223 protein-coding genes, 1 tRNA gene and 1 pseudogene (2 of these 225 only partly in view) are annotated in these 227,476 nt (G+C 70.5%); 98 read left to right on the top strand and 127 right to left on the bottom strand.

Annotated elements, in window-relative coordinates; translation table 11 throughout:
• Nucleotides 1-668, top strand: the 3' portion of a protein-coding gene (locus tag IPK24_15310; protein ID MBK8076896.1) for an MFS transporter. It extends 580 nt beyond the left edge of the window; only the last 668 of its 1,248 coding nucleotides appear in the window; its start codon lies off the left edge, out of view; the stop codon is at nt 666-668.
• A gap of 32 nt (nt 669-700) precedes the next feature.
• On the opposite strand, the gene IPK24_15305 is transcribed toward IPK24_15310, so the two are convergent.
• A complete protein-coding gene (locus IPK24_15305; GenBank protein MBK8076895.1) occupies nt 701-2,029 on the bottom strand; it encodes a GGDEF domain-containing protein in 1,329 nt (442 codons plus the stop codon).
• Nucleotides 2,030-2,370: 341 nt separating this feature from the next.
• Between IPK24_15305 and IPK24_15300 the strand changes: the two genes are divergently transcribed.
• Nucleotides 2,371-3,009 carry a hypothetical protein gene (locus IPK24_15300; GenBank protein MBK8076894.1) on the top strand — a complete coding sequence of 213 codons (639 nt, stop codon included), beginning with the start codon at nt 2,371-2,373 and terminating at the stop codon, nt 3,007-3,009.
• Between the two features lie 105 nt (nt 3,010-3,114).
• Here the strand turns inward: IPK24_15300 and IPK24_15295 are convergent, their stop codons facing one another.
• A complete protein-coding gene (locus IPK24_15295) occupies nt 3,115-3,429 on the bottom strand; it encodes a hypothetical protein (GenBank protein MBK8076893.1) in 315 nt (104 codons plus the stop codon).
• Between the two features lie 290 nt (nt 3,430-3,719).
• On the opposite strand from IPK24_15295, the gene IPK24_15290 reads away from it, so the two are divergent.
• The 3 genes from IPK24_15290 to IPK24_15280 all read left to right on the top strand — a co-directional run bounded on the left by IPK24_15290 (nt 3,720) and on the right by IPK24_15280 (nt 5,809).
• Complete coding sequence (locus tag IPK24_15290; GenBank protein ID MBK8076892.1) at nt 3,720-4,097, top strand: hypothetical protein; 378 nt, start codon at nt 3,720-3,722, stop codon at nt 4,095-4,097.
• A 641-nt stretch (nt 4,098-4,738) separates the two neighbouring features.
• Nucleotides 4,739-5,092 carry a hypothetical protein gene (locus tag IPK24_15285; protein MBK8076891.1) on the top strand — a complete coding sequence of 118 codons (354 nt, stop codon included), beginning with the start codon at nt 4,739-4,741 and terminating at the stop codon, nt 5,090-5,092.
• 255 nt (nt 5,093-5,347) lie between these two features.
• A complete protein-coding gene (locus IPK24_15280) occupies nt 5,348-5,809 on the top strand; it encodes a hypothetical protein (protein ID MBK8076890.1) in 462 nt (153 codons plus the stop codon).
• Nucleotides 5,810-6,813: 1,004 nt separating this feature from the next.
• Here IPK24_15280 and IPK24_15275 read toward each other — a convergent pair.
• From IPK24_15275 to IPK24_15260, 4 genes are read right to left on the bottom strand one after another with little or no spacing between them, the layout of a single operon-like run.
• Nucleotides 6,814-8,199, bottom strand: a complete 1,386-nt coding sequence (locus tag IPK24_15275; protein ID MBK8076889.1) for a DUF4071 domain-containing protein — start codon at nt 8,197-8,199, stop codon at nt 6,814-6,816.
• Nucleotides 8,199-9,311: a patatin-like phospholipase family protein gene (locus IPK24_15270; protein MBK8076888.1), complete on the bottom strand. Its 1,113-nt coding sequence runs from the start codon at nt 9,309-9,311 to the stop codon at nt 8,199-8,201. Before IPK24_15270 ends, IPK24_15275 begins: the two co-directional genes overlap by 1 nt.
• Before the next feature lie 30 nt (nt 9,312-9,341).
• Nucleotides 9,342-9,845: an SLATT domain-containing protein gene (locus IPK24_15265; GenBank protein ID MBK8076887.1), complete on the bottom strand. Its 504-nt coding sequence runs from the start codon at nt 9,843-9,845 to the stop codon at nt 9,342-9,344.
• On the bottom strand, nt 9,842-10,348 hold the full coding sequence (locus tag IPK24_15260; GenBank protein ID MBK8076886.1) for a DUF4231 domain-containing protein: 507 nt from the start codon (nt 10,346-10,348) through the stop codon (nt 9,842-9,844). The genes IPK24_15265 and IPK24_15260 overlap by 4 nt, the downstream gene beginning before the upstream one ends.
• A 102-nt stretch (nt 10,349-10,450) precedes the next feature.
• Here IPK24_15260 and IPK24_15255 point away from each other — a divergent pair, with 102 nt between their 5' ends.
• From IPK24_15255 to IPK24_15245, 3 genes are all read left to right on the top strand, one after another.
• Nucleotides 10,451-11,191, top strand: coding sequence for a hypothetical protein (locus IPK24_15255; GenBank protein ID MBK8076885.1), 741 nt, complete (start codon nt 10,451-10,453; stop codon nt 11,189-11,191).
• Between the two features lie 136 nt (nt 11,192-11,327).
• The gene (locus IPK24_15250; protein ID MBK8076884.1) at nt 11,328-13,709 is read left to right on the top strand and encodes an excinuclease ABC subunit UvrA; all 2,382 of its coding nucleotides are present in this window, start codon (nt 11,328-11,330) and stop codon (nt 13,707-13,709) included.
• Between the two features lies 1 nt (nt 13,710).
• Nucleotides 13,711-14,289, top strand: coding sequence for a dihydrofolate reductase family protein (locus IPK24_15245; GenBank protein MBK8076883.1), 579 nt, complete (start codon nt 13,711-13,713; stop codon nt 14,287-14,289).
• 45 nt (nt 14,290-14,334) lie between these two features.
• On the opposite strand, the gene IPK24_15240 is transcribed toward IPK24_15245, so the two are convergent.
• Together IPK24_15240 and IPK24_15235 are read right to left on the bottom strand one after the other, a co-directional pair.
• Complete coding sequence (locus IPK24_15240; GenBank protein MBK8076882.1) at nt 14,335-15,843, bottom strand: mannitol dehydrogenase family protein; 1,509 nt, start codon at nt 15,841-15,843, stop codon at nt 14,335-14,337.
• Nucleotides 15,844-15,912: 69 nt separating this feature from the next.
• Entirely contained in the window at nt 15,913-16,824 is a 912-nt protein-coding gene (locus IPK24_15235; GenBank protein ID MBK8076881.1) for a hypothetical protein, read from the bottom strand.
• Nucleotides 16,825-16,973: 149 nt separating this feature from the next.
• Here IPK24_15235 and IPK24_15230 point away from each other — a divergent pair, with 149 nt between their 5' ends.
• From IPK24_15230 to IPK24_15195, 8 genes are all read left to right on the top strand, one after another.
• Nucleotides 16,974-17,666, top strand: coding sequence for a Crp/Fnr family transcriptional regulator (locus IPK24_15230; protein MBK8076880.1), 693 nt, complete (start codon nt 16,974-16,976; stop codon nt 17,664-17,666).
• A gap of 356 nt (nt 17,667-18,022) precedes the next feature.
• Nucleotides 18,023-19,699 carry a hydroxylamine reductase gene (gene hcp / locus IPK24_15225; protein MBK8076879.1) on the top strand — a complete coding sequence of 559 codons (1,677 nt, stop codon included), beginning with the start codon at nt 18,023-18,025 and terminating at the stop codon, nt 19,697-19,699.
• A complete protein-coding gene (locus tag IPK24_15220; protein ID MBK8076878.1) occupies nt 19,696-20,751 on the top strand; it encodes a 2Fe-2S iron-sulfur cluster binding domain-containing protein in 1,056 nt (351 codons plus the stop codon). The genes hcp and IPK24_15220 overlap by 4 nt, the downstream gene beginning before the upstream one ends.
• A 108-nt stretch (nt 20,752-20,859) precedes the next feature.
• Entirely contained in the window at nt 20,860-21,129 is a 270-nt protein-coding gene (locus tag IPK24_15215) for a hypothetical protein (protein ID MBK8076877.1), read from the top strand.
• 79 nt (nt 21,130-21,208) lie between these two features.
• Nucleotides 21,209-22,546: a hypothetical protein gene (locus tag IPK24_15210; GenBank protein ID MBK8076876.1), complete on the top strand. Its 1,338-nt coding sequence runs from the start codon at nt 21,209-21,211 to the stop codon at nt 22,544-22,546.
• Nucleotides 22,547-22,611: 65 nt separating this feature from the next.
• Nucleotides 22,612-23,220, top strand: coding sequence for a class F sortase (locus IPK24_15205; protein ID MBK8076875.1), 609 nt, complete (start codon nt 22,612-22,614; stop codon nt 23,218-23,220).
• 23 nt (nt 23,221-23,243) lie between these two features.
• A complete protein-coding gene (locus IPK24_15200) occupies nt 23,244-24,785 on the top strand; it encodes a hypothetical protein (protein MBK8076874.1) in 1,542 nt (513 codons plus the stop codon).
• A gap of 204 nt (nt 24,786-24,989) precedes the next feature.
• On the top strand, nt 24,990-25,511 hold the full coding sequence (locus IPK24_15195) for a hypothetical protein (protein ID MBK8076873.1): 522 nt from the start codon (nt 24,990-24,992) through the stop codon (nt 25,509-25,511).
• A 2-nt stretch (nt 25,512-25,513) separates the two neighbouring features.
• Here IPK24_15195 and IPK24_15190 read toward each other — a convergent pair whose 3' ends face one another.
• The gene (locus IPK24_15190; GenBank protein MBK8076872.1) at nt 25,514-26,809 is read right to left on the bottom strand and encodes a DUF1501 domain-containing protein; all 1,296 of its coding nucleotides are present in this window, start codon (nt 26,807-26,809) and stop codon (nt 25,514-25,516) included.
• Nucleotides 26,810-26,846: 37 nt separating this feature from the next.
• Nucleotides 26,847-28,265: a DUF1800 domain-containing protein gene (locus tag IPK24_15185; GenBank protein MBK8076871.1), complete on the bottom strand. Its 1,419-nt coding sequence runs from the start codon at nt 28,263-28,265 to the stop codon at nt 26,847-26,849.
• Here IPK24_15185 and IPK24_15180 point away from each other — a divergent pair.
• The gene (locus IPK24_15180) at nt 28,255-28,731 is read left to right on the top strand and encodes a hypothetical protein (GenBank protein ID MBK8076870.1); all 477 of its coding nucleotides are present in this window, start codon (nt 28,255-28,257) and stop codon (nt 28,729-28,731) included. The two genes, IPK24_15185 and IPK24_15180, sit on opposite strands and share 11 nt — an antisense overlap.
• A 723-nt stretch (nt 28,732-29,454) precedes the next feature.
• Here the strand turns inward: IPK24_15180 and IPK24_15175 are convergent.
• The 5 genes from IPK24_15175 to IPK24_15155 all read right to left on the bottom strand — a co-directional run bounded on the left by IPK24_15175 (nt 29,455) and on the right by IPK24_15155 (nt 32,734).
• Nucleotides 29,455-30,228, bottom strand: coding sequence for an NAD-dependent protein deacylase (locus IPK24_15175; GenBank protein ID MBK8076869.1), 774 nt, complete (start codon nt 30,226-30,228; stop codon nt 29,455-29,457).
• Nucleotides 30,229-30,255: 27 nt separating this feature from the next.
• Nucleotides 30,256-30,468 carry a hypothetical protein gene (locus IPK24_15170; GenBank protein ID MBK8076868.1) on the bottom strand — a complete coding sequence of 71 codons (213 nt, stop codon included), beginning with the start codon at nt 30,466-30,468 and terminating at the stop codon, nt 30,256-30,258.
• 44 nt (nt 30,469-30,512) lie between these two features.
• Nucleotides 30,513-31,019 carry a pentapeptide repeat-containing protein gene (locus IPK24_15165; GenBank protein MBK8076867.1) on the bottom strand — a complete coding sequence of 169 codons (507 nt, stop codon included), beginning with the start codon at nt 31,017-31,019 and terminating at the stop codon, nt 30,513-30,515.
• A gap of 108 nt (nt 31,020-31,127) precedes the next feature.
• Nucleotides 31,128-31,466: a P-II family nitrogen regulator gene (locus tag IPK24_15160; GenBank protein ID MBK8076866.1), complete on the bottom strand. Its 339-nt coding sequence runs from the start codon at nt 31,464-31,466 to the stop codon at nt 31,128-31,130.
• Nucleotides 31,463-32,734 (bottom strand): ammonium transporter, encoded by a 1,272-nt coding sequence (locus IPK24_15155; GenBank protein MBK8076865.1) that lies wholly within the window; start codon nt 32,732-32,734, stop codon nt 31,463-31,465. The genes IPK24_15160 and IPK24_15155 overlap by 4 nt, the downstream gene beginning before the upstream one ends.
• A 582-nt stretch (nt 32,735-33,316) precedes the next feature.
• Here IPK24_15155 and IPK24_15150 point away from each other — a divergent pair.
• A complete protein-coding gene (locus IPK24_15150; GenBank protein ID MBK8076864.1) occupies nt 33,317-35,254 on the top strand; it encodes a transketolase in 1,938 nt (645 codons plus the stop codon).
• 17 nt (nt 35,255-35,271) lie between these two features.
• Here the strand turns inward: IPK24_15150 and IPK24_15145 are convergent, their stop codons facing one another.
• The 5 genes from IPK24_15145 to ctaD form a co-directional block, all read right to left on the bottom strand.
• On the bottom strand, nt 35,272-35,760 hold the full coding sequence (locus tag IPK24_15145; GenBank protein MBK8076863.1) for a hypothetical protein: 489 nt from the start codon (nt 35,758-35,760) through the stop codon (nt 35,272-35,274).
• The gene (locus IPK24_15140) at nt 35,757-37,097 is read right to left on the bottom strand and encodes an ANTAR domain-containing protein (GenBank protein ID MBK8076862.1); all 1,341 of its coding nucleotides are present in this window, start codon (nt 37,095-37,097) and stop codon (nt 35,757-35,759) included. Before IPK24_15140 ends, IPK24_15145 begins: the two co-directional genes overlap by 4 nt.
• 137 nt (nt 37,098-37,234) lie before the next feature.
• A complete protein-coding gene (locus IPK24_15135) occupies nt 37,235-37,510 on the bottom strand; it encodes a GlsB/YeaQ/YmgE family stress response membrane protein (protein ID MBK8076861.1) in 276 nt (91 codons plus the stop codon).
• 25 nt (nt 37,511-37,535) lie between these two features.
• Nucleotides 37,536-38,354 (bottom strand): SigB/SigF/SigG family RNA polymerase sigma factor, encoded by an 819-nt coding sequence (locus IPK24_15130; protein MBK8076860.1) that lies wholly within the window; start codon nt 38,352-38,354, stop codon nt 37,536-37,538.
• A 291-nt stretch (nt 38,355-38,645) separates the two neighbouring features.
• Nucleotides 38,646-40,457: a cytochrome c oxidase subunit I gene (gene ctaD / locus IPK24_15125; protein MBK8076859.1), complete on the bottom strand. Its 1,812-nt coding sequence runs from the start codon at nt 40,455-40,457 to the stop codon at nt 38,646-38,648.
• A 163-nt stretch (nt 40,458-40,620) separates the two neighbouring features.
• On the opposite strand from ctaD, the gene IPK24_15120 reads away from it, so the two are divergent.
• From IPK24_15120 to IPK24_15070, 11 genes are all read left to right on the top strand, one after another.
• The gene (locus IPK24_15120; protein ID MBK8076858.1) at nt 40,621-40,983 is read left to right on the top strand and encodes a PRC-barrel domain containing protein; all 363 of its coding nucleotides are present in this window, start codon (nt 40,621-40,623) and stop codon (nt 40,981-40,983) included.
• Between the two features lie 129 nt (nt 40,984-41,112).
• Nucleotides 41,113-41,613 carry a hemerythrin domain-containing protein gene (locus IPK24_15115; GenBank protein ID MBK8076857.1) on the top strand — a complete coding sequence of 167 codons (501 nt, stop codon included), beginning with the start codon at nt 41,113-41,115 and terminating at the stop codon, nt 41,611-41,613.
• 30 nt (nt 41,614-41,643) lie between these two features.
• Nucleotides 41,644-42,237, top strand: a complete 594-nt coding sequence (locus IPK24_15110; GenBank protein ID MBK8076856.1) for a CDP-alcohol phosphatidyltransferase family protein — start codon at nt 41,644-41,646, stop codon at nt 42,235-42,237.
• Nucleotides 42,234-43,106, top strand: a complete 873-nt coding sequence (locus IPK24_15105) for a DUF881 domain-containing protein (GenBank protein ID MBK8076855.1) — start codon at nt 42,234-42,236, stop codon at nt 43,104-43,106. Before IPK24_15110 ends, IPK24_15105 begins: the two co-directional genes overlap by 4 nt.
• Nucleotides 43,103-43,435 (top strand): small basic family protein, encoded by a 333-nt coding sequence (locus IPK24_15100; protein MBK8076854.1) that lies wholly within the window; start codon nt 43,103-43,105, stop codon nt 43,433-43,435. The genes IPK24_15105 and IPK24_15100 overlap by 4 nt, the downstream gene beginning before the upstream one ends.
• Before the next feature lie 2 nt (nt 43,436-43,437).
• The gene (locus IPK24_15095) at nt 43,438-44,244 is read left to right on the top strand and encodes a DUF881 domain-containing protein (GenBank protein ID MBK8076853.1); all 807 of its coding nucleotides are present in this window, start codon (nt 43,438-43,440) and stop codon (nt 44,242-44,244) included.
• 12 nt (nt 44,245-44,256) lie between these two features.
• Entirely contained in the window at nt 44,257-44,637 is a 381-nt protein-coding gene (gene gcvH, locus IPK24_15090; protein MBK8076852.1) for a glycine cleavage system protein GcvH, read from the top strand.
• A 105-nt stretch (nt 44,638-44,742) separates the two neighbouring features.
• Nucleotides 44,743-45,231: an FHA domain-containing protein gene (locus tag IPK24_15085; protein MBK8076851.1), complete on the top strand. Its 489-nt coding sequence runs from the start codon at nt 44,743-44,745 to the stop codon at nt 45,229-45,231.
• Nucleotides 45,232-45,283: 52 nt separating this feature from the next.
• Nucleotides 45,284-45,994 carry a MerR family transcriptional regulator gene (locus IPK24_15080; GenBank protein ID MBK8076850.1) on the top strand — a complete coding sequence of 237 codons (711 nt, stop codon included), beginning with the start codon at nt 45,284-45,286 and terminating at the stop codon, nt 45,992-45,994.
• Between the two features lie 56 nt (nt 45,995-46,050).
• On the top strand, nt 46,051-46,557 hold the full coding sequence (locus tag IPK24_15075; GenBank protein MBK8076849.1) for a bifunctional nuclease family protein: 507 nt from the start codon (nt 46,051-46,053) through the stop codon (nt 46,555-46,557).
• Between the two features lie 230 nt (nt 46,558-46,787).
• Entirely contained in the window at nt 46,788-47,357 is a 570-nt protein-coding gene (locus IPK24_15070) for a MerR family transcriptional regulator (protein ID MBK8076848.1), read from the top strand.
• Nucleotides 47,358-47,544: 187 nt separating this feature from the next.
• On the opposite strand, the gene IPK24_15065 is transcribed toward IPK24_15070, so the two are convergent.
• Together IPK24_15065 and IPK24_15060 are read right to left on the bottom strand one after the other, a co-directional pair.
• Nucleotides 47,545-48,471, bottom strand: coding sequence for a DUF559 domain-containing protein (locus tag IPK24_15065; protein ID MBK8076847.1), 927 nt, complete (start codon nt 48,469-48,471; stop codon nt 47,545-47,547).
• Nucleotides 48,472-48,811: 340 nt separating this feature from the next.
• Nucleotides 48,812-49,618 (bottom strand): ParA family protein, encoded by an 807-nt coding sequence (locus IPK24_15060; protein ID MBK8076846.1) that lies wholly within the window; start codon nt 49,616-49,618, stop codon nt 48,812-48,814.
• 219 nt (nt 49,619-49,837) lie between these two features.
• Between IPK24_15060 and gcvP the strand changes: the two genes are divergently transcribed.
• Nucleotides 49,838-52,765, top strand: a complete 2,928-nt coding sequence (gene gcvP / locus IPK24_15055) for an aminomethyl-transferring glycine dehydrogenase (protein MBK8076845.1) — start codon at nt 49,838-49,840, stop codon at nt 52,763-52,765.
• A gap of 22 nt (nt 52,766-52,787) precedes the next feature.
• On the opposite strand, the gene IPK24_15050 is transcribed toward gcvP, so the two are convergent.
• Together IPK24_15050 and IPK24_15045 are read right to left on the bottom strand one after the other, a co-directional pair.
• Entirely contained in the window at nt 52,788-55,886 is a 3,099-nt protein-coding gene (locus IPK24_15050) for an SMC family ATPase (GenBank protein MBK8076844.1), read from the bottom strand.
• The gene (locus IPK24_15045) at nt 55,883-57,136 is read right to left on the bottom strand and encodes an exonuclease SbcCD subunit D (protein MBK8076843.1); all 1,254 of its coding nucleotides are present in this window, start codon (nt 57,134-57,136) and stop codon (nt 55,883-55,885) included. The genes IPK24_15050 and IPK24_15045 overlap by 4 nt, the downstream gene beginning before the upstream one ends.
• 140 nt (nt 57,137-57,276) lie before the next feature.
• Between IPK24_15045 and IPK24_15040 the strand changes: the two genes are divergently transcribed.
• From IPK24_15040 to IPK24_15025, 4 genes are all read left to right on the top strand, one after another.
• On the top strand, nt 57,277-58,755 hold the full coding sequence (locus IPK24_15040) for a glutamate--cysteine ligase (protein MBK8076842.1): 1,479 nt from the start codon (nt 57,277-57,279) through the stop codon (nt 58,753-58,755).
• A gap of 75 nt (nt 58,756-58,830) precedes the next feature.
• Nucleotides 58,831-60,282 (top strand): TrpB-like pyridoxal phosphate-dependent enzyme, encoded by a 1,452-nt coding sequence (locus tag IPK24_15035; GenBank protein MBK8076841.1) that lies wholly within the window; start codon nt 58,831-58,833, stop codon nt 60,280-60,282.
• Nucleotides 60,283-60,370: 88 nt separating this feature from the next.
• Entirely contained in the window at nt 60,371-61,576 is a 1,206-nt protein-coding gene (locus tag IPK24_15030) for a cytochrome P450 (protein ID MBK8076840.1), read from the top strand.
• A gap of 30 nt (nt 61,577-61,606) precedes the next feature.
• Nucleotides 61,607-62,401 carry a DUF1206 domain-containing protein gene (locus IPK24_15025; GenBank protein MBK8076839.1) on the top strand — a complete coding sequence of 265 codons (795 nt, stop codon included), beginning with the start codon at nt 61,607-61,609 and terminating at the stop codon, nt 62,399-62,401.
• Between the two features lie 36 nt (nt 62,402-62,437).
• Here IPK24_15025 and IPK24_15020 read toward each other — a convergent pair whose 3' ends face one another.
• Nucleotides 62,438-63,682, bottom strand: coding sequence for a histidine kinase (locus tag IPK24_15020; GenBank protein MBK8076838.1), 1,245 nt, complete (start codon nt 63,680-63,682; stop codon nt 62,438-62,440).
• A gap of 260 nt (nt 63,683-63,942) precedes the next feature.
• Here IPK24_15020 and IPK24_15015 point away from each other — a divergent pair, with 260 nt between their 5' ends.
• The 6 genes from IPK24_15015 (at nt 63,943) to IPK24_14990 (ending at nt 67,461) form a co-directional block, all read left to right on the top strand.
• Nucleotides 63,943-64,575: a PilZ domain-containing protein gene (locus IPK24_15015; GenBank protein ID MBK8076837.1), complete on the top strand. Its 633-nt coding sequence runs from the start codon at nt 63,943-63,945 to the stop codon at nt 64,573-64,575.
• 114 nt (nt 64,576-64,689) lie between these two features.
• A complete protein-coding gene (locus IPK24_15010; GenBank protein ID MBK8076836.1) occupies nt 64,690-65,442 on the top strand; it encodes a N(G),N(G)-dimethylarginine dimethylaminohydrolase in 753 nt (250 codons plus the stop codon).
• A 71-nt stretch (nt 65,443-65,513) separates the two neighbouring features.
• Nucleotides 65,514-65,909 (top strand): nitroreductase family deazaflavin-dependent oxidoreductase, encoded by a 396-nt coding sequence (locus IPK24_15005; GenBank protein ID MBK8076835.1) that lies wholly within the window; start codon nt 65,514-65,516, stop codon nt 65,907-65,909.
• Nucleotides 65,906-66,460, top strand: coding sequence for a 2'-5' RNA ligase family protein (locus IPK24_15000; protein ID MBK8076834.1), 555 nt, complete (start codon nt 65,906-65,908; stop codon nt 66,458-66,460). Before IPK24_15005 ends, IPK24_15000 begins: the two co-directional genes overlap by 4 nt.
• A gap of 12 nt (nt 66,461-66,472) precedes the next feature.
• Nucleotides 66,473-67,264: a hypothetical protein gene (locus IPK24_14995; protein ID MBK8076833.1), complete on the top strand. Its 792-nt coding sequence runs from the start codon at nt 66,473-66,475 to the stop codon at nt 67,262-67,264.
• Nucleotides 67,261-67,461, top strand: coding sequence for a GrpB family protein (locus IPK24_14990; protein ID MBK8076832.1), 201 nt, complete (start codon nt 67,261-67,263; stop codon nt 67,459-67,461). The genes IPK24_14995 and IPK24_14990 overlap by 4 nt, the downstream gene beginning before the upstream one ends.
• A 23-nt stretch (nt 67,462-67,484) precedes the next feature.
• Here the strand turns inward: IPK24_14990 and IPK24_14985 are convergent, their stop codons facing one another.
• The 6 genes from IPK24_14985 to IPK24_14960 form a co-directional block, all read right to left on the bottom strand.
• Nucleotides 67,485-67,895, bottom strand: a complete 411-nt coding sequence (locus IPK24_14985) for a DUF3224 domain-containing protein (protein ID MBK8076831.1) — start codon at nt 67,893-67,895, stop codon at nt 67,485-67,487.
• A 20-nt stretch (nt 67,896-67,915) separates the two neighbouring features.
• Nucleotides 67,916-68,407 (bottom strand): GNAT family N-acetyltransferase, encoded by a 492-nt coding sequence (locus IPK24_14980; protein MBK8076830.1) that lies wholly within the window; start codon nt 68,405-68,407, stop codon nt 67,916-67,918.
• 297 nt (nt 68,408-68,704) lie between these two features.
• Nucleotides 68,705-69,097: a type II toxin-antitoxin system VapC family toxin gene (locus tag IPK24_14975; GenBank protein MBK8076829.1), complete on the bottom strand. Its 393-nt coding sequence runs from the start codon at nt 69,095-69,097 to the stop codon at nt 68,705-68,707.
• A complete protein-coding gene (locus tag IPK24_14970) occupies nt 69,094-69,336 on the bottom strand; it encodes a type II toxin-antitoxin system VapB family antitoxin (GenBank protein ID MBK8076828.1) in 243 nt (80 codons plus the stop codon). Before IPK24_14970 ends, IPK24_14975 begins: the two co-directional genes overlap by 4 nt.
• Before the next feature lie 55 nt (nt 69,337-69,391).
• Nucleotides 69,392-70,135 (bottom strand): glycerophosphodiester phosphodiesterase, encoded by a 744-nt coding sequence (locus IPK24_14965; protein MBK8076827.1) that lies wholly within the window; start codon nt 70,133-70,135, stop codon nt 69,392-69,394.
• Between the two features lie 55 nt (nt 70,136-70,190).
• Nucleotides 70,191-70,880, bottom strand: coding sequence for a hypothetical protein (locus tag IPK24_14960; GenBank protein MBK8076826.1), 690 nt, complete (start codon nt 70,878-70,880; stop codon nt 70,191-70,193).
• Nucleotides 70,881-71,009: 129 nt separating this feature from the next.
• Between IPK24_14960 and IPK24_14955 the strand changes: the two genes are divergently transcribed.
• The gene (locus tag IPK24_14955) at nt 71,010-72,164 is read left to right on the top strand and encodes a sensor histidine kinase (GenBank protein ID MBK8076825.1); all 1,155 of its coding nucleotides are present in this window, start codon (nt 71,010-71,012) and stop codon (nt 72,162-72,164) included.
• Nucleotides 72,152-72,847 (top strand): response regulator transcription factor, encoded by a 696-nt coding sequence (locus tag IPK24_14950; protein ID MBK8076824.1) that lies wholly within the window; start codon nt 72,152-72,154, stop codon nt 72,845-72,847. The genes IPK24_14955 and IPK24_14950 overlap by 13 nt, the downstream gene beginning before the upstream one ends.
• On the opposite strand, the gene IPK24_14945 is transcribed toward IPK24_14950, so the two are convergent.
• A complete protein-coding gene (locus tag IPK24_14945; GenBank protein MBK8076823.1) occupies nt 72,841-73,290 on the bottom strand; it encodes a GNAT family N-acetyltransferase in 450 nt (149 codons plus the stop codon). The genes IPK24_14950 and IPK24_14945 overlap by 7 nt on opposite strands.
• 86 nt (nt 73,291-73,376) lie before the next feature.
• On the opposite strand from IPK24_14945, the gene IPK24_14940 reads away from it, so the two are divergent.
• The 3 genes from IPK24_14940 (at nt 73,377) to IPK24_14930 (ending at nt 75,184) form a co-directional block, all read left to right on the top strand.
• Entirely contained in the window at nt 73,377-74,588 is a 1,212-nt protein-coding gene (locus IPK24_14940) for a lipase (GenBank protein MBK8076822.1), read from the top strand.
• Between the two features lie 258 nt (nt 74,589-74,846).
• Complete coding sequence (locus IPK24_14935) at nt 74,847-75,038, top strand: hypothetical protein (protein MBK8076821.1); 192 nt, start codon at nt 74,847-74,849, stop codon at nt 75,036-75,038.
• Nucleotides 75,035-75,184 carry a hypothetical protein gene (locus tag IPK24_14930; protein MBK8076820.1) on the top strand — a complete coding sequence of 50 codons (150 nt, stop codon included), beginning with the start codon at nt 75,035-75,037 and terminating at the stop codon, nt 75,182-75,184. Before IPK24_14935 ends, IPK24_14930 begins: the two co-directional genes overlap by 4 nt.
• A gap of 66 nt (nt 75,185-75,250) precedes the next feature.
• Here IPK24_14930 and IPK24_14925 read toward each other — a convergent pair whose 3' ends face one another.
• The 4 genes from IPK24_14925 to IPK24_14910 form a co-directional block, all read right to left on the bottom strand.
• Nucleotides 75,251-76,114, bottom strand: coding sequence for a GNAT family N-acetyltransferase (locus IPK24_14925; GenBank protein ID MBK8076819.1), 864 nt, complete (start codon nt 76,112-76,114; stop codon nt 75,251-75,253).
• A gap of 135 nt (nt 76,115-76,249) precedes the next feature.
• Nucleotides 76,250-76,849: a 3'-5' exoribonuclease gene (locus IPK24_14920; GenBank protein ID MBK8076818.1), complete on the bottom strand. Its 600-nt coding sequence runs from the start codon at nt 76,847-76,849 to the stop codon at nt 76,250-76,252.
• 18 nt (nt 76,850-76,867) lie between these two features.
• Nucleotides 76,868-77,476: a class I SAM-dependent methyltransferase gene (locus IPK24_14915; GenBank protein MBK8076817.1), complete on the bottom strand. Its 609-nt coding sequence runs from the start codon at nt 77,474-77,476 to the stop codon at nt 76,868-76,870.
• The gene (locus tag IPK24_14910) at nt 77,476-77,934 is read right to left on the bottom strand and encodes a GNAT family N-acetyltransferase (GenBank protein ID MBK8076816.1); all 459 of its coding nucleotides are present in this window, start codon (nt 77,932-77,934) and stop codon (nt 77,476-77,478) included. The genes IPK24_14915 and IPK24_14910 overlap by 1 nt, the downstream gene beginning before the upstream one ends.
• 73 nt (nt 77,935-78,007) lie before the next feature.
• Between IPK24_14910 and IPK24_14905 the strand changes: the two genes are divergently transcribed.
• Entirely contained in the window at nt 78,008-78,574 is a 567-nt protein-coding gene (locus tag IPK24_14905; GenBank protein ID MBK8076815.1) for a DUF664 domain-containing protein, read from the top strand.
• Nucleotides 78,575-78,661: 87 nt separating this feature from the next.
• Here IPK24_14905 and IPK24_14900 read toward each other — a convergent pair whose 3' ends face one another.
• A complete protein-coding gene (locus IPK24_14900) occupies nt 78,662-79,285 on the bottom strand; it encodes a TetR/AcrR family transcriptional regulator (GenBank protein MBK8076814.1) in 624 nt (207 codons plus the stop codon).
• Nucleotides 79,286-79,416: 131 nt separating this feature from the next.
• Between IPK24_14900 and IPK24_14895 the strand changes: the two genes are divergently transcribed.
• The 5 genes from IPK24_14895 to IPK24_14875 all read left to right on the top strand — a co-directional run bounded on the left by IPK24_14895 (nt 79,417) and on the right by IPK24_14875 (nt 84,337).
• The gene (locus tag IPK24_14895; protein MBK8076813.1) at nt 79,417-80,151 is read left to right on the top strand and encodes a DUF4386 domain-containing protein; all 735 of its coding nucleotides are present in this window, start codon (nt 79,417-79,419) and stop codon (nt 80,149-80,151) included.
• A gap of 165 nt (nt 80,152-80,316) precedes the next feature.
• Nucleotides 80,317-81,132, top strand: coding sequence for a carbonic anhydrase (locus IPK24_14890; protein MBK8076812.1), 816 nt, complete (start codon nt 80,317-80,319; stop codon nt 81,130-81,132).
• A gap of 271 nt (nt 81,133-81,403) precedes the next feature.
• The gene (locus IPK24_14885) at nt 81,404-82,420 is read left to right on the top strand and encodes a D-alanyl-D-alanine carboxypeptidase family protein (GenBank protein ID MBK8076811.1); all 1,017 of its coding nucleotides are present in this window, start codon (nt 81,404-81,406) and stop codon (nt 82,418-82,420) included.
• Nucleotides 82,421-82,482: 62 nt separating this feature from the next.
• Nucleotides 82,483-83,886: an MFS transporter gene (locus IPK24_14880; GenBank protein MBK8076810.1), complete on the top strand. Its 1,404-nt coding sequence runs from the start codon at nt 82,483-82,485 to the stop codon at nt 83,884-83,886.
• Between the two features lie 97 nt (nt 83,887-83,983).
• The gene (locus tag IPK24_14875; protein MBK8076809.1) at nt 83,984-84,337 is read left to right on the top strand and encodes an RNA polymerase-binding protein RbpA; all 354 of its coding nucleotides are present in this window, start codon (nt 83,984-83,986) and stop codon (nt 84,335-84,337) included.
• A gap of 9 nt (nt 84,338-84,346) precedes the next feature.
• Here IPK24_14875 and IPK24_14870 read toward each other — a convergent pair whose 3' ends face one another.
• From IPK24_14870 to IPK24_14845, 6 genes are all read right to left on the bottom strand, one after another.
• Nucleotides 84,347-84,871: an FxsA family protein gene (locus IPK24_14870; protein ID MBK8076808.1), complete on the bottom strand. Its 525-nt coding sequence runs from the start codon at nt 84,869-84,871 to the stop codon at nt 84,347-84,349.
• Complete coding sequence (locus IPK24_14865; protein MBK8076807.1) at nt 84,871-85,653, bottom strand: polyprenol monophosphomannose synthase; 783 nt, start codon at nt 85,651-85,653, stop codon at nt 84,871-84,873. Before IPK24_14865 ends, IPK24_14870 begins: the two co-directional genes overlap by 1 nt.
• A complete protein-coding gene (gene lnt, locus IPK24_14860) occupies nt 85,650-87,308 on the bottom strand; it encodes an apolipoprotein N-acyltransferase (GenBank protein MBK8076806.1) in 1,659 nt (552 codons plus the stop codon). Before lnt ends, IPK24_14865 begins: the two co-directional genes overlap by 4 nt.
• Before the next feature lie 574 nt (nt 87,309-87,882).
• Nucleotides 87,883-88,278, bottom strand: a complete 396-nt coding sequence (locus IPK24_14855; GenBank protein MBK8076805.1) for a 3-aminobutyryl-CoA ammonia-lyase — start codon at nt 88,276-88,278, stop codon at nt 87,883-87,885.
• Nucleotides 88,275-89,060, bottom strand: a complete 786-nt coding sequence (locus tag IPK24_14850) for a cobalamin-dependent protein (GenBank protein MBK8076804.1) — start codon at nt 89,058-89,060, stop codon at nt 88,275-88,277. The genes IPK24_14855 and IPK24_14850 overlap by 4 nt, the downstream gene beginning before the upstream one ends.
• Complete coding sequence (locus tag IPK24_14845) at nt 89,057-90,631, bottom strand: lysine 5,6-aminomutase subunit alpha (GenBank protein MBK8076803.1); 1,575 nt, start codon at nt 90,629-90,631, stop codon at nt 89,057-89,059. The genes IPK24_14850 and IPK24_14845 overlap by 4 nt, the downstream gene beginning before the upstream one ends.
• A 214-nt stretch (nt 90,632-90,845) precedes the next feature.
• On the opposite strand from IPK24_14845, the gene IPK24_14840 reads away from it, so the two are divergent.
• Entirely contained in the window at nt 90,846-91,547 is a 702-nt protein-coding gene (locus tag IPK24_14840) for a 1-acyl-sn-glycerol-3-phosphate acyltransferase (GenBank protein MBK8076802.1), read from the top strand.
• 124 nt (nt 91,548-91,671) lie between these two features.
• Here the strand turns inward: IPK24_14840 and IPK24_14835 are convergent, their stop codons facing one another.
• Nucleotides 91,672-92,754, bottom strand: coding sequence for a hypothetical protein (locus IPK24_14835; protein MBK8076801.1), 1,083 nt, complete (start codon nt 92,752-92,754; stop codon nt 91,672-91,674).
• Nucleotides 92,755-92,935: 181 nt separating this feature from the next.
• On the opposite strand from IPK24_14835, the gene IPK24_14830 reads away from it, so the two are divergent.
• A complete protein-coding gene (locus tag IPK24_14830; GenBank protein ID MBK8076800.1) occupies nt 92,936-94,411 on the top strand; it encodes a lysine 2,3-aminomutase in 1,476 nt (491 codons plus the stop codon).
• A 64-nt stretch (nt 94,412-94,475) separates the two neighbouring features.
• Nucleotides 94,476-96,626: an amylo-alpha-1,6-glucosidase gene (locus IPK24_14825; protein ID MBK8076799.1), complete on the top strand. Its 2,151-nt coding sequence runs from the start codon at nt 94,476-94,478 to the stop codon at nt 96,624-96,626.
• Here the strand turns inward: IPK24_14825 and IPK24_14820 are convergent.
• From IPK24_14820 to IPK24_14810, 3 genes are all read right to left on the bottom strand, one after another.
• Nucleotides 96,568-97,719 (bottom strand): glycosyltransferase family 4 protein, encoded by a 1,152-nt coding sequence (locus tag IPK24_14820; GenBank protein ID MBK8076798.1) that lies wholly within the window; start codon nt 97,717-97,719, stop codon nt 96,568-96,570. The genes IPK24_14825 and IPK24_14820 overlap by 59 nt on opposite strands.
• 135 nt (nt 97,720-97,854) lie before the next feature.
• Entirely contained in the window at nt 97,855-99,024 is a 1,170-nt protein-coding gene (locus IPK24_14815) for a hypothetical protein (protein ID MBK8076797.1), read from the bottom strand.
• 42 nt (nt 99,025-99,066) lie between these two features.
• Nucleotides 99,067-99,525, bottom strand: coding sequence for an Lrp/AsnC family transcriptional regulator (locus tag IPK24_14810; GenBank protein ID MBK8076796.1), 459 nt, complete (start codon nt 99,523-99,525; stop codon nt 99,067-99,069).
• A gap of 38 nt (nt 99,526-99,563) precedes the next feature.
• On the opposite strand from IPK24_14810, the gene IPK24_14805 reads away from it, so the two are divergent.
• Nucleotides 99,564-100,505, top strand: coding sequence for a 5'-3' exonuclease (locus IPK24_14805; protein ID MBK8076795.1), 942 nt, complete (start codon nt 99,564-99,566; stop codon nt 100,503-100,505).
• Between the two features lie 65 nt (nt 100,506-100,570).
• Here IPK24_14805 and IPK24_14800 read toward each other — a convergent pair whose 3' ends face one another.
• The 8 genes from IPK24_14800 to IPK24_14765 form a co-directional block, all read right to left on the bottom strand.
• The gene (locus tag IPK24_14800; protein MBK8076794.1) at nt 100,571-103,363 is read right to left on the bottom strand and encodes a DEAD/DEAH box helicase; all 2,793 of its coding nucleotides are present in this window, start codon (nt 103,361-103,363) and stop codon (nt 100,571-100,573) included.
• Nucleotides 103,360-104,292 carry a sphingosine kinase gene (locus IPK24_14795; protein ID MBK8076793.1) on the bottom strand — a complete coding sequence of 311 codons (933 nt, stop codon included), beginning with the start codon at nt 104,290-104,292 and terminating at the stop codon, nt 103,360-103,362. The genes IPK24_14800 and IPK24_14795 overlap by 4 nt, the downstream gene beginning before the upstream one ends.
• A 2-nt stretch (nt 104,293-104,294) precedes the next feature.
• Nucleotides 104,295-105,143, bottom strand: a complete 849-nt coding sequence (tatC, locus tag IPK24_14790; GenBank protein MBK8076792.1) for a twin-arginine translocase subunit TatC — start codon at nt 105,141-105,143, stop codon at nt 104,295-104,297.
• A gap of 57 nt (nt 105,144-105,200) precedes the next feature.
• A complete protein-coding gene (gene tatA / locus IPK24_14785; protein ID MBK8076791.1) occupies nt 105,201-105,449 on the bottom strand; it encodes a Sec-independent protein translocase subunit TatA in 249 nt (82 codons plus the stop codon).
• 52 nt (nt 105,450-105,501) lie between these two features.
• Nucleotides 105,502-105,777, bottom strand: a complete 276-nt coding sequence (locus IPK24_14780; protein ID MBK8076790.1) for a hypothetical protein — start codon at nt 105,775-105,777, stop codon at nt 105,502-105,504.
• A gap of 124 nt (nt 105,778-105,901) precedes the next feature.
• Nucleotides 105,902-106,270 (bottom strand): hypothetical protein, encoded by a 369-nt coding sequence (locus IPK24_14775; GenBank protein MBK8076789.1) that lies wholly within the window; start codon nt 106,268-106,270, stop codon nt 105,902-105,904.
• 235 nt (nt 106,271-106,505) lie between these two features.
• Nucleotides 106,506-107,459 carry a WYL domain-containing protein gene (locus IPK24_14770; protein ID MBK8076788.1) on the bottom strand — a complete coding sequence of 318 codons (954 nt, stop codon included), beginning with the start codon at nt 107,457-107,459 and terminating at the stop codon, nt 106,506-106,508.
• Nucleotides 107,456-108,526, bottom strand: coding sequence for a WYL domain-containing protein (locus IPK24_14765; GenBank protein ID MBK8076787.1), 1,071 nt, complete (start codon nt 108,524-108,526; stop codon nt 107,456-107,458). The genes IPK24_14770 and IPK24_14765 overlap by 4 nt, the downstream gene beginning before the upstream one ends.
• 60 nt (nt 108,527-108,586) lie before the next feature.
• On the opposite strand from IPK24_14765, the gene IPK24_14760 reads away from it, so the two are divergent.
• Complete coding sequence (locus IPK24_14760) at nt 108,587-109,726, top strand: DUF3866 family protein (protein MBK8076786.1); 1,140 nt, start codon at nt 108,587-108,589, stop codon at nt 109,724-109,726.
• A gap of 4 nt (nt 109,727-109,730) precedes the next feature.
• Here the strand turns inward: IPK24_14760 and IPK24_14755 are convergent, their stop codons facing one another.
• From IPK24_14755 to pafA, 3 genes are all read right to left on the bottom strand, one after another.
• Nucleotides 109,731-110,108: an FKBP-type peptidyl-prolyl cis-trans isomerase gene (locus IPK24_14755; protein MBK8076785.1), complete on the bottom strand. Its 378-nt coding sequence runs from the start codon at nt 110,106-110,108 to the stop codon at nt 109,731-109,733.
• Nucleotides 110,109-110,194: 86 nt separating this feature from the next.
• The gene (locus IPK24_14750) at nt 110,195-111,157 is read right to left on the bottom strand and encodes an FKBP-type peptidyl-prolyl cis-trans isomerase (GenBank protein ID MBK8076784.1); all 963 of its coding nucleotides are present in this window, start codon (nt 111,155-111,157) and stop codon (nt 110,195-110,197) included.
• Between the two features lie 31 nt (nt 111,158-111,188).
• Nucleotides 111,189-112,550, bottom strand: a complete 1,362-nt coding sequence (gene pafA / locus IPK24_14745) for a Pup--protein ligase (protein MBK8076783.1) — start codon at nt 112,548-112,550, stop codon at nt 111,189-111,191.
• A gap of 147 nt (nt 112,551-112,697) precedes the next feature.
• Between pafA and IPK24_14740 the strand changes: the two genes are divergently transcribed.
• The gene (locus IPK24_14740) at nt 112,698-113,450 is read left to right on the top strand and encodes an ABC transporter ATP-binding protein (protein ID MBK8076782.1); all 753 of its coding nucleotides are present in this window, start codon (nt 112,698-112,700) and stop codon (nt 113,448-113,450) included.
• A 15-nt stretch (nt 113,451-113,465) separates the two neighbouring features.
• Nucleotides 113,466-115,892 carry an ABC transporter permease gene (locus tag IPK24_14735; protein ID MBK8076781.1) on the top strand — a complete coding sequence of 809 codons (2,427 nt, stop codon included), beginning with the start codon at nt 113,466-113,468 and terminating at the stop codon, nt 115,890-115,892.
• Between the two features lie 11 nt (nt 115,893-115,903).
• Here the strand turns inward: IPK24_14735 and prcA are convergent, their stop codons facing one another.
• Genes prcA through IPK24_14715 form a run of 4 tightly spaced genes read right to left on the bottom strand, consistent with a single transcriptional unit; the run spans nt 115,904 to nt 119,309 of the window.
• Nucleotides 115,904-116,695 (bottom strand): proteasome subunit alpha, encoded by a 792-nt coding sequence (prcA, locus tag IPK24_14730; GenBank protein ID MBK8076780.1) that lies wholly within the window; start codon nt 116,693-116,695, stop codon nt 115,904-115,906.
• On the bottom strand, nt 116,692-117,495 hold the full coding sequence (gene prcB / locus IPK24_14725; protein MBK8076779.1) for a proteasome subunit beta: 804 nt from the start codon (nt 117,493-117,495) through the stop codon (nt 116,692-116,694). The genes prcA and prcB overlap by 4 nt, the downstream gene beginning before the upstream one ends.
• A 48-nt stretch (nt 117,496-117,543) precedes the next feature.
• The gene (locus IPK24_14720; GenBank protein ID MBK8076778.1) at nt 117,544-117,735 is read right to left on the bottom strand and encodes a ubiquitin-like protein Pup; all 192 of its coding nucleotides are present in this window, start codon (nt 117,733-117,735) and stop codon (nt 117,544-117,546) included.
• A gap of 56 nt (nt 117,736-117,791) precedes the next feature.
• Nucleotides 117,792-119,309 carry a proteasome accessory factor PafA2 gene (locus IPK24_14715; protein MBK8076777.1) on the bottom strand — a complete coding sequence of 506 codons (1,518 nt, stop codon included), beginning with the start codon at nt 119,307-119,309 and terminating at the stop codon, nt 117,792-117,794.
• 117 nt (nt 119,310-119,426) lie between these two features.
• On the opposite strand from IPK24_14715, the gene IPK24_14710 reads away from it, so the two are divergent.
• Genes IPK24_14710 through IPK24_14690 form a run of 5 tightly spaced genes read left to right on the top strand, consistent with a single transcriptional unit; the run spans nt 119,427 to nt 124,462 of the window.
• Complete coding sequence (locus IPK24_14710) at nt 119,427-119,822, top strand: DUF3054 domain-containing protein (GenBank protein MBK8076776.1); 396 nt, start codon at nt 119,427-119,429, stop codon at nt 119,820-119,822.
• Nucleotides 119,823-119,835: 13 nt separating this feature from the next.
• Nucleotides 119,836-121,047 carry an NUDIX domain-containing protein gene (locus tag IPK24_14705; GenBank protein ID MBK8076775.1) on the top strand — a complete coding sequence of 404 codons (1,212 nt, stop codon included), beginning with the start codon at nt 119,836-119,838 and terminating at the stop codon, nt 121,045-121,047.
• A gap of 51 nt (nt 121,048-121,098) precedes the next feature.
• Nucleotides 121,099-122,475: an efflux RND transporter periplasmic adaptor subunit gene (locus IPK24_14700; GenBank protein ID MBK8076774.1), complete on the top strand. Its 1,377-nt coding sequence runs from the start codon at nt 121,099-121,101 to the stop codon at nt 122,473-122,475.
• 41 nt (nt 122,476-122,516) lie between these two features.
• Complete coding sequence (locus IPK24_14695) at nt 122,517-123,281, top strand: ABC transporter ATP-binding protein (protein ID MBK8076773.1); 765 nt, start codon at nt 122,517-122,519, stop codon at nt 123,279-123,281.
• Nucleotides 123,278-124,462, top strand: a complete 1,185-nt coding sequence (locus IPK24_14690; GenBank protein ID MBK8076772.1) for an ABC transporter permease — start codon at nt 123,278-123,280, stop codon at nt 124,460-124,462. The genes IPK24_14695 and IPK24_14690 overlap by 4 nt, the downstream gene beginning before the upstream one ends.
• A 205-nt stretch (nt 124,463-124,667) precedes the next feature.
• Here IPK24_14690 and arc read toward each other — a convergent pair whose 3' ends face one another.
• From arc to IPK24_14675, 3 genes are all read right to left on the bottom strand, one after another.
• A complete protein-coding gene (gene arc, locus IPK24_14685; protein ID MBK8076771.1) occupies nt 124,668-126,347 on the bottom strand; it encodes a proteasome ATPase in 1,680 nt (559 codons plus the stop codon).
• Between the two features lie 240 nt (nt 126,348-126,587).
• Nucleotides 126,588-127,622 (bottom strand): tRNA (adenine-N1)-methyltransferase, encoded by a 1,035-nt coding sequence (locus tag IPK24_14680; protein ID MBK8076770.1) that lies wholly within the window; start codon nt 127,620-127,622, stop codon nt 126,588-126,590.
• 29 nt (nt 127,623-127,651) lie between these two features.
• Complete coding sequence (locus IPK24_14675) at nt 127,652-128,803, bottom strand: hypothetical protein (GenBank protein ID MBK8076769.1); 1,152 nt, start codon at nt 128,801-128,803, stop codon at nt 127,652-127,654.
• A gap of 108 nt (nt 128,804-128,911) precedes the next feature.
• Between IPK24_14675 and IPK24_14670 the strand changes: the two genes are divergently transcribed.
• The 3 genes from IPK24_14670 (at nt 128,912) to IPK24_14660 (ending at nt 133,286) form a co-directional block, all read left to right on the top strand.
• A complete protein-coding gene (locus IPK24_14670) occupies nt 128,912-129,832 on the top strand; it encodes a PD-(D/E)XK nuclease family protein (GenBank protein ID MBK8076768.1) in 921 nt (306 codons plus the stop codon).
• Between the two features lie 159 nt (nt 129,833-129,991).
• On the top strand, nt 129,992-130,753 hold the full coding sequence (locus IPK24_14665; GenBank protein MBK8076767.1) for an ABC transporter ATP-binding protein: 762 nt from the start codon (nt 129,992-129,994) through the stop codon (nt 130,751-130,753).
• 13 nt (nt 130,754-130,766) lie between these two features.
• The gene (locus IPK24_14660; protein ID MBK8076766.1) at nt 130,767-133,286 is read left to right on the top strand and encodes an FtsX-like permease family protein; all 2,520 of its coding nucleotides are present in this window, start codon (nt 130,767-130,769) and stop codon (nt 133,284-133,286) included.
• Between the two features lie 85 nt (nt 133,287-133,371).
• Here the strand turns inward: IPK24_14660 and IPK24_14655 are convergent, their stop codons facing one another.
• From IPK24_14655 to IPK24_14620, 8 genes are all read right to left on the bottom strand, one after another.
• On the bottom strand, nt 133,372-134,883 hold the full coding sequence (locus IPK24_14655; GenBank protein ID MBK8076765.1) for an NCS2 family permease: 1,512 nt from the start codon (nt 134,881-134,883) through the stop codon (nt 133,372-133,374).
• A 145-nt stretch (nt 134,884-135,028) separates the two neighbouring features.
• On the bottom strand, nt 135,029-135,691 hold the full coding sequence (locus tag IPK24_14650; GenBank protein ID MBK8076764.1) for an HAD family hydrolase: 663 nt from the start codon (nt 135,689-135,691) through the stop codon (nt 135,029-135,031).
• Nucleotides 135,692-135,733: 42 nt separating this feature from the next.
• Nucleotides 135,734-139,372, bottom strand: coding sequence for a methionine synthase (gene metH / locus IPK24_14645; protein ID MBK8076763.1), 3,639 nt, complete (start codon nt 139,370-139,372; stop codon nt 135,734-135,736).
• Between the two features lie 5 nt (nt 139,373-139,377).
• Complete coding sequence (locus IPK24_14640; protein ID MBK8076762.1) at nt 139,378-140,325, bottom strand: branched-chain amino acid ABC transporter permease; 948 nt, start codon at nt 140,323-140,325, stop codon at nt 139,378-139,380.
• Nucleotides 140,325-141,191 (bottom strand): branched-chain amino acid ABC transporter permease, encoded by an 867-nt coding sequence (locus tag IPK24_14635; GenBank protein MBK8076761.1) that lies wholly within the window; start codon nt 141,189-141,191, stop codon nt 140,325-140,327. The genes IPK24_14640 and IPK24_14635 overlap by 1 nt, the downstream gene beginning before the upstream one ends.
• A 14-nt stretch (nt 141,192-141,205) precedes the next feature.
• Nucleotides 141,206-142,468: an ABC transporter substrate-binding protein gene (locus tag IPK24_14630; protein MBK8076760.1), complete on the bottom strand. Its 1,263-nt coding sequence runs from the start codon at nt 142,466-142,468 to the stop codon at nt 141,206-141,208.
• A gap of 25 nt (nt 142,469-142,493) precedes the next feature.
• Nucleotides 142,494-143,210 (bottom strand): ABC transporter ATP-binding protein, encoded by a 717-nt coding sequence (locus IPK24_14625; protein ID MBK8076759.1) that lies wholly within the window; start codon nt 143,208-143,210, stop codon nt 142,494-142,496.
• Nucleotides 143,203-143,946, bottom strand: a complete 744-nt coding sequence (locus IPK24_14620) for an ABC transporter ATP-binding protein (GenBank protein MBK8076758.1) — start codon at nt 143,944-143,946, stop codon at nt 143,203-143,205. The genes IPK24_14625 and IPK24_14620 overlap by 8 nt, the downstream gene beginning before the upstream one ends.
• A gap of 282 nt (nt 143,947-144,228) precedes the next feature.
• On the opposite strand from IPK24_14620, the gene IPK24_14615 reads away from it, so the two are divergent.
• On the top strand, nt 144,229-145,806 hold the full coding sequence (locus IPK24_14615) for an acyl CoA:acetate/3-ketoacid CoA transferase (protein ID MBK8076757.1): 1,578 nt from the start codon (nt 144,229-144,231) through the stop codon (nt 145,804-145,806).
• Between the two features lie 110 nt (nt 145,807-145,916).
• Nucleotides 145,917-146,729, top strand: a complete 813-nt coding sequence (locus IPK24_14610; protein ID MBK8076756.1) for a PAC2 family protein — start codon at nt 145,917-145,919, stop codon at nt 146,727-146,729.
• 109 nt (nt 146,730-146,838) lie between these two features.
• Here the strand turns inward: IPK24_14610 and IPK24_14605 are convergent, their stop codons facing one another.
• Genes IPK24_14605 through IPK24_14580 form a run of 6 tightly spaced genes read right to left on the bottom strand, consistent with a single transcriptional unit; the run spans nt 146,839 to nt 152,259 of the window.
• Complete coding sequence (locus IPK24_14605; GenBank protein ID MBK8076755.1) at nt 146,839-148,089, bottom strand: cysteine--1-D-myo-inosityl 2-amino-2-deoxy-alpha-D-glucopyranoside ligase; 1,251 nt, start codon at nt 148,087-148,089, stop codon at nt 146,839-146,841.
• Between the two features lie 43 nt (nt 148,090-148,132).
• Nucleotides 148,133-148,927, bottom strand: coding sequence for an SCO1664 family protein (locus IPK24_14600; GenBank protein MBK8076754.1), 795 nt, complete (start codon nt 148,925-148,927; stop codon nt 148,133-148,135).
• Between the two features lie 40 nt (nt 148,928-148,967).
• On the bottom strand, nt 148,968-149,552 hold the full coding sequence (locus IPK24_14595) for a DUF3090 domain-containing protein (GenBank protein ID MBK8076753.1): 585 nt from the start codon (nt 149,550-149,552) through the stop codon (nt 148,968-148,970).
• A gap of 12 nt (nt 149,553-149,564) precedes the next feature.
• Nucleotides 149,565-150,314 (bottom strand): MSMEG_4193 family putative phosphomutase, encoded by a 750-nt coding sequence (locus IPK24_14590; GenBank protein MBK8076752.1) that lies wholly within the window; start codon nt 150,312-150,314, stop codon nt 149,565-149,567.
• 44 nt (nt 150,315-150,358) lie between these two features.
• The gene (locus IPK24_14585; protein ID MBK8076751.1) at nt 150,359-151,198 is read right to left on the bottom strand and encodes an undecaprenyl-diphosphate phosphatase; all 840 of its coding nucleotides are present in this window, start codon (nt 151,196-151,198) and stop codon (nt 150,359-150,361) included.
• Entirely contained in the window at nt 151,195-152,259 is a 1,065-nt protein-coding gene (locus IPK24_14580; GenBank protein ID MBK8076750.1) for an LLM class F420-dependent oxidoreductase, read from the bottom strand. Before IPK24_14580 ends, IPK24_14585 begins: the two co-directional genes overlap by 4 nt.
• Nucleotides 152,260-152,326: 67 nt before the next feature.
• On the opposite strand from IPK24_14580, the gene IPK24_14575 reads away from it, so the two are divergent.
• Entirely contained in the window at nt 152,327-153,277 is a 951-nt protein-coding gene (locus IPK24_14575) for an aldo/keto reductase (GenBank protein ID MBK8076749.1), read from the top strand.
• Between the two features lie 12 nt (nt 153,278-153,289).
• On the opposite strand, the gene IPK24_14570 is transcribed toward IPK24_14575, so the two are convergent.
• Nucleotides 153,290-153,631 carry a primosomal protein gene (locus tag IPK24_14570; GenBank protein ID MBK8076748.1) on the bottom strand — a complete coding sequence of 114 codons (342 nt, stop codon included), beginning with the start codon at nt 153,629-153,631 and terminating at the stop codon, nt 153,290-153,292.
• 81 nt (nt 153,632-153,712) lie between these two features.
• Here IPK24_14570 and IPK24_14565 point away from each other — a divergent pair, with 81 nt between their 5' ends.
• A complete protein-coding gene (locus IPK24_14565; protein ID MBK8076747.1) occupies nt 153,713-153,922 on the top strand; it encodes a hypothetical protein in 210 nt (69 codons plus the stop codon).
• A gap of 394 nt (nt 153,923-154,316) precedes the next feature.
• On the opposite strand, the gene IPK24_14560 is transcribed toward IPK24_14565, so the two are convergent.
• Nucleotides 154,317-155,636: a M20/M25/M40 family metallo-hydrolase gene (locus tag IPK24_14560; GenBank protein ID MBK8076746.1), complete on the bottom strand. Its 1,320-nt coding sequence runs from the start codon at nt 155,634-155,636 to the stop codon at nt 154,317-154,319.
• Between the two features lie 109 nt (nt 155,637-155,745).
• Here IPK24_14560 and IPK24_14555 point away from each other — a divergent pair.
• From IPK24_14555 to IPK24_14540, 4 genes are all read left to right on the top strand, one after another.
• Nucleotides 155,746-155,829 (top strand) — tRNA-Leu (locus tag IPK24_14555).
• 165 nt (nt 155,830-155,994) lie between these two features.
• The gene (locus IPK24_14550; GenBank protein ID MBK8076745.1) at nt 155,995-157,203 is read left to right on the top strand and encodes a Fic family protein; all 1,209 of its coding nucleotides are present in this window, start codon (nt 155,995-155,997) and stop codon (nt 157,201-157,203) included.
• 153 nt (nt 157,204-157,356) lie between these two features.
• Nucleotides 157,357-157,566: a type II toxin-antitoxin system VapB family antitoxin gene (locus tag IPK24_14545; protein MBK8076744.1), complete on the top strand. Its 210-nt coding sequence runs from the start codon at nt 157,357-157,359 to the stop codon at nt 157,564-157,566.
• Complete coding sequence (locus IPK24_14540) at nt 157,563-157,973, top strand: PIN domain nuclease (protein MBK8076743.1); 411 nt, start codon at nt 157,563-157,565, stop codon at nt 157,971-157,973. The genes IPK24_14545 and IPK24_14540 overlap by 4 nt, the downstream gene beginning before the upstream one ends.
• 98 nt (nt 157,974-158,071) lie before the next feature.
• Here IPK24_14540 and IPK24_14535 read toward each other — a convergent pair whose 3' ends face one another.
• A complete protein-coding gene (locus IPK24_14535) occupies nt 158,072-160,198 on the bottom strand; it encodes a DEAD/DEAH box helicase (protein ID MBK8076742.1) in 2,127 nt (708 codons plus the stop codon).
• Nucleotides 160,199-160,579: 381 nt separating this feature from the next.
• Here IPK24_14535 and IPK24_14530 point away from each other — a divergent pair, with 381 nt between their 5' ends.
• A complete protein-coding gene (locus IPK24_14530) occupies nt 160,580-161,878 on the top strand; it encodes a hypothetical protein (protein ID MBK8076741.1) in 1,299 nt (432 codons plus the stop codon).
• A gap of 7 nt (nt 161,879-161,885) precedes the next feature.
• Here IPK24_14530 and IPK24_14525 read toward each other — a convergent pair whose 3' ends face one another.
• The 7 genes from IPK24_14525 to IPK24_14495 form a co-directional block, all read right to left on the bottom strand.
• Nucleotides 161,886-162,329 carry a hypothetical protein gene (locus IPK24_14525; protein ID MBK8076740.1) on the bottom strand — a complete coding sequence of 148 codons (444 nt, stop codon included), beginning with the start codon at nt 162,327-162,329 and terminating at the stop codon, nt 161,886-161,888.
• Between the two features lie 109 nt (nt 162,330-162,438).
• The gene (locus IPK24_14520; GenBank protein MBK8076739.1) at nt 162,439-163,485 is read right to left on the bottom strand and encodes an ABC transporter substrate-binding protein; all 1,047 of its coding nucleotides are present in this window, start codon (nt 163,483-163,485) and stop codon (nt 162,439-162,441) included.
• A complete protein-coding gene (locus tag IPK24_14515; GenBank protein ID MBK8076738.1) occupies nt 163,482-164,276 on the bottom strand; it encodes an ABC transporter ATP-binding protein in 795 nt (264 codons plus the stop codon). Before IPK24_14515 ends, IPK24_14520 begins: the two co-directional genes overlap by 4 nt.
• The gene (locus IPK24_14510) at nt 164,276-165,397 is read right to left on the bottom strand and encodes an iron ABC transporter permease (protein MBK8076737.1); all 1,122 of its coding nucleotides are present in this window, start codon (nt 165,395-165,397) and stop codon (nt 164,276-164,278) included. The genes IPK24_14515 and IPK24_14510 overlap by 1 nt, the downstream gene beginning before the upstream one ends.
• Before the next feature lie 213 nt (nt 165,398-165,610).
• Nucleotides 165,611-166,186 carry a hypothetical protein gene (locus IPK24_14505; protein MBK8076736.1) on the bottom strand — a complete coding sequence of 192 codons (576 nt, stop codon included), beginning with the start codon at nt 166,184-166,186 and terminating at the stop codon, nt 165,611-165,613.
• 109 nt (nt 166,187-166,295) lie between these two features.
• The gene (locus IPK24_14500) at nt 166,296-167,327 is read right to left on the bottom strand and encodes an alcohol dehydrogenase catalytic domain-containing protein (protein ID MBK8076735.1); all 1,032 of its coding nucleotides are present in this window, start codon (nt 167,325-167,327) and stop codon (nt 166,296-166,298) included.
• A 9-nt stretch (nt 167,328-167,336) separates the two neighbouring features.
• Nucleotides 167,337-168,716, bottom strand: coding sequence for an NAD(P)/FAD-dependent oxidoreductase (locus tag IPK24_14495; GenBank protein MBK8076734.1), 1,380 nt, complete (start codon nt 168,714-168,716; stop codon nt 167,337-167,339).
• Between the two features lie 122 nt (nt 168,717-168,838).
• On the opposite strand from IPK24_14495, the gene IPK24_14490 reads away from it, so the two are divergent.
• Complete coding sequence (locus IPK24_14490; protein ID MBK8076733.1) at nt 168,839-169,150, top strand: chorismate mutase; 312 nt, start codon at nt 168,839-168,841, stop codon at nt 169,148-169,150.
• A 92-nt stretch (nt 169,151-169,242) separates the two neighbouring features.
• Here the strand turns inward: IPK24_14490 and IPK24_14485 are convergent, their stop codons facing one another.
• Nucleotides 169,243-169,446 (bottom strand): hypothetical protein, encoded by a 204-nt coding sequence (locus IPK24_14485; GenBank protein MBK8076732.1) that lies wholly within the window; start codon nt 169,444-169,446, stop codon nt 169,243-169,245.
• A 331-nt stretch (nt 169,447-169,777) separates the two neighbouring features.
• Here IPK24_14485 and IPK24_14480 point away from each other — a divergent pair, with 331 nt between their 5' ends.
• Nucleotides 169,778-172,879, top strand: coding sequence for a hypothetical protein (locus IPK24_14480; protein MBK8076731.1), 3,102 nt, complete (start codon nt 169,778-169,780; stop codon nt 172,877-172,879).
• A gap of 23 nt (nt 172,880-172,902) precedes the next feature.
• Here IPK24_14480 and IPK24_14475 read toward each other — a convergent pair whose 3' ends face one another.
• The 3 genes from IPK24_14475 to IPK24_14465 all read right to left on the bottom strand — a co-directional run bounded on the left by IPK24_14475 (nt 172,903) and on the right by IPK24_14465 (nt 175,869).
• The gene (locus IPK24_14475; GenBank protein ID MBK8076730.1) at nt 172,903-173,751 is read right to left on the bottom strand and encodes an ABC transporter permease subunit; all 849 of its coding nucleotides are present in this window, start codon (nt 173,749-173,751) and stop codon (nt 172,903-172,905) included.
• A complete protein-coding gene (locus tag IPK24_14470; protein ID MBK8076729.1) occupies nt 173,738-174,607 on the bottom strand; it encodes an ABC transporter ATP-binding protein in 870 nt (289 codons plus the stop codon). The genes IPK24_14475 and IPK24_14470 overlap by 14 nt, the downstream gene beginning before the upstream one ends.
• Nucleotides 174,608-174,711: 104 nt before the next feature.
• Nucleotides 174,712-175,869, bottom strand: coding sequence for a hypothetical protein (locus IPK24_14465; protein ID MBK8076728.1), 1,158 nt, complete (start codon nt 175,867-175,869; stop codon nt 174,712-174,714).
• 94 nt (nt 175,870-175,963) lie between these two features.
• Between IPK24_14465 and IPK24_14460 the strand changes: the two genes are divergently transcribed.
• Nucleotides 175,964-176,620 (top strand): response regulator transcription factor, encoded by a 657-nt coding sequence (locus IPK24_14460; GenBank protein MBK8076727.1) that lies wholly within the window; start codon nt 175,964-175,966, stop codon nt 176,618-176,620.
• A gap of 17 nt (nt 176,621-176,637) precedes the next feature.
• Nucleotides 176,638-178,002 carry a HAMP domain-containing histidine kinase gene (locus IPK24_14455; protein MBK8076726.1) on the top strand — a complete coding sequence of 455 codons (1,365 nt, stop codon included), beginning with the start codon at nt 176,638-176,640 and terminating at the stop codon, nt 178,000-178,002.
• On the opposite strand, the gene IPK24_14450 is transcribed toward IPK24_14455, so the two are convergent.
• A complete protein-coding gene (locus tag IPK24_14450) occupies nt 177,932-178,801 on the bottom strand; it encodes a VanW family protein (protein ID MBK8076725.1) in 870 nt (289 codons plus the stop codon). The genes IPK24_14455 and IPK24_14450 overlap by 71 nt on opposite strands.
• 71 nt (nt 178,802-178,872) lie before the next feature.
• On the opposite strand from IPK24_14450, the gene IPK24_14445 reads away from it, so the two are divergent.
• Entirely contained in the window at nt 178,873-179,232 is a 360-nt protein-coding gene (locus IPK24_14445; GenBank protein MBK8076724.1) for a hypothetical protein, read from the top strand.
• On the opposite strand, the gene IPK24_14440 is transcribed toward IPK24_14445, so the two are convergent.
• The 8 genes from IPK24_14440 to IPK24_14405 form a co-directional block, all read right to left on the bottom strand.
• Nucleotides 179,207-180,886, bottom strand: a complete 1,680-nt coding sequence (locus tag IPK24_14440) for an NAD-binding protein (protein MBK8076723.1) — start codon at nt 180,884-180,886, stop codon at nt 179,207-179,209. The genes IPK24_14445 and IPK24_14440 overlap by 26 nt on opposite strands.
• A 72-nt stretch (nt 180,887-180,958) precedes the next feature.
• The gene (locus IPK24_14435; protein MBK8076722.1) at nt 180,959-181,342 is read right to left on the bottom strand and encodes a hypothetical protein; all 384 of its coding nucleotides are present in this window, start codon (nt 181,340-181,342) and stop codon (nt 180,959-180,961) included.
• A gap of 11 nt (nt 181,343-181,353) precedes the next feature.
• On the bottom strand, nt 181,354-182,730 hold the full coding sequence (locus tag IPK24_14430; protein ID MBK8076721.1) for an FAD-dependent oxidoreductase: 1,377 nt from the start codon (nt 182,728-182,730) through the stop codon (nt 181,354-181,356).
• 116 nt (nt 182,731-182,846) lie between these two features.
• Nucleotides 182,847-183,590: a succinate dehydrogenase/fumarate reductase iron-sulfur subunit gene (locus IPK24_14425; GenBank protein MBK8076720.1), complete on the bottom strand. Its 744-nt coding sequence runs from the start codon at nt 183,588-183,590 to the stop codon at nt 182,847-182,849.
• Nucleotides 183,587-185,542: a fumarate reductase/succinate dehydrogenase flavoprotein subunit gene (locus IPK24_14420; protein MBK8076719.1), complete on the bottom strand. Its 1,956-nt coding sequence runs from the start codon at nt 185,540-185,542 to the stop codon at nt 183,587-183,589. Before IPK24_14420 ends, IPK24_14425 begins: the two co-directional genes overlap by 4 nt.
• 15 nt (nt 185,543-185,557) lie before the next feature.
• On the bottom strand, nt 185,558-186,322 hold the full coding sequence (locus IPK24_14415; GenBank protein ID MBK8076718.1) for a succinate dehydrogenase cytochrome b subunit: 765 nt from the start codon (nt 186,320-186,322) through the stop codon (nt 185,558-185,560).
• 53 nt (nt 186,323-186,375) lie between these two features.
• On the bottom strand, nt 186,376-187,164 hold the full coding sequence (locus IPK24_14410; protein ID MBK8076717.1) for a sigma-70 family RNA polymerase sigma factor: 789 nt from the start codon (nt 187,162-187,164) through the stop codon (nt 186,376-186,378).
• Between the two features lie 104 nt (nt 187,165-187,268).
• Nucleotides 187,269-187,481: a DUF2892 domain-containing protein gene (locus IPK24_14405; GenBank protein MBK8076716.1), complete on the bottom strand. Its 213-nt coding sequence runs from the start codon at nt 187,479-187,481 to the stop codon at nt 187,269-187,271.
• Nucleotides 187,482-187,705: 224 nt separating this feature from the next.
• On the opposite strand from IPK24_14405, the gene IPK24_14400 reads away from it, so the two are divergent.
• Nucleotides 187,706-189,178 carry a hypothetical protein gene (locus tag IPK24_14400; protein MBK8076715.1) on the top strand — a complete coding sequence of 491 codons (1,473 nt, stop codon included), beginning with the start codon at nt 187,706-187,708 and terminating at the stop codon, nt 189,176-189,178.
• Nucleotides 189,179-189,245: 67 nt separating this feature from the next.
• Here IPK24_14400 and IPK24_14395 read toward each other — a convergent pair whose 3' ends face one another.
• Complete coding sequence (locus tag IPK24_14395; protein ID MBK8076714.1) at nt 189,246-190,148, bottom strand: PAS domain S-box protein; 903 nt, start codon at nt 190,146-190,148, stop codon at nt 189,246-189,248.
• A gap of 349 nt (nt 190,149-190,497) precedes the next feature.
• Between IPK24_14395 and IPK24_14390 the strand changes: the two genes are divergently transcribed.
• On the top strand, nt 190,498-191,601 hold the full coding sequence (locus IPK24_14390) for an EAL domain-containing protein (protein MBK8076713.1): 1,104 nt from the start codon (nt 190,498-190,500) through the stop codon (nt 191,599-191,601).
• Between the two features lie 126 nt (nt 191,602-191,727).
• Nucleotides 191,728-192,762: a nitroreductase family protein gene (locus IPK24_14385; GenBank protein MBK8076712.1), complete on the top strand. Its 1,035-nt coding sequence runs from the start codon at nt 191,728-191,730 to the stop codon at nt 192,760-192,762.
• Between the two features lies 1 nt (nt 192,763).
• Here IPK24_14385 and IPK24_14380 read toward each other — a convergent pair whose 3' ends face one another.
• Complete coding sequence (locus IPK24_14380; GenBank protein ID MBK8076711.1) at nt 192,764-193,582, bottom strand: RNA methyltransferase; 819 nt, start codon at nt 193,580-193,582, stop codon at nt 192,764-192,766.
• Nucleotides 193,579-194,400 (bottom strand): sulfite exporter TauE/SafE family protein, encoded by an 822-nt coding sequence (locus IPK24_14375; GenBank protein MBK8076710.1) that lies wholly within the window; start codon nt 194,398-194,400, stop codon nt 193,579-193,581. The genes IPK24_14380 and IPK24_14375 overlap by 4 nt, the downstream gene beginning before the upstream one ends.
• A 614-nt stretch (nt 194,401-195,014) precedes the next feature.
• Here IPK24_14375 and IPK24_14370 point away from each other — a divergent pair.
• Nucleotides 195,015-195,596 (top strand): lytic transglycosylase domain-containing protein, encoded by a 582-nt coding sequence (locus tag IPK24_14370; protein MBK8076709.1) that lies wholly within the window; start codon nt 195,015-195,017, stop codon nt 195,594-195,596.
• Nucleotides 195,597-195,633: 37 nt separating this feature from the next.
• Here IPK24_14370 and IPK24_14365 read toward each other — a convergent pair whose 3' ends face one another.
• From IPK24_14365 to IPK24_14355, 3 genes are all read right to left on the bottom strand, one after another.
• Nucleotides 195,634-196,743 (bottom strand): SPFH/Band 7/PHB domain protein, encoded by a 1,110-nt coding sequence (locus tag IPK24_14365; GenBank protein MBK8076708.1) that lies wholly within the window; start codon nt 196,741-196,743, stop codon nt 195,634-195,636.
• Between the two features lie 59 nt (nt 196,744-196,802).
• Nucleotides 196,803-197,201, bottom strand: coding sequence for an NfeD family protein (locus IPK24_14360; protein MBK8076707.1), 399 nt, complete (start codon nt 197,199-197,201; stop codon nt 196,803-196,805).
• 148 nt (nt 197,202-197,349) lie between these two features.
• A complete protein-coding gene (locus IPK24_14355; GenBank protein ID MBK8076706.1) occupies nt 197,350-198,141 on the bottom strand; it encodes an ABC transporter ATP-binding protein in 792 nt (263 codons plus the stop codon).
• A gap of 53 nt (nt 198,142-198,194) precedes the next feature.
• Here IPK24_14355 and IPK24_14350 point away from each other — a divergent pair, with 53 nt between their 5' ends.
• Entirely contained in the window at nt 198,195-199,022 is an 828-nt protein-coding gene (locus IPK24_14350) for a hypothetical protein (GenBank protein ID MBK8076705.1), read from the top strand.
• Here the strand turns inward: IPK24_14350 and IPK24_14345 are convergent.
• The 3 genes and pseudogenes from IPK24_14345 to glgA all read right to left on the bottom strand — a co-directional run bounded on the left by IPK24_14345 (nt 198,979) and on the right by glgA (nt 200,992).
• Nucleotides 198,979-199,407 carry a PIN domain-containing protein gene (locus IPK24_14345; protein MBK8076704.1) on the bottom strand — a complete coding sequence of 143 codons (429 nt, stop codon included), beginning with the start codon at nt 199,405-199,407 and terminating at the stop codon, nt 198,979-198,981. The two genes, IPK24_14350 and IPK24_14345, sit on opposite strands and share 44 nt — an antisense overlap.
• A 154-nt stretch (nt 199,408-199,561) precedes the next feature.
• Nucleotides 199,562-199,672: pseudogene (locus IPK24_14340) on the bottom strand (antitoxin).
• Nucleotides 199,673-199,807: 135 nt separating this feature from the next.
• Nucleotides 199,808-200,992 carry a glycogen synthase gene (gene glgA / locus IPK24_14335; GenBank protein ID MBK8076703.1) on the bottom strand — a complete coding sequence of 395 codons (1,185 nt, stop codon included), beginning with the start codon at nt 200,990-200,992 and terminating at the stop codon, nt 199,808-199,810.
• 48 nt (nt 200,993-201,040) lie between these two features.
• Here glgA and glgC point away from each other — a divergent pair, with 48 nt between their 5' ends.
• Entirely contained in the window at nt 201,041-202,282 is a 1,242-nt protein-coding gene (gene glgC / locus IPK24_14330; protein ID MBK8076702.1) for a glucose-1-phosphate adenylyltransferase, read from the top strand.
• Entirely contained in the window at nt 202,279-203,064 is a 786-nt protein-coding gene (locus IPK24_14325; GenBank protein MBK8076701.1) for an LLM class F420-dependent oxidoreductase, read from the top strand. Before glgC ends, IPK24_14325 begins: the two co-directional genes overlap by 4 nt.
• A gap of 12 nt (nt 203,065-203,076) precedes the next feature.
• Here the strand turns inward: IPK24_14325 and IPK24_14320 are convergent, their stop codons facing one another.
• The 3 genes from IPK24_14320 to fabG form a co-directional block, all read right to left on the bottom strand.
• Nucleotides 203,077-203,610, bottom strand: coding sequence for a histidine phosphatase family protein (locus tag IPK24_14320; GenBank protein MBK8076700.1), 534 nt, complete (start codon nt 203,608-203,610; stop codon nt 203,077-203,079).
• Nucleotides 203,611-203,667: 57 nt separating this feature from the next.
• Entirely contained in the window at nt 203,668-204,432 is a 765-nt protein-coding gene (gene fabI, locus IPK24_14315; GenBank protein MBK8076699.1) for an enoyl-ACP reductase FabI, read from the bottom strand.
• Nucleotides 204,433-204,503: 71 nt separating this feature from the next.
• A complete protein-coding gene (gene fabG, locus IPK24_14310) occupies nt 204,504-205,208 on the bottom strand; it encodes a 3-oxoacyl-ACP reductase FabG (GenBank protein MBK8076698.1) in 705 nt (234 codons plus the stop codon).
• 59 nt (nt 205,209-205,267) lie between these two features.
• Here fabG and IPK24_14305 point away from each other — a divergent pair, with 59 nt between their 5' ends.
• From IPK24_14305 to IPK24_14290, 4 genes are all read left to right on the top strand, one after another.
• The gene (locus IPK24_14305; protein MBK8076697.1) at nt 205,268-206,251 is read left to right on the top strand and encodes an NADPH:quinone oxidoreductase family protein; all 984 of its coding nucleotides are present in this window, start codon (nt 205,268-205,270) and stop codon (nt 206,249-206,251) included.
• A gap of 17 nt (nt 206,252-206,268) precedes the next feature.
• Nucleotides 206,269-206,604 carry a DUF3099 domain-containing protein gene (locus tag IPK24_14300; GenBank protein ID MBK8076696.1) on the top strand — a complete coding sequence of 112 codons (336 nt, stop codon included), beginning with the start codon at nt 206,269-206,271 and terminating at the stop codon, nt 206,602-206,604.
• A gap of 171 nt (nt 206,605-206,775) precedes the next feature.
• Nucleotides 206,776-207,636: an SURF1 family protein gene (locus IPK24_14295; protein MBK8076695.1), complete on the top strand. Its 861-nt coding sequence runs from the start codon at nt 206,776-206,778 to the stop codon at nt 207,634-207,636.
• A 90-nt stretch (nt 207,637-207,726) separates the two neighbouring features.
• A complete protein-coding gene (locus IPK24_14290) occupies nt 207,727-208,530 on the top strand; it encodes an SDR family oxidoreductase (GenBank protein ID MBK8076694.1) in 804 nt (267 codons plus the stop codon).
• Here IPK24_14290 and IPK24_14285 read toward each other — a convergent pair.
• The 3 genes from IPK24_14285 to IPK24_14275 form a co-directional block, all read right to left on the bottom strand.
• Entirely contained in the window at nt 208,476-210,437 is a 1,962-nt protein-coding gene (locus tag IPK24_14285) for an ABC transporter ATP-binding protein (protein ID MBK8076693.1), read from the bottom strand. The genes IPK24_14290 and IPK24_14285 overlap by 55 nt on opposite strands.
• Nucleotides 210,438-210,544: 107 nt before the next feature.
• Entirely contained in the window at nt 210,545-210,760 is a 216-nt protein-coding gene (locus IPK24_14280) for a transcriptional regulator (protein ID MBK8076692.1), read from the bottom strand.
• A gap of 265 nt (nt 210,761-211,025) precedes the next feature.
• On the bottom strand, nt 211,026-212,624 hold the full coding sequence (locus IPK24_14275; GenBank protein MBK8076691.1) for an ABC-F family ATP-binding cassette domain-containing protein: 1,599 nt from the start codon (nt 212,622-212,624) through the stop codon (nt 211,026-211,028).
• A 114-nt stretch (nt 212,625-212,738) separates the two neighbouring features.
• Here IPK24_14275 and IPK24_14270 point away from each other — a divergent pair, with 114 nt between their 5' ends.
• The 7 genes from IPK24_14270 to IPK24_14240 all read left to right on the top strand — a co-directional run bounded on the left by IPK24_14270 (nt 212,739) and on the right by IPK24_14240 (nt 218,936).
• Nucleotides 212,739-213,635 carry a neutral zinc metallopeptidase gene (locus tag IPK24_14270; protein MBK8076690.1) on the top strand — a complete coding sequence of 299 codons (897 nt, stop codon included), beginning with the start codon at nt 212,739-212,741 and terminating at the stop codon, nt 213,633-213,635.
• Nucleotides 213,636-213,696: 61 nt separating this feature from the next.
• Nucleotides 213,697-214,284 (top strand): biotin transporter BioY, encoded by a 588-nt coding sequence (locus tag IPK24_14265; GenBank protein ID MBK8076689.1) that lies wholly within the window; start codon nt 213,697-213,699, stop codon nt 214,282-214,284.
• Nucleotides 214,281-215,540 carry an AMP-binding protein gene (locus IPK24_14260; protein ID MBK8076688.1) on the top strand — a complete coding sequence of 420 codons (1,260 nt, stop codon included), beginning with the start codon at nt 214,281-214,283 and terminating at the stop codon, nt 215,538-215,540. Before IPK24_14265 ends, IPK24_14260 begins: the two co-directional genes overlap by 4 nt.
• The gene (locus tag IPK24_14255) at nt 215,537-216,652 is read left to right on the top strand and encodes a thiolase family protein (protein MBK8076687.1); all 1,116 of its coding nucleotides are present in this window, start codon (nt 215,537-215,539) and stop codon (nt 216,650-216,652) included. Before IPK24_14260 ends, IPK24_14255 begins: the two co-directional genes overlap by 4 nt.
• Nucleotides 216,653-216,666: 14 nt before the next feature.
• Nucleotides 216,667-217,347, top strand: a complete 681-nt coding sequence (locus tag IPK24_14250) for an ABC transporter ATP-binding protein (GenBank protein MBK8076686.1) — start codon at nt 216,667-216,669, stop codon at nt 217,345-217,347.
• Complete coding sequence (locus tag IPK24_14245) at nt 217,344-217,946, top strand: energy-coupling factor transporter transmembrane protein EcfT (GenBank protein MBK8076685.1); 603 nt, start codon at nt 217,344-217,346, stop codon at nt 217,944-217,946. The genes IPK24_14250 and IPK24_14245 overlap by 4 nt, the downstream gene beginning before the upstream one ends.
• Nucleotides 217,947-217,973: 27 nt before the next feature.
• A complete protein-coding gene (locus tag IPK24_14240) occupies nt 217,974-218,936 on the top strand; it encodes an alpha/beta hydrolase (protein MBK8076684.1) in 963 nt (320 codons plus the stop codon).
• Nucleotides 218,937-218,939: 3 nt separating this feature from the next.
• Here the strand turns inward: IPK24_14240 and lysA are convergent, their stop codons facing one another.
• From lysA to sufB, 10 genes are all read right to left on the bottom strand, one after another.
• Nucleotides 218,940-220,361, bottom strand: a complete 1,422-nt coding sequence (gene lysA / locus IPK24_14235) for a diaminopimelate decarboxylase (protein ID MBK8076683.1) — start codon at nt 220,359-220,361, stop codon at nt 218,940-218,942.
• A gap of 46 nt (nt 220,362-220,407) precedes the next feature.
• Nucleotides 220,408-221,163: an SDR family oxidoreductase gene (locus IPK24_14230; GenBank protein ID MBK8076682.1), complete on the bottom strand. Its 756-nt coding sequence runs from the start codon at nt 221,161-221,163 to the stop codon at nt 220,408-220,410.
• 138 nt (nt 221,164-221,301) lie between these two features.
• Nucleotides 221,302-221,979 (bottom strand): hypothetical protein, encoded by a 678-nt coding sequence (locus IPK24_14225; protein MBK8076681.1) that lies wholly within the window; start codon nt 221,977-221,979, stop codon nt 221,302-221,304.
• 2 nt (nt 221,980-221,981) lie between these two features.
• Nucleotides 221,982-222,320: a metal-sulfur cluster assembly factor gene (locus IPK24_14220; protein MBK8076680.1), complete on the bottom strand. Its 339-nt coding sequence runs from the start codon at nt 222,318-222,320 to the stop codon at nt 221,982-221,984.
• A complete protein-coding gene (locus IPK24_14215; GenBank protein ID MBK8076679.1) occupies nt 222,317-222,829 on the bottom strand; it encodes an SUF system NifU family Fe-S cluster assembly protein in 513 nt (170 codons plus the stop codon). Before IPK24_14215 ends, IPK24_14220 begins: the two co-directional genes overlap by 4 nt.
• A complete protein-coding gene (gene sufS, locus IPK24_14210) occupies nt 222,829-224,124 on the bottom strand; it encodes a SufS family cysteine desulfurase (GenBank protein ID MBK8076678.1) in 1,296 nt (431 codons plus the stop codon). The genes IPK24_14215 and sufS overlap by 1 nt, the downstream gene beginning before the upstream one ends.
• A gap of 53 nt (nt 224,125-224,177) precedes the next feature.
• Nucleotides 224,178-224,945 (bottom strand): Fe-S cluster assembly ATPase SufC, encoded by a 768-nt coding sequence (gene sufC / locus IPK24_14205; GenBank protein MBK8076677.1) that lies wholly within the window; start codon nt 224,943-224,945, stop codon nt 224,178-224,180.
• The gene (locus tag IPK24_14200; GenBank protein ID MBK8076676.1) at nt 224,946-225,281 is read right to left on the bottom strand and encodes a non-heme iron oxygenase ferredoxin subunit; all 336 of its coding nucleotides are present in this window, start codon (nt 225,279-225,281) and stop codon (nt 224,946-224,948) included.
• Complete coding sequence (sufD, locus tag IPK24_14195) at nt 225,278-226,564, bottom strand: Fe-S cluster assembly protein SufD (protein ID MBK8076675.1); 1,287 nt, start codon at nt 226,562-226,564, stop codon at nt 225,278-225,280. The genes IPK24_14200 and sufD overlap by 4 nt, the downstream gene beginning before the upstream one ends.
• Nucleotides 226,564-227,476: the 3' portion of a Fe-S cluster assembly protein SufB gene (sufB, locus tag IPK24_14190; GenBank protein ID MBK8076674.1), read on the bottom strand. The gene runs 500 nt beyond the window's last position; 913 of the gene's 1,413 nt are visible here — the last part of the coding sequence; its start codon lies off the right edge, out of view — the gene reads right to left on this strand; it ends in the stop codon at nt 226,564-226,566. The genes sufD and sufB overlap by 1 nt, the downstream gene beginning before the upstream one ends.

Here is a 227,476-nt window from a genome sequence, read left to right as displayed (position 1 = left end):
TCGTGGCCCGGCTCGGCGACCGCCGTCTCGACCCCGCCGACCGGCCACCCTGGTCGCTGCGCGAGTTCGTCGGCTCGTTCTACGTCGACCCACGCACCCATCGAGATTTCGCCTGGGCGTTCGTCAGCCGGTTCATGCTCGTCACGGCCTACGCGTTCCTGGTCACCTACCAGGCCTACTACCTGCTCGATCAGATCGGCACCCGCGAGGACGACGTCGCGCACCAGATCTACCTCGGCACCCTCGCCCAGTCGGTCGCCCTCGTCGTGACCGCACCGCTGTCCGGCAAGCTGTCGGACCACATCGGACGGCGGAAGATCTTCGTCGCGGGCGCCGCCGCCATCTACGCGATCGCCCTGGTGCTGCTCGCGACCGCCGCCGGCGTAGGGGGCTATCTGGTCGGTATGGCCGTCGGCGGCCTGGGCTTCGGGATGTACATGGCGGTCGACCTCGCCCTGGTGGTCGACGTCTTGCCCGACAGTGGATCGTCGGCCAAGGATCTCGGCGTCCTGAACATCGCCGGCGCCCTGCCCTTCGCGATCGCACCCGCCGTGGCCCCGGCGGTCCTGGCAGCCGGACACGGCAGCTATGCCGTTCTGTACCTGGTCGCGGGCGGCTGCGCCCTCGCCGGCGCGGCGGCGATCGTCCCTGTCGAACAGGTGAGGTAGCCGCCAACCCTTGCGCCGGCGGATGGTGGGCACTACGGCTGGTGGTGGGGCTCCGCGGGCCGGGGGACGGGTAACTGGGGATGGAGTGGGGTCCCCGGTGGGACGCTGGCCCGTCGGCCGACCCGTCGTCGCTGCTTGTCCTGCCCGGCGGCCTCGTCGGCAGCCCGGGCGGCCTCGTCGATGGTTGCCCACGGGGGCGTGGCTGCCCAACCGAGCGAGGCCGCCAGCCGGACCTCACCGATCGGTTCATCGGCCCGCAGCAGCTCGCGGATTCGACCGATCACCTCGTCACCGTCGATCGGTGAGCCCGCCGTGATCAGCAGCGCGAACTCATCACCCCCGAGCCGCGCGGCGACCGCCCCGGGTGGGGCGATCTCTGCCATGACCTGAGCGAATCGGGTGATGAGCTGGTCGCCGACCGCGTGACCGAAGGTGTCGTTGGCGTGCTTCAGGCCGTCCAGATCGGCGGCGATGATGCAGACGTGGGTCTCGGGCTCGTCCGCCAACCTGGCCGACGCCCGAGCGAGGGCCGCTTCCCATCCCCGCCGGTTGGCCAGTGCCGTCATGGCGTCGTGGGTCGCCTCGGCGCTCGCGGACTCGAACGCTTCCCCCAGTGAGCGGGCCGTTCGCACCTGCTCGCTGCGGTCACGCCCCAGCATGCGCACCAGCAGGACGGGCACGGTCGCGACGGCGACGCGTGACCAGCCCGGCGGCGTCCCGGCGATCAGACCGAGCCCGATCACCGCCATGAGGGTGTCGACGCGGAAGGTCCAGCTCATCGGGTGCGCGAGCGTGCGGGCGCTCACGCCGACGCTCGTCATGCGGATCCCGGCCGTGACGGCGTCCAGGGTGAACTGCGCACCCAGCGCGAGAGTGAGAATCGGCCAATCGCTCCAGCCCGGCTCGCGGACACCGCCGACCAGCAGGACGGCGGTCGGCCCGAGACTGTGCCAGGCAGGCAGGATGCGCACGGACCGGCCGTACCACCCCTCGGACGGGGCACCGTCACCCAGCGCCCCGAGCAGAACTCCTGCGGTCACGGCCAGCGGCACCAGCTCGAGGGGACCGCTCACCAACATCACCATCAGGACGGGCTGGGTCGGCACCATGCTGCCCGCCGCCGCCTGAAACTCGATTCGGTACGCCACCGCGTAGACGCCGATCAGCGCCACGAGCAGCCAGAGCTGGTGCAGTGGCGGTGGCGATTCGGTGACGGCCAGGCCGGCCGCCGGGCCGAGGAAGGCGCCCGCGAGCAGATACGCCGTCACGACGGCTCGCCGTCCCGGACGGCTGAGGCTCTCCCGCACGGTGGTGTGGTCGCGCCACTGCTCGAGCGCCGTGGCCACGGCCTCGTCGGGCACTGGCGCGGCTGATGATCCGGAGCGCCGTCCCACGCGGGAATCTTCGTCAGCCAGATGCCCTGGCTTGAGTCCTCCATCACGCACGAACAGCTGTCCGGAACCCGAACGGAGGTGGGTGGGGGCCGACCAGGTGACGCCACTGCTCGGCCCGGGCGGCCACAGGGGGCCGTACACGGACACCGCTGACCACGAACGGGTGCGCTGGGCAGCCGGACGTGTGAAGTGCGTACTCAGGGATATCGAGCGATCACTCTGAGCGTTCATTCTGGGTATCGCAGGTCAGCCGGGCACCAGCCCTCATACCTGGACCACGAACAGCCTGCTCTCGCCTGGAGGTCTCCATGTCCCTGTCTCGTCGCTTCGGACGCCGCACCCACGGCCTTGTCGCAGCCACCCTCACCGCGTTGGTCGCTTCGGCAGGTGCCGTCGCCACCTCGGTTCCCGCCGAGGCCGCGACGTACTACAACGTCTGCGGCCAGCGGGTGACGAGCCAGGTGTTCAAGGCCTACGGCGACACCAACGAGTACTTCCTGCCCCAGGAGGGCGGGTTCGAGACCGCCAGGCTCAACGGGTGGGTCGCGTCGAACGCGGGGATCGTCTCGGGCAACAGCCCCTTCTATCTCACGGGCAACCGGTCCGACACCCGCTCCCTCAAGGTCAACGCCGGGGGCTCGGCGATCAGTGAGGTGATCTGCGTCGTCCCGGGTGAGGACTCGATCCGTTTCGCCTACCGCAGCCCGGGCGTCTCCGGCGCCACGCTGCGGGTCGACATCTCCGTGCTGAGCGCTCTCGGAACTGCCTACTCGTCCTACACCGTGGCCGACGCCGGGGCCGGCTGGAAGGTCTCACCCCGGATGGCCATCCCCAACAAGGTGGACTACACCGGCGGGCAGAGCCTCAAGATCAAGTTCACGGCCACCGGGACGTCGGCCGCGTGGCAGGTCGACGACGTCTTCGTCGACCCCTGGCGAACCCTCTGACACGGAAACCTCCGCAACCGGCCCCTGCACGGCGCTACGGTGGCGCCTCCGCGGTGCACAGGCCAGGAGGGCAAGCATGTCCATCCCCAGGGACGGGACGGCGGTTCATCGTTCCTCGGGTCGGTCGGCGGTCCGACCGGTGGGTGCCGTGCTCTCGAGTCTGCTGATGGGCTTGGCGATGGTCGGCTGTTCAGCGGATGCCACACCAACCGCGTCGGCCGGCCTCTCGACGGTCGCTCGCACGTCCGCGACGGGCGGCGTGGGGGGTGTGGTGACACCGTCGGCGTCGTCTGAACCGTCCGTGTCCGCCACGGCGTCGCCGTCCGCGTCGCCCGCGCGTCCGCAGCCGACGGCCTCCGCCGGGGCCACGCGCAGCACAGCGACGACGCCTCGGCCCACCGCCACTGCCACCACCACCATGTCGACCCTGGGCGCCCTGAACGCAGCGATGAATGCCGCCGTCCTCGCCCGAGGCAGCGTCGCTTTCGTCGAGCGAACCTCGGTCGGTGATCAGGTGAGCAACACCTATTCCGGAAAAGTCCTCTGGCGCAAGGGAGTCACGTCGTACGACGTGACCGGGACGGGTGATTACGTCACGCAGCGGATCATCGCGGTACCCGGCGCGCGCTACACGCACGACCTGCGCGCCGAGGATGACCCGACGCTGTGGATCGAGCTGCCCGAGGCCGACTCCGGCAGGGGGCAACCAGGTGGCAGCCCTGCAGTGGCTGGAACGGCAGATGACGCCGGGACGCCTGCACGCGAACCTGGCCCGGCTGACGGTCACGCGAGGGACGGCAACCACGGTCGACGGAGTGCCCTGCATCGCCCACACCGTCCGCATGACAACTGCGCAGTACTACTCGTCCCAACCGGCCACCCTGCGGCCTGCCGCCGACCAGATGAACGGCAAGACCGTGGTCACCTACTACCTCGACAAGAACCACCTCCCTCGCAAGGTGGTGGAGTTGGTGACCTGGACGGCGGCCGGCAAACGCCACAGCTACCGAGAGGTCAGTACGTTCACTCGGTGGGGTTCGCCGGTAACGATTGCCCTACCCTCCGGCGCGCACATCGTCCCCTTCTGAGAGCCGCCTACCGGCGGCGGCCTTGTCGCCGGCTAGGCCTCACTCTGCAACGGCCGCTTGAAGATCAACATGCTGGTCGGAAAGCGTGAGTACGAATCTCCCTGCTGAGGACTGGTACGAGTCACCAGGGCCACTTCGCCCGGAACGACAGTGACCAGCTCCTTCCGGGCAGTGGCCCTGGTCGTCGATTCCGTCCTGACTCGGGACAGGTGCTCCTTGGAGTGGCAGGCACGAGCGATCGACGAGGCCAGCTTCCCCGCGATCGTCACGTTCGTGATGAGGCTCTGCTCGAGTACCGCCCCAACGTTCTCGCCGGCCACCTGGCAGCGGGCCGGACACCTGGGGGCACAGCGATCGGTCGGCCGGGTGGCGTGGGACGCTCGATTGGCGCGGTGGCGGATGGGGTCTGATGGTGGTGGCTCGACTCGGACGAGTGAGAGGTGACCAGTCGTGACCGTGCCGACGCCACCCATGCCACCATCGCCACCCGTGGACCCGCCGGAGCCGGAGCGTCCCGGTCCTCCCGGTCCTGACCCCACACTGCCGCCCACGCCCGGGCCGGACATCCCGCCGCCGCCCGACCCGAATGCCCCGATCGACCAGGCGGTACCTCCAGCTGATGGAGACCCGACAACCCCGTGATGAGCACGGCGCTCGGGATGGGCGGTGTCGTCCGGGCATGGTGTTGCCCCAGCATGGTTGCCGATTCCCTATGCCTCGCCGCGGTTGCCCTGTTCGTTCTCACGGTGATCACCTGGCAACGCCGAGGGACGGTCGCCTCCACCGGGGCGCTGATCGCGCTCTTCGGGGGTCAGTGGTGGGCGCTGGTCGACACCTGGACCGCGATGATGGCGGCGGGCCTTGCGCGGCTCGACCTGTTCCCTGTGGCCAAGTCGGTGTCGGTCGCCGCGGTCACGCTGTGCACCCTCGGTCTGTGGATCTCGACCCGCAGCATGCTGCGTCCCGCTGGCGGCGCTGCTCCAGGCGGCCGATGAGGCGCTCTACGCCGCCAAGTCCGCCGGACGTGACCGCGTCGCACTGGGGCACCCGATCTGATCTCTCACCCGCCTCACCCGCCTCACCCGACTCCCGCGGCGGCCAGCACGCGGTGAAGACGTCGGGTCACCGTGATCATCGCGGGACACAAATGCGGAGTGTTGGGCAATAGCCGGTAGCTGCGCGAATCAGAGGGATAGTCTCTCGGCTGACCGCACGAAACAGGTTCATGCCGAAGTGGTCAGCGTGACGTGGTGCCTGGGGGCAAGATGACCGAGTCGATATCCATTCCCGTCGATGCAGAAAGCCCACGACCCGATCTGTCTTCTGTGATCGCCGCTGCAGATCCCGGGGTCAGGGCGCTCATACTCGGATCGTGTCGAGCGGCGCTGGACCTTGTCCACGCCTACCTGCCTGCCACTGAGACGGTCGAGGCCATGCTTCCCACCACGGCCAGCGTGACGGCGAAGCAGACACTGTGCCTGATGATCCTGACCGACCGTCGGTTGTTGTTCGTGGCACCAGCACCGCAGGTCGTCGCATGGCCCTTGGCCACGGTCGAGCACTTTCAGTTCGTTCCCAACAGCGCCGTCCACATCACGGCAAACGAGGGAAAGTTCATGATGGGAGCGGACAACACGACCACAACGGCGGGCAAGAACTTCGAGGCACTCGTCAAACACCGAGCAGCTGTCGCGGTGCTTCGAGGTGTGTGAACACCGGTCATGACGGATGCCTCCCGACGTGAGCCGCAGGGCGACGGCGCTGCCGCCGGCACACCGGCGACCACGCCCGAACCGCGGATCCTCCCGCCATCTCCCTATGCCGCTGAGACCGTGTCCCCGGCCGTCGCCTCGTTCACTGTCCCGCGTTCACCGTACGAGGATCCCGAGCCCCTCGCTCAACCAGAGGCGCCTCGTGCCCCAGCATGGATTGCTCACCATCCACCGGTAACGTCGCAGGTGCCGGACGCGACCCGGACGGGTCTTGCCAACACCCCCGAGCGGGGCTCACCCGAACCCCCGTCGCGCGTGAACGTGCCGGGGACGACGGTGGTCACTGCCAGCGGAGCGCGTCCGGCCCTGGGTCGCACCATGGCTGCTCTGTCGGTCGTCCTCGTCGTGGGCGTCGGGGCGGCCCTCCTGCACTCGAGCGGAGACTCAGCGCCGTTCAGCGGAGCATCCCCCTTCGCAGCCTTCGCAGGCTTCGCCGCCCTCGTCGGGTGCACCACCGAGTGCTCAGCCGCCAACGACCGTCCCAGGCCACGCGTCGGCCACGTCGGGTGCCTCACCAGCTGGCACCCTCCAGGCGCCGTCCGGCCTGATTCCCCTCGAGTTCCTGGGATGGTGGTCTGGGCAGATCAACCAGACGGGATCACGCCAGTCCCCGTATGACTTCACGGTGCGCATCCTGCAGGGCCGCCTCGGCGAGAGAGTGGCGACGGGGACCTATCCGAGTCTGGGATGCGTGGTGACGTGGAGCCTGACCGCGGCTGAGCCTCGGGAGATCATCGTGCAGGAGAGTGTCGACAGTGGTCCTTGCGGCCAGGTGGAGATCACTCTCACCAGGCAGTCCGATGGAAGGCTTCGCTACATCTTCCAGAAGGGCGTCGGAAACGGCTTCCTGCGGCACGGTGGATCGCCTCGGTAGGACGTCGCGCGGCCATTCCCGCACGTCGGCGATGCCGGCGTGATCGACGGCGAGCCCGCGGTAGCCGAACTCACCCCCTTCCCGCCGCGGACAACTGATCGACGATCGCTTCGAGCCAGGACATGTCGTCGCCCACCTGCCGTTTCGCGGCGAGCACGCGACGCAGGCTGGCGGTGGTCGAGGCGATCATCATCTGGTCGTGTGAGGCCGCCAGTGCCCTGCCCAGCCGGCGTTGGGCGTCGTCCACATCGTTGGCCAGGATGGCCAGTTCGAGCATGGTCGCTTGGCCCCAGTAGTCGGGTGAGGCCTCGACGGCACGCTCGGCGCTGTACCGGACGACGGGCAGCAGCGTGGCGATGCGCGGGTCGTCCGGGTCCCTCAGGGTCATGAGCTCGACGGCGTTGATGCCGGGGTAGTAGTCGCGCCAATCGACCTCGAAACCCTGAACATAGGTGTCGATGGCGCGCTCGAGATGTCCTTCCGCTGCAGCGGTCCGGCCCGCTGTCAGCTCAGCCTCCCAGCGGTCCTTGTGGACTCGGCCGAGGATCCCGCACGTCTCGCTGCTCGGACCGCGCTCGCGGATGAGCGTGCCGAGCACACGGATGGCCTTGCTCGGGTCGCCGGACCGGTTCAGCGCCAGGGCGTACTGCTCCCGGATCATCGGCAGTCGCGACATCTGCTCGGGTAGGCGCGCGACGAGGGCGATCATCTCCTCGTACGCCTCCACACCCCGGTAGGCGAGCAGCAGCTCGGCCGCCAGGCCGAGCGTGGTGGCCTCCAGCTTGCCGAGTCGGGACTCGAAGCTGATCAACTCCACCTTGGCGGCCTCGGTGCCCGCGTACTCGGCCGTGTCCGAGGCGGCGTGCAACTGCTGGCGCAACTCCTCGACCTGCGCCATCCGATCGTGAAAGGCGTCCACCTCGTCCGGATCGGGTGCCTGCCAGTCGCCCAGACCAGCGAGCAACTGGTAGACGGGGCTGTCGATCGACCGCTTGACGGACGACGACACCGCGCGTAGCTGCTCGGTGAGCGCCGCGACGTCGTTGTGGGTCATGGTCGGTGAGCCGGCGTCGTCCAGGTGATAGGCGTGGGCCCGGCGAACCGGCCCGAGATCGAAGGGCAACGGTGAACCCTGCGCCGAGATGAGCACCGTGGTGAACGGACGCAGGGCATGCCGGACCCCGAGCTCGTAGAACACGTTGGCGTTCGCGGTGGTCAGATCCGCCACGGCGAACTCACAGAACCACAGGCGTTCGAACATCGGCTTGTGAATGATGCCACCGACCGTCTCGGCGTCGGCCCGGATGCAGTCCATCCCGGCGGCCGTGACCGCCGGTTCGATGATCGCCGTGAACACCGTGTCGAAGTTGATCGTCCGGTGATTCTCGTCCTGCTTCGTGCCGAACGGCATCAGCACGAAACAGATCGGACGCAGCACGCTCGGCTCATCGGTCATCAGAACCCCTTGAAGTGCTCGTCCTTCAGGTACGTCCGGGCGGCGACGGTGCCGATGCGCCGCAGGTCGTCGATGTGGTCGACGCTGTCGAGACGCTGGACGTCCTCAGGTCGGATGTCGGACAGTCCGAGCGCCGCCAGCCCCCGAGCGGACAGGTCCGGGCAGTACCGCACGTACGTCATGAGCCTCGACTCGAGGATTCCGGGCGGCGCGATGAGGTCACCGATCTCGCGGTCGAGCACGGGTCCGAACCGGCACCGACCCAGCACCCGGCACAACGTGTCCTGTTGGTGCAGTGCGGCGGCCATGAGCGCCGCCGGCACCGAGCCGGCGTTGTAGAGCAGATTCATCTGGCGCGGCTGCAACCGGTCGTCCGCCTTGGCGGCCGTTCCCGTGCCGACCGAGACCAGCAGCAGCTGGTCCTCGCCGGTGGCCCAGCCGAGGCCGTACTCGGGCAGGGTGGCCATCAGGAACAGTTGAAACGCGGGGTTGTTGTACATCGTGACCCCGCCGTCCACGAACACGAACTGCTGCGTGCCGATGTCGATGGCCTCGGGCCGGAAGTAGGTCGGCGCCGCCGTGCTGGCCAAGACCAGCTGCCACAACGGGATTCGCAGATTGCAGTCGGGATGCTCGGGCTGGTTGTAGCGCGCACCGGGCGTATTGCTCAGCGGCCACGGGGAGTCGGTGGTGGCATTGCGCAGCACCATCATGAGCAGCGTGCGCAGTGCGGGGTCGCCCATCGTGGTGTCGGTGCCCAGTTTCAGCTGCAACATCTCTCGCAGCCGGTCGGAGTCGTAGCGGTGCGCGAACCGCTTCAGCAGAAACGACCGGTCGAACATCTCCCTGCCGTGCTCGGTGTACAGCAGGCCGATCTCGTGCATCGACATCCCCTTGGCGATGCAGGCCGCGATGATCGCGCCGGTACTGGTTCCCGCGACGTAGTCGAAGTAGTCGGCCAACACGAAGTCGGCCCCGGCCCCGGTGCGGCGACGCAGCAGTTCCTCGAGACCGGCGAGGAGCTCGACGGTGAGGGCTCCGCGCAGGCCGCCGCCGTCCAGGGCGAGCAGTTTCTTGGGACCCGGTGCGTGAACCCGATCCAGATACCCCATGTCGTTCCCCCTCGTGGTCGTCGGACGACGTCACGGCTCAGGCGAGCCGGTTCCCTCACGTTCTGTGGCGGCCGCGGCCGCGGCCGCGCTGGCCGTCGCCGAGGCGCGCAGGAGTTGCCCCCAGCGGCCGTTCTCGGTCTCCAGCACGTCCTCGACGCGATCGATGAGCTCGGGTAGGTCGGTCGAGCTCGCGCCGTCCCAGTCGATGTCGGCCTGGTCGAGATTCCCGGCGGCGTCGTCGTAGAGCTTGCGCACGGTGTCGAAGTCGATCAGCGTGTCGAAACCGGCGATGACCGTGGCCAGCGCCGCCAGCAGCGCCGCGGTCAGTCCCAACGCCGTGCGGGCCGCCGGTCCGACGGGAGCGGCCCCGAGCACCCCGCAGATGGCGGCCACCCACAGCAGCCCGTTGCGCAGCAGGATCGCCTGGTCGTGCGCCGTCCGATACTCGGTGCTGCGGGCGCGGTACCAGGCCAGCTGGTTGGCGATCCGCTCGGTGCGGTAGAGCTGCCGGAAGTCCTCGTCCCGAGTGCTCACGACGGTTCCCTCCCGTGGCGCACGGCGCTCACCGCTCGCCGCAGCGCCCGGATCCGCTCGGCGTCCGTGCCGTCGAACGGTTCCCGGGCCGACAGGTAGTGAAAGTGCAGGGCGCGCAACCGCTCGGCCTTCACTCGGGCGGTGAGGTAGTCCTCCTGAACGGTGCGCTCCTTGTCGATCCGGCTGCCGGTCACCACCGTGGCGCTGACCAGGCCCAGGACGACGCCGGGCCACCAGTGGTCCGAGAAGGCCGCTTCGAGTCCACCCAGTCCGGTGACCAGCGCTGCGCCGAGTGCCACCAACAGGCGCTGGCGCCGATACCTGTTCTGGTACTGCAGAGCCGTCGCGTCCAGTTCGGCGAAGGCGGGGGCCAGGTGCTCCTGCACCACCGCGATGTCCTGGGCGAGGGAGGGGTGCCGCTGGGCGGCGTCTCGGGGAAGGACGGGCGTGGAGTGCGCCGTCGTCCGCAACGACGGGACGCGACGCAGGAGTGCGGGTCTCACGAGCTGCTCCTCACTCTGCTGCCCATCGATAATGGTCATCTTGGCCGGTCGCGGGGTACCTCGTCACGTCTGTGGCGCCCGCAAAGTCCTACAGTCGATGGCATGAGCGGGCAGACCCACCCCGAAGTGCTCGACGTCGCGGACCGAGCGGGTCTGCCGGCTGCGCTGGGCAGGCTCGGGATCGCCGGTGAGCGGCCGGTGCTGGTGAGCGTCGGGGGAGCGGCGGGCATGGACGAGCACCACGTGCGTGCGCTGCACGACCTGCTGCGTGAGCACCTCGTGCCCGTGTTGTCGCGGCACGGCGTGCTGGTGGTCGACGGCGGCACCCACTCCGGGGTCATGAGGGTGATGGGCGAGGCCGTCGACGGCACGGACGTCGTCCTGCTCGGTGTCGCGGCAACGGGCACCGTCGTGGTGCCCGGCCGGAATCCGGCGAATCCGGACGCCGCACCGCTCGACCCGCACCATCGCGCGGTCCTGCTGGTGCCCGGCACCCACTGGGGCGATGAGTCGCCCTGGATCGCGGCCGTGTCGGACCGGGCAGCCGGCTCCTCGCCGAGCGCGACCTTGCTGGTCAACGGTGGCACCATCACCTTCGAGGACGCCCGGCACAGCGTCGAGGTGGGACGCCCGGTCATCGTGGTGGCCGGCACGGGCCGGGCCGCCGACGAGATCGTCGCTGCAACCCGTGGCACGAGCGCCGACGAGCGGGCCGTGGCCATCGTGGCGTCCGGCCTGGTGCACGTCGTGGACATCGAGTCGGGCGAGGCTGCGGCGGCGACCGTCGAAGCGCTGCTCACCCGGGGCACTGCTGACGCAGGGAGCGGACCAGCTGTGCGCTGAGCCCAGCGACACGTCCCCGGATCCAGCCGTAAAGATCACGTTCGAGCGCTTCCGGCATCGGCACGTCGACTTCCGATCCTCGGGTTCGTGCCTAGGCTCGACCGGACACCACACAACAGATGGAGACACCACGAGCATGGCCACGACGACTGATGCGTCCCGCGCGCAGCGCGCTGCCGACAGCCACGACCGGATCCGCGTGCACGGCGCGCGCGAGAACAACTTGCGCAACGTCGACGTCGAGATACCCAAGCGCCGGCTGACCGTGTTCACCGGGGTTTCCGGCTCGGGCAAGAGCTCGCTCGTGTTCGACACCATCGCCGCCGAATCGCAGCGGTTGATCAACGAGACGTACAGCGCCTTCGTCCAGGGGTTCATGCCCACGTTGGCACGTCCCGATGTAGACGTCCTGGACGGGTTGACGACCGCGATCATCGTCGATCAGCAGCGCATGGGCACCGATCCACGCTCGACGGTCGGCACCGCCACCGACGCCAACGCCATGTTGCGCATCCTGTTCAGCCGCCTCGGCACCCCGCACATCGGCTCGGCCAAGGCGTTCTCGTTCAACATCGCCTCGATCAGTGGTGCGGGGGCGGTCACCCTCGAACGCGGTGGGCAGAAGGTGAAGGAGCGGCGCAGCTTCAGCATCGTCGGCGGCATGTGCCCGCGCTGTGAGGGGCGCGGCTCGGTCACCGACTTCGACCTGTCCGCGCTGTACGACGACACCAAGTCGCTCAACGAGGGCGCGCTGACGATCCCCGGCTACACCATGGACGGGTGGTACGGCCGCATCTACCGCGGCAGCGGCTTCTTCGACCCGGACAAGCCGATCGCGAAGTTCACCAAGCGTGAACTGCAGGATCTGCTCCACAAGGAGCCGGTGAGGATCAAGGTCGACGGCATCAACCTGACCTACGAGGGGCTGATCCCCAAGATCCAGAAATCGATGCTGTCCAAGGACGTCGACGCGCTGCAGCCGCACATCCGCGCCTTCGTGGAGCGGGCCATCACCTTCACCATCTGTCCCGACTGCGACGGCACCCGGCTGAGTGAGCTGGCGCGTTCGTCCAAGATCAAGGGCGTCAACATCGCCGAGGTCTGCGCGATGCAGATCAGCGACCTCGCGGCGTGGGTGCGCGATCTGGACGACGCCTCGGTCGCGCCGCTGCTCGCCTCGTTGCGCGAGACCCTGGACTCCTTTGTCGAGATCGGGCTCGGATACCTCTCGCTGGAGCGTCCCGCGGGCACATTGTCAGGTGGTGAGGCGCAGCGCACCAAGATGATCCGTCAGCTCGGGTCCTCGCTCACCGATGTCACCTATGTCTTCGACGAGCCGACGGTCGGGCTGCACCCGCACGACATCCAGCGCATGAACGACCTGCTGCTTCGGCTGTGCGACAAGGGAAACACCGTACTCGTGGTCGAGCACAAGCCCGAGGTGATCGCGATCGCCGATCACGTCGTCGACCTCGGCCCGGGTGCCGGCACCGCCGGGGGCCGGGTGGTGTTCGAGGGCAGCGTCGAGGGGCTGCGTGCCAGCGGCACCCTGACCGGACGGCACCTGGACGATCGGGCGAAGCTGAAGGCGGCGGTGCGCACGTCGTCCGGGGCCTTCGAGGTGCGCGGCGCGAGCGAGAACAACCTGCAGAACGTGGACGTCGACCTCCCACTCGGCGTCCTGGTCGTGGTGACCGGTGTGGCCGGGTCGGGCAAGAGCTCACTGATCCGCGGTTCGGTGACAGGCCGGGACGGCGTGGTCTCGGTCGATCAGGCGCCGATCCGTGGCTCACGGCGCAGCAACCCGGCCACCTACACCGGTCTGCTGGAACCGATCCGCAAGGCGTTCGCCAAGGCCAACGGCGTGAAGCCGGCGCTGTTCAGCGCCAACTCCGAGGGCGCCTGCCCGACCTGCAACGGCGCCGGAGTGATCTATACCGACCTGGCGATGATGGCCGGTGTGGCCACCACCTGCGAGGACTGCGAGGGCAAGCGATTCGACGCGGCAGTGCTCGAGTACCGTTTCGGGGGCCGCGACATCAGCGAGGTGCTCGCCATGCCGGTGACCGAGGCCGCGGAGTTCTTCGGCGCCGGTGAGGCTCGGACGCCGGCCGCGCACGTCATCCTGAGCCGGCTCGCCGATGTCGGGCTCGGCTACCTGAGCCTCGGGCAGCCGCTGACGACCCTGTCCGGCGGGGAACGGCAGCGGCTCAAGCTGGCCACTCAGATGGCGGACAAGGGCAGCATCTACGTGCTCGACGAGCCCACCACGGGCCTGCACCTGGCCGACGTCGAGAACCTCCTCGGGTTGCTCGACCGGCTGGTCGACTCAGGCAAGTCGGTGATCGTCATCGAGCACCACCAGGCGGTGATGGCGCACGCCGACTGGATCATCGATCTCGGTCCGGGCGCCGGTCACGATGGTGGGCGGGTGGTGTTCGAGGGGACGCCGGCCGATTTGGTCACCGAGCGCGCGACGCTGACGGGGGAGCACCTCGCGGCCTACGTCGGCGGCTGAGATGGGCACTGTGGTGATGCATGCGGTGGTGTCGGTGGATGGGTACATCGCCGACTCCAACGATCAGGTGGGGCCGCTGTTCGAGTGGTATTTCAACGGTGATGTCGACATCGTCGATGCGGGCCCGTTCAAGGTCACGCCCGCCTCGGCGCCGTACGTGAGATCGATGTGGCAGGGCATCGGAGCGATGGTGATCGGGCGGCGGCTGTTCGACCTGACGAACGGCTGGGAGGGAAGGCCGCCGACCGGCGAGCACGTGGCGGTCGTCTCGCACCGTCCTCGCCCCGAGGGCTGGCACCCCGAGGCGTCGTACACGTTCCACGACAACGTGGCCGAGGCAATCGCGACGGCCCGAGAACTCGCCGGCGCTCGCACGGTCGCCGTGGCGGCCGGTGAGGTGGGCGGGCAGGCGCTGGCCCTGGGGTTGATCGACGAGGTGGCGATGGACGTCGTCCCGGTGGTCTTCGGCTCGGGTCGGCGCTTCTTCGGCCCGCTGGATCGTCAGCAGCTCCTGGAGGACTCGGAGGTGCTGATCCACGGTGACCGGGTGGTGCACCTGAGGTACAGAGTCCGTCGCTGACGGCCAGGCTCGGGGTCAGGTGGAATCGCCCGGTCAGCTGACGCCTCAGCCGCGAGGCTGGATCGCCGCCTCGATGGTGGTTGCCACGCCACGCTGGGTCATGACGCCGGCCAGCTCGTCGAAGCGCGCGATGAAGCCGGGATGGTCCTCGAGACGCAGCGGGCTGAACGGAGCCAGTCGCAACACGGCGCGGGGATCGTCCCCTGCGCAGGCGGCCCGATCGTCCGGTGACAGCAACGGCTCGTGGACGTCGAAGGCCACCCCGCGGTCGTCGACACCTGTCAGGTACCGCCGGAAGCACAACAGCAGCAACGCTTCTCGTGACGGATCGAGTCCCTGCTCGATCTGGGTACGCAACGTCACCGTGTGGAAGACCGGGATCTTCGCGGCGCCGTCCATCGCGATCCGCAGCAACTGGTCACGCACGGCGGGATTGGCGAAACGAGACAGGATCTGGTCGCGGTAGTCCGGCAACTGGACGCCGGCCGGGGGAGTGATCAGCGGGATCACGTCCTGATCGACGAAGGTGCGCAACATGCGGTACACCAACGGATCGGCCATCGCCTCGTGCACGAACCGGTGGCCGAGCAGCACCGCCGGGTAGGACATCAGCACGTGACAGGCGTTCAGCATGCGGCCCTTGACCGCCTCGTACTGGGCGACCTCGGCACTCATGGTGACGCCGACCTCCTCCCACCGCGGTCGGCCGCTGGGGAAGTCGTCCTCGATCACCCACTGCAGGTGGTCCTCGCCGATGGTGGCCGCCGCGTCGTCGATCCCGGCCAGGGCATTGAGCTCTGCCCGGCGCGCATCGTTCACCAGGGGGGCGATCCGGTCGACCATGCAGTTCGGGAAGCGCACCTGATCCTCGATCCACCGCGCCAGCGCCGGATCGACCGCAGCGGCGTACCCGAGCAGCGAGCGGCGGATGGTGTCACCGTTGCCGCGCAGGTTGTCGCACGACATCACCGTGAACGGCGCCGTCCCGTCCCGGCGCCGTCCGTCGAGCGCTTCGATGAGCAATCGAAACACCGTGCGTGGCGGGCGTTCCGGGTGCTGCAGGTCGCCCGCGACCGCAGGTGTCGACACGTCGAACTCCCCGGTGCCCTCGATCAGGTGGTAGCTGCTCTCACCGATGGTCATGGTGACGATGCGGATGCCCGGATCGAGCAGGCGCGCCTGTGCCGCAACGGGATCGGCGGGTACGGACTCGTAGCCGACCATCGACCCGATGACGCGGCTGGCGTGCGAGCCGTCGGGGGCGAACTCGGTGACGGTGTGCAAGTTGTCCTGCGCGGCGAAGGCGGCGGCCTTGGCGGCCGATGCCGGCGAATCCACCACACCCACGCCGACGATGCCCCAGTCCTGCTGGCCCGCCTGGTGCAGTACCCGGTCGAGATAGACCCCTTGGTGCACCCGATGGAAGTTGCCGACCCCGATGTGCGCCACGCCTGCGGTCACCGCCGAACGGTCGTAGCCCGGGACGGCGAGCCCCGCGGGCAACGCACCGGTTCCATCCAACAGGGCCTGCTCGAGGTGGGGGCGACCAGTCATGGCGCACAGGCTAGAGGGTGCCCCGGAGCCGCCACCAGGAGGAACGCGGTGCCCTGGTGTACCGCTGCCTCACATCGCGCGGCCGAGGTTCTGCTGCAGGAACTTCAGCGCCACCCAGCCGGCCTTCTCGTCCTCGTCGATGAACGCACCGAACTCGTGTTCGCGATCCTGGTAGACGTAGGGGATGTCGATGCCCTTGGCCTTCAGGGCGTCGATCAGAGCCTGCACCCGTGCCCCGTTGAGTTGGCCCCCGACGCTGATGATGTGGAAGTCCGCGCTGGTCTTGCCCTCGACGAACGGCAGGTAGTCGGCGGGGTCGGCCATCGCGCCGTCCACCGACCAGACGGCGGCGAACATCTCGGGGTATTTCAGCCCGAACCGCATCGCGCCATGCCCCCCCATCGAGAACCCGGCCAGCAGACGGTGCGAGGGGCCTGCCTCGACCCGGTAGTTCTGCTCGATGAAGGGGATCAGTCGCTTGACGAGGTTGTCCTCGGCGGGGCCGGTCTCGCGGTTCTCCCACCGGCCCGTCGAGAAGCTGTCCGGGGTGACGATGATCGCCTGATCGAGCACGCCGGCGGCCATGGCCTTGCGCAGAGGTGGGGTCTGGTCCATGAAGCCGATGTTGTTCTGCTCCTTACCGTGCAGCGCATACAGCACGGGGTACCGCTTGCAGGCGGTGAAGTAGTCGTCCGGCAGGCTGATGCTGTAGCGCACGACCTGGCCCGATCCGTCGGTCGCCGTGAACTGGGTGTCCAGCCGCAGCGGCCCGCTGCGCCCGGGCTCGCAGCTGGCCGAGGAACCGGGTGACTCCGCCGTGGGCACCTCACCCGTCCGTGACGCAGGCGTCGGCGTCGCCCCTGACCGTCCGCGGTCGCGCAGCAGATAGGCCACCAGAACGCCCGCTGCCAGGATGACCAGGGCGGACGCCAGGGCGACGGCGCGTCGATTGCTGGACCGTGGAGGATGGGGGAGAGTCACCTGCCCACCGTAACCACCGTGACCGGAGTCGGCTCTCGATGCCGCGGAAGTACCCCGGGACACATGTCAGGGTGGGCAGTGGGCCCGGCCAGGTGGAGCAGGGTCTCGCCTGGTGCGCTCGACATGCCGAAACTCGAGAGGGGTGAGCGATGGCCGGACGCCCCCGCGCCGCCGTCCGGCAGGTCCTGGGTTCGCTGCCGCTGTTCAGCCAGCTGGCACCCCAGGGGCTGGACGCCGTGGCGCGCGCCAGTCGCTGGCGACGCCTCGAGCGCGGCGAGGTGCTCTTCGTCGCCGGCCAGGCCTGCGATGCCTTCTTCTGTGTGGTCGGTGGCCAGGTGAAGCTCACCCTGTCCGGCGCGGACGGTGGCGAGAAGGTGCTCGAGATCATCTCGGGGGGCGAGACCTTCGGCGAGGCCGTGATGTTCGCCGGACGTCCCTACCCGGTGACCGCCACGGCGCTGCTGCCCAGCGAGCTGCTCGTCGTCCCTGCCGTGACCGTGCTCGAACTGGTGGGAGCCGACCCGCTGTTCGCACGGCAGATGCTCGCCGGCATGTCGATCCGGTTGCACACGATGATCAGCGACCTGGAGTCGATCTCGTTGCGCTCGGCGACCCAACGGGTGGCTGGTCTGCTGCTCGGGCTGCGGGCCGACGTCCATGCCGCTGACGGCACCTCGGTGATCGCGCTGCCCGCGGCCAAGGCGGTGCTCGCCTCGCGGTTGAACCTGACACCCGAGACCTTCTCCCGCACCCTGCGCGAGCTGTCTCGAACAGGGGTGATCAACGTCGCCGGGCGCAGGATCACCGTGCTGGACGCCGAGCGCCTCGCCTCCGCCTGCTGAGCCCAGCCAGGCCCAGCCAGGCCCAGCCAGGCCCCGCGGGCGCAGTGGGCGCAGCGGGCGCAGCGGGCACAGCGGGCACAGCCCCCCCGCGAGCCTGACTCATGATCACGTTGAAGATCACGTTGAAGGATTCCGTCACGTTCATGCGAGGGAACCGCTCAACGTGATCTTGAATTGGGTGCGAAGTCCTCACCGTGATCTTCAACGTGATCACTGGCGGAGGCAGGGTGTGGGGCACGACACAGCTCGGGGGAGGTGGCCCTGGTCAGGGCTTGACCTGGGTCAAGGCCCGGACGGATCCGGCTGCCTAGGTTCGAACGGTCGACCGTCCCTACTCCTGTCGGAGGACCCTCACCGTGTTCTGTTACCAGTGCGAGCAGACCGACCGTTCCGGCGCCGTCCCCGGCTGTTCGGTGCTGCGTGGCACCTGCGGCAAGGACGAGACCACCGCAGGCCTGCAGGACCTGCTCGTCCACGCGGTCAAGGGGATCGGCCAGTACGCCACCCGGGCGCGGGCGTTGGGGGCGCCGGACGACGCAGCCGCGGAGTTCGCCATGTTCGCGATGTTCACCACGCTCACCAACGTCAACTTCACCGCCACCCGGTTCGTGCAGCTGCTCGGGGAGGCCGCCGAGGTACGTGACCGGGTCAAGGCCGGCTACGAGGCCGCGTGTGCCGCGGCCGGGGTGCCGGTCGAGCAGCTGGGTGGAGCGGCGGCGTGGCAGCCCGCCGAGGGTACCGACGGGCTGCTCGCCCAGGCGGCCGAGGCCGGCATCACCCTGCACCTGTCGCTGGTGGGGGAGGACGTGATCGGTGCCCGCTCGCTCAACCTGTACGGCCTCAAGGGTGTCTGCGCCTACGCCCACCACGCCGCCGTCCTGGGTCACACCAGCCCCGAGATCCTGGCCGGCGTCGAGGCCTCGCTGGACTACCTGGCCACAGAGCCGACCGACCTGGACGGCCTGCTGGGCCACGCGCTCGACCTCGGCACGTTGAACCTGAAGGTCATGGAGCTGCTGGACGCCGCGAACACGGGTTCGTTCGGCACCCCGGCGCCCACCCCGGTGCGGGTGACGCCCCGGGCCGGTAAGGCGATCCTGGTCAGCGGTCACGACCTGCGCGACCTGCACGCGATCCTGGTGGCCACCGAGGGCACCGGCATCGACGTCTACACCCACGGTGAACTACTGCCCGCGCACTCCTACCCGCAGCTGAAGGCGTTCTCGCACCTGGCCGGTAACTTCGGCGGTGCCTGGCAGGATCAGCAGCAGGACTTCGCGACGTTCCCCGGCGCGATCATCATGACCAGCAACTGCATCATCGAGCCCCGGCCCACCTACCGGCAGCGCATCTTCACCACCGGCCCGGTGGGCTGGCCCGGCGTGCGTCACCTGGCCTCGCTCGAGGACGGCGGCATGGCGCCGGCGATCAAGGCCGCCCAGGCGCTGCCCGGGTTCGCCGAGGATGCCCCGGAGGAGACCATCACCATCGGCTTCGGTCACCACACCGTGCTCAGCGTCGCCGGGGACGTCGTCGGCGCCGTGAAGTCCGGTGCCATCAGTCACTTCTTCCTGATCGGTGGCTGCGACGGCGCGCTGCCGGGGCGCAACTACTACTCGAAGTTCGCCGAGGCCACTCCCGAGGACAGCGTCATCTTGACCCTGGGCTGTGCCAAGTACCGCTTCAACCGGCACGAGTTCGGCACCGTGGCCGGGTTGCCGCGGCTGCTCGACGTCGGCCAGTGCAACGACAGCTACTCGGCGATCCGCATCGCCTCGGCGCTGGCCGAGGCGTTCGAGTGTGGCGTCAACGACCTGCCGCTGACGCTGGTGGTGTCGTGGTTCGAGCAGAAGGCTGCCGCTGTGCTGCTGACGCTGCTGTCGTTGGGGATCAAGGGAATCAAGCTCGGCCCGACGCTGCCGGCGTTCCTGACCCCGACGCTGCTGAACGTGCTGGTCGAGAAGTTCGACATCGCCCCGATCGGTGACCCGCTGGCCGACCTCGAGGCAGCCATGGCCGGCGCCGCCTCATGAGTGGGGGCCGCCTCGCCGGAGGGGACGCCCGCTACCCCGTCGATCTGGTCACCTCGGACGGCGTGAGCCTGCGCATCGAGGTACCCGACGGGCAGCAGGTGATCGAGGCCGCTGCGGCGGCAGGATTCGTCCTGCCGTCGCAGTGCGGCCAGGGCACGTGCGGCACCTGTCACGGCACGGCTCGGGGGGCGTATCGACTGGGGGCGCACAGTCCCGCGGCGCTGCCCCCGGAGCAGGCCGAGGCCGGCGGGGTGCTGCTCTGTCGCACCTACCCGTTGGGGCCGGTGGGGGTGCAGGTCAGCTATCCGCGCTCCCGCATCATCGAGGGGGGTATCGCCCGCCGCGACGCCGAGATCCTCGAGCTGGCGCCGGTGGCCCGGGACGGCATGTGGTTGCGGCTGCAGCTCGGCCCGGACGAGTCCGGTGGTACCGGGGCCGAGTTCGACCCGGGTCAGTTCATGGAGTTGCAGGTGCCCGGGGACGAGCGCCGTCGTGCCTACTCGATCGCCAATACCGCGAACTGGGACGGCGCGCTGGAGTTCTTCATCCGGCTGCACCCCGGTGGGTACTTCTCGGAGTTCTTGAAGCGGGCAGCGCCGGGGGATCCACTGATCGCGCACGGTCCGCTGGGAGCATTCGGGCTGCGGGACAGCGGGTTACGCCCGAGGTGGTTCGTCGCCGGCGGCACTGGCCTGGCGCCGGTGTTGTCGATGTTGCGTCGTATGGCGGAGTGGGGCGAGCCGCAGCCGACACGACTGTTCCTCGGGATCAGTGAGGTCGCCGATCACCCCGACCTGCAGGCGTTGCGGGATCTGGAATCGGAGCTGCCGCAGTTCGAGCTGGTGGAGTGCGTCTGGCACCCCGACCCGGGGTGGACCGGCACGTCGGGCACCCCCGCGGATGCGGTCGCCAAGGCTCTGGCGGCCGGTGGACCGACGCCCGACCTCTACGTCTGCGGCCCGCCGGCGTTGGTGGACGCCGTCCAGCGTGCCGGACGGGCTGCGGGACTGCCGGCCGACCACGTGATGACCGAACGGCTTCTTCCGACCTGAGGGACAGGCCGTTTGGCCCCCGCTGCCGGTCCGGTTCCTGGCCAGGCTGGTCATGGTGACCGCGGGTGGGTCGGCCCTCGCGGGCGCCGCTCGAGCAAGGGGGAGATCATGTCCAACGGCATGACAGAGCGCGTGTTCCACGCCTCCAGCGAGGTCCCCGAACGGGGAGCCTGGGACCCTTGTGGACCGGGCCCCGGCCGCATCGGCCCTTGGGGCACGTTCACCCGGGTGTACGAGGTGCCGGGGATGATGGTCGGGGTCAGCGTACGAGCGCCGAGCGCCGCGGCGACGGTGGGCGTGTACGTCTGGGGACGTCGAGAGATCGGCGAAGGGCTGGTTCTCGACCCGGAGGCACGGGCCGTGCGCGACGCCGGGTGAGCTGTTGAGGTGACTACGCCGTTCGTGGGTGCTGTTGTCCTGTGTGCGCCGGTTAGGTCCTGACATGTCACCATGGCCCATGCGATCCGCCATCGCCACGCGCGTTCTCGGGGGTGTCGTCGTTCTGTGTGTCGTCGGGCTGACGGCCTGTTCGGATGGTGCCCCCTCGGCGCCGACCACCACGGCCTCGCCCACTCCCGCCGGTGCCTCGGCCCAGGGTGAGGCAGCGGGCGCCGAGCCGTCGTCCAGCAGCATCCCGCCGGCCGCCGTGCCGGAGGCACCGGCCACGCCGGCCGATCCCGCACTGCGGCTGGCGGCCTTGATGGGCCAGCACTCGGTGCTCGCCTCCGACATGATGCGCGCCCGAATCCGCGGAGACGCCGACCTGGCCCAGGCCGCCAATGCGGCACTGGGGCAGAACACGCACGACCTGGCCGAGGTGCTCGACCCCTTCGTCGATGCGGCAGCGAAGCAGGAGTTCGAGGAGATGTGGGCCGAACACATCCTGTCGCTGTTCGACTACGCCCGCGGGCACTCGATCCATGACGCAGCGGTGCGCGACCATGCCCGGGAGGAGTCGGTCGAATACGAGGGCGAACTGGCCGAGTACTTCGTGGCCCGATCGCAGGGCCGCCTGGACGCAGCGACGGTACGGGCAGCCATCCACGACCACGCTCAGCACCTGCTGCACGATGCCGACGCCTACGCCGCCGCCGAGTATGCCAACGCGGCGAGCGGCTATCGCGCGTCCTATTCGCACACCTACGCGTTCGGGGCGCAGTTGGCCCGCGCGCTGATGCCCGCCACGGTGACCGGCACCCTCGACACCCCCGCGGTGCGGCTGCGGTCGGAGCTGACCAGACTCCTCGGTGAACATGCCGCCCTGGTGATGGCGATGACGCGTTCGGCCGCCGGCGACCCGGTCGACTTCGCGGCCATGAGTGATGCGCTGAACGGCAACACCCTCGATCTCACCGCGGCGGTCGATGCCCTGTTCGGCGTGGAGCCGGCGCGCCGGTTCGAGAGCCTGTGGGCCGATCAGGTCGATCAACTGGCCGCCTACAACACGGCCGCGGTCCGGAAGGACACCGCAGGGCAGAACCAGGCGAGGGCTGCCCTCGAGTCGTTCCAGAGCGCTCTGGCCGGCTTCCTGGCGGGGGCCACGGCCGACCGGCTCACCGCGACGGCTCTGACGCAGGCCCTGGCCGGGCACGATGCCCGCTTGCTCGCCGAGATCGACGCCTACGCGTCCGGGAGCTTCGCGCCCGCCTACACCATCAGCCAGCAGATCCACGGCGCGACCTACGCGCTGGCAGGACAGTTGGCCCAGGGCATCGGTCCCGCCGTCGCGGCTCGGCTGCCACTCGGTGGATCACAGACCGGGGGCGGCGGCGCGAGAACTGCCGGGGCTCGGTGAGCGAGGCTCGTCGCCGGGCGAGCACACCCGTCACGGTCCGGGTGATCGCTCTGCTGTCCATCGGACTGGTCAGCGGCTGTGCCGTTCCGGGCACGTCGACCGCCGCCGGGGCGGGTGAGCCGGCGGTCGTGGCGTCGTCCGCCGCAGGGCCGGCCCGGCTCTCTTCCCCCTCGCCCAGCGGGTCCGTTCCGCCGACCGTCGGACAGTTCCGGTCGGTGCGCCGCTACGCCGGCGTCGCGCCCCCCGAGCGGCTGCGGATCCCCGAGGCCGGAGTGGACACCTCGCTGACCGAACTGGGCCTGACCCCCGAGGGATGGATCGAGGCCCCCACCGACTGGGACGTCGCCGGCTGGTACGCCGGCGGTCCGCGCCCGGGCCAGCAGGGGCCGGCCGTGATCGTCGGGCACATCGACTCGCGATCTGGTCCTGCGGTGTTCCACCGGCTGCCCGAGCTCCGGCGGGGCGCTGTGATCACCGTCGATCGGCAGGACGGGAGCAGCGTGGCGTTTCGCGTGGTGGGCCACCGGCAGCTGCCCAAGGAGCACTTCCCGGCAACGGAGGTGTACGCGCCCACGCTCGAGGCGTCCCTGGTCCTGATCACCTGTGGTGGTGTCTTCGATTCGGTGACCGGCCACTACCGCGACAACATCGTCGTCACGGCGGTACCGGCGTGAGGCTCACGGGGGATGGACCGCCGATGTCCGGCACTCCCGCGCCCGCGAGATCGAGGTGGCACGCCGGCGTGGCTGCGGTGTGCGCTCTCGTCCTGATCATCCTGCCGGCGCCGCTCGCTCTGGCCGCGACCGGCGCCACCGCCGTCGAAGTCCTCGCCACGCGCCTGGTCTCGGACCGCGAGGTCTCGGTGGTGCTGGCGCTGCCGTCGGTGGCCACGGCATCGCAGGCATCCGTCACCGTCACGGCCTCGACAACGGGCAGCCAGGTGGCCGCGCGGGCCGACCCGGTGGTCTCCGAACGCTCGGCGGTGGCGGTCGTGCTCGACGCCTCGTCGGCTGCCGTGCCCGCCCTGCGCGGCGGGGCGCTGTCCGGCGCGGCGAACTACCTGCTGCGGCTGCCCTCGGGAGCCACGACAACGGTCATCGCCGATCAACGCCCGCCCCGGGTCGTCACCGCACCCTCGAGCGGGGTGGCCGACGACCTCCGAGCGATCAGTGCGTGGACCGGCGAGGGTGAGCGCACGACGTCCACCGCGTTGACCCTGGCGGTGCGACAACTGCGGCAACTGCCTCGCGTGCCGGCTGACTCGGCCGTGATCGTGCTCTACACCTCCGGCACCCCGGCGGACGACGAGTCGGCCCCGGCGCTCGCCGAGCGGCTCTCGGCGGCAGGGGTGATCCTCGCGGTGGTGGACGCCAGCGGCGACCCGTCGTATTGGTCGACGGTGGCGAAACGGACGGGGGGAGTGTCCGTCTCGGCTGTTCGGCCCGGGGCGAGTGTCGAGGCGTTCGATGCCGTCGACGATGAGTTGCGGCGCCGTGTCGTGGTCACGTTCCCCCGTCCGGCCGCAGCCGCCCGGGTGCGTCTGCAGATCGTGGACGCCGGTCGCGCGGCCAGCGTGGACGTCGACCTGCCGCCCGAGGCCACGGGCAGCGATCCGGAGCCGGCCGCCGGCGGCTCCCGGGGCGAGTTCGGGCTCGGTCCCTGGCTCGTGGGCGGCCTGCTGGTGGTCGCGGGCGCCGCAGCGATCACCGTGATCGCGCGACGTCGTCGGCCGGCCCCGGCCCCCGAGCAGGGTTCGACGCCGGGAACGGCCACCACCGACCTGCTGCAGACCCCCCCGGCCCCTCCGGAGGACCTGTTCCGTGCCGCCGTCCCGGAGGCCGAGGTTCGGGAGCTCGAGGAGTTGGTGGCCCGCGAACCGGCCAACCCCCACCATCGCCGGAACCTGGCCGCGGGGTATGAGCGGCTGGCCGGCCGTGACCGCGCCGAGCGCCGCATGGCGTTGGCCGCGTCCGGGTATCGACAGGCGGTGGATGCGCTGGCTGCTCGGACGCGGCTGGAGCCCGACAACCCGCAGGCTCGGCTCGACCTGGCCTTGGCGCAGGTCCAGTTGGCCGATCTGGACGCCGAGCAGGGCTGGACCGGTCAGGCCCGGGCGGGGTATCTGCAGGCGATCGAGCTCTGTGAGGGATTGATCACCACTGATTCCGAGAGCGCCGACCCACACCGGCAGCTGCTCATGCGGCTGCAGGCACGCCTCGCCACGTTCGACGAGCCCTGAGTTCCCGGGCTTTCCCGATCAGGTTGCCTGCACGGCCTCCACGGCCGGCGGGGGTGACGCAGGCTCCTGGATGACCTGATTCGGCCTCACGCTGCGCCATCGGGGTGGCTTCGGCCGGCGAGGGTCACGGCCCGGGACGGGGATTCCGATCATGAACCAACCGGAACCCCCTGTGCCGGGCTCCTTGTCGAGAGGCCACGCGTCATGACGGACCAGTTCGTGCACCGGGATGGACACGCAGACGGGCACCCCACAGCGGACCCGGGCGCTGCGATCCCGTCGGCAGCCGAGCCCGAACACGTGGGCCGTGGCGTGCTCGCCGCACTCGGCGGCGTCGCCGCCGGAGTGGTCGTGACGGTGGTGCTGTGGCGCCTCGGGTATGTGGCTGCCATCTCGGGCGTCGTGCTGGCCTGGGCCTCGGTGCGTTTGTACACGGCGGTCGCCGGGACGGCTCCGCGTCGAGGGCTCGTGCCGCTGGTCCTGTTGATCGTGGTGGGCGCGCTGGTCTCGTTCCTCGCCGTCGTGGCGAGCGACGCACTGGACTTCTACGGCAGCGAGAGCCTCGAGCAGGAGGGAGTCTCGCGGCTGACCTTCCTAACGGACAACCTGACCGACCTCTCCATCCTGGGTGCCTACGGCCGCGACATGGCGATGTTCTTCGTGTTCGCGATCCTGGGCGCCGGGGGAACGATCTGGCAGGTCGTGAAGAAGGCTCGCGCCACCTGACGTCACACCGAACGCATGACCCCCACCGCGGCGGGCGTGAAGCCGGGGAAGACCGGCGTCGTCGAGGACACACCCATCCGAGTCGTCAGAACCTCACTGATGACCGAGCGGTAGTCGGTGGTCACGGCCAGGTCCTGCTTGTTGGACAGGTTCGCGGGGGCCAGTCCGGGCCAGGTGCCGTGAACCTTGCCACCGTTGACCCCGCCACCCAGCATCAGGCACACGTAGCCATGACCGTGGTCGAGACCACCGCTGCCGTTCTCCTTGAGAGGCCGGCCGAACTCGGTGAAGGTCATGGTCGTCACCCGGTCGAGGTCGGTGCCCAGGTCGGCCGCGAAGGCCGCCAGGCCCTGGGCGAGGCCGGACAGGCGCCCGGCGAACGTCGATCCGGTGTCGGTGGGACCCCCGAAGTTCTCGTGGTGGTCCCATCCGCCGTACGGCACGCTCGCGGTACGCAACCCGACATCGGCCTTGATCATCCGAGCGACGTCCTTCAGCGCCGTCCCCCAGGTGTTGTTGGGGTAGCCGGTCGCCGTCGAGGCCGGAACGGAGGCCACGGCGTTCACGGCGCCGAGCGCGTTGCGCATCGGAGCCGAGATCTCGGGTCGCTCGCCGACGTGCAACTGGGTGAATGCCTGCTGCCACAACGGGAGCGTGGTGACGTACTCGAGGGGCAGGGTGATGTCGGCCAAGCGGTAGGCCGACAAGGTGGGTTGGGCGCCCCGATAATGGCCCGGCAGGTTGGACCCACCGAGTGCGACGCCCTCGAGCGGCCCGTTCTCGGGCAGGAGCCCCATCATGCGGTTGACCCAGCCGTCGCGTGCGGCGGATCCGGTGGCGGCCTGCTCCATCTTCTCCATCGCCGAGAAGTGCGACTTGTCGGCGGCGAGCTGGCCGACAGCCTGGACGGCACCGAACTTGCCCGACTGCCAGAGCGGGTACAGCGGCGACAGGGCAGGGTGCAGGCCGAACATCGCGTCGGCGCGCAGGGTGGTCGACGGCGGGATGGCGATGTTGGGCCGGGCGGGGGCGAAGGCCGCATCGCCGTGCGGGACGACGGCGGACATGCCATCCATCCCCCCACCCAACACGATGGTCACGAGCACGTTGGGCTTGGTGCCCGCCGTGGCGCCGAAGGCGAGTTGAGCCTCGCCCAGGGTCGCGGTGACCAGCGCTGTCCCACCGAGCATCTTGAGGATCCCGCGGCGGGAGAGCTCCAGCCGGCGGCCCTCGTGACAGGCGCAGGGGTCGTTGTCGGTGGCACCGTGATTGCGGGCAGGTGCAACGGGCGTAGTCATGATGATGTCTCCGGTGGCGTCGGGAACGACGTGCGAGTCAGCGGGTCAGGAAGGCGGCGCTGTGCATGAGCAGCTGAGCCACGACGCTCACGGCCACGTTCTGGCCATCGCCGGGCTTGTACGGCTTCGTCGGCTGAGCGCCCGACAGCGCCGTGGCGATGGCCGTCGCCTCGTTGGCCGCCGGCGGGCGACCGAAGAAGCGGGCGCAGAGCTGTTCGCCGACGGCCGCGGGAGTGGTCGCTGTCGTCGGGTTCGACAGGAGAGCTGAGACCGGCTGGTAGGTGAAGCCTTTCGGGTACCAGCCGTGCAGCAGGTTCATCGCTGCGCCGTACTGACTCAGTGCCTGACCCGGCGACTGCCACTTGACTGCTTCGTCCGGATAGCCGTCCGGAGTCGGGTAGGCCATGGGCATGTGACCTGCCGCCGACAACTCGTAGTTCAGTTCGCGCAGCGCCTTCGGGTCGGAACCCCGCTGAAGTCCGAGGGCCCGGGCGGCGGCCACGAGGTGCTCCATCGGGCGTCGCTGCTTGCTGCGGGCACTGGCCGCGAACTCGGCCGACCCGAACAGTGCGCGCAGCACCGGCACGATCTCCGTGTCGTTGGCCAGGTAGACGCTGGCCAGATTGGCCACCAGCGCCGCCGGGGGGTTGTCGCCGACGAACCGTCGGGCCAGCTTGGTGGCCAGGTGTTTCGCCGTGCTGGGGTGGAATGCCAGGTACTCGTACAGCTCACGGGCGGCCGTCGGGCCCTGGGACGCCACGTTGTTGGGGTGGGTGAAGCCCACGACCTGAACGGCCCCGAGATAGTGCCGGTTGGGGTCGAAGGCCACGGCCTTGGTCTTGTAGTCCAGCCGCCACCCGGACAGCAGCTTGGCCGCCTGCTTGATGTCGGCCTCGGTGTAGCCGCCATTCACCCCGAGGGTGTGCAGCTCGAGCAACTCCCGGGCGTAGTTCTCGTTGGGGTTCGTGCCGGTCGAGTTGGCGAGGTCGAGGTACCCGAGCATCGCCGGGTGGTTGGCCGAGGCGACCAGCAGATCCTCGAATCGTCCGAGCGCGTGGGTTCGGACCACGATGCGGTCGTAGTCGGCTCGGGTGGCCCGGTCATCCACCTGGGCCGGGACGTTGAGGTGGTTGGACCAGAAGTCGACCATGACCTCGAACAGCTGGCGGCGACTCCAGATCGCCCGCCCGAGATGCGCGGCCTGCAGATCCAGCGACGGGTCGAGGCCACTCGAGTTGCCGGAGTCGAACTCGGCCTGCAACGAGGCCATCGACCGGCTCAGTGACGGGTACATCGCGAAGACCGCGTCGCCCTCGGGATCCGGGATCGACGCCGGCGCGAGCTGCTGTGCCAGCCAGCCGGGGATGCCCAGCTGCTGGATCTCTGCCCGCAGTTGCGGCGTCGCCCCGTAGGTGGCCCGGCTCAGCACCAGTTCGGCTGCGGCCGTGGTCGGCATCGGAACGGGCACGGTCGGCGAGGGGCTCCCCGTGGGAGTGGCGCTCGGCGTCGGGGACGGCGAGCCGGTGCTGCTCGGGCTGGTGGTCGGGCTCGGCGAGACAGTGGCGGTTGCCGTCACCGAGGCGCTCGGGGATGGACTGGGTGAACTGGGAGTCGTGCTGGGGCTCGGCGATGAGCTGCCCGTCGGGCTCGGCGTGGCCGAGCTGCTCGACGATGGAGTGGGCGACGCAGGGGTACTCGGCGAGGCCGGGGCACTGGGCGAGACCGGGGCGCTGGGCGAGACCGGGGCGCTGGGCGAAGCCGGGGCACTGGGCGAAGCCGGTTTGCTGGGAGTGACCGATGGTGCACTCGCGGTGGGTGACGGCACCGACGACGGTGGGCTGGGGGGCGTGGACGCCGACGGAGTGGGCGTCCCGGGGGTCGGCTTGGGCGGCGCCGTCGTCGGCTTCGGCGGGGTTCCGTGATCATGGTGCCTGCGGTGCCTACGGCGCTTACGGCGACTACCGTGGCGGAACCCCTTGCCGCGACGTAGACCCGATTCGAAGTGCGCCAGCGCGACGCCGTCGATCGGCATTCCGGTCTCTGGATCGAGCATGATCGAGCCACGAGGAATGGTGCCGACAATGCGCTCGTAGGTTCCGTCGGAGCCCCAGGCATCGTCCAGGTACCGGCTTCCGCCGGGCTTGCCCGCGGTTCCTCCCGAGGCACCCGGCAGCCCGTCCAACAGGCCGGTGCGCCAGCCGGCCAGCAGGCCCGCACCGCCCAGCAGCGCCGTACTCAGCGCGGCACCGGTCAGGGAGCGTCGGGAAGAGTCAGCCTCACGCGCGCTGCGTCGTCCCGCGGCGCGACCCTGCTCGTCGGCGACCCGCTGCCGGCGGGTGCCGACAGCGGCAGGAACCGGTTGCTGCGATGGCTCATCGGAACTCAGAAGTGCGTCGAAAGACCCTTCGGTAGAAGGGGTTTCGACGTCCGGGCGATCAGAGTCGCCAGGGAACGGTGAAAAGTCGGTCACGTGAGGCCCCCGAAGCCGTGTGCCGGATGTGTCCAGGTTCGGACCTTGTGGCAGTGAACGTAGGGGCATTGACGGCGGTCGCCAAGGGGGCTGCATCAGTGATGACATCGGCTTGAGAGAAGGTTGATCGAGCGGGCGTCAATTCTGCCGTGACCTGCGTTGGCCCGGTGCGAGGTCAGTCGGCGTCCAGGGCGGCGACCAGCAGCGGGAGCGCCTCGCCTGCGGTGGCATGCCAGGTGTGATCGGCGGCAGCGCCGAGGGCCGTGGCATGTGGGTCGATCTCGATCACCGGGATCCCGGCCGCGGTCGCCAGGTGCGGCAGGGAGGCTGCGGGGTGGACGAGTCCCGAGGTGCCGATGACCAGCACCAGATCCGTCGCTCGGCAGGCGGCCTGGGCCATCTGGAAAGCCTTCGACGGCAACGCCTCTCCGAACCACACCACCCCGGGACGGCGCCGTCCGGGGCAAAGGGGGCAACCGGTCGGCGCGACGTGATCGAGTGGCTCCCCGTCGCCGCTGAGCGGGGTGGACGGGATCTCGGCCGGCTCGCCGCAGCGGTCACACCGCCACGCGAAGAGGCTGCCGTGCAGATGCGCGAGCACCGGCGACCCCGCGCGCTCGTGCAGGTCGTCGACGTTCTGCGTGACGATGCGCAGCTCCACCTCGGCACGCCGCGCCCAGGCCGCGAGTGCCCGGTGACCGGCGTGTGGCTCGGCCCGACGGACCAACGCCACCCGCCACAGATACCAGGCGTTCACCAGCGCCGGATCGCGGTGCCAGGCCTGCGGGGTGGCCAACTCGGTGGGGTCGAACCGTGACCACAGCCCCTGCTGGGCATCGCGAAAGGTCGGCACCCCTGACTCCGCCGACATCCCGGCACCGGTCAGCACCGTCACCCGCCGAGCTCGTCGAGCCAGCGACAGAAGAGTCTCGGGCACAGAGAGCGTCATCCTGTGACCCTATGTGGATGGAGGGGATCAGCTGGAGAGTGGAAGTGCGCCGGCGGCGACGATGCCGAAGAAGGCGCCGACCAGCAGCATGACCATGGCCCCCCAGAACCACCCCTGCTGGCGCAACGTCGGCGCGCCCGATGGCTGCCTGTCCCGGGAGAACAGTGCCCCCCAGATCGAGGAGCCCATGGCGATCATGAGGGTGCTCGCCATGCCGACGAAGGCCCTGGTCCATTCCATGTCTGGCAGTTCGGCTGTTGGCCCTCGGTCATTGAGCCGACGGATCACGTGACGTGCTGCGTGACGCCAACCGGTGGCACGTCGGCTGCGGGGACGGCCGGAGCCGGGGACGGCGCATCGCTGATGCAGCGGGCGAAGGTGTGAGGGTCGTGGCGCACGTCCGTCAAGATCGCGGAAGTGATCACCGCATCAGCGAGATCCGCTCCGAGCAGGCAGGCGCCGGTCAGGTTCGCGCCGACGAGCACCGCCCCCCTGAGCCTCGCACCCCGTAGGTCGGCTCCACTGAGATCGGTGCCGGACAGCTCGGCGCCCGACAGATCCGCGCCGCGCAGCGACACGTCCGCCAGAGTCGCCCCGGCCAACCGGGCGTGGACCAGGGATGCCCGGTCGAGACACACCATCGTGGTCGGCGCGGGGGCGGCGACGCCGGGTGCTCCGCCTCTCCAGAACCGCCATCCGGCGATCAGCACCGAGATCAGGGTGATTGCCGCGGCGATCACCCAGAACCACGGCAGGGGGGTAGGCGCCGGCGCCTGGTCTGCCATCACCATCGACGCGGTCACCTACGCGATGCTGACAGGGACGACGATCGTGCGCGGCGATGGACGAGCGGATCAGCCGAACGTGGGAGCGGCAGGTGCGCAGTTCAGTCACCGAGCTCAGAGGGCGTCGTGCCCGTGTTCGCCGGTGCGCACCCGGATGATGTCCTCGACCGGTGTCACCCAGACCTTGCCGTCGCCGATCTGTCCGCTGCGCGCCGCGGCCACCAGCACCTCGAGGATGCGGGCGACGTCCTCGTTGTCGACGATGATCTCGAGCCGCACCTTGGGGACGAAGTCGATCTGATACTCGGCACCCCGATAGACCTCGGTGTGCCCCCGCTGACGTCCGTGTCCCTGAGCCTCGCTGACCGTCATGCCCTGCACGCCACATGCCTGGAGCGCGTCCTTGACATCGCCCAGTTTGTGGGGCTTGAGCACTGCCGTGATGAGCTTCATCGCCCGAACCTACCCGCTCCGCTGGTCGTCCCGAGTTCGTAGGCGGTCTCGGCATGTTGGCTGTAGTCCAGACCCTCGACCTCGTGCTCGGGCAGCACCCGAAGGCCCATCACGCGGTCGACCGCCTTCGCGATGAGGAAGGTCATCCCGAAGGCCCAGGCCGAGGCGACGACCACGCCGAGTGCCTGGAGCCCCAGCTGGGTGAGCCCGCCGCCGAGCAGCAGCCCCTTGTGAGTGATCGCCGCATTGACCACCGGGGCGGCGAACAGACCGACGAACAGGGTGCCGATCACCCCACCCACGTAGTGCACCGCGACGACGTCGAGCGAGTCGTCGTACCCGAAGCGGAACTTCAGCCGGATCGCCAGCAGGCAGACGGCCCCGGCGAGACCACCCAGCACCAGCGCGGGCACGGCGTCGACATACCCGGCCGCCGGGGTGATCGCCACCAACCCGGCCACGGCGCCGGACGCCGCACCCAGCGTGGTCGCGTGCCCCGACGTCCGCTTCTCGATGATCAGCCAACCGATCATGCCGCCGACCCCGGACAGGTGCGTGGCCACCGCCGCCCGCGCCGCCAGGTCACCGGCCGACAGAGCAGACCCGGCGTTGAAGCCGATCCACCCGAACCACAGCAGCCCGGCGCCGAGCAGCGTCAGGGTCAGGTTGTGCGGTGGCATCGCCTCACGCGGCCAGCCGTGGCGTCGTCCGATCACCAGCGCCAGGGCGAGGGATGACGCGCCGGAACAGATCTCGACCACGGTGCCGCCGGCGAAATCGAGCAACCCGAGCTGGTAGAGCCACCCCCCGGGGGAGAACGACCAGTGGGCCAGCGGGGCATAGACCAGCACCGACCACGTGGCCGAGACCGCCACGAACGCCCCGAAGCGCATCCGGTCGGCCACCGCGCCCGTCAGCAGCGCCGTGGTCACGATGGCGAACATCAACTGGAATGCCATGAAGGCGAAGGGCGGGATGGTCAGGTTGTCGAAGCCCGGCACGGACGTCGCGGCGTGGCGCAGGCCCACCATGTCCAGCGATCCCACCAGCCCGGCGCCGGCATCGCGGCCGAAGGCCAGGGAGTAGCCGACCAGCGTCCAGGTCACCGACACCACGGCGATGGCCACGAAGTTCTGCATCAGCATGCCGAGCACGTTCTTGGCCCGCACCATGCCGGCGTAGAAGAAGGCCAGGCCCGGGGTCATCAGCAGGACCAGAGCCGTACAGACCAACACCCAGGCGGTGTCCCCGCTGTCGATCGTGTTCATGACCCCTCCTCGCTGCCGGCTGTGCCGGCCCCTGGGTGAGGCTCGGTGCCCTCGGTTACGGCGCGATTCCGGGCATGTTGCGGCGATGTTTCGTCTTCCTGCACGGCCGTGTCCTTGTCCACAGCCGGAGGGGTTTGAGAAACGCCGCGGAGCGGTAACCCCGAAGACCATGTCGTCGCCGCCCCCCCCCCGGCCCGGGGGCCCCCCCCCCCCCCCCCCCCCCCCCCCCCCCCGGGGGGCCCCCCCCCCCCCCCGCGCGGCCCCCCCCGGGCGCCCGCGGGGCGGGGGGGGGCCGCCCCGCCCCCGGCGCCGGGGGCCGCGGCCCCCCCCCCCCCCGGGGCGGCCGGGCCGGCCCCCCCGCCCCCGGGCCGGGGCGGCGCCCGGCCCCCCCCCCCCCCCCCCCCCCGCCCCGCCCCGGGGGGGGTCCGGCCCCGGCGGTGCCGGGCCGGGGGGCGCCGCCCCCCGGTCTGGTCCTGGGCAGGTGGTCGATCGGCCTGGCGGTCGGCACCGGGCTCACGTTCTCAGTGCTGTGGTTCCTGCTGCCCATGCGTCACCGTCGTCGATCCTGAAGGAGCAGAACACATGACCGTCCTCGGCACCTCGTCGCGTACTCGGGCCCGCACCGACCTGGCCCGCCAACTCCGGGTGGACGCCGTGCGGTGCACGGCTGCCGCCGGTTCGGGTCACCCCACCTCGTCGATGTCGGCGGCCGACCTGATGGCCGTGCTGCTCGACGGCTACCTGACCATGGATCTGGACGCGCCCGGAGATCCCGGAAACGACCACCTGATCTTCTCCAAGGGGCACGCCTCGCCGCTCTACTACGCGATGCTCAAGGCCGCCGGCGTGATCAGTGACGCCGAGCTGCTCACCTACCGCCGCTTCGGCAGCCGTCTCGAGGGACATCCGACGCCCCGCCTGCCCCCGACCGAGGTGGCCACGGGGTCCTTGGGTCAGGGACTGCCGATCGGCGTGGGGATCGCTCTCGCCGGACGCGATCTCGATCGGATCCCGTACCGGACCTGGGTGTTGTGCGGTGACTCCGAACTCGCCGAGGGGTCGATGTGGGAGGCGTTCCAGTACGGCGGCTGGGCTCGGTTGTCCCGCCTCACCGCCATCGTCGACGTGAATCGCTGGGGGCAGACCCGCGAGACGATGCTCGGGTGGAACCTGGCGGCCTATGCGGCCCGGTTGACGGCCTTCGGCTGGGAGGCGATCTCGGTGGACGGCCACGATCTGGAGCAGATCGCCGCCGCTTTCGATGCCGTGATGCACAACGGCGACCGGCCGACGGCGATCCTGGCGCGCACGATCAAGGGCCGTGGCGTCGCGGACGTCGAGGATCGCCCTGGTCATCACGGCAAGCCGTTGACCGACCCCACGGCCGCCATCGCCGAGCTGGGTGGGCTGCAGTCGATTCAGGTGCGGCTCCCGGTGCGCCATCGTGACGAGGAGACGGCGGGGTCGTCGGAGCGGCCGGTGGCTCCGGAGCCGACTCGCGGTGGCCCGGACACTCCCGAGCGAACGGACGTGTCGGAAGCCGAACCGGCACACCGCCCGCAACGGCCGTCCTGGCTGCCGGGCGATCGTGTCGCCACACGACAGGCCTACGGCCGGGCGTTGGCCGCACTGGGCGATGAACGTCCCGATGTGGTCGTCCTGGACGCCGAGGTCTCGAACTCGACCTTCTCGCAGGCCTTCGCCCAGGCTCACCCGGGCCGCTACTTCGAGATGTTCATCGCCGAACAACAGATGGTGGCGGCAGCCGTGGGATTGCAGGTGCGCCATCGGCGGGTGTTCGCCTCGACGTTCGCGGCCTTCCTCAGCCGGGCGCACGATGTCATCCGCATGGCGGCGATCTCACGAGCCGACCTGTGCCTGGTGGGCTCACATGCCGGGGTGGCCATCGGCGAGGACGGGCCGTCCCAGATGGCGTTGGAGGACATCGCGATGATGCGGGCACTGCCCGGCAGCGTCGTCCTACACCCCTCGGATGCCAATCAGACTGCCCGCCTGGTCGAGGCGATGGCGGATCTTCCCGGGATCAGCTACCTGCGCACGTTACGCAGTCCCACCCTGGTCCGCACCGCTGCCAGCGAGGCCGTGACCGTCGGGGGCAGCCGTCTGGTCCGTGGTGGGACGACCGAAGACCAGGTCACGGTGATCGCCTGCGGCGTCACGGTGGACGAGGCCGAACGAGCGGCGCGTGAGCTGGCCGGCGCAGGCATCGCCGTCCGGGTGCTCGACTGTTACTCGATCAAACCCCTGGACGGCGCGGCGATCCGCCGAGCCGCCGACGAGACCCGGGCGCTGATCACCGTGGAGGACCACCGGCCCGAGGGCGGCCTCGGCGAGGCCGTGCTGTCGGAGTTGGCCGGGCATACCTCACGTCCGCCGGTGAGCGTGCTGGCGGTGCGTCAGGTGGCCACCTCGGGGACCGCCGAGCAGTTGCTGGGGGCGGCCGGCATCGATGCCGAGGCCATCGAACAGGCCGTGCGCGCGGCGATCGAGCCCGTCTAACCCCGTCTAACCCACGTCTAACCCTCGCCGGACCAACCGTCGCCCGAGCGGCCCTCGGTGATGTCGATCCGTGCCCACAGCCGGGCATGGCGCCCGGACTGGTCCAGGCCCCAGTCGTCGGCCAGGCGGTCGACCAGAAACAGCGCGGGGTGCCCCCACGGCGTGACAGCCTGTCGGCCCGGCTCGGTGGGGCCTCCGACCAGCACGATGCACAGGTCGTCCTGATCCATGGTGATCTGGAGTTCCAGCTCGCGAGTGGGCTGCATCCCGACGGCGAAGTTCACCAGCTCACTGGCGATCAACTCTGCCGGTTCCACCTGATCCGCGACATCCCAGGCGATCAGCAGGGTGGACACCAGTCGACGTGCCGCTCGAGGAGCGCCGGCATGACCGGGCAGGGTGATCGCGGCGTGCCAGGACGGGGGAGTCTCGTCCACGGCGGCGGCGGGGTCGTCTTCTGCACGAGGAGCGCTCTGGCCGGTCGGCCCGCGGTCACGCTCGTTCATGACGTGGCTCCTCCTGACGATTCGGGGGCCTCCCTGCCGGTCCAGGTGATCAGCACACCGTCGCGATATCGCGACACGCGTGCCTCCCCCCAGGGACCCGATGGCTCGCCCTGGCGACGTGGAAGACGGTGCAGCTCAGCCAGTTCCCCGGTCTCCCAGACGTGCAGGCACATGGCCAACAAGCCGTTCACCGCGGCGTCCGGAAAGAGCTCGAGCAGGTCACGCCCGACCAGGTCGGACAGCTGGCGACCGATCCGTCGCACGGCAGCCGGATTGGCGTGCCGGATGCGGAGATCGGTGACCGTCCTGTCGGAGGCGGTCACGGGGCCGCAGAGCAGGACCGCGTCGTAGAGGACGTCGAGCAGCGCGAACGCGGGGTCGGGTGCGTTCGGATCCGAAGCCTGCCGCGCAGCCGGTGTCGCAGAACGGTTTCCGCGGATGGGGAGCACGGGGGTGGCCAGGCGTTGCACCGCCTCGGCCACGTCGCCGAGCAGTCGGGTCAGGGCCGGGTCGCCGGGCAGGGGTCGTGGGCCGTCATGCGGCCAGGTGAGCGCCAGGACGCCGACCACCCGATCATGGCGCCGCAGGGCCAGGACCGTGGCGAGCGCCCACGCGTCGGGGATGCCGAAGCCGAGGCCCTCGGGTCGGTGAGGGGTGGAGCCGTCCCACCAGGCACCCTGCCCGGTCCGGGCCACCTCACACACCGGCAGCGGGAGATCGAGCGGTAGCCGGTGCCAGCGAACCGCCACCGCTGCCGGTACCCCGTGATGGCCCAGCAGCACGAGCGCCCCGCTCATGTCCACAGCAGCCAGGACGACGGTGCTCGGCGGCCAGATGTCGAGCGCGCCGCGCACGGCATCGACCACCTCGTGGCCCGTACCTGCCGACAGCAGCTCGGAACGCAACCGGACCCAGCGGCCGCGATCACGTACCCGGTCGGCCAGCTGTGGATCGCCGGTGGCTCGGTGCCCCAGCCGGTGGTCCTTGCGCCGCCGGGCCGCGGCGCGAACCTGCCTCGGCGAGGGCGCGGTGGCCTCCGAATCGGCGGGTTCGGGGTGTTCGGGTCCATCCGGGCGGCCGCTGGACACGAGCGCGAAGGCCACATCGGCCAGTTTGAGATTGGTTTGCTGCGAGAAGCGCGACAGCCGGGTGAAGGCCTCGTCGTCGGTACAGCCGTACCGCTCCATGAACATGCCCTTGGCCTGTTCGATGACGGCTCGGCTGCGCATGGCATGACGTAACCCGTCGACCTCGTTGCGCAGCCGATCGACCGTGGCCAGCAGGAGGGTCTCGGCCTGCGCGCCATCGGACGGTGGAGTTGTCTGGGGACTTGCCATGAACGGTGTGTACCTCGGCTCGTCGCGAGCCACCGGCCATGCGGCCGGTGGTCGGCAATAGATGGCTCTGCCAGGCGAGTCTGCCCCGGGAGGGCGCAGTGCGCCCTCCCGGATGGACACGAGCCGGAGTGCGACCATCAGATGCTGGTGCGGCTCCGCGAGCTCACGCGCAGGATGAGCAGGGCGAGGATGGCTCCGACGATCGACCCCACGATGCCTGCCGGCTGGACTGCCCCTTCACTGGTGTCGGCACCGAGCAGGTAGTAGCCCAGGAATCCTCCGATGAACGACCCGATGATGCCCAGGACGATGGTTCCGAGGATGCCCATGGGGTCACGCCCGGGAACGACCAGGCGGGCGATCAGTCCGGCAATCCCGCCGATGATGATCAAAGTGATGACGAACATCAACATGTCTTCTCCTTGTGTGGGTTTCAGGTCAGCTGGCGAGCGGCACGTGGTCCTCGCGATCGAGGCCACAACTGTCGGTGAGTCGTTCACGCAACCGTTCGAGCGATCGGGTCAGCAGTCGTGAGACATGCATCTGGGACATGCCGACCTCGTCGGCGATCTCGGACTGCGTGAGTTGGTGATAGAAACGCAGGCCCAAGATGTGGCGCTCCCGTTCCGGCAGGTCGCTCAGGGCGGCCCGCAGTACGGCACAGGCCTCGACGTGCCGGTAACCGCGCTCTTCGTGGGCCAGTAGGTCGCCCAGGCAGGCGCCGTCCTCGTGATGGCCGAGGGGTCGCTGCAGCGAGGTGGCGCTGTAGGCGCTCCCAGCGGCCAGGCTCTCGCGGACGTCGTCCTCGCTGACGGCCAGCGCCACGGCTACGTCGGCGGGGTTCGGCAGCCGCCCCAGCTCATGTGTCAGTCGGTCGCTGGCTGCCGCGATCTCCAGGCGCAGTTCCTGGAAGCGGCGCGGCACCCTGACGTCCCAGCCCTTGTCGCGGAAGTGGCGGCGCAGCTCACCCAGGATCGTCGGGATGGCATAGCTGGTGAAGGCGCTGCCTCGAACGGGGTCGAAGCCGTCGATGGCCTTGATCAGGCCGATCGCTGCCACCTGGACCAGGTCGTCCTCCGGCTCGCCGCGATGGCGGAACCGGCGGGCCAACCGGCGGGCCAGGCCCCAGTACACCTCGATGAGCTCGGTACGCACACGGCGCTGGGTCACCTCGTCCGCGGCTGTGGTCATCTCGAGGAAGAGGGCATGGGTGAGCGGGAAGCGATCGGGACTGGGGGCACACTCGTCGATGGGCATGGTTGTGGCGGTCACGGGAGTTCTTCCTCCGGATCGGAACCGGTGGAAGAGGCCTCGGGGCACGGCGCGGCCGTGCACGGAACTGCCAGGTGAGACCCGCAGCGCAGCAACGGTTCATGGCCGGAGACCGCAAGGCGGGCACTACCGACAGGAGACCTCTCGGGAGCGGCCGGCACCCTGCTTCTGGAGCGCCAGACGGTGATGCGTGTAGGAGGACGCTAGAGCCGGTCGTGCCCTACGGCAACCGGAGTTGTCCCTGCCGGATCCGGGATTCTCGGTTCGGCCACCCGGCTACCGGTCGTCGGTGCGTTCGGCGTCACCCAGGAGATCGGTGAGGATGGTGGGGTCGCCGGTGGCTGGTTCCTGACCGGTTCTGCGTGGTGGAACCACTTCTGCCAGTGCAGCTTCAGGGTGGTGGAGATCGAAAGCCGGTGACTCGGAACGGATCCGAGGCAGGGCGAGGAAGTTGTGCCGCGGTACCGGGCTCGCGGTGGCCCACTCCAGTGATCGTCCGTGACCCCACGGGTCGGCGGCCAGTGCGGCCCGAGGTCGTCGCATGGTGCGCCCGAGGTTGACCAGGAAGATGGCCATCGAGATCGCCAGCAGGAAGGCTCCCGCCGTCGAGAAGCGATTCGCGAGGGTGTATCCGTCCTCGGGGAGGTAGTCCGCGACCCGCCGAGGCATGCCGGCTGCCCCCAGCCAGTGCTGGATCAGGAAGGTGATCTGGAAGCCGATGAACGTCGTCCAGAAGTGCCACGTGCCCAGCTTCTCGTCGAGGAAGCGTCCGGTCCACTTGGGCCACCAGAAGTAGAACCCACCGAAGGTGGCGAAGACCACGGTGCCGAACAGCACATAGTGGAAGTGGGCCACCACGAAGTAGGTATCGGTCACGTGCCAGTCCAACGGGGGAGCCGACAGGATGACGCCGGTCAGCCCACCGAACAGGAAGGTCACGAGAAAGCCCAGACACCACAACATGGGGGTCTCGAAACTCAGGCTGCCGCGCCACATGGTGCCGATCCAGTTGAAGAACTTGATCCCCGTCGGGATCGCGATGAGCATCGTCGCCCCGGCGAAGAAGGCGAAGGAGACCTGCCCGGTGACGAACATGTGATGCGCCCACACCGCGACGGACAACGCGCCGATGACGATCGTGGCGTAGACCATGCCCCGGTAGCCGAAGATCGGTTTGCGACTGAACACCGGGATGATCTCGCTGACGATGCCGAAGAACGGCAACGCCACGATGTAGACCTCCGGGTGACCGAAGAACCAGAACAGGTGTTGCCACAACAGGGCGCCGCCGTTCTCCGGCACGAAGAGTTGAGCCCCGGCGATCCGATCCGCCGCCAGCCCGAAGAGCGCCGCGGCGAGCAGGGGAAAGGCGATGATCACCAACAGGCTGGTGACCACGATGTTCCAGCAGAACAGCGACAACCGGAACATGGTCATGCCCGGGGCGCGCAGGCAGACGATCGTGGTCAGGAAGTTGACCGCCCCCAGAATGGTCGAGAACCCGCCCAGCGCCAGGCCGAGCACCCAGAGATTGCCGCCCAGCCCGGGGGAGTAGGTGGCGTCGGACAACGGGGCGTACGCGGTCCAGCCGAAGGACGCCGCGCCCCCGGGCAAGAGGAAGCCCGAGACCACGATCAGACTGCCGAACAGGTACATCCAGTACGACAACATGTTCAGGCGGGGGAACGCGACGTCCGGTGCACCGATCTGGATCGGCACCAACAGGTTGGCGAACGCCGCGAACATCGGGGTGGCGAACTGCAGCAGCATCAGGGTGCCGTGCATCGTGAACAACTGGTTGTACTGGTCCTTGGACTGCACCAGGTCCAGGCCTGGGGTAGCCAGCTCCGCCCGGATCATCATGGCCATGATCCCGGCGAGTAGGAAGAACCCCAGCGCCGTGTACAGGTAGAGCATGCCCACCACCTTGTGGTCGGTGGACCACAGGACGGACACCCACGGCGACTCCCGAGGAGTCGGCTCCTCACCATCGCCTCGGGTCACGGTGGGGGTGGACGCGAGGGAACTCACCGCAACCGGGGTGTCGTCCACGTTGACACCCGAGCGCTCCGGCCTGATCGCGGTCATGGCGAACTCCTCGGGCTCGATGTGCCGACAGCACACCTCGCCCGGACGTCCTGCGCGACCCGAGCCGCGGCCCGTGGAACCCCTCGGCCGTCACGGGTGCGGGGTGCGGGTGGTTTGGGCCTCGGCGACACGGGTAGCCCGAGTTCGTCCCAAACCCCGACACATGGAGGACGACGTGGACAACTCGTTGTGGAACTACCCCGGAGCCCTCACGCCCGGCGGAGTCGACCTGGTCGATTACCAGGTGGAGGCTCGTGACGGCAGCATCGGCACGGTGGACGAGGCCACGGTCGACGTGGACTCCGCCCACCTGGTGGTCGACACCGGTAAGTGGATCTTCGGTCGCAAGGTCGTGATCCCGGCCGGTCTGGTCACGGAGGTGGACGAGGCGGGCCACAAGGTGTGGGTCGACCTCACCAAGGAGCAGATCAAGGACTCCCCGGAGTTCGACGCCGACCGGACGATCGACCCGGAGTACCTGGGCACCCTCGGCAGCTACTACGGGCCGATGGGTCCGGTGCGCTGACCCAGGGCACTCCCGTTCGTCGGCGACCAGCCCTCGAGCGGGGCCGAGTGAGATGAGCCCTGACGACTGCAGGCACCGGTGGGCGATGGCGCTCACCGGTGCCTGCGCCGACGAAGGAAGTGAGCGTGCATGTCCAGCGACGCCATCGTGATCCTGCGAGAAGACCACAAGCGCATCAAGGCCTTGTTCCGGCGCTTCGCGGAGACCGGCCCGCGGGCCGAGACCCGACGGGGCGAGCTCACCGCACAGATCCTGCGTGAGCTCACGGTTCACACCCACCTGGAGAACGAGGTCATGTATCCCGAGGTGAGGCGGCTCGTGCCTGATCTCGAGGCGGACATCCTCGAGTCCTACGAGGAACACCACGTGGCCGACCTGCTGGCCGCCGAACTGGCGAACCTGCCGGTGTCGGACGAGCGGTTCGTGGCCAAGATGACCGTCCTGGCGGAGAACGTCACCCACCACATCGCCGAGGAGGAGGACGACTGGTTCCCCGTGGTGCGTGAGGCGTTGTCCCGCACCCAACTTCAGGAGATCGGCCAGCGCATGGAGCAGCTGCGTTCGAGTGCGCCCACCCAGCCCTCGCAGCCGAGTGCGCTGCGCAGGGCTGTCGACGCGGTCATCCCCTGAGACGGCCGCCCGCGCCGTTAGGCTGATCGGGTGGCAGTCCAGGACGGTACGAGGCCGGACGGCGTCAGCGACCGGGTGCTGACCCTCCCCAACGCGTTGAGCGCCGTGCGTCTGCTCTTGGTGCCGGTGTTCTTCTGGCTCATTCTCGAGCGTCGTGACGGCCTGGCGATCGTCGTCCTGGTGATCAGCGGGTTCTCGGACTACCTCGACGGCACTCTGGCGCGGCGCTGGGGGCAGGTCTCGCGCCTGGGGCAACTGCTCGATCCGGCGGCCGACCGGCTCTACATCGTCGCCACGGTGATCGGTCTGGCGTGGCGGGACGTCATCCCGTGGTGGCTGGTCGTCATCCTGTTGGCGCGGGACATCGCCCTGGTGCCGACGATCCCGGTGTTGGCCAGGCTCGGGTACGGCCCCCTGCCGGTGCACCTGCTCGGCAAGGCAGCCACCTTCTCGTTGCTCTACGCCTTTCCGCTGCTCCTGCTGGCCGAGGCCAGCCAGGGCGCCGCCGTGGTGGCCCGTCCACTCGGCTGGGCGTTCGCCTGGTGGGGGCTGGTCCTCTATTGGTGGGTGGGGGCGCTCTACGTCCGCCAGGTGGTGGTTCTGCACCGGACGGCGCCTTCGTGACGGTGCCCGGGCGGCTGGATGCCTCGATGACGCTGTTGACCGAGGTGATGCACCGTCCGCTCGACCCCGGCTATGCCGAGGCCGCGGCCCGACGGGCTCACGGGCACCGCCCCGGCCCCGTGTCGCGGATGCTCACGCTGGTGGTCGCCGTGCTCTGTGGGCTGCTCGCCACGGGTGCGGTGGCGCAACTTCGCCGTCCGGCGCCGGAGGCGGTGCGTGCTCGGCGTGCGCTCGAAGGCGAGATCCAACGCCGGATCGACCATGTCGACCGGACTCGACTCACCCTGGACGAGAAGCGCCGTCAGATCGATCGGCTGCGTGACCAGGCGCTCACCGGAGCCGGCGCCGAGGGTCTGGCGGACGACGTTGCCGACCTCGGCCGGTGGACCGGTGAGTTGTCGGTCAGCGGTCCGGGCGTTCAGGTCGACCTGAGCGATGCACCCCGTGCGCCCGGGGCAGAACCTGCCGATGGCGAGGACCGCGGCCGGGTGCGCGACCGGGACGTGCAGATCGTGGTCAACGGGTTGTGGGCGGCGGGGGCTCGGGCGGTGGCCGTCAACGGCAATCGGCTGACGACACTGTCGGCGATCCGTGCCGCCGGTGAGGCGATCCTGGTCGACCTGCAACCCCTGCTCCCGCCCTACCGGGTGGAGGCCGTCGGCGACCCGGAGCAGCTACGGGCGCGCTTCGCCGGCGACCTGGCCGCCTCGTACCTGCAGGTGTTGCAGTCGGACGGCATCGGTTCGCGAATCACCACCCGGCAGGAGATCACCCTGTCGGGGGCAGGCGCTACGTTCCACCTGCAGTACGCCCGGCCGGTTCCCACCGGCGCCGTGGCGAGTCCCAGCCCGACCCAGGAGGCCTCGTGATCGCCCTGTTCGGCCTGGTCGTCGGCATCATCGCCGGCCTGGTCGTCGAACCCACCGTGCCGATCTGGATGCAGCCCTACCTGCCCATTGCCGTGGTGGCGGCCCTGGACGCCGTCCTCGGTGGTCTGCGGGCCGTGCTCGACGGGATCTTCGACGATCGCGTGTTCACCGTCTCGTTCCTGTCGAACATCGTGGTGGCTGCGCTGATGGTCTATCTGGGCGACCAACTCGGCGTCGGGTCGCAGCTGGCGACCGGGGTCGTGGTGGTGCTCGGGATTCGCATCTTCTCCAATGCCGCGGCGATTCGCCGGCATCTGTTCAAGGCCTGACCGTGGCCCACGAGTCCTCGCGCGCCGCGCCGATGCCGGCTCCGTTACCCGAGAGACCACCGGATTCCTCCTCCGAGCAGGTCACCGTTCACGGCCGTCGGCGGCTGCGGTCTGCGCTGCGCCCGGCGCTCACCCGCGGTCAGCTGCTCGCGGCCGCGCTGTGCGCCGTCCTGGGGTTCGCCCTCGTGGCCCAGGTACGCCAGACCCAGACCTCGACGGTCGGGGCGCTGCGCCAGGGGGAGCTGATCTCCTTGTTGCAGCAGGTCACCGAGCAGTCGTCACGCCTGGATGCGCAGGCCCGCGAGCTCGAGGGTCGTCTCGCCGAGCTGCAATCGGGTACCGACCGGGCGGCCATCTCGGAGAAGGTGGCCCGAGACCAGCTCGACATCTACGGCGTCCTGGCCGGCACCCGGGGCGCGCAGGGCCCGGGGATCGAGCTCACCATCGCCGACCCCGCCCGCACCGTGAGCGCGTCGATGTTGCTGGACGTCGTGCAGGAGCTGCGGGGCGCCGGAGCCGAGGCGATCCAGCTGGGTGACCGGCGGATCGTGGTGCAGACCGCCCTTCGGGACGGGACGGACGGTGTCCTGGTCGACCAGGCCCCGGTCAGCCCGCCGTACCGATTACTGGCGATCGGGGACGCCGCCACCCTGCACCGCGCGCTGGCCATCCCGGGCGGCATTCTCGAGAGCTTGAAGTCTCGTGACGTGACTGCTCAGGTGGCCGAGCGGGCCGGCATTACAGTGAGCGCACTGCACGCGGTGCCCACCCCCCAGTCGGCTCGGCCCGCCCCGCAGGCCACGCCCTGAGAGAGGATCGAGATGTCGGACTACCCCCAGGACCTGCGCTACTCCACCGATCACGAGTGGGTGCGCCTCGACGGCCGTCGGGCCCGGGTCGGGATCACCTCCTACGCGCAGGAGGCACTCGGCGACATCGTCTTCGTGTCGCTGCCGGCCGAGGGCGACGCGGTGAGCGCCGGGGCCGAGTGTGGCGAGATCGAGTCCACCAAGAGCGTCAGCCCGCTGCTGTCACCGGTGCCGGGCGTCGTCGTCGCGGTGAACCCCGACCTGGACGGCAGTCCCGAGCTGGTCAACAGCGACCCGTACGGTGCCGGCTGGATGGTCGAGGTGGAGGTCGAGGACGAGGCCGTCCTGGACGCGCTGATGACGGCTGAGCAGTACGCCGCTCAACTGGGCTGATCGGCCGCCCGGCAACCTCCTCCGAGGTGGGCTGTCTCTACCTGCCCTGGAGGGTTAGGCTTGCCGCTCGACCACTGCGGATCGACTGGTCACAGGGAGGGTGTCATGACGGTTCCGTCCAACGGGCCGGACGGGCGCGAGGACGCATTCGGACCCGACACCACGCTCACCTTCAGCGCTGTTCCCGCGGATGCCGCCGAGGCGCCCGAGCGCGGGCCGTCCACTGCCGACCTGTCGACGGCCGACCTGACGGCGGTGGAGGCGTTGCCGGCCGGTTCGGCACTGCTCGTCGTGCAGCGCGGCCCCAATACCGGCGCCCGCTTCCTGCTGGACGCCGAGCGCACCACCGCGGGGCGCCGTCCGGAGAGCGACATCTTCCTGGACGACGTCACGGTCTCGCGCAAGCACGCCGAGTTCGTCCGACGGGGCAACCAGTTCGTGGTGCGTGACGTGGGCAGCCTGAACGGCACCTACGTGCAGCGCGACCGCATCGACGAGGCGGTGCTGCGCCCGGGCGACGAGGTGCAGATCGGAAAGTACCGATTGGTGTTCTACCCCAGCCCGCGGGACAGCGGAGCCGGCGCGGGGTGGTGATCGCGTCGTGCCCGAGCCCGCACTAGGACGACGCGGGCCGCAGCGGGCGGCGATGAGCATCGGGGAGGTGCTCGCCCAGCTGCGCCCCGAGTTCCCGGACGTCACCATCTCCAAGATCCGCTTCTTGGAGGATCAGGGGTTGGTCGAACCCGACCGCGCGCCGTCCGGGTATCGCCGCTTCTCGCATGCGGACGTCGACCGGTTGCGCTACGTGCTGTCGGTGCAGCGCGATCACTATCTGCCGCTGCGGGTGATTCGTGAGCATCTCGAGGCCATGGACCGCGGCCATCAACCCGCCGCGCTGCCCGGGCGTCCGGCGCCGGTGCGTCCCGGAAGTCCTCGGCTGGTGCCCGACTCGGTCGCCTCGGCGGACCGGTTCGCCTCCAACGGCGCCGCCCGGCTGACCCGCGCCGAGTTGATCGAGTCCGCCCGGGCCGATGAGCGTCTGATCGAGGCGTTGGAGGCCTACGGCCTGATCACCGCGGACGGCCGCAGTGGCCAGTTCAGCCTGGACGCGCTGACCATCGCCCGGACGGCGCGCGAGCTGGCCTCGTTCGGCATCGAACCGCGGCATCTGCGACCGTTCCGGACCGCTGCCGATCGTGAGGCAGGCTTGGTCGAGCAGGTCATCGCCCCGTTGCGCCAGCAGCGGGGGTCGGGGCCGGCCGGTCAGGCGGAGGAGGTCGCCCGCGAGGTGGCGGCCCTGGCGGTCAGGCTGCACGCCGCCTTGCTCGAGGCAGCACTGGATCAGACGCTCGGCTGAGACCCCGGTCATCTCGAGCGATCGCCGCCGTGACGCGCTGCGAGGTACGGTGAGGTGTGCGTGAGCTGGATGTGGTCGGAGTCCGGGTCGAGATGCCGTCGAACAGTCCCATCGTGCTGCTGCGCGAACGGGGCGGCGATCGGTATCTGCCGATCTGGGTTGCGGCTGCCGAGGCCAGCGCGATCGCCTTCGCCCAGAATGGGGTGATCCCGCCGCGGCCGCTGACCCATGATCTGCTCAAGGACGTCATCGGGGCGCTGGGACGCCGGCTCGAAGAGGTCCGCATCGTCGCGATCAAGGACAATGTCTTTCACGCCCAGCTGGTCTTCGATGGTGGCCTGACCGTCGATTCCCGGTCTTCGGACGCCATCGCCCTGGCGTTGCGGACCGGCTCGCGGATCATGGGAGCAGACCAGGTGCTGGAGGAGGGCGGCGTCGCCGTCCCCGACGAGGACGAGGACGAGGTGGAGAAGTTCCGCGAGTTCCTCGACCAGATCTCGCCGGAGGATTTCGGTGAGAGTTCGCCCGGAGCACCGGGTACTCCGGGTCCTTCGGAGAGTTGACCACGCCGATCGGGCGACACGCCGTCGTCCGCAGGGGTGGGCTCGTTGACCCACGGGTGGCGGGCGCCTACCGTTCGAGAAGGAAAACGCCCTCCGTGTAGTTCCACCGTTGGCGTGCCGATGTCGTCAGTCTCAACCTCAGCTCGAGGTTGAGGTGGACGTCGGGGCACGATCGCCGGGTCGTCCGGGAGGGCTTGGACAGGAGGTCGGCGTTGAGCGGCACCCATGACGTGAGTACGCGTAAAGCGTCCGCGCCGCCATTGCCTGCCGGATCGCAGGGACTGTTGTTCGACGACGATCTGCCCGACCTCGATGACCAGATCGGTTACCGCGGCCCCATCGCCTGCCGCGCGGCCGGCATCACCTACCGTCAGCTCGACTACTGGGCACGCACCGGTCTGGTCGAGCCGAGCGTTCGTACGGCGACCGGATCCGGCACCCAGCGGCTCTACGGGTTCCGCGACATCCTGGTGCTCAAGGTGGTCAAGCGTTTGCTCGACACCGGGGTCTCGCTCCAGCAGATCCGCGTGGCCGTCATGCACCTTCGTGACCGCGGCGTCGAAGACCTGGCCCAGCTCACGCTGATGAGCGACGGCGCCAGCGTCTACGAGTGCACCTCGGCCGATGAGGTCTTCGACCTGGTGCAGGGTGGCCAGGGCGTGTTCGGGATCGCTGTCGGTCGGGTGTGGCGCGAGGTCGAGGGAAGCCTCAGCGAGCTGCCGAGTGAGCGTCCCGGCGAGCCCGTCGCGGATGACCCCGCGGACGAGTTGGCCAACCGCCGTCGCCACCGCGCCGGCTGAGTCGCCTCCTTCTGCTCGGCCGTCGTCCCTTCCTTACCTCCCACATTTCCTTACCTCCCTCCATCGTTCTCTCCCTCCACCGTTCCCTCCCTCTCCCGAGGCCCCTGGGTCACCCCGTGCCACCTCGTTCTTCCATGATCACCGTTAGATCGCAGTTTGCCACCGCCCAGGAGGAGCAAAATGCGATCTAACGGTGATCTTCGTTGAGGGCGCAACGGATCTGGGCCAGTACCCGGTCGGGGTGGTCGATCAGGTCGCGCCAGGTGAACCGCAGCACCCGATACCCGGCGTTGACCAGGCGGTTCTGCTTGTGACGGTCCTCCTCGAAGGCCGTCGGCGTCGAGTGCGCTCGGTGCCCGTCGACCTCGACCACCAACCGTTGCCGAGCGAAGACGACGTCGAACACGCCGATGCGCCCCTCGGCGTCGTCGATCCGGACGCCGGCCTGCCAGCCGACGATGCGCCCGCCACGCAGCACCCGATGCAGGAGGTCCTCCGCCCGGCTCACCGCCCCGTGACGGGTGACCTGCAGCAACCGGACCAGCTGCGGGGTGCCGTGGCAGCTCGTCTCGGTCAAGGCCCAGCCGGACAGGTCATCGCGGGTGACCACCTCGCGGGTGCTGAGCCAGGCGTACAGGTCGAGCGCGTCGGGCCAGTCGAGCAGGGCGAGGCAGTCATGAGCGGTGCGCCGGCGTGTGGTCAGCGCCAGATCGGCCGCCAGCTCGACGTCCTCGTCCGGAAGGGTGCGCCGCAGGGCGCTCAGCCCGCTCAGCGGACGACGTCCGGCTGGGGAGTAGGCCACCGCTGGGGCCTCGCGGCTCACCGGGAAGCCGTGGATCACGGCCGCATCGGTCAGGGCGACCACTGATTCGGGCCAGGTGAGCTGCGTGGCCCACGCGCGGCGCCAGCCGGCGTCCGGGCCGGACCGGGCGGTCAGACCTCGCCCCACGACCCGCCGCCACCGGCCGGATGCGAGTCGTCGGTCGACCTGGCGTTCGGACCACCCCGCCGCGACGGCCTGCGCGCGGGTGAAGACGTCGCCCTGCTCATCGGCCTCCGGGGGAACGGGGCAGAGCGGGGCGGGCTGCAGGTGACTCGGTGCAAGGGGTGCCATGCGGGCACCTTCACCGGACGTCGTCCCGCACGCTCGGGGCGTCGTCCGGCCTGTGGACCATGGGACCGGGACGGGGTCCTGTGCCCGCAACGTCACCCACGTCGCGAGGTGCTCGCGGGGAACCCTCCACCTGCGCGACGTGCTCGACCCTCCCGTCCAACACTCGACCAACACCCGCCCATGATCACCGTTAGATCGCAGTTTGCTCCGGTTGAACGGTAGGAGACTGCGATCTAACGGTGATCATGGAGAGTCTTGGTGGTTGGCGAGGCGGTGAGGCGGGAGGCGGGGTGAGGCGGTCAGGGGGCGAGGGGGCGAGGCGAGGCGGGGAGGTGCCGGCTCAGGCGGAGCGCACGTGCTTGGGCTGGCGAGAACTGACCCGGATCACCCGGGCCAGGTGGTGGTCGAAGGCGTCGGACAGCTCCTTGGCGGCGGGGCCGGGCCAGCGGTGGATGGGCTGGCTGGCGCCCTGGGCCTGCTGCAGGGCGCTGCGCTCGGGCAGCGAGGGGGTCAGGACCAGGGGCCCGAACATGTCCGACAGCTCGCCGAGGCGGTAACGGTGCTCGGGGGAGCGATCACGGTACCTGTTGACCACCACGCCCAACGGCTGCAGCTGGGGCGCCGCGCTACGCCGCAGCCCATCGATCGCCCGCAGCGCTCGGTCGGCCGCGGCCACCGAGAACAGTCCGGGTTCGCTCACCACGATGGCGCGTCGGCTGGCGACCAGGGCGTTGCGGGTCAGCCCGCCGAAGGACGGCGGGCAGTCCAGGATGACCAGCCGGTAGTCATCCGCCTTCTCCAGTGCCCGGCGGACTCGGGTCAGGCCGCGCTCGCCGTCCTGCTGGCCGTCCAGCGCCGTGCCGTCCTCCGAGCCGGCGACCACGTCGAGCCGGCCCCGGACGCCGTCGGTCCAGCCGCTGGGGACCGCCACCTCGGCGATCGGCCGCCGGCGCGGATGACGCAGCAGGTCGACCACGGTGTTCGCCTGATCGTCGATCACATTGAGCCCGACGGTGGCGTCGCCTTGGGGATCGAGATCGATCACCAACGTCGGGACGCCCCGGGCCAACGCGGCCGAGGCCAATCCGAGAACCACCGAGGTCTTGCCGACCCCGCCCTTGAGACTGCAGACGCTCAGCACCATCACACTCACGACGTTATCGCTCGCTCACCTCGAGCGGCACGCATCCGCACCGGTGAGCGCTGATAGCCTGACGCCGCCGTCGACCCGTGCCAGGTCAGCGAGCGCCGACCCGGAAACCCTTCCGCGACATCGACCTCGGACTGCACGAGCGAGACGGACGCGGGCAACGTGGCCTTCGCGGCGATGGGTGACCGCGTTCTCTCTGACGAGGTGGAGCCCCTCATGAGCGATGCGACCCCCGCCCCCTCCACGAGCGCGTCGGCGCTGTTCTCGGATCGGCACATCGGCCCGCGTGAGCATGAGCTCGCGCAGATGCTCCAGGTGGTCGGGCAGCCCTCGCTGCAGGCCCTGATCGAGGCGGCCATGCCCCCGGTGATCCGCGCCGACGCCGCGCTCGACCTGCCCGAACCGATCTCCGAGGCTGCGGCGCTGGCCGAGTTGCGGGCCCTCGCCGGGCGCAACACGCTCGCCGTCCCCATGATCGGCCTGGGGTATCACGGCACGCACACCCCGGGCGTGATCCTGCGAAACGTGCTCGAGAGCCCGGCCTGGTACACCGCCTACACCCCGTATCAGCCCGAGATCTCCCAGGGCCGGCTCGAAGCCCTGCTCAACTTCCAGACCATGGTTGCCGACCTCAGCGGGCTGCCGATCGCCAACGCGTCGCTCCTGGACGAGGCCACCGCCGCCGCGGAGGCGATGACGCTGATGCGTCGCGGCAACCGGGCCAAGGAGTCCTCCGGTCCGGGCGCGGCGCTGCTGGTGGACGTCGACGTGCTGCCCCAGACCAAGGCGGTGCTCGCCACCCGGGCGAACCCGCTCGGCCTGCGCATCGTCGAGGCCGACCTGTTCGCCGGTGAGCCGGGGGAGGCCATCGAGAACGCCCTGATCGCCGCCGGCGCGGACGGCGTGTTCGGCGTCGTCGTCCAACTGCCCGGCGCCTCGGGGGTGCTGCGCGATCTGGCGCCCCTGGCCGCCGCCGCGCACGATCGGGGCGCGCTGGTGTGTGCGGCCGCCGACCTGTTGTCGCTGACCGTGATCACCCCGCCGGGGGAGTGTGGCGCCGACGTCGTGGTCGGTTCGAGCCAGCGCTTCGGCGTCCCGCTGGGGTACGGCGGCCCGCACGCGGCGTTCATGGCGGTGCGCGCCGGACTCGAGCGGTCGATGCCGGGCCGGCTGGTCGGGGTGTCCAAGGACGCCGCCGGCGCGCCGGCCTATCGGCTGGCGCTGCAGACCCGTGAGCAGCACATTCGGCGCGAGAAGGCCACCAGCAACATCTGCACCGCGCAGGTGCTGCTGGCCGTGATGGCCTCGATGTACGCGGTCTATCACGGCCCGGCCGGGCTGCGGGCGATCGCCACCCGGGTGGCCGGGCACGCCGACCGGCTGGCCGAGGCGCTGCGCAGCGGTGGGGTCGACGTGGTGCACACGGCCTTCTTCGACACCGTGCTGGCGGGGGTTCCCGGACGGGCGGGGGAGGTGGTCGCGGCCGCATCGGCCGCCGGGGTGCTGCTGCGCCGGGTGGACGACGACCACGTCGCCGTCGCCTGCGACGAGACCACCACCGGGGAGCACCTGGCTGCGGTGGCCAAGGCATTCGGCGTCAGCGCTCCGGCCGGGGCGTCCGAGCTCTCGGTCACGGAGCTGCCGGGGAGCATCCCGGTAGCGCTGCGTCGCACCTCGGACTACCTCACCCACCCGGTGTTCCACGCCCACCACAGCGAGACGGCGATGTTGCGCTACCTGCGCCGGCTGGCGGACGTGGACTACGCCCTCGACCGGGGCATGATCCCGCTGGGTTCGTGCACCATGAAGCTCAACGCCACCACCGAGATGGAGCCGGTGACCTGGCCCGAGTTCGCCGGGCTGCACCCCTACGCCCCGGCAGCCCACGCCGCGGGGACCCGTGAGCTGGTCGCCCAGCTGGAGGCCTGGCTGACGGAGATCACCGGCTATGACGCGGTGAGCATCCAGCCCAACGCCGGCTCACAGGGCGAGTTCGCCGGCCTGTTGGCGATCCGGGGCTACCACGCCGCCCGGGGGGACGCCGAGCGCGACGTCTGCCTGATCCCCTCCAGCGCGCACGGCACGAACGCCGCCAGCGCCGTGATGGCCGGGATGCGCGTGGTCGTCGTGGCCTGTGACGAGAACGGCAACGTCGACCTGCCCGATCTGCGCGCCAAGATCGCCGAACACGGGCCACGGCTGGCCGCGATCATGATCACTTACCCGTCGACCCACGGGGTCTTCGAGGAGACCGTCGGTGAGTTGTGCGCCGCGGTACACGACGCCGGCGGCCAGGTCTACGTGGACGGCGCCAATCTCAACGCGCTGGTGGGTCTGTCGCAGCCCGGTCGGTTCGGGGCCGACGTGAGCCACCTGAACCTGCACAAGACGTTCTGCATCCCGCACGGCGGCGGCGGCCCCGGCGTGGGACCGGTCGGCGTCCGGGCGCATCTGACGCCGTACCTGCCGGGTCACCCGATGGACGACGCCCCCGCCCGCGACGTCACCGGCGGCCCGGTCTCGGCGGCGCCGTTCGGGTCGGCGGGCATCCTGACCATCTCGTGGGCCTACATCCGCATGATGGGCGCGGCAGGCCTGTCGCGGGCCACGGCCGTGGCCCTGCTCAACGCCAACTACATCGCCACCCGGCTGCGCGAGCACTACCCGGTGCTCTACAGCGGACGCGACGGCCTGGTCGCTCATGAGTGCATCCTCGATCTGCGCCCGTTGACCAAGGCGACCGGCGTCACCGTGGACGACGTGGCGAAACGCTTGATCGACTACGGCTTCCACGCCCCGACGATGTCGTTCCCGGTGGCCGGCACCCTGATGGTCGAACCCACCGAGAGCGAGGACCTGGCCGAGCTCGACCGGTTCTGTGACGCCATGATCGCGATTCGGGCCGAGGCCGATCGGGTTGCGCGCGGCGACTGGCCGGCAGACGACAACCCGCTGCACAACGCTCCGCACACCGCGGTGTCGCTGACCGCGGACTGGACCCACCCCTACTCGCGGGCCGAGGCGGTCTTCCCCGGTGGGCAGGACCCGGCCCGCAAGTACTGGCCGCCGGTGCGCCGGATCGACGGTGCCTACGGCGACCGGCACCTGGTGTGTTCCTGCCCGCCGCCGGAGGCCTACGCCTGATCAGCGCCTGCTCAGTGCCTGATCAGCCGGCCAGGGTCAGGGTCGACCCGCGCTCGGACTTGTCGACCTCGAGGCGCACCCCGATCCGCTGTCGCAGCTCGGCCAGGTGCGAGACGATGCCGACCGCCCGGCCGCCCGAGCGCAGGTCGTCGAGGGTGTCCATCACCTCGTCGAGGGTGTCCTCGTCGAGTGAGCCGAACCCCTCGTCGATGAACAGGGTGTCCAGGTGCACCCCACCGGCCTCGGCCGAGACCACGTCGGCCAGCCCGAGGGCCAGCGCCAGCGAGGTGTAGAACGCCTCCCCGCCCGACAGCGTCGAGGTCGCCCGGCGAACCCCGGTCCAGGCGTCCATCACCTCCAGGGTGAGGCCGGCGCGTCCTCGGCCGCGGCCGGCGGCGTCGGTGTGTACCAGGGCGTACCGGCCGCCGGACATCTGGGCCAATCGCACGGTCGCGGCCGAGGCCACCTGCTCGAGCCGGGCGGCCAGGACGTAGGCCGACAGGGACATCCGCAACGTGTTGTCGCCACCGGTGCCGTCCAGGCAGCGCGTCAGATCATCGAGGGCGGCGAACTCCTCGGTGAGCGGTGCGGAGGACTCGAGGTGACGGACCAGCTGGTCACGCAGCTGCTCGACCTCGGCCAGCGCGCTCTCGCACAGCGCGGCGCGGCGCAGGGCCTCCTGCTCGCGCAGGGTCACGTGCTCACCGCCCAGGCTCAGCTGCCGCATCGCCTCGCCGTCCAGCACGGCTGCATCACCGTCGTGCAGCACCGTGAAGCGCTCGTCGGTGAGTTGCTCGTCGACCGACTCGGCCTCGACCGTGTGCTCGATGACGGCGCGCTCGAGCACCGCCATGGCACCGTCGTCCAACACGGCGGCGACGGCCTCGTCGAGGCCGCTGAACCCGCCCTGCGCGGCGGCGAGGCGGGCGGCGTCCTCGACCGTCGACAGGTGGTGGGCGGCGTCCCGCAGCTGGGCGTGGGCGGTGAGGGCTGCCTCGACCAGCTCGCGCCGCCGCCGAGCGTGGCCCAGGGCAGCGTCGACCGCGGCGGCATCGTCGAGTACCTCGTCGGAGCCCTCCCCACGGCGAGCACCCAGGCGCTCGGCGAGCCGGCTCGCGACCGCCGCTGCCTGCGCTCGTAGCACGGCGCGTTGTTGCTCAGCGGTCTGCGTGTGCGCGTTCGCCTGGTCGAGCCGGGCGCGCGCCTGGCCGGCGTCACGGCGGCGCTGCTCGGCGAGCTCCTGCAACGAGATCACCTGAGCCGCAGCCGATCGCGAGACGGCCAGCTGGTGCGCCGCCTGACGGCTCTGCGCCGCTGCCGTCGCTGCGTCGAGTCCACCAGCGGCCTCGGCCTGGGCCTGCAGGGCCGCCTCGGTGGCGGCGCGGCGGGCCACCAGCTGCGACACCTCGTCGGTGGCCTGATCGGCCGCAGCCCGAGCCGCGGTCTCGTCCTGAGGGCTCACCGCGTCCGGTGCGGGGGCGGCCGGTGCGGGGTGCTCGGTGGCTCCGCACACCCGGCAGGGCTGCCCCTCGTCGAGCGTGGCGGCCAGCTCGGCGGCCAACCCGTCCAGGCGGCGTTCGCGCACGTCCAGGTAGTGCTCACGCGCGGTCAGGGCCTCCTGGCGGGCGCGCACCAGCCCGGAGTCCAGCTCGGTCAGCTGCGCCTGCAGCCGATCACGTTCGTGCACCGCCGTCTCGCGGACGCGAGCCTGATCGAGCGCCATCTGATCGGCGTCCACCGTCGCGGCGACGAGGCGAGCGGCGGCGCAGTCCGTGTCGGCCTGATCCGTGGCGGTCAGCGCCTCGGCCAGTGCGCTGTTCGCCCGCTCCAGATCGACCCGGCCACGGTCGACGGTCTGCTCGACCTGGTCGAGGTCGGCAGCGATCCGGTCGCGCTCGGCCAACACCGGCACCGCCGCTGCGAGCGAGTCGAGCTCGGTGGTGATCCGGTCGCGTTCACCGGCCCAGTGCGTCGCGAGGTCGGTGGCCTCGAGATCGGTGGATTCGAGGTCGGTGGCGCGGCCTTCGGGAGCCGAGATCAGTTGCGCCGCCAGGGGTTCCAGTCGGACTCGTGCCGCGAGGGTGCCACTGCGGGCCTGCGACAAGGCCCCCAACAGGGCCGACATCGGGGCCGCACGCCGGGCGGCGTCCAACCGGGCCCGCACGAGCTCGATCTCGCCGGCTCGGGCCTCCACGGTCTGCTGACGCTCGATGAGCGTCGAGAACTGCGTCGCCAGCTGGGTCATGGCCTGAGCCTGGGCCAGCCGAACCTCGAACTTCTCTGCCTCGGCAGCCGCCTCGAGGTGGTCGTTGACCGCCTGCTCACGCAGCGGCCCGAGGGTCGTCACCAGGTCGTCCACGCGCCGGAGCGCGTCGGCATCGCCCGAATCGGCGGACTCGGCGGACTGGGCGGGGGCCTGCAGGGTGGTCGAGGCCGGTAGCGAGCGCAGGGCGACGGTGGCGGCCTGCTCGGCCTGGGCGAGCAGGGTGGCGGTGCGACGGTCGACGGAGTCCAATCGTGCACGGGCGGTGGCGCGATGGTCGCGGATCCAGTCCTGCACCGCGGTGTAGCGGTCGGTGGCGAAGATCTTCTCCAGCAGGGTGCGCCGGGTCTCGGCGTCCGCCCGCAGGAACGCGGCGAACTCGCCCTGCGGCAGCAGCACGAGCTTGGTGAACTCCTCCGGCCCCATACCGAGCACGTCCTGCAGCAGGTGACCGGCCTCGTCGAGCCGCGTGGTGCGCGGCTGCCAGCCCTGGTCCTGCCACTCCTGCACGATCACCCGTGCCTGCGTGGTCGTCGTCCCGGAGCCGCGCTTCTTGGGCCGCTCCCACGAGGGTGAACGACGTACCAGCAGCCGGCGGGGCCCGACAGAGAACTCGAGTTCGACCTCGGGCATCTCGGCGGCCTCGGCATAGTGGCTGCGCAGCCCGGTGACCGTGGCCCGCGGCCCCGGCACCCGCCCGAACAAGGCGAAACAGACCGCATCGAGCACGCTGCTCTTGCCCGCACCGGTCGAGCCGTGCAGCAGGAAGAGCCCGGCCGCCGAGAGGTTGTCGAAGTCGACGACCTGGCGGTCGCGAAACGGGCCGAAGGCCTGGATCTCGAGCCGGTGCAGTCTCACGAGACCTCCCGACCCTGATCCGGCTGGTGCTCAGGGCCGGAAGCCGATGCCTGGTCGGCACGATGCCGCGGAGTGTGGAGCACACTCACCCCGCGGGCGTCGAGATCGGCCAGCCGCGAGGCGGTGAGCGCCTGGGACAGCCACGACGTCTCGCGATCGTCGGCCGGCCGCGACCGCACGTGCTCGAGAAACGAGGTACAGACGGCCAGATCGTCCCGTCCGGCCAGGCGCTGGGTGTAGGCACGGTCGACGAGCACCACGCGGCCCAGGTCGTCCACCGGCTCGAACCGCAGCTCGAGGGTGTGCGGGAACCGGGTGCGCAGCTTGTCGATCGTGCGGGCCGGGCGATGGGGGTCGGTCAACGTGACCTGGCACCAGGACTGCTCGTGCTGGGCGAGGTCGCCGCGCCAGAGCAACTCTTCGAGGTTGCCGCGTAGCAGCGCCAACCGCCGCGGCACCGGGGCATCGACCGGCTCGACCGCTTCCAGCCCGTCGCGACCCAGGTGCACCAGGTAGCTGCCCTTGGTGTGGGCGTGCTCGGAGAACGAGTACGCCAGCGGCGACCCGCTGTAGCGCACCGCCTCGGCCAGCCGCTGCCGTCCGTGCAGGTGGCCCAGGGCCACGTAGTCGAATCCCTCGAACAGCGCGAGCGGTACCGAGGCGACGCCGCCGACGGCGATGTCGCGCTCGCTGTCGCTGCCCTGACCACCCACCACGAAGGTGTGAGCCGCCACCACCGAACGGGTGCCCGCCGGCTGCGTGGCCAGGTCGGCCCGGACGGCGTCGAGAGCCGCCCCCAGCACCGCCGCGTGGCTGTGGCCGCTGCCGAGCACCCCGGCCGCGAACGCCGGCTCGAGGTACGGCAGGGGATAGATGGCCACCGGCCCGAACCGATCCTCGAGCACCACCGGCTCGGCGCACCGGTGGGCATCGGTGCGGATGTGCACCCGGGCCGACTCCAGCAACCGCGAGCCGAACGACAGCCGGGTGGCGGAGTCGTGATTGCCCCCGGTGAGGATCACGCTCGCCCCGGTCGCCGCGAGCCGCGCCAGCGCGTCGTCCAGCAGGGCGACCACGTCAACCCCCGGCAACGCCCGGTCGTAGATGTCGCCCGCGACCAGCACGACGTCCACCTGTTCGGACCGCACCACCTCGACCAGGTGATCGAGGACGGCGGCCTGGGCGTCGAGCATGCCGACGCGATGGAACGAACGGCCCAGGTGCCAGTCGGAGGTATGCAGGATGCGCACGGGACCGACTCTAGGGATGCCCACCGACAGTTGCCGGGAGCCCACCCCGAGCAATGCCGATCCGCCCCGCGATCGATCCTGACGTGATGCCCTGAACCGACATCTTCCCGGCGGGTCGCTCCCTGTGCTTCCGTTGAGCCGTGGGCGACGAGGTGCAGGACATCGTGTACACGCGGGAACAGCGACTGCGCTACCGCGAGAAGGTCCAGCTGTGCCTGGACGTGTTCGAGCGCATGCTCACCTCGGCCACCTTCGACGCGCGAAAACCGCTGACCGGCCTCGAGGTGGAACTCAACCTGGTCGATGCCGGCTACCAGCCGCAGCTGAACAACATGGCCGTGCTCGAGGAGATCGCCGATCCGTCGTTCCAGACCGAACTGGGCGCCTACAACATCGAGCTCAACGTGCCGCCGCGCTCGCTCGCCGCCGACGCCTACCCCCTGCTCGAGGACGATCTGCGCGCCAGCCTGAACGAGGCCGAGTCCAAGGCCAACCGCACCGGCGCGCACATCGTCATGGTGGGCATCCTGCCGACGCTGATGGTCGAGCACCTGCAGGGCGACGCCTGGATGAGTCCCTCGGCCCGGTACGCGGCCCTGAACGACTCGATCCTGGCCGCCCGGGGTGAGGACATCCACCTCGACATCAGTGGCGTCGAGCGACTCGACGTCCTCTCACCCAGCCTGGCGCCCGAGTCGGCCTGCACCAGCGTGCAGTTGCACCTGCAGGTCGATCCGGCCGAGTTCGCACCGACCTGGAATGCCGCCCAGGTGCTCGCCGGCCCCCAGCTGGCCCTGGGCGCCAACTCGCCCTACTTCTTCGGCCGTGAGCTGTGGCGCGAGACCCGCATCGAACTGTTCACCCAGTCGACCGACACCCGCCCGCTGGAGCTGAAGAACCAGGGCGTGCGGCCGCGGGTGTGGTTCGGCGAACGGTGGATCACCTCGATCTTCGACCTGTTCGAGGAGAACGTCCGCTACTTCCCGGCGCTGCTGCCCGAGGTGAGCGACGAGGACCCCGTCGCCGAATTCGAGGCGGGCCGCGCCCCGAAGCTGCAGGAGCTGCGGCTGCACAACGGCACCATCTACCGCTGGAACCGGCCGGTCTACGACGTGGTGGACGGCGAGCCGCACGTGCGCGTCGAGAACCGGGTGCTGCCGGCGGGCCCGACGGTGATCGACATCCTGGCCAACGCGGCGTTCTACTACGGCGTGCTGCGGGTGCTGACCGAGGAGGAACGTCCGGTCTGGTCGAACCTGACCTTCCCGGCGGCCGAGGAGAACTTCACCGAGTGCGCCCGGCGCGGTATGGACGCCCGGGTGTACTGGCCGGGCATCGGCGAGGTGACGATCGACGAGCTGGTGCTGCGTCGTTTGCTGCCCATGGCTCATGAGGGCCTGGAGCGCTGGGGCGTCTCGTCCAGCGCGGCGTCCCGCTATCTCGGGGTGATCGAGGGGCGCTGCACCACCGGACGCAACGGCGCCGGCTGGCAGGTCGAGGCGGTGCAGCGCTTCGAGGAGCGCGGCGACGACCGGACGACGGCACTCGGCAAGATGCTGGAGCGCTACTGCGAGGGCATGCACTCCAACGAACCGGTGCACACCTGGCCGCTGCCCTGACCCCGAGACCCTGTCGAAGATCGCTGTCCGGGAGCCGGATTCGGGACCAAAACCCGATAATCCGGATCCGAAACGATGATCAAGGTCATCAGGTGGGTGGAGTGCCTTAGCCTGACCGTCGACACACACGATCGTTCGTTGGCGAAGGAGATTGCCGTGGCCGAGGGCCTGCGTCACAAGGTGGTGCTCGACGAGTCCGAGATGCCCACCCAGTGGTACAACATCGTCCCGGATCTGCCGGCCCCCCCGCCGCCGGCACTGCACCCGGGCACGCTGCAGCCGGCCGGGCCGGACGACTTCGCGCCGCTGTTCCCGATGGAACTGATCATGCAAGAGGTCACCACCGAGCGGTTTGTGGACATCCCGGACGAGGTGCAGGACGTCTACAAGCTCTGGCGCCCCTCGCCGCTGTACCGGGCGCACCGGCTCGAGAAGGCGCTCGGCACCACGGCCAAGATCTACTACAAGTACGAGGGCGTCTCACCGGCCGGCTCGCACAAGCCGAACACCGCCGTCCCGCAGGCGTACTACAACGCCAAGGCGGGCGTGCGGAAGCTGACCACCGAGACCGGTGCCGGCCAGTGGGGCACCGCGCTGAGCTTCGCCTGCTCGCTGTTCGGCCTGGAGTGCGAGGTGTGGCAGGTCGGCGCCAGCTACGACCAGAAGCCCTATCGCCGCATGATGATCGAGACCTTCGGCGCCACCGTGCACCGCTCGCCGTCGCCGCTGACCGAGGCCGGCAAGGCGATCATGGCCCAGCAGGAGAACCACCCCGGCTCGCTCGGCATCGCGATCAGCGAGGCCGTCGAGGTCGCCGTCCAGAACGAGGACGTCAAGTACGCCCTGGGCAGCGTGCTCAACCACGTGCTGCTGCACCAGACGGTCATCGGCGAAGAGACGCTGCTGCAGCTGGCCAAGATCGACGAGACGGCCGACGTGATCATCGGCTGCGCCGGCGGCGGCTCGAACTTCGCCGGCCTGGCGTTCCCGTTCCTGCGGGGAACGCTGGCGACCGGCAGTGGTCCCGTGGTGCGCGCCGTCGAGCCCGAGAGCTGCCCGTCGCTGACCCGGGGCACCTACGCCTACGACTTCGGCGACACTGCCGGCACCACCCCGCTGATGAAGATGCACACCCTGGGCCACGGCTTCGTGCCCGACCCGATCCACGCCGGTGGCCTGCGCTACCACGGCATGTCGCCGCTGCTCTCGCACGTCTACGAGCTGGGCCTGCTCGAGGCGCTCGCGGTGCCGCAGACGGAGTGCTTCGCGGCGGCGATCCAGTTCGCCCGCACCGAAGGCATCGTGCCCGCGCCGGAGAGCTCGCACGCGCTCGCCGCCGCGATCCGGGAGGCCCACAAGGCCACCGCGGAGGGCAAGGAGACGGTGATCGTGACGGCGCTGAGCGGGCACGGCCACTTCGACCTGGCCGCCTACGACGCCTACCTCAACGGGCGCATGGTCGACGAGAACCCGGACGACAGCCGCTTCGCCGCCTCACTCGCCGAGCTGCCGAAGGTCGACGCCTGACCCGGCCCCGACGTCGACGCTCATTTCGTGATCATGCAATCCGTGCACGAAACGTGCACGGATTGCATGATCACGGCGGGGGTTTGTGATGTTTGATCCTGCTGACGAGACCTTCCTCGCCGACCCGTATCCGACCTTCGCTGCGCTGCGTGAGCAGGGGCCGGTGCACCACCACCCCGGCCTCGGCCTGCACCTGGTGTTCACCCACGCCGGGTGCGACGCGGTGCTCCGCGACCGGGGCCTGGGCCGGATCTGGCGCGACCGCGAGCCGGCCGAGGTGTTCCCGGCCTTCAACCTGCTGCACCAGACCTCGATCCTCGAGAGCGAACCGCCCACGCACACCCGGCTGCGCCGACTCGTGGCGGGCGCCTTCGGTCGCGGCCACGTCGAGCGGATGCGGCCGTGGATCGGTGAGCTGGCCGACCGGCTGGTCGGCGAACTCGCCGAACGACTGGCGGACGGCGAGGCGAGCGTCGACTTCATCGCCACCGTCGCCGAACCGGTTCCGGTCGAGGTGATCGCCGAGCTGCTCGGCGTCCCGCAGGCCGACCGTCACCTGTTGCGGCCGTGGTCGAACGCGATCGTGAAGATGTACGAGTACGGGCTGGACACGCCGGGGCAGCAGGCCGCCGAGCAGGCCTCGGCCGCGTTCGTGGCCTACCTGCGCGACCTCGTCGCCGAACGCCGGGCCGCCCCACGCGAGAACGACATGATCACCGACCTGGTGGCGGCGACCGCCGACGTCGAGGGCACGCCCAGCAAGCTCACCGAGGACGAGGTCATCGGCACCTGCGTGTTGCTGCTGATGGCCGGGCACGAGGCGACGGTGAACGTCTCGGCCAACGGCCTGCTCGCGCTGCTCGATCGTCGTGAGGCGTGGCACCGTGTGGTCGACGACCCCGACGTGGTGCCCGGGGCGGTGGAGGAGATGCTGCGGTTCGACTCCTCACTGCAGCTGTTCGAGCGGACGGCGACCCGCGAGGTCGAGGTGGCCGGCGTGCGGATCGAGCCCGGCCAGAAGGTCGCGGTGCTCTTGGGCGCAGCCAACCGCGACCCGGCGGTGTTCGCCGACCCGGACCGCTTCGACGTGGCGCGCACGCCCAATCCCCACCTGGCTTTCGGCGCCGGGATCCACTTCTGCCTGGGCGGGCCGCTGGCTCGGGTCGAACTGCAGGCGACGCTGGACGCCGTCCGTCGTAAGGTTCCCGACGCGGTGCTTGCACGGCCCCCGCGGCGGCGACAGGAGTTCGTCATCCGCGGGTTGCACGCGCTGGAGATCGCGCGGGACGACTGACCCCTGCGTCGGCGTCCGAGGGAGGGCACCATGGCGGCCGACCGAGCAGCCGAGGTCACCCAGGACGCCGCCCGAGACGTGGGTGATCACCCCGTGGTCCAGGCGGGTGCCCGGATCGGGTACGCCGTGTCCGGGATGATCCACGTGGTGATCGGCTGGATCGCCGGCCGGCTCGCACTGGGTGGGGGAGGCGGTTCGGCCGACCAGAGCGGTGCCTTGACCACGCTGGCCGACAACGGCCCCGGGCGCGTGATGCTCTGGGTGGCCGTGACGGGGTTCGTGCTGCTGGCGGTCTGGCAGGTCAGCGAGGCAGTGCTGCGCCGGCCGGTGGGTGAGCGATTGAAGGCATCGGGCACGACGGCGCTCTACCTGGCCCTGGGCTGGAGCGCCTTCGGCTTCGCGCGGGGCCAGGGTTCGTCGTCCCGGGAGACCTCGGTCGATGTCACGGCTCGCCTGATGGCGGTCACGATGGGCCGGCTGCTGGTGGCCCTGGTCGGCGTCGGGGTGCTGGTCGTCGGGGTGCATCACGTCTACAAGGGTTGGAGCGCGGGGTTCGTCACCGACCTGCGGCGCAACCCCGGCCGGTGGGCCGTCGGGGCGGGACGTGTCGGGTATGCCGCCAAGGGCATCGCGCTCGTGCTGGTGGGGGTGTTGCTGGTGAGTGCGGCGCGCCACGGTCAGGCGGGGGAGTCGACCGGGCTGGACGGCGCGCTGCGCCGGCTGCTCGAGCTGCCCTATGGCAGGTGGCTCCTGCTCGTGGTGGCGGTGGGGTTGGCCGCGTTCGGCGTCTACTGCGGGGTGCGGGCGCGCCTGGCCAGGCTCTGACGCCGAGTCTCGACGCCAGGGATCAGACGCCGCGTCTCAGACGTGGGAGTAGCCGAGTGCCCGGGTGATGCGGTGCAGATAGGGCTCGAGCGCCGTCCGGTCGAACGGGGCGACCGAGGTCTGGCACTGCACCGCGAGCTGCTCCAGGAAGTCGAGCTGGTCGGCCATCGAGTCGAGCTGCAGGTCGATCGGGCCGAGGTGGTCGGACAACGCCATCGACTGGCGGTGTCGCAGTACCAGGATGCGCCACTGGCCCAGGAAGTGGCGGAACTCGCTCATCAGCCGGCCTGCTTCGCGGATCCGGGTGGCGACCGTGCCGAGTGAGAGGTTGACCTCTTCGATCTCGTGTCCCATCGCCAGGACGCCCACCCGCACCGCCTCGCAGAGCCGGGGGATCTCGGCCAGTGAGCTCACCGGCGCGACGCCGTCGATCACCTCGGCGGCGAAGGCGCCGACCATCTCGGTGTGCAGCCGGGCGAGGGCGATCCGGAAACCCAGTTCGGCGACCTCGTGGCGCAGCGCGGTCAGCTCGGGGGTCAGACCGTGCAGCGCCTCGACGGCCGAGGCCATGGGATGGCCCATCACCCGGGCCACGTTGAGCAGCACCGGGCTGGTGTCGACCACGCTGGTGGAGGCCGCGCGGGCCGCCTCGACCGAGGCCGACAGGCTGCTGGCCTGCTGGTACACGGTCGCGGTGGCCGGCCCGAGCTGGTCGATCAGGCCCCGGTAGCCGCCGAGGCGGTACACCAGGTGTTCGAGCTGGTCGTTGACCTGGGTCGCCGTCTGCAGGATGTCGGCGAGCGGGCCGGTGGCATGCGGCCGGGCGAAGGTCGTGGTCAGCAGCTCGCCTCGAGCGGCCACCTCGCCGGGCAGCGCCGCCAGCATGAACTCGTCGTAGTCGGCAAAGCCGAGCCGGGCCAGTTCGCGTTCGATCTGTTGGGCTCCGGCGAGGGCGATCTCGGGGCGCGACATCCGCTGGTGGGTGGCCAGGTCGCGCTCGAAGGCCACGACGCTGCTGTACAGGGCACTCGCGGCGGCGGCCAGCGGCCCACCGGGGGCCATACGCACCGAGAGGAAGTCGTCGCCGAGTGGGGTGACGGTGGCGAAGACGCGATAGGACGCGCCGTCCTTGGCCAGGTTGTTCACGTAGGCGGCCATGGGTCGACCCGTGAGCAGCCGGTCCCACATCAGGCGGAAGGCGCCCGACGGCATGCCGGGGTGGCGCACCACGCTGTGTGGCGAGCCGACGAGTTCCTCGGCGTGGAAACGTGAGATCCGCATGAAGACCGAATTGCCGGTCTTGATGACTCCGCGACGGTCTGTGGTGGAAAAGAACAGTTCGTCAGGGCGGACGTAGCGTTCTTCGCCCGTGGGCGCAGGTGATTCCGACCGCATGACGCCAGATTGTGCCTGGTCGGTCGCGCTTTGTGCAGTCTTTTCGTGACACTGAGTATGTTGATCTTCACTAAGGGAGATCAACACGGGGCACGATCTGGTCGTCCCCGCTCGAGGCGGGCGCTCCGCCGTCCGACATCAAGGGTGTGGCCACTGTTGACCGCGGCACGCGGGTGGTGTTGCGCGCCGCCCACCGGACCGTGCCCTTGCGCACGCTCGCCTCGGTGTCGCTGGAGGGCTCCTGGTCGGTGCCGGTGATGACCGAGGCGCTGTGCGCCGTCCGGGGGACCGTCGAGGTTCAGACGCCGATGGGTGTGGTGACCTGCGAGGCCGAGGTGGTGCACGTCGAGAGCGGCGTTCACTCGGGCATGGTGTTGCGCTCCGTGCGAGATTCCGCGGTGCATCAGGTGCAGCGCCGCTCGCATGTGCGCGTCGCCGTGGACCTGCCCCTGCGCGCTGCGGCGCTGGCCGGTGGGCGCCCGGGGTGCCCGGAGGAGTTCAGCGGCCGCACCGTCAGCATCGGCGGTGGGGGAGTCTCGATCGCGTGGGACCAGGCCGTGCCGCTGACCCTCGGCGCCCGCGTGTTCGTCGAACTCCAGCTGCCGGACGCCGGGCTGGTGCCGGCCGTTGTCCGGGTGGTCGCCGGGGACGACCAGCGGGTGCGGGTGGCCTTCGTCGATGTCGCCCCGATCGACGTCGAGCGGCTGGTGGCGCTGGTGTTCCGGGTGCAGCGCGAACAGCTGGCCGAGCGCCGCCGGGGGCGGATGCCCTCGCGCTGAACGGCGTGCACCGATGCGCGCCCCTGCGAGGTGGGACCGGCGCGACTAGAGTCGGCCGGCGTGAGCGACCCCGTGAACCTGACCGACGTGCCCAGACCGGACGGCGTGCGGGGCATGGCCCTGGTGCGGCCGCCTGGCCCGTTGCTCGATCAGGGCATCGTCACCCACATCTCGCGCAGCCCGGTCGACCTCGACCTGGCCCTGGATCAGCACGCCGGGTATGTGGCCGCGCTGGAGCGTCACGGGTGGCGCTCGGTCGTGGTGTCACCGGCCGACGCGCACCCGGACGCCGTCTTCATCGAGGACACCGTCGTGGTGGTCGACGACCTGGCCGTGCTGACCCATCCGGGCGCGCTGGAGCGCCGTGGCGAGGTGGTGGGCACCGAGTCGGCCCTCGGCGACCTGGGCCTGACGGTGGCACGCATCGAGGCGCCGGGCACGCTGGACGGCGGCGATGTGTTGCAGGTCGGGCTCGTGGTCTACGTCGGTCTGGGTGGCCGGACCAACGCCGAGGGCATCGCCCAACTGAGCCGCCTGCTCGCATCGCGGGGGCGCACCGTGGTCACGGTTCCGCTGCTCGAGGTGCTGCACCTGAAGTCGGCGCTGACGGCGCTGCCGGACGGTCGACTGATCGGGTTGCCGTCACTGATCGAGGCCACGTCGCTGCCCACGATCGTGGTTCCGCCGGAGGAGGAGGGTGCCCACGTCGTCCCGCTCGGTGGCGCCACCGTGCTGATGTCCGCCTCGGCGCCCCGGACGGCGCAGCTGCTGGCGGATCAGGGCCTGCGTCCCGAGGTGGTCGAGATCGGCGAGTTCGAGAAGCTCGAGGGCTGCGTCACCTGCCTGAGTGTGCTGATCAGCAGCTGACCCCGTCTTCGTCGAGACCGCTGCTGCGTCAGGGATCTAGCCTGGGGTAGGCGCTGCAGGAGGGAGGGGTCATGCCGATTCCCCTGGGGATCACGCGCATCAATCGACGTTTCCTCAACCCGGTGACCCTGAAGCTGGTCGGCCTGGCCTCGTTGGTCGACCTCGAACACGTCGGGCGGGTGTCGGGCCGGGTGCTGCACACGCCGCTGATGGCCTTCCGCGACGGCGACGAGGTCACGGTGGCGCTGACCTATGGCTCCGACGTGCAGTGGTTGAAGAACGTGCGCGCGGCGGGTGGGGCGCGGATGCGCTTCGGGCGGGACGTCGTCCTGCTGGGGCCACCGCGCGTGCTGGACGCCGAGACCGGGCTGGCCCGGGTTCCGCAGCCGCAACGGAGTCTGCTGCGCTGGCCGATCCAATGCCACGAGTTCATCGCGCTGCCGGTGCTGCCGGACGGCCCACGATGACTTCGGCCGACGTCGGGGACGAGGCAGTCCAACGGCCCCGTGAGTCTGCGCTGTTGGTGACGATCGGCGAGGCCGAACCGGTCGTCGGCGCGCTGCGGGTCCGGTTGGACGCCGCCGCCGCGGCGCGGGTCCCAGCGCACGTCACGGTGCTGTGGCCCTTCCTGCCGGCGGATGCGGTCGACCACAGGGTGCTGGATCGCCTGGCGACGCTCTTCGCGGCTCACCCGCCGTTCGACGTGCGGTTCGAACGCACGGCCTGGTTCGACGACACGGTGCTCTGGCTCGCGCCACTACCTCGGGAGCCGTTCGTCGAGCTGACCCGAGCCGTGTGGAACGCCTACCCGCAGTGCCCGCCCTACGGCGGTCGCCACGCAGGCGAGCACCCGCATCTGACGATCGGGGATCGCCGGCCGGTGGCTGACCTGCTGGAGGCAGAACAGGTGGTGCTGCCACAGCTGCCGATCTCGGCGCGGGTCGAGCAGGTGACCTTGATGGCGCAGGACTCACGACAGGGCAGCTGGGCGGTGGTGACCGCCTTTCCGTTGGGGTGAAGAATCGCCCGCATGATGATTCGACCCGCCACCCTGGCGGCCATCGCGCGTGGCGAGGTGGACCTCGCCTTCCGACGCTGGGACCGGCCCCGGGTGGTGGTCGGCACCCGGATGCGCACCGCAGTCGGCGTCCTCGAGGTGACCTCGGTCGACCAGGTCGCGCCCAGCCGGATCACCGCGGCCGAGGCGCGACGGGCGGGTGAGGTCTCGCTGGTGGCGTTGCGAAAGGCCTTGGAGGCCAGGGCGGAACGGCCGGTGTACCGGGTGGGGTTGCGGTTCGGTGGGGAGGATCCTCGGGCTGCACTGCGCCGCAGTGTGCCGTCGTCAGAGGAGATCGCCGAGATCCGTCGGCGCCTCGATCGACTCGACCGGGCGTCGTCCATCGGGGCCTGGACGGCGGCCACGCTGGCCGCGATCGACGCCTCGCCAGGGGTGCGAGCCCCGGACCTGGCGGCCGCCTTCGGGCGGGACACGCCCAGCTTCAAGCGGGACGTGCGCAAGTTGAAGGAACTCGGACTGACCGAGTCGCTCGACATCGGCTACCGGCTCTCGCCGCGCGGATTCGCCGTGGTGGACGACGGCGGGCCGGCACGCGATCGGCCCGCGCCGCCGTCCGGGACGTCGCTACCCCGGATCGGTGCCCCCGCCAGCCGGGCGCTGAACGCCGCCGGGTACACCACCCTCGAGAGTCTGGACGGCGTGGCCGTGGCCCACCTGCTCGCGCTGCACGGCGTCGGGCCGATCGCCATCGACCGGTTGCGTCCGGCGTTGGCAGCGATCGGATTGGCCTTCGCGGGGGAGTGAGGCGGGACATCCTGCGTTGCGACCCCGCCCTCCGAGCCGAGTACGCCGCCGTGAAATGCGCTCTGGCAGAACGGGATCTCGACTCCATGGACGAGTACATCGCCGGCAAGAACGCCGTGCTCCAGAAGATCCTGGACGCTGCGGGCCTGGCATCGGAGGACATCGAGGCCATCGCTGCTGTGAACCCCGCCGGGTAGGCATCGGGGATGTGGCCGGCTGACTACTCGGCCTGGTCGATGGCATACCGCACGGTGACGCGATGTGTTCCGGCGTCGATCACCAGATCGATGGCGCCGGTGATGCCGGCCAACTCAGCAGTTCCCGTGCCAGGCACCAGCTCGTACCGCAGCTCGTAGCCGCCCTGGTTCATGGACCCGAACTGGTGCAGCGCCACCTGGCCACGGTGCCCATCGATGATGCCGTCGAACACCTCGAGGGCGACGTAGCCGGCGTTGCCGCTCTGCGGGTCACCCGCCGAGAGCATGACGCCGCGACTGCTGCCCTGCATGCCGCCCGACCAGGTCTTGGTGAAGTCGAACCGGCCAGTCGCCTCGAGCAGGCCGTCGGCCGGGGTCAGATCGATCGAGAACTCCGCTGTGGTCTGGTGGCTCGAGGTGCTCTCGGAGGTCATGATCGAACCCTATCCGGCGGTCACAATCGCAGCTTGAAGCCCTCGTGTGAGGCAGTGAAGCCGAGGCGGCTGTAGAGGCGATGGGAGTCGGCGCGGGTCTTGTCGCTGGTGAGCTGTACCAAGGCGCATCCGCGACCTCGTGCCTCGTCGATGGCCCAGGCCAGCAGCGCGGCACCGATGCCTCGGCCGCGGAGGTCCTCGCACACCCGTACGGCCTCGAGCTGCGCGCGCAGCGAGCCACGCCGGGCCAAGCCGGGGATCAGCGAGAGCTGCAGCGTGCCGATGACCTGGCCGTCATATTCGGCCACCACGAGCACCTCACCGGCATCGGCGTCGATGGCCTGAAACGCTGCCAGATAGGCGGCGCCGTCGGCCTCGCTGCGAATGCCGTCACGCGTCACGCCGAGCTGGTCGGCGGCGATCAGGTCGACGATCGCCGGGACGTCGTCCGCTCGCGCTTGCCGCACAGTCACCGTGAGGTCGCCGGCCGAGAAGGAGTGGGGGAGGGGCATGGCGCCATCGTGCGCGCTCGAGTGAGTCCCGGGTGCCGAACGAGGGCTATACGCCGCGTTTGGCACCCGCACGTCAGCCACCCCGTCGCGTCAGGTAGCGGCGCATGCACACGCGTGGCCACCGGTCGAGCCCATGAGCTGTCTCGTGCTCGCGAATCGCCTGCAGACCCGAACCACAGGTGGCGTCGTCCACGATGTGGAAGCCGCACCGACGCGCGTAGTAAGGCGCATTCCACGGGACATCTCGGAAGGTTGTGAGCGTCAGGGCCAGGACCTTCAGGGCCACTCGCAGCGAGTTCACTCTCCTGTCGACGAGGCTCGAACGATGTCGGTGTGCCCGAAGTCCTCGCCCTTGAAGAGCAAAGGGCGCCCGGACGTTCGGGCCAGGGCGTAGGCGAAGCAATCACCGTAGTTGAGTCGTGCCGGCGATCCGGAGCCCCGGCCGAACCGGGCGTGCGCCTCGCGTGCGACGGTGAGTTGCTGCTCGTCGAACGCGATGACCCGAGCGTTGGCGATGTCCAGAAAGTCATCCAGCAGGCCCTGACGTCGGCTTCCCAGCACGAGGGAAGCCTCGAGCACTGTGCCGGCCGAGATCCATGGTTCGTCGACCGACTCGATCAGGTGGGCAAACTCGGCTGCTTCCTCCTCACCAGCCAGGATGGCCACGATGGCGGAGGTGTCGATGATCATCGGGGAAGCCCGTCGTCGTCGTACAGGTCTGTGTCGCCGAGCAGTGGCTCGTCGACGGCTCGTGCCGGATCGGCCAGAGCCAGCAGGCGGTTCGCTGTGCCTTGTCGGTGCTCTTCGTGGCGTTCGAGTGCCTCTTGCAGCGCCTCACGCACGGCGGCGGTGGCCGACGTCCCGCGCTGGGCGGCCAGGACTCTGGCCAAGCGTCGCACCTCGGGGTCCTTGATGTTCATGCTCGCCATGAGGTGATTCTACCCTGGCAGGGTAGAAGATGGCTCATGGCTCATGGCTCATGGCTCAGTGCCACTGGCCGCGTTCGAGGAGTACCTGACGCAGCACCGCGGGTCGGTCGGTCATCAGCCCGTCCACACCCAGATCGAGCAGTCGGTGCATCTCGTCGGCCTCGTTGATGGTCCACACGTGAACCTGCCAGCCACGTCGATGAGCCCGGGCCACGGTGCGTGGCGAGACCACGGTCAGCCCACGGTGGGTCACCGGGACCTGGGCGACCAGCGCCGAGGTGGACAGTGGGAGGCCGACGACCCAGCTGGCCGCCTCGCGTGTGCCGAGGCTGGTGCACAGCTCGGCACCCATCGCTCGCCGGATCCGCCGCAGCCGGGCATCGCTGAACGAACCGACGCACACCCGATCCACGGCGGAACACCGACGGAGCACGTCGATCAGGGCCGGCACCGCGTCGTCCGCCTTGCAGTCGATGTTCCACCGTGCATCCGGCCACGCACCGAGCAGATCCTCGAGCAGCGGGATCGGTGCCTTGCCCTCGACCAGGGCGGTGCGCACCTGGGACGAGGGCAGCTGCGAGATCCGGCCGGGGCGAGCGCAGGTCCGCTCGAGGTCCTCGTCGTGGAAGGCGACCAGCACGCCGTCCGCCGTGACGTGGACATCGGTCTCGAGGTAGGTGAAGCCGAGGCCGATCGCGTACTCGAAGGCCGACGCGGTGTTCTCGGGGGCCTCGCTGGCTCCGCCTCGATGGGCGAACGCGAGCGGCCCGGGCCAGTCCAGGTAGGGATGCCTCGCCATGCCCCCATCGTTCACTGCCGCCCAGCGCCTCGAGGCAGCAGGGTCGAGGAGCGCATCACACTGCGCGCGGCTGCTCGCCGGAGCGCAGAGTCGTGCCACGCCGCAGGCGCCGGCCCAGGACGTTGGGGATGACGCACCACAGCAGCACGACCACGGGCAGTGCCGGGGGAAGGGCCGTGCCCGACAGCAGGGACCTGGCGTTCTCGTAGAGCGTGATCCAACGCGCCCCGCCGCCGCCGGGGTCGAGCACGGCGAGCAGGGCGGTGACGCTCATCGGGACCACGATGGTCGCGGCCATGGCGAGGACGGGACGCCGGAGCAGCAAGCCCCAGGCGGTTCCCGTTGCCTGAGCGATCACTTGCACCCACACGGCGCCCCACGCCAGGGCCGCTGTGCGGGCGCCAGGTGGCCAGGGTCCGCCGGCAACGGCGGTGGCGGTAGCCGCGATCACGAGACCGGCGACGGCGAAACCCCCCGCCAGCACCGCGGCGGCGACCAGGCGTCGTCCCAGCCGTGCGTCCGACCATGACCTCGACCGGTGCAGGTCGCTGACCAGCAGGACGCCGAAGAACGGCACGAACACCGACACGGTGAGTTGGGCGGGTTGGAGCACCCGCTGGAACTCAGGATTCGAGCTCGCGACGAGCCACGCCGTCCCGGCTGTGAGCGAGAGCGTGAGCACGGTGAGGACTGTGATGCGCCGGCGCATCACCTGCCGGCGGGTCGGGGAGGGGACGAGGGTCATGAGGGTCACGATGCTGTGCCGACACGGTGCTGTCGTCGGCGATCGGTCACCTCGACCCCCGCCTTTGGTAGGGGGTCGGGGTGACCCGGGTTGCTGCCATGGGCGGTCTGCCCGCCCTAGCCTGAACCCATGAGCAGTCCTGGGCCTCGCCGCACGGCTGATGCCCTACGTGACGTGGCGATGGTCGTCGGAGCACTCCTCGCCGGCGCGGTCCTGGTGGCGGTCGGGGATGCCACCGGGCCGGTTCCGGGACTGGTGCCCTGGCAGCTGGACGTCGCGATCGGCGTCCCGGCATGCCTCGCCCTGCTGCTGCGGCGACGATGGCCGCTCGGTCTCGCCGTGCTGATCGTGCCGCTCAGTGCTGTCTCGATCATGGCGAGTGGGGCGGTGTGGGGCGCGGTGTTCGGCGTGGCGCTGCGTCGCCGAGTGACGCTCGCTGCCGGATTCGCGGCCGGCTACGTCGCCACTGCACCGCTGTATCTGACGCTGCAACCGGATCCGCAATACCCGCTGTGGACGGACCTCGTGGTGCGAGGGGTCCTGGCCGGCGCGGCTCTCGGGTGGGGGTTGTATGCCCGTGAACGGCAGGCGCTGATCAGACATCTCAGCGATCGCGCCGTGCGCGCGGAGTCCGAACAGCGGATGCGCGTCAGTCAGGCACGGCGCGCCGAGCGGGACCGCATCGCCCGCGAGATGCACGACGTGCTCGGACATCGGTTGTCCATGATCAGCCTGCATGCGGGTGCGCTCGAGGTGCACCCGACGCTGCCGCAGGACGTCCAGGCTGCGGCAGCGGTCATCCGCCGCGGGGCTCACGAGGCATTGGAGGAGCTGCGAGCCGTCATCGGTGTCCTGCGCCACGATGCACGGCACGAACCCGAACCACCGCAGCCGGGACTCGACGAGGTGGCCCGGCTGGTGGCCGACGCCCGCTCCTGCGGCAGCGACGTCCAGTTCGACAACCGGCTTGCCTCGGCCGGCGCACCGCCACCGTCCGCAACGGGTCGCGTCGCGTACCGCGTGGTTCAGGAGGCCTTGACGAACGTGCGCAAACACGCACCGGGCAGCGCCGTCGAGCTCGTGGTCGACGGCGCGCCGGGGCAGGAGTTGCTGATCCAGGTGAGCAACCCGGCATCCAGCCGCGCCGTGACCGTCGTGGCGCCGGACGGCGGACTCGGTCTCGTGGGGTTGAGTGAACGCGTCGAACTGGCCGGCGGTCGGCTGTCACACGGACTGGCAGCCGGACGGTTCTGCCTGGAGGCGCGCCTGCCATGGTTGGCCTGACCCGCGGCGCCGCGGCGCCCCGTCCGATTCGACTGGCGATCGTGGACGACGACCCGCTGGTGCGCAGCGGCCTGCGGCTGTTGTTCGCCAGCGCACCCGATGTGGAGGTCGTCGCCGAGGGCGCCGACGGTGCCGAGGTGCTCGAGCTGGTGCAGGCCCACCGCCCGGACGTCGTCCTGCTCGACGTGCGGATGCCCCGGGTCGACGGGCTCGCAGCCGCCGAGCGCCTGTGCGCTCGCCCCTCGGCGCCCCACGTCGTCATGCTGACCACGTTTCATGCGGATGCACAGGTCGTGCGGGCGCTGCGGGCCGGTGCCCGGGGCTATCTGCTCAAGGACGCCCCACCCGGCGACCTGATCGACGCCGTCCGCCGGGTGGCCGCGGGGGAGCCGATCCTCAGCCCGGCGGTGGTTCGGCGCCTGATCGACCAGGTGGCCGACCCGGTGACGTACGACCGCCGCACGGCGGCCGCCGACCTGCTCGACCGCGCGACCGATCGGGAGCGAGACGTGGCATCGGCCGTCGCGCGCGGGCTCTCGAATGCCCAGATCGGCGGCGAGCTCGGCATGAGTGTGCCGACCGTCAAGGCTCACGTCTCGCGCCTGTTGGCGAAACTGGGTCTGGACAACCGGGTTCAGCTCGCGCTGGTGGTTCACGATGCCGAAGGCGGCGCGGCTCAGTAGGTCTCGTGGGGTGGTCGAGCGAGGTAAGCGGTCTTCGCATCTGCGCTGAAACCGCATGACCGATAGAAGGCGTGGGTCGAGGGCGTGCGAGAACCCGTGAGCAACATGGCCTTGTAACAGCCTGCGTCCCAAGCGGTTTGCAGGCTCGACGCCATGATCTGCCTGCCGAGTCCGCTGCCTCGCAGCCGCTCGTCGACGACCACGTTCTCGATCACCGCATAGGGGGAGGCGGATCGGGTGAGGTTGGGAATGATGTTCACGTAGGTGGTCGCCACTACGGCGCCGTCGAGCTCGAGGACCACGAGGTGGAGTCCCGGCGTCCGGAGGATCTCGTGGAACACCAGACGGTCGGAATCGTCCTCGACGATGGGGTCGCTCGGGTGCAGTTGGCGGTAGAGGCATCGGATCGCCTCGAAGTCGTCCGGTGTCGCTTCACGGATCACGCGCGCACGCTAGCAGCGGGTTTGGCCGTTGCGAGGCTGATCACATCTCGTGGTCCGGGGGCGCTGTGGCTGGTTAGGTGCCGGATATGACCGACTCCGAGGGACGACATCCCAGCCGACGCCTGTGGCGCCGAGTGCTCGGAGGTGCCGTCACCCTTGCCGTGGTGGTGGTCCTCGGCCTGATGCGGCTGATCGGGGGAGGAGGCGGCGGGGAACCGCCGGGTGCGGCGTCCGGTGCGGCCACCCCGTCGGCGTCGCCAGGGCGCAGGCTGGACTGCGGACGCTTCGAGTTCCCCTCGTGTTCGGCCACGGACGTGCAGTTCGACCCGAGCTTTCCCGACGCCGGTGACTTCTCCGGCGGGTTCGGGGGCGGCAGCTGCCAGCGGCGGCACACGCCGGTCATCTTCGTGCACGGCAACGCCGACCATGCCGTGAGCTGGGACTCCGACATCGTGGGCACGGTCGCCGGTCGCCCGGCTCCGAGCCGATCGGTCTACGACGAACTGCTCAGTCGTGGCTACCAGCCGTGCGAGCTGTTCGGGGTGACCTTCCTCGAGGCAACCGAACAGCGCATGCCTCAGCTCAACTACCACTCACCCGCCAAGTACCGCATGATCCTCGACTTCGTCGCCGACGTGCAGCGGACGACGGGTGCGGCGCAGGTCGACATCGTCTCGCACTCGCTCGGGGTGTCCATGGCCATGGCGGCCCTGACCTGGAGCGATGAGAAGGGGCACCAGGACGCCGGGTGGTCGGACGTGCGGCGGTTCGTCAACATCGCCGGCGGCGTCCGGGGCCTGTCGTCCTGTCTGGCCGTGGGCTTCGCCAATCCGCTGGCGACGACGTGCGGCTCCCAGAATCTGCTCGATCCCTACGTGTTCGGGTTCTTCCCCTCGGCGAACGGCTGGACGGCGCTCAGCGGCCGCCACAGTCTCGCCGCCATGCCGGCCCGGCACCCGGGCGTGGCGTTCTACACGCTGTCGGCGGGGGAGCACGACCAGGTTCACTGCTCCGGCGTGCCCGCGGTGGGACGGCGGTGTGCCCAGGGTGCGCTCTACCTGGCGGCCACCAACGTGCGCGCTCAGCTGGACGTCGGTGCCGGCTCGAAGGCCACGAGCCTCGACCTGGACATCTCCGACGGGAGTCCGTTCACCGCGCAGGCCGGCGACGTCGATGGCGTCGGACACTACAAGGCCCGCAACAACACCGGCGAGATCATCTTCCAGATGCTGGACGGCGACTGTGTGGGGCTTGCCTGTCGCGGGACCTATGCGGGCACGGTCTCTGTGGTGTCGTGAGCTCGGACGAGCGAGGCTGTGGGCAGCGTTCGGCGGAGGTGGACATGCGCGAAGCCGACACTGACGCAGACGCCGACCGTGGGGAGGGTCACGATCCAGAGCCGGAGTCGAGTGAATTGACATAATGTGCATTATCGGCGTTAGGGTTCGTGTGCAGAGCGGGGTTCGGTTCTGATCCGATTCGGGAGCGCGACGGCTCTCGGTTGACGGTGAATATCGAGTCGCGTGACGGATGTTCGGCGCATCAGGATCGACGCCATGATCACCCTGCATGATGACGAGCTGCCTGTGGACATCTCGCTCGTGCGCAGACTGGTGGCCCGATCGCTGCCGGAGCAGGCGTCCTTGCGATTCGAGCCGTTGACGGCGTCGGGATCGTCGAATGTCCTGTTTCGTCTGGGTGACGACCTGCTCGTCCGGCTGCCACGCCAACCCGCTGGCTGCCGATGATCGCGGACGGCGTCGCGGCCGGTGTACCGGGGTTCGGCTACCCCGAGAAATGGCTGGTCACCCCCTACTACTGGAACACGATGCCGAAGCGCTGTGCCGACCGGCGCGCGATGGCCGCCGCGGTGCTCGTCGAATCGCCCGGCTGACCCAGCCCGGGGGCGTCTCGAAGGGTGAGATCTCGACGTCCCAGCTGGGACTCTCGAACTCCCCCATCACCCGGCGTCGCGGCGAAGATCCCGCCGTTCGGTGAGCGGCTGGAATCCGGCGGCCCGGTAGGTCGCGATGCCGGCCTCGTTGGACGACGACGTGCAGACGATCGCACTGGACGACCCCATCGCCTGAAGTGCGGCTGCTGCCGCGACAGTGACCGCACGGCCGTAGCCTTGGTGGCGGTGGTCACGGTGCACGCCCATCGGTTCGAGCAGTCCAGGTCGTCCGGGTCCGGCGGACCACACGGTCACCGCCGCGACCGCGACACCGAGGTCGTCGTAGGCGAGCAGGCACTGCGCATCGGCGTACGCCGGCCCGATCGCCATGGCCTGCCAGCGCTCGTCGGTGAAGACCGACCCCGGGAACGCCGCGCGTTGCACGCCCGTGCGCTCGTGGACCCGCTCTGGGCCGACCACTTCGATCCGGACACCGGGATCACCGACCGGGCCGATGAGGTTGCGCCGCAACAGAGCCCACGACTCGTCCAGCACCCAACCATGCGCCGAGAGCACCTCGCGCACCGGCGCTCCGGGAGGCAGTTCGACGCTGGCCACGCCTTCGGGCAGAACACCCCGACCCGGGTCCGACAGATCGGCGGCCAGCTGCTGCGAGAGCGCTGCATCGTGCCGAGCGTCGGGTGCGATCGCCAGGCGCACCAACCCGTGCCCATCGAGCTCCCCCACGGCCACGAGCCGTCCGTTCCGGCGCCAGGTCCGGGTCGCCGCAGCAGTCGCCGCCGCGCCGAATCGCCACAACCAGCCCAGATCCCCCGGGTGAAGCTGGACCGGCCCCGCGTCGTCCTGCCACTCCCCCAGGGCGGCGATGATCCCGCCCAACTCGCCGGTATCTGGTTGCCCGAGCTCGATGGTCACACCCCATCACACCCCCTCGCCCGCGAGGCGCGCAGGTGGGTTCGGCTGCGTCGGCGATGATCACATCGAGGAGTCACCATCGCACCGTTTGCGCGAGAGAAACGGTGTTTCTGTGACCCCTCGATGTGATCATGAGCGGGTCGCCGCACCGGTTCGGCGGAACAGCTCGCCCAACAGATGGGCGTAACCGCGTGCATCGTCGATGGCGCGGTGGGTGTGCTCCACGTTGCCCAGCCACTGTGGCGGCAACACCGACGGGTTCAGCTCGGCGACCGGGTACCCCAGGACGGCGGCGGCGTAACTGCGCAGACACAGCCCGGCGCCGTCGAACAAGTGATCGCCGGACGTGTCCTGCACGAGCCCGTAGCGGGTAAACCGTCGCAGGTAGTAGTCGATCCACGGACCGTCGAAGGCGATCGGGGACGCCGCGAACATTCGCGGTCGAGGGAGGCCCTGAACCCAGGAGACGAAGTCCGCCATCACCTCGGGCACCGGCCGAGGGTTCGTGGTGGCGGCGGCCCATGCCTCGACCGGCTGGGTCTGCCACCAGGCGAGGGTCGCCGGCTCAGGAGCCGCGCCCGGCAACGACTCCAGCACCGCCTCGAAGGTGCCGCACTCGGTGCCGTCGGCCCTCACCGCCACCGAGGCGAACGACAGCATCGAGTTGGGACCCGGCGCATGGCCATCGGTCTCGATGTCGGTGACGACGTACACCCACTCATCACGCATCCGGCAATCCCCCTGTCATCACGCGGGTTTGCGCGCCTGCACTCGCTCGATGGCGCCCATCGTGAGGCGCTCGGCGTCCAGGATCTGGACCTCGAAACCCCGCAACACCGTCAACGGACGCCGCGTGAAGTGTTCGCCGTGAAGGGGCACGGTCACCAACTCCACCAGCTGCTGCACGACGCGAATCGGGACCGAGCTGGCCACGACATGGTCCGCCAGGAGCAGGTCTCCCCCGGGTCGCAACACCCGAATCGCCTCGAACAGAGCCGCCTTCTCGTCTGGCACGCAGCACATCGCGAACGTGCACACCACGCTGTCGAAGGAGGCGTCGGCGAACGGCAACGCGGCGGCGTCCGCCTGGTGCAAGGGCACCGCACGGTCGAGGTCGGCGGCACGTCGTCCGGCCAGCTGCAGCATCGCGGGGCTGAAATCAACCCCGGTGAGCGTCACCTCCGATGGGTAGTAGCTGAAGTTGGCGCCGGTCCCGACCGCGATCTCCAGCGTGGCGCCCCGGGCGCGACGTCCCACCCAGCCTCGGCTGGCCGCCATGATCCTGCGCTCGAGCGCTGAGGTGCGGCGGTCGTAGCTGGGCGCCTGCTTGTCCCAGTGGGCGACGCGTGACGCCATCACAGGTCCCGTTCGAAACAGACCATCAACGGCCCGTCATCGCCCTCGGTGCGGCGGAAACCGCTCTTGGCGTAGAGATATCGGGCGGCGACGTCGTCCTCGCTGGTCACCAGGTCGATGTAGTCGGCGCCTCGCTCGCGCGCGTGGTGCAGGCAGGCGGCCATGAGCGCGCGACCCACGCCGGCACCCCGACGGGAGGGCACGACGTACAGCTCGGCCAGGTAGGCCTCGAGCTGATCGCTCCAGATCGACTTGCGCAGCCGGACGACGGCGATGCCTGCCTGGCCGTCGGCGAGCAGCACGACGGTGTCGCCGTCCGCGATCAGTTCGGCCAGCCGCTCGGCGAGCCGCGCCGCACCCGGGGTGGGTTCGTCGTACTCACGATTGAAGGCATCCAGTAGCTGCCCCGCCTCGGCGAGAGCGTCGTCGTCAGGAGTCACCAGGTGGACGGCGGTCATCGGATCACCGTAAGCGCCCGCGATCGCGACGGCGAGCGTGCTCGCCGGCTCGAACCCCGGCAGAGTGGTCATCATGACCGAGGCACACCTCACCGCGGGCACCGAACCGCGCCCGGACGACGTCATCGGCGCCGACCGCTGGGTCGCTTACCTGGACTGGCTGCGCAGCGAGATCGTCACGGCGGTGCTGTCGCTGCCGGACGAGGAGCAGCGTCGATCACGGCTCGACTCCGGGTGGACTCCCCTGCAGCTCCTGTCGCACGTGCTGCACATGGAGCAGCGCTGGTTCGTCTGGGGATTCCTGGGCGAGCCGGTCGAACAGCCGTACGGCGACTGGAACGTCGCCGAGCCCTGGGTGACCGAGACCGACCAGACCCTGCCGGGAGCCCGGTGGCAGGTTCCGGACGACGTGACCGCGGCGCAGCTGGCGCAGCAGTGGGATGCCGTGGCGGCCCGCACCCGGTCGGTCATCCGCCGCCACGGTCCGAACACGCCGGCCGCTCTCGGGGGCCGTTTCGCCACAGCACCCACGCCGACCCTCGAGTGGATCCTGCTGCACGTTCTGGCCGAGTATGCCCGCCACGCGGGCCACCTCGACATCGTCGTCGAGTTGACCCCGACGAACGGGGTGGATGGGTGACCACCCGCCCGCAGATGAGGGCTCCTGACCGAGAGGCGTCCCACAGCGGAACCTCCTCCACGCCCCGACCGGGCGGTCGAGAAACGCTCAGGTGCGTCGGGCCAGACCCTCGAGCAACAGGTCCAGGGTGAACTCGAACTCGGCCTGACTGTCGCACCAGCCCAACGGGTCGTCCTGGTGGTCGTGAAGTTCGGCGGTGACCATGGCCGTCAGGTGCGGTAGCGCAGCGGCCATCTCCGCCATCGCGGCCTCGGTGTCCTCGTCGCTCGGTGCCTCGCCGCCCGCGGCGGGGCTGAACAGCTCCTGGGTGAAGCCCAGGACCATGCTGCCGAGTGCGTGGATCGCCCGATGGGCGAGGTGGTAGCTGAACCCTCCCCCGACCAGGGTGGTCAGGATCTCTTCGTAGTAGGCGTACAACGGCACGGGAATCGCCGTGCGCGAGCCGATGAGGGCTGGGGCCCAGCGATGACGCAGCATCACCTCGCGGGCCGTGAGGCAGCGGCGGCGCAACGCGGCATCCCACTCCTGGCCGTCGTTCGTGGTGGCGCCGATCGCGGTCCCGATCTCGGCGAGGATCGCCTCGACCAGGCCGTCGAGGAGTGAGTCCTTGCCAGGCAGGTGGTAGTAGAGCGACATCGCCTCGACCCCGAGCTCGGAGGCGACCCGGCGCATGGTCACCGCCGCGAGCCCTTCGGCATCGGCAAGCCGCATCCCCGTCACCAGCACCCGATCGCGGCTCAGCGGCTCACGCTGCGCCTGGACGCTCGATCGAAGGTTCTCCTTCACACTCGCCACCTTACCGCGTAAGGTAGCCTTACATCGTAAGATCGAGGGAGCTCGAGATGACTCTGACAACGCCCGCAGCCGTCACCGCCACCAAGCAGGCCCCGCCGGACCTGAAGCGCACAGCCCGCATCACCGGGCTGCTCTACCTGGGGGTGGCGATCACCGGTCTGGCGGGTTTCATCGTCATCCGCGGGCAGGTCATGTTCGTCGACGGCAACCCCGGCCAGACGCTGTCCCACGTGCTGGACCATGACGTGCTGGCCCGGGTGGGCATCGCCCTGGAGCTGGCTCTGGTGCTGACCCAGACCTTCGCGGCGCTGTGGTTCTACCGTCTGTTCCGCAGCGTCGACGCATTCACGGCCGGTCTGATCGCCGTCTTCGGAATGGTCAACGCCGTCGCGATCCTGGGCAGTGCCGCGCTGCTCGCCGCCGCGCGGGACGTCGCCGTCGACTCCTCACTGGCCGGCGCCGGTGACGCTGCCTCGACGGTCCAGCTGCTGTACGTGGTGAGCGGACACCTGTGGGGCGTCGCGTCGTTGTTCTTCGGCCTGTGGCTGATCCCGATGGGCCAGCTCGTGGTCCGCTCAGGCTGGCTGCCGAAGCCCCTGGGGTGGGTGCTCATGGTCGGCGGATGCGGCTACGTGCTGAGTACCTTCGTCGCCTACCTGCTGCCGGCCGCCGGGCTCGTCGCCGACCTGCTGACCGTGCCGGCGAGCATCGGCGAGTTCTGGATCCTCGGCTACCTGATCGCCATCGGCGTCCGCCCCCGGGCCACCTCCAGCGGCGCCTGAGCTCAGGTAGCTCGGTGCGAGCCGAGGGCCAGATGGAAGCTACTGTGCGCAGCCGCTGTGACACTCAGAGCCGCGAAGGGCGCGGCCACACCCTCGGGCAGCTGCTACAGCCGGTGGCGTGACCTGCCGACCCTGTCGAGAGACCGCGAGCGAAGGGTGGGGCAGATGACCGCGTCGACGGACGCCGAGGAGGCTGCCACGGACGAGTCCGAGGACTCGGCGAAAGCTCCGGAGGGCAGGTTCGGTGCGGTGCAGGCCTACCTGCCGAACCGGCGCGAGGCGATCTTCCTGGCCGGCGGCGCGCTGGTGGGTGCCCTCGGCGGAGCCGGTGGGGTCACGTTCACCACGAAGACCCACGTCGTGGCCGACCGCAACGACGCCGATGCGCCGAGCACCAAGCAGGCCCGCGAGTTGCTCGAAGAGGGCAACCACCGGTTCGTCGCCGGCACCCCCGAACACCCCGACCAGACCGCGGCCCGGCGCACCATCGTCGCCACCGGTCAGCACCCGTTCGCCGCCATCCTGTCCTGTGCCGACTCCCGGGTGCCGCCCGAGGTGTTGTTCGACCAGGGTCTGGGCGACCTGTTCGTCGTCCGGTCGGCCGGGCAGGTGGTCGACAAGGCCGTGCTGGGATCGCTGCAGTACGGGGCCGAGCACCTGAAGACCCCGCTGATCGTCGTGCTGGGCCACACAGCCTGCGGTGCCGTGAAGGCCACCATCGAGGCGGTCGAGACCAAGGCCAAGCCCTCCGGGACGGCGATCGACGACCTGGTGACGGCCATCAAGCCGGCCGTGGTCGAGGCCGAGGAGGTCGGCGCCGAGGGCGAGGAGATGGTGGAGGCCGCCATCGGGATCAACGTCGAACGCGTGGTCGAGGCCCTGAAAGCCGACGCGCTGCTCGGCGAATTCGTCGCCAAGCGCGAGCTGAAGGTCGTGGGCGCGATCTACTCGCTCACCACCGGTGAGGTGGAGTGGCTCTGAGCCACCCGAACGGCGGCTCCAGTCGCCGGGCCGATCTGCCGTAACAGCAGGCGTGGACGGCGAATGGGTCGAGGATGCCCCGCGCCGTCCGCTCTCTTTGTGGCTCTCTGTGCGGCGGGTGCACCGTCTCGCGGTGATCGCCGCTCTCGTGCTGCCTCTGGTCGGGACGACGGCCGGTCTCGCCCGAGCCGACACCACCCCGGATCCCTCGACGCTGCGCCGGTCCCTGACCGAACAGACCCGGCAGGTCTCGGCGGCCGAGGCCGACCTGATGAACCAGGCGCGGGCGGCGTCCGTGGCCCTGGAGGCCTTCAGCCTCGCCGTCCAGCATCAGCAGGTGGCCCAGGCCGAGCAGGAACGTCGGCGGCAGGCCGTGGTGGACGCCGAGGCTCAGCTCGCCGAGCGGCGCGCCGATCTCGGGCGATGGGCGCGACAGACCTATCACGGGGGTAACGCGCTCGGCGCCAACCCCACCCTGGCGACATTGCTCGGCGAGGAGACCGACAACCTGGCCCATCGGCAGCGCTTCGTCACGCTGCTCGGGCAGGAGAACAACCGTGCGCTGACGGCCGTGGCTGCCGCGATCGCCGACCGACGGCAGGCCGCCCAGGCCGCCGACGACGCGGCGGTCGCGAGCCAGCGCGCCGTCGTGGCCGCTCAGGACGCCAAGCAGGCCCGGGACGCCGCAGTGCGCCGGCAGCGGGCGGCTCTCGATCGACTCCGGGCACAGCTGCAGGACACCCGCACTGCCGTGGCCGAAGCCGAGCGACAGGCTCGGCTGCTGGCCCAGGCCCGGGCACTCGCGGCCGCCGCTGCATCAGGGTCGGGACCCCAGCGCCGTGACAACCGGATCACCGGCGCCGTCGGGACCTGCGCGGGTGGGGACATGCAGCTCTACGCCAACGGCGAGATCCCGCGGGAGGCGCTCTGCCCGTTGTGGAGCGCGCCGGGGCACTACCTGCGCGCGGACGCGGCCTACGCCTTCGACCAGGTGGCCGCCGAGTACGGCCGGGCGTTCGGCACGCCGCTGTGCGTCACCGACTCGTATCGCTCCTACGCCGAGCAGGTACGGGTCAAGGCGGAGAAGCCCTCCTTGGCGGCCACGCCGGGTACCAGCAACCATGGCTGGGGTACGGCGGTTGACCTGTGCGGCGGTATCCAGGACTTCGACAGCCCGCAGCATCGATGGATGGTTCTGAATGCGCCCGCTTTCGGGTGGTTCCACCCGGGGTGGGCGGAGCGCACCGGCACCCTGCCCGAGCCGTGGCACTGGGAGTTTGCCGGGTGAGTCACTGACAGCCGCCCGGTCGGCCATGATGTCCGGACGAACTTGGCCCGAAGGGAAGACCAATGGTCAGCGGCTCTGAACAGGCACCGGACGTTGCCACGCGGCAACGGCGGCAGCGAGCCTGGTACTTCTACGACTGGGCCAACTCCGCCTACGTGACCACGACGGCCACCGTGTTGTTCGGGCCGTACCTGACCAGCGTCGCCAAGCAGGCCGCCTGCCCCGGGCAGGACACCGACCTGGTCTGCGAGACCAACCTGTCGGTGCTCGGTTTGCCGGTCAACCCGGGCTCCCTGGCCCTGTACACGATCACGGCGGCGACCCTGTTGTCGGCCTTCGTGTTGCCGGTGGTGGGTGCCCTGGTCGACCGCACCGGGCGCAAGGTGGCCCTGATGTCGGGCTTCGCCTGGGTCGGTGCGCTGGCCGCGGCGTGCCTGGGATTCGTCGCGGGCACCAACTGGGGGCTCGGCGTCGTGCTGCAGATGATCGCGGCGTTGTGCCTGGGCTCGTCCCTGGTCGCCTATGACGCGATCCTGATCGACATCGCCACCCCGGACGAGCGCGACCGGGTGTCCAGCCGGGGGTGGGCGCTCGGCTACGCCGGGGGTGGGCTGCTGCTGGCCGTCAACCTCGGGGTGGTGACCGCGCACGATGCCCTGGGCATGTCGACCGGCACCGCTGTACGGCTCAGCCTGTTCACCGCGGGTCTGTGGTGGGCGCTGTTCACCCTGGTGCCCTACCTGGGGCTGCGCAGCCTGCCGATCGTCGCCGGCGAGCGGTCGGCCACGGCGGCGGGACGGGGCTCGGCCGGCCAGAGTCTGGCCCGCCAGTCGTTCGGCCAGCTGCGTGAGACCTTCACCCACCTACGCGGTTACCCGCAGACGCTGCTGTTCCTCCTGGCCTACCTGCTCTACAACGACGGCATCCAGACGGTGATCTCGGCGTCCAGCATCTTCGGCCAGGAACAGCTGCACCTGAGCTCCGACCAGTTGATCATCGTCATCCTCGTGGTGCAGTTCGTCGCCATGGGCGGTGCGCTGCTGTTCGGGCAGCTGGCGGCTCGCTTCGGGGCCTGGCGGTCGATCCTGGCGAGCCTGGGGCTGTGGTGCGTGGTGGTCTCCCTCGGCTATCTCGTCCCGGACCGTGCCTTCGTCGCCTTCCTGGGCCTGGGCGTGTTCATCGGCATCGTGCTGGGCGGCAGCCAGGCCCTGTCACGTTCCCTGTTCAGCCAGTTGATCCCGCGGGGACGTGAGGCCGAGTACTTCAGCCTGTATCAGGCCGCCGAACGCGGCACGAGCTGGTTCGGCACCCTGCTGTTCGGCCTGGTGTTCCAGATCACACACTCCTATCGCTACGCAATCCTGGCCCTGGTTCTCTTCTTCATCGTGGGCGGCGTGCTGCTCTCACGGGTGGATATCCGCCGAGGTATCACCGATGCCGGAAACACGGTTCCTGCGGTGGTCTGAGGCTCTTCTCGAGAAGGTCCGGCGAAGCCGGAACACTCGACGCGCACGCGGCGTTCCATCTGGTGACCACCGTCGAGGCGCGCGAAGGACGGCTGCAATGAGCGACCGGAGTATGCGAGGCACCCGCCTGGGTGCCCAGAGTCTGGAGAGCGAGGCCGGGGTTCAGCCCGCGGCCCGCCAAGAGATCACGTACATCTGCCCGAATGGGCACACCGTGATCGTGCCGATGTCCGTCGAGGCCGACATCCCCGCCCTGTGGGAGTGCCGCTGCGGCACCCTCGCCCTGCGGGAGAACGCCGAGACCCCCGATGCCAAGCCCGGCAAGCCGCCGCGCACGCACTGGGACATGTTGATGGAGCGGCGTACCACGGCCGAACTCGAGGTTCTGCTGGAGGAGCGACTGGCCCTGTTGCGTAGCGGCGCCCTCACCGCTCGGCGCCGTTCGGCCTGAGCCGTTCCCTCACGCCTCGTCGGAGGGCCCGCCATCACGATCCGTGATGGCGGGCCTTCTGCTGTCCGGATCGGCTGCGGTGGTCGGGGGCATCGGATCCACCGAGATCACCCTCACCCGGGCCTGCGGGCCGGCCGCCGCGATGCGTCGGCGCACCAGTCGCGACGCCCCGGCTGATGCCAGCCGGCCAACGCCCGGGATCAGCAACACCAGCCCCGCGATGGTCCCCAACAACCCGGGCACGGTGAGCAGGACACCGGCCAGCGCCGTCACCAGCCGTTCGCCGGGTGATCGGGGTGTGCTCACCGGGCCGTCGGCCGTGATCGTGGTGACACCACCGGCACGGCCGGCCTCGGCGAGATCGGCCAGGGCACCGCGCCCCGCCCGGCGCATCACACTCACCCCGAGCACGCTGGAGGCGAGCAGGATCAGCAGGGTGGGCCCGACCCCGATCCGCTGGCCCACCTGGATCAGCAGCGCCAGCTCGAGCACTGGCCAGGTCAGGGCGATGGCGGCGAGCGTGCGCGGGCGCATCAGGTCGTCCGGGAGCCGCTCGGCTCGGTCCGTCCGCTCCGGTCTCGTCCGGTCAGCCGCTCGAACCGGCGCCGCGCCCCCCACTGGGTGACCCGCCACAACGCCTCGATCACGATCGACTGGCTCATCTTGCTGGTGCCGTGCTCGCGCTCGACGAAGGTGATGGGCACCTCCTCGATCCGCAGCCCGGCTCGGACGGCGCGCCAGGTGAGGTCGACCTGGAAGCAGTACCCCTGGGACTCGACGTCCTCGAGGCGCATCTGCTGCAGGGCCTCGGCTCGGAAGGCCCGGAAGCCGGCGGTGGCGTCGCGGACCGGGATGCCCAGGGCCAGCCGCGTGTAGAGGTTGCCGCCCTGCGACAGCACCAGCCGCCGCCGCGGCCAGTTGACCACCGAGCCGCCCGCCACCCAGCGCGAGCCGATCACCAGATCGGCCCCGGCCTCGATCCGATCCAGCATCGCGGGCAGGCGCTCGGGCGGGTGGGACCCGTCGGCGTCCATCTCGATCAGCACGTCGAAACCGCGCTCGATCCCCCACCGGAATCCGTCCAGATAGGCGGCTCCCAGGCCCTGCTTGCCGGGGCGGTGCATCACGTGCAGGTGGTCGTCGGCGGCGGCCATGCCATCGGCGAGCACGCCGGTGCCGTCCGGGCTGTTGTCATCGGCGACCAGGATGTGCAGTTGCGGGGCGGCCTCGCGCACCCGCCGCACGATCTTCGGCAGGTTCTGGCGCTCGTCGTACGTCGGGATGATCACCAACGGACGGCGCGTGGCCTCGCTCATGCAGGCTCCTCCGATTCGGGTACGGGTGCCGGGCGCCGACGGGGGCGCCATCCGGCCACCGCGAGCAGCAGACCGGCCACGGCGAGCAGGCCCTCCGGCCAGGCTCCCACGGTGGTGGCGACGGTCTGCGCGTGGCGGACCGGTATCGCTGCCTGGAGCACCTCGGTGGTGAAGTGGCCGGATCGCTGGATCAGGCGGCCGTCCGGCGCGATCAGGGCGCTGACGCCGACGGTCGAGATGTGCACCACGGCGCGGCCGGACTCCACGGCCAGCAGCCGCGACATCGCCAGCTGCTGCACGCTCTCGTCGGTGAACCCGAAGGTGGCATTGTTGGTCTGCACCAGCAACACCTCGGCCCCCCGTCGCACCCCGTCGCGCACCAGGTCGTCGTAGGCCACCTCGAAGCAGATGATGTCGCCCAGGCGTACTCCCCCGGCAGTGAGCACCGGCGGGCGGGTGCCGGCGACGAAGTCGCGGGTGATCAGGTCGACCTTGTCGCTGAAGATGCGGAAGAACGAGCGATACGGCATGTACTCGCCGAACGGCGCCGGGTGCCGCTTGACGTAGAACTCCCCCTTGCCCGGTGTCACCGCGCCCGGTGAGCCCAGAGCGGGCGTGCCGGGCGCCGGCAGGCTCGGACCCCACACGATCGAGACGTTCGAGAGATGACCAGGCGGTTCCTGCAGCACGGCGCCGACCACCACGGGGACACCGATCCGGTCGACCGCGGTCCGGATCACCATGGCCGCATCCGGGTTGCGGGTGGGGTCGATGTCGCTGGCGTTCTCGGGCCAGAGCACGACGTCCGGACGGCGCGCCGTCCCGGCATCGACCTGGTCGGCGAGCGCCGTGGTGGCCCGGGCGTGGTTGTCCAGGACGGCCCGGCGTTCGGCGTTGAAGTCCAGTCCGGGCACCGGCACGTTGCCCTGCACCGCCGCCACCTGCACGTCGCGGACGCCGTCCGTGGGCCGCGGGATGGCGGCCGCGGCGAGAACGGCCAGGACGGCGACGGCCAGGACGGCGCCCGTGGCCGCCGGAATCAGCTGACGGTCGGTGCGAGGGGCGCGTCGAGCGAGCGGGGCCAGCGCGGCCAGGGCGGTCAGGGCGACGGCCAGGCAGCCGCCGATGAGGGCCACCAGGGCACTGACCGCCGGCGCGCCGCCGAGCGAGGCCACGCCGAGCAGCGGCCCGTCGGTCTGCGAGAAGGCCAACCGGGCCCACGGGAAGCCGCCGAACGGCGTCCGCGATCTCAGCGCCTCCTGCAGCACCCAGAGCCCGCTGATGCCCAGCACCGTCGTCCCCGCGCCGAGCAGGTGTGAGCGCAGGCCCCCCGCGCGCGTGGCGCGGGACAGCAACCGCCACACCGGGGCGGTCAGCGTGGCCATGCCGGCGACGTAGAGCGCCTCCAACGTGGCCAGGGCGAACCAGGGCAGCTTGCCGACGTAGACGCCCGACCAGGCGAGCAGGGGAACGAACATCGCCCACCCGGCGAGCAGACCGAGCCAGGCCGCCCGCCGCAGGCCCTGACCGCGTACCGCGAGGGCGATCAGGGCGACGCCGATCGGGGCGAGCCACCACAGGGTGCGTCCGGGAAAGGCCGCCCACACGGTCGTGCCACCTGCCAGCGCGAGGACGGCGGCCGGGTACGGGTGCAGCCGGCCCAGGGACGTGTCGTCGAGATCGGTGACGAGGGCGGAGCGCGCCGCAGTGCCGTCCTCCGTCGAGGCGACCAGGTCGGCCGGGGATGCGCTCACCGGGGAAGCGTAGTCCGAACTGGCGGCCGGAGAGAGATCGACCGGGCCCGCGGTGTCCTTCGGTCCGAGATCGACCTCGTCGGGTGCGAGGGCGACCCCGTTGTCTACGGGACACGCGGGCCCGGTCCGTGCCCACCAGGCCGCCAGCCGGCGGAGCGTGGTCGGTGGGGCCTGGCCTCGGAGTCGTGGCTACCCGCCCCCTGGCCCACCGTGTACGGCGCTCCGGCCGTGGCGGCCGTCCGCGAGCGGTGGACGGCCACCGATGAACCTAGCCGTTCCCGCTGACCTGTCAACGCGAGGCTGACCTGCAGGAACGTGGATCAGCGCAGGTCAGCAGGGTTGTGCACGCGCTCATCGGGCCGCCAGATTTCGACGGATGGACGGCGTGTCGGCGACGACCGGCTGATGCGGCGGACGCCGAACGTGCGACGGTGCGCGACGGTGCGACCAGGGTTGTCGCGGGCGATGGCCGCCGTCACGGCACGACGACGGTGCCCCGGGCCGTGGTGGCCACCAGTGGTGGGTCGAGTACTGCGGCGGCTCCCGCGCTCGCGCCGTCCTGGTCGGCCGTGCCCCGGCAGAGCACGGTGGCGCTGAACTCGATCTCTCGGCTGCGCCGTCCCACTCGGACGATGCGTGCGGTCACCTCGAGGACGTCCCCGGCGCGCACGGGAGCGTGGAAGGTCACCTCGGAATACGAGGCGAACAAGCCCTCGTCGCCGTCTGATCGGATGCACACCTCGGTGGCGACGTCACCGAAACAGGCCAGGCTGTAGGCGCCGTCCACCAGGTTGCCGGCGTAGTGGGCGTGGCTGTAGGGCACGTACCGGCGGTGGCTGACGGTCAGGCCGAGGCGCGGGTCGGTGGTCATGCGGTCCTCCGGGACGAACGGGTGCGGGCGGCCGTGGCGGCCTTGGCCGGGACGAGGCGGTGCACCAGGTACGAGGCGACCTCGCCCGGCGTGGTCCCCTTGCCGAAGATGCGGTCGACGCCGAGGTCGGTGGCGGCCCCCTCGTCGAAGCGCGGGCCGCCGACGACCAGCACCGGACGCCGCTCGGCCGGGTAGGCCTCGCGGAACGCGGCCGACATCTCGCGGGTGTTGTGCAGGTGGGCGTCCTTCTGGGTCACCACCTGCGAGACCAGGACGGCGTCCGCCCGAGTGGCGATGGCGCGCTCGACCAGGTCGGGCACCAGCACCTGGGCGCCGAGGTTGTGCACCTCGATCTCGCGGTAGTACTCCAGGCCCTTCTCGCCGGCGAAGCCCTTGATGTTGAGGATCGCGTCGATGCCGACGGTGTGGGCATCGGTGCCGATGCAGGCGCCGACCACGACCAGTTTGCGGCGCAGCCGGGTGCGGATCGCGGCGTTGACCTCCTTGGCGGCCAGCAGCGGGTACTCGCGTTCGGCGACGTGGACGGCGTCCAGGTCGACCAGGTGGTTCACCCGGCCGTAGACGACGAAGAAGGTGTAGTCCTCCCCCATCGCCTTGGCGTGCACGACCAGGGCGGGGTCCATGCCCATGGCCCGGGCCAACTGCTGGGCGGCACCCTCGGCCTTCTTGCCCGCCGGGACGGGCAGGGTGAACGACAGCTGCACCATGCCGTCACCGGTGGTGTCGCCATAGGGCCGGATCACCGAGCCGGACGCGGTCATCGCGAGGCTCCTTCCGCGAGCAGATCGAGGGCGGGGTTGAGATACCCGGTCTCGCGTCGTTCGACGCCGTCCAGTCCCTTGCCGGCATCGGCCGGCCGGCGCATCAGCCCGAACGTGCCGTCGCCGATGGCGTTCAGCAGGCCGTCGTCCACGATCTTCTCCAGCAACTCGACCGCCTCGCCGAGCACGGTGCGGGCGCGGGTGGCGATGAAGCCGTCGGCCGGCGGGTGGAAGTCCTCGGTCAGGCCGGAGCAGGCGTCCATCACGTATCGCACGTTCTGCAGCGCGAGGTCGCGGTCGGACAGCCACGGGGTGACGACGGCCTCGGTCATCATGCCGACCAGCAGGATGCCCTGGCCGGTGAGCGCCCCGGCCAGGTTGAAGAAGCCGTCGAGCAGGTAGCCGCGGAAGACGTCGCCGGTCATGTGTTTGGTGGGCGGCATCCACTTCAGCGGGGCGTCCGGGAACAGCGTGCGGGCGAGCAGCGCGTGCGCCAACTCCAGCCGGAACGACTGCGGCACCGCAGGGTCGATCTCGAAGGCGTGCCCCAGGCCCATCTGCCAGGCCTCGAGGCCGGCCTCGGCGGCGAAGTACTCGTTCAGCAACTGGCTGACCGTGACGGTGTGGGCGGCGTCCACGGCGTCGGCGGTGGTGAGGTAGTTGTCCTCGCCGGTGTTGATGATGATCCCGGCGCGGGCGTGGATCTGGCGGGAGAACCGCTGGTCGACGAAGGTGCGGATCGGGTTGATGTCGCGAAACAAGATTCCGTACATGGAGTCGTTGAGCATCATGTCGAGGCGTTCCATGCCGGCCAGCGCCGCGATCTCGGGCATGCACAGCCCCGAGGCGTAGTTGGTCAGCCGGACGTACCGGCCGAGCTCGCGACTCACCTCGTCGAGCGCTGTCCGCATGATGCGGAAGTTCTCCTGCGTGGCGTAGGTGCCGGCGTACCCCTCGCGGGTGGCTCCCTCGGGCACGTAGTCGAGCAGGCTCTGCCCGGTCGAGCGGATCACCGCGATGACGTCGGCGCCGGCTCGGGCGGCCGCCTGGGCCTGGACGACGTCCTCGTAGATGTCGCCGGTGGCGACGATGAGATAGATCCAGGGACGGCGCGGTGCGTCACCCAGGCGCGCGATCAGCTTGTCGCGCTGGCCGCGGGCCCGGTCGATCCGCCGGATGCCCCCGGCTACCGCGGCGCGGGAGGTGCGGGCGGCGCGGGCGGCGTCCCGGCCCTCGGGCAGGCGGAAGCTCACCGATCCGGCGGCGGCCTTCTGGGCCAGCGTGAGCAGGTCCTCGGCCTCGCCTCGGGCCAGGGCGTCCCACACCGGCAGGCAGACGCCGTGACCCAGGCCGGTCTCGGCGCGCACGGCATCGACCAGGTGGTTCACCCAGGGGATGCGCTCGGTGTCGGCGCCGGTCAGCCCGGCCAGGCGCAGCGTGGCGCGCTCGACCGAGACCGTGGTGTGCGCCGTCGCCAGCCGGACGACGGGTCGCCCGGCGCGGCGAGCCAGGGTGCGCGCTCGACGCACCGTCGCGGGGTCGAGACTGATCACCGAGGATCGACGAGTCATCGAAATTTCTCCTTCCAATCCATCGATCGTACGGAAAAACTGCACGTTTGAGCTAGCTGCAACGCAATATCGGCACCCCGCGGCGGATTCAGATCCATTGTGGACCGTCCGCTGGCTCCACCGGTGCAGCGCCACGTCGCCCGCTCCGGCTCGGTTAGAGTTGGCCCGCCCTCCGGCACCGGTGCCGAGGCTGAATCCTCGTCCGGGAGGTGTGGTGGGCTACCTGATCGCCCGATGGCTGCTCGGCTCGTTCTTCCGTCTGGTCTGGCGGCCCAGGATCGTGGGTGTGGAGCACATCCCCGCCACAGGTCCGGTGATCATCGCCAGCAATCACCTGAGCTTCATCGACAGCGTGGTGATCCCGCTCGTGGTGCCGCGCCGGGTGAGGTTCCTGGCCAAGGCCGAGTACTTCGAGGGCACCGGCCTGCGGGGCTGGGTGAATCGTGCCTTCTTCACCGCGGTGGATGCGGTGCCGGTCAACCGTGACAGCCAGCGCAATGCCATGGCCTCGTTGCGACTGGCCATGGACGTGTTGGCCCAGGGCGCGGCGTTCGGCATCTACCCCGAGGGCACTCGATCGCGGGACGGCCGGCTCTACCAGGGGCGCACCGGCGTGGGCTGGCTCGCGCTGGAATCGGGCGCACCCGTCGTCCCGGTGGCTCTGGTCGGTACGGACGGCGTGCAACCGGTCGGTGCGCGCTTCCCGCGGCCCCACCCCGTCAAGATCAGCTTCGCCGCACCCATCGACCCCACCCCCTGGGTCGAGGCGGTCGCGACCTCCGGCGGTGGAGCCAGGGCGCGCCGCGAGATCACCGAGGCCATCATGGCCGCCATCGCCGCCATGTCACCCCAAGAGTTGGCGCACACCTACAACGACCCCCCCGCCGACCCCAACGAGCCCACCACGACCACCTGACAAACCCGCTCATGCTCCGCAGCGGACCGCTCGTGCTCCGCAGGTGACGCCACAACGCGCCAGAACCGTGTCGCGGTGCGTCACCTGCGGAGCATGAGCAGGTTTGGTGGGGGTTTCAGGGTGGTCAGCGGGGTGGGTGGACGGCGCCTGTGTGGCTGGCCAGGCGGGACTCGAACAGTGCCCGGGCACCGGGCGAGGTACGCAGGACGTCGAGCGCGAAGTCCGCGTGCCCGGCGGCGTACCCATTGCCGATCAACAGCTGGACGTCGGCCGCCAGGCCTTCCGCTCCCAGCGCTGCGGTGGCGAACGACGTGGCCATCGAGAAGAACACCACGGTGCCCAGGTCGGCGGTGGCCAGGATGGCGCCGTGCTCGCAGCCGGGCACGTCGACGCAGACGATCGTGATGTCGGCCGGACCACCGGCCGCCGCCACCGCCTCGGACAGGGCCACCGGGTCGCGGGCATCGGCGAGCGCCACGACATCGGCCAGCCCCACCTCGATGAGCCGCTCCCGTTCGGCCGGCACCGGCACCACGCCGATGGTGCGCCCGGCACCGGCTCGACGCGCGGCGGCCAGGGCGAGTGATCCGCTCTTGCCCGCGCCCCCGATGACGGCGACCACCGGTGGGCGACCCTGGGCCACGTAGCGGGCGACCACGCGGTGGGTCAGGGCCGGGGCGCCGCAGACGTCCATCACGGCCAGGGCCAGTTCTGCGGGCATGTCGTCGGGCAGATGCGCCGCGATGGAGCGGCCGAACAGGATCGCATGACCGTCGCAGGGCACCTGTTCGCTGCGTCCGTCCCAGGCCGCCAGGCCGTCACTGATCGCCAGTGGGGTCAGCGTGAGCGAGACCAGCGTGGCGATGCGATCCCCCGCCGCCAGGCCGAGCCGGCTGTCGGGGCCGGCCTCCTCGACCGTGCCGACCAGCATGCCGCCGGAGCCGGTGACCGGATTGTGCATCTTGCCGCGGGTGGCGATGATCTGGGCGACCTCGGCCCGGACGGCGTCACCATCGCCGCCGTGGCGGTCCCAGAGCTGGCGGAAGCTCGCCGCGTCCAGGTTGAGCCGCTCGACCCGAACCCGCACCTCGTCGCGCTGCAGCTGCGGCGTGGTGTCGAGTCGCCAGGCGGCCTGAGGGAGCACTCCGGCGGGCTCGAGCACCCGGTGCAGCCCCACCGGTGAGGATGCGACCTGGGTCCCAGTCATCATCATGTTCTCCTTCGCTGAAGCATCGGTGCCTCAGATTCTACGGTCGGCGTATCGAAAAGAAGAAGATTCTCCCGTACAGTAGGGTCGCATGACTCAGATCACGACGGGCCGGCCCGCTCCCGGCGCTCCGCGTTCTGCGCCCGCTGAGGCCCCCGCAGCCACTGTGGCCCCCGCGGCCCTGACCGCCGGCGGCGGCTCGCCGTACCAGCCGTACGTCTACCGGCGCGCCGAGCTGATCGAGCCCGACTGGCGCCGATTGCCGGGCTGGCGCGAGGTCACCGACGAGCAGTGGCGCAGCGCCCAGTGGCAGCGCGTCAACTGCGTCAAGAACGTGCGCCAGCTGCGCGCCGTCCTGGGTGATCTCGCCGACGACGCGTTCTACGCCGACCTCGAGCGCGACCAGGCCGAGCGGGCCACCATGTCGATGCTGGTACCGCCGCAGATGATCAACACGATGGTGCCGGCCACCACCTCGCCGATGCCGGCCGCCGGCGCCGCGTTCACGGCGGCCCTGTACGCCGACCCGGTGCGCCGCTACATGCTGCCGGTGTTCTCCGACCGGCACCCGACCTGGCCCTCGCATCCGTTCGCCACCCGTGACTCGTTGCACGAGCACGACATGTGGGTGGCCGAGGGCCTGACCCACCGCTACCCCACCAAGGTGCTCGCCGAGCTGCTGCCCACCTGCCCGCAGTACTGCGGCCACTGCACCCGGATGGACCTGGTCGGCAACTCCACCCCCCAGGTCGCGAAGCTGAAGTTCGACCTCAAGCCGGTGGACCGGCTCGACCACATGATCGACTACCTGCGGGCCTCCTCGGAGGTGCGCGACGTCGTGGTCTCGGGTGGCGACGTGGCGAACCTGCCGTGGAAGAACCTCGAGTCGTTCGTGATGCGCCTGCTCGAGATCGACACCATCCGCGACGTCCGGCTGGCCACCAAGGCCCTGATGGGTCTGCCGCAGCACTGGCTGCAGCCCGACGTGGTCGAGGGCATGGGCCGTATCGCCCGGGCAGCGCGCTCGCGCGGGGTCAACCTCGCGGTGCACACGCACGTCAACCACGCTGCCTCGGTCACCCCGCTGGTCGCCGAGGCCACCATGGCCATGCTCGAGGCGGGGGTGCGCGACGTCCGCAACCAGGGCGTCCTGATGCGTGGCATCAACGCCGAGGTGAACGACCTGCTCGACCTGTGCTTCGCGCTGCAGGACGGCGCCATGATCACGCCGTACTACTTCTACATGTGCGACATGATCCCGTTCAGTGAGCACTGGCGGGTGAGCCTGGGCCATGCGCAGGAGCTGCAGCACGGGATCATGGGCTACCTGCCCGGTTTCGCCACCCCGCGGATCGTGTGCGACGTGCCGTTCGTCGGCAAGCGCTGGGTACACCAGGCGCACTCCTACGACCCGGTGCGGGGCATCTCGCAGTGGACCAAGAACTACCGCACCTCGATCGAGGCGGACGACGAGGGCGCGCTGACCCGCACCTACCCCTATTACGACCCGGTGGACACCCTGCCCGAGCGCGGTCAGCAGTGGTGGCGGGCGAACGCCGATCTCGCCCGGGTCGAGGCCGATGCCCTCACGCAGGCGGCTGCCAGCCGGCTCGCGGCCCAGGCCCAGGCGAGCGCGGTGAGCCACACGCTCGCCTGACTCGATCAGACCTGGCCTGGATCGTCGCTGGCGTGGCGTCGGGTCAAACCGGAATCATCGGGGCATGACGGATCAGTGGACCTTCGGGGGCCAGCCACCGACCCTGGCGCATGCCGGCGTCGTGACCCTGGTCGAGGGCTCGACCTTCTGTATCGGTGCGAGCAACGGCGACCTGGTACCACCCGCCGTCCACGGGTTGTTCTTTCGTGACACCCGCATCCTGTCGCGGTGGCAGGTACGGGTCGACGGCCATGAGCTCGAGGGCCTGACGGTCGACCAGCCGGACCCGTTCTCGGCGGTGTACCTGTCCCGGACGCCGCCACGCCCGGGGCGGGCCGACAGCACGTTGCTGGTGGTGCGCCGCCGCTACATCGGCGACGGGATGCGCGAGGACCTGACGCTGGAGAACCTCGCCGCCGAGGCGGTCGGGTGCACGGTGACCGTGCTGGTGGAGTCGGACTTCGCGGACCTGTTCGAGGTGAAGGAGAACCGCGTCCATCCGCTGGCGGGCCGGGTGGGGATCACGGCGACCGACTCGTTCCAGGCCGAGTACCGCTGGATGGGTCACTCCCGAGGGGTGCGGGTGAGCGCCGACCCGGCTCCGGCCTATCAGCCGGGGGTGCTGACCTTTCACGTCGTCGTGCCGGGGCGCGGTCGGTGGGAGGCGTGCCTGCAGGTGCAGGCCTCGGTGGACGACGTGCCGGTTCCGGGGCGACACGTCTGCGGTCAACCGAACGGGTCGAGTTCGCCGGAGCTGGCCCTGAGCGCCTGGCGCCGGCACGCGCCGCGGTTCGAGGGGCCTGCCGGGGTGGCCACCACTCTGCGCCGCAGTCAAGAAGACCTCGGGGTGCTGCGCATCTTCGACCCGGAAAATCCCGACCGGGTGGCCGTGGCGGCGGGTGCACCGTGGTTCATGTCGTTGTTCGGGCGCGACAGCCTGCTGTCGGCGTGGATGGCGTTGCCCGTCGATCGCCAGCTCGCGGTCGGCACCCTGCAAACCCTGGGTGGGCTGCAGGGCAAGGTCGACAACCCGCTCACCGAGGAGCAGCCCGGCCGGATCATGCACGAACGTCGCGCGGGTCTGGCCACCGAACTGATGCTCGGCGGCAGCGACGTGTACTACGGCAGCGCCGATGCCACGCCGTTGTTCGTCATGTTGCTCGAGCAGGCGTGGCGCTGGGGAGCGCGCGCCGAGGAGGTCACGGCCCTTCTGCCGTTCGCCGACCGCGCCCTGGAATGGGTGATCGGGGAGGGCGACCGCGACGGTGACGGGTTCGTCGAGTACCGCCGGGCGACCGATCGCGGTTTGGCCAACCAGGGGTGGAAGGACTCCTGGGACGGCATCAACTTCGCCGGCGGCCGCATCGCCGAGCCGCCGATCGCCCTGTGCGAGGTGCAGGGGTACGCCTATGCGGCATTCCGCGCCCGCGCGGCGCTGGCGTCCGACTTCGGTGACGAGCACGGAGCCCATCGCTGGTCCGAGCGTGCCCGCGCGCTGAAGGCTGCCTTCAACGAGGCGTTCTGGTTGCCCGAGCGCGGCTACTACGCCATCGCTCTGGACGGCGCGAAGCAGCCGGTGGACGCGCTGGCGTCCAACATGGGGCACTGCCTGTGGACCGGCATCGTGGACGACGAGCATGCCGCCCAGGTGGTCGAGCACCTGGTCTCCCCCGCGATGTTCACCGGGTGGGGCATCCGGACCCTGGCCTCGACCATGGGCGCCTACAACCCGATGTCCTATCACAACGGGTCGGTCTGGCCACACGACAGCGCGATCGTGGTGGCGGGCCTGGTGCGCTACGGCTTCGTGCCGCAGGCGCACCAGGTGGCCGCCGGCCTGATGGACGCCGCGGAGGCGTTCGGGGGCCGGTTGCCCGAGTTGTTCTGCGGCTTCGATCGGTCCGACTTCAGCGGTCCGGTGCCCTACCCGACCTCGTGTTCACCGCAGGCCTGGGCGGCGGCGACCCCCTTGCTGCTCCTGCGCAGTCTGCTGCAGCTCGAACCGGATGTGCCCGCGGGGCGGATCGCTCTCGCTCCGCAGCTACCGGCCGGCCTGCTGCCGATCGCCATCGAGCGGCTGTCGGTCGCCGACGGTCAGCTGTCGCTGACCGTCGACGCAACCGGCAGGTGCACCGTGACCCGCAGTCCCGATCACCTCATCGTGCAACTGGCCGAGACAGCTCCGCCGCCGCCGGACCCGCCGTCCAGCCGTTGATCCGGCGGCGCTCCGTGCGGCGCCGGTCGATCACGATCGGTGCGATGGCCGTGGATGCGGGGCGGTCGGCGGTGGCGGACCGGATCAGCCGCTCGTAGAGGCGGACGTGGTCGTCGACCATCCGCGCCATGCTGAACCGTTCCTCGGCGGCGCGGCGGCACGCCGTCCGGTCGATCCGGTCGATCCGTCCCACTGCCTCGGCGAGGTCGGCCACCTCGTCGTGCAGGTAGCCGGTGAGGCCGGGTTCGACGATCTGACGCGCGGCACCGTGTGGCCGGGCGATGACCGGCGTGCCGCACGCCAAGGCCTCGGCCATCACCAGGCCGAACGGCTCCGGCCAGCCGATCGGGTTGATCAGGGCCTCGGCGCGCCCGACCAGGTCGATGCGCACGTTCTCGTCCGGCTCGAACATCAGCGTGATGTCGTCACCCAGCAGCGGCTCGACGACCTCGGCGAAGTACTGCCGCTCGCTCGGCTCGCGCATCTTGACCATCACCGTCAACGGCAGGCCCGCCTTGCGGGCGACCTCGATGGCCAGGTGGACGCCCTTGTCCGGGTTCATCCGGCCGACGAAGACCAGGTAGCCGCCGCCCCCGGGGCCGGGCAGGTACCGAGTGGTGTCGATGCCGTGCGGGATGACCGCGGTGACCGGGATCTCGGGTGCGCTGGCTCGTTGGGGCCCGGAGATGCAGATGAGGTGGGCGCGGCCGGGCAGGCGCGAGTAGAGCCGGCGGGCCTTGTCGTCGAACGGGCCGTGCATGGTGGTGACCACGGGCACCTCCGGCCGGCTGAGGTGGCTGGCGAGCAGCGGACCCACCACGGTGTGGTCGTGGATCACGTCGACGTCGGACAGCGCACGGTAGGCCGCCTCGACGTGGAGGCTCTCGTAGGTGCTGTCCTGGATGGGCTCGACCGGCCCGTCGAACAGCCAGGATCGACTCACCGGGCAGGTCGAGCTGCCGATGGTGAAGAGCTCGACCTCGTGACCGGCGAGCTGCAACCCGCGGGCGAGGTTGTCGATGACGGCCTCGCTGCCGCCGTAGCGCGGTGGTGGAACGGGAATCCATGGTCCGGCGATCATTCCGATACGCACGTGACTGTCTCCTCCGTGTTCATGAGGACGGCGCGCTGAGCGGCGTCCTGTGTCCTGCGCCGCGGACCCGGCGACGCATTGCACATGAAACGGAGGTTTGCCCCACTGATCCCCGAAATAACCCTAAAGAGGAGATCAAGTTGTGGTGGCCGCGCGACTGGCCAACTCACCCAGGGCGGCGAACATGACCGCGAGCGAGGCGGCCGCCAGGCAGCCCAGGGGGTAGATCACGACGGTCCACCGCTGCTCCGGCTGGAGGGCGGCCGGGGCGGTGAGCAGGGTCGGCAGGATGGCCAGCGCCATGGCCGGCAGGGCACACCCCAGCGCTCGTGGCCACCGTGATCCGGTGGGCAACTGGGAGGCCGCGATCAAGGCCGCACTGACCGTGCTCGCCGCCAGGACCGTGCGCAGTGGGGCCTGCTGCCAGCCGCGCAGTGCCTCGGCCAGGTCGGGCCGGACAGCGATCATCACCATGGTGCCGCCGAGCGTGACGGCGGCGAGGGTGCGGGTGAGTTCGGTCCAGGTCGATCGGACGCCGTCCGCCGCGAGCAGGGTGGCCGCGGCGACCCAGCCGGGGTGGGCGGCCATCGCGAGCAGTTCGGACCGGTTCGGTGTCAGGCCCAGCATGCTCAGGTCGCGTGCGGTCCAGGCGAGGTCGGTGACCAGTGGCAGGGCGACGGTGAGCCAGGGCAGCAGTGCCGCGGCGGAGGCGCGGTCGGCCGCGCGGAGTTGAGCACCGTGCCAGAGCACCGCCACCGACAGGCAGGTGGCGGCCAGTGCGTGAGCTGCCAGATCACGGGGGTCGACGGGGCCGTCGGAGAGCACACTGCGCAGCGCCCAGGTGCTGGCGCCGACTGCCGTGACCAGGATCAGCAGGATCATCGAGCGCGATCGGTGTCGTAGCCGACCGCGGTGGCGACTGCGCGCGACGTCCTCGGGCTCTGCCGGCGCCCGACGGATGGCCTCCGATCGGGGCCGCGGCGCAGACCGGGAATCACTGCGAGTCGCGGGCTGGGGAACGGGCTGGGGAATGGGCTGGGGAATGGGATGAGGGACAGGCGCGGAGCGCGTTCGGCTGAGCTCGGCCATCTGCTGGGCGTCCTGATGGGCGGCGCGCTGCGCAGCCTCGTGAGCGGCCGCCTGACGGGCAGCCTGACGGGCAGCCTCCTGGGCGGCCTCGTAGGTCGCCTGCCACGCCTCCTCGAGCGCCACGACGTCGGGCGTGGCGATCTGTCCGGCGCGCTCGGCGGCCTCGCGTTCGGCCCGGCGGGCCTCACGCCGGGTCAGCGGGACCGTGTACTCCATGTGGGTGCACGTCGTCACGCACCCCGGGCGGCTTGAGCCCGCTCAGCCCTCGGATACCTCGCCGGTGGGGATCGGACGTCCCTCGAAGGGCGTCGACAGGACGACGGTGGTCTTGGTGGCGACGCCGGCCACGGCGCGGATGCGGGCCAACAGGGTCTCGAGGGTCCCCGGTGTGGCCACCCGCACCTTGAGGATGTAGTTGTCCGCCCCGGCCACCGAGTGGCAGGCCTCGATCTCCGGCAGGCCGGCCAGGCGTTCCGGGACGTCGTCCGGGGCGGCGGGGTCGAGCGGGGTGACCGAGACGAACGCGGTGAGCGGCAGGCCGAGCGATTCGGGGTCCACCAGGATGGTGTAGCCGCGGATGACGCCGCGCTGCTCCAGCCGGCGCACCCGCTGGTGGACGGCGGACGTGGACAGCCCTGTCGCCTTGCCGAGGTCGGTGAAACTCATCCGCCCATCTCGGGACAGCAGGTGCACGATCTGCTGGTCGATCTCTTCCACGTCGCGAAGACTACGCTGCCCCGATGAATGGTCGCCTGATGCTGGTCGATTCGGCCTCGCTCTATTTCCGGGCCTTCTTCGGGGTCAAGGAATCGATCACCGCCCCGGACGGCACGCCGGTCAACGCGGTGCGTGGCTTCCTGGACATGCTCGCCACGCTGATCACGCGGCGGCGTCCGGTTCGGCTGGTGGCCTGCTGGGATGACGACTGGCGCCCGGCGTTCCGCGTGGCGGCGATCCCCTCGTACAAGGCGCACCGGTTGGCGCCGGTCCAGCCGTCGGGCGGGCCGGACGTCGAGATCACGCCTGACGCACTCGACGTCCAAGTACCGATCATCGCCGCGGCGCTCGAGGTGCTCGGCATCGCCCGGTTGGGCGGGGCGGGGCTCGAGGCCGATGACGTGATGGGCACGCTGACCACTCGCGAGGTGCGACGGGCGCACGCGGCCGGGGCGACGGCTGACGTCGACGTGGTCACCGGCGACCGCGACCTGTTCCAGCTCGTCGACGACGCCGGAGTGGTGCGGGTGCTCTACACCGGCAAGGGGGTGCGCAACCTGGACGAGGTCGACCAGGCGCGTCTGGCCGAGAAGTACGGCGTCGCGGACGGGGCCGGGTATGCCGCGATGGCCGCCCTGCGCGGTGATCCCAGCGACGGACTGCCGGGGGTGCCGGGTATCGGGGAGAAGACCGCGGCCTCACTGATCGCCCGCTACCGGGATCTGCCCACCTTGCGGGCAGCGGCGGCCTCGCCGGACAGCGACCTGTCCCCCGCGAACCGGCGCCGCTTGCTGGAGGCGTCCGGCTATCTCGACGTGGCACCCACCGTGGTCGAGGTGGTGCGCGAGGCCGACCTGCCGATGCCGGACGACGCGCTGCCGCTCACCCCGCCCGATCACGACGCGCTGGTGGCGTTCGCCGCCCGGTGGAACCTGGACTCCTCGATCGTTCGCATGGTCACCGCACTGGCGGGCGGCTGAGCCACCGATTGTGTGTGGCGAAAGTGGTGCCATACGCCGACTTCGACCACACAGAATCGCTGGGGTCAGGCGACGGAGTTGGCGACCACACCCCGACGCACACCGTCGATGGCCGCCGACGCGCTGCGGCGCAGGGCGTCATCCCCCGACTCGCGCGCCGTCGATTGGATCTGTCCCAGCAGGTCGATGATCTGTCGGCACCACCGGACGAAGTCCCCCGCTGACAGCTCCCCCGCCTGCTGGCTGCCGAGTACGTCGGCCAAGCCTCGCCCACTCGCCCAGCGGTGCACCGCCCAGGCCAGGTTGAGGTCGACCTCGCGGGTGGTGTCGAGTCGGTGCAGTTCCTCCTGGTCGGTCAGCTCCGACCAGATCCGCACGGTCTCGTGCAGCGCCGTCCGGACCGCGCCGGCGGGCAACCGGGGGTCGGCGTCCCGCCCCTCGCCGCGCGACTCGAACACCACGGCGCTGACGCAGGCGGCCAAGCCCGGCCCGTCCAGCCCCGACCAGAGCCCGGCCCGCAGGCACTCGGCCACCAGCAAGTCGGACTCGGTGTAGATCCGGCGCAGCAGTCGACCGGCCGTCGTGATCTCCAGCTCGCCCGTCGTCCCGGTCGCCAGGTACCCGCGTTCGGTGAGCAGGTCGCAGACCCGGTCGAACACCCGGGCAATGGTGTTGGTCCGCCCGTCGATCCGACGCCGTAGCGTCTCGGTGTCGCGCTGCAGCTTGTGATGACGCTCGGCCCACCGCGCATGGTCCTCGCGTTCGGCGCATCCGTGGCACGGGTGAGCGCGCAGCGCCGCCCGCAGCCGGCTGACCTTCTCCAGCGTCTGGTCGGCCGCGTCGTCGTCCGACGAGCGGCCGTTGCCGCGGCCGGCTCCGCGGGATCCCGGCAGATCGTGCGTGGTCAGCACGGTCCGCAGACTCGACGCCAGGTCGCGCCGGGCATGCGGGCTCCGCGCATCGAAGGTCTTGGGCAACGACATCCTGGTCACCGGCTCGACGCCGTGGGGCACATCGGCCAGGCCGACCCGCCGCAGCCGGTGCCCGTCGGTGACCACGGTCGGTCGCGGACCGTCGGCATCGGAACTGCCGTTGGTCTCGACCACCACCGCCCAGGCGGCGCGGCGTCCGGCCCCGATGCGGATCACGTCCCCGCGTCGCAACTGTTCCAGCGAGGCGATGGCATCCAACCGGCGTCCGGCGGCGGCGGCCCGGGACGACTCGGCCTCCAGTCGCCCGATCCGGCGGCGCAGCGCCATGTACTCCGCGAAGTCACCCAGGTGACAGGTCATCGCCTCGGTGTACCCGGCGAGTGCCTCCTCCTGACGCCGCAACTGACGGGCCAGCCCGACCACACCCTGGTCGGCCTGGTACTGGGCGAACGAGGTCTCGAGGATCTGTCGCGCCCGCTCGCGACCCACCTGGGCGACCAGGTTGACCGCCATGTTGTACGTCGGCCGGAAGCTGGATCGCAGCGGGTAGGTGCGGGTCGAGGCCAACCCAGCCAGGGCATGCGGGTCGAGCCCTTCGTGCCACAGCACCACCGCGTGGCCCTCGATGTCGATCCCGCGTCGTCCGGCGCGTCCGGTGAGTTGGGTGTACTCGGCGGGCGTGATGTCGGCGTGGGTCTCACCGTTCCACTTGATCAGCTTCTCGAGCACCACGGTGCGGGCCGGCATGTTGATGCCCAGCGCCAGGGTCTCGGTGGCGAAGACCACCTTGACCAGCCCCGCGGCGAACAACTGCTCGACCACCTCCTTGAAGGTGGGCAGCAGCCCGGCATGGTGTGCGGCGATCCCGCGTTGGAGCGCCTCGAGCCAGGTGCGATACCCCAGGACGGCGCGGTCGGCCTCCGGGATCTCGGTCGTGCCCTCGGCGACGATGCGCGAGATCTCGTCCCGCTCGGCGGCCGTGGTCAGCCGCAGCCCACCGGCCAGGCACTGTTCCACTGCCGCCTCGCACCCGGCCCGGCTGAACACGAAGGTGATCGCCGGTAGCAGGCCCGCCCGATCGAGCATCGCGATCACCTCGGGGCGTGCCGGCGGACGACGCCGCGGCCCCCGCGATCCCGGCCCCCGCCCGCGCGCGCGGCCACCGGGACGGGTCTGGCGACGATAGGTCTCGCGCAGCTCGGGGTTCACCCGTGGCTCGCCGCCCCCGGCGTGGGCTCCGGGCTGACCGTCATGGGCCTCGGCGAACAGGTCGACGATGCCGCCCGCGGTCAGGACGTGCTGCCACAACGGCACGGGCCGGTGCTCCCAGACCACGACGTCGGTGTCCCCGCGGACCTCGGCGAGCCAGGCACCGAACTCCTCGGCGTTGCTGACCGTCGCCGACAGCGAGGCGATCTGTACCTGCTGCGGCAGGTGGATGATCACCTCTTCCCACACCGGGCCGCGGAACCGGTCGGCCAGGTAGTGCACCTCGTCCATCACGACATAGCCGAGGCCGGCCAGGGTCGGTGAGTCGGCGTACAGCATGTTGCGCAGCACCTCGGTGGTCATCACGACCACCGGCGCCTCACTGTTGACCGCTGTGTCGCCGGTCAGCAACCCGACCCGACCGGCGCCGTGCCGGGCCACCAGATCGGCGTACTTCTGATTCGACAGTGCCTTGATCGGCGTGGTGTAGAAGGCTTTTCGGCCCTCGGCGAGGGCCAGATGGACGGCGAACTCCCCCACCACGGTCTTGCCTGACCCGGTCGGTGCCGCCACCAGGACGCCGCGCCCGCCCTCGAGCGCCCGGCACGCCCGCAGCTGGAAATCGTCCAGGACGAAGTCGTACCCGGCCGCGAAGCCTTCGAGCCGGTTGCTGGACACGCCCCCCACGTTATCGAGATCTCCCGCCCGGTGGGTCACCCGGTCGGTGCCGCCAGCAGCCGCAGCGCGCTGGGGACGACCTCGCAGCTCATCGGCAGCGGAGCGAGCCGCTCGCCGTCCGCGTACCCCACGATGCCCGGTGCCTCGATCCTCACCGTGCGGGCACGGGTCAGCGTCACCGCCGGGTGGCCCAGGTGCTCGCCGCGGAACACCTTGGGGAACAACCGGATCAGCGCTCGGCGGGGCATCGGCCCGGCGATCACCAGGTCGAGCAGGCCGTCGTCCATCGCCGCGCCGTGACAGATCCGCATGCCGCCGCCATAGGCGGGGCCGTTGCCGACGGCCACCAGGACGGCGCCGGTGGTCCGGCGCACGCCGTCCACCTCGATCGTGTACCCCCGGGCGTGGAACACCGGCAGTTCGCGCACGATCGCCAAGTCGTAGCGCAGCCTGCCCCGGGGCCACGACCAGCCGTTGGCGCGTTCGTTGACGATGCTGTCGAACCCGGCACTGAGCACTCCGCTGAACCAGCCGGAGGCCCCGGTGTCGTCCTGCCAGCGGGCGGCGTCCACCGCCCGGCGATGGTCGCCGATCAGCGCATCGCGGACGACGCGTGCGGCCGCCGTCGGATCACCCACCGGCAGACCGAGCTCGCGGGCGTTGTCGTTGCCGGTGCCCACCGCGACGATGCCCAGCGGCGTGGTGGTGCCGGCCACGAGATTGACGCCCAGGTGGACCATGCCGTCCCCGCCGACCACGACCAAGGCGTCGGCGCCGGCCTCGAGCGCTCCACGGACGCGCTCTCGCAGGGTATGGGCGTCGTCGGCGACGAGGACCTCGGCCCGGATCCGGGCGTCCGTCCGGGCATCGCCGCCCTGCAGCACGGCCACGCCGTCCACGGCGGCTGCAGCGCCGCGACCACCACCGGCCGTCGGGTTCACCGCGACGACAACCGAGATCGGCGTCATCCTCAGGTGGCGTCGTCGAAGCGTGCCGAGTCGTGCGGAGGCACCGGGTCGTCGATCGGGGTCGGGTCCTCGATCGGTGTCGGGGCGTCGAGGTCGCTGGTCTCGTCGTCCGACAGGTTCGCGAAGGCGGCGCGTTTGGCACGTCGGCGATCCACCAGTGCCGAGAATCCGACCGCGATCGCGTACAGGCCACACATGGGCAGCGCCAACGCCAGCATCGAACCGGCATCCGGGGTCGGCGAGGCGATCGCCGCGAACAGGAACACCAGGAACACCGCGATGCGCCAGCTGCGGGCCATGGCTGCCGCACTCACCAGGCCGGCCAGGTTCAACGCCACCAGGAACAGCGGCAACAAGAACGCCAGGCCGAACGCGAGCAACAGCCGGGTGACGAAGGCGAAGTACTTCTCCGCGCTCGGCAACAGCGAGGTGCCCGGCTCGGCGAACTCGGCGAAGAACGTCACCGCGTTCGGCAGCACCAACCAGCCGATCCAGATTCCGGCGGCGAACAGCGGGGCGCCGACGGCCGAGAAGGCCATGGCGTGGCGCTTCTCGCGCCGGGTCAGGCCCGGGACGATGAACGCCCACAGCTGGTAGAGCCACACCGGGCTGGCGAGCAGGATGCCCAGGTACATCGACATGGACAGATGGAGGTTGAAGGCGCCCATCAAGTCCGCGAAGTTGATGTTGGCTTTGATGCCCCGCTCGCGGGCGATGGTGAGCAAGGGCTGCTGCACCGCCTGGAACAACCGCGGATAGACGAACCAGCCGCCCAGGGCGCCGAGGGCGATGGCGATCGCCGAGTACAGCAGTCGTCGGCGCAGCTCGGCCAGATGTTCCCGAAGCGGCATCCGCCCGTCGGGGTTCTTGCTGGCACGCCGCGGCGTCATCACGGCCACGGCGCGCGGTCAGGCGTCGCGGCGCGGGTCGGCGACCGGGTTGCCGCTCGGGTTGGCGTTCGGGTAGCTACCGCCCTCGACGGCCTCGGGCGTACGGGGCGCATCGTCCTCCTTGAGGTCCTTGACCTCGGCCTTGAGGATGCGCAGGGAACGGCCGACACCGCGCGCCGCGTCGGGTAGCCGCTTGGCCCCGAACAGCACGATGACGACGATGAGCAGGATGACGAGGTGCCATCCCTCGAACAGACCACGCACCATGACAGCTGCCCCTTCGATCGGACGTTGCGGACATGCTACGTCTCGCAGCGCCTCATCGACGCCGGGCCTGCAGGACGCGTTCCTGGCGCAGGCGCCCCGGGCTGTCGAAGACGGCCGGTACGGACGACGTCCCGGTGCTGCGCGCGGCCCGGTCCGCCTCCAGCTGATCGAGCTGATCGGTGACCCCTTCGAGCTGGGCAGACGCCGCGCCGAGCTCGTCGAACAGCGCCATGGCCTTGCGCCAGACCGAGCGGGCCTGGACGAACAGCACCCAGGCACCCCCGAGGGCGATCAGGAGAAAGACGATCAGCCAGGCCCACCATGTCACCCGGGCAGCCTAACGGCCCGAAGGTCGGCCCCCACCCACCCTCCGCCGTGATCATGCAATCCGTGCACGCTCGTGAATGAATTCACGAGCGTGCACGGATTGCATGATCACGGCGGGTTGGGGGTCAGCTGGCGGTTTCCGGCTCGGTGCTCAGGGGCAGGCCGGTGGGTTGCCTGGTGGCCGCCGCAGCCGACACCAGGTCGGCGTGGTCGAGCCACAACGCGAAGTCGAGCACATCGTCGTAGCTCAGGGCCGGGCCGTGGTGTTCCTCGAGGGCCTCGGCCGGCACCGACCACGGTTCGGCCAGGACACCGCCGGAGATGAGCAGGGCGACCACATCGCGTCCGGCCGGCTTGCGGATCTCCTCCAGGCACGTGCCGCAGGTGAACGCGTAGTACGACCAGGCCTTCACCGAACAGACGACCAGTCGGACCTGAGGTGGGGTGAGCTCTACGTCACCGCAGCTCGGGCACGACGCCTTGATCGTCGTCATGGTGGGGGCCTCCCTTTGATTGGTGGTGGTGCGGTACCAGTCAAACCAGTCGGTAGCACTCTGCAGTCACATGAGTACTCTCGGTTAACACTGGTGTCATCGTGGCAGGTGCTTCCGCACCCTCGACCGTGCGACACGTCGCCTTCAGAGCGCCGGGGCAGAATCAGCGGAACGGCCGATCGGCCGGTGGCCAGAAGGGCCAGGTGAGTCTCGGGCGAGTCGCGTGTAACGCGTCTCAGTAGGCCGAGAGCGCGCCGTCCGCCAGCTCCGCGACGCGGGCGGCCACCTCGGCCGGCGCCAGCACCTTCATGGACCCGCCGAGCTGCAGGGCGAGCCGGGGCAGCCAGTCGGACGTGGCGGTCCGCAGGCGTACCTGCAACCCGCCGTCCGGCAGGTCGAGGGCCTGCTCGATCGGGTAGTACTCCGCCACCCAACGGGCCTGACGGGTGAGTTCGACCGTGACGACCAGGTCGTCCGGCGGGGCGGTGAACAGCCCCTCGTCCAGATCGGGGGCCACCGCTCCGGCGGGTGGGGTGCCGTCGACCTCCAGCAACTCGACGCTGACCACCCGGTCGAGGCGGAAGCGGCGCACGCTCTCGGCCCGGTGGCACCAGCCGTCCAGGTACCAGCGGTCCCCCACGGTGACCACCCGGATCGGGTCGACGTCCCGTTGGGTGGTCTCGTCGCGGCTGGGCACCAGGTACTCGAGGTGGAGCCGCCGGTGCCGGCGCACCGCCTCGCGCATCGTGGCCAGCGTGGTCTCGTTCGCCCCGCGGGACAGGTCCACCGTGAGCGCCGAGGCGGCGGCCGCGGCGTCCCCGGCGGCGGTCGACAGCTTGGTCAGCGCCGCCTCCAGTGCTGCCCGGTCGTGCAGTCCGGGTACCTCGGCCAGGGTGCGCAGGCCGACGAGCAGCGCCACGGCCTCATCGATGCCCAGGCGCAGCGGGCGGGCGATCGCGTCGGCATTGCGCAGGTAGATCCGGCCCGACTCCCAGTCCGCGTCGATCAGGTCGTCCGGCAGGTGGCCGGGTGTGCCGCACACGAACAGCAGCTCGAGGTCCTTGACGAGGTCTTCCTCGCTGATCTCGAAGTGGGCGGCGGCCTCACCCAGGGGCACCCCCTGACGCTGCAACAGCCAGGGCACCATGGTCAACAACCGTGACAGCCGGTTGGTCGCACCGAGATTCATCGACCCGACTCCGAGGCCGACGCAGCCGACGCAACCGACGCAGCCGACCCAACCGACGCAGCCGAATCCATGGGCACGGCCGGCTCGGCGTGAACCGCTCGGGCACCCCGCAGCAGCGCGATCACCCGGTCGCGCAGGTCCTCGGGGGTCTGCACCAGGGCGTCGGGGCCGTACCCGGCGAGTTGCTGGGCCAGCTGGGCGGCGTCCCCGATCGGCAGCTCGACCACGTCCCAGCCGGCCGCCGCCGCGAGTGCGTCGGGGACGACGGACGCGCCGTCGCGCAGGCGCAGCGCTGTCCCCCGCCCGGGCCGCAGCCGTACCCGGGCCGTGCGTAGGTCCTGCTCCGCCCGGCCGTGACGCACCATGGCGGCCGGGTCGAGGTCGTCCGGCTTGACCACACTGCCGGCCGCTCCGATGCGGCGGATGCCGCCCTCGATCCGGGACAGCTTGAACGCCCGCGGTGCCGACCGGCCGCGATCGAAGCCGACCAGGTACCACCAGCCGCCGCGGGCGGTCAGCGCCCAGGGTTCGACCTTGCGGTCGGCCGCCTTCGCCTCGCCCGGTTTGCGGTAGCGGAAGGCCACCGGAGCGGCGTCCCGGGTGGCGGCATAGAGCGGTTCGAACGCCGGTTCGGCGGCGCGGACGCGCGGCTCGACGCCGACCAGTGTCTCGGCGTCCACGGCCACACCCAACGAGCGCAGCTTGACCATCGCGCGGGCCGCCGGACCGGCCAGACTCGCCTGCTGCCACACGCGGCTGGCCAAGCCGAGCACGGCCAGCTCCTCGGCGGTCAGATCGATCGAGGGGAGTTCGTAGCTGGTGCGGTCGATGCGATAGCCGATCTCGTCCTCGAACCAGGCGTCGTGGGAGCCGGTGACCAGCGGGACGCCGAGCTCGCGCAGGTCCTCTTTGTCGCGCTCGAACATCCGGTCGAAGGCCTCGACCGATTCGCATCGTTCGTACTGCGGCACCGCGTGGCGAATCTGCTCCTTGGTCAGCCAGCGGGTGGTTGCCGCCAGGGCGATGACCAGATTGAGCAGCCGTTCGGTACGGTTCGTCGCGGGCATCACGAGTGACGCTACCCGAGGCGGGGGGTCACGGTCGCGAGGTCGGGCGGAGGGAGCGGCGTGAGTGGCTGGCGCGAGGGCAGGGTCACCTCTCTCGATGCTGAATGGGACGGCGCCCTCGAGTGCACCGTCGACGTACTGGACGACGCCACGCGTACCTGGACCGCTGTCCGTGCCCTGGCCTACCCCGCGCTGGTCGGCCGCCCGGAGGTGAGCGACCTGGTGCTGCTCAACACGGCCGCTCTCGAGGCCGGGCTCGGCACCGGAGGGTATGCGTTCGTCGTCGCGATCCCCCAGCGCGCGGCGACCGGCGTCGCGCTCGGCCCGGGGCATGTGGTCAAGGCGCGGTACACCCCGCAGCAGATCATGGTCCTGGGGGTGGACGAGGAGGCCTCACCGCACCATGAGCTGCTACGGGACGCCGACGACCTGGGTGGCATGCCGGTGGTCGTCGCCGACCTGCACTCGCATCTGCCGGCGGTGATCGCCGGCATTCGGGCGGACTGGCCCCGGGCGGCGCCACCGCCACGGGTCGCCTACGTGATGACGGACGGCGCCAGCCTGCCCGCCTGGTTCTCACGGGCGGTCGCCGGGCTGCGCAACGCCGGATGGATCAACGCCTGCATCACGGTGGGGCAGGCCTTCGGTGGCGATCTCGAGGCCGTCAGCCTGCACACCGGACTGCTGGCCGCCCGGCTGGTGGTCAACGCGGACATCACGGTGGTGACCCCGGGCCCCGGCGTGGTGGGCACCGGTACCCGTTGGGGCTTCAGTGGGGTGGCCACCGGCGAGGCGGTGAACGCGACGGCGACCCTGCGGGGACGGCCGGTGGCGACGCTGCGGATCTCCGCGGCCGACGCCCGGGCCCGCCACCGGGGCGTCTCACACCACAGCCTGACCGCGCTGGGCCGGGTCGCGCTGGCCACGGCCGATGTGGTGGTGCCGATGCTGGGTGTCCCCGGTCAGGACGGCGAGGCCTGGGCCGACGTCGCCGTGGAGGTGCGGGCGGCGGCGGCGTCGCTGGCCCCGCCCTACGGGCGACACACCCTGGTCGAGGTGGGCCTGCAGGGCTTGCGCGCGGCCCTGGACGACAGTCCGGTGCGGCTGTCGACCATGGGCCGCGGCGTGGACGCCGACGAGCCGGCCTTCCTGGCGGCCGCGGCCGCCGGCCGTCACGCGGTGGCGATGCTCGGGGCCTGAGGGATCAGCCGACGCCGACGAGATCGACCACGAAGATCAGCGTCTCGTTCGGGCCGATCGCCCGACCGGCGCCACGGCTGCCGTAGGCCAGGTGCGGCGGGATGACCAGCCGACGTCGGCCGCCGACCTTCATGCCGGCGATGCCCTGGTCCCAGCCGGGGATGACCTGGCCGACGCCGAGGCGGAAGTCCAGGGCCGAGCCTCGATTCCAGGACGCGTCGAACTCCTCCCCGCTGGAGAAGGACACCCCGACGTAGTGCGCGCTCACGCGGCTACCCGCAGTGGCCTCCGCGCCAGTGCCCTCGACCTCGTCGACGATCTGCAGCTCGGCCGGCGGTTCGCCGCCCGGGAACTCGATCTCCGGCTTACCGCGCCCGTTCAGGACGGCGTCGCTCACGTGAATCTCCTCGATGTCGGTGATCTGGGTCGTGCTGGTCTGGGTCGTGCTGGTCTGGATGGTGAGGCGGGTCAGGCGGCGTCCAGGATGTCGACCACGAACACCAGGGTGTCGGTGCCCTTGATCTTGGCCTCGGGTTTGCCCTCGGCGCCGTAGCCGTCGTCCGGCGGGATCACCAGCAGCAGCTGACTGCCGACGGTCTGGCCGACCAGGCCGCGATCCCAGCCCGCGATCACCTTGCCCACCCCGATGGGGAAACTCGCCGGCGCGGGACGCCCCCACGAGCTGTCGAACTGCTGGCCGCCGGGCCAGATCACACCGCTGTAGTGCACGGTGATCTGCTGCCCGCGGGTCACCTTGGGTCCGGCGCCGATGATCAGCGGCTGCACCACGAGCGCCGTGGGCGGGTCCGTCTCGGGCAGTTTGATGGTCGGGGCGCCCTTCTTGTTCAGGGCGACAGTGGGCAGGCCTGCACGCGGCTTGACCGCTGTGCCGGTGGCGCGCGCGAGCACGTCCTTGACCGCGATCAGGTCGACCACCAGCACGATCGTGTCGGTCGGGCCGACACCTGCGCCCGGCAGGCCCTTGAGTCCGTACGCCTCCCCGGGGGGCAGCGCGAGCAGCATCCGCGACCCGGCGGTGGCCCCGGTGAGCCGCTTGACCAGACCCGGCAGGTTGTTCTCGACGCTCAGCACGAAGCTGGTCGGTCGCAGCCCGTAGGAGGAGTCGAACTCCTTGCCGTCGGTGCCGTTGATCCCGAGGTACTCGATGGTGACCCGCTGGCCGGCTGCGGCCTTGGCCCCGGTGCCGACGGTGAGCACCTTGGCCAAGCCGGTCTGCACCGAGAACGGCGTGGTCACGCTCAGGGTGGGCCGTTCGCCCAACTTGCCCGTCACCGTCACCGTCTCGAGTGTGGTCGCCACGCTGGATCGGGCCGGGTCGGCCGTACTGCTCGGGGTACTGCACCCTGCCGAGGCAAGGGTGCACAGGATCAGCGCCGCACAGGCGGAGGCGAACCGGGAACGAGCCGACACGAGGAATCACCCTAGCCGTCGGCGGCGCCCTTCACATGCTCTGGATGAGCCGTTCGACGCGCTCGTCCACCGAACGGAACGGGTCCTTGCACAACACGGTGCGCTGCGCCTGGTCGTTGAGCTTGAGGTGTACCCAGTCGACGGTGAAGTCGCGGCGGCGTTCCTGCGCGCGGCGCACGAAGTCGCCGCGCAGCTTGGCGCGGGTGGTCTGCGGCGGTACCGCCGTGGCCTGGAACACCTCGATGTCGGAGGAGACCCGCTCGGCCAGCCCTCGCTTGACCAGCATGTAGTGCAGTCCCCGGTCGCGATGGATGTCGTGGTAGGCCAGATCCAGCCGGGCGATGCGGGGCGACGACAAGGGCAGGTCGTGCCGGGCGCGGTACCGCTCCACCAGCCGGTGCTTGATCGCCCAGTCGATCTCCCGGTCGATCAGCGAGGGGTCCTCGGTGCGGATGGCGCGCAAACCGCGTTCCCACAGGTCCAGCACGCGCTTGATGACGTCGGTGTGCAGCCCGCGCGAGTCGACGAAGTCCTTGGCGCGCTCGAGGTACTCCTCCTGGATCTCGAGAGCGCTCGCCTCGCGGCCGTTGGCCAGCCGTACCCGACGGCGGCCGGTCAGGTCGTGGCTGACCTCGCGGATGGCCCGGATCGGGTTCTCGAGCGTCAGATCGCGGACGACGACCCCCGCCTCGATCATGCGCAGCACCAGATCGGTGGCCCCGACCTTGAGCAGGGTGGTGGTCTCGGACATGTTGGAGTCCCCGACGATCACGTGCAGCCGGCGGTAGCGCTCGGCGTCCGCGTGGGGTTCGTCGCGGGTGTTGATGATCGGGCGTGAGCGGGTGGTCGCGCTGGAGACGCCCTCCCAGATGTGGTCGGCGCGCTGGCTCAGGCAGAACACCGCCCCGCGGGGCGTCTGCAGCACCTTGCCGGCACCCACCACGAGTTGGCGGGTGACCAGGAACGGGATCAGCACGTCCGACAGCCGGCCGAACTCGCCGTGCCGACTCACCAGATAGTTCTCGTGGCAGCCGTAGGAGTTGCCGGCCGAGTCGGTGTTGTTCTTGAACAGGTAGACCTCGCCGGCGATGCCTTCTTCGTGCAGCCGCCGCTCGGCGTCTACCAGCAGGCCCTCGAGGATCCGTTCACCGGCGCGGTCGTGCACCACGAGCTCACGGATGTCGTCGCACTCCGGGGTGGCGTACTCGGGGTGCGATCCGACGTCCAGATAGAGCCGGGCACCGTTGCGCAGGAAGACGTTGCTGGAACGCCCCCACGACACCACCTTGCGGAACAGGTAGCGCGCCACCTCGTCGGGCGACAGCTTGCGCTGGCCCTCGAAGGCGCACGTCACGCCGAATTCCGTCTCGATCCCGAAGATTCGGCGGTCCATGCGTCCACTCTAGGTGGCTCAGGTGCGCCCGGCGAGGGCGCCGGCCTGCCGGCGTCGTGGGGCGAGCGTCATATCCGGCCAGGGTCGACGTCACAGATCGTCCGTGGGCAGGATTGCTCGAGGAACACTCCTGTGGGGGGGCTTGCCATGCAGAGCACGTCAGCATCGAAGCGCGACGGCCCTTCTGCACCGTCCGGGATCGAGCTGCGGGGGGTCTGCCGGCACTTCAACGTGGGTGGCAGCCTGGTCAAGGCTCTCGATGGGGTCGACCTCTCCATCGATCGGTCGGCGTTCGTGGTGATCCTGGGGGCCAGCGGGTCCGGCAAGACCACTCTGCTGAACCTGATCGGTGCGCTCGACGCGCCAACCGCGGGGCGGATCACGTTGGCCGGCACGGAGATCAGTCACGCGAGTCGCACCGAACGCGCCGTGCTGCGACGCACGACCGTCAGCTTCGTCTTTCAGACGTTCAACCTCTTCCCCGGGCTGACCGCGTTGGAGAACGTCCAGTTCGGTGCGGATGTGGCCGGGCACACCCATCCCGTGGAGCGTGCCCGAGAGATGCTCGACCTGGTCGGGCTCGGTGCCCGGGCCGGTCATTCCCCTCACCAGCTCTCCGGCGGTGAGCAACAGCGCGTGGCGATCGCGCGCGCCTTGGCCACCGGCAACCCGATCCTGCTGGCGGACGAGCCGACCGGCGAGCTGGACTTCCGCACGGGCGTGGCCATTCTCGAGCTCTTGCATCGGCAGGCGGAGACGGGCACGACAGTCGTGGTGGTCACTCACAATCGTGAGATCTCGCGGGCGGCCGATCGGGTCGTGGAGTTGTCCAGCGGGAGAGTGACGAGCGACGGGCCGCCGATGGGTGGGCGCGCCGACGTCGCCGCCCTGCGTTGGTGACGCGAGGAGGACGCGATGCGACGTCTGTGGTGGCGCTGGTCGCTCCGCGATCTGCGCCGCAGGTGGCTCCTGGTGGCCACGATTGCCGCCATCATCGGCGTCGGCACGGGCACCTATGCCGCACTGCTGGGCACCAGCGAGTGGCGGCGCCGGTCCAACGACGCCAGCTTCGCCTCTCTGCAGCTGCACGACGTGCAGATCCGGCTCGCCCTGGGCACCGCGGTGGCCGAGGGGACTCTGGCGGGTGTTGCCCAGCAGATCCCGCATGCCACCGCCATTGCCGGGCTGCGCGAGCGGCTCGTCCTGCCGACACAGTTCGCGGCGCCAGGCGGCCTGCTGGCCAGCGGCGAGCTCGTCGGGTCGGCGCTCGGCGCGCCGATCGACGGCGTCTCCCGCCATGCGGGCAGGAGCCTGACGGCCGCGGACGACGGCCTGCCCCTGCTGGTGATGGAGCGGGCCTTTGCGGAGGGTAACGATCTTCCCGTGACCGGGGAGGTCGACCTCTCCGGCGGCGTGCGCGCGACCTATGTGGGCCTTGGCCAGTCCCCGGAGTACTTCATACTGTCGGGGGGGCAGGGTGGGCTGCCGTTCATGAGCCAGGCGTCCTACGGCGTCGCCTACACAACCCTGCATTCCGCTCAAGCCATGACCGGATCACCCGGCAAGGTCAACGACCTCGTGATCCGGCTCACGGACCCCGGTTTGGCGCGGACCGTCCGAGCGGAGCTGGAGGCCCGCCTGTCGACCGACGCCCCCGCGGTGGTGGCCGACGTGACGCAACGCCGCGACGTGGGCGCCTACCGAATCCTCTACGACGACATTGATGCCGACGAGCGGCTCTGGCGCGTTCTGGCTCTGCTGATCCTGCTCGGAGCCGCCTTCGCGGCCCTCAATCTCACCGTCCGGGTGATCGAGGCCATGCGTCGTGAGTTCGGCATCGGGATGGCCTTGGGGGTGCCGGATCGGGTGCTGGCCGTGCGGCCGTTGCTCTTCGGCATCGAGGTAGCCCTGATCGGCGTGGTGGTCGGGCTGGCCGTGGGGTGGGCGCTCGGGCTGCCGCTGCGCTCGCTGTTCACCACCATGGTGCCCCTGCCGATCTGGATCACTCCGCTGCAGGCCGGGGTGTTCGCCCAGGCCGCCCTGATCGGCTTCCTGTTGCCGTTCGCCGCAGTCCTCTGGCCGGTGTGGCGGGCAGTTCGCGTGCAGCCCGTCGAAGCGATCAAGGTCGGTCATCTGGCGGGCCGCCAACGCCCCCGTGCCGGAGCGTTCGGGCGGCTGCACCTTCCCGGGTCCAGTTGGCATCAGATGCCGGTGCGCAACCTCGTCCGTACTCCGCGACGGACCCTCATGACCGTGCTCGGCGTGTCAGCCGCGATCACGGCGCTGGTCACGACATTCGGCTTCCTCGACACCTTCACCGCCACGTTGGACGCGTCCTCGGACGAGACCCTGCGCGTGGCACCGGATCGGCTGGTGGTGTCGTTGCGGACGTTCGAGACCGCGGACGGGCCCACCCTTCGCTCGATCAGGGCACTCCCCCACGTCGGATCCGCCTCCGCAGCGGTGCTGCTGCCGGTGACCGCAGCACCCGCCTCGTCACCGGACGCAACCAGCATCGACCTGATGGTGCAGACCATCCCGGCCGACGCTCCCTGGGTGCCGCGGCTCTCGGGCGGCTCCTTGAAGGGCGGCATCGTGCTCAGCCGCAAGGCCGCTCATGATCTGGGCGTCTCGATCGGGCACCAGGTGATCCTGCGCCATCCGAGGATCACGCCCGGAGGGCTCACCATGACCCGGTCCACGCTCCGGGTGGCCGGGCTGCATCCCGACCCGGTGCGGGGCAACGCCTATCTGCCCGCGGGCGAGGACTCGGTGATCGTCAGCCCGGGGCTGGTCAATGTCGTGACGGTTCGACCCGCCACCGGATACGCGGTCGACGACGTCCGACGCGCCGTGCTCGGACTGCAGCAGGTCTCGGCGGTGCAGACTGCCCGAGCGGTCGTCGACGCCATGCGCTCGTCCCTGGATGAGTTCCTGGGAGTGTTGCGGGTTGCCGGTGCGGTCACGTTGCTGCTCGCCCTGCTGATCGCCTTCAACACCGCCAGCATCGGCATGGACGAACGTTCGCGGGAGCACGCCACGATGATGGCCTTCGGGCTGTCGGCGCGAACCGTGTTGGCCATCGCGACCATCGAAGCGGCGATCATCGGCGCGATGGGGACGCTGATCGGCATCGTGGGCGGGTATGGCGTGCTGGCCTGGGTTACCAGGGCGATCACTCCTGGCGTGCTGCCAGAGATCGACGTGACCGCCGCCTTGAGCGCTGGGACGGTCACCGGCGCCATGGTCCTCGGCGTGGCGACGGTTGCCCTGGCTCCCGTCCTGACGCTGCGCCGGCTGAGGCACATCGACATCCCGACCACGCTGCGGCTGGTCGAGTGAGACCAGCTGGGTCAGGTGGTCTCTGCGGGCGGCTCGTCGCCGGTGAGCGTGTCGTGCAGCCCGGGCCGTGCGTCGTCCACGGGCGGGACGTCGGTGGTCGGGTCGTCCGGGGTGAGCAACCGCTCGAGCAACGGGCCGGCCAACCGCCGGAACGCGCGCCGTGGCCGCTGCCGATCGAGGATCGCCACCTCGAGCTGCCCGGCGCCCAGGGTGCGTGGCGCACCGCCGGCCGGGTCACGGGCGAGCAGCGACACGGCGAGGGTGAGCGTCTCCGAGAGCGTCATACCGGTGCGCCAGGATTCCTGCAGACCGGTGGTGATCTGCTCGGCCTGGCCGCCCATGGCCACGAAGGGGCCCTCGTCACCGACCGAACCGTCGTAGGTCAGCCGGAAGATCTGATCCCCGTCGGGGTCGACCCCGACCTCGGCGACGGCGATCTCGACCTCGAGCGGCTTGGGCTCGGTGGTGAACACCGCACCGAGGGTCTGGGCATAGGCGTTGGCCAGGCCCCGGGCGGTGACGTCGCTGCGGTCGTAGGAGTAGCCGCGCAGGTCGGCGTAGCGCACGCCGGCCACCCGCAGGTTCTCGAACTCGTTGTACTTGCCCACCGCGGCGAAGGCGATCCGGTCGTAGATCTCGCTGATCTTGTGCAGCGAGCGGGACGGGTTCTCGGCGACGAAGGCGATTCCCCCGTCGTAGCCGAGCACCACCACCGGGCGACCCCGGGCGATGTTGCGCCGGGCGTAGTCCGCCCGGTCCTTCATGATCTGTTCGGGCGAGGCGTAGTACGGCGGCATGCTCATGCCCGGGTCCTCCGCTCCCGCTCGGCCAGCAGGTCGTCGACCTGGGCTGCCAATTCGTCATCCGCGACCCGGGTGTAGCCGGCCTCGGTCACCTGCGCCACGACCGGGTAGATCCGACGGCGTTCGTCGGGGCCGCCGGTCGCCGAATCCTCGTCCGAGGCGTCGATCAGTGCCTCCAACGCCACCCGCACGGCGCCCGCGGCGTCCAGGTCGTCGCGCCAGCCGCGCTTGAGTGCCCCCTTGGCGAACAGCGACCCCGAGCCGACGCTGTGGTGGGCGCGCTCCTCGTAGCGTCCGCCGGTCACGTCATAGGAGAAGATGCGCCCCACGCTGCGGTCGATGTCGTACCCGGCGAACAGGGGCACCACGGCCAGGCCCTGCATGGCCATGCCGAGGTTGCCGCGGATCATCGTCGCCAAGCGGTTCGCCTTGCCGTCCAGGGACAGCAGCGCACCCTCGATCTTCTCGTAGTGCTCGAGCTCGACCTGGAACAGCCGCACCAGCTCGATCGCCACCCCGGCCGTCCCGGCGATGCCGACGCAGGAGTACTCGTCGGCCGGGAGCACCTTCTCCATCTCGCGGTGGGCGATCAGGTTGCCCATGGTCGCCCGCCGGTCGCCGGCCATCACCACGCCACCGGCGAAGGTGAGCGCCACGATGGTCGTCGCGTGCGGGACCTCGGGCATCACTCCCTCACCACCCCGCCCGCCGCCGAACGCTCGGTGCCCGGGGAGCAACTCGGCGGCGTGCCGGGCGAGGAAGTCGGTGAAGGACGACGACCCTGGGGTCGTGAAGGCCATGGGCAACCGCCCGTCGGCTGTGTCGAAACCGCTGGGTGCCACGATGGGTTACTGCCCGCCCTTCTGCACGAATCCCTTGACGAACTCCTCGGCGTTGGTCTCGAGCACGTCGTCGATCTCGTCCAGGATCGCGTCGACGTCGTCACCGGAGACCTGCGACTGAGGTGGCGGGGGTGGCGCAGCCGCGTCGTCCGGCTCGTCCCCACGCCCCGAGGGGGTCTTCTGCTCCTGACCGGCCATCTGCGGTCCTCCTCTGTGTGACGTTCGGGTCGTGACTCGATCCGTCTGACTCGATCCTAGGTGGCCAGGGCGTCCAACAGCTCGGCGGCGGTCGAACAACGGTCGAGCAGTTCGCCGACGTGCTCGCGGGTGCCGCGGTGTGGATCCAACGTGGGAACCCGTTGCAGGGCTCCCCGGCCGGGCACATCGAAGATCACCGAATCCCAGGACGCCGCGGCCACGTGTTCGCCGTACCGGGCCAGGCACCGGCCCCGGAAGTAGGCCCGGGTGTCCGGCGGTGGGGTGCCGACCGCCTCGGTGATCTCGTCGTCCGTCACCAACCGATCGACCAGACCGCGCTGCACCAAGCGGTGGTACAGCCCCTTCTCGGGCCGCAGATCAGCCCACTGCAGATCGATCAGTTGCAGTCGCGCGGCGTCCCAGGGCAGGTTCTCGCGCTGGCGGAATCCCTCCAGCAGGCGCAGCTTCGCCACCCAGTCGAGCTCACGGGCACAGCTCATCGGGTCGGTCTCGAGCCGGGTGAGCACGCTCTCCCACCGGGCGAGCACGTCGCGGGTCTGGGGGTCGGCGTCCGCGCCCTGGCGTTCGTCGACGTAGGAGGTGACCTGCTCGAGGTACATCCACTGCAACTGGACGGCGGTGGCGGTCGTGCCGTCGCGCAGCCGGAGAACGGTCTTCAGGCTCGGGTCGTGCGAGACGCTGTGCAGGCTGGTGACGGGGCGCTCGACGCCCAGGTCGCGGGTGAACCCCTTCTGCTCGATCAGCTCGAGCACCAGCGCAGTGGTACCCATCTTGAGGTAGGAGGCCACCTCACAGAGGTTGGCGTCACCGATGATCACATGCAGCCGCCGGAACCGGTCTGCGCTGGCGTGCGGCTCGTCTCGGGTGTTGATGATCGGCCGCTTGAGCGTGGTCTCGAGCCCGACCTCGACCTCGAAGAAGTCGGCCCGCTGACTGAGCTGGAACCCGCTGCCGGTGCCCTCCTGGCCGCGGCCGACCCGACCGGCACCGGCGAAGACCTGGCGGGAGACGAAGAACGGCGTCAGATAGCGCACGATGTCGGCAAACGGGGTGTCGCGGCGCATCAGATAGTTCTCGTGGGTGCCGTAGGAGGCGCCCTTGTTGTCGGTGTTGTTCTTGTAGAGATTCACCGTGCCCAGGCCGGGGTTGGCCGCGATCCGGCGCACCGCCTCGAGCATCACCCGTTCGCCCGCCTTGTCCCACAACAGGGCATCGCGGGGGTTGGTCACCTCGGGGGTGGAGAACTCGGGGTGCGCGTGGTCGACGTAGAGCCGGGCGCCGTTGGTGAGGATGATGTTGGCCAGGCCCGGGTCGTCCGGGGCGTCGGTGAGCTGGGTGGGGTCGGCGGCGTCCCGCGGGAACTCCCAGCCGCGGGCATCGCGCAGCGGGGCCTCGTCCTCGTAGTCCCACCGGGCGCGTCCGGCCCGGCTGCCCAGCGGGGCCGCGTAGGCGTTGACCACCTGGCTCGACAGCAGCATGGCGTTGGCCGAAGGGTCCCCCGGGGCCGAGACGCCGTACTCGGTCTCGATCCCCATGACCCGCCGCACGCTCATGACCCCACCCTACGAGGCGGGTGTGACAACCGCCCGGGACGAGCGAGTGGCCCTGCCGACAGCTCGGCACCCGCAGCGTGCTGACAGACTGGGGCGGTGAGCGATTCGTCCCCTGCCGTGGCCCCTTCCGCCCCCTCGACCCTCCCCCCGGGCGCTTCACCGTCGACCCGGCTGCCGGTCGCGGCGGTGGCCGATCTGATCAGCGTCGTGGTCTTCGTGCTGCTCGGCCGGCGAGCGCACGACGAGGGCACCGTGTTGACCGGCACGTTGACCGTCGCCTGGCCGTTCCTGACCGGGACGGCGCTGGGGTGGGCCGGCGTCCTGGTGCGCCGGGTGCACCCGGCCTCGATGCGTGCCGGAGTGGCGATCGTGGTGGCCACGGTCGCCGTCGGCATGACCCTGCGGCACCTCACCGGCGGCGGCGTCCAGGCCTCGTTCATTGCCGTGGCCAGCACGTTCCTGGCGCTGTTCCTGCTCGGCTGGCGGGCATTGGCCGCTCGGCGCCGCGTGTGAGCGAGCTCCGTTCGTGAGTGAGATCGTGAGTGAGATCGTGAGTGAGGAGCTGGTCGCGCTCTACGACCCGGATGATCCGGTCGGACGCGTCGTCGGGGCGGCCCCGCGCTCGCGGATGCGGGCCGAGAACCTGCCGCACGCGGCGTCCAGCATTCTGGTGCGGCGCAGCGACGGGCGGATCCTGGTGCACCAGCGCGCGGCGACCAAGGATCTGTGGCCCAGTCGGTTCGACCTGGCGTGCGGCGGGGTCGTCGCCGCCGGCGAGAGCCCGCTGGACTGCGCCCGGCGCGAACTGGCCGAGGAGGTCGGCATCGAGGGGGTCGAGCTGCGGCCGCTGCTGACCACCTGGTACCGCGACGAGCGCACTCATGGCCTGGTCTTCCTGTACGAGACGACGTGGGACGGCGAGGTGCACTTCGCCGACGGCGAGGTCGCCGAGGCCTGGTGGCTCGACCCGGCCGAGCTGGACGCCTGGCTGGCCGACGAGAACCGGGTCTTCGTGCCGGACTCGAGCATGCTCTACCCCATGATCGGCGATCCGGTGGCCGACGACGGCCCGTGGCCGGTCGGGGCCACGGTGCTCTACCGATTCGGGCGGTTGGGGCGGTCCTCGTTCGTGCGGCCGGCGACGGTGATCGCCGACGGCCCGGACGAGTTGGTGCTCTGGATCACCGAGGGCACCGCCACGGTGCGCGAGGTGCACCGGGACGGTCGCGACCTGCGCGAGGCCTCGTTGGCCGAGCGGGCCACGGGGCCGCGGCGCCGGGTCGTCGGGCAGTGGCGCAGTCACGGCATCTACGTGCGGATCCCGGCCCGGCCCACCGGGTGGGCGGTGTGGCACTTCTTCGAGGCCGACGGCCGCTTAAGCGGCTGGTACGGCAATCTCGAGGCAGCGCAGATCCGCCGCCGGACCTGCCGGGGCACCTATCTGGTCGACACCGCCGATCATGCCCTGGATGTCTGGGTGCCTCGTCCGGACTCCCCCGCATCACCCCTGCAGCCGCAGTGGAAGGACGAGGACGAGTTCGCGGCGTTCACCGGCCTACCGCATCGTTGGCCCGCCGAGCAGGCGTCGGCGATCCGTGCCGCGGGCGAACGCTTCGGCGCGCTGGCTCGGGCCGGTGCCCCGCCGTTCGACGGGTGCTGGACGACGCCGCCCGCCGAGACGGTCGCCGCCGCGCAGCTGCCCCCTGATTGGGATCTGCCCCACATCGCCGGGCCGTGAACCCTCTGGGGTGATCCGGGTCGACTTGTCGGCGAAACCTACGATGAGGGCGTGTCGACCCGATTGCCCTCGCGGCTGCCTACGCTGATCACCGTGTTCGTGCTGGCCGCCGGCGGGCTCAGTGGGTGCACGAACGATCAGCCCACGGGGATCGAGGTGGGTGCGGTCGAACGCGCCACGGTGACCGAGGTGGTGGAGGCTCCGGCGACGTTCACCGCCCGGGCCAGCGCCTCGGTCAGCTCGCCCGCCGCGGCGACGGTGGTGAGTCTCACGGTCCGCGATGGCCAGCGGGTCAGCGCCGGTCAGGAGTTGCTGCGGCTGGAGAGTCCCTCGGCGCGTAGCACGTTGCAGCAGGCCGAGCAGGCGGACGCCGCGGCGTCCGCCTCGGGGCGGGTGAGCCTGCCGCGGGTCGATCTGTCGCTGGTCGATCAGGCCGACCGGACGGCGGACGCGGCCTTCGCCCAGACCAGCAAGGCGGCCGACGCCCTGCCCGAAGGGGCCTTGCGCAGCGCGACGCTGGCCCAGTTGGCGGCGGCGCGGGCCGACCATGCGGCCGCTCAGCGCGCTGCCCGGCAGACCATCGGCCAGCTCAACGCCGGGCTGGGCAGTCTCGGTCGGCTCGCCGCCTCACTCGCCCAGGCGCAGCGGGCCCAGACCCGTGCCGCGGTGATCGCTGCGCAGGCTGCCGTGGAGGCACTCACCGTCCGGGCGCCGATCTCGGGCACGGTCACCTTCGGTGGGGCCGCGCCGTCCGGTACCAACTCGGGGGCCTCGGGTGGCTCGGCAGGCACCGACCTCTCGGCGGCCCTCGACCAGGTGCCCTCCAGCCTGCGGGCACAGGCCCAGTCGCTGGTGGGGGGTTCGGCCGGCTCGAACGCCTCGATCGTCACCGATCTGGCGGTCGGCACACCGGTTTCGGCCGGGTCGGCCCTGCTCACCGTGACCGATGTCTCCGAACTGGGCCTGAGTGCCTCGATCGACGAGACCGACGTCGTCATGGTGCGGGTCGGCGTCACCGCCGAGATCGAACTCGATGCGCTGCCCGGCATGCGCTACCCCGCCGTCGTGCGCTCGGTCGACCTGCAGCCGACCACCTCGGCCCGGGGCGGGGTGACCTATCAGGTGCGGCTGCGCCTCGACCCGGCCGGGCCGTCGCGCACCGGCCTGCGCCCGGGCATGTCAGCCGTGGCACGACTGAACGTCCGAACCGCCGAACAGGCGATCTCGGTACCCGCCGCGGCGGTGTTCCGTGACGAGAGCGGGGACGCCGTGTGGCTGGTGAACGACGGCGTGGCGCAGCGTCGTCCGGTCACGTTGGGTGCGCAGGGCGCCGAACGGATCGAGATCGTCAAGGGGCTCGCCGTGGGCGACCGGGTGGTCATCCGGGGCGCGGACAAGGTCGGCGCCGGGCAGCGGGTCACCCCGTGAACCAACCGCCCGCCTCGACGGCCGCTGGGTTGGCCGCTGGGGTGGCGGCTGGGGTGGCAGCGGTGGAGGCGATCGACGTCCGGCGGACCTACCGGGTCGGCACGGTCGAGGTGCAGGCGCTGCGCGGGGTCTCGTTGCGGGTCGCCGCGGGCGACTACGTGGCACTGATCGGGCCGTCCGGGTCGGGCAAGTCCACCTTGATGCACCTGCTGGGGCTGCTCGACCGGCCGACCTCGGGGCAGCTCATGGTCAACGGTCGCGACGTGCGCACCCTGGACGACGACGGGCTGGCAGCACAGCGCAACCGCACCATCGGGTTCGTGTTCCAGGCGTTTCAGCTGCTGGCCCGCACGACGGCGGTCGACAACGTGGCGCTGCCGCTGATCTATCGCGGGGTGGCACGGCGCGAACGCCGGGAACGCGCGGTCGCGGCGCTGGAGTCGGTTGGCCTGGGGCACCGGCTCGATCACCGGCCCGCCCAACTGTCCGGTGGTGAGCAGCAACGGGTGGCGATCGCGCGAGCCCTGGTCGGTGACCCGGCGCTGCTGCTCGCGGACGAGCCGACCGGCAACCTCGACACCGCCACCGGAACCGAGGTGATGGCGATCCTGGAACAGCTCAACCGTGAGCGGGGGGTCGCGGTGATGCTGGTGACCCACGACCGCGAGGTCGCGGCCCGCGCCCGCCGCCAGGTGCGGATGCGCGATGGCCTGGTGCTGGACGACGTGGCAACCGACGGCGCGGTGCTGGACGTGACGGCGCTCGACGACACCGCACGCGACCGGGGCGGGGAGTCGGCCTCGTGAAGCTCGGGGAGGCCTTCGCCTCGGCACTGACCGCCCTGCGTGCCAACCGGTTGCGCAGCGCGCTGACCATGCTCGGGGTGATCATCGGCGTGGGCGCGGTGGTGATCCTGGTGGCGATCGGCAGCGGCGCCAAGCGTGAGGTGGAGCGCCAGGTCGAGGGGCTCGGATCGAACCTGATCCTGGTGGTGCCCGGGCAGGTGCAGTTCGGCTCGGCCCCGGCGCTCAGTCGGCTGCAGCTCGAGGACGTCGCGTTCCTGGGCCGGGTGGTGGGCAACCGGGACGCCGTGGCCGCCACCGTGTCGTCCGGCGAGCAGGTGCGGGTGGGCAGCCGATCGGTGTTCGCCACCGTCAACGGCACCACCGAGACGGTGCCCTTGGTCTTCGACCGGCCGCTGGCTCGCGGTCGGTACCTGTCGGCCGGGGACGTCGAGACCCGCCGGCGGGTCGCCGTCCTGGGGTCGCAGACCGCGCGCACGCTGTTCGGTGATGTCGATCCGGTGGGACGCCAGGTCACCGTGGCCGGGGTGCGGTTCCGGGTGATCGGGGTGTTCACCGAGATCGGTTCGACCTTCGGGGTCAGTCGCGATCTCGAGGTGCACGTGCCGGTCACGGCGGCGCAGCGCCTGTTCGGGGTGGACCGGATCGACGCCCTGGCGGTCAAGGCGCCCAACCTCGACACCATCGACGCGCTGCAGTCGAGGATCATCGCCGCGCTGGGCGACAAGTACGAGGGCGAGACGTTCTCGGCGGTCACCCAGACCCAGATCCTGGGCACCGTCGGCAGCATCCTCAGCCTGCTCACCGTCGTCCTGGCGGCCATCGCCGGCATCTCACTGGTGGTCGGCGGGGTGGGGGTCTCGAACATCATGCTGGTCTCGGTGCGGGAACGAACCCGCGAGATCGGCCTGCGCAAGGCGCTCGGGGCGCGGCAACGCGACGTCCTGGCCCAGTTTCTGGTCGAGGCCGTGGTTCTGACCACCATCGGCGGCGTGCTCGGGATGGGCCTGGGGGTGGGCGCCGCCCTGATCGCCGACCGCTTCACCGAGTTGCCCGCCGAGATCGCCTGGTGGTCCCTGGCCCTGGCGTTCGGCGTCTCGGTGGCGGTCGGAGTCTTCTTCGGCGTCTTCCCCGCCCGCCGGGCCGGCGCCCTGGAACCCGTCGAAGCCCTCCGCACCGAGTAACCACCCCACCACACCCCCAAGCCCACCCCCAAACCCATCCCCAAACCCATCCCCAAACCCGCTCATGCTCCGCAGGTGACTGCTCATGCTCCGCTGGTGACGCCGATTCGGGGCGGCAACGGAGCATGGACGTGTCACCTGCGGAGCATGAGCAGGTTTGTGAGCAGGTTAGTGAGCAGGTTTGGGAGCGGGTTCGACGGGTGGATCAGAGGTATTGGCCGGTGTTGGCGACGGTGTCGATGGTGCGGCCGGGCTCGGTGCCCTGCTTGCCCTGGATGATGGTGCGGATGTAGACGATCCGCTCACCCTTCTTGCCCGAGATCCGCGCCCAGTCGTCGGGGTTGGTGGTGTTGGGCAGGTCCTCGTTCTCCTTGAACTCGTCCACACAGGCGATGAGCAGGTGATCGAGCCGGATCCCGCGCTGGCCGGTCTCGAGCAGATCCTTGATCGCGGTCTTCTTGGCCCGGTCGACGATGTTCTGGATCATCGCGCCGGAGTTGAAGTCCTTGAAGTAGAGGATCTCCTTGTCGCCGTTGGCGTAGGTGACCTCGAGGAACTGGTTCTCCTCGGTCTCGGTGTACATCCGCTCCACGGTGCGCATGATCATCGCTTCGACCGTGGCCGCGGCGGCCCCGTCGTTGGCTGCCAGATCGACCGGGTGCAGCGGCAGGTCGGTGGTCAGGTACTTGGAGAAGATGTCCTTGGCCGCCTCGGCGTCCGGACGCTGGATCTTGATCTTCACGTCCAGCCGGCCGGGACGCAGGATGGCCGGGTCGATCATGTCCTCTCGGTTCGAGGCACCGATCACGATCACGTTCTCGAGACGCTCGACCCCATCGATCTCGCTGAGCAGCTGCGGCACGATCGTGGTCTCGACATCGCTGGACACCCCGGATCCGCGGGTGCGGAACAGCGAGTCCATCTCGTCGAAGAACACCACGACCGGGGTTCCGTCGGAGGCCTTCTCCCGGGCCCGGGCGAAGATCAGCCGGATGTGCCGTTCGGTCTCACCGACGTACTTGTTGAGCAGCTCGGGACCCTTGACATTGAGGAAGTAGCTCTTGGCCTCTTTGAGCCCACGCGCCTCGGCGGCCTTCTTGGCCAGCGAGTTGGCCACCGCCTTGGCGATCAGGGTCTTGCCGCAGCCGGGCGGGCCGTAGAGCAGGATGCCCTTGGGCGGCTTGAGACCGTGCTCGCGGAACAGGTCGGGGTGCAGGAACGGCAGCTCGACGGCGTCGCGGATCTGCTCGATCTGCGATGCCAGACCACCGATGTCCTCGTACTCGATGTCCGGCACCTCTTCGAGCACCAGCTCTTCGACCTCGGCACGCGGCACCTTCTCGAAGATGAAGCTCGACCGCGGGTCCATGGTGAAGGCATCACCGACGCGGAGCTTCTGGCCGATCAGCGGGCCGGCCAGGTGCACCACGCGCTCCTCGTCGGCGTGAGCCACGACCAGGGCTCGGTCGTCGTCCAGCAGCTCCTTGAGGATCACGATCTCGCCGGTGCGATCGAAATCGCGCGCGGCGACCACGTTGAACGCCTCGTTGAGCATGACCTCCTGACCGGGGTGCAACGTGTCCAGGTCGATCGAGGGACTCAACCCGACGCGCATCTTGCGCCCCGAGGTGAAGATCTCGACCGTTCCGGCCGGCCCGTCGTCGTCGGGCTCACTCAGGGCGACGATCACCCCGAACGTGTTCGGCGGCTGGGCCAGCCGATCGACCTCGGCCTTGAGCGCCACGATCTGATCGCGGGCATCGCGCAAGGTGGAGGCCAATCGATCGTTCTGAGATGCCAGCTGCGTCACCTGCGCCTGCAACCGGGCCACCTCGGCTGCACCACTCGACGGATCCGATCCAGACGACTCGTCGTTCCTGCTCATCGCGGGCACCTCCCGTCGTTGCTCGTGGAGTCGATTCGACCCTAACCCCGATGTCCGACGGGCCGCCTCACGACAACGCGGAGATCCCGCGAGACATGCCTGGTCGTCTCGTTCGTCGTCGCCATTGCCGAGAAACGACCATAACCGCCCGGCCTGTGGCACCTCCAGGGCCGGGAACCACAGCGCGCTGTGTCGTAGCCCACGGACGCCGGGTGGCGGGTCGGACCCTGGCGCCAGGGCTCAGGCCGGCCCCGCCTCGTCGGCCGGTTGCACGGCACGCACCGTCCGACGCACCTTCTTGGTCGATACCGGACGTTCGCCGACATCGGCAGCGGACCACTCGCCGTCCGAGGCCCACTCGTCCCAGGCCGCCTCGGTCTCGGCTGTCGCCTCGCGCGTCGTGCCGGCCGGACGCCGCCGGCGAGGTGGTGCGGCGACCCCGTCGGCCATGCGTCGGCTCGTCATCAGGAAGCCGGTGTGCCCGACCATACGGTGTTGCGGTCGGACGGCCAGTCCCTCGAGGTGCCAACCGCGCACCATCGACTCCCAGGCGGACGGCTCGGTGTAGCCGCCGTGACCGCGCAGTGCCTCGGCCAGCCGCGACAACTGGGTGGCGGTCGCCACGTAGCAGACCAGCACTCCCCCGGGAGCCAACACGCGGCCCACGGCGTCGAGACACTCCCAGGGGGCGAGCATGTCGAGGACGACGCGGTCGACCGGTTCGAACGACTCCTCCTCCAACCAGGACGTCAGACCCTCCACCAGATCGGCGACGGTGAGGTGCCAGGCCGGATGCGCGGTGCCGAAGAACGCCTCGACATTGGCCCGGGCGATGGTGGCGAAGTCGGCGCGGCGTTCGAACGAGTAGACCCGGCCGCCGTCGCCCACGGCCCGCAGCAGCGACATGGTGAGCGCTCCGGAACCCACCCCCGCCTCGACCACTCGCGCGCCGGGGAAGATGTCGCCCATGGCCACGATCTGGCCGGCGTCCTTGGGATAGACCACCGCGGCACCCCGCGGCATCGACAGGACATAGTCGGCGAGCAACGGTCGCAGCGCGAGGTAGTCGACGCCGGCGGTGTTGCGGACCACCCAGCCCTCCGGACGCCCGATCAACTCGTCGTGGCCGAAGAGCCCACGATGGGTGTGGAACTGGCTCCCGGGGTTGAGGGTGATGGTGTGCAGCCGGCCCTTGGGGTCGGTGAGTTGTACTCGCTCCCCGGCTCGCAACGGCCCCCGCCGACCCGCAGCGCCGGTCGGTTCCGTGGAGGTCATGGCCGGGGAGTCTAGACCGCCCGTCACGCCTACCCGCTCGCACGTCCGTCGAGGCGGGCCTGGATGTCCGTGCCGTACAACACACCCACGACCCGGCCGGCCGGGTCGAGGACCGCGTACTCGTGGTGCGCCGTGGCGCGCAGATGCTCGAGCAGAGCCTCGCCGTCCAGGGTGATCGGCACGGTGGCGTGCGGTGGCAGGGATCGACCGACCGCCTGCGCCGGGGTGACCGAGAGCCGTTCGGGGGGGACCGAGGCCAGGGCCCGGGCATCGACCACCGCGATCGGTTCACCGTCGTGGCCCAGCAGCACGATCTGCTCCGCGCGAGAGATCTGTGCGTGATGCAGCGCCTCTGCCAACGGGCTCGCCGCAGCGACCGCCACCGCCGGTCGAATCAGCTCACGCACGCTGAGGGTCGGGGTGCGCTGGCGCCAGCGCCCGATCGTGAGGGCGCTCGTGGCGCCTTGCCAGAGCATCCAGGCGATCAGCAGCATCCAGATCGCCGACGTCAAGGAGGGGATGCGCCCGGCCAGCAGCGGGCGCCCGACCGCCCAGAACGCCAGCCCCGCCGCGACCAGCCGCCCGGCCCAGCCGGCCGAGACGGTGCCCAGGCCTCGGTTGCCGCTGACCTTCCAGACCAGGGCCTCGAGGACTCGGCCGCCGTCGAGGGGCAGACCGGGAAGGGCGTTGAAGATCGCCACCACGGCGTTGGAGTAGATCAGGCCGATGAGCAGGAGGTCGGCCACGCCGTCGTCCGCGACGAGCGGTTGCAGCACCAGCCCGACAACTGCCAGCACAGCGTTCGTCCCCGGCCCGACCACGCTCACCAACGCGCTGCGCCCGGGGGTGGTCAGGTCGGCGTCGAAGGCGGTGTGCCCGCCCCACAGATCCAGCACGATGTGGGACGGCGGCGTGCCCACGGCGCGCGCGGCGACCGCGTGAGCCAGTTCGTGCAGGAAGACCGAGGCCAGCAACAGCGCGGCAGCCCCGAACGCCACCAGGATCGCCATCGCACCCGCATCCGGCAATCGAGTCCGAACGGCGGGGGTGTAGGTGGCGGTGATCAGGATCGCGATCACGAACCAGGAGGGCATCAGCAGGACGGGGGCACCCAGGACGGTGCCCAGCCGGATACCGCCCCGCGCTCCCGAGGCTGGCTCATCAGTGATCGGTCTGGCCACGTCCACGACTCTACGTCCCGCCCCTGACAAAGGCCTGGGCGCACGGGGCGCGCCGGAGGGAAGGGCCGCCGGCCGAGCCTGTCGGTGGTCGCACCTAGAGTGCGGGACATGACGACGGCCGAGCTCACCGCCACGCCACCGGCGCACGGTGACCCGATGCCGCGGCTGTCCCCCTCGCGGGCTGCGGACTTCATGCAGTGCCCGTTGATGTATCGCTTCCGGGTGATCGACCGATTGCCCGACCGACCGACACCGGCTGCGGTCCGCGGCACCGTGGTGCACGCCGTCCTGGAGCGGTTGTTCGACCTTCCCGCCGCCGAACGGAACCTGGCCGCTGCCGAGGCCATGATCGAGAACCAGTGGCAGCGGGTCCGGGAGGCCTCACCCGAGCTGGCCGAGGTGTACCTCGCCGACCCGGACGGGGTCTCGCAGTGGTTGGCCGGGGTGCCGGCACTGCTCTCGCGATGGTTCGACCTGGAGGACCCGACCCGGCTCGAGCCCGCTGAGCGTGAGCTGTACGTCCAGACCCGGTTGGACGACGGGCAGCCCGGTGATCCCAGCGCGGGTCTGATGCTGCACGGCTATGTCGATCGGCTGGACGTCGCGCCGGACGGTCGGTTGCGGGTCGTGGACTACAAGACCGGCAGGGCACCTCGAGAGGCGTACGAGGCGAAGGCCCTGTTCCAGATGAAGTTCTACGCCCTGGTGCTGTGGCGGTTGCACGGCGTCGTGCCCGCCGTCCTGCAACTGGTCTACCTCGGCAACGGCGAGATCTTGCGTTACGCGCCCGACGAGGACGAGTTGCTCGCCACCGAGCGCAAGCTGCGGGCGCTCTGGGCCGCGATCGAGCTCGCCGTCCACACCGGTGACTGGCGCGCCTCCCCGGGGCGGATGTGTTCCTGGTGTGCACATCAGGAGTTGTGTCCCGCATTCGGGGGGACACCGCCGCCGGTTCCCGGGCGAGCTGCCGAGCTGGTCGCCGACCCGAGGTCCTCTGCCCTGCGAACCCCTGGCCTCGAGGAGGAATGACCAGGGAACCCTGAGGCGGGGTTCAGGGGTTACCCCGGATGTCCGGCCGGGGGCGCGCTGACAGGCTGGCGCCGTCCACCCGGCAACGCCCCTGGAACGTCCCCGGGGCATCACAGAGAGGCAGTACCCGTGGCGACACACAGGTCGGAGATCGAGCCGATGACGGGGCCCGAGCAGAGCCCTCAGGTCATCGCGTATGCGGAGGGGCTGACCAAGGTCTACGGGTCCGGCGAGGCCCAGGTCAACGCCCTGGACGGGGTCGATGTGAGCTTCGAGCGGGGGCGCCTGACCGCGATCATGGGGCCGTCCGGGTCGGGCAAGTCGACCCTGATGCACTGCATGGCTGCCCTGGATGCGCCCACCTCGGGCCGGATCGTCATCGACGGGCTCGAGCTGGCCGGCCTGAAGGACGCCGAGCTCACCCGGCTGCGCCGGGACCGGTTGGGCTTCGTCTTCCAGTCGTTCAACCTGGTGCCGACCCTGTCGGCGCGCGAGAACATCACCCTGCCGCTGGACATCGCCGGGCGTGCGGTCGACCCGGCCTGGTTCGACATCGTGATCGACACCATCGGGCTGCGGGACAGGCTGAGCCACCGACCCAATCAGCTCTCGGGCGGGCAGCAGCAGCGCGTGGCCTGCGCCCGTGCCCTGGTCAGCCGACCCGCGATCGTGTTCGCCGATGAGCCGACCGGCAACCTCGACTCCCGCGCCAGCGCAGAGATCCTCGGCTTCCTGCGGCGCTCGGTGGACGAGTTCGGTCAGTCGGTGGTCATGGTCACCCACGAGCCGTCGGCAGCCGCCTACGCCGACCGGGTGCTCTTCCTGGACGACGGCCGCATCGTCGACGAGCTCTACGCGCCGACCGCCGACAGCGTGCTCGAGCGTATGCGCGGCTTCGACATGGCCACCCGCCGCAGCTGACGGGGAGACGATCATGACGAAGCTGACCTTGGCCGGGGTACGCGGCCACATCGTGCGCTTTCTGCTCACCGCGTGTGCGGTGATGCTGGGCGTCTCATTCGTCACGGGCACCTTCGTGTTACGAGACAGCATCGACAGCACTTTGAAGAGCCTCTTCGCCCAGGGCCTCAAGGGTGTCGACGTCGAGGTCCGCGGCGTCGAGGCCAAGGGACAACAGGGTGATTTCGCCACCCGGGCGCCGTTGCCGCTGACCCTGGAGAAGTCACTCGCCGCGGTGCCGGGCGTCAAACGGGTGGCCCCGGACCTGCAGGGCAACGTGTTGATCGCGGGCAAGGACGGCACCGCGGTGCGCAACGGCGGCGCTCCCTCGCTCGGCTTCGCCTTCCGGGCCGACGACCCGTCCTTCCGGTTGTCGGCCGGGCGTGGGCCGACCGGCCCCGGTGAGGTGGCGGTCGAGCAGGCGACGCTCGAGAAGTCGGGACTCCACCTGGGCGATCGCACCCGGGCCGTGGTCGGCGACCAGGTGCGCTCGGTCACGATCACCGGTGAGGTGGTCTTCGGGTCCTTGTTCGGCGCCACCGCCGTGCTGGTCGACGAGGCCTCGGCGCGGGCGGCGTTCGCCGCCGACGGCACCGTCAGCGGGTTCGCGGTCACGGCCGACGGGGTCAGCCAAGAGCAGCTGCGGGCCCAGATCAGCAGGGTGCTGCCGGCCACGGCCGAGGCGGTGACGGGCGCGACCCTGGACGCCGAGGCCCAGGAGGGTCTGAAGACGGGTCTGGGCTTCTTCACGACGTTCCTGCTGGTCTTCGCGGGGGTCGCCCTGTTCGTGGGCGCGTTCATCATCTTCAACACGTTCTCGATGTTGCTGGGGCAGCGCACCCGTGAGCTGGCGCTGCTGCGTGCGGTGGGTGCCTCACGCGGGCAGATCCTGCGGATGGTGTTGGGTGAGGCGGCCGTGATCGGCCTGCTCGGTTCCGCTCTGGGCATCGGGCTCGGCATCCTGATCGCGATGGCGGCCAAGGCCGGCATCCGGTTCGCGCTGGGCGCCTCGATCGGGGACGACCTGCCCATCGGCGCCGGCGCCATCGGGTGGAGTGTGCTCGTCGGGGTGCTCGTCACCCTGGCCGCCGCGGTGATCCCGGGGCGACGAGCCTCACGGATCGCCCCGGTCGCCGCGATGCGCGACGACCTGGTGATCGCGCCCAAGGGGCTGCGGCTGCGTGGCGCCCTGGGCGGCGCGCTCCTGGTCGTCGGCGTGGCCGCACTCGCCTACAGCGTCACGCGGGACGACGCGATCTGGCCGTTGGCCGGGGTCGGTGCAGCGCTCGCCGTCCTGGGTGCCTTGATCGCTGCGCCGCTGACCACGCGACCTGTCGTCCGGCTGATCGCCTGGCCGTTCGCGAGGTTCGGTGGGGTGGTGGGAAGGCTCGCGCGGGAGAACTCACTGCGGTTGCCGCGACGTACCGCGCTCACCGCCAGCGCGCTCATGATCGGGCTGGCCCTGATCACCGGGCTGTCGGTGATCGCGCAGAGCGTCAAGGCGAGCGTGTCCGACATCGTGAAGTCGGAGCTGAAATCCACCTTCGTGCTCTCCGCCGGCGGTCAGTCCCAGGTACCGGCCTCGGTGGCGCCGGCAGTCGCCAAGCTGCCGCAGGTCGCCTCCGTCGCGGCGCTGGGTGGGGTGGGGGTGCAACTGGCCGGGTCGGACTCGTTCGCCATGGCGACCGAACCCGGTCCCCTGCTGGACAACTTCGACCTGACCGCGACGTCGGGCGATCTGCGGTCGCTGGACCGCACCCATGTGCTGGTCAACCAGACCAGCGCCACCGAGCACGGGTGGAGCGTCGGGCAACAGGTGCCGGCACAGGTGGCGGCGTTGCCGGAGAGGACCGTCACCATCGGTGGGATCTACGCCGACAGCCAGTTGCTCGGTGACCTGGTGATCGATCGGTCGCTGTACGACGAGGCGGTGCCGGTCAGCGCCCGCGGTGACCTCGTGCTGTACCTGGCAGCCAAGCCGGGTGCCGATATCGCGGCGTTGCGGTCGGAGCTCACGGCGCTGGTGCAGCCGTACCTGGTGGTCTCGGTACAGAACGGTGCCGAGTACATCGACTCCTCGGCCTCCCAGGTCGACACCCTGTTGAACCTGCTGTACGTCATGCTGCTGTTCAGCGTGATCGTGGCGGTGCTGGGCATCGTGAACACCCTCGCGCTGTCGATCATCGAACGCACCCGCGAGATCGGGTTGCTGCGGGCGGTGGGCCTGGGCCGGCGACAACTTGCCGGCATGATCACGATCGAATCAGTGGCCACCGCGGTGTTCGGTGCCGTGCTCGGGGCGGGCCTCGGCCTGGCGCTGGGGATCGCGTTGCAACGAGGCCTGGAGTCGCAGGGTCTGGAGGTGCTGTCCGTGCCGTGGCTGGGCATTGTCGGCATGCTGCTCGCGGCGTCCGTGGTCGGCGTCCTGGCTGCCGTCCTGCCCACGATCCGGGCGGTTCGGCTCAACGTGCTGGGGGCCATCGCCACCGATTGAGACAGGTTCAGGATGGCCGCGGCGGTCTCCACTCCCGGGAGTGGAGACCGCCGCGGCCGTGTCGGAGCACGGTGTGGGTGGAAGGTCAGTCGACCCCGAGCATCGCCTTCAGCGGTCCCATCGCGAAGTACAGGACGAACAGCGCCGAGACGCTCCACAGCAACGGGTGCACCTCGCGGGCACGCCCTCGGGCCGCCTTCAATCCGGCGTAGGTGACGAAGCCGGCGCCGATCCCGGTGGTGATCGAGTAGGTGAACGGCATCAGCACGATGGTCAGGAAGGCGGCCAGCGCCATCTCACCGTCGTCCCAGTCGATCGAGCGGACCTGCACCATCATCACGAACCCGACGATGATCAGCGCCGGGGCGCTGGCCTCGTGCGGGATCACCGTGACCAACGGCGCGAACACCATCGATATCAGCAGCAGCACCCCCGTGACCACGCTGGCCAGACCGGTGCGAGCGCCCTCGGCGACGCCGGCCGCGGACTCGATGTAGGAGGTGTTGCTGGACACCGAGGCCGCTCCGCCCGCCACGGCAGCCACCGAGTCGACGATGAGGATCCGGTTCGCCTGCGGCGGGGTCCCGTCGGCGTCCAGCAGAGCACCTTCGGTACCGACCGCGACCATCGTGCCCATGGTGTCGAAGAAGTCCGCGAGCATCAGGGTGAACACGAACAGCACCACGCTCACCACGCCGATGGCGTGGAAGGAGCCCAGCAGGCTGAAGTGACCGAGCAGCCCGAGGTCGGGGGTGGCGACCACCTGATCGGGCAGGGTGGGCACATTGAGCTGCCAACCGGTGCGGTTGACCTCACCCGAGGCGGAGACGCTGGGGCCGATGTGAGCCATCGCCTCGACCAGGATCGCGAGCCCGGTGGCCGAGACGATGCCGATCAGGATCGCGCCGGGGACGGCGCGCACCAACAGGATGCCGGTGATCGCCAAGCCGACCAGGAACACCACCGTGGGCCATCCCGCGAGCTGGCCGCCGACCCCGAGCTCGACCGGAACCGTGCCGCCGGAGGTTCGGCGCACGAAGCCGGCGTCGACGAAGCCGATCATGGTGATGAACAGCCCGATACCCACGCTGATCGCGGTGCGCAGCGAGGCCGGGACGGCGTGGAACACCGCCGTGCGCACCTTGGTGAGGGCCAGCACGAGGATCACCAGACCCTCGATCACCACCAGACCCATGGCGTCGGCCCAGGTCATGCCCGGCAGCTGGGCGATGCCGAAGGTCACGAAGGCGTTGAGCCCGAGCCCGGTGGCCAGGGCCAGGGGGAAGTTGGCGACCAACCCCATCAGGATGGTCATCACCCCACCCACCAGCGCCGTGGCCGCGGCGACCTTGACCATTGCGGACGAGACATCGCCACCGCCGAGGAAGGTACCCGTGCTGTCCTTCTGGGTCCCGATGATCAGCGGGTTCAGCACCACGATGTAGGCCATGGTGAAGAAGGTGACCAGCCCGCCGCGTACCTCACGCGCATAGCTGGATCCCCGCTCGGTGATCCTGAAGAACCTGTCGATTGCGTCCGCTGTCGGTGGCCTGCCACCGTCATCGACGGCGGCGTCCGGGGACACCTGGCTGGTCATGGCCTCACCTCGTACTGCTCGACACCGGGTCGCTCACACGGCGACTCGATCGTGATCCGGAAGGCGCCCACCCTAATCACACCCTTGGCGCTGCCGAGGCAGGAATGCCCGAGTCGTGATCCCCGCGGTGCTGACTCCGGACGGATCAGCTGGTGCGCAGCAGTGCCATCAGATCGAGTGGGGTGACCCCTTCGAGGGTGGTGAGGATCGGGCCGGTGGTCCGCCCGGCCAGCGGCACCAGGTGCTGTACGCCGATCACGGGCACGCCGGCCGCGGCCGCGGAGGCGATCCCGGTCGGGCTGTCCTCGATGGCCACACACTCCGCCGGTGCCAGCGCGAGCCGGCGAGCAGCGAGCTGGTAGGGCTCGGGATGCGGTTTTCCGCGATGCACCTGGTCACCTGTGACCACGGTGGCGAAGGTGTCCGGCGGCAGACTGGCGAGAACGGCATCGGCGAGCCGCGTCCAGGACATGGTCACCAGAGCGCTCGGGATGCCCTCCGTGGTCAGCGCCGACAACAACTCCCGCGCCCCCGGACGCCACGGCACGTGGCCCAGCACCCGCTCGACCACGCCGTCCAGCAGGATCTCGACGATCTGTTCCGGCGGCAGCGGTACCGGACCGTGGTCGGCGATGTACCGCGCCGAGACCAGCAGGTCGTTGCCCACCAGGGCATGCGCATGATCGTCGGACCAGACCCCGCCATGTGCGGCCACCAGCGCGTACTCGCAGGCGATCCAGTAGGGCTCGGTGTCGACCAGAGTGCCGTCCATGTCCCACAGCACGGCAGCCGGCAGCAGATCACTCATAACGGCCGGTTATGGGAACGGCGCGAGATGCCTCGCAGCGCATCACGTGGCATTGAAGTACTTCGCCTCCGGGTGGTGCACCACGAGCGCGTCGGTCGACTGCTCCGGGTGCAACTGCAGCTCTTCCGAGAGCTTGACCCCGATCCGCTCCGGCCGCAGCAGCGCGACCATCGTGGTTCGGTCCTCCAGATCCGGACAGGCCGGGTAGCCGAAGGAGTACCGCGATCCGCGGTAGCCCTGCCGCAGGATGCCGGCCAACTCGGCGTCGTCCTGCTCGCCCAACCCCAGTTCGCTGCGAACCCGGGAGTGCCAGTACTCGGCGAGTGCCTCGGTGAGTTGCACCGACAGTCCGTGCAACTCGAGGTACTCGCGATAGGCGTTGGCCGCGAACAGGTCTGCGGTCGCCTCGGCCACTCGCGAGCCCATCGTCACCAGCTGGAAGGCGATCACATCCGGCCCGCCCAACCGGTCGGCCTCCTCGCGCGAGCGGAAGAAGTCGGCCAGGCACAGCCGTCGGTCGCGGCGCTGCCGCGGGAAGGTGAACCGCGCCCGCTCGGTACCGGGTTCTCCCCCACTGGCCTCGATGCCGTCACCACCGGCGTGGTGCAGCACCACCAGGTCGTTGCCCTCGGACACACACGGGTAGTAGCCGTACACGACGGCCGCCTCGAGCAGTCCGTCGGTGGCGACCCGCTCCAGCCACATCCGCAGCCGCGGGCGGCCCTCGGTCTCGACCAGCTCCTCGTAGCTCGGCCCGGATCCACCGCGCGAGCCCTTCAGCCCCCACTGCCCGACGAAGGTGGCGCGCTCGTCGAGATAGGCCGCGTACTCGGCCAGCGCGATGCCCTTGACGATCCGCTCACCCCAGAACGGTGGCGTCGGCACGTCGAGGCCACGCGCGACGTCGGAGGGGGTCTGGTCATCGAGCGCGGGCGCGTCCGGTGCCGGGTTGGACGACGCGCGCACCCGCCGGGGCCGCAGCGCCGGCAGCTCCGCCCCGGGGACCCCACGGCGCACGGCGACCAGGGCGTCCATCAGGCGCAACCCCTCGAAGGCATCGCGGGCATACCGCACCTCACCGGCGTACACCTCGGCCAGGTCGTTCTCGACATAGGCCCGGGTCAGGGCTGCGCCGCCGAGCAGGACCGGCCAGCGCGCCGCGGTGCCCCGGGAGTTGATCTCCTCGAGGTTCTCCTTCATCACCACGGTCGACTTGACCAGTAGCCCGGACATGCCGATCACGTCGGCGTCGGCCTCCTCGGCGGCCCGCAGGATCTCGGAGATCGGCTGCTTGATGCCGATGTTCACGACCCGATACCCGTTGTTGGACAAAATGATGTCGACCAGGTTCTTGCCGATGTCGTGGACATCGCCCTTGACCGTGGCCAGCACGATGGTGCCCTTGCCACCGGGCCCGACCGAGTCCTCGGCGGGGATGTGGGGTTCGAGGTGGGCCACCGCCGTCTTCATCACCTCGGCCGAGGTGAGCACGAACGGCAGCTGCATCTCGCCGCGGCCGAAGAGGTCGCCGACGGTGCGCATACCGTCCAGCAGGTGGTCGTTGATGATGTCGAGCGCGGCCCATCCCTGGGCCAACGCGGCGTCCAGGTCGTCGGTCAGCCCCTTGGACTCACCGTCGATGATCCGTCGCGCCAGCCGCTCCCCCAGCGGCAGGGCCATCAGTTCGGCGGCTCGGTCGGCCCGCACGGACGCGGCGTCCACGCCCTCGAACAGCTCCAGGAACCGCGCCAGTGGGTCGTAGACCAACGCCCCCGACGCGTCGTAACGCCGCTGGTCGTAGACGAGTTCGCGGGCGACCCTGAGCTGGTCGTCGGGGATACGTGACATCGGCAGGATGCGTGCGGTGTGCACGATCGCCGAGTCGAGCCCGGCCTCGATGGCCTCGTGCAGGAACACCGAGTTCAGCACCACCCGCGCGGCGGGGTTGAGCCCGAAGGAGATGTTCGAGACGCCGAGCGTGGTCTGCACCTCGGGATAGAGCGCCTTCACCTGGCGGATCGCCTCGATGGTGGCGACCCCGTCGCCTCGGGTCTCTTCCTGCCCGGTGGCGATCGGGAAGGTCAGACAGTCCATCAGGATGTCGCCGGTGCGCATGCCCCAGCCACCCGACGTCGTTGCCCCGGTGAGGGTTTCGATCAACCGGACGGCGACCGCCACCTTGTGCTCGACGCTACGGGCCTGGCCGGTCTCGTCGATGGTCAGGGCGACGACCGCGGCGCCGTGCTCACGCACCAAGGGCATGATGCGACCGAACCGGCTGGTGGGACCGTCGCCGTCCTCGAAGTTGACCGAGTTGACCACGGCGCGCCCGCAGACCAGCTCCAAACCGGCTTGCAGCACAGCGGGTTCGGTCGAGTCGAGTACCAGCGGAAGGGTCGAGGCGGTCGCCAGCCGACTCACCACCGCCTGCGCGTCGGCGACCCCGTCTCGGCCCACGTAGTCGACGCACACGTCGAGCAGGTGCGCGCCGTCGCGGGTCTGGGAGCGGGCGATGTCGACGCACTCGTCCCATCGCTGCGCGAGCATCGCCTCACGAAATGCCTTGGAACCGTTGGCGTTCGTGCGTTCGCCGATCGACAGGTAGGCGGTCTCCTGTCGGAAGGGCACGTGCTGGTAGATGCTCGCCACCCCGGCCTCGGGGTGCGGCCGCCGCGCCACCACGTCCCGGCCACCGACGCGCTCGACGACGTGACGCAGATGCTCGGGTGTCGTGCCGCAGCACCCACCCACCAACGCCAGACCGAAGTCGCGGGTGAACACCTCGTGGGCGTCGGCGAGCTGCTCGGGGGTGAGCGGGTAGTGCGCGCCGTTGCGGGTCAGTTCGGGCAGACCGGCGTTCGGCATGCAGGTCACCGGGATACGCGAGTGCCGTGCCAGGTGCCGCAGGTGTTCACTCATCTCGGTCGGCCCGGTGGCACAGTTCAGGCCGATCGCGTCGATGCCGAGGGCATCCAGGGCGGTCAACGCCGCGCCGATCTCGCTGCCGACCAGCATGGTGCCCGTGGTCTCGACGGTGACCTGCACCAGGATCGGCAGGTCGGCACCGGTCGCCGTCAGGGCACGTTGGGCGCCGATGACCGCGGCCTTGGCCTGCAACAGATCCTGGCTGGTCTCGATCAGCAACGCGTCGGCGCCACCGTCGATGAGCCCCAGACACGAGGCCTGGTAGGCATCGCGCAGGTCGGCGAACGGCGCGTGCCCCAGCGAGGGCAGTTTGGTGCCCGGGCCGATCGAGCCGAGCACCCAGCGGCGGTGTTGCGGTGTCGAGTAGGCATCGGCGGCCTCCCGCGCGAGGCGCGCCCCGGCCGCCGACAACTCCGTGATGCGATCGGCGATGTCGTACTCGGCGAGGTTGGGCAGGTTGGTGCCGAAGGTATTGGTCTCGACGCAGTCCACGCCGACCTCGAGGTAGGCCTCGTGCACCGAGCGGACGATGTCCGGGCGGGTCACGTTGAGGATCTCGTTGCAGCCCTCGAGTCCCTGGAAGTCCGCCAGGGACGGGTTGGCTGCCTGCAGCATGGTGCCCATCGCGCCGTCGGCGATCAGCACGCGATCACCGAAGGCCTGGCGGAAACCGGGCCGGCTGGTGGGCAGGGGGGCAGCCACGGGGGCGGCCACGGGGGCGGACAGGGACTGGTCAGGTACGGAGCGCTCGCTCATCACGGTCAGTCTACGAGGGAAGAGCGAACACCCCGCCCGCGAGCCCACTGCTGCGCCGTTCCCCAGATCCCGCGCCGGAAGGCCAAGACCACGAGGATGAACACCGCGCCGGTGATGATGCCGATGCCGTTGAACCCGCTGGTGACCAGCTGATCCTCGAGCAACACCACCAAGGCTGCACCGACCACCCCGCCCCACAACGTGCCGATGCCCCCGAGCACGGTGATCAGCACCACTTTGCCGGACGTCGTCCAGTACAGCTCCTGCAGCGAGGCGAAGCCGTGGCTGATCGCGAACACCCCACCGGCGATGCCGGACAAGCCGGCGGACTGCACGAACGCCATGAGCTTGTAGCGTTCGACGTCGTAGCCGAGCACTCGCGCCCGTGCCGGATTGTCCCGGATCGCCACCAGGACCCGGCCGAACGGCGAGTGCACGATGCGCCAGGCCGCCGCCATCCCGGCCAGCACCAGGGGCAGGGCCGCGTAGTAGAACCAGAACGCGTCGGACTCGATCGCCGCCAGGCCGAACGCCGAGCGCGGCACCGACTGCAGCCCGTTCTCGCCGCCGGTCAGGTCGCGCCACTGGTTGGCCCCGAAGTAGATCAACTGTGCGAAGGCCAGCGTGACCATGGCGAAGTAGATCCCGGTCCGGCGCACCGACAGGTACCCGATCGGGATGGCGAGCAGCATGGCCACGATCGATCCGGCCAGGACCGCCAGCGGGAACGGCAGGCCGATGTGGATCGCCACCAGCCCGGTGGCGTACGCCGACGAGCCCCAGAAGGCGGCGTGCCCGAACGAGAGCAGCCCGCCGTACCCGAGCAGGAGGTCGACGGCCATGGCGAACAACGCCCAGCTGACGATGTCCAACGCCACCGGCGGGTAGATCACCCACGGCAGGGCGAGGGCGGCGGCCGCGCCCAGTGCCGGCATCAGCCATCGCGAGCGCATCAGGCCTCCTCACGGCCGAGCAGCCCGGCCGGGCGGGCCAGGATCACCAGCGCCATCACCACGAAGATGATCACCTGGGCGAAGGTCGGGGCGTAGGCCTGCCCCATCGCCTCGACCACGCCGACGCCGAATCCGGCGATCACCGCGCCCAGGATCGAGCCCAGCCCGCCGATCACCACCACCGCGAACAGGATGATCACGAAGTTCGACCCCATGTCGGCCGTGATCGCCCGGAAGGGTGCGGCGAGCACACCCGCCAGCCCGGCCAGGGCGATGCCGAAGGCGAACACGGGACTCACCCATCGGCTGACGTCGACCCCCAGTGCGCCGGCGAGTTCCGGCCGCTCGGTGGCCGCCCGCACGATCATGCCGATCCGGGTGCGCGAGAGCAGCAGGTACACCCCGGCGCAGATCAGCAGCGAGAACCCCAACACGAACACCTGATAGATCGGCAGTCTCAATCCGCCGACGACGAGCTGGCCGGTCAGCGCCTCGGGGCGGGTGTAGGGCAGCCCCGAGACGCCATAGCGACGTTTGACCAGGTCGACCAACAGCACCGTGAGGCCGAAGGTGAGCAAGAAGTTGTACAACGGGTCCAGCTGCGCCAGCCGGCGCACCAGCAGTCGCTCCAGCACCAACCCGGCACCGAACATGATCACCGGTACCACGACCAAGGCGGCCCAGAACCCCAACCCCAGGGTGTCGAGCAGGACGGCGGAGATCACCGCGCCGAGCATGTAGCAGGCGCCGTGGGCGAAGTTCACCACCCCGAGGACGCCGAAGATCACGGCCAGGCCCAGCGCGGCGAGCGCGTAGAAGCTGCCCGCCGCCAAGCCCTGCACGAGGTACTGCCCGAAGGCGCTCACCTGGTCCGCCCTCGTCAGCCGGCCAACGTGCAGCCGGCCGCCGTGGAGTCCGCCACCGGCCGGAAGGCCCTCTCGGCCGGGATGGTGGACAGGATCTTCTCGTAGTCCCAGTCGCCGGTGACCTCGGCTGCCGTCTTGACCTGGGCGAGGTAGACGTCGTGGATCACCCGGTGATCCTCGGCACGAATGGTGGCGCCGCGCAGGAAGACGTCCTGGAGCTTCTTGCCGTCCAGCTGCCCGATGACCTTCTCGGCGTCGTCCGAACCGGCGGCCTGCACCGCCTCCAGGTACTGCAGGGCGGCGGAGTAGTTCGCCGCGTGGGCGAAGGAGGGCCGGGTCTTCGTCCGCGCGGTGAACTTCTCGGCCCAGGCCCGGTTGGTCTCGTCGAAGTTCCAGTACCAGGCCTCGGTGAACGTGGTGCCGGCGAACGGCTCGACGCCGAGGGAGTGGATGTCGGTGATGAACATCAGACCGACCGACAGTCCGATCCCCTGCTGGCGCAGGCCCGCCTCGTTGTACTGCTTGACCAGGTTGATCAGGTCACCGCCGGCCTGCATGGTGCCGATGACATCCGGCTTCGAGGCCGCCGCCTTGGTCAGGAAGGTGGCGAAGTTGTCGTTCGGGAACGGCGTGGGGATCGTCGTCCCCACGGTGCCGCCGGCCTTGGTCACTGCGGCGGTGAAGGACTTGGTCATGTCCTGCCCGAAGGCGTAGTCCGGGTAGATGATCGACCACTTCTTCGCGCCGTTGGCGGTGACCGTGGTGCCGGTGCCGTTGGCCAGCATGTAGGTGTCGTAAGCCCAGTGGTAGGTATACCGGTTGCACTGCTTGCCGGTCAGTTCGGTGCTCGCGGCGCCGATGTCGATGAACAACTTCTTCTTGGTGGCGGCCTGTTTGGCCACGGCGAGCGCGGCCGAGGAGGTCGGCACGTCCAGGATGAGGTCGGCCTGCTGACGGTCGTACATCTCCTGGGCCTTGGTGTTGGCGATCTCGGGCTTGTTCTGGTGGTCGGCGCTGATCACCTCGATGGTCTTCGCCACCGCGTCGGCGCCGTGGGCGGCCTTGTAGTCGTCGACGGCCATCCGGACCGCCTCGACGCTGTTCGGCCCGGACAGGTCCTTGTAGACGCCCGAGGCGTCATTGAGGACGGCGAGCACCACCTTGTCGTCGGTCAGCGCTCCCCCAGCGGAGGCGCCGGGACCGCCCTGGCCGCAGGCAGCCAGGGTGAGCAGCGCACCGGTGACGACGGCGGTGGTGAACAGGTTCGACGGACGCATGAGCGTGGTCCCTTCGGCTGGACGGTCACATTCCGAGGTGCTCGAGCAGTTCCTCCCGGCGCTGCACGAAGTCGTGGTTGCTGAGGTGGGCGACCAGGCGCCCCTGCGCGAGCAGGTAATGGCGGGCGGCGACGGTGGTGGCGAACCGGCTGTTCTGTTCGACCAGCAGCACCGCGATGCCGTCGGCGGCGACCGTTCGGAGCACGTCGCCGATCCGGGCGACGATCACCGGGGCCAGCCCCTCGGTGGGCTCGTCGAGCAACAGCACCCGGCTGCCGCTGCGCAGCACCCGGGCGATGGCGAGCATCTGCTGCTCACCGCCGGAGAGCGTCGTGCCCCAGGCGGCCCGCCGGTCGGCGAGCGCCGGGAACGTCTCGTACACCCGCTCCAGCGGCCATCCGCCGCTGCTCGACAGCGGGGGCAGGGTCAGGTTCTCGGCGACGGTCAACGAGGCATAGATGCCACGGTCGTCAGGCACCCAGCCGAGCCCGGCGCGGGCTCGTCGGTGAGCCGGGCGGTCGCTCACGTCCACCCCGTCGAGGACGATGCGGCCGTGCACCTCGCGGTGCAGGCCCATCACGGCCCGCAACAGGGTCGACTTGCCGGCGCCGTTGCGGCCCACCAGGGTGACGACCTCGCCGGCAGCCACGTCGAGGTCGACCTCGCGTAGCGCCTGGGCCTGGCCGTACCAGGCCGACAGGCCCTGGACGACGAGTCGCGGGAGCGCTGCGGCCTCACTCATCGGCCACCTCGCCGAGATAGGCCGTGATCACGCGGGGATCCCGTCGGACCTGCTCGTAGCTGCCCTCGGCGAGGATCCGGCCCTGCTGCAGCACGGTGACCCGGTCGGCCAGGCTGCCCACCACGTGCATGTTGTGATCGACCAGGACGACGGTGCGCCCGTGCGCCACCCGCCCGATCAGGTCGATGGTGCGCTGCACATCCTCGACGCCCATGCCGGCCGTGGGTTCGTCGAGCAGCATGAGCCGGGGCTCGAGCGCCAACGCGAGGGCGAGCTCGAGCGCCCGCTTACGGCCGTAGGCCAGGGCGCCGACCAACTGCTCGCCCTGGTCGGCCAGCCCGACCTGATCGAGCAGGTCGAGGGCCCGCGGCCGGGCCTGGTGCATGCGCCGTTCGCTGACCCAGAACCGCAGTCCCTGGCGGGTCAGGCCCTGCAACGCCAACTCCAGGTGATCGATCGGGGTCAGCTGATCGAACAGGCTGGTGATCTGGAACGAGCGGGTGATGCCGAGGTGCGCCACCCGGTCCGGCGGCGCCCCGGTGATGTCGGCACCCCGAAAGCTCACTCGACCAGAGGTCGGGGTGAGAAAACCGGTCAGCAGGTTGAACAAGGTGGTCTTGCCCGCCCCGTTGGGCCCGACCAGAGCGTGAATACTGCCCTCGCTCACCGTCAGGTCGACCTGGTCGACCGCCAGGAAGCCGCGGAACGCCTTGGTCAACCCCTCGGTGTGCAGCAAGGGGACGCTGGCTGCGTCGTCGTCCGGCACGGCACCTCGTCTTCACCGAAAGGGGCACTGCAGCAACTACCCACCCCAAAAACCCTGAAACGGTTGAATGCCAACAATCCACTCTTATCGTGCGTGGTCGGTGAAGACAAGGGAGTGATCCGAGGCGAGCCGACCGGTGGTGATCCGCTGCGGTGAAGGGCTCGGGGCGACGGCCGCTCGGGCGAGTGGGAAAGACAACGTTGGCAGATCCGTCCTGGCAGTCCCGGCGGGATGGGCGATCCAGCCGCCAGAATGAGGACCGTGCATCGTCCCTTGCTGCCCACGCCCGCACACGCCGTGTCGCTGGTGCGACCCGGCGACACCATCGCGACCTCCGGATTCGTCGGCATCGGCACGCCGGACCACCTACTAGCCGCACTGGCCGAACGTTTTGCCGACACCGGTGAACCGGGCGACCTCACGTTGCTGTTCGCGGCGGGCCAGGGCGACGGCAACGTCCGGGGGCTCAATCGGCTCGCCGTCCCCGGGCTGTTGCGCCGGGTGATCGGCGGCCACTGGGGCCTGATCCCGAAGGTGGCGCAGCTCGCCGTCCAGGGCAAGATCCAGGGCTGGAACCTGCCGCAAGGTGTGATCAGCCACCTGTACCGCGACATCGCCGCCGGCAAGCCCGGCACGCTCAGTCGGATCGGCCTGCACACCTTCGTCGACCCTCGCCACGACGGCGGCCGGATCAACGACATCTCGACCGAGGACGTCGTCGAGCTGGTGACGCTCGGCGGCGAGGAGCTGTTGTTCTACAAGACGTTCCCGATCGACGTCGCCCTGCTGCGCGGCACCACGGCCGACGAGGACGGCAACATCACCATGGAGCGTGAGGCCCTCACCCTCGACGGGCTGGCGATGGCCATGGCCGCCCACAACAGTGGTGGCAAGGTCATCGTGCAGGTCGAGCGGCTGGCCGAGGCCGGCACACTCGACCCCCGGCTGGTGAAGATCCCGCACATCCTGGTGGACGCCGTGGTGATCGCCGACCGTGAACTGCACCCGCAGACGTATGCCACGCCGTACTCGCCGGCCTTCGCCCACCGGCTGCGGGTTCCGCTGAGCACGCTCGAGCCGATCCCGCTGGACGCCCGCAAGGTGGTCGCTCGGCGGGCCGCTCTGGAGCTGCCGCTGGGCGGGGTGGTGAACCTGGGGATCGGGATGCCCGAAGGGGTGGCTGCGGTGGCCGCCGAGGAGTCGGTGCTCGACCTGGTCACGCTGACCGCTGAACCGGGGGTGATCGGTGGCGTACCGGCGTCCGGCCTGAACTTCGGGGCCGCGGTCAACCCGGACGCCGTGATCGATCAGAACCAGCAGTTCGACTTCTACGACGGCGGCGGGCTCGATCTCGCCGTGCTGGGCATGGCGCAGCTCGATTCCGACGGCGACGTCAACGTCTCGCGCTTCGGTAGCCGGCTCACGGGTGCCGGTGGGTTCATCAACATCAGTCAGAGCGCTCGCACGGTGGTGTTCACCGGCACCTTCACGGCGGGCGGCCTACAGGTGAGCGTCGGTGAGGGGCGCTTGACCGTCGAGCGAGAGGGGCGCCACCACAAGTTGGTGCCGCGGGTGGAACAGATCACCTTCAACGGGCGTCACGCAGCCACCGGACAGCGGGTGCTCTATGTCACCGAGCGGGCGGTGTTCCGGGCCACGGCCACGGGGCTGGAGCTGATCGAGATCGCGCCCGGGGTGAACCTGCAGCGTGACGTGCTCGACATGATGGATTTCGCGCCGCAGGTTGCCGCGGACCTGCGTCTGATGGACGCCCGCATCTTCCGAGATGAACCCATGGGCCTGCACGACCTGCTGGACCACGGGGCCTAGGGTGACCGTAGGCTGGGCCGGTAGGTGACCGGCCGGTTGCTGCGGAGGGAGACGGCGTGAGCGAGCGAGCGCAGGGTGACAGCGCGCTGCCCACGCTGCGCGATCCCGTGATGCTGGCGGCTTTCGAGGGCTGGAACGACGCCGGTGAGGCAGCCAGCGGCGCGGTGGCCCACATGCAGAACGTCTGGCAGGCCACGCCACTGACCGAGTTCGACCCGGAGCATTATCACGACTTCCAGGTCAACCGTCCGGTGGTCAGTATCGAGGGCGGACGGCGCAAGCTCACCTGGCCGACCACGCGCATCTACGTCGCCAGCCCCCCTGGGGCCGAGCGTGACCTGGTGCTGGTGCGCGGCGTCGAACCCTCGATGCGGTGGCGGGCCTACATCAGCGAACTGCTCGGTCTGGCTGACGAGTTGGGCGTGACCACCCTGGTCACCCTGGCCGCCCTGTTGGCCGACGTGCCGCACACCCGCCCGATCCCGGTCACCGGCACCAGTGAGCATGCCGACATCCAGCAGCGGCTGGGTGTGGAGGCCTCGACCTACGAGGGATCGACCGGCATCGTCGGCGTGCTGCAGGACAGCGCCACCGCGGTCGGCCTTCCCGGGTTGTCCCTGTGGGCTGCGGTACCGCACTACGTCGGGCAGCCGCCCTCGCCCAAGGCCACCCTGGCGTTGCTGCGCCGGGTCGAGGAGTCACTCGACCTGACGGTGCCGCTGGGTGACCTGCCCGAGGACGCTCGCGCCTGGGAGCACGGTGTCGACGAGCTGGCCGAGGAGGACGGCGAGATCGGCGCCTACGTGCGTCAGCTCGAGGATGCCAAGGACACCGCCGACCTGCCCGAGGCCAGTGGTGAGGCGATTGCGCGTGAGTTCGAGCGGTACCTGCGTCGCCGGGGCGACGAGCCCAACCGCGGCTGAGGCCACCACGGCCCCCCTACGGCACCCCCCACCCCATCCCATGATCGTCATCTGATCGCAGTTTGCTCCGCTCCAGCCGGAGCAGACTGCGATCAAACGGCGATCATGGTCAGAGCTGGACGCCGAGCAACGCGTCGACGGTGCGGCTGACCAGGTCGCCGGCATCGGCTGAGGACGACGCCCCTGCCAGCGTGGCCTCGGCCCAGCCGTCCACCAGCTCCAGTGCCCCCGGGGCGTCCAGGTCGTTCGCCAGCCGGGCGCGGACGCCGGCCAGCACCGGTGCCGCATCGGCCCCGGTCCGGCGGGCCACGGCCTCGCGCCATCGGGCCAGCCGAAGCCGCGCCGCGCTCAGATCGGCGTCGGTCCACTCCCAGTCACTGCGGTAGTGGTGGGCCAGCAGGGCCAACCGGATCGCCGCCGGTGACTCCCCCGCGGCGCGCAGCCGCGAGACCAGCACCAGGTTGCCCCGCGACTTGCTCATCTTGTGGCCCTCGTAGCCCACCATGCCGGCGTGCGCGTAGACCTTCGCGAACGGGTACTCACCGGTCAGGGCGTGGGCGTGGGAGGCGCCCATCTCGTGGTGGGGGAACGCCAGGTCGGATCCGCCGCCCTGCACGTCGAAGGACATGCCCAGGTGTTCGAGCGCGATCGTGGTGCACTCGATGTGCCACCCGGGCCGGCCGCGGCCGAGGGTCTGCCCGTCCCACTCCGGCTCGTCGGGCCGCGCCACGCGCCAGAGCAGCGGATCCAGCGGGTGCTTCTTGCCCGGCCGAGCCGGATCGCCGCCCCGTTCGGCGAAGATCGCGGTCATGGTGGCGTCGTCCAGGTGGGATACCTCGCCGAAACGCGGGTCGGCGTTGATGGCGAAGTAGACGTCGCCGTCCGGTTCGCCGCCGTGGCCCGGCACGGTGTACGCGTGGCCCGAGGCGATCAGCCGCTGCACGGCATCCACCACCAGGGGCAGGGTGTCGATCACCCCGAGATACTGCTCCGGCGGGATCACCGCGAGCGCCGCCATGTCGTCGGCGAACAGCTGGGTCTGTTGCACCGCCAGGTCGTGCCAGTCGACCCCGGTCGCCGCCGCTCGCTCGAGCAACGGGTCGTCCACGTCGGTGACGTTCTGCACGTACCTCACGTCCAGCCCGGCGTCGCGCCAGGCCCGGTTGAGCAGGTCGAAGCCGACGTAGGTCGCGGCGTGCCCCAGGTGCGTGGCGTCGTAGGGCGTGATCCCGCAGACGTACATCCGGGCCGAGGGCCCGGCCGCGGCGGGGAGCAGGTCGCCGGTGGCGGTGTCGTGCAGCCGAACGGCAGTGCCCTGTCCGGGCAGGTCGGGCAGGGGCGGGGCGGGCCAGCGGGTCACGAGGGCGAGCGTACCTGCCGAGGTCGAGAACGCCGCTCGCTGCTCAGAACGCCGGCCACGGTATCGCCGGACGCCGCACTCCGGGCCGGGGGAACCGTCCCGCCTCGCGCAACTGCTCGAGCCGCTCGACCGTGCGGCGGGCCTCCTCGACCGAGAGCAGGTCGGCCAGCTCTGCCCCGAGCTCGCCGTCCAGGGCCTGTTCGAGTCGCGCGATCGGCTCCAGGGCGTCCTGGTCCAATCGTCGCCCTGCCCACCCCCACAGCACGGTGCGCAGCTTGGTCTCGACGTTGAAGGTCAGACCATGGTCGACGCCGCGCAGTCGGCCGTCACCCTCGCGCATCACGTGCCCACCCTTACGGTCGGCATTGTCGGTCACGATGTCGAACACGGCCATCGCGCGCAGCTCGGCGTCGTCGGCGTGCGCCAGCACCACCGGCGAGCCGTCATAGCCCTCGGCCTCGATCACGCGCAGCCAACCGGCCGGGACGGCATCAGCAGCGACCACGTCGATGACCCCGCCACCGGGTTCGGCCATCTCCTCCGGCTCGGCACCCTCGATCCAGGCCTGCACACTGCCGGGGCCGTGGGGTCCGTCGCGCAACACCGTCGGAGGGACCACGTGCCAGCCCGCGGCGGCACTCAAGCGGTAGGCGGCCACCTCCCGCCGGGCCAGCGTCTGCGCCGGGAAGTCCCACAACGGCCGTTCGCCGCGCACCGGCTTGTAGACGCATCGCCGGCTCACGCCGTCCACGGTGCACCGCGCCAGCAGGGTGGCATTGCTGGCGTGGACCAGCCGGCCCACGATCTCCAGCTCGCCGCGGGCCAGGACGTCGAGCACCTCCACGTCGTCGGTCACCGGAGCATCACTGACGGCCGGCTCAGCGGCGATAGCCGTTGGAGCGTGGGCAGATGTGCCCCTCGGCGTCGAGCGGGCCGGCGCAGAAAGGACAGGGGGGACGCCCGGCCGCCACGACGGCCAGGGCGCGCTTGGCGAAGGCACGGGCAAGGCCGCCGGTGAGGCTCACCCGCAGGATGGCGCCCTCGGCATCACCCTCGGCCGTCGGGGCCGGTGGGACACCCTCGGTGTCGTCATCCTCCTCGACCTCCGGGGTCAGCCCCTCGGAGTAGCACTCGATGACCACCCGCTGGGTGTCGACCGCCCAGGCCAGGCTCATGGCGCCCACCCGGAACTCCTCCTCGATGGGCGCCTCCAGCGGGGCGTTGTCCTCGGCGTCGGCCGGCGCGATGGCCGGCACCGGGGCGTTGCCCCCGCTGCGCCGCAGCACCTCGTCGAGCAACTCGTCGACCCGTTCGGCCAGGATCGAGACCTGCGCCTTCTCGAGGGCGACGCTGGTGAGGCGGGTGCCCGCGCGGGCCTGGAGGAAGAACGTGCGCGCGCCGGGCTGCCCCACGGTCCCGGCGACGAACCGCTCGGGGGGGTCGTAGTCGTACAGCTGCGGCATTCCCCGACCCTATTAGGTGGTGGCGCTTCCCGTCTCGCCGCCGATCGTGGCGTCCGAGGACGTCGTCCGCTTCGCTCGGGAGCCACTACCCGGGCGCCGTCGGCGCGCCGGACGGGGCATCAACGCGGTCAGGTCACCGCCGCTGTCGTTCAGGCGCAGGACGAACGGCCGCAGCGGGGTGTAGCGGATCACCGACACCGATGCCGGGTCGACCGAGATCCGTTGAAAGGCATCCAGATGCATACCGAGGGCATCGGCCAGCACCGCCTTGATGACATCGCCGTGGGAGACCGCCACCCACAGGGCCTCCTCGCCGTGCTCGGCCGCCACCGCGGCGTCGTGTCGGCGCACCGCCGCCACCGCGCGGTGCTGCATGGTGGGCATCGACTCACCCTCCGGCCCCGGAAAGGTGGCCGCCGAGGGGTGGGCCTGCACCACGCGCCAGAGGGGGTCCTTGGCCAGCTCTTTCAGGGGGCGGCCTGTCCAGTCGCCATACCGGCACTCCCCCAGTGCCTCGTCGGTGTCCAGGCTCGGACGACGGCCCGGTTCGCGTGCGTCGAGCAGCCCCTGCGCGGTCTCGAGGCAGCGCTGCAAAGGGCTGGCCACGACCGCCGCCAGCGGCAGCGAGACGAGCCGGACGCCGAGCGCGCTCACCTGGGCGGATCCCACCTCGTCCAAGCCGACCCCGGGGGTCCAGCCGGCCAGGATCCCGGAGGCGTTGGCCGTCGTCCGGCCGTGACGAACGAGCAGCACCGTGGGCACGACCAGGAGCCTAGCCCGGCGGCGCGTTCCGGGACCTGCGCGCCTCAGGTGGCGCTGAGCCAGCCGGCGGCGAGCGCCACCATCACGGCCGCGCCGAGCACGATGCGGTACCCGACGAACACGGTGATCGGGTGCTTGGCCACGAACTGCAGCAGCCAGGCGATCGAGGCGTAGGCCACCACGAAGCTGACCAGGGTGCCGACCGCGAGCGGCCCCCAGCCGACCACCGAGGTGTCGATGTCCTTGAGGGTGTAGAGCCCGGCTCCGGTCAGGGCCGGGATGGCCAGGAAGAACGACAGCCGGGTGGCCGTCACCCGATCGACGTCCTGCAGCAGGCCCGCGCTGATCGTGGCGCCGGACCGCGACACCCCGGGCACCAGGGCGATGCACTGGGCCAGCCCGATGACCACGACCTGGCGCAGCGTGAGATCGCCCTCGCCGTACTTCTGCCGGCCACGCTTCTCGGCGAGGTACATCACGGCACTCCAGGCGATCAGCGCACCGGCCACCACCCACAGGCTGCGCAGCGGGCCCTCGATCAGGTCCTTGAGGGCCAGCGCCGCGACCACGATCGGGGTCGAACCGGCGATCACGTACCAGGCGAACTGATAATCGCGGTCGGTGCGGTGCTCGGGTGAGCGCAACCCCCGCACCCAGGCGCCGATCAGCCGGGCGAAGTCGGCCCGGAAGTACAGGAAGGTCGCCACGATGGCGCCGAACTGGATGATCGCGGTGAAGGCGGTGACCGCCGGGTCGTCGACCGGCTGCCCGAGCAGCTTCTCGGCGATGGTCAGGTGGCCCGTGCTCGACACGGGCAGGAACTCGGTGAGTCCCTCGACGATCCCCAGGATGACAGCGTCCACATAGCCGAGCGGATCGCTCACGAGGACAGTCCCGCCCGCTCGACGGCCTCGACCATGGTGCGCAATGTCTGCAGCCGATCCGGCAGCGAGCCGGCCATCGGCACCACGCTGAGGGTGCTGACCCCGGCTTCGGCGTAGGCGTGAAGCCGGTCGGCGATGCGATCGCGGGTTCCCAACAGCGCGGTGGCGTCGAGAAGTCCGACCGGCAGCGCCTCGGCGGCCTCGAAGGGCCGGCGATCCAGGTACAGATCCTGCACGGTCTGCGCGACCTGCTCGTATCCCATCCGACGGACCAGCGCGTTGTAGAAGTTCTGCTTGCGGCTGCCCATGCCGCCGACGTAGAGCGCGGTGTAGAGGCGGACGGCGTTCGCCGCCTCGGCGACATCGTCACCGAGCACCACCGGCACGGTGGGAACGATGTCGAAACCGGCCAGCGGCGCCTCGGCACTCGCCCGGCCGGCGGCCACCCGGGCCGCGCGGATCGGGTCGATCGACATCGCGCCGTGTTCGGGTGAGAAGAAGATGCCGAGCCAGCCGTCGGCGATCTCACCGGTCAGGGCCAGATTCTTGGGTCCGACCGCGGCCAGGTAGACCGGGATCGCCTCGCGGGCCGGGTGCACCGTGAGCTGCAGCGCCTTACCGGGTCCATCGGGCAGCGGCAGCGTGTAGTGGCGTCCGCTGTGTGTCACCTTCTCGCGACGCAGCGCCGTCCGGACGATCTCGACGTACTCGCGGGTGCGGCCGAGCGGGTCGTCGAACCGGACGCCGTGCCAGCCCTCGGAGACCTGCGGGCCGCTGACCCCCAGGCCCAGCCGGAACCGGCCACCGGAGAGCGAGTCCAGGGTGGCGGCGGTCATCGCCGTCATCGCGGGGGTCCGCGCCGGGATCTGCATCACGGCGGCGCCGACGTCGATGCGCTGGGTCTGCGCCGCCACCCAGGTCAAGACCGTGGGGACGTCGGAGCCGTAGGCCTCCGCGGCCCAACAGACGGCGTACCCGAGCCGATCGGCTTCCTGGGCGAGGACCAGGTTGTCCTTGTCGTTGCCGGCTCCCCAGTAGCCGAGATTCAGTCCGAGCTGCACGGTCACGACCCTAGCGGGGCAACCTGTGTCTCCACTGTGGGACGCCGATGACGGTAGGTTGCGAATCGTGGAGGAGCGCACGGTCGGTCACAGCGGTCTACGGGTGTCGCGGTTGGGTCTGGGGTCGCTGACCTGGGGCCGCGACACCGACGAGCACGAGGCGGCCGAGCAGGTCGTCGCGTTCGTCGAGTCCGGCGGCACCCTGCTGGACACTGCGGCGTCCTACGGGGACGGCGCGGCGGAGGCCCTGATCGGCAAACTGTTGTCGTCGGTGATCTCCCGCGATGAGGTCGCGATCTGCACCAAGGCCGGGGCCTCGCGCCGCGACGGCCGATTGCGTACCGACCCCTCGCGCCGCGCGTTGCTGGCCGATCTGGATTCCTCGTTACGCCGGCTCGGCACCGACCATGTCGACCTGTGGCTGGTGCGCGGCTGGAGCGATGGCGTGCCCCTGGAGGAGACGTTGTCCGCGCTGAGTTCGGCCGTGGCGAGCGGTCGGGCGCGCTACGTCGGTGTGTCGAACTACACCGGGTGGCAGACCGCCCACGCGCACACCCTGGCTCGCCATGCGCTGGGCGTGCCCGTCGACCTGGTGGGCGCCGAGGTGGAGTACTCCCTGGTGCAGCGCGAGGCAGAGCGCGAGCTCCTGCCGGCAGCGCGAGCCCTGGGTATCGGGGTCCTGGCCTGGTCGCCGTTGGGTCGGGGTGTGCTCACCGGCAAGTACCGCGGGGGGACGCCGGCCGACTCCCGCGGCGCCTCACCGCACCTGTCGGGCTTCGTCGAGCCCTACCTGGACGCGCGTTCGCGCCGGATCGTCGACGCTGTGGTCATCGCCGCGGACGGGTTGGGCGCAGCGCCCCTCGAGGTCGCGTTGGCCTGGGCGCGCGACCGGGCGGGAATCGCCTCGCTGTTGCTGGGAGCGCGCACCGCGGCTCAGCTGCGCGCAGCGTTGGCCAGCGAGGAACTGGAGTTGCCGCCCGAGATCCGGATGGCGTTGGACGAGGTGTCGGTCGCCTGAGGCGACGGGCACTCAGCGGGCGTCGGCGTCCTCGAGGTCGTCGCTGACCTCGTCCAACTCGTCGACGACGTCCTCGTCGAGTTCGTCGTCGTCCAACTCGTCGTCGTCCAACTCGTCGACGTCGTCGTCGTCCAGGTCGTCGGCGTCCTCGGTGTCGTCGTAGAGGACGAACGGGGTGACCTCGTCGAAGGCGGTGTAGAGCGCCTCGTCGTAGGTCTCGAACGCGTCAGCCAGGGTCTGATAGGCCGCGACCACCGCGGGATCGGCCTCGCCCTGGCGTCGTCCGGCCGCCTGCAGGTGAGCCTCCAGGGCTGCCATCAGACGATCGAGTGCAGCCCGCGGATCCGTCGTCATGGCATGACCGTAGCGGTTCGTGGTGACATTGGCGTGATGACCGAGCCCTCGACTCTCTTCGCCCTGCATCCGGTGGATCCGCTGCCCGAGGATCTACCGGACTCGCGGGCTGAATACGAATACCGCGTGGTCGCCTTCCGCCCCCGGGTGAGCCGGCAGGAGGCCCAGTCGGTGCTGGCCGATCTGGCCGAACACGGCCACTGGGAGGTGGCGCGGGTACGGCTCTATCTGGGTGGCGTGCGCCGGGCGTGGATCCGACGCCGCATCATCCGTGTCGTGCGCACCGCCTGACGCCGGACCCTTTCGTGGACAAGAGCTTCCGGCTTCCGGTGCGCCGCGTCGTGGTCGAGCCGGACGAGTCCCTCGACACCGCTGCGTGGCCCGCGACGATCCCCGCCGTGCGGCGATTGCTGGGCGGCGGCAGGCTCGATCCGGGGCCCGCGACGGTTCTCGTCGGCGAGAACGGCAGCGGCACGTCGACCGCGGTCGAGGCGGTCGCGATGGCGTTCGGCATGAACCCCGAGGGTGGTTCGACCCTGGCCCGCACCATCAGCCGGACGTCCGAGTCGCCCCTGCACCGCAGCCTGCGTGTCGAGCCCCGGGCTGCTACGTCCTGCGTCACCTGGGGTGAGAGGTCGACGGCATGTCGGTGGGCAACCTGGCTGGAGATCTCGATCGTCGTCGATCAGCTGGTGGCCACCAACCGCCGCAACACCCGGGTACCGAACAGCAGCGACTCGATCGGCACCCGTTCGTCGACCCCGTGGAACATGCCGGAGAAGTCCAGGTCGGCGGGCAGCCGCAGCGGCGCGAAGCCGTAGCCGGTGATGCCGAGTTCGGCGAAGGCCTTGTTGTCGGTGCCACCCGACAGGCAGTACGGCAGGACGGCGCAGCCCGGGTCCTCGGCCTGGAGCGCCGCGATCATGGCGTCGACGAGCGAACCGCTGAACGGCACCTCGAGGGAGATCGCCTCGGTCACCGTCTCGACGTCGATGCCCTCACCGGCCAGGTCCCGGATCGTGGCGCGCACGTCGTCCGCGGTGTGCCCGGGCAGGTAGCGGCAGTCGATCAGGGCGCTGGCCTCGCCGGGGATCACGTTGTGCTTGTAGCCCGCCTGCAACACGGTGGGGTTCGCGGTGGTCTGCAGGGTGGCGCCGACCCAGCGGGCCGTGGTGCCCAGCGTGGCGACCAGAGCGTCCGGGTCGTCGACCGGCAGGTGCACGCCGGTGAGCTCCTCGATCCCGGCCAGGAAGGCGCGAACCGTCGGGGTGACCTCGATCGGCCACGGGTGGGCGCCGATCCGGGTGACCGCCGCGGCGAGGCGGGTCACCGCGTTGTCGGTGTTGATCTGCGAGCCGTGCCCGGCCCGGCCGTGGGCGACCAGGCGCAGCCAGGCGATGCCCTTCTCCGCGGTCTGCAACAGGTAGGCGCGGCGTCCGGCCAGTTCGACCGAGAACCCGCCCACCTCGCTGATCGCCTCGCTGACTCCCTCGAACAGCTGCGGGTGTTCGCGCACCAGGAAGCCGGCGCCCCACTCGCCGCCGGCCTCCTCGTCGGCCGGGAAGGCCAACACCAGGTCGCGAGGCGGCTTCGTGCCGGTGCGGGCGAACTCGCGCACCAGCGACAGGATCATCGCGTCCATGTCCTTCATGTCGACGGCGCCGCGGCCCCAGATGCAGCCGTCGCGTACCTCCGCCGAGAACGGGTCGACCTGCCAGTCGGCGGCCTGTGCCGGGACGACGTCCAGATGGCCGTGCAGCAGCAGCGCCGGCCGGCTGGGGTCGGCCCCTGCCAGGCGCGCCACGACACTGGCCCGTCCGGGGTGGGACTCCAGGATCACCGGGTCGAGCCCGACCTCGGCCAGGCTGGCGGCCACGTATTCGGCCGCCCGGCGCTCCCCCGGGCCGGAGTGATCGCCGTAGTTGGAGGAGTCGATCCGGATCAGGTCGCGGCAGAGCTCGACGACCTCGTCCTCGGCGCGCAGTGCGGGCACAGTGGGGGTCATGGGGGCAAAGCTAGCTGGCGAAACCCCGTCGGGACGGGTGCTGCGCGCGTGCTAATCTCGTCTGCGCCGCGAGCCACGACAGTGGCTCCACGGCGTCGCACCACACCTCGTCCGGGTGGCGGAATTGGCAGACGCGCTAGCTTGAGGTGCTAGTGCCCTCAGGGGCATGGGGGTTCAAGTCCCCCCTCGGACACGACGAAGAACCCATGTCGGTCAGGTTGGTCAGTTGAGCCTGGACGACATGGGTTTTCTGCTGTCAGTGCCATCAGAAACTCGGATCAACCGGCTCGCTAGTCCGACTTACGAGTGCTAAGTCGGACTATGCTGAGTGGATCCGAGATGAGAGGCGTTCAGGTCCATGATCGACGAGACCTCGGCTGATGACTGGCCGGCGCACCGGCGCGAGGTCCGTCCGTGGCGCCAGCAGTTCCGGGCTGGGACCCGGGACGATCGGATGCTCCGCGAGGTCACGGTATCCCTGCCACCGCTGATCGCCGACCGCTCGCTCGTGCTCGACGGCACCGTGGCCGCCGACCTCGAGGAGGCAATGCGCCAGATCATTGCCCTGGACGCCACCCACGACAGCACGTTGAAGGCCCTCGGATTGCTGCTGTTGCGAACAGAGTCCCTTGCCTCATCGAAGATCGAGTTGGTGGAGGCCGATCTCGAGGACTACGCCCGTGCCCTGCACGGCAGCCGTGCGAACGCCTCCGCCGTGTCGATGGCGGCAGCCACGGCCGCGCTGGATTCCATGATTGGCACCGTCTCCTCCGAACGCCCGCTCGCCCTCGACAACATCCTGACAGCGCATGCTCTCCTGATGGCCCATGACCCGTCCGAGGCCGACCACGCCGGGCAGCTCCGCGACATGCAGAACTGGATCGGCGGCAGTGACCACTCCCCCCGCGCCGCGCTGTACGTCCCGCCCCCGCCCGACACCGTGGCCGCCTATATGACCGATCTACTGAACTTCGCCAACCGCGACGACGTGCCCGCCCTGGCGCAGGCTGCGATTGCCCACGCCCAGTTCGAGTCCATTCACCCCTTCACCGACGGCAACGGGCGCATCGGTCGGGCGCTGATCAACACGATCCTGCGCCGGCGGCGGGCCACCACCCACATCGTCGTCCCGCTCGCCTCGGCGCTGGTGGCCCATCGCGAGCGCTACTTCGACCTGCTGGAGGCCTATCGAAACGGGCAGATCCGCCCCTTGCTCGCCACCTTTGCCCACGCATGCCGGACGGCTGCCACCGAAGCCACCACGACCGCAACCCGGCTCGAAGCCGTCCCCTCCGAATGGAGGTCTCTCACAGGGCCGGTTCGTTCGGACAGCGCGACCGCCAAGCTGCTCGCGCAGCTTCCCACCCACCCGATCCTGTCCTCCGAGGGAGCATGCTCCCTCGTGGACGCGCCCCGCAGCAGCGTCTTCACCGCCATCGGCCGACTGCACGAGGCGGGCGTGCTGCGCCCACTGACCGACCGCAAACGCGACCAGGTCTGGGGTGCCGGCGCCGTCCTGGACGAGCTGGACGACCTCGGCCTGCGTATCGCCCGCGCCAGCCGCTGAGAACCGGCGGGGTCGGTGCCTCGGCGTCCACGCGCCACGCCGTCTGCGGCAGAAACACCGCCACGCCACCCCCTGCTTGAGGATATCTCAGACATCCGAATATACTATCTTGGATATCGAACTATGGTGAGGGGCGGGCGAGCTGCGGTGGGAATGACGAAGACTCCGGTGGAGATCGACGACGAGGCGCTTGCGGCGGCGGCGCAGGTTCTCGGGACCACCACGAAGAAGGACACGGTGAACGCGGCACTGCGTGAGGTGTCGGCCCGGCTGCTCCGTCTCCGAGCACTGGAGCAGTTGGGGGCGATGGCCGACCAGGGCGACTTCGACGATCTCCTGGACGGCACGGACGACCGTCGGTGAGCGTCGCCCGCTTCCTGATCGACACCTCGGGCCTGGCCCGGATCCTGCAGAAGGAGCACCGGGCGGCATGGGTGGACTTCCTGTCCGCAGGGGTGATCGCCGTCTGCCCGGTCGTGGAGCTGGAGTTCCTCTACTCGGCGCGATCGCTGGCCGACCGGCTCGACAAGCAGCGGCTGCTGAGCCAGGTCTTCGCCTGGGTGCCGATGGCCGACCGCGCGTACGAGCGGGCGGCGCAGATCCAGGAGGCGTTGACCCGGCGCGGCGAGCACCGGTCGGCCGGCGCCGTCGACCTACTGATCGCGGCGACCGCGGAACGGCACCAGCTGATCGTTCTCAGCGAGGACCGCGACTTCGAGACCGTGGCCGCAGTGACCGGCCAACCAGTGCGCCGCATCACCGCACTCTGAACCCCGCCGCGACCGCACCACCGTCGAGCATCCCGTCGACGGTCGCGACGGTCCGCTGGGTCGACGTCGTCGACGGGTATGGGCTGAGGGTCCTCGGGTCAGGCGGTCGAGTCGGCCCGCAGGGCGTCGGTGAGCAGCGCGACCAACGCCTCGAGCTGCACGTCGGTGGTCCCCGAGTCCTCCTCGTCCGAACCGTCCAGAGCTCGGGCGGCCAGGCCGGCCTTGCTGTCGATCAGCTCGGCGATGCGGGCGTCCAGGGTCTGGGCGGCGATGATGCGCCACGCGGTGACCGGCTCGGTCTGGCCGATGCGGTGGCTGCGGTCGATGGCCTGGGTCTGTTCGGCGTCCGTCCAGGACAGTTCGGCCAGGACGACGTTCGAGGCGACCTGCAGGTTCAGGCCCACGCCGGCAGCCGTCAGGGAGCAGACCGCCACGGCGACATCGGGGTCGTTGACGAAGCTGTCGATGTTCTTCTGCCGCACCGTGGGCGTCTGGTCGCCGCGGATGGAGGCGAAACGCACCCCCTGCTGGGCGAACGTCTCCTCGGCGGCGTCCATCACGTCGATGTGCTTGGCGAAGAAGACGACCTTGCCGGCACTGCGGGCCAGCTGCGTCGCATAGTCGGCGGCCAACTCGGCCTTGGCCCGGCCGATGCGGCGCAACATGGTGAACACGTTGTCGCCCGTCTTGGCCGCCTTGGCCTGCTTCAACTCGGACCGGGCCACGCGGCGCACCAGGTCGAGATCGAGACCCTGGACGACGACCGACCGGGCCGCCAGCGCGTTCTGGTACTGCGTCACCATGCGACGCGCCAGGTCGCGCTCCGCGGCGCGGATCGAGCGCCCTGCTGCGCCGTCCAACTCGACATGCAGGTCGGCGATGCGCCGAGCGGGGATATCTGCGGCAACCTCGACCTTGCGGCGGCGCACGATCCCCCGGTCGATGACGCACTGGCGCGCCGAGGCCGAGAACCCCGGGTCGGCCGGCGTCAGACCGGCCTCCTCGAGGGCATTCATCAGCTCACCCACCGGCGTGCTGTCATCGGTCCACCCGAGAAATTGCCAGATCGCCCGGAAATCCTCGATGTCGTTGATCAACGGGGTACCGGTCAAGGCCATGAGCAGCGGGCGGGCGGTGCGGAACCGGACGCGCTCCGACAGCGTGAGCACGTTCCTGGACCGCTGGGAGGTCTTGTTCTTGATGAAGTGCGCCTCGTCGACGACCATGCCGCGAAAACCCAGATCCCCCAGCCAGCCCAGATGGCGGTCGAGCACGTCGTAGTTCACGACGACGATGTCCGCGAAGCCGTCGACCGTGTCCCCGTCGCCATGAACCACGGTTGTCTGGCGGTGCGGCAGCCAGCGCGCAGCCTCGCGGGCCCAGTTGGTCTTGACGACGTTCGGCACGACCACCAGCAACGGGAAGGCGTCGGACGCCTCGGCGGCGAGCAGGGCCTGGGCCGTCTTGCCCAGCCCTGGTTCGTCGGCCAGCAGGAAGGTCCGGTGGCCGGCAGCGGCCGCCGCGATCAGCCGTCCCTGGTGTGGCATCAGCTGCTCACCCAGCGGGGTGAACTGTGTCGTCGGTGCCGGCAGCGCCATGCACGCCGGGGCCGTTCCCCCGGCGCGTTCGAACGAGTTCAACAGTGGGCCGAGCAGTTCCCAGCTGGCCAGGCGGCGCGCGCGGGCCGGCACCGGTCGCGGCGTGGACATGTCGGGTGCGAGAAAGGGGTTGGCGAGCTGGCGGGAGGTCACCGACTGCGGCACGACGCGGCGCTCGGTGACAGCGCTGGCCGGGCGCACGACGGGTGCCTCCGCCTCGGGCGCCGCCTCGATCCCGGCGGCGCGCAGCAGGTCTCGTCTGCGCTCGCGGGCGTTGTCCGAGACGCCGGCTTCGTCGGCGAGCAGGGCCAGCAACCCCGCGTCCCGCACCGCGATCCCGGCGAGAATCGCGGCGATGCCGTCGAGCCGCTTGAGCTGCTCGACTCGACGCTTGTCGCTGATGGCCGCGTCCTCGCGAACCCGGGTCCGCTCTTCCCGCAACAACAGGGTGACGGCCTGGAACGTCGTCCGCACGGACGGCGTCGTCCGTCCGGCCCGAACGGCCGCCTCGACCTCCCGGACGGTTCGAGCCAGCACGGAGGCGACGTCGCCGGGGGGGCGATCAGGTCGCTGCGTCCGCCGGGCGGGACGCCGATCACCCGACCGGCGCTGGCCTGCTCGAGCCACTCACTCCTCCTCTGACATGCCGCTCACGATGACCGCGGCACCATGCCGTACGAGCGCGCGAACGGGGGCGAGGAACGCTGCCCCGCGCCGAACACTCTGCACGGACACCGACACGACCTGCGGATCCGCCGAAGACGAAGGTGCCGCCAGCTGCGCGGGCGCCTCTCGAGGACCCGAACCGGTACCGGCTCGGCTGCTCACCACCGTAGGGGAAGGCCTGCGGTGGACGACCCGTTTTCGTCGCGTGGTGGCCGTGCCCACATGACAACGCCCAGCGAAGCACACGTCATACCGCGTCCGTGGTTGTCACGCCACGGCCGCCGACTCCCACGTCGTGGCCATCACCTTCAGCGTAGTGGTGACCTGGCCTAGATTTCGACCATGGATCACCGACCGTTGGCCCGAGACCTGACGGATGCGGCGCAGAACGGGTGGGTGCTGGACCGGGCATCAGCCCTGCGGGACGGGAAGCAGCCGACGGGCGAGCCGGACGAGCCCGGTGGCGCGGTGGCGACCGAGGCCGCTGCCGCGGCTCACGCCCGCCGGCGATTGGCGGCGGTCACGACGCCGCTCCACCTCAGCGTGGTCTGGGCGATGTACGGCGAGACCGGACGCATCCTGCCCCGGTCCGAGCATCCGCACGGTGAGGACTTCCTGCGCGAGAAGGTCCGCCAACTCGACTGGCTGACAACGGATCTGCCGGTCACCTGGAGCATCGTGGCGGTGGACGACGGCTGTCCGGATCGGCCGTCGAGCGCCGAGGTGATGGCGAAGATCGTTGCGGCCGAGGGCTACCCGACCGTCGGCCATCGCAGCGTGAACGTGCTGCGCCTGGCCGAGGTGATCGCCGGGCACACCGAGCTCGGTCCCTTCAGCCCGGCGTTCGAGGCCCTGACCTCGACCGACCAGTCCCGCAAGGGCGGGTCGATCCTGGCCGGGCTGGTCGCCTCGGTGCAGGCGGGGGCACCCGCCGCGGCCGGCATGGTGCGACACCTCATCTGCTCGACCGATGCCGATCTGTCCGCCAACCTGGCTCAACTGGGCTCGCTCGCGGCAGCGATCGCGACGGGCGACAGCGTGGTTGCGGCCCTCGGCCAGCGTTACGGCATGCCGGGCGCCGTCCTGGTCAAGCCCGATGGCCCGCACTCCGAGCCACACAGCACCGGCGGCAAGCCCGACAAGCTGATCATCCTGTTCCGGCACGCGGTGCGGGCCATGCTGATCCCGGCCCTGGCACACGTGCTGGACACCCAGGCGGGCTTCAAGGCCTTCGACGCCGCTGCGTTGGCGCCCGTGCTGCCGCGGCTGGCCTCCTTCCACGAGACCTTCGACGTCGAACTGCTCATCCGCCTCGCCGGGGTGCACGGGCCGCAAGCGCTGGCCGTCGAGCCCATCGTGTTCACCGAGGACTTCGCGGCGACCAACTTCCCGTCGGTCGACCCCGGGGCCTCCCACCTCGCCATGGTCCATCAGGTGGTCGACATCTACGACCGGCTCGTCGCCCCGAACGCTCCCGCCGTGGGCGAGGCCTCGGCGCTGCTCGACCTGCTGCGTGGCCTCGACCTCGTCGGATACGTGCGCCTCATCGAGCAGTTGCGCCGCGAGGACGACGGCGATCCCACGCTGTTCGACCGGCGGTGGCCGGTGGCCCACCTGGCAGAGATCGTCCGGGGCGCCTGAACGGCGCTCAGCGGGTTCGGGGCCAGTCGTCGCCTGCCGCCAGCCGCATCGCCAGCAGGACATCGAGCGCGATCGACTCGCCGTCCCGGGCACCGGCACCGACCTGCAGGGGTGGATCGGCGGGCTCCAGGTGCACGCCGCGGAACAGGCCGAGGCGGCTGGGCGGGCAGGACAGCACGTAGTACTCGCCGTCCTCGGTCACCCCCAGTGAGCCGTCGCGGGTGAGGTACCAGCCGGTGAGGCCGGTGCGGTAGCTGCCGCGCCGCTCCCCCGAGCGAGCCAGCAAGGGGTGCGAGATCAGCCGTCGCGCCCGTGCCTCGGCCGCGAAACCGGCCACCTGCTGGCAGGCTCGTGCGGTCTCGGTCTCGCGACGACGATCGGCCCGAGCGGCCTGTTCGCGCGCGGCCTCACGGCGGCGTTCGGGCCAGTCGCCGGACGACTCGCGGGGCATGCGCCGATCTTAGGCCGATCCCCCAGGTGGCAGGGGGCCTGCCCGGCCCCGGCACGACACCCGCAGCGTGGTCGGCCCCGCCCCCGAGCCGGGGCCGACCACACCGGGCTCAGGAGGTCGAGGTGACCTTCTGCAGCTTGGTGGCGAAGTCGAGCACCGCCTCGGCGTTGTGGATGCTCAGGGTCCCGGCTGTGGTGTACGGCACGACGACGTACCTCTTCTTGGCCACACCGTCGATTCCGGCGATCCCGGGGTTCTTCTCGGTGGCCTTCTTGAGCCCGTCCTCGGTCTCGATGAAGCCGGGCCCGGCCGAGGTCTGCAGCCAGACCACGGCGGGGTTGCGCTTGACCGCCTGTTCCCACGACACCTCGCCGTAGACCGCCTTGACGTCCTCGAAGACGTTGTCGGCGCCGGCCAGATACATGATCGCGTTGGGCATGCCCGTCCCGCCGACCGGGTAGGGAATCTCCTCGCCGGCGTACTCCCAGACCTTCACCCGGGGCTTGCCCTGGGTGAGCGCGGCGGCCTTGGCCAGCTGATCACGCATCTGGGCGATCAAGGCCTCGGCCTTGGGTGCCACGTCGAAGATCTGGCCCAGGGCGGTGATGTCGGCGAACAGCGGGTCGAAGTCGCGCATCACCTTCTCGGTGCAGTAGGTGGTGAAGCTGTAGGCCTTGATGCCGGCGTCCTTCTCCAACCGGTTGGCGTCGAGGTAGTTCGGGATGTTGAGCCGGTAGGTGGTCACCACGATGTCGGGCTTGGTCGAGGCGATCTGTTCGATCGGCGGGGGCCAGGTCTTGCCGTCGCCCACCTTCTCGAGCTTCTTCAGCTCGGCGGCGTACGTGGGGGCATCGGCGAAGGCCGCGTCGTCGTACATGTCCCAGGTCCCCACGATGCGGTCGCCCAGCCCGAGCGCGATCATGAACTCGGCCGACTGAGGATCGAGGGTGAAGATGCGCTCCGGCACGGTGTCGAAGGTGACCTTGCGATCCCGCTTCTCCCCCGTGCACTGTTCGACGGTGACGGCGGCCCGCGCCACGGCACTCGACGGCCCGGCGGCGCTGGACGAGCCGGACGTCGAGGTCGAGTCGGCGCCGCACGCGGCCAGGACCAACCCGGCGCACAGCGCGGTGGTGAGCTGCAGTAGTCGTTTCATGACGAGGTCCTCTCGGTGATGGGTTGACGAAGGGGTGCGAAGACGAGCTGGAGGCGTCCGGTGTCCGGATGCTCGGCCCGGTGAGCGGCGACGCCGAACACGGCGCCGAGCACCTCGGGGGTCAGCACGTCGGTGGGTGGGCCGGAGGTGACCAGGCGACCGCCGTCCAGCAGGTAGAGCCGGTCGCAGTACGCGGCGGCGAGGTTGAGCTCGTGCAGGGCGGTGAGGGTGCTCACCCCGAGCTCACGGATCAGCTCGAGCAGCTCCAGCTGGGCGCGAATGTCGAGGTGGTTGGTCGGCTCGTCGAGCACCAGCAGGGATGGTTGCTGCACCAAGGCCTTGGCCAGCAAGGCCTTCTGCTTCTCACCACCGCTGAGAGTGGTGAAGACCCGGTGCGTGAGGTGGGCGATGCCTACCCGGTCGAGGGCCTCCACGATCAGGCGGCGGTCTTCGTCCGTCTCACCGTCGAACAGCCCTTTGTGTGGCAGCCGGCCGAGGGTGACGACCTCCTCGACCGTGAAGTCGAACTCCGGCGGGGCCTCCTGGGCGACCACCGCCGTCCGGCGGGCCGATTCGCGCGGTGCCAGGCTCCACACGTCGTCCCCGCCCAGCCGGACGACGCCCGCCATTGGAGCGAGCGCCCGGTACACCGTGCGCAGCAGGGTGGACTTGCCCGAGCCGTTCGGCCCGATCAGGCCTACTACCTCTCGGTCGCCGACCTCGAGGTCGACCTCGTCCACGATCCGATGACGGTCGAGCTCTACCGAGACACCGTCCAGGTTCAGGCGCATCACGCCACCCCCGGCGTGCGGTCGTTGCGGCCCATGAGCCACAGGAACAAGGGGGCACCGACCGCCGCTGTGATGACGCTCAGCGGCAGTTCCAGGGGCGAGGCGGCCGTGCGCGCCACGATGTCGACCACCACGAGGAACAGGCCGCCGCCCAGGGCGGTGACCGGCAGCAGTCGGCGATGGTCGGCCCCGACCAACAGCCGCGCGGTGTGCGGGATCATCAACCCGACGAATCCGACTCCCCCGGCCACGGCCACCACGCACGCCGTCAACACCGACGAGGCGATGGCCAGCTGCAGCCGGAACCTGCTGACCCTGATTCCCAGCGCTGTGGCCGAGTCGTCCCCCATGAGCAGGGCGTTCATCGGGCGCGCCTGCACCGTCAACCACACCGTGGTGATCAGGACCAGGGCCGAGGGAATGCCCAGATCCGACCAGGACGCGGCGGCCACCGTACCCAGCAGCCAGAAGACCACCCCTGCCAGTCCCTCGCCGTCGGTCAGGCGAAGCTCGACGAAGCTGGTCGCGGCCTGGAAGACATAGCCGACCGCGAGCCCGGCCAGCACCAGGCGCCCGGTGGAGACCGCGCCGTGGCGGCGTCCGAACAGGAGCACGAGCAGCAGACAACTCATGGCGCCCAGGAAGGCCGCTCCGGACAACGCCGCCTTGCCGATCGCGGCACTCCCGAGCCCGATCGCCAGGACGGCTCCGAGGCTGCCGCCTTGGACCACGCCGAGCAGGTACGGGTCGGCCAGCGGGTTGCGCACCAGCACCTGCAGCGCCGCACCGGCGATGGACAGGCCCGCCCCGACGACGACGGCCAACAGGGCTCGCGGTGCACGGAAGTTCCAGATGATGGCGTCGTCGCGCCGGTCGACGGCCGGGCTGCCGTCTCGGAGGCCGCCGAGGGTGTGGTCGAGGACGACCGACCACACCGTCCGCAGTGGCAGGTGCACCGAGCCGACCGAGATGGCCAGCAGGACGGCGAGCACCAGCAGCACGGTGAGGGCGATCAGCACGAGCGGGTAGGCCCGCGGTGGGATGAGGGCCGCGGAGCTGCGGCCGGTTCGACGGGGAGGAGCGGATCCGGGCAGGCGCCATCGCGTGGCGAGAGCAGTCATGTGAGTCCTCGTGGTCGAGCGCCCGACGACGCCCAGGGGGCAGATGCCGGTGCGCAGGGTCCATCAGGCAGGCAGGTCGAACCCGTCGTCGGTTGGCGGCGACAGGGAGGAGTCAGCCCGGGCAGGCGCAGCGCACGCGACGTCCCCGCGCGGCGAGGACGTGCTGACGTGTCGAAACGTGATGGCGCGACAGGGAACTGCGCTCGGCCCGGATCAGATCAGGACCGGTGGGCCCCGGTGGGGAGCACAACGGATCACCAGGTGTTGAGCTCCGGCCATGAGGCCGTGCCATGCCGGCGTCGTGCGCTGAAGGCGCGGTGCCAGGGGCAGGCCGAGTCGGTGGCGAACCAGCCGGACGGCGAGCTGCACCGCTCGCCGGACGAGTCGCCAGACGGCGGCCTCGCCTCGTCGCAGCCACCACGCCATGCTCAGCGCGGCCAGAAGGTGGGCTGCCCACATCCACGCCGCCGGCAGGCCCGGTGACCCGGCATGCCGGTGGCCGTCGGCGCTCGCGCCGAGGCCGAACGCCAGGTGCAGGGCGACCTGGCTGGCACCAACGGCCACGAGCAGCCGGGGCAGGGAATGCTCTCGCCGAGCGGTGCGCCAGGCGACCAGTCCCACCGTGGCCGTCGAGGCGGCCAACGCGAGTGGGCCCGGCAGGCCACCTCCGGACACGACGTGCCCGCCGGCTCCGAGCGTCACGGTGGCCAGCGCGAAGATCGGTGCCCTGGCAGCCACACCCAGCTGCGCGAGTGACTCGAGGTCACGCGCGACGGACTGACGGCTCACGGGCGGCTCCACGATCGGGGTCGAACCCTGGCAGAGCCGGCAGCTCACCGAGGTCGAAGATGCTGCCTTTCTACGGGACGCGGGATGTTGATGTCGAGACCCTTGGAGCTCAGGAGTGAGCGAGCTCGTCGTCGATCGCGACCAGCACCTTGATGTTCGCCCCGCTCACCGAGGCATCGAACGCCTCGGCCACCTCGGCCAACGGGTGCACGGCCGTGACGATCGCCTCCACCGGAATCGCCCCCGAGGCCAGCAACCGGATCGCGTCCGCGTAGTCCTCCGGCAGGTAGGTGGCGCTGCCCTGAATCCGGATCTGGTGGTCCTGGATGATCGGCAATGGCACGCTCACCGCCCCTGCCGGCACGCCGACGATGACCACGGTGCCGCCCTTGTCGGCCATGGCGACCGCCTGATCGACGGTGGGCTGGACGGCGACGCAGTCGAAGACCACATCGGCGCTCTCACCGAGGGCTTCCCGCACTTGCTGGACGGCGTTCGGCGCCGCGGCGTCGACCACGACGTCAGCGCCCAAGGCCAGCGCCCGCTCGCGTTTGGCGGGCAGCACATCGGTGACCACGATCCGGCGCGCGCCCTGAGCCTTCGCCGCGCACAGCACCAGCAACCCGATCGTGCCCGCGCCCAGGATGGCGACGGCGCTGCCGCTGACATTGCCGGCCAGGCGGACGGCGTGCACCGGGGTCGACAACGGCTCGATCAGTGCCGCCGTCCGGAAGTCCATCCCGTCGGGGACGACGTGCAGCCGCCGGACGTCGATCGTGAAGTAGTCGGCCATGCCGCCCTGGGCGTAGCCGCAGCCGAAGAACTGCAGGTTCTCGCACAGGTTCTGCCGGCCCGCGGTGCACTGCTTGCAGGCCCAGCACGGCAGGTCGGGCTCGACCGTGACCCGCTGACCCGGCCGGACGGCGTCCACGCCCTCGCCGAGCTGTTCGACCACCCCGACCACCTCGTGCCCGGGGTGGTAGGGCAGTGCGATGAAGGGGTGTCGCCCGTGGGCTGCATGGGTGTCGGATCCGCAGACCCCGGCGACCACCGAGCGCACCAGCACCTCCCCCGGCCCCGGCGTCGGCGCCTCCGCCTCGACGACCTCGATCTGCTGGGACGACACGACCACTCGGCGCATGGCCGCACCCTAGTGCGGCGACCTGGTTGTGGTCTCGGCGTTGGGATGGTCGAGGGCGTGATGGCGCAGGACGTTGCGCGCCACCACCTGCTGCTCGGTCACGGTGCGTTCTGCCCGCCCGCGGCCGATGAAGCTGACGGCCCAGTGCAGCAGGGTGGTGACCCGGTTCTTGAACCCGATCAGGTAGACCAGATGGACGCCGAGCCACAGCAGCCAGCCCACCAGGCCGCTCAGCCGCAGACGGCCGATGCTCACCACGGCGCTGAACCGCGAGATGGTGGCCATGCTGCCCTTGTCGCGGTAGCGGAACGGTTCCGGTGCGGGGCGCCCGTCGAGCCGGCGGCGGATCACCTCGGCGGCGTAGCGGCCGCCCTGGATCGCCACCTGGGCCACTCCCGGTAGACCGGCGTCCCCGATCAGATCGCCGACCACGAACACCTCCGGGTGACCGGGCAGGCTCAGATCGTCGGCGACGGCGACCCGTCCGACGCGATCGAGGCCGGCGCCGGACTGCTCGGCCAGCACCCGACCGAGCGGTGAGGCGGCCACGCCGGCGGCCCAGATCGGGCAGGCGGTCTCCAGCCGACGCCGGGTGCCGTCGCCGTCCTCGATGCTCACGCCCTCGGCGTCCATCTCGATCACCTTCGCCCCGAGCTGGAACTCGACCCCGAGCGACTCGAGTCGGCGCCTGGCTTTCAGCCCGAGCCGATCCCCGAAACTCGGCAGCACCGTGGTCACGGCGTCGAGCACCACGATCCTCGCCGAGGTGGGATCGATCCGCCGGAAGTCGCGCCGCAGCGTGCGGCGTGACAGTTCGGCGATCTGGCCGGCCATCTCGACACCGGTGGGACCGGCACCGACGACGACGAAGGTGAGCAGACGTCGGGCCTCGGCCGGGTCGGTGGCCAACTCGGCCCGCTCGAAGGCGCCGAAGATCCGGCCCCGCAGTTCGAGGGCGTCGTCGATGGACTTCATCCCCGGTGCGAACTCGGCGAAGTGGTCGTTGCCGAAGTAGGACTGGCCCGAGCCCGCCGCGACGATGAGCGAGTCGTAGGCGGTCACGGTGTCGCGCCCCTGCAGCCGGGAGGTCACGGTGCGCTCGGCCAGGTCGATGGCATGGACCTCGCCGAGCAGCACCGTGGCATTCGCCTGGCGCGAGAGCACTTCGCGGGTGGACGGCGCGACCTCGCCCTCGGACAGGATGCCCGTGGCCACCTGGTAGAGCAGCGGCTGGAACAGATGGTGCGTCGTCCGGGCGATCAGGACGACATCCGCCTGAGCCCGGGCCAGGGCCTTGGCGGCGAAGAGCCCGCCGAACCCCGAGCCGACGATGACCACCCGATGTCGAACCGGGTGCTGGGACCTTTCGTGTGACCGCTCGCGTGTCATGACACTCCCTCACCATGCTCAACCCGGCGATCGGAGGACCTATGCCCGGGCGGACGCTGAATCACGTCGGGAGGGCGCTCTAGGCTCCGGTCATGACCTCGCCGAGTGCCGATGAACACCCGATGCCCAGCCTGGAGGCGTCCGCCGTGCTGTCCGCCCTGCGGGCCAGCATCGACAACCTCGACGCCGCGATCGTCCACCTGCTGGCCGAACGCTTCAAGTGCACTCAGAAGGTCGGCGAGCTCAAGGCGCGTGAGGGGATGCCGGCCTCGGATCCGGACCGTGAGGCGCAGCAGATCGAGCGATTGCACCGATTGGCACGCGACGCCGACCTCGACCCGATCTTCGCCGAGCGGTTCCTGAACTTCGTGGTGGCCGAGGTCATCCGCCACCACCGGGCACAGGCCAGTCGGGCAGGTCAGGAACAGGCCTGACCTCGGTCGCTGCCTGGGTCGCTGTCTCCACGCAGCGAGCGGCCGGTGGAGTCCTGGGGACTCCACCGGCCGCTCGGGTGACAGCGTGGGTGTCAGGCAGCGCGACGGGGACGCGGCAGGTAACCGGTCATCGACTGCAGGGCGTAGCTCGGTTGCTCCGAGCCGAGCAGACGGGCCTGCTCGGCGATCCAGGCCGAACGGCGCTGCTCGCCCTCGAGGGAGCCACACATGACGGCGACGGTTGCACGGTGAATGGCGGTCCGCATGATCATGCGGCTCTCCGAAATCTCGGGCATTGGAGCCTCCCGGGGTCTGGTGGACATCTAACGACTGGCACCCATCAGGTGAACGCCAGGTGAACGGGACCAAGAATACGCGTGGTCGGCGAGATGGCGAGACGAAAGTCCCTCTGCCGACCGGGGCCTGGCCCCTACATTCCCGCCGGACACGGTGACCTGACCCACGCCGGCTCGGCGAACAAACCTCAACGGCGCAGGTCAACAGGGGTCTGCTCGGGAGACCGAGAACGCTTGCACATGTGACAAGGGTCACAGCAGCAAAAGGGTGGCGGTCGCCGGTCAGCGGCGTGTCAGCGGCTTCTGTGCGCACTTGTGCTAGACATCGCGAATGAACCCCGAGCCGCCGGAGGCGCTACGGGCTGCTGACGCGCTCCTGGAGCGGCGGCTCAACCCGAAGTGGGTGAGCCTGTCCTGGCTGACGTTGCGACCACTCATCTCCTCGGTCAACCAACTCCTGATCGGGGCCTCCCCCACCCTGGTGCCGCGGTTGCGGAACTACTGGGCCGAGCGGCTCGGCGGACCCACTGACCAGCGGATCATCGATCAGTCGGCGGCCACGTCCTTCCTGCTGCTCGGTGACCCGGGGGAACAGGACCGCTCGCAGTACATCGTGGTGCCGGCGATGCGTGAGGTGGTGCGCCGCGAGCAGCCGGCGTTCGGGGTGATCTGCAGTGACGTCATCTACCCCTCTGGCGACGTCAACGACTACGTGCACGGGTTCTACCTGCCCTACGGACCCACCCCACCGCCGAGCACCCCGGACACCGCCGATGCCGCCGATGCGACCGACGCGGCACTGGTCAGCCTCGATCGGCTTCCGCTGTTCGCCATTCCCGGCAATCACGACTGGCACGACGGGCTGAGCGGCTTCATGCAGCACTTCTGCGGCACCGGGCCGCTCGAACGCGATCAGTTCGGTTGGCCCGAGGACCTGCCCCCCGGCACCGCCCAGTGGGTGGAGGGCATCCGCCGGATGCTGCTGCGCCGTCCGGACTCCTTCACCGCCCAGCCGTTGTGGCGCGGGCAGCCCGACGATCCGCTGACCCGGGCGATGACCCTGGACGAGTTCCGGGCGTTACGCGGGCCTCGCCCGGCCCAGCCGGGCTCGTACTTCGCCGTCCGGATGCGCGACCTGCTGGTCGTGGCGATCGATACCGGAATCGGGACCGGTGGCGGCGACTCGGCCATCGACCACCGCCAGGGGCTCTGGCTGCAACGTGTCTCGGCCGCGCCCGGCCCCAAGGTCTTGCTCACGGGAAACCCGTTGCTGGTCAACGCCGAATGGCACGAATGCGTCATCGAGCCGGCGCTGCCGGACGGCTCCGGAGAGGTGGCGGGGTACGCCACCGTGAACGAGATCGTCGACGACCCGGCGAACGGGTACGTGGCCGTCATCGGCGGTGACATCCACAACTTCCAGCACTATGTGGTGCAACGGCCGCAACCGGCACCCCACGAGGGCACCCGGGCGGTCCATCACGTGGTCAGTGGTGGGGCCGGCGCCTACATGAGCGCGACGCACCCGGTGCGCGTCGTGCAGCAGATCCGCCGCCGGGCTCCCGGCCCGGACCCCGCGGGCTTGCCGGCCGCGATGTCGCCGAGCGCGGTGGAGTCGCTGCGCCACTTCACCGATCTGCTGCTGCCCCGCCTGTGGCGTCTGGAGCGCGCCCTGCTGGCCGGTTTGATCGGGCTGCTGGTGGGTGCCGGTGTGGTGATCGCTGCGCCGTCCAGCGTCGGCGCGCTGCTGGGTGGGCTCGGGCTGGGGCTCACCGCGCTGGCCCTGGTCCGTGCCGCACTACCCAGTCAATGGTTGCGCCGAGAGACGTTTCCCTTGGCCGCCTACCGTGCCGCGCTCGTCGGCACCGCAGGACTGGCGGGCGGCGAGGTGGCCCTGGCGGTGGTCTGGTCGACCCCACCGAGCGGTCGCGTCGGAGAGCTGGCTGCCGCTCCGGGTCTGCGCACGCTCACGGCGTGGGCAGCGTTGACCGTCGGCGGAGGTCTGCTCGCCTGGCTCACCCGTCGCACCGGGTGGTGGCGAGACCCCAGTTGGCCTCACGAGCAGGTGTCCGCGCTGACCCGCGCACTGGTGGTGGGCGTCGCAACCGTCGGGGTGGTCGTCGCCGGGTGGCTCGGTCGCCGGGCGGTCGAGGGCGTTCCGCTGCCCCCGGTGGTGGCCGGACTGCCGGCTTCGGCCCTGTGGGCGGTGCCCGCCGTGGTGGTTGCGGTCGTGATGCTGGCCGGAGTGGTGTCGTTCGTCTGGCTCCGTCCCTCACGGCCGGGCGGGCGCCTGTGGGGCGCCTGGGCGCCGACCGCCAGCTATCTCGCGCAGGCCGTGGGCGCACTGGTGATCCTCACCTGGGTGGTCTTTCCGCAGCGCCCGAGTCTGCCCTGGGCGGTGGTCTGCGGGGTCGTGCTGGTGCCACTGACCATCGGTGTCGGTCTCGGCCTCGCCGTCCTGGCGTTGCGCCTGGCCTGCCTGTCGGCGGGAGCCAACCGTGCCCGGCGCTGGGGCGAACTCGGTCATTGGGGTCAGCGGGGCGCCGGTGCCGGCGTGGCAGTGCTGCTGGGACTGCAGGTGGTCCTCAGCCGTGAGGGAACGCCGAGTGCCCTGATCCGGAGCGTGATGGTGCTGCAGGGGGTGATCGCGCTCGGGGTGGCGATGGTGATCCTGGCGGCCTGGCTGCGTGCGCGGACGGCGAACAGCGGCACGACGCCGTCCCTGGTGCTCGTCGGGCTGTCAGTGGTGATGCTGGGCCTGTCACAGGTCCTGTTCGCTGTCAGGCTCGAGCCGGCCCTGCTGTCGACCACCTTCCGGGCGGAGCTGGGGACCCAACTCACCCTGGCCACCCTGCTCCTGCTGGCGCTGGCGATCGATGCCCTGCGCCGCGGACGGCGCGGCGGAGTCGGCTACAAGCCCGCCGCCCTGCTCGTCGTCCTCGGGGTGCTGGTGGCGGTGTGGGTGATCGATCGCTGGCTCGGGTGGCTGGTGCGCAGCGCCGTGGCGTCGGCCGTGGTGATCGTGCTGGCGCTCGTGCTCCTGCTCGTGGTGCATCTGACCTACCTGGGTGCCTATTCGCTGATCACCGATACGACGGCGCACCACGACGGTGACGAGTTGCTCACCCCGGACCAGGCCCGCGCCTTCCTCGACTGGCGGGTGGACCCGCGCCGACGGCCTCAACTGCCGCCGGTGCACCACCGTCGAGCCAAGATCGTCTTCCCCTCGACCGACAAGCCCCAGGGGCCGATCCAGCGCTATGTCGCCGAGATCTTCGACTCGGACTCGCCACCGTTCTGGAAGAACTTCCTGCTGTTGCGCACCGAGCCCGGCCGGTTGCTGATCCAGGTGCACCTGGTCAGCGGTGCCGGGACGATCGCCGACGACGCCCGCCCCAAGATGTCGATCGTGGTTCCCCTGGTCACCTGGTGAGGCTCGGCTGGTGCCGGCTGGTGTCAGCTGGTGATGTCCTTGCCCGCGAACCGTGCCCAGGCCGCGAGCCAGAACACGGCGGCATACAGCGCATCCACCCCGAGGCCGCGCATCAGGTTGTCCCAGAAGATCGGCTCGCGTAACAGATCGGCGAACGACGGCCACGCGTGCACCAGCAACCAGGGGTGCAGCCAGTCGAGCTGCGGAACCTGATCGAGGATCCACGACAGGATGGTGAAGATCATCACTGTGATCGCGGCCGCGATCGGCTGCTCGGTCAACGTCGAGACGAACAAACCGAACGCGGCGAGCGCTGCCAAGCCGGCGGCCAGGTAACCGGCGGCCAGGATCAGGCGCCACACCGCCGTGGCGGTGTCCATCTGTGTTCCCGACAGCGTGATCATCGGACCGGTGCCGAAGAGGGCGATCCCGATCAGGGCGCCGGGCACCGCGACGGTCAGCACTCCCCAGATCGCGCCGATGCACAGCGACAGATACTTGATCACCAGCAACCGGGTGCGGCCGACCGGAACGGTGAGCAGGTAGCGCAGCGTGCCGATGTTGGCCTCGCCGGCGATCGAGTCGCCCGCGAGCATGGCCATCGCCAGCGGCAGGAACATCACGATCTCGACCTGCAGCGCCGCCAAGGGGACGAACAGGCCGTTGGCGGTGATCGAGGAGAACAGATCGCCCCCGCCGGAGTCCCCGGAGCTGGACAGCTTGATCGAGACAGCCATGATGATCGGCACCAGCGCCAGGACGACGAGCCCCGCCTGGTTGCGTCGTCGGCCCCCGATCAGACGCAGTTCGGAGCGGAGCAACCGCCCGGGCAGCGCGCGGCCACGAGTGTGGGCGAGCTCAACCGCTGACATCGAATCCCTCTCCGGTCAGGGCGACGAAGGTGTCCTCCAGGCTGGGCGTGCCGAGGCTGAAACCACTCACCGGGACGCCGCCGTGCACGAGTGCGGCCACGATCTTGTCGGGCGCCAGGTGGCCGGTCGCCGCGTGGACGACGGTCGCCCCCTCGCGCGCCAGCACCCGCAGGTCGGTGGCGCCCAGCTCGGTCAACACGCGCGAGGCGGCCGCGGGCTCACTGGTGAGGACTCGGCAGGTGGCAGCTTGTTCGCCGCGGATGTCGGCGATCGTGCCCTGAGCCACCAGCCGGCCGGCGCGCATGATGCCGAGGTGGGTGCAGACCTGCTCCACCTCGGAGAGCAGGTGGCTCGAGACCAACACCGTGGTGCCCTCGGCGGCCACCGATCCGATCAGCATGCGGACCTCGCGGGTGCCCTGGGGGTCCAGGCCATTGGTCGGTTCATCGAGCACCAACAGGTCACGTGGCGTCAGCAGCGCGCCGGCGATGGCCAGTCGTTGCCGCATACCCAGTGAGTAGGCGCGGTAGCGCTTGCCCGCCGCCGACAGGAGTCCGACCCGATCGAGGGCGGCATCGACGCGATGCGATGCGGTGCGCGGATCGGCGGCCCGATCCGCGGCGTCCAACCGGGCCAGGTTGGCCCGGCCGGACAGGTAGGGATGGAACGCCGGGCCCTCGACCAGTGCACCGACCCGCGGTAGCGCCGCCGACGCCCGTGCCGGGATGTCCAGCCCGAGGAGGCGGCGCTCTCCGGCACTGGGCTCGACCAGGCCCAGCAGCATGCGGATCGTCGTGGTCTTGCCCGAACCGTTCGGCCCGAGGAAGCCGTAGACGGCACCGAACGGCACCTGCATGTCGAGCGTGTCGACGACCACCTGATGACCGAAACGCTTGGTCAGGGAACGGGTCTCGACCGCCCAGGCCTCATCGGCCGGGGCGGTCGGCCCCTTCGCGCCGCTCACCTGGTCGCGAGCGCGTCGTACAACCGCTGCGGCTGGACGGCACCCACCGCCAGCCGGCCGTCGTCGGTCAGGACTGCCGAGAACAGCGTGCCGGTGAACAGCCGGCCCGATCCCCAGCTGCCCGAGACCTTCGGCAACGAGGCGAGGATCCCCTCCAGTTGGGCCAACTGGTCGCCGGTCTGCCCGGTCGAGTCCGCGGCACCGTCCAGGGTTCCGGTGCGGGCGAGGACGACCGTGGCCCACCCACTGCCCACCGTACGGGGCCGATCGGCGGAGGCCGCGGCGCCCGGCTGCTGCGGGGAGGGCGCAGCCGAGGGCTTCACCGACGGCGCAGCGCCCGGTGTCGACCCCGAGCCCTGCTCGGTGACCTTGGTGCCGGGGGGCGGGGTGAAGCTGAACTGGTGTGCGTCCGGCACGGCGAAATCGACACTGGTGAAACCCACCTCGACAGCGGGTTCGCTCACCCGGGTGGAGAACACCTGGACGCGTAGCGGGATGTGTTGCGAGCCGTCGACCGCGATGCGTACCTGCGCGACCAGTGATCCGCTCTGCCGGGGCTTCAACACCAGTTCGTAGGCGGGCCGCCCCGCCACCGTGATGGTTCCCGGCGACGTGACCTCGGTGCTGGGGTCGAGCGCCGCGAGCGCAGCGTCCGCAGCCTGCTGGGGGGTGGTCGGCATGCTCGACGGTGTGGGGGTGCCGGTGCGCGCGGCGTCCTCAGCGGACAGCGTGTAGTGGGTGGCCGACTTGGAGCTGCTCGACCAGAGCCACACATCCTTGCCGTTGCGGACGACGTCCGACTCGCCCTGGCTGCCCACCAGAGCCAACCGGGCCCGGTCGGGCCCGGCGTACCAGACCCGCCAGGTGTGCGATCCGGTCAGGGTCGACATCAGGTCGGAGGACTGCCCGGCCATACCCGGCAGGTCGGGCAGGCCCAGGTTCGAGGTCTGCACCACGGTTCCCGACAAGCCCGCCAGGCGGGCCTGCTGCACGTCGACCAGGAGTTGGGCGGGGGTGCGGGGGCCGAGGCTGTCCTCGGCGCTGGCGCCGCCGGCGCCGACCGCCACCGAGGTGGCGACCACGGCGCCGAGGGTGAGCACGGGGACGGCCCAGCGCAGTCGGGGGTGGGTGCGGAACACGGCGAGCTGACTCATGGACACCATCCTGCCCGTCGGCACCTGAAAGGCCGCTGAACGTCGGTCAGCCGGGTGGCTCGGTCGGATCGGCCCGAGGTGCCACAGTGGTGCGGTGCGACTGCTGATCGTCGAGGACGAGCGGGCCATGGCCGAGGCATTGCGGCGCGGGCTGTCGGCAGAGGGCTTCGTGGTCGAGGTGGCGATCGACGGCCCGGCAGGCCTGGAGGCGGCTCGGTTCGGGGGCTACGACGCCGTGGTCCTGGACGTGATGCTGCCGGGAATGTCCGGCTACACCGTGGTGCGGACCCTCCGCGAGGAACACAACTGGGTACCGGTGCTGATGTTGTCGGCCAAGGACGGCGAATACGACCAGGCCGACGGTCTGGACTACGGCGCCGACGACTACCTCACCAAGCCGTTCTCGTTCGTCGTCCTGCTGGCCCGGTTGCGGGCACTGCTGCGACGCGACCCCCTGCCCCGGCCGGCCACGCTGCGAGCCGGCGACCTCGAGCTCGACCCGTCCGCGCGCCAGGTCCGACTGCGCGGGGAGCCGATCGCGTTGGCCCCCAGGGAGTTCGCCCTGCTGCACGAGTTGCTGCGGGCACACCCGGCGGTGGTCTCCAAGGATGACCTGGTCGACGCCGTCTGGGGCGGCGCGGGGGCGACCGAGCCCAACATCGTCGAGGTCTATGTCGGTCATCTGCGGCGCAAGCTCGGTCGTGACCGCATCGAGACCGTGCGGGGCGCCGGCTACCGGGTGGCCCCGTGAGCCTGCGGTCGCGGCTGATGACCGTGGGTCTGGTGGGGGTGGCGGTCGCCCTGCTGGCCGGCGGCCTGACCCTGTACCTGGTGATGACCCGGGCGCTGGAGCGCTCGGTCGACGGTGCCGCCCGTGCCGCGGCCCAACAGGTCGCGACCATGGTCGCCGAGGGTCGGCTGCCCGACCCCGTGCCGGCGACCGGGGCACAGGTGGTCCAGGTGCTCGACGCGTCGGGCCGGGTGCTCGCCGCCTCGGTCAGCGGTGACCGACTGACCGCCCTGGTCACCGAGCCCGAGCGCTCCCGGTTGCAGACCGGCGAGGTGATCACGGTTCCGGCCGCACGGGCTGCGCTGAGCGGGTCGCTGCGGGTGGTGGCCGTGGCGACGCGCTACCCAGGCACCTCGAGTCCGGTGTTGGTGGTGGCGGCCCGACCCACGGCCGACATCGATCTCAGCCGCTCCGTCGTCCGGACCCTGCTGGGGGTGCTGTTGCCGCTGGCCCTGGTCGTGATGGCGGTGATCGCCTGGCGCATCATCGGGGCGGTGCTGCGGCCGGTGGAGGATCTGCGCGCCGGCGCCGAACGCATCGGTGCCGCCGAGGGGGACGGCGAGGCCGGTCGGTTGGCGGTGCCGCCGACGCGCGACGAGATCGCCGCGTTGGCCACCACGCTGAACGGCATGCTCGATCGGTTGGCCGGGTCGCGGGCTCGGCAACGTGCCTTCGTGGCGGACGCCGCCCATGAGTTGCGCAGCCCGCTGGCCAACCTGCGCACCCAGTTGGAGGTGGCCGGGCGGCTCGGCGAGGACGGAGGCCTGGCCGAGGAGCTGCTGCCCGAGGTGGACCGGTTGTCCCGGCTGGTCGAGGACCTGCTCACCCTGGCCCGGGCCGGGGACGGCGCGCCCGTTCGCACCCACCCGGTGGTGGTCGGCGAGCTCCTGGCGGACTGTGTGGCCCGCTACACCACCGCGAGGGTTCCGGTGACGATGACGCACCTCGGGGCGAGCGAGCCCGGGACCGAGCTGACGGCCCGGGCCTCGCGGGAGGACCTGGTGCGCGTGCTCACCAACCTGATCGACAATGCGGTGCGCCACGCGGCGTCCGGCGTGATCGTGGCCGCCGCAGCAGCCGGCGGCGGCACAGCAGGTGGCCCGCAGGTCGTGCTGACCGTCACCGATGACGGCACCGGGATCCCGCCGGATCAACGAGAGCGGGTCTTCGACCGGTTCGCGCGCCTCGACGAGGCCCGGGCCCGCGACAGCGGCGGTACGGGTCTGGGCCTCTCGATCGCCCGGGCGCTGGTGCGCCGTGGCGACGGCGAGCTCACCCTGGAGGACGCCCACCCGGGGCTTCGGGCCGTGGTGCGGCTGCCGGCAGGAACGGTTGGTACCTGAGCAAGGCGTGGTTCTCGGCCACCGGCTCGTCGTCCAGCTGCGCGCCGTCCGGGCCGATGACGCGGCGACGCACGCTGTTGTGGCGCCGGAACACCCCAGGGCCGTCGTGGGTCATCAGATGGGCGCTCTCGTAGATCTCGTAGCGCTGCCGCGGCGGCTGGTCGGTGAACCAGGCACCGACCAGCTGCTGCTCGTCGCCACGCCCTTGCACCCCGACCGACAACCGGAACGGCTGCGTCGTCCGGTTCTCGAGCTGCAGGTCCAGTGCCGGATAGGCACAGGTTGCCCCGGTGCCGAAGGGCTGGGTCCGGCCCACGTCGGGGAAGACGTCGTAGGTGTGGCGCCAGCGTTCGACCACCGTCAGCGGGGTGTGCAGGGTCATCCAGTAGAGCAGGTTGGTGAGCTGGCACAATCCGCCGCCAATGCCCGCCGTCAATCGCCCGTCGTCCAGCACGACGCCCTCGAGGTAGCCGCGGCGGGCGGACGGCGGACCCACCCGGTGCCAGAACGACAGCCGCTGCCCGGGGGCGAGCACCACACCGTCGAGGTGAGCCACGGCCAGGCGCAGGTTGACCGCCTTGGTGCGCTGCAGCCCGAGGTCGACCCCCGCGAGCCGGCGCACCACCGGGGTGGCATGGGTGATCACGGTGTGGTCCAGGCCGGCTCGTCGGGCACCTGGTTCGTCCAGCACGGTCAGGTCGAGCTGCCGGCGACACGCGTACCACTGCCGTTCACGGCGCAGCCGGCGCACGGTCGGCCCGGCCAGGCGGCGGGCGATCCGGTCGAGTCCGAGGTCCATGCCCGGGTGACGTTCGAGACGGCGGGCGGGTTGGCACTCACGAGGCGGGACGGCGCGGCAAACTCGTGGTCATGAGCACCTCGCCCCCCTGGGGGACCCCGCCGGACGCCGGATTCCCGTTACCGGATGCCCCGACCCCGCGGGGCACGACCAGCGTCACGTATGCCCTGATCGTGGAACAGCAGACCGGTAGTGGGGAGGGCATGGTGTGGCGGGTGGACCCGCTGCCGATCCTGCTGGCGCCGGGTACCCGCCGTAGCGAGGCCGACCGCGCGGCGTGGGATCTGGCGCAGCGGTTCGAGCCCCATCACCCCTGGAACAAGGGCGATCGCTCGGTCTTCAAACTCGGCGAGGGCAGCTTCCTCGTCCTGGTCGAGGGGGCGACCAAGACCTTCCACTTCCGCGTCAGCGTGGGCGAGCTGATCGGCTGAGCGAGCGCCACAGCCAGCCGCTGTGTTCGCTGCCGGTGAGCAGGTACTCCAGGGCGTTGGCGTTCTGCAGTGTCGTGCGCAGTCGGCGCTGAGCCGCCGATCTACCGGCCACCAGCAGCCGATCGCCGGGGGCGAGAACGACGTCCGGGCCGGGCAACACCACGCGATCCTCGCCGTGGTGCCACATCAGCATCACCAGGTCGAGTGAGCTCGAGCGATCCGACGGGTCGCGTGTCAGGTCGCCCAACGTCACCACCCGGCCCTGACCGAGGGCGTCGACGACGGCCGGCGCGTGCGCGGCGTCGAGCGCGACGTCCCAGTAGCGGGGCACCCGCTGGTGCCCGGCCTGCTCGAGCCGGGCGGCCAGGTCGGCGCACCATGCCTCGTCGAAGGCGGGGATCTGAACCACGAACTGGTTGAGCAGGGGCGTGGTCAGCAGGGCGACACACTCGGTGGCGACGATGTCGGAGGGCACCATGGCGAAGTCGTGCTCGAAGGCCGTGAACAGGGCGGCATTGGCTGCCTGATTCTGCCGGGTGACGATGAAGATCCCCGGGTGGGTCTCCCGGGCGGTGATGGCGGTCGACAGATTGTCGACATCGCTGTCGGAGGCCGCCACCACCCCGGACGCCGTGTCGGCTCCGGCCGCCAGCAGCACCGCGCGTTCGGTGCCCCGGCCGGCGACGAACCGCACGCCGTCCGGCAGTTCGTCGTGCCTCGCCCGGGGCTGGGGCTCGATGACGGTCACCGTGATGCCCAGCCGGGTGAACTCGCGGACCACCGCGCGGCCGAAACGCCCGTAGCCGCTGACGATCCACCGGCCGCGCGGTGGGCGGTGGGGCTCGGGCAGTTCGTCGCCGGGTAACCCGGTGAGCAATTCGGTGAGCCGGTAGTGATCAGGGGCCGCGATCGACAGCGCCAGTTCGGCGGCGAACTTCTCGAAGGGATTGATGATGTGGTCGGTGCCGAAGGAGGCCATGTTCGCCGCCACCACGTCGTGCGTCGTCCGGGCGATGACCGGGTACTCGGGATTGAGCAGCCGGGCCGCGATGGCCACCGCGAGGTTGGCCTGCTCGTCGTCCGTCAAGGCCACCACGCCCTGACACTGCGGGTGCAGCATGCCCGCTCGCAACAGGGTGTCGGGCTGGGCGGCGTCTGCCGTGAGCATCGGCGGGTCGGTCGCCAGGTCTTCGAGCTCGAGCTCCTGAACCCGCAACTCGTCCCGCTCGATGATCACGCACTGCAGACCGAGCCCGGCCAGGCTGCGCACCACCGTGGTGCCGGTGGCCCCGGCCCCGCAGACGAGGTAGAAGGGTTCGGTCAGCCGCCGGACCCGGCGGGTGAACCTGTTCGCGGCCACCGCCGCCCGAAAGGCCTTCTCCTGCAACAGCGTCAGGATGTTCACCACCGCGTAGGACCAGCCCACCACGGTCAAGTAGATGCAGGTCGTGACCCACAGCCGCTGGGCGTCGGAGAACGGCAACGGGAGCTCGCCGAACCCGATCGTGGTAGCGGTGTAGCTGATCACGTAGAAGGCGTGGAAGAAGCTGAGCCCAGGCGCGGCGCGTCCCTCGGCATCGACCCCCGGGATCAACATCAACCCCAGCACGCACACGGCGTAGATACCGATCAGGAGTACCAGAGGCGTGCGCATCCGGCGCAGCACCAGGAACACCGTGCTGCTGGTCGGTGTGGCGCTGGGCTGGATGGTCACGGCGAGAACGGATCAGCGACGCATCATCACGGTCTCGCTGACCAGCATGACCAGCGAGACGACATTGGCCAGCAGGGCGCCGCCGGACAGCGACACCACCGCGGCGGTGACGTGGGGCGTCATACCGGTGCCGCTGACCTGCACCGCGATCACCCAGGTGATCACCGCCGCGATCAACTGCAGGTCGGCCACCAGGCTGGTCGCCAGGTGCACCGCACCGATCTGGGTGCGGTCGCCGAACTTGAGCACCGTGGCGACCAGGCTGACCACGAGCGCCGCCAGCAGCTCGTACGTGTTGTGCAACTCGGGGCGGGAGATGTCCCCGATGAAGAACCCGAAGTTCAGGGTCGCCGCGAGCACGATGAAGAAGCCGAAGACCACTTTCTCCAGGTTCATGGACGATGACCCTAGCGTTCACCCCGCTCGGCCAGGGACCGGCAGGCGATCTGCACCGGGTCCCAGGTGGGCGAGAACGGCGGGGCGTAGGCCAGGTCGAGGTAGGCCACGTCGGCCACGCTCGAGCCCGTCGTCACCGCGGTGGCAGCGACGTCGATCCGCTTGCCGGCGCCGGTGCCACCACTGATCTGCGCACCGAGCAGCCGCCCACTGGCTGCGTCGGCCATCACCCAGACCGTCATCGGCGAAGCCTGCGGCATGTAGCCGGAGGAGGTGGTGGAGTCCAGCCGCCGAGTCATCGTGGTCAGGCCCAGCCGCTCCTCGGCCCAGCGTGGCATCAGCCCGGTGCGGGCGATCTCGACCTCGCCCGCGCGGGTGATCGCCGTGCCCACCGATCCGGGGAACCGGGCCAGGCCGCCGCCGATGTTGGTCCCGGCCACCCGCCCACACTTGTTGGCGTGGGTGCCCAACGGTACGTACCAGGGCTCCCCGAGCAGGCGATCGAGAACCGCGGTGCAGTCCCCCGCGGCCCACACGCCGTCCGCCACCTGTTGCCGGTCATCGGGCACCAGCGCCCCCCGGACGACCGGCCCACCCAGCGGCAGCCCGGCCGCCGCAGCGAGCTCGACTCGTGGCGTGACGCCCAACCCGAGGGCCACCACCTCGGCGGGGTACTCCCGGCCGCCGACACAGACCGCCCGCACCCCACCGGCCGGGTCGCTGAGCGCACCCTCGATCTCGGTGCCGCACACCACCCGGACGCCCAGCGCCTCCAACCCACCTCGCGCGGCCGCGGCGGTACCCGCCTCCAGAGTGGCCGCCATCAGGTCCTCGCCCCGGGTGACCAGGGTGGTCGTGATCCCGCGCCGGGCGAACGCCTCGGCGGCCTCCACCCCGATGTATCCCCCGCCGATCACCAGCGCCGTGCTCGGCAGATCGGCCAGCAGCCGCGCCCACGTCGCGCCGTCGTCCAACGTCTTGACCGAGTGCACCCGGTCGAGACCCGCCGCCCACTCGGGCACCACGGGCGCGGCACCCGTGGCGATCAGCACCTGGTCGAACCCGATGGACGTCGTCACCCCCGACGCGTGATCGCGCACCTCGCACCGGCGCGCGTCCAGGTCCAGCGCCATCGCCTCGTGCTCCATCCGCAGATCGATCCCCGCCGCACGATGCTCGGCCGCGGTCCGTGCCACCAGCCGGTCGCCGTCCGCGACGTCACCGGCCATCCAGTACGGGATCCCACACGCGCTGTACGAGGTGTGCCCCGACATCTCGAGCGCCACCACGTCGAGCTCGACCCCCCGCGCCCGAGCCGTCCGCAACGCCTGATGCGCCCCCGACATCCCCGCCGCATCACCCCCGATGACCAGCAATCTGTCCGCCATCGCCGCAGCATCTCACGCGTCCCCGAGCACCTCCCCGCGCCCGCCCGACCCCACCATCGGAACAAACGCCTCGGGGCTCCACCGCCGAAACGATGGAGCCCCAGAGGTGATGCAGGTCAGTTGCCCCGAACCATGGACCGCCGCAGGTCCGAGTTCAGCTGCGAGATCACGTCGAGCGGGATCTCCTTCGGGCAGGCGTCGGCGCAGGCGCCGACGTTGGTGCAGCCACCGAAACCCTCGTTGTCGTGCTGGGTCAGCATGTTGACCACGCGCGCGTCCCGCTCCGGTTGCCCCTGGGGAAGTTCGCCGAGGTGGGTGACCTTGGCGCCGAGGAACAGCATGGCCGCGGCATTCGGACAGGCGGCCACGCAGGCACCACACCCGATGCAGGTGGCGGCGTCGAAGGCACGGTCGGCCTTCTTCTTCTGCACCGGGGCAGCATGCGCCTCGGGGGCGGCACCGGTGTTGACCGAGATGAACCCGCCGGCCTGAATGATCCGGTCGAAGGCGCTGCGGTCGACCACCAGGTCCTTGAGCACCGGGAAGGCGTCGGCCCGCCACGGCTCGATGGTGATCCGGTCGCCGTCCTTGAACGAGCGCATGTGCAGCTGGCAGGTGGTGGTCACCTGAGGGCCGTGGGGCTGGCCGTTGATGACCAGGCCGCACATCCCGCAGATGCCCTCGCGACAGTCGCTGTCGAAGGCCACCGGCTCCTCGCCGCGCTCCTGCAGACGCTCGTTGAGCACATCCAGCATCTCCAGGAAGGACATGTCCGGGGACACGTCGTCCGCGGTGTAGCGCTTCATCGCACCGGCGGCCCCGGGCCCGTCCTGGCGCCAGATCTCGAGAGTGATCTTCACTTGTAGCTCCGCTGCTTCATCTCGATCGACTCGTACACCAGGTCTTCCTTGTGCAGGACGGGTGCCCCGTCCTCACCGCCCCATTCCCAGGCCGCGACGTAGGCGAACCGGTCGTCGTCGCGTAGCGCCTCGCCGTCCTCGGTCTGCGACTCGGCCCGGAAGTGGCCACCGCACGACTCACGCCGGTGCAGTGCGTCGACGCACATCAGCTCACCGAGCTCGATCAGGTCGGCCACGCGACCGGCCTTCTCGAGCGACTGGTTCACGCCGTCGCCGGTGCCGAGCACCTTGAGGTTGCTCCAGAACTCCTTGCGCAGAGCCCGGATTCGCTCGATCGCCTCGGTCAGCCCGGCTTCGGTGCGTTCCATGCCGCACTTGTCCCACATGATCTTGCCGAGCTCCTTGTGGAAGGAGTCGACGGTGCGACTTCCGTTGCAGGACAAGAAGTGCTGCACGCGCTCCTTGACGTTCTGCTGCGCCTCGACCACCTCGGGGGCGGTCTCGGGGACCGTGGCGAACGGCCCGTGCGAGAGGTAGTCGCGAATGGTGTTCGGCAACACGAAGTAGCCGTCGGCCAGACCCTGCATCAGCGCCGAGGCGCCCAGTCGGTTGGCGCCGTGGTCGGAGAAGTTGGCCTCACCCGCCACGAACAGACCCGGGATGGAGGACTCGAGGTCGTAGTCGACCCACAGCCCACCCATCACGTAGTGCACGGCCGGGTAGATCCGCATCGGGGTCTCGTACGGGTCCTCACCGGTGATCTGGGCGTACATGTCGAAGAGGTTGCCGTACTTGGCCTCGACGGCTGCTCGGCCCAGGCGCTTGATCGCGTCGGCGAAGTCGAGGTAGACCCCCAGACCGCCGGGGCCGACCCCCTTGCCGTCGTCGCACTGGTACTTCGCGGCACGCGAGGCGATGTCACGCGGCACCAGGTTGCCGAAGGAGGGGTAGATCCGCTCGAGGTAGTAGTCACGGTCGGCCTCGGGGATCAGGCGCGGGTCCTTGTCCTTGTCGGCGGCGTTCTTGGGCACCCAGATGCGGCCGTCATTGCGCAACGACTCACTCATCAGGGTGAGCTTGCTCTGGTGGTCACCCGACACCGGGATACAGGTCGGGTGGATCTGGGTGTAGCAGGGGTTGCCGAAGTAGGCGCCCTTGCGGTGTGCCCGCCACGTGGCGGTGACGTTGCACCCCATCGCATTCGTGGACAGGTAGAACACGTTGCCGTACCCACCGGAGGCGAGCACGACGGCGTCGGCGAGGTGGGTCTCGATCTCGCCGCTGACCATGTCTCGCACGATGATGCCGCGCGCCCGACCGTCGACCACGATCAGTTCGAGCATCTCGTGGCGGGTGAACATCTCGACGGTCCCGGCGGCGATCTGGCGTTCGAGGGCCTGGTAGGCGCCGATCAGCAACTGCTGGCCGGTCTGGCCTCGCGCGTAGAAGGTCCGCGAGACCTGGACGCCGCCGAACGAGCGGTTGTCGAGCAGGCCGCCGTACTCGCGGGCGAACGGGACACCCTGGGCCACGCACTGGTCGATGATGCTGGCGCTCACCTCGGCGAGCCGGTAGACGTTCGACTCGCGAGAGCGGTAGTCACCACCCTTGACCGTGTCGTAGAACAGCCGGAAGGTCGAGTCGCCGTCCTCCTTGTAGTTCTTGGCGGCGTTGATACCACCCTGGGCGGCGATGGAGTGTGCCCGGCGCGGGGAGTCCTGGTAGCAGAAGGACTTCACCTGATAGCCGGCCTCGCCGAGGGTTGCCCCGGCGGAGGCCCCGGCCAGGCCGGTGCCGACGATGATGACCGAGAGTTTGCGGCGGTTGGCGGGGTTCACCAGGTGGGCGTCGAAACGACGCTTGGACCAGCGCTGCTCGATCGGCCCAGCGGGGGCCTTGGTGTCCCGGATCGGCGCACCCTCACGGTAGAGACCGGAGATGAGGTCAGACATCTGTGATCGCAACCCTTAGTCGACGAGATCGAAGAGGATGGCAAGCGGCGGCAGGGCGAAGCCGACCGCGACCAGTGCCGAGATGAACACCGCGGCGGTCTTGGCCCGGGCCCGCGCCGATGGTGTGGTGGTCAGCCCCAGGGTCTGGGACGCACTCCACACGCCGTGGTGCAGATGCAGCCCCAGGGCAGCGAGGGCCACCAGGTAGATGAGCACCACCCACCAGAGACCGAAGCTGGCCACCACGAGCTTGTAGGGACTGTCGCCGATGTCGGCGGCCGTGAAGTCCGAGTTGAAGTTGACCTTCGAAATGGTGAACTGCACCAAGTGGAAGATCAGGAAGGCGAGGAGGGCGACACCTCCCCATCGCATCGCCTTGGACCGGAACGCCGCGGACCCCGCCTGCTTGACGGCGTAGCGCCGGCTGCGAGCGCCGTTCGCGCGACTCCACAGATAGAAGGCGGAGTAGGCGTGCCCGATCAAGCTGCCGATGAGCAGCAGCCGGAAGAGCCACAGGAAACCGGCGTACGGCAGGATCGGCTCACCGATGGTGCGCAGGTGATGCGCGTACCCGTCGAAGGCCTCCTGGCCGGCGAAGACCTTGAGGTTTCCGTACATGTGCATGAGGACGTAGAAGACGAACAATGCTCCCGTGACCGCCATGAGCAGCTTCATGGCGACCGTGGTCCGCCGCGCCTTCGCGTTCGCGAGATTCACCGTCTGGGTTGCCACGACGCTCACCGTAGCGTGTGCCTGGACAGCCCCGAACGAGGACTGCATCACGTTTCGCGACGGCGGCACGAACTGGACGACGGGCGGTCGGTCTGCTCCGGTCATTCGCGTCGGTCACGGTGCAGCGCAGCCAGCCGGGCGGCGATCGCCGGGGGGATCACCGTGTCGGGGTCGCGGCCGGTGGCCGTGGCGGCCAGCGCCCGACGGGTGCCGACCAGAGCGGTGACCAGTGGCGGACAGGTGGGGCAGTTCTCGATGTGGCGCTGCAGGAATGCCACCGACGTCTGGTCGAGCTCGCCGTCCAGGAAGTCGCTCACCTGGCTGCGCGCGTCCCAGCAGCGAAGCGGGACACCACGCAGTGCGTGCCGACGCTCGTGGCCGCGAGCCAATTCGTCCAGCAGCATCATGCGGCCGCGACGGACGCGTTGCTTGGCTGCGGCCAGACTCACGCCCTGGATCTGGGCCACCTCCGGAACCGTGAGTCCCTCGGCGTCGTGCAGCACCACCGCGGTGCGATACGCCAGCGGGAGGTGGACCAGGGCATCCTCGAGCTCCTGGCGGGTCTCGGCCCGCGCGACCAGCGCCTCGGCGTCCACGCTGTAGGCGTCCTCGGCCCACTTGCGCTCGACGGCCTCGATCGTGCCCGGGTCCTCGACGGGCACCTCCCGGGCACGGCGGGAGCCGTCCACGGCGAGGTTGTGCTGGATGCGGTGCAACCAGGTGGCCAGTGAGGATTCCCCACGAAACGAGCCGGCGCGTTCGATCGCCCGGGTCAGGGTCTCTTGCACCAGGTCCTCGGCATCGGCCCGGGTGCGGGTCAGCCGGGCGGCGAAGCGGAGCAGCCCCGGAACCTGCGCAGGCAGGAGGGAACCCATGTCGTCGGCGTCCACGACAGCGACGGTAGCGGCCGCGACCGACCCACACCGCCACCACCGTCCACGCTGTCCACCCCATCCACGCCCCTCACCACCGGGCTGTCGCCCGACGACCGGGGTCAGACGCGGTTCTTGCCCAACGTGGTGATGTTGCCGAACACGCGGTACAGCGGGCAGAAGCCGGTGGCGGCGGTGAGCAGCATGATCGCGCCGACGATCAGCAGCACGATGCCGAGCCCCGAACTCGCCCCGACGCTGAATGCGGCGATGGCTGCGACCAGACCGATCAGTGCCCGGACGGCGCGATCGACAGGACCTTCGTTGCGGATCATGGTCTTCTCCAGATCTCGGTTCACGACCGGGATGGTCGTGGTCTCGTCTGCAGGGACGCAGGAGGGGGCGAAATCGATACACGGCCTGCCTCGCGAAGCGTGGCGCGCCGAGCCGCGAGGCAATTTGGCACATTGAGTAAGTGACAAACTACCCTGAGTAAGAACATTGGCCATCTCCCCACCTCGCGCAGCAGGCTGGCCGAGGCTCGAAGGAGGCGGGCTGGATGCCCGAGACGACGATGCAGGATGATCAGCGATCGGCGCGCCGTCCGGCCGGAGCCGAGGACCCGCGCGAGGATCCATCCGACAGCGCGCCCAGGGCCACCGCGACCGTCGCGGAGGGGAACGGTACCCAGGAGGTGGACGTGGAGTCGACCACCACGGACTCCGGCACCAGCCAGCCCGTGAACGCCACCCGCGAGCTGGCCGAACAGCTGCGCACCCAGGGTGTGGTGGTGGTGGCCAGTCGGGCTCTGACGGCGGCCCGCCCCAGCGGCGTCGACCTGCTCGGGGCACTGGGGGTACTCACCGCCGAGGTGGCGCACGAGTGGGTCGAGGCCGCCGAGACCCTGCAGATCCTGGACGTCGACCGGTTGCAGGTGCGCTCGGCGGCGGCGTTGCTGTCCCAGGCCGCGGCCACCGCCGGTGGGGACGGCCTGCCCACGGATGCGCTCGATCCCACCGCCGTGGCCAGGGCGGTGGCGTTGCGCACCACACTGCAGTCGGCCCACGCCTCGGCCGAGAGCGGGCTGCCCGAGGCCAACTCGTTGCTCGACCGGACCTGGGCGGTGCTGTGCGATCTGCGGCGGCTCGCCGCGGCCGGCGGCCATGGCCCCGCGGCACCGGACTCGACCGCTCCGATCACCCCTCCGGCGGTTGTCCCCAGCGCGGCCGAGGTGGACGCCGACCAGGCGCGGGCACTCCCCCCGGCGCTCCACCGGGCAGCCTGCGCCGGGGCACTGGTCGGGTTGCTCTCGCCGTGGCTGCCGCCACCCAGCACCGAACCGCTGGCCGCCGTCGACGCCCTGCTCGAATCGGTCAGCGCCCTGGCTCGCGCCGGTCACGACACGGCGTGGTGGGCGGCGATGATCACCGTGGGGCGGGTCGCGGCCTCCGTGTCCGTCGCGGCCGCGCATGCATCGGCCGTGGGGTATGCCGGGGCACCTGCCCGGGCCACGGCCCTCACCCTGTCCGAACCCGCCTTCGACCTGCTCGTCTCGCAGGCACTGCACTCGGCGGCGAGCGTCGTCGGCTCGCCGACTCTCGTCGAGGGGTCTGCGGATGAGCCGGTTCGTGGCATGCCCCAGGCATCGCCCTCCCAGCAGGCCCGCGCCGCGGCCGAGCGGGCCGCGGCCGAGCGTCGAGCGACCCAGCAGGCGTTCGTCGAACGAGCGAACGCGACCCGCGCGGCGGCCCGCCAGGACGGCACGGTCCGTCCGTTCCCCGTCCCGGACACGCGACCCATGGCGCCGGTGAGCCCGTCGACCAAGCCCCTCGCGGCGGTCGAACCAATGGAACCGGTCGAACCGGTCGAACCAGTCGAACCTGTAGAACCGCTCTCGGGACTGCCGGTGACGTTGCCGGAGGCCGCGGCACCCGACGTCCCGCCGCTCGCCCAGGTGCAGGCCGACCTGGGCGAGCTCGAGGACGACGAGATCGACCTCGGGGTGTGGGACACCCTGATGCGTCCCCGCTGACGGCCGGGAAGAACGACCGTCAGCCCCCCTCGCCCCCCTCAGCCCACCGTCAGCGGACGATCCACCGTCAGCGCCGACGGCTCGCGGCTCCGCCCACCTGCCAGCGCAGGGTCCGGGTCTCGGCGTCGTCCAGGTCGAGCAGCAACCGGTCGCTGGAGGATCGAGGCGCGACCAGCGGCTCCCACTCGTTGCGCCGAGGCGAGAGCACCATCACGAAGCCCGAGGGGTCGGTGTGCTCACCGATCGCGGTGATCAGCATCGTGACCGGACGGACGTCGCCGTCCCGGGTGAGCATGCGCCAGCGCTGTTGGTTGGGCAGCCCGGAGCGGGTGATCTCCAGCAGCGGATCGACACCGGGTGGCAGCCGCAGCTCGGCCCGAGCGGCGTTCACGTCGTCCGGGTGAGACAGCGCCGTGGCGGGCTTGCCGACGATGTCCTCACTGCGATAGCCGAGCAGCTTCTCGGCTGCGCGGTTGAGTGAGGTGACGTGTCCGTCGGCATCGGTGAGTACCACGGCCCGATCGCGCAGGGCACCCGTGACGGCAGTGACGGTGTCGCGCAGCGCGGTGACCTCGCCCAGCAGTTCCCGGCGCGCAGCCTGGGCCGCGTGACGTTCGCTCAGCGTGCGGATCGTGGCGTACAGACTGAGGTGACGGCTGCGACTGTAGGCCGGTGAGATCCACACCTCCACCGCCAGGACCGTCCCGTCCGGGCGGCGCGCGACGGTCTCCACGGCGGCGCCCGCCGCTCCGGGCGTCGTCTGACCGGTTCGCCGGCGGGCGATGATGTCCCGGATGACCACGGCCAGGTCGGGCAGCAGCTGCATGGCCGGGGTGCCCACCAGGTCGGCCTCCCGTCGGCCGAAGACCTGTTCGGCCACGGCATTGGCCAGGATGCAGTCACCCTGCTCGCCGACGCCGAGTACGGCGTCGGGGCAGGCGTCCAACACGGCTCGCGTGTCGGTGTCCAACCACGGCCGACTCACCCTCTGGTGTGCCCGCCGTGCGTTCAGCCAACGCTGTAGTGCACCGCTGGGAAGTTCCCGCAACACGGCCAGCCCTCCGATCTGGCGGCGCGCACCACCGCCACGATGTGGTGTGTTGTGCGCGCCAGGGTCGCCCACTGCGGTCGGCCGCTGACCACACCGCCTCGATCTGTCGGCGGAACGTGCGATCAGAAGATCACCACAGGACTCACATGTTACCTCATGTGTTCGGTCAACTACGTTGCGTATACATCCGTGTCGGTCGCCGGAAACGTTTGTCCAGGGGGGCACGAGCTCACGCGGGAAGGTCCGGCGAACACGGTTGAATGGTGACGTGAACACGACGCCTGACGAACCCGTCGATCCGCTCGGGGAACCCCGGTGGGAGGACGAGGTCGCGCGGCTGCTACGCCGTCCGGAGTCTCTGCGGTGCGTCTTCCAGCCCGTCGTCGATCTGCACACCGGTGACTGCGCCGGGTACGAGGCTCTCACCCGGGTCGCCGACTGGCCCGCCCGCTCTCCGCAGCCGTGGTTCACCGCCGCCGCGCGCACCGGGCTGGCCGGCCAGCTCGAGGCGGCGTCGCTGACGAACGCGTTCAAGGGCCGCGCCGACCTGGGTGCGGAGCAGTTCCTCGCGGTCAACGTCGCGGCACCCCACCTGGACGAGGACGTCGTGCTGGAGGTCTTGCGCAGCCAGCCCGATCTGACCGGGGTCGTGATCGAGCTGGACTGGCCGGACGGCGTGCCCTTCGACTACGAGGGCAACGCCGCCGTGGCCGCTCTGCGCGTGGCCGGCCTGCGCGTGGCCTGTGACGTCGCCGAGGCCGGGCGCGCCGAGCTGGACCGGCTGCATCAGGTACGCCCCGACCTGGTCAAGCTCGATGCCCAGCTGGTCAAGGGCGCCCATGAGGACCCGGTCCGTGATCGCCTGATCCGGCTGGTGGTGACGATGGCGCAGGGCATGGGTGCCGTGGTGCAGGCCGAGGGTGTCGAGAGCCTGGACGACGCCCGTCATCTGCAGGCGGTCGGCGTCCGGCTGGCCCAGGGGTGGCTGTTCGGCCGGGCTCGCCCCTCGTTCCTGTCCCCGGCCGCCGAGGTCAGCACCTGGTTGCGCACCAGTTGGGAGGACACCATCTCGCGCACTCGGGCCGGCCGGCTGGCACGCCCGGTGCAGCCGGGCGACGAGTGGGCGGCCGACGTGGACGACGAGGGCCGGCTCGTGGCCCTGATCGATGCCGAGGGCGCAACCCAGCCCGCCTCCCGCTTGCTGCGGCTGCGCTCCAGCCAGGACCTTCGATCGGCGGCGCTGCGCGTGCTGGCCTCCGACGCCGAGCGCCGAGCTCTCGGCGTGGTGGTCATCACGGATGACGACGGACGCTTCCTCGGCCTGAGCGAGGTCGACGCCGTGATGCGCGAGGTCCTGGCCGAGATCCGCTGAGCCACAGGTCGGTTGTTGTCCTCGAGACGCGAACCCGGCCCGGGTGGCGAAGGACCTAGGCCCCGTTCGAGGGAACCGCAGGCTACCTAGCTTGGGCCCAGACGACTTGCCCAGCGGGAGGCTCCAATGGCCGCTGCCACGGATCACAGCTCCGATCTCGTCGGTCAGGGCCAACGCCTCGATACGACCGAGATCTCGATGGTGGGCGAGGCTGCCCGCTGGGCGCCCTCGATTCACAACAGTCAGCCCTGGCATCTGCGTCGGCTCCCGGATGGCATCGCGGTCCTGGACGATCCCGAACGGGCGCTGCAGATCATCGATCCACAGGGCCGGGATCGGGCGATCTCGTGTGGCTCGGCCGTGCTCAACGCCCGGGTGGCCTTGCGGGCACGGGGTTACCTGCCCCAGGTCGACCTGGTGCCCACCCACGTCCCCGGTCTGGATCACCACGACGAGCCGCTGGTGATGGGTGTCGTCCGCGCCGTCGGCCGCCGTCCGCCCTCGGCCGGCGATCTCGCCCTGGCCGAGGCGGTCCGTCAGCGGCACACCCACCGTCGGGTGTATCGCTCGCACGCGGTGGCCGAGGACGACCTGTTGGAGTTGCACCACGCCGTGGCGGAGGAAGGCGCCCAGCTGAGCGTCGCGGATTCCGCTGCCCGCCGCCAGATCGCACACCTGTTGCGCCAAGCGGTCGGCATCCAGGCCGCGGATGCCGAACTGCGGCAGGAGGTCGAGCGCTGGGTTCGGCGCGGTGCCCGTGGCCACACCGACTCGGTTGACGGGATTCCGAGCGTTGCGCTCGGCACCTCGCCGTTCCCGGTCGATTCGCTGGTGCACGCCGGTCAGAGCATGATCCCGGACGCCGGGGAGATCGACGCCGAGTTGGCTCGCAGCACGGTGTTGGCCATCTCGACCCGCGGCGATGCTCCGCGCGACTGGGTCCTGGCCGGGTTGGCGCTCGAGCGCATGCTGTTGACGGCGACCATCAAGGGGCTGGTGGCCACCTTCACCGATCAGGCCCTGCAGAACCCGGAGTACCGGCCAGCCGTGGCCGAGGCGCTGGGTATCTGGGGCCACCCGCAGGTGTTGCTGCGGGTCGGTCGGGCTCTGGTGGAGGCACCACCGACGCCGCGACGTCCGCTGACGGAGTTGTTCGAGTAGTTCACCGTGGCCGCACGGCCCACAACGCCACCGCGGCGGCGGCCGCCACGTTGAGGGAGTCCACCGCGCCGGCCATGGGGATGCGGACGGCCCGGTCGGCGCGAGCGAGGGCCGCCCGGCTCAGACCGTCCCCCTCGGTGCCGAGCACCAGGGCGAGGCGGTCCGGCAGGTCCGCGGCCAGGTCGTCCAGGGTGATCGCCTCGGGGGTCAACGCGAGGGCGACCACGGTGAACCCGGCGTCGTGCAGGTGATCCAGGCCGGCGGGCCACGGATCGATGCGTCCCCACGGCACCTGGAACACCGTGCCCATCGAGACCCGCACCGATCGGCGGTACAGCGGATCGGCACATCGCGGGGTGACCAGAACGGCATCCGCCCCGATCCCGGCGGCCGAACGGAAGATCGCTCCGACGTTGGTGTGATCGACGATGTCCTCCAGCACCAACACCCGCCGGGCTCCGGCCACGAGCTCGGCCGGCGGGCGCAGCACCGGTCGGTGCATCGAGGCGATGGCGCCACGATGCACATGGAAACCCGTGATCTGCTCCAGGACGGCGTCCGGGCCGGTGAACACCGGGGCACCCAGGCCCGTGACCAGGGATACCAAGCCAGCCAGCGGCTCGAGCCAGCGCTCGGCGAGCAACATCGACCGGGGGCGGTGGCCGGCGTCCAGCGCTCGACGGATCACCTTCTCGCTCTCGGCGAGGTACAGACCGCGCTCGACGTCCAGCAGTCGGCGCAGGGCGACATCGGTGAGCCGGGCGTAGTCCGCCATCCGGGGGTCGTCGATCCCCTCGATCAGCTCGGGTTCGACACTCATCGGGTGACCAACCGCACGATGGCCACGACCCCCACCACGACGATCAGCCCGCGCAACACCGGCTGCGGCAGCCAGCGGCCGACACGGGCGCCGAGCACTCCCCCGACGATGGACCCTGCCGCGATCAGCGCGATGACGGCCGGGTCGGCGGCGGCCGGACGAACCAGCAGGAAGGTGAGCGCCGCGACCAGGTTGACCACCACGGACAGCAGGTTCTTCGCCGCGTTGACCCGCTGCAGTGACTGCGTCAGCAGCGAGCCGAGCAGGCCGATCAGCAAGACCCCCTGGGCCGCGCCGAAGTAGCCGCCGTAGACCCCGGCCAGCGCCGTCCCCACGGTCAAGGCCGTGCCGGTTCGGCCGGACGGGCCACGGTCGGGCAGATCTGCCGTCGACTCGGTGGTCGATTCCGCCCCTGGCGTCGTTAGCTCGGCACGGCGCCGGGACATCGTCGCAGCGATCCGGGGCTGAGCCAGTACCAGCACCAGGGCCAATCCGATGAGTACCGGCACGATCGCCTCGAAGGCCCGGGCCGGTAACCACAGCAGGGCGAGGGCGCCGGTGACGGCCCCCAGCGCCGACATCGGTGCCAGCCGCAGCAGGAGTCCCCGCTGACCGGCCAGCTCCCGGCGGTACCCCCAGGTGCCACTGATGCCGCCGAAGACCAGGCCGATGTTGTTCGACACGTTGGCCGTCACCGGCGCGTAACCGAGGGCGAGCAGGGTGGGGAAGGTGATGAGGGTGCCCGAACCCACCACGGTGTTGATCGCCCCGGCACCCACGGCGGCCAGGGTGATCGCTGCTGCATCCGTGAGGTCCACGAACAGGAGGCTATCCGGGTGGCTCCGGCGCCTCGCCGCTGGAGTCCGGCGGCTGCCGTCCCGACAACACCCAGGTGGGACAGGTGCGGCGTACCGGGTGGACCGGGTGGACGGCGATCGCTGCGGCGCTGCTGTGCCCGGTGCTCCACGGCGCCCCGAGTGCCCAGGCGTCCGCCGTCGCCGCCGCTCCCGGCCCCCGAACCTCGGCCGCTGCCCGCGCGGAGGCCGCCGAGGCCGCTACTCGAGTCCAGGCGCTGACCAGCGAGTACCGACGCCGGTCGAGCGCCGCGGATGCCGCGATGCGCGAGCTCGCGGCGGCGTTCTCGGCCGTGGCGAGCACGGACACCGACCGGCAGGAGGCCGAGGATCAGGTGCGGGCGACCCGGGCGCAGCAGGCGGCCCGCGTGCGGGCGCTCTACACCGGCGGTGGCACCAGCCTCACAGCGGCCGTGTTGGACGCCGAGTCGGTGCAGGACGCGTTGTGGCGCCTCAGCGTCGGCCGCAGGGTCGGTGAGGGCGTGGTGCGTGCCGCGGGCCAGGCGGTGCAGACCTCCGAGGAGAACGCCGCGCTCGCCTCCGATCGCGCGGTGGCCGCCGACGCGGCGACCAGCCGGATGGCCCAGGCGGCCAACCGGCTCGCCGAGGAGAGCGAGGCCGCCCAGCTCGTCCTGCGTCAGGCCCAGGACCACCTCGCGACACTGTCCGCACAAGCCCGGCAGCTACGAGCCGCCGAGGAGGCGGCCGCGGCCCTGGCGGCCGCGCAACGCAGTGCGGCCACGACGTCCGAGGTGGTCGGCCCGGTCACCGCCCTGGGCATCCCCGCACCGTACGAGCAGGCTTACCGCGCGGCGGCCGGGACCTGCGCCGGTTTGCGCTGGACCCTGCTCGCCGCCGTGGGGCAGGTCGAGAGTGGCCACGGCCGCAACAACGGGCCGAGTTCGGCCGGTGCCATCGGTCCGATGCAGTTCATGCCGGCAACCTTCGCCTCCTACGGAGTCGATGGTGACGGCGACGGCAAGGCCGACCCCTGGAACCCTGCCGACGCCATCCCGGCGGCAGCGCGTTACCTGTGCGCCAGTGGGCTGGATGCCTCGGACGCCGGGGTACAACGCGCCTTGTTGGCCTACAACCATGCCCAGTGGTACGTCGACCTGGTGCTGGCCGCCGAACGCGCGATCATCGCCCGCGGCGCGTGATCGGTTCCACTCGACGAGAGCTCGGGCCGCGGGCCCCTCAGGCCGGCGGCTCGGACGTCGGGGGGTGCTGGGTCGACGACGGGTGGGACGCAGAACCGTGCCGTCCACTCGCCCCGATCTCGGCCTGTCGCACCTCGCCCTCGGCGCCGGCGGCCTCGGCCCGCGCCCGTTGCAGGGCGACGTTCGGGTCCTCCAGCGTGGCGGCACCGAGCCCGCCGAGTTCGGCGGCGCCCATGGGTCCGGGGGTCCAGGTTCCCGTGCCGTCGGAGTCGCCGCCGAGGGCCGCTCCGATCCCCTTGAGAGCCTGCGTCAGCTCGGTCGGCACGATCCACACCTTGTTGGACGGGCTGTTGGCGATCTGCGGCAGCATCTGCAGGTACTGGTAGGCCAGCAACTTCGAGTCCGGGTTGCCCCGGTGAATGGCATCGAAGACCTGCTGGATCGCCCGGGCCTCACCCTGCGCCTTCAGGATCGCGGCCTGGGCCTGGCCCTCGGCCCGAAGGATCGAGGACTGCTTGTCGCCCTCCGCGGTGAGGATCTGGGACTGCTTGACGCCCTCGGCGGTGAGGATGGCGGCGCGGCGGTCCCGCTCGGCGCGCATCTGCTTCTCCATCGAGTCCTGCACGCTGGGCGGCGGGTCGATGGCCTTGAGCTCGACCCGGTTGACCCGGATCCCCCACCGACCGGTCGCGTCGTCCAGGACACCGCGCAGCTGGGCGTTGATGTTGTCGCGGCTGGTGAGCGTCTGCTCCAGATCCAGCGAGCCGATCACGTTGCGCAGCGTGGTGACGGTGAGCTGCTCGATACCCACGATGTAGTTGGCGATCTCGTAGACCGCAGACTTGGGGTCGGTGGGCTGGAAGTAGATCACGGTGTCGATGTGCACCACGAGGTTGTCCGAGGTGATCACGGGTTGCGGTGGGAAGCTCACCACCTGTTCACGCAGGTCGACGACCGCCCGGGGCCGGTCGACGAACGGCACCAGGAAGTGCAGTCCCGGGCTGAGCGTTCGGGAGTAGCGCCCGAGCCGTTCGACGATCACCGATGTCGCCTGCGGCACGATGCGCACCGCGCGCGACACCGTGAGCAGAACGAAGATCACCAAGAGGAGCAGGACGACGAGTGCCGCCACTCCGGGAAGTTCCATGACCTCTCCAGACAGTTCTCGTGAGTCGACGCCGGCCGGTAGATCGGCAGGCGCTTCGATCAGTCGGTCGGTGACACCCGTGGTGCACCGTGGGGTGGGGTCTCGGGGTGCTGGTAACGCACCACGGCCGTGGCTCCGTCGATACGCAGCACGCGCACGCTGTGGCCCGGCGCGACCGCTGGTTCGTCGCCCTCGAGGCGTGCGCTCCACACCTCTCCGCCGATTCGGACCCGGCCGTCGGTGGAATCGACCGCCTCGGTGACCTCGGCCAGACGCCCCACCAGCGCATCGGTGTGCATGGCCTCGGCCGGCAGCCGGCGGAGCATGTAGTTCCGCAGCGGGGGACGGGCACCCAGCAGCAGCAGCACGGTGGAGAGGGCGAAGGCGAGGATCGAGAGGGTGACGCTGCCACTGACGACCGCGGTCGCGGCGGCCACCAGAGCACCACCGGCCACCATCAGGAAGATCAGATCGAGGGTGAACACCTCGACGACCCCGGCCACGATGGCGATCGCCACCCAGATCAGGCCCAGCGAGTCCTTCGGTTCCACCGCTCCCCCTTCCAGGAAGGCAGACCTCCTGTCGCGTCGGCCCGTTCCGGGCCGCCTAGCCGTCCGAGCGCTTGCGTGCCGTCCACCGACCGTCGGCCCGCTCGATGTGCAACGGGACGTCGAAGGTGGCGCTGAGATGCTCGTCCGTCAGTACCTGTTCCAACGGGCCGCCGGCCACAACCGTGCCCTGACGCACCAACAGCGCATGGGTGAATCCCGGCGGGATCTCCTCCACGTGGTGGGTGACCACCACGAGCACCGGTGAGCGGTGGTCACGGGCCAGTTCGGCGAGATCGGCGACCAGGGTCTCGCGACCACCCAGATCGAGCCCGGCGCCCGGCTCGTCGAGCAACAGGATCTCGGGGTCGGTCATCAGCGAACGGGCCAGTTGCACCCGCTTGCGTTCCCCCTCGCTGAGCGTGCCGTAGCGGCGCTCGGCCAGGTGCGCCACACCGAAGGCCCCCAACAGGTCACCGCCGCGTCGGTGGTCGACGGCGTCGTACTCCTCGTTCCAGCGACCGGCGACGGCGTACGCCGCGGTGAGCACGACGTCGCCGACCTTCTCGTGGCCGGGCAGGGAATCCGCGAACGCGGCACTGGACAACCCGATGCGCGGGCGCAGCTCGAACACGTCAACCGCACCGAGTCGCTCGCCGAGCACCGTGGCCACCCCGGAGGTCGGGTGCAGTCGCGCCGCGGCGATCTGCAGCAGGGTGGTCTTGCCGGCGCCGTTGGGACCCAGGATCACCCAGCGTTCGCCCTCGTCCACACTCCAGGTGACCTGGTCCAGGAGGCGCGCGCCGTCCCGGACGACACTGACCGAAACCAGGTCGAGAACGTCACCCATGAGGCCAGACCCTAGGGGATCGGGCACCAGGCCCGCGCGCGTAGGCTCACCGGGTGTCGTGGCTCGAACTCCCCCGCGCCGTTGTGCTGGCCACCTGGGGGACGGCCGCACTGCGCGGCGAGATCCCGCTGTCCCGGGCTGCCGAGTCGGCCGCCCTACCGGACGATGAACCGGGCCCGGACGGCGTCGATCCGGCCGAGATCCTCACCGTCTGGCGCAGCACCGGGGTGCGCACCCTGCGCGTGGTGCTGCCGGTGCCCGGTGATCCCCGGGGTCTACCCGGACCGGCGGCGTTCAACGCCCTGGCCTGTGACGCGGGCGAGTGCGTGATCGCCGAGCCGCCCTGGGCAGCGCCCGGCCACGCCCAGGTCGCCGACGCCACGGTGGCCCTGGGCCTGGTGCCGCGACACCAGGCCTTCGGCTCGGCCCTCGAGCCGGGATCCCTGGTCACCTGGACGGCGCATGTCGTCGACGTGCGCCGACCCGCGGACGTCCTGTCGCTGACCGAGGCCGACCGCGAACTGCGGATGGGGCTGCTGCAGGCCACCCGACTGCTCGAGACGTTGGACGTCGCCCGCTGGCGTGACGATCTGGCCGGCACCTGGGCCGACCTCACCGCGGCGCGCCTGGATGCCCGCCGGCTGCCGGCCGCCGTCACGCCCCGTGCCCTCGAGACCATGGCCACCGGGCTGCGGCTGCGTGGGCTGGTCGCCCTCGCCCTGACCGACGACGGCGGAGCACTGAGCGGATGGGAGGCCGACCAGCGCCGCGGGGTGTTGCGCGGACTGGACGAGGTGGCTCGGCGCGCCGTGGCGGCCGCCGCGAACAACGTCGCCGTCAGTGGCCGAGCAGCAGGTGACTCACACCCGAGAAGCGGGTGATCGCCTCGTCCAGCGTGGCCACGATGCAGTGATGTTCGGCAGCGATCGCGGCCACCACGGCGACCGGAACCAGGGATGACAGGGCCGGGGCGTCCACACACAGGGTGCGGAGCAGACGCAGGTGCCGAGGGCCGGCCTCGACCGGGAGGAACAGCGGCTGCGCGCACACCGCGTCGATGAAGTCGAAGGCCGTGGCGGCAGGGGTGGGCTCCACGAAGATGGCCGGATCGGTGGCATGGCGCAGGAACGAGGCCCAGACCGGCCGGGGCACGGCGAACTGCTCCGTGCCGTCCAGGAGCTCCTCGAACCAGGGCCTGACCCGATCGTGGGCGGGGTGGTCGGCGCGGTGCATGGCCAGGACCACACCCATGTCCAGCACGTACATGCCGGCCTCAGCGCAGGGCGTCCAGGCCGCGCCGGCGCGGCGCCGGCGTGCCGGGCGGACGGCCCGAGGCGGGATCGACGCTGGCCCGCAGCCCACCCTTACCGGCGAACACGGGCACCTCGGGTCGAGCGGCGAGGGTCTCGGGCTGGGTCAGCTCACGCCGCAGCGCCGCATCCACCAGATCGCCGAGGGTCTGACCACGACGACGCGCCAGGCGCTTGGCTGCCAGCAGCAGCTCGTCCGAGATGGACACCGTGGTGCGCATGTTTCGATGCTAGGGGCGAGGATGCCCCCCGTGGCCCGAGTGTGACCCGACCCTCACGACAGGTCGGGACAAAAGGTGCTTCTCCTCGCGCGGTGTCGCGCTCCTGATCGCGTGGGTCGGTCCTGATCGCGCAGGTCAGCGCGCGACGGCCTGGTAGACCTCCATGGTCCGATCGGCGATCGCGTCCCACGAGAAGTGATCCTCGGCACGTTGCCGTCCGGCTCGTCCCATGGCCCGGGCACGGGAGGGATCGGAGGTCACGTCGGTGAGCACCTCGGCCAGGTCCGCCACGAAGCGCTCCTCGTCGGTCGGGGTACCGGTCCCGTCCTGCACCTGCTCGATGGGTACCAGCCGACCGGTGACGCCGTCGTCCACCACCTCGGGGATCCCGCCGGTGGCGGTTCCGACGACGGCCGCCTCGCAGGCCATGGCCTCGAGGTTGACGATGCCCAGCGGCTCGTACACGGACGGGCACACGAACGTCGTCGCCGCCGAGAGCACCTGGCAGAGCTCCTCGCGCGGCAACATCCGCTCGATCCAGACCACGCCGCTGCGCTCGGTCTGCAGTTCGGCGACCAGGCCCGAGACCTCGGCCATGATCTCCTTGGTGTCGGGGGCTCCGGCGCAGAGCACGAGTTGCACGTCGGCGGGCAGGCGGCGGGCGGCGCGCAGCAGGTAGGGCAGGCCCTTCTGGCGTGTGATGCGCCCCACGAAGACGATGGACGGTCGGTCGGGATCGATACCCGCCGCGCGCACGACGTCCGGGTTCTCGTCTCGGTTCCAGCCCGACAGGTCGATGCCGTTGTGCACCACGTGCACCGTGTCGGGGTCGACCTGCGGGTAACTGCGCAGGATGTCCTTGCGCATGCCACCACTGACCGCGATCACCCCGGCGGCGCCGAGGTAGGCGGTCTTCTCGACCCACGACGAGAGCGCATAGCCACCCCCGAGCTGTTCGGCCTTCCACGGCCGTAGCGGTTCGAGGCTGTGGGCGCTGAGCACGTGCGGGATGTCGTACAGCAACCCGGCGAGGTGGCCGGCCAGGTTGGCATACCAGGTGTGCGAGTGGACGACGTCGGCGCCGACACAGTCGGCGGCGATCGCGAGGTCGACCCCCATCACCCGCAGCGCGGCGTTGGCCTGCGCCAGCTGGGGCAGGTCCGGGTACCCGGTGACACCGGCCTCGGCACGAGGTTCACCGAAGGCTCTGACGCGCACCTCGGCGCGGCTTCGCAGCACCTCGGCGAGGTTCTCCACATGGACGCCGGCCCCGCCGTAGACATTCGGCGGGTACTCCCTGGTCAATAGGTCGATACGCACACCGATCACCGTAGTGTGCAGGGCTCCGCAAGCCATAGGGTCTGAGGCATGCCTAGTCCCAGAGTGATGGCAATCGTCCTCGCCGGTGGCGAGGGCAAGCGTCTGATGCCCCTGACCGCCGACCGCGCCAAGCCTGCGGTGCCCTTCGGCGGGGTCTATCGGTTGGTCGACTTCGCGTTGAGCAACCTGATCAATGCGCGGTACCTGCGCATCGTGGTGTTGACCCAGTACAAGTCGCACAGCCTCGACCGCCACATCTCGCAGGCGTGGCGGCTGTCGACGATGCTCGGCAACTACGTCGCCCCGGTGCCGGCGCAGCAACGTGTCGGCAAGCGCTGGTACCTGGGCAGCGCCGATGCGATCTTCCAGAGCCTGAACCTGGTCTACGACGAGAAGCCCGACATCGTGGTGGTGGTCGGCGCGGACCACGTCTATCGCATGGACTTCGCCCAGATGGTCGACGCCCACGTCGCCTCGGGAGCGCGCTGCACGGTGGCGGCGATCCGGCAGCCGATCTCGTTGGCCGATCAGTTCGGCGTGATCCAGACCTCGGCCGACGACCCCACCCGCATCGCGGACTTCCTCGAGAAGCCGACGAACCCGGTCGGGCTGGCCGACGCCCCAGACCAGGTGCTGGCCTCGATGGGCAACTATGTCTTCGACGCCGACGCGCTGATCGAGGCGGTCACCACGGACGCCGACCTCGACTCGTCCAAGCACGACATGGGCGGCGACATCGTGCCGGCCTTCGTGGCCAAGGGTGAGGCGGCGGTCTACGACTTCATCGAGAACGAGGTGCCCGGCTCGACCGCTCGCGACCGCGACTACTGGCGCGACGTGGGGACCATGGACGCCTACTTCGACGCCCAGATGGACCTGGTCTCGGTGCACCCGGTGTTCAACCTCTACAACTACGAGTGGCCGATCTACACCCACCTCGGCCCCTGGCCGCCGGCCAAGTTCGTGCACGGGTGGCACGGCCGCATCGGGCATTCCGTGAACTCGATCGTCTCGCCCGGATGCGTGGTGTCCGGGGCGCTGGTCGAGAACTCGGTGCTGTCGCCCAATGTCGGCGTGCACTCGTGGGCGACGGTCAGTGACGCCGTCCTGATGGACAACGTCGAGATCGGGCGGCACGCCGTGGTGCGCCGGGCGATCCTGGACAAGAACGTGGTGGTCGCCGAGGGTGCCCGGATCGGCATGGATCCGGACGAGGATCGCGAACGCGGCTACACGGTCACCGAGTCCGGCATCACCGTGGTGGACAAGAACGTGGTGGTCAGCGCGTGAGCCGACCGGTCCGGATCGGGGTGCAGATCCAGCCGCAGCATGCCGAGTACGCCGAGATCCGCCGGGCGGTGGCCGCAGCGGAGGAGGCGGGTGCCGACGTCGTCTTCAACTGGGATCACTTCTTCCCGCTGTACGGCGAGCCGGACGGCCAGCACTTCGAGTGCTGGACGATGCTCGGCGCCTGGGCCGAGGCGACCTCACAGGTCGAGATCGGCGCGTTGGTCACCTGCAACAGCTACCGCAACCCGGAGCTGTTGGCCGACATGGCCCGCACCGTCGACCACATCAGCGGCGGGCGGTTGATCCTGGGCATCGGGGCGGGGTGGTTCGAGCGCGACTACGACGAGTACGGCTACGCGTTCGGCACACCCGGTTCACGGCTGGCCGAGCTGGAGTCCGCGCTGCCGCGCATCCAGCAGCGCTGGGCCGCGCTGAACCCCGCCCCGACCCGGGACATCCCGGTGCTGATCGGCGGCGGGGGTGAGCGCAAGACCCTGCGCTACACCGCACGGCATGCCGACATCTGGCACGGCTTCGGCGACGTGGAGACGATCACCCGCAAGGGCGCCATCCTCGACGAGTGGTGCGCCACCGAGGGGCGCGATCCCGCGGACATCGAGCGCTCCACCGGCGTCGAGGCGGGGTCGAGTCCGGCGGATTCGGCACCGGCGCTGCACGCCGCGGGAGTCACGCTGTTCACCGTGGGACTGACCGGTCCACGCTACGACCTCGCTCAGGTCGAGGACTGGCTCGCCTGGCGGGACGAGGTCAACTCGCGCTGACGGGCCTGCCGATCAGGCGCGCGGGACGGCGAAGCTCGCCAGCGCCGTCCCGCCGAAGGCGAGCGAGGCCCAGCTGCCGGTGAACGACAGCACCGCCACGGCACTGGTGGGGAACTTCGTGGCGACCTTGGTCAAGGCGATGGGGTCCGAACCCTCCCCCGCCAGCAACAACGTGGTGGCCGACAGGGTTGGCTCATGGCCCACCACCACCAGGGTGTGCACCGCGTCGTCATGGTCGGCGCAGCCGTGCGCCAGCGTGATGATCTCACCCGGCGTGGCACCGTAGAGCGAGGGGTCGAGCCGGACCGGAACGGTCGCCGCCAATCGCGAAGCGACGATCTCCCAGGTGTGCCGGGCCCGTTGAGCGTCCGAACACAACACCAGGTCGGGCCGTGGGCCCTCGGTCACGAACCAGTCGCCGGCCGCGGCGGCATTTCGGCGTCCCTTGCCCGCCAGCGGGCGATCGTGGTCCGGGACGCCGTGAGGGTAGGCGGACTTGGCGTGGCGCAGCAGGACGAGGCGACGCTGAACGTCCGCGGCAGTCATGGGGAGCATCTTGCACCCCGTGGGCACGTCGGCGTCAGCCCTGATTCACCGCGAGTTTCACCCCATGGCGTGGAAACCGCCGTCGACGTGCAGGATCTCGGCCGTCGTGGCGGGGAACCAGTCCGACATCAGGGCAACGCACGCCTGTGCCGTCGGGGTGGGGTCCTCGATGTCCCAGCCGAGCGGTGACCGCGACGGCCAGCCCTCCTCGAACGCGATGAAGCCCGGGATCGAGCGGGCCGCCATGGTGCGCAACGGGCCGGCCGCGACCAGGTTCACCCGCACTCCCTTCGGCCCGAGGTCGCGGGCCAGATACCGCGAGGTGGACTCGAAGGCCGACTTCGCCACGCCCATCCAGTCGTAGACCGGCCAGGCCCGCGAGGCGTCGAAGGTCAGTCCGACCACGCTGCCGCCAGGCCCCATCAGGGGCAGGGCGGCCACGGCGAGGGCCTTGAGCGAGTAGGCGGACACGTGGACGGCGGTGGCGACGTCCTCCCACGGGCAGTCCAGGAAACCCCCACCCAGGGCGGACTGCGGCGCGAAACCGATCGAGTGCAGGACGCCGTCCAGCCCGTCGACGTGCTCGCGGACCGCATCGGCCAAGCCGTCGAGGTCCTCCTGCTTGGTGACATCGAGCTCGACGACCGGTGCGGTGGTCGGCAGGCGGCGGCTCACCGCCTGGGTGATCTTCATCTGGCGTCCGAACGAGGTGAGTACCACCTGGGCACCCTGCTCCTGGGCCAGCCTGGCCACGTAGTAGGCGATGGAGGCGTCGGTCAGGACGCCGGTGACCAGGATGCGCTTGCCGTCGAGCAAACCCATGGGGTGGACTCCCGCTCTCGTTCTCGTTGTCTGGTGGTCGTGGTGAGGGGTGGTGAGCCGTTCAGTGACCTTCAGTGACCCATGCCCAGTCCGCCGTCGACCGGGATCACGGCGCCGTTGACGTATCCGGCGCCGTCCGAGGCCAGGAACCGGACGGCGGCCGCGACGTCGTCCGTGCTGCCGAACCGCCCCGCGGGGGTCAGCTTGGCGTAGGCCGTGCGGCGCTCGTCGGGCAGGGCAGCCGTCATGTCGGTCTCGATGAAGCCGGGCGCGACGACGTTGGCCGTGATCCCGCGACCGCCGAGCTCTCGAGCCACCGAGCGGGCGATGCCGACCAGACCTGCCTTGCTGGCCGCGTAGTTCACCTGACCCTGGCCGCCGTACAGGCCCACCACGCTCGAGATCAGCACGATCCGACCGCGCTTCATGCGCACCATGCCCATCGAGGCCCGGCGCACGCAGCGGAAGGCGCCGGCGAGATTGGTGTCGATCACGCTGTCCCACTCGGCGTCACTCATCCGCAGCAACAACTGGTCCTGAGTGATACCGGCGTTGGCGACCAGGACCTCCACGGGGCCCTGGGCCTTCTCGACCTCGGCGAAGGCGGCGTCGACCGAGGCCGTGTCGGTGACGTCGCACCGGACGCCGAACAACCCCTCGGGTGCCTCGCCGCTGCGGTGGGTGACCGCCACGGCGTCCCCGTCGGCCGCCAACGCCCGGGCGATGGCCAGCCCGATGCCTCGATTGCCGCCGGTGACCAGCACACTGCGCGCCATCTCGTTCCCTTCGCGTCCCTCGGGGTCTGACTGATCGGCGCCCAGGATACGGTCGGGCGATGCGTGCCGTGCGAATCACCGAATTTGGCGGTCCCGAGGTGCTGCAGCCGGCGGACGTGCCCGAACCGGCCGTCGCCGATGGGCAGGTGCTGATCGACGTCCGGGCTGCCGGGGTCAACTTCGCCGACACCCACCAGAGCGAGAACAGCTATCTCGCGGCCCAGAGCCTGCCGCTGATCCCTGGTGCCGAGGTCGTCGGGGTGGCCCGAACCGGCCCACACGCCGGACGCCGGGTGGTCGCGCTGGTGGCAGGGGGCTATGCCGAGGTGGTCGCGGCCCACCACCACCTGGTCTGGCCGGTGCCGGACGAGGTGTCGGACGGCGCCGCGCTGGCCCTGGTGCTGCAGGGCACCACCGCCTGGCACCTGCTGCGGACCAGTGCGCACCTGGCCGCCGGCGAGTCCGTGGTGGTGCACGCAGCAGCCGGCGGGGTCGGCTCGCTCGCGGTGCAACTCGCCCGGCTCTGGGGCGCCGGGCGGGTGATCGCGGTCGCCTCGACCCCGGCCAAGCGCGCGCTGGCCACCGAGCTCGGCGCGCACACCACGGTCGATCTGGCGGGGGCCGAGTTGGCCGTGCAGGTGCGCCACGCCCTGGTGAGCGCGAACGACGGTGCCGGCGTGGACGTCGTCCTGGAGATGACCGGTGGCGAGACCTTCGCCGGCTCCCTCGCGGCCCTGGCGCCGTTCGGTCGGCTCGTCGTCTTCGGCATGGCGTCCCGTCGGCCGGCGCCACCGGTCGACCCGCGGTTGCTGATGGGGAGTTCGCGGGCCGTGATCGGGTTCTGGCTCTACCACCTGATGGGACGGCCCGGGGCACTCGACCAGGCGATGAGCGAGCTGATGACCTTGGTGCGCGAGGGTCGGTTGCGCCCGGTGGTCGGGACGATCTACCCCCTCGACCAGGCGCGGCAGGCCCACCAGGAGCTGCGCGAACGGCGTACCGTGGGGAAAGTCGTGCTGCAGGTGAGCCGAGACGCCGACTGAGGTTTACCGTGGGGGGTATGGCCTTCCGCAGGCGAGGCGCCGAGCCCGAAGTGCACAGCATCACCCAGGCTCGCCGACCGCACACCGACGACATGGACCAGCGCATCTCGCGCTACCTGGTGTCCATGGCGATCCGCACCGCGTGCGTGTTGCTGGTGTTCGTCGTCCCGGGCTACTGGAAGATCGTGGTCGGCGTCGGGGCGGTGTTCCTGCCCTATGTCGCCGTGATCATGGCGAATGCGGGCTACACCCGTAAGACGGTTCGGGTCCATGACGCGGTGCACGACATACCTCCCGTATCCGATGAGGCGACCCGAGCCATGCCCGGTCCGACATCTCCGGGCAATAGCTGATCCGGTGCATCACGTGGACATCTCGCAGTGCAATACTGGCAATGCGCATCCCGCGCCCCCCGTCGGGACGCGCATCGAGAAGGACGCCGGGTGGCTTCCCCCCGTGGCTGCCCGGCGTCCGCTTTGCCATGGGCTCCTGGCCCGGTACCCGCTCCTGGGGAGCAGCACCTCATGATCACTGCCGCTGATGTGCGCGGTGCGCTGCGGCTGTTGCGCGAACGCGGTTGGCTCACCGCGCTGTTCGCCGTGGTGGTGCTCTCGGTGGCGTTCGTCCAGCTGGGCGAGTGGCAACACCATCGTTATGCCTCCAAGGTCGAGCGCAACCGCTGGATCGACACCAACTATGGCGCCGATCCGGTCCCCCTCGCCGAGGTGCTGCCCTCTCCCACGACCACGCTGACGCCCGATCGGCATTGGACGCCGGTGCGCATGACGGGGGTGTACGAGCCGGCGGCCCAGCTCTTGGTGCGCAATCGCCCGTTGGGCAACGACGCCGGCTTCGAGGTCGTCGTCCCGTTGCGTGTGGCCGATGGTTCGGTTGTCCTGATCGATCGTGGGTGGCTGCCGGCGGGTGAGAACGGCGGCCTCCCCGATGCGGTCCCCGCCCCTCCCGTCGGCACGGTGGAGGTCGTCGCCCGGTTACGCGCGAGTGAGCCGTCCCTGCAGCGGGAGGCGCCGCCGGGGCAGGTATGGCGTATCGACACCACCTCGATCGCGACGCACCTGTCGGGCCAGGTCTACCAGCCGTATGGCGTGCTGGCCTCGGAATCACCCGCCGCCACGGTGGCCCCGACCCTGCTCCCCTGGCCGGACGAAGACCTCGGCCCGCACCTGGGCTACGCCTGGCAGTGGTGGCTGTTCACCGTCGCCGGCTACGGCATCCTCGCCTACTACATGCTGCGTGAGGCTCGGCTGCGGACCGGCAACGCCGAGCCCATCAGCTTCCGGGTGCCTGCTGTGCTGGCCGCCCGTACCCGCAAGGGGCGTGGCGAGCTGAGCGACGAGGACTGGGAGGACGCTCTCCCCCGCTGAGCTCGAGCTCGGCTGAGCTCAAGCTCGGCGCTGTACAGCCGATACGTCGAAGGTGCGCGCCAGATGTGCTCCGACGACGAAGGCGACGGTATGGACCTCGGGTTGACCGATCGCGTGTACGTCGTGAGCGGTGCCGGTCGGGGCTTGGGTCGGGCCAGCGCGATGCAGTTGGGGGCCGAGGGCGCTCGCCTGGTCCTGACCGACCACGACGAGACCGCGCTCGCGTCCGTGGCCAAGGGTCTGGGCGGCTCGGAGCGGGCGATCGCGGTCAGCGGTGACCTGGCGGAGAGCGGGTTCGAGACCTGTCTGAGTGCTGCCGCCGTGGCCCGGTACGGTCGGCTCGACGGGGCCGTCATCTGCCTGGACGACCATGAGTCCGGACCGCTCGCGTCCACCTCGGACGAGTGCTGGCGAGCGGCGTTCGAGGCGACCTTCCTGGGGCCGATCCGCCTGGCACGCTCGGTGGCACAGAACATGTCCACCGAGGGCGGTTCGGTGCTGTTCGTGCTGACCCGCTCGGCCCGGGAACCGCAGGCCGACCACCCCGTCGGCGCCGGGCTGGTGCCGGGGGTCGCCATGGCCGCCCGCGGTCTGGCCGGTGAGCTGGGCGGGCGCAACATCCGGGTCAACATGCTGCTGCCAGGCCACCTCGAGCCCGACACCGGACCGTTCCCGGGGGCTGCGGGGCGAGCTCGGGAGGACGGCGCGGGGCATGATCATGATCCGAACGGGGCCGGGGACAGCCGTCACTGCGCCGAGGGCGCCACGGCGCTGGGCCGTTTCGGGGAGGCGATGGAGTTCGCCCGACCAGCCGTGTTCCTGCTCTCGCCCGCCGCGAGCTATGTGACCGGCTCGGTGCTGGTCGTGGACGGCGGGCTGGCCCGGTCGGGCTGAAACCGTTCTGCCGGCGTGAGATCCGAGTCCGACTGAGCGAACTGCGTGGTGTAGAGGTCGGCGTACAGCCCGCCGCGGGCGAGCAACTCCTCGTGCCGGCCGCGCTCGACGATCCGGCCGTCGTCCACCACGACGATCTGGTCGGCCGCACGGACCGTCGAGAGCCGGTGAGCGATCACCAGGGCGGTGCGTCCGGCCAACGCGGTGTCGAGCGCTCGCTGGACCGCGAGTTCGGACTCGGAGTCCAGGTGCGCCGTCGCCTCGTCGAGGATCAGCACATCGGGCGCCTTGAGCAGCAGCCGGGCGAGGGCGATGCGCTGCTTCTCACCCCCGGACAGCCGGTGCCCCCGGTCGCCCACCACGGTGTCCAGACCGTCCGGCAGCGCGCTCACCACCGACCACACCTGGGCCGCGCTCAGGGCCTGGATCAACTCCGCCTCGGTCGCCTCCGGCCGGGCGTAGAGCAGGTTGGCCCGCACCGTGTCATGGAACAGATGGGCCTCCTGGGTGACCACACCGACCGCCCGGTGCAGCGACGCCTGGGTCAGTGCCCGCACGTCGTGCCCACCCACCAGCACGGCTCCGCCGGACACGTCGTACAACCGCGCCACCAACGTGGTGATGGTGGTCTTGCCGGCGCCACTGGGGCCGACCAGGGCGATCAGTTGACCGGGCTCGGCGCGCAGACTCACCTGGTCGAGGACCAGGGCGGGCTCGGCCTCCGAGTCGGCTTCGCTGCGCTCGGTTCGGGCGATCTGCTCCAGCGAGGCCAGCGACACCTCACGTGCCGTGGGGTAGCGGAAGCTCACGTCGTCGAGTTCGACCGACATGGGGCCGCGAGGCAGGTCGATCGCGTGGGGGGCGTCGGCGATCAGGGGCGGCAGGTCCAGCACCTCGAAGACCCGTTCGAAGCTGACCAGCGCGGTCATGACGTCGACCCGCACCGTCGACAGGGCGGTGAGCGGCCCGTACAAGCGGGCCAGCAACGCCGCGAGGGCGAGCAGCGTGCCGACCGTCATCTGCCCGCGGATGGTCGAGAGCCCGCCGACGCCGTAGACGAGGGCCGTGGCGAGTGAGGCCACCAGGGTGAGGGCGGTGAAGAAGACCCGGTTGCTCATGGCGATCCGCACGCCGATGTCCCGGACCCGGCCGGCGCGTTCGCCGAACTCCCGATCCTCTTCCAGCGGACGGCCGAACAACGTGACCAACAGGGCACCGGCCACGTTGAACCGCTCGGTCATCCGCGAACCCAGTTCGGCATTGAGCTGCATCGATTCGCGGGTGAGCTGTTGTAGCCGCGCCCCCACCCGGCGTGCGGGCAGCAGGAAGAGCGGCAACATCACGAGGGCCCCGACCGTGATCGGCCAGGAGAGGTAGAACATCGCCCCGGCCACCAGCACGAGGGAGACCACGTTGGAGACCACCGCGGACAGGGTGGAGGTGAACGCCTGCTGAGCGCCGATCACGTCGCTGTTGAGCCGGGAGACCAGCGCGCCGGTCTGGGCGCGGGTGAAGAACGCCACCGGCTGGCGCAGCACGTGACCGAAGACCTCGGTGCGCAGGTCGAAGATCAGCCCCTCACCGATCCGGGAGGAGAGCCACCGCGAGAACAGGCCGGCCACGGCGTCCAGGATCGCCACCGTGGCGACCACGAGCGAGAGCATGACCACGAGAGATCGGTTGCCGGGGGTGACACCGTCATCGATCAGCCGGCGTAGCAGCAGTGGGGTCAGGACGATGAAGACCGAACTGGTGACCGTCAGCAGCAGGAAACCGACGATGGCCGAACGGTAGGGCACGGCGTATCCGAGCACCCGTCGCCAGGTACCGGGAGCGAGCTTGCGGTCGGTGACGCCGGGGTCGCGCGTGTAGGAACGCAGCGTGGACCAGGCGGCATGACCGGACATGGGCTCAGCGTGTCAGAGACCGGACGTGGGCGCGCGCCACGAGTGTGGCACGCGCCCACGTTCCCCCGTCGTCCGTGAGGGTTCCTGACCGCCCCGACGGACACCGGCTACTTCTTGGCCTTACCCCGGGTGGCGCCGCCACGGCTGCGCAGCGTGACCTTGTTCTCGGTCAGCAACCGATGCACGAAGCCGTAGGAACGGCCGGTGGACTCGGCCAGGGCGCGAATGCTCGCCCCGCCCGAATACTTCTTCGTGAGATCGTTGGCCAGCTTTGTCCGGTCCGCACCGGTGATCCGAGCGCCCTTCTTGACGGTGTCGCTCACTGCTCCTCCTCGACGATGACGGTACGTGGTCCATGCTCGGGCGCGATCGCTGCCTGTGCCATTCCAGATCACGCCTCGCGCAGGACGACAATGACCTGAAGGAGCAACGAGATCGCGACGTCGTACACAGGAGCTCGTTGCCCCCCGGGTCGCGCAGTGAGTGATCGTTCAAGCCAGACATCTCATCGGTGAACCCCTCCGTTCACCGATGATCGCTTGACAGTGGATTATGCCATCGGCGCCCGAGCTGCGGTGCCGTATCTGATCACGCGAGAGCCACGAGTTCGAGGTAATCGGTGGTCCACAGGTCCTCGTCGCCGTCGGGGAGCAGGACGACGCGCTCCGGGGCCAGTGCGCGGACCGCACCCTCGTCGTGCGTGACCAGGACGACGGCCCCCCGGTAGCGGTGCAGGGCATCGAGGATCTCGGCCCGGCTCGCCGGATCGAGGTTGTTCGTCGGCTCGTCGAGCAACAAGACGTTGGCCCCGGACACCACCAGCGTCGCCAGCGCCAACCGGGTCTTCTCCCCACCGGAGAGCACCGCGGCGGGCTTGTCGACGTCGTCCCCGGAGAACAGGAACGAGCCCAGCACGCTGCGTACGCCGGTGTCGCCCAGTTCCGGTGCGGCGGTGCGCATGTTCTCGAGCACGGTGCGCTCCATGTCCAGCGTCTCGTGCTCCTGGGCGTAGTAGCCGAGCTTCAGGCCGTGACCGGGCTCGACCGCACCGGTGTCGGGCGCCTCGATCCCGCCCAGCAGGCGCAACAACGTGGTCTTGCCCGCTCCGTTCAGTCCGAGGACGACGACCCGGCTACCCCGGTCGATGGCCAGGTCGACATCGGTGAACACCTCGGTCGAGCCGTAGCTCTTCGACAGCCCGGACGCGGTCAGCGGGGTCCGCCCGCACGGCAGTGGATCCGGGAAGCGCAGTTTGGCCACCCGATCGTGGCGCCGCTCCCCCTCGACCGAGCCCAGCAACCGCTCGGCGCGTCGCGCCATGTTCTGGGCTGCGGTGGCCTTGGTGGCCTTGGCTCGCATCTTGTCGGCCTGGGCCATCAGGGTCGCCGCCTTCTTCTCGGCGTTGGCGCGCTCCCGCTTACGGCGTCGCTCGTCGACCTCGCGCTGTTCGAGGTAGGCCTTCCAGCCGACGTTGTACAGGTCGAGCACGCACCGGTTCGCATCGAGGTGGAAGACCTTGTTCACGCAGGCGTCGAGCAGTTCGACGTCGTGGCTGATCACCACCAGACCACCCGACCAGGCCTTGAGGAAGTCGCGCAGCCACGTGATCGAGTCGGCGTCCAGGTGGTTGGTCGGCTCGTCCAGCAGCAGGGTCGGTGCACCGGAGAACAGGATCCGGGCCAGCTCGACCCGCCGGCGCTGACCACCGGACAGGGTTCCCAGCGGTTGGGCCAGCACCCGCTCGGGCAGCCCCAGACTGGAGCAGATGGTGGCGGCTTCGCTCTCGGCGGCATAGCCACCGCGGCTGGTGAAGTCGGCGTCCAGACGGGCGTACCGCGCCATCGCGGCGTCCCGGGTCTCGTCCACGGCACTGGCCATCTCGCCCTCGGTGCGCCGCAGCCGGGTCAGGATCTCGTCCAGGCCACGCGCCGACAACACTCGGTCACGGGCCAGCATGTCGAGATCGCCGGTGCGCGGGTCCTGCGGCAGGTACCCCACCTCACCGCTGCTGGACATGGTGCCGGCGGCCGGCTGGGACTGTCCGGCGAGCACGCGGGTGAGGGTGGTCTTGCCGGCCCCGTTGCGGCCGACGAGGCCGATCCGGTCGCCGGGACCGATCCGAAAGGTGGCGTGTTCGAGCAGGACCCTGGCGCCCGCGCGAAGCTCGATGTCGTGGGCGAGAATCACGATCCACCATCGTACGGGCCACATCACCGACGCTCCGACCGGGCAGGCACTACCGTGTCAGCGCAGGGCGGGTGTGATCCAGGCTGCCCGAGGTCGCAGGAGGACAGTGTGCCGATCGAGTTCGACGACCAGAGCGTCGACGTCAGTGGTGTCGACGATCGTCGTGGTGGCGGTATGGGTGGTGGGGTGGCGATCGGCGGTGGCACGGGGATCGTCGGCCTGATCGTGTTCCTGTTGTGGTCCCTGCTCGGCGGCCAGGGTGCTGCCCCGGTGGTGCCGCAGACCGCTCCGCAGGCCGGGGCCAGCGCCGAGTCGGCCGACGATCTCGCGGCCCGTTGTCGCCAGACCGGCGCCCTGGACAAGTACACCGACTGTCGCCTGATCAAGGTCTACAACATCGCGGACGACGTGTGGCGCGCCGAGTTCGACCGCCGCGGCATCGAGTACTCCAGCCCCAAGCTGGCGTTCTTCTCCAGTGCCACCCAGACCGGGTGCGGCGCCGCCAGCGCCGAGGTGGGTCCGTTCTACTGCCCCGCCGACCACGAGATCTACTTCGAGCTCGGCTTCCTCGAGGTGCTGCAGACCAAGTTCGGCGCCCAGGGTCAGTACGCGCAGGCCTACATCGCCGCCCATGAGTTCGGCCACCATCTGCAGAGCCTGCTGGGCATCGAGCCTCAGGTACGTCAGATCCAGCAGTCCAATCCCGACCGGGCCAATGAGTTCTCGGTGGCCATGGAGCTGCAGGCCGACTGCTTCGCCGGCGTCTGGGGCAAGTTGTCCGACGACGCCAAGAGCGGCATCAACCTGCGCCAACAGGACATCGCCGAGGCGGTGGCGGCGGCCGAGGCGGTGGGTGACGACCGGATCCAGGCCAAGGTGCAGGGCCGGGTCGACCCCGAGGGGTTCACCCACGGCACCGCCGAGCAGCGCAAGGAGTGGTTCGTCAAGGGATTCCAGAGTGCCGACATCGACTCCTGCAATACCTTCAAGCACTACAGACTGACGAAGTAGCCGGTCGGGCGGACCACGCCGCCCCCGCGCCCCGGCCCGGCGTCCCCGAGGAGTTCGAGCCATGAAGGCGCCTCTGCCCGCGCGTGACCTCGCATATATAGCTGTCTTTGCTGCTCTGATCGCGGTGTTCGGATGGGCGGGCACGCTGTATCCCTTCGGTGCCGTGGTGCCGATCACCGCCCAGACCCTGGGGGTGATGCTGGCAGGATCGATCCTCGGCCCCTGGCGCGGGCTGCTCGCCGTGGCAGCCTTTCAGGCCCTGGTGCTGGCGGGGTTACCCCTGCTGGCCGGCGGCCGGGGCGGTTTGGGGGTGTTCACGGGACCGACCGCCGGCTTCTTGATCGGGTGGTTGGCCGGGGTGGTCGTGATCGGGATGCTCGCCCAGCCGACGCTGCGGGCGGCCGTCGAGACCTCCGGCCGATCGCGCATCCTGGTACCGACGCTGCTCGCCGCGAACGCCATCGGCGGCATCGTCGCGGTCTATGCCTTCGGGGTCCCGGTGCTGGCGGCCCGCACCCACGTCTCGTTCGGCACCGCGCTGGCCGGCTCGGCCGTCTACCTGCCGGGCGACACCGTCAAGGTGGTGGTGGCCGCCGTGATCACCGCTGCCGTGGTCCGGGGCTACCCCAAGGCCATCGCGGACCGATGACGGCGACGAGCCTGTACGTGCGCTCGAGCGAGCTCGCCCGAGTCCGTCCCACCGCGACGGCCTGGATCAGCCCGGACGGTCGGCGGCTCACCCGTCAACATCTCCTCGATCGAGTGGACTCCCCCGCCGCGTCCCCGTCCGGAACGGACCCGGCCGGTGGTGCCGACACGGACCCCCTGCTGAGGGTGGTGCTCGGCCACCTGGCGGCCCAGGCGCGCGGTGAGCACCGACTGATCCTGGCCACGTCCGGCAGCAGCGCGACACCGCGCGTCGTCCGGCGCAGCGTGCGGTCCTGGATGGCGAGCCTGCCGGCGTTCGACCACGCCGTCTTCGGGACCGCGGTGGCGGGTGATGGGTCGGATTCGGCCCATCATGGCCTGTTATGGGCACCTGGACCGGCCGGGTCGACCCTGACGCTCTATGCGGCGTGGCAGGGCCTCGCAGCGGGAGTGCCCGTGCTGGCCACCGGCCCCTGGCGTGGTCTGCCAGGCCGCGAGGTCCAACCCGATCTCGACCGGGTCAGCGTGGTGCAGTCCGTGCCGGCGGTGCTGGAGGACGTGCTCGCCGCGCGTGCCGCAGGGCGGTTGCCCGCCCTGCGCACCGCGGTGGTCGCGGGAGCCGGCTCGCCGTCCGGGATGCGGCAACGCGCGGGGGCGCTGGGTCTGCGCTGGGTGGAGTACTACGGAGCCGCGGAGCTGTCCTTCGTGGCGATCGACGTCGACGGCGCCGGCCTGCGGCCCTTCCCCGGCGTCGAGATCGCGCTGCGCGAGGAGTGTTCCGACGACGACGCCGGCGTCGGGACGCTCTGGGTGCGCTCGCCCTATCTGGCCGAGGGCGTGGCGGACCCCGATGGCTGGGCCGGTGTCGGTGATCGCGCCGCCTGGTCCGCCGACGGCACGCTGCGGGTCCTGGGCCGGGCCGGCACGGCGAGCGTGGCCGGGCACACCGTGCACCTGGCCGAGGTCGAGGCCGGGCTGGCGGGGGTGGCCGGTGTCGCCGAGGTGATCTGCTTGACCCAGAGCCGACCACGCGTGGGTGAGCGCGTCCTGGCCGTGATCCGACGCGAGCCCGGCGCCGACCCGTTGCCCGCCGTCCGACGGCTCGTCGAGCAGTGGCCGAACCCGGTGCGTCCGGTGCGCATCGTGGTACGCGACGTCCTGCCCCGTACCGCGGCCGGCAAGGTGGCCCGTGCCGAGCTGGCCGCCGAGCTGGCCGCCGAGCTATCCGCCGAGCCGCAGGGCGGTCCGACGTCGTGAGCGAGCCCTCCGCCGACGGCCCGGTGATCGTCGCAGCGCGACGGACGCCGGTCCGCACGGCGCGCCCGCCCGCGATCGACCCGGTCGAGCTGGCCGCCGCGGTGCTGTCCGCCGTGGCAGCCGAGTTGGCCGAGGCGGGGATCACGACCGTGGACGACGTGGTGCTGGGCAGCGCCCGCGGCCCCGGCGGCAACCTGGCCCGGGTGAGCGCACTCGCCGCCGGCTTGGGGCTCGAGGTTCCCGGGGTGAGCGTCGACCGGCAGTGCGGGTCGGGCCTGGAGGCGGTGCGGCTGGCGGCGGCCCTGGTCGGCTCGGGGTCGGCCGACGTCGTCCTGGCGGGCGGGGTCGAGAGCGCCAGTGCCGCCATTCCGGGCCGGGCCGCCTTCGCACCACCCGGGTTCGCCGACCCCGAGATGGGGGTCGCCGCCGAGGATCTCGCCCGCGTGGCGGGGATCAGCCGGGCCCGTCAGGACGCCTATGCACTGCGCTCGCACCGGCTGTCGGCGGCGGCGCAGGACGATGGCCGGTTCGCCGCCGAGCTGGTGCCCACGGCGGGGATCACCCACGATGACCGACCCCGGCGCCGGTTGACCCCCGCCGTGCTGGCCCGGATTCCGGCGGCGTTCTGCCCGGGCGGCACGGTGACAGCCGGCAACTCCTGCGGGATCAGCGACGGCGCGGCGGCCCTGGCCGTGGTGAGCGGGCGACTGGCGTCCGGACGGGCCGGGCTGCGGATCGTGGGCACCGCGGTCGCCGGCGTCGACCCGGCCCTGCCCGGGCTCGGTCCGGTGCCCGCGATCCGGAACCTGTTGCGCACCAACGGACTGAGCCTCGACGACGTCGATGCACTCGAGATCACCGAGGCGTTTGCCGCCCAGCTGCTCGCCTGTACCGACGCGCTGGGGCTGGACCCGTCGGACGTCGAGGATCGGGTATGTGCCGAGGGCGGGGCCATCGGACTCGGTCACCCGTGGGCGGCCTCCGGGGCGCTGCTGATGGTGCGGTTGTTCTCGCGGCTGGTCCGCCGCGACGGCGGGCGGTGGGGGCTGGCGGCCTGCGCCATCGGCGGCGGGCAGGGCATCGCCGTGCTGACCGAACGGGTCGGCTCGTGACCGGGGGCGTCACGGTGCGATTCGAGGCGGTCGGCCACCGGATCGGGGCTCGGCAGGTGCTCGACGGCGTCGACCTCACGCTGACCGAGCGGCGTGTCGGCGTGATCGGCCTGAACGGATCGGGCAAGTCGACGCTGGCCCGGCTGATCAACGCCCTGGTGGTGCCGTCGTCGGGGCGGGTATGGGTCGACGGGCTGGACACCGCACGGCAGGCGGCGGCGATCCGACGTCGGGTCGGGTTCGTGTTCACCGATCCGGACGCGCAGATCGTCATGCCGACCCCGGTCGAGGACGTGGCGTTCTCGTTGCGGCACAAGGGGTTCGGCAAGCGGCAGGCCTACGATCGGGCGTTGCTGGAGTTGGCGGACTTCGGCATCGCGCACCTGGCCGACTCCCCCGCGCACCTGTTGTCGGGTGGTGAGAAGCAGTTGCTCGCCTTGGCCAGTGTGCTGGTGAGCGAACCGGCGTTGGTGGTGTGCGACGAGCCGACCACGCTGCTCGACCTCCGCAATGCCCGCCGGATCGGTGAGCGGCTGGCGAGCATGGCGCCTGCCCTGGTGTTGGTCACCCATCACCTGGACCAGTTGGACGGTTTCGACCGGGTGCTGGTGGTGCACGAGGGCCGCGTGGTCGCCGACGACACCCCGGACGCCGCCCGCGCGGCCTATGTCGCTCTGGCTCGGGCGGCCTCGTGATCGGCTTGTACGTGCCGGGCGACTCGTTGCTGCACCGGGCACCGGCCGGCGCCAAACTGCTCTTGCTGGCACTGGGGCTGAGCGCGTTCACGCTGTTCGCCGGGCCGTGGGCCGTGGCGGTGGCGCTGGCGGTCGAGATGGTGGCCGCGGCCGCAGCTCGGCTACCGGCAGCAGCCGTGCTGGCCCAGCTGCGGCCGTTGTGGTGGCTGGTGGTGTTGGTGGGCGCGGTGCAGGTCTGGACGGCGGGGTGGCGAGCCGCGGTGGTGGTGTGCGGCTCCATCGTGGTGGCCGTGCTCGGCGCGGGCCTGGTCACGTTGACGACCCGCACCGATGACCTGATCGACACCCTGGTGGGGGCGCTGAACCCGTTGCGCCGCTGGGGAATCCACCCCGAGCGGGTGGCGCTGGTGCTCACCTTGGCGATTCGCGCCGTCCCGGTGTTGACCGGGATCGCGACCGAGGTGCAGCAGGCGCGGGCTGCGCGGGGGGCGCAGCGGTCGGTGCGCGCGTTCGCCGTCCCGTTCGTGATCCGCAGCGTGCGCTACGCCGACCGTCTGGGCGAGGCACTGGTGGCCCGAGGTGTCGATGATGCCCGGTAGTCGGTGGTGGCCTGCCATCATGCGGCCATGACGAGCTCGGCGCGCGACCGGATCGACCCTGCCAGCCGGGACGCGCTCGATGCGCTGCTCGAGCAGATGCCCGGCGGGCTGAACTCCATCACCGACATCGTCGCCCGCCGCGCTGCGCTGACCGCGCAGTTGGCTGCCGTCGAGGTGCCGGTGAATCCACGCGTGGTCAGCGAGGACTGCTCGATCCCCGGGCCGGACGGCGTCGCGACGTTGCGGGTACGGATCTACCGCCCGGTGGCGGCAGCAGGGGTGCTGCCCGCGGTGCTGTTCATCCACGGTGGCGGAATGATCATGGGCGATCTGGACGGCGAGGACGACGTCGCGACCCTGATCTGCGATGAGGTCGGTGCGGTGGTGGTCTCGGTGGACTATCGGCTGGCGCCCGAGAACCCTTACCCCGCAGGCGTGGAAGACTGCTACACGGCACTGGTCTGGACGGCTCGCCAGGCCGCTGAACTCGGCATCGACCCGGACCGGCTCGCGGTGTACGGCGGCAGCGCCGGCGGCGGGTTGACCATCGCCACCGTGCTCACCGCACGCGATCGGGGTTACCCGCAGGTGTGTTTCCAGATGCCGATCTACCCGATGATCGACGACCGCAACGAGACGCCGTCCAGTCAGGAGATCACCGACGTCGGGATCTGGGATCGGGACGGCAACATCGAGGCCTGGGCCTGGTACCTCGGCGGCGCCGCGGCCGACGGCTACGCGGCGCCGGCCCGCGCCGAGGACCTGACCGGGCTGCCGCCGACCTTCATCGACGTCGGCACCGTCGACCTGTTCCGGGACGAGGACATCGCCTTTGCAGCCCGGCTGATGCAGGCCGGCGTGCCCACCGAGTTGCACGTCTACCCCGGCAGCTATCACGCCTCGGAGCACTTCGCCGTCGACGCCGAACTGTCCCACCGGATCCGGGCGACGCGCATCGCAGCCCTGCGCCGCGCGCTGCACCAGCCCTGATCGTCAGGCGTCGACGTCCAGGGCCAGCAGGTCGTCGATGGTCTCGCGCCGCACGATCACGCGGGCCTCGCCGTTGCGCACCGCCACCACCGGCGGGCGGGGCACGTGGTTGTACTGGTTCGACAGCGAGCGGCAATAGGCACCGGTTCCCGGGACGGCGATCAGGTCGCCGGGCTGGACGTCGGCCGGCAGGTACTCGTCCATCACGACGATGTCGCCGCTCTCGCAGTGCTTGCCGACCACGCGGGACAGCCGAGGCGGGGCCGCCGAGTAGCGGTTGGCCAGGGTGCAGGAGTAGTCGGCCTCGTAGAGGGCGGTGCGGATGTTGTCGCTCATCCCGCCGTCCACCGAGACGTACCAGCGCTGCGACCCGCCGTCCAGGTCGACGACCTTGACCGTGCCGACCTCGTAGAGGGTGAAGGTGCTCGGGCCGACGATGGCCCGGCCCGGCTCGATCGAGACCCGGGGCACCGCGACGCCCTCGACCCGGCACTCCCGCTCGATGATGGTCGCGAGCTGGGCACCCATCACCGCGGGCGGAACCGGCTCGTGCTGCGAGGTGTAGGCGATCCCGAAACCGCCGCCCAGATCGATCTCGGGCATGACGTAGCCGTGCGCCCGGGCCACGTCCGTGTGCAGGCCGACCACCCGGCGCGCCGCCAGCTCGAAGCCGTCGGTGCCGAAGATCTGCGATCCGATGTGGCTGTGCAGGCCGAGCAGGTGCAGCTCGGGGTGGCCCAGAACGGCCGCGACCGCCTTGGCGGCGTGCCCCGAGGCGAGCGAGAAGCCGAACTTCTGGTCCTCGTGGGCGGTGGCGATGTAGTTGTGGGTGTGGGCCTCGACACCGGCGGTGACGCGCACCATGACCGAGACCTGCTTGCCCTGCGCGGCGGCGATCGAGGCCAACCGCTCGATCTCATCATAGGAGTCGACGATGATCCGGCCGACGCCGTACCGCACGGCCAGCTCGAGCTCGGCGGCCGACTTGTTGTTGCCGTGCATGCCGATGCGCTCGGGCGGGAACTCGGCGCGCATCGCGACGGCGAGCTCACCGGCGGAGCACACGTCCAGGCCCAGGCCCTCCTCGGCGACCCAGCGCGCGACCTGGGTGCTCAGGAACGCCTTGCCGGCGTAGTACACGTCCAGGCCGGAGAGCCGTGCGAAGGGCGCGGCGAAGTCGTGCCGCATGGCGTGCGCCCGCTGCCGGAAGTCCTGCTCGTCGAGGACATAGGCCGGGGTGCCGAACTCGCGGGCGAGGGCGAGCACATCGACACCGGCGACCTCGAGCACACCGTCGGCGTTGCGCGAGACGGTGCGGGCCCACAGCTGCGGCATCAGGGCACAGACGTCACCCGGCGTCGGCAGCCACTGGGGTGGGCCGCCGTATCCCTCGGCGTGCAGGGCGCCGGCTTCGTGTGCTCGCATGGGCAGAGAGTCTAGTGAGCACCGAGCAGTGCAGCCGTCGGTGCGGTCAGCGCCCGCCCGTGACGTCGACGATGGACGCTGTGAGATAGCTCGCCTCGTCGGACATCAGCCACACGATGGCGTTCGCGATCTCGTCCGGCCGACCGGCACGTCCCATCGGCAGGCTCGGACCCATGGTCAGCGCCCGGTCGGGATCGCCTGAGGCAGCGTGGATCTCGGTGTCGATCACCCCCGGACGGACGGCGTTCACCCGGACCCCCTCGCCGGCCAACTCCTTGCCCAGCCCCAGGGTGAAGGTGTCGACCGCAGCCTTGCTGGCGGCGTAGTCGATGTAGACGCCGGGGGCGCCGATCCGGGCCGCCCCGCTCGACACGTTGACGATGGAACCGCCCGGCCCGCCGTGGCGGGTGCTGATCCGGCGCACCGCCTCCTGAGCACAGAGCATGGTGCCGAGCACGTTCACGTCGAGCATTCGGCGCAGGCGGGGCAGGCTCATCTGGTCGAAGCGCGAGCTCGCATCGACGATCCCGGCGTTGTTCACCAGGTCGGTCAACCGGCCCAGCTCGGCGTCCACGCGTAGGAACATGGCCTTGACCGCTGCCGGGTCGGCGACGTCCGCTCGCACCAGGACGGCGCGCCGTCCGGCCGCGCGCACGTCGGCCGCCACGGCCTCGGCGGAGGCCAGGTCCCGGGCGTAGTTGATCGCCACGTCCCAGCCGCGCCGGGCCGCCAGCCGGGCCGTCGCCGCCCCGATCCCCCGGCTCGCTCCGGTGATCAGAACCACGCGTGCCGCATCACTCATGAGCCCTCCTCGTCCGGGTTGCTCAGCATGCCAGGCACCCCACCAAACCCGCTCATGCTCCGCAGGGAACGCTTCATGCTCCCCGGCGAACGCCCCGACGCGGTCTCAGCGGAGCATCGAGGTGTCACCCGCGGAGCATCAGCGGGTTGTCGGGGGTTGGTTGTCGGGGGTTGGAGGTGGGAACAGGGTGACGGGGACGGCGGTGAGTCGGCCGGGCAGCGCCTCGACGAGGCGGCGGTCGGGATCTCCGACCGCCATATGGCCCCAGGTCGGCAGGCGGGTCAGCGGCGTCAGCCGGGGGTCGCCGAGGACCTCGCCCACGAGGGGTTTGTCGCCTCCGGTCGCCAACCAGACCGACGGATCGACTGCCGGCACCAGCAGCCGGGCGGCGTGCTCGGCCACGGCGTGCACCAACTCGTCGGCCTGCTTGGCCCGGCGGCGCGCGAACCGCTGCTGCGACCAGCCGCCGGCCGCGGTGCGGCCCTGCACATGCCGCGAGCCCACCTTCGAGGCGGTGATCTCCGCGCCGGGCGGCCCGTGCTGGACGACGGCACAGGCGTACCCGCCGCGCCGCACGATCAGCACCACCGTTCGTCGCGTCGCCTTCAGGTGAGCCTCGGCGTCGTCCAGCGTGCCGCCCGACCACGGCGGATACGGCAGCACACCCTCGGCCCGCTCACCGTCAGCCCCGAGCAGCGTGAAACCCGCTGCCGAGCCGGCCCACTCGAACCCACCGTGGCGGTCGCCGAACCCCGCCACCCAGCGGGCCAGCCGGGACGCCTCGACGCTGACCGTCCGGGCCGGCGACGCGCTCACCCTCAGACGTTGAAGCCGAGTGCCCGCAACTGGTCACGACCGTCATCGGTGATCTTGTCCGGACCCCACGGCGGCATCCAGACCCAGTTGATCCGGGTACCGCTGACCAGCCCCTCGAGTGCCTGATGGGCCTGCTCCTCGATCACGTCGGTGAGCGGGCAGGCGGCCGAGGTCAGGGTCATGTCGATGATGGCCTGGTTGTTCTGGTCGATGGTGACGCCGTAGACCAGGCCCAGGTCGACCACGTTGATGCCGAGCTCGGGGTCGACGACATCGTGCAGCGCCTCCTCGACGTCGGCGACGTTCGCCGGCGTGGGAACGGTGGTGGCGGGCTCGGTCATCGGTTCTCCTCGGTCACGGATTCAACGGGTGCAGTCTCGGCCCCCGACGCCGCCCGTGCCGCCAGGACGGCCGCCTCGAACGCCGTCCAACCCAGCATCGCGCACTTCACGCGGCTCACCAGTCGGCTGACACCGTGGAACGCGACGCCATCGCCGAGCACGTCCTCGTCGCCCTCGACCTCACCGCGCGAACGGATCATGGTGCGGAAGGCGTCGACGACCTCTTCGGCCTCGGCCAGCGGATGACCGGTGAGCAGGTCGTGCAACACCGACACCGAGGCCTGGCTGATCGAACAGCCCTCGCCGTCCCACGAGACGTCGAGCACCTTCGGTGCCCCGCTCGCCAGATCGGCCAGGGCGACCCGCACGGTGACCTCGTCGCCACACAGCGGGTTGTACTGCTTGGACTCGCCGAGCGAGGCCGCGGCGACATCGCGTAGCCCGCGGCCGTGGCGCTCCTTGGCGTGGTCGAGGATGACCTGCTGGTACATCTGATCCAGAGAGCTCATCACGCCACCCCGAAGTAGCCGCGCACCTCGGCCAAGGTCTGGACGAACCGGTCGACCTCGTCGGCGGTGGAGTGCAGGTAGAGGCTCGCCCGGGTGCTCGCGGTGGCGCCGTAGCGGCGGTGCACCGGCTGAGCGCAGTGGTGACCCACCCGGACGGCGATGCCGCGGCTGTCCAGGTACTGCCCGACGTCGTGCGGGTGCACCCCGTCGACCACGACGCTCACCGCGCCCGAGCGGTCGACAGCCCGACCGGCGTCGTCCAGGGTCGGGCCGAGCACGCGGACGCCGGCGACCTGTGCCACGCCCGCGAGCAGCCGCTCGGTGAGGGAGTGCTCGTGCGCGGCGACCCGGTCGATCCCGATCGTCTGCAGGTAGCGGACGGCGGCGTGCCAGGCCACGGCCTGGCTCACCGGTGGGGTGCCGGCCTCGAACTTCTGGGGCGGTTCACGGAAGGTGGTGGCCTCCATGGTCACCTTCTCGACCATCGAGCCCCCGGTGATGAACGGCGGCAGCGCGTCGAGCACCTCGCGGCGTCCGGCCAGGGCGCCGATTCCGTTGGGGCCGAGCATCTTGTGCGCCGAGAAGGCTGCCAGATCAACACCCAGTGCGGCGAAGTCGACCCCCAGGTGCGGCACCGACTGGCAGGCGTCCACCACGGTGAGCGCGCCGACGGCCCGCGCCCGGGCGACCAGCTCGGCCACCGGATTGACCGTGCCCAGCACGTTCGAGACGTGCGTGAAGGCCAGCACCTTGGTGCGCGCCGTGACCAGCTCGTCGAGCGTGGTCAGGTCGAGCCGGCCGTCATCGGTCAGCCCGATCCAGCGCAACGTGGCACCCGACCGGGCACAGGCCTGCTGCCAGGGCACCAGGTTGGCATGGTGTTCCATCTCGGTGACCAGCACCTCGTCACCCGGGCCCAGGGCCAACGGACCCGAGCCGGGCCCGGCCGACAGTCCGTACGTGACCAGGTTGAGCGCCTCGGTGGCGTTGCGGGTCCAGACCAGCTCGTCCTCGCCCCGCCCGACGAAGGAGGCGACCGCGACCCGGGCATCCTCGTAGGCGATGGTCGCCTCCTCGGCGACGGTGTGCGCGCCCCGGTGCACCGCGGCGTTCGAGCGCTCCAGGAACTCGCGCTCGGCGTCCAGGACGGCGCGCGGCCGCTGCGAGGTGGCCCCGGAGTCGAGGTAGGCCAGCGGGAAGCCGTGCACCTCGCGGGACAACAACGGGAAGTCGGCCCGGATCGCGGCCAGTTCGGCCGCGTCGAAGGGTCGCGCATCCGTCGACGAGCCCGGCACCGGTCTCGTCCCCGGTGCCGTGCCGCTGCTCGCGTGATCGGCCAGCGTCGTGCTCACGAGGTGGCAGCCCCCGCCCCGGTGAACCGGTCATAGCCCTCGGCCTCGAGCCGCTCGGCGAGCTCGGGTCCGCCCTCCTCGGCGATCTGGCCGTCGACGAAGACGTGCACGAAGTCGGGCCGGATGTAGTTCAGGATGCGGGTGTAGTGGGTGATCAGCAGCACGCCCAGGTCGCCACCCGCGGCGGCCCGGTTCACCCCTTCGGAGACCACTCGCAACGCGTCGACGTCCAGGCCGGAGTCGGTCTCGTCCAGAATCGCGATCTTCGGCTTCAACAGCTCGAGCTGCAGGATCTCGTGGCGCTTCTTCTCTCCGCCCGAGAAACCCTCGTTGACGTTGCGCTCGGCGAAGGCCGGGTCCATCCGCAACGAGTCCATGGCGGCGCGCACGTCCTTGACCCAGTGCCGCAGTGCCGGCGCCTTGCCGTCCATCGCGGTCTTGGCGGTCCGCAGGAAGTTCGACACGGTCACCCCGGGCACCTCGACCGGGTACTGCATCGCCAGGAACAGCCCGGCCCTCGCCCGCTCGTCGACGGACATCGCGAGCACGTCCTCGCCGTCCAGGGTGATGCTGCCGGACGTCACGGTGTACTTGGGGTGGCCCGCGACCGAGTAGGCCAGGGTCGACTTGCCCGAGCCGTTCGGCCCCATGATGGCGTGGGTCTCACCGGCGCGGACGGTCAGGTCGACCCCGCGGAGGATCTCCTTGACTCCCTGCTCGGCCTCCACGGTCACGTGCAGGTCACGGATCTCCAGGGTGGACATTCAGCTCTCCTCCAGAACCAGGGGGGCACTCACGTCGACCAGCACCTGGCCGGCCTCGAGGCTCACGGGGTAGACCGCCACCGGCCGGATCGCCGGCAGCGCAAGTGGTTTGCCGGTGCGCAGGTCGAATCGCGACCCGTGTAACCAGCACTCGATGGAACAGTCCTCGACCTCGCCCTCGGCGAGCGAGACGTCGGCGTGTGAGCAGGTGTCGGCGATGGCGTGCACCTCGCCGTGGGCATCACGCACCACGGCCACCGCCACGCCGTCCAGCATCACCCGAACCGCGCCCGGGTTCGGCACGTCGTCCAGCGCCACCGCAACCTGCGGGCTCACCGGACACCCGCCTCGCCGGTCGTACCGTTCGAGCCCGCAGTGCCGTTCGTTCCGGTCGAGCTACCCGCAGCCAGCTCGGCATCGATGGCCGACTCCAGTCGCTCGGTGAGCTCGGGGACGCCGACCCGCTGCAAGAGTTCGACGAAGAACGCCCGCACCACCATGCGCCGGGCCTCGTCGGCCGGGATGCCGCGGGCCTGCAGGTAGAACAACTGCTCGTCGTCGAACCGGCCGGTGGCGCTGGCATGGCCGGCGCCGACGATCTGGCCGGTCTCGATCTCGAGGTTGGGCACCGAGTCGGCTCGGGCCCCCTCGGTGAGCACCAGGTTGCGGTTGAGCTCGTAGGTGTCGGTGCCGTCTGCCTCGGCCCGGATCAGCACATCGCCCACCCAGACGGTATGAGCGTTCGCACCCTGCAGCGCGCCCTTGTAGATCACGTTGCTGCGGCAGTTCGGCATCCCGTGGTCGACGAACAACCGGTGCTCCAGGTGCTGGCCGGCGTCGGCGAAGTACAGCCCGAGCAACTCGACCTCGGCGCCGGGGCCGGCGAAGGCGACCGACGGCGCGATCCGGACGACGTCCCCGCCCAGGGTGACCACGACGTGCTTCAGCCGTGCGTCACGGCCCAGCCGGATGCGATGCCCGGACAGGTGCACCGCCGCGGCGTCCCAGTCCTGGATGCTCACCACGGTCAGCTCGGCGGCATCGGCCACATCGATCTCGACGTTCACCGCGACGGTCTCGGTGCCGGTGTGGTCGAGCACGACCACACCGCGCGACTGCGCCTGGGCCAACACGGCCACGTGGGCGTACTGCAGGCCACCCTGACCGGCGATCGCCACCGTCGTGGGCCGGACGACGTCCAGGCCCCGAGGAACGGTCACCACCAGCGCCTCGCCGAAACCGGCCCAGGCCCGGGCGGCGACGCGATCCTCCGGCGCACCGCACCGGCCCAGTCGGACGTCGTCTCGACCGACGACCTCGACCTGAACGCCCTCGGCGGCATCGATGCTCACCCGGGCGGGCTCGCCCCGGGCGGGTGCCCCGGCGTGCAGCTCGTGCAGGCGGTCCATCGGCGTGAACCGCCAGTCCTCCTCGCGGCCCGAGGGCACAGCGAAGTCGGCCGGGTCGAAGCTGGTGCGACGTTCGGCGCGCGACTGGTCGGGCACCCCCAGATGGTGGGTGTGCGGCCGGGCCACCCCGGCTGCGGCCGGGGTCGGTGTCTGCTTCCCGGCGTCCTCCCCCGCCGCGGCGGCCTCGGTGCCTGTCGTGGTGGCCGTCATCAGCCGACTGCCCCTTCCATCTGCAGCTCGATCAATCGGTTCAACTCCAGGGCGTACTCCATCGGCAGCTCCCGGGCGATGGGCTCGACGAAGCCACGCACGATCATCGCCATCGCCTCCTCCTCGCTCATGCCGCGCGACATCAGGTAGAAGAGCTGGTCGTCGCTCACCTTCGAGACCGTGGCCTCGTGGCCCATGCGCACGTCGTCCTCACGGACGTCGACGTAGGGGTAGGTGTCCGAGCGGCTGATGGTGTCGACCAGCAGGGCATCGCAGCGCACCGTCGAGGCGCTGTGGTGAGAACCCTCGAGCACCTGCACCAGGCCCCGGTAGGAGGTTCGGCCACCGCCGCGAGCCACCGACTTCGACACGATCGAGGACGACGTGTGCGGGGCGGCGTGGACCATCTTGGCGCCGGCGTCCTGGTGCTGGCCCTCACCGGCGAAGGCGATCGAGAGGGTCTCCCCCGTGGCGTGCTCGCCCATCAGGAACACGGCGGGGTACTTCATGGTCACCTTGGAGCCGATGTTGCCGTCGACCCATTCCATGGTCGCGCCGGCCTGGGCGACGGCTCGCTTGGTCACCAGGTTGTAGACGTTGTTCGACCAGTTCTGAATGGTCGTGTACCGCACCCGGGCGTCCTTCTTCACGATGATCTCGACCACGGCCGAGTGCAGCGAGTCGGACTTGTAGATCGGGGCGGTACATCCCTCGACGTAGTGCACGTACGAGCCCTCGTCGGCGATGATCAGCGTCCGCTCGAACTGGCCCATGTTCTCGGTGTTGATCCGGAAATAGGCCTGCAGCGGGATCTCGACCTGCACGCCCTTGGGCACGTAGATGAACGACCCACCCGACCAGACCGCCGTGTTCAGGGCAGCGAACTTGTTGTCGCCCACCGGGATCACGGTG

Source organism: Kineosporiaceae bacterium, assembly GCA_016713225.1.
GTDB lineage: Bacteria > Actinomycetota > Actinomycetes > Actinomycetales > Kineosporiaceae > JADJPO01.
This window is presented reverse-complemented; position numbering and strand designations above follow the sequence as displayed.

Bases quoted from the DNA above. Each gene is read 5' to 3' on its own strand.
- IPK24_15300 (MBK8076894.1), top strand. From the start codon at position 2,371: ATGTCCCTGTCTCGTCGCTTCGGACGCCGCACCCACGGCCTTGTCGCA.
- IPK24_15295 (MBK8076893.1), bottom strand. From the start codon at position 3,429: ATGGTGGTGGTGGCAGTGGCGGTGGGCCGAGGCGTCGTCGCTGTGCTG.
- IPK24_15285 (MBK8076891.1), top strand. From the start codon at position 4,739: ATGAGCACGGCGCTCGGGATGGGCGGTGTCGTCCGGGCATGGTGTTGC.
- IPK24_15275 (MBK8076889.1), bottom strand. From the start codon at position 8,199: ATGACCGATGAGCCGAGCGTGCTGCGTCCGATCTGTTTCGTGCTGATG.
- IPK24_15270 (MBK8076888.1), bottom strand. From the start codon at position 9,311: ATGGGGTATCTGGATCGGGTTCACGCACCGGGTCCCAAGAAACTGCTC.
- IPK24_15255 (MBK8076885.1), top strand. From the start codon at position 10,451: ATGAGCGGGCAGACCCACCCCGAAGTGCTCGACGTCGCGGACCGAGCG.
- IPK24_15250 (MBK8076884.1), top strand. From the start codon at position 11,328: ATGGCCACGACGACTGATGCGTCCCGCGCGCAGCGCGCTGCCGACAGC.
- IPK24_15245 (MBK8076883.1), top strand. From the start codon at position 13,711: ATGGGCACTGTGGTGATGCATGCGGTGGTGTCGGTGGATGGGTACATC.
- IPK24_15240 (MBK8076882.1), bottom strand. From the start codon at position 15,843: ATGACTGGTCGCCCCCACCTCGAGCAGGCCCTGTTGGATGGAACCGGT.
- IPK24_15230 (MBK8076880.1), top strand. From the start codon at position 16,974: ATGGCCGGACGCCCCCGCGCCGCCGTCCGGCAGGTCCTGGGTTCGCTG.
- IPK24_15220 (MBK8076878.1), top strand. From the start codon at position 19,696: ATGAGTGGGGGCCGCCTCGCCGGAGGGGACGCCCGCTACCCCGTCGAT.
- IPK24_15215 (MBK8076877.1), top strand. From the start codon at position 20,860: ATGTCCAACGGCATGACAGAGCGCGTGTTCCACGCCTCCAGCGAGGTC.
- IPK24_15210 (MBK8076876.1), top strand. From the start codon at position 21,209: ATGCGATCCGCCATCGCCACGCGCGTTCTCGGGGGTGTCGTCGTTCTG.
- IPK24_15200 (MBK8076874.1), top strand. From the start codon at position 23,244: ATGTCCGGCACTCCCGCGCCCGCGAGATCGAGGTGGCACGCCGGCGTG.
- IPK24_15195 (MBK8076873.1), top strand. From the start codon at position 24,990: ATGACGGACCAGTTCGTGCACCGGGATGGACACGCAGACGGGCACCCC.
- IPK24_15190 (MBK8076872.1), bottom strand. From the start codon at position 26,809: ATGACTACGCCCGTTGCACCTGCCCGCAATCACGGTGCCACCGACAAC.
- IPK24_15185 (MBK8076871.1), bottom strand. From the start codon at position 28,265: ATGCCGACCACGGCCGCAGCCGAACTGGTGCTGAGCCGGGCCACCTAC.
- IPK24_15175 (MBK8076869.1), bottom strand. From the start codon at position 30,228: ATGACGCTCTCTGTGCCCGAGACTCTTCTGTCGCTGGCTCGACGAGCT.
- IPK24_15170 (MBK8076868.1), bottom strand. From the start codon at position 30,468: ATGGAATGGACCAGGGCCTTCGTCGGCATGGCGAGCACCCTCATGATC.
- IPK24_15165 (MBK8076867.1), bottom strand. From the start codon at position 31,019: ATGGTGATGGCAGACCAGGCGCCGGCGCCTACCCCCCTGCCGTGGTTC.
- IPK24_15160 (MBK8076866.1), bottom strand. From the start codon at position 31,466: ATGAAGCTCATCACGGCAGTGCTCAAGCCCCACAAACTGGGCGATGTC.
- IPK24_15155 (MBK8076865.1), bottom strand. From the start codon at position 32,734: ATGAACACGATCGACAGCGGGGACACCGCCTGGGTGTTGGTCTGTACG.
- IPK24_15150 (MBK8076864.1), top strand. From the start codon at position 33,317: ATGACCGTCCTCGGCACCTCGTCGCGTACTCGGGCCCGCACCGACCTG.
- IPK24_15145 (MBK8076863.1), bottom strand. From the start codon at position 35,760: ATGAACGAGCGTGACCGCGGGCCGACCGGCCAGAGCGCTCCTCGTGCA.
- IPK24_15140 (MBK8076862.1), bottom strand. From the start codon at position 37,097: ATGGCAAGTCCCCAGACAACTCCACCGTCCGATGGCGCGCAGGCCGAG.
- IPK24_15135 (MBK8076861.1), bottom strand. From the start codon at position 37,510: ATGTTGATGTTCGTCATCACTTTGATCATCATCGGCGGGATTGCCGGA.
- IPK24_15130 (MBK8076860.1), bottom strand. From the start codon at position 38,354: ATGCCCATCGACGAGTGTGCCCCCAGTCCCGATCGCTTCCCGCTCACC.
- ctaD (MBK8076859.1), bottom strand. From the start codon at position 40,457: ATGACCGCGATCAGGCCGGAGCGCTCGGGTGTCAACGTGGACGACACC.
- IPK24_15120 (MBK8076858.1), top strand. From the start codon at position 40,621: ATGGAGGACGACGTGGACAACTCGTTGTGGAACTACCCCGGAGCCCTC.
- IPK24_15115 (MBK8076857.1), top strand. From the start codon at position 41,113: ATGTCCAGCGACGCCATCGTGATCCTGCGAGAAGACCACAAGCGCATC.
- gcvH (MBK8076852.1), top strand. From the start codon at position 44,257: ATGTCGGACTACCCCCAGGACCTGCGCTACTCCACCGATCACGAGTGG.
- IPK24_15085 (MBK8076851.1), top strand. From the start codon at position 44,743: ATGACGGTTCCGTCCAACGGGCCGGACGGGCGCGAGGACGCATTCGGA.
- IPK24_15080 (MBK8076850.1), top strand. From the start codon at position 45,284: ATGAGCATCGGGGAGGTGCTCGCCCAGCTGCGCCCCGAGTTCCCGGAC.
- IPK24_15065 (MBK8076847.1), bottom strand. From the start codon at position 48,471: ATGGCACCCCTTGCACCGAGTCACCTGCAGCCCGCCCCGCTCTGCCCC.
- gcvP (MBK8076845.1), top strand. From the start codon at position 49,838: ATGAGCGATGCGACCCCCGCCCCCTCCACGAGCGCGTCGGCGCTGTTC.
- IPK24_15035 (MBK8076841.1), top strand. From the start codon at position 58,831: ATGATCAAGGTCATCAGGTGGGTGGAGTGCCTTAGCCTGACCGTCGAC.
- IPK24_15030 (MBK8076840.1), top strand. From the start codon at position 60,371: ATGTTTGATCCTGCTGACGAGACCTTCCTCGCCGACCCGTATCCGACC.
- IPK24_15025 (MBK8076839.1), top strand. From the start codon at position 61,607: ATGGCGGCCGACCGAGCAGCCGAGGTCACCCAGGACGCCGCCCGAGAC.
- IPK24_15020 (MBK8076838.1), bottom strand. From the start codon at position 63,682: ATGCGGATCTCACGTTTCCACGCCGAGGAACTCGTCGGCTCGCCACAC.
- IPK24_15010 (MBK8076836.1), top strand. From the start codon at position 64,690: ATGGCCCTGGTGCGGCCGCCTGGCCCGTTGCTCGATCAGGGCATCGTC.
- IPK24_15005 (MBK8076835.1), top strand. From the start codon at position 65,514: ATGCCGATTCCCCTGGGGATCACGCGCATCAATCGACGTTTCCTCAAC.
- IPK24_15000 (MBK8076834.1), top strand. From the start codon at position 65,906: ATGACTTCGGCCGACGTCGGGGACGAGGCAGTCCAACGGCCCCGTGAG.
- IPK24_14995 (MBK8076833.1), top strand. From the start codon at position 66,473: ATGATGATTCGACCCGCCACCCTGGCGGCCATCGCGCGTGGCGAGGTG.
- IPK24_14985 (MBK8076831.1), bottom strand. From the start codon at position 67,895: ATGACCTCCGAGAGCACCTCGAGCCACCAGACCACAGCGGAGTTCTCG.
- IPK24_14980 (MBK8076830.1), bottom strand. From the start codon at position 68,407: ATGCCCCTCCCCCACTCCTTCTCGGCCGGCGACCTCACGGTGACTGTG.
- IPK24_14975 (MBK8076829.1), bottom strand. From the start codon at position 69,097: ATGATCATCGACACCTCCGCCATCGTGGCCATCCTGGCTGGTGAGGAG.
- IPK24_14970 (MBK8076828.1), bottom strand. From the start codon at position 69,336: ATGGCGAGCATGAACATCAAGGACCCCGAGGTGCGACGCTTGGCCAGA.
- IPK24_14965 (MBK8076827.1), bottom strand. From the start codon at position 70,135: ATGGCGAGGCATCCCTACCTGGACTGGCCCGGGCCGCTCGCGTTCGCC.
- IPK24_14960 (MBK8076826.1), bottom strand. From the start codon at position 70,880: ATGACCCTCGTCCCCTCCCCGACCCGCCGGCAGGTGATGCGCCGGCGC.
- IPK24_14955 (MBK8076825.1), top strand. From the start codon at position 71,010: ATGAGCAGTCCTGGGCCTCGCCGCACGGCTGATGCCCTACGTGACGTG.
- IPK24_14950 (MBK8076824.1), top strand. From the start codon at position 72,152: ATGGTTGGCCTGACCCGCGGCGCCGCGGCGCCCCGTCCGATTCGACTG.
- IPK24_14940 (MBK8076822.1), top strand. From the start codon at position 73,377: ATGACCGACTCCGAGGGACGACATCCCAGCCGACGCCTGTGGCGCCGA.
- IPK24_14935 (MBK8076821.1), top strand. From the start codon at position 74,847: ATGATCACCCTGCATGATGACGAGCTGCCTGTGGACATCTCGCTCGTG.
- IPK24_14930 (MBK8076820.1), top strand. From the start codon at position 75,035: ATGATCGCGGACGGCGTCGCGGCCGGTGTACCGGGGTTCGGCTACCCC.
- IPK24_14920 (MBK8076818.1), bottom strand. From the start codon at position 76,849: ATGCGTGATGAGTGGGTGTACGTCGTCACCGACATCGAGACCGATGGC.
- IPK24_14915 (MBK8076817.1), bottom strand. From the start codon at position 77,476: ATGGCGTCACGCGTCGCCCACTGGGACAAGCAGGCGCCCAGCTACGAC.
- IPK24_14910 (MBK8076816.1), bottom strand. From the start codon at position 77,934: ATGACCGCCGTCCACCTGGTGACTCCTGACGACGACGCTCTCGCCGAG.
- IPK24_14905 (MBK8076815.1), top strand. From the start codon at position 78,008: ATGACCGAGGCACACCTCACCGCGGGCACCGAACCGCGCCCGGACGAC.
- IPK24_14900 (MBK8076814.1), bottom strand. From the start codon at position 79,285: ATGCGGCTTGCCGATGCCGAAGGGCTCGCGGCGGTGACCATGCGCCGG.
- IPK24_14895 (MBK8076813.1), top strand. From the start codon at position 79,417: ATGACTCTGACAACGCCCGCAGCCGTCACCGCCACCAAGCAGGCCCCG.
- IPK24_14890 (MBK8076812.1), top strand. From the start codon at position 80,317: ATGACCGCGTCGACGGACGCCGAGGAGGCTGCCACGGACGAGTCCGAG.
- IPK24_14885 (MBK8076811.1), top strand. From the start codon at position 81,404: ATGAACCAGGCGCGGGCGGCGTCCGTGGCCCTGGAGGCCTTCAGCCTC.
- IPK24_14880 (MBK8076810.1), top strand. From the start codon at position 82,483: ATGGTCAGCGGCTCTGAACAGGCACCGGACGTTGCCACGCGGCAACGG.
- IPK24_14875 (MBK8076809.1), top strand. From the start codon at position 83,984: ATGAGCGACCGGAGTATGCGAGGCACCCGCCTGGGTGCCCAGAGTCTG.
- IPK24_14870 (MBK8076808.1), bottom strand. From the start codon at position 84,871: ATGCGCCCGCGCACGCTCGCCGCCATCGCCCTGACCTGGCCAGTGCTC.
- IPK24_14865 (MBK8076807.1), bottom strand. From the start codon at position 85,653: ATGAGCGAGGCCACGCGCCGTCCGTTGGTGATCATCCCGACGTACGAC.
- IPK24_14855 (MBK8076805.1), bottom strand. From the start codon at position 88,278: ATGACCACCGACCCGCGCCTCGGCCTGACCGTCAGCCACCGCCGGTAC.
- IPK24_14850 (MBK8076804.1), bottom strand. From the start codon at position 89,060: ATGACCGCGTCCGGCTCGGTGATCCGGCCCTATGGCGACACCACCGGT.
- IPK24_14845 (MBK8076803.1), bottom strand. From the start codon at position 90,631: ATGACTCGTCGATCCTCGGTGATCAGTCTCGACCCCGCGACGGTGCGT.
- IPK24_14835 (MBK8076801.1), bottom strand. From the start codon at position 92,754: ATGACTGGGACCCAGGTCGCATCCTCACCGGTGGGGCTGCACCGGGTG.
- IPK24_14825 (MBK8076799.1), top strand. From the start codon at position 94,476: ATGACGGATCAGTGGACCTTCGGGGGCCAGCCACCGACCCTGGCGCAT.
- IPK24_14815 (MBK8076797.1), bottom strand. From the start codon at position 99,024: ATGGAGTACACGGTCCCGCTGACCCGGCGTGAGGCCCGCCGGGCCGAA.
- IPK24_14805 (MBK8076795.1), top strand. From the start codon at position 99,564: ATGCTGGTCGATTCGGCCTCGCTCTATTTCCGGGCCTTCTTCGGGGTC.
- IPK24_14795 (MBK8076793.1), bottom strand. From the start codon at position 104,292: ATGACGCCGATCTCGGTTGTCGTCGCGGTGAACCCGACGGCCGGTGGT.
- tatC (MBK8076792.1), bottom strand. From the start codon at position 105,143: ATGCCGCTTCGGGAACATCTGGCCGAGCTGCGCCGACGACTGCTGTAC.
- tatA (MBK8076791.1), bottom strand. From the start codon at position 105,449: ATGGTGCGTGGTCTGTTCGAGGGATGGCACCTCGTCATCCTGCTCATC.
- IPK24_14775 (MBK8076789.1), bottom strand. From the start codon at position 106,270: ATGACGACGATCAAGGCGTCGTGCCCGAGCTGCGGTGACGTAGAGCTC.
- IPK24_14770 (MBK8076788.1), bottom strand. From the start codon at position 107,459: ATGAATCTCGGTGCGACCAACCGGCTGTCACGGTTGTTGACCATGGTG.
- IPK24_14765 (MBK8076787.1), bottom strand. From the start codon at position 108,526: ATGCCCGCGACGAACCGTACCGAACGGCTGCTCAATCTGGTCATCGCC.
- pafA (MBK8076783.1), bottom strand. From the start codon at position 112,550: ATGGACCGCCGAATCTTCGGGATCGAGACGGAATTCGGCGTGACGTGC.
- IPK24_14740 (MBK8076782.1), top strand. From the start codon at position 112,698: ATGCAGAGCACGTCAGCATCGAAGCGCGACGGCCCTTCTGCACCGTCC.
- IPK24_14735 (MBK8076781.1), top strand. From the start codon at position 113,466: ATGCGACGTCTGTGGTGGCGCTGGTCGCTCCGCGATCTGCGCCGCAGG.
- prcA (MBK8076780.1), bottom strand. From the start codon at position 116,695: ATGAGCATGCCGCCGTACTACGCCTCGCCCGAACAGATCATGAAGGAC.
- prcB (MBK8076779.1), bottom strand. From the start codon at position 117,495: ATGGCCTTCACGACCCCAGGGTCGTCGTCCTTCACCGACTTCCTCGCC.
- IPK24_14720 (MBK8076778.1), bottom strand. From the start codon at position 117,735: ATGGCCGGTCAGGAGCAGAAGACCCCCTCGGGGCGTGGGGACGAGCCG.
- IPK24_14715 (MBK8076777.1), bottom strand. From the start codon at position 119,309: ATGAGCGTGCGGCGGGTCATGGGGATCGAGACCGAGTACGGCGTCTCG.
- arc (MBK8076771.1), bottom strand. From the start codon at position 126,347: ATGAGCAGGAACGACGAGTCGTCTGGATCGGATCCGTCGAGTGGTGCA.
- IPK24_14680 (MBK8076770.1), bottom strand. From the start codon at position 127,622: ATGACCTCCACGGAACCGACCGGCGCTGCGGGTCGGCGGGGGCCGTTG.
- IPK24_14670 (MBK8076768.1), top strand. From the start codon at position 128,912: ATGACGACGGCCGAGCTCACCGCCACGCCACCGGCGCACGGTGACCCG.
- IPK24_14665 (MBK8076767.1), top strand. From the start codon at position 129,992: ATGACGGGGCCCGAGCAGAGCCCTCAGGTCATCGCGTATGCGGAGGGG.
- IPK24_14660 (MBK8076766.1), top strand. From the start codon at position 130,767: ATGACGAAGCTGACCTTGGCCGGGGTACGCGGCCACATCGTGCGCTTT.
- IPK24_14655 (MBK8076765.1), bottom strand. From the start codon at position 134,883: ATGACCAGCCAGGTGTCCCCGGACGCCGCCGTCGATGACGGTGGCAGG.
- IPK24_14650 (MBK8076764.1), bottom strand. From the start codon at position 135,691: ATGAGTGATCTGCTGCCGGCTGCCGTGCTGTGGGACATGGACGGCACT.
- metH (MBK8076763.1), bottom strand. From the start codon at position 139,372: ATGAGCGAGCGCTCCGTACCTGACCAGTCCCTGTCCGCCCCCGTGGCC.
- IPK24_14640 (MBK8076762.1), bottom strand. From the start codon at position 140,325: ATGCGCTCGCGATGGCTGATGCCGGCACTGGGCGCGGCCGCCGCCCTC.
- IPK24_14630 (MBK8076760.1), bottom strand. From the start codon at position 142,468: ATGCGTCCGTCGAACCTGTTCACCACCGCCGTCGTCACCGGTGCGCTG.
- IPK24_14625 (MBK8076759.1), bottom strand. From the start codon at position 143,210: ATGAGTGAGGCCGCAGCGCTCCCGCGACTCGTCGTCCAGGGCCTGTCG.
- IPK24_14615 (MBK8076757.1), top strand. From the start codon at position 144,229: ATGAGGACCGTGCATCGTCCCTTGCTGCCCACGCCCGCACACGCCGTG.
- IPK24_14610 (MBK8076756.1), top strand. From the start codon at position 145,917: ATGCTGGCGGCTTTCGAGGGCTGGAACGACGCCGGTGAGGCAGCCAGC.
- IPK24_14595 (MBK8076753.1), bottom strand. From the start codon at position 149,552: ATGCCGCAGCTGTACGACTACGACCCCCCCGAGCGGTTCGTCGCCGGG.
- IPK24_14570 (MBK8076748.1), bottom strand. From the start codon at position 153,631: ATGACGACGGATCCGCGGGCTGCACTCGATCGTCTGATGGCAGCCCTG.
- IPK24_14560 (MBK8076746.1), bottom strand. From the start codon at position 155,636: ATGACCCCCACTGTGCCCGCACTGCGCGCCGAGGACGAGGTCGTCGAG.
- IPK24_14550 (MBK8076745.1), top strand. From the start codon at position 155,995: ATGATCGACGAGACCTCGGCTGATGACTGGCCGGCGCACCGGCGCGAG.
- IPK24_14545 (MBK8076744.1), top strand. From the start codon at position 157,357: ATGACGAAGACTCCGGTGGAGATCGACGACGAGGCGCTTGCGGCGGCG.
- IPK24_14530 (MBK8076741.1), top strand. From the start codon at position 160,580: ATGGATCACCGACCGTTGGCCCGAGACCTGACGGATGCGGCGCAGAAC.
- IPK24_14525 (MBK8076740.1), bottom strand. From the start codon at position 162,329: ATGCCCCGCGAGTCGTCCGGCGACTGGCCCGAACGCCGCCGTGAGGCC.
- IPK24_14520 (MBK8076739.1), bottom strand. From the start codon at position 163,485: ATGAAACGACTACTGCAGCTCACCACCGCGCTGTGCGCCGGGTTGGTC.
- IPK24_14515 (MBK8076738.1), bottom strand. From the start codon at position 164,276: ATGCGCCTGAACCTGGACGGTGTCTCGGTAGAGCTCGACCGTCATCGG.
- IPK24_14510 (MBK8076737.1), bottom strand. From the start codon at position 165,397: ATGACTGCTCTCGCCACGCGATGGCGCCTGCCCGGATCCGCTCCTCCC.
- IPK24_14500 (MBK8076735.1), bottom strand. From the start codon at position 167,327: ATGCGCCGAGTGGTCGTGTCGTCCCAGCAGATCGAGGTCGTCGAGGCG.
- IPK24_14495 (MBK8076734.1), bottom strand. From the start codon at position 168,716: ATGACACGCGAGCGGTCACACGAAAGGTCCCAGCACCCGGTTCGACAT.
- IPK24_14490 (MBK8076733.1), top strand. From the start codon at position 168,839: ATGCCCAGCCTGGAGGCGTCCGCCGTGCTGTCCGCCCTGCGGGCCAGC.
- IPK24_14485 (MBK8076732.1), bottom strand. From the start codon at position 169,446: ATGCCCGAGATTTCGGAGAGCCGCATGATCATGCGGACCGCCATTCAC.
- IPK24_14480 (MBK8076731.1), top strand. From the start codon at position 169,778: ATGAACCCCGAGCCGCCGGAGGCGCTACGGGCTGCTGACGCGCTCCTG.
- IPK24_14475 (MBK8076730.1), bottom strand. From the start codon at position 173,751: ATGTCAGCGGTTGAGCTCGCCCACACTCGTGGCCGCGCGCTGCCCGGG.
- IPK24_14470 (MBK8076729.1), bottom strand. From the start codon at position 174,607: ATGCAGGTGCCGTTCGGTGCCGTCTACGGCTTCCTCGGGCCGAACGGT.
- IPK24_14465 (MBK8076728.1), bottom strand. From the start codon at position 175,869: ATGAGTCAGCTCGCCGTGTTCCGCACCCACCCCCGACTGCGCTGGGCC.
- IPK24_14455 (MBK8076726.1), top strand. From the start codon at position 176,638: ATGACCGTGGGTCTGGTGGGGGTGGCGGTCGCCCTGCTGGCCGGCGGC.
- IPK24_14450 (MBK8076725.1), bottom strand. From the start codon at position 178,801: ATGGACCTCGGACTCGACCGGATCGCCCGCCGCCTGGCCGGGCCGACC.
- IPK24_14445 (MBK8076724.1), top strand. From the start codon at position 178,873: ATGAGCACCTCGCCCCCCTGGGGGACCCCGCCGGACGCCGGATTCCCG.
- IPK24_14440 (MBK8076723.1), bottom strand. From the start codon at position 180,886: ATGCGCACGCCTCTGGTACTCCTGATCGGTATCTACGCCGTGTGCGTG.
- IPK24_14435 (MBK8076722.1), bottom strand. From the start codon at position 181,342: ATGAACCTGGAGAAAGTGGTCTTCGGCTTCTTCATCGTGCTCGCGGCG.
- IPK24_14430 (MBK8076721.1), bottom strand. From the start codon at position 182,730: ATGGCGGACAGATTGCTGGTCATCGGGGGTGATGCGGCGGGGATGTCG.
- IPK24_14420 (MBK8076719.1), bottom strand. From the start codon at position 185,542: ATGTCTGACCTCATCTCCGGTCTCTACCGTGAGGGTGCGCCGATCCGG.
- IPK24_14415 (MBK8076718.1), bottom strand. From the start codon at position 186,322: ATGCAGTCCTCGTTCGGGGCTGTCCAGGCACACGCTACGGTGAGCGTC.
- IPK24_14405 (MBK8076716.1), bottom strand. From the start codon at position 187,481: ATGATCCGCAACGAAGGTCCTGTCGATCGCGCCGTCCGGGCACTGATC.
- IPK24_14400 (MBK8076715.1), top strand. From the start codon at position 187,706: ATGCCCGAGACGACGATGCAGGATGATCAGCGATCGGCGCGCCGTCCG.
- IPK24_14385 (MBK8076712.1), top strand. From the start codon at position 191,728: ATGGCCGCTGCCACGGATCACAGCTCCGATCTCGTCGGTCAGGGCCAA.
- IPK24_14380 (MBK8076711.1), bottom strand. From the start codon at position 193,582: ATGAGTGTCGAACCCGAGCTGATCGAGGGGATCGACGACCCCCGGATG.
- IPK24_14370 (MBK8076709.1), top strand. From the start codon at position 195,015: ATGGCCCAGGCGGCCAACCGGCTCGCCGAGGAGAGCGAGGCCGCCCAG.
- IPK24_14365 (MBK8076708.1), bottom strand. From the start codon at position 196,743: ATGGAACTTCCCGGAGTGGCGGCACTCGTCGTCCTGCTCCTCTTGGTG.
- IPK24_14360 (MBK8076707.1), bottom strand. From the start codon at position 197,201: ATGGTGGCCGGTGGTGCTCTGGTGGCCGCCGCGACCGCGGTCGTCAGT.
- IPK24_14355 (MBK8076706.1), bottom strand. From the start codon at position 198,141: ATGGGTGACGTTCTCGACCTGGTTTCGGTCAGTGTCGTCCGGGACGGC.
- IPK24_14345 (MBK8076704.1), bottom strand. From the start codon at position 199,407: ATGTACGTGCTGGACATGGGTGTGGTCCTGGCCATGCACCGCGCCGAC.
- glgC (MBK8076702.1), top strand. From the start codon at position 201,041: ATGCCTAGTCCCAGAGTGATGGCAATCGTCCTCGCCGGTGGCGAGGGC.
- IPK24_14320 (MBK8076700.1), bottom strand. From the start codon at position 203,610: ATGACTGCCGCGGACGTTCAGCGTCGCCTCGTCCTGCTGCGCCACGCC.
- fabI (MBK8076699.1), bottom strand. From the start codon at position 204,432: ATGGGTTTGCTCGACGGCAAGCGCATCCTGGTCACCGGCGTCCTGACC.
- fabG (MBK8076698.1), bottom strand. From the start codon at position 205,208: ATGGCGCGCAGTGTGCTGGTCACCGGCGGCAATCGAGGCATCGGGCTG.
- IPK24_14305 (MBK8076697.1), top strand. From the start codon at position 205,268: ATGCGTGCCGTGCGAATCACCGAATTTGGCGGTCCCGAGGTGCTGCAG.
- IPK24_14300 (MBK8076696.1), top strand. From the start codon at position 206,269: ATGGCCTTCCGCAGGCGAGGCGCCGAGCCCGAAGTGCACAGCATCACC.
- IPK24_14295 (MBK8076695.1), top strand. From the start codon at position 206,776: ATGATCACTGCCGCTGATGTGCGCGGTGCGCTGCGGCTGTTGCGCGAA.
- IPK24_14290 (MBK8076694.1), top strand. From the start codon at position 207,727: ATGGACCTCGGGTTGACCGATCGCGTGTACGTCGTGAGCGGTGCCGGT.
- IPK24_14285 (MBK8076693.1), bottom strand. From the start codon at position 210,437: ATGTCCGGTCATGCCGCCTGGTCCACGCTGCGTTCCTACACGCGCGAC.
- IPK24_14265 (MBK8076689.1), top strand. From the start codon at position 213,697: ATGAAGGCGCCTCTGCCCGCGCGTGACCTCGCATATATAGCTGTCTTT.
- IPK24_14260 (MBK8076688.1), top strand. From the start codon at position 214,281: ATGACGGCGACGAGCCTGTACGTGCGCTCGAGCGAGCTCGCCCGAGTC.
- IPK24_14240 (MBK8076684.1), top strand. From the start codon at position 217,974: ATGACGAGCTCGGCGCGCGACCGGATCGACCCTGCCAGCCGGGACGCG.
- lysA (MBK8076683.1), bottom strand. From the start codon at position 220,361: ATGCGAGCACACGAAGCCGGCGCCCTGCACGCCGAGGGATACGGCGGC.
- IPK24_14230 (MBK8076682.1), bottom strand. From the start codon at position 221,163: ATGAGTGATGCGGCACGCGTGGTTCTGATCACCGGAGCGAGCCGGGGG.
- IPK24_14220 (MBK8076680.1), bottom strand. From the start codon at position 222,320: ATGACCGAGCCCGCCACCACCGTTCCCACGCCGGCGAACGTCGCCGAC.
- IPK24_14215 (MBK8076679.1), bottom strand. From the start codon at position 222,829: ATGAGCTCTCTGGATCAGATGTACCAGCAGGTCATCCTCGACCACGCC.
- sufC (MBK8076677.1), bottom strand. From the start codon at position 224,945: ATGTCCACCCTGGAGATCCGTGACCTGCACGTGACCGTGGAGGCCGAG.
- sufD (MBK8076675.1), bottom strand. From the start codon at position 226,564: ATGACGGCCACCACGACAGGCACCGAGGCCGCCGCGGCGGGGGAGGAC.